Here is a 228,986-nt window from a genome sequence, read left to right on the forward strand (position 1 = left end):
GTCGCGCAACAGGTTTGATGCCGACGCACACAGCGGATCCAGCACCAGGCGGCCGTCGGGGCCGGCGTTCCACGCCCACGACGGGCCGGCGGTTGAACACATCGGCTCGATGTCACCGCCGGGTGGGGTCGGGACGTAAGGCGGATTGGCCACCACCACGTCGAACGGCGGACAGCCGAGGGCCCCCACCCACGATCCCTCACGGATGTCGACCGCCACACCGGCCAGGGCGGCGTTGCCGCGAGAGCACCGCACCGCGTGCGGACAGATGTCGAAGGCGGTGACGCTGGCACAACCCATTTCGGCCGCGGCGATCGCGACGAATCCGCTGCCCGTACAGAGGTCGAGAACCCGCCGGCCCGGGATGAGCGCCGTGTGATGCATCGCGTCGACAAGCAATCGGGAATCTTCTTGCGGCTGATACACGTTATGGGCGGCCGAGACGGCGGGCTCCGGATAGGTGGTGGTCAACGTGGGCCTTTCGATAAGCCTTTTCCAGGATCGCCGTGGCGATCACGGCCTGACCTGTGTAATGCCCGCAAATCCGTGCCTTAAAACGAATCGGCAACGCTACGGGCGGCTATCCCGTGGTGGCGTGGGCGAACTGTTTGACGATCGTCGAGCAGAACGCCGGGAGGTCCGACGGTGAGCGACTGGTGATCAGATTGCCGTCGACCACGACCTCTTCGTCGAGGACGTGGGCGCCCGCGTTGCGAAGGTCGGTGCGGATGCTCGGGTACGAGGTCAGCGTTCGTCCCGCCGCCACGCCGGCCTCCACCAGGGTCCAGGGACCGTGACAGATTGCGGCAACCGGCTTTCCGGAGTCGACGAAGTCGCGCACGAACGAGACGGCCGACTTGTCCAGACGGAGCTTGTCCGGGTTCACCGTCCCACCGGGAAGCACGAGGCCGTCGAATTCATCTACGGACGCGTCCGACACCGCGCGGTCGACGGCAAATGCCCCGGCCGGCTCGAGATCGTGGTTGCGGGCCTGGATTTCGCCGGCCTTCAGCGACAGCACCTCGACCTGGGCGCCGGCCTGCTTGAGCGCCGCGCGAGGTTGTTCGAGCTCTACCTTCTCCACGCCGTCCGCCGCCAGGATCGCAATCCTCTTGCCTTGCAATTCGTTTGACATCCCGGTACTCCCTTCATGAGTTTTCATGGTGCGATCAGCCGGACGCGTCCCGCAGCGCATCGAGCAAGGGCTGGGCGGCCTCCTTGAGGAAAAGGTCCTGCGCCTGTCCACCGATCTGCACGAGCGCGATATCGGTGAACCCGGCCTCCCAGTACGGCCGGACGGCATCGACGATCGCATCCAGGTCCGGGCCGCAGGGGATGCTCTCGGCGACGTCCTCGGGCCGCACGAATTGGGTCGCGCCGGCGAAACCGGCCGGCGTCGGCAGGTCGGCGTTGACCTTCCAACCGCCGGCGAACCAGCGGAACTGGTCGTGCGCGCGCTCGACGGCGGCCTCGCGGTCGAGATCCCAGCACACCGGTATCTGCCCGACCACCCGTCCGCCGCCGGCCAGATTGGCGGCCTGGCGAGCGGCGTGCCACTCGCGGACGAGTTCTCCGTTGGGCTCCACGGCGACCAGGTGATCGGCCAGCTTCGCAAACCTGTCGACAGCCTTTGTCCCGCCCATCGCCACCGCGATGCCGACCGGGACGTCGGGCACGTCCCACAGGCGCGCCGAATCCACCTGGAAGTAGTCGCCGCGCCAGTTCACCAGTTGGCCGCCGAACAGCTCGCGGATGATCTTGATGGCTTCGCGCAGCATGTCCTGCCGCCGCTCGACCGCCGGCCAGCCCCTGCCGACGACGTGTTCGTTGAGGTTCTCGCCGCTGCCCAAACCGAGGGTGAACCTGCCGTCGGACAGGATCTGCACGGTGGCGGCCTGCTGCGCGACGATCGCGGGGTGGTACCGCATCGTCGGGCACGTCACATAGGTGTACAGGTCCACCCGTTCGGTGGCGTGGGCCACGGCACCGAGCACCGCCCAGGCGTTGGGTGCGTGTCCCTGCGACGCCAGCCACGGCGAGAAGTGGTCGCTGCACACCTCGAAGTCGAACCCGCGCTCTTCGGCGGAAACCGCATACCGCACAAGGTCTTTGGGTCCACTCTGTTCGGTCATCAGAGTGTAGCCAAAATTTGTCATGCGGTTCTGGGTACCCGCCCGGCTCGCCAGCGTAACGCCAGTGCGAAAAATCGAACCGCGAATCGCAGCGGCGTTACGCTCGCGAGCCCGCCCGAGGTCCGCGGGATGCGCTCGGGTGCGGCGCGATTGCTGGGCGGACGCTAAAGACGCTCTTTGACCACCGCGGACAACCGGGCGCCGTCGGCCTTGCCGGCCGCGATGGCGGTGGCGGCTTTCATCACCAGTCCCATCTGCTTCATGCCCGGCCGTTCCCCGAGCTGCTCGGCGACCTGGGCGATCGCGGTGTCGGCGACGTCGGCCAGCTCCGCCTCGGTGAGCGGCGTGGGCAGGTATTCGTCGATGATCCGCGCCTCGGCGTGCTCGTTGGCGGCGAGCTCACCGCGGCCGTTTTGGGTGTAGATCTCGGCCGACTCACCGCGCTTTCGCGATTCCCGCGCCAGCACCTTGATGATTTCGTCGTCGGAGAGCTCGCGCGCCTGCTTGCCGGAGACCTCCTCGGTCTGGAGCGCGGCGAGCAGCATGCGCAAAGTCGCGGTTCGCAACTTATCCTGGGTCTTCATCGCCTGGGTCAGGTCCGCCCGGATCCGGGATTTCAGTTCCGCCATGCCTGAGACGCTACGCGCCGGGACACCGGTCAACGTTGAGAAATGCCGGGACCGCCGACAGGATGGATGCCATGACGAACAACCGGCCCGGCCGCAGAGCTGGTTTTGAAGGCCGCTGCGCACGGTGAACGCGCCCCCGCCTGGTTATCCGGTTGGTCCACCGCCCGGTGGCTACGCGCCGCCGGAGTATCCGCCATCGGCGTATGGCGCGCCTCCCGGCTACGGTCCGCCGGCCTATGGCCCGGGGCCGGCATACGGAGCGCCGGCCTATGGCCCGCCGCCGGGCTACGGTTCGCCGTTCGGCTATGGCCCGCCGCCGGGCTCGCAGTATGGTCCGCCCGTTCCCGGAGCGGTCAGGCCCGGCATCATCCCGCTGCGACCGTTGACCCTGAGCGACATCTTCAACGGCGCGGTCGGCTACATCCGGGCCAATCCCGGGCCGACGTTGGGACTGACCGCGATGGTGGTCGTCGTCATGCAGATCGTCTCGCTGGTCGCGACGCTCGGACCGTTGGCCGCCTACGGCGGGATCACAACCGGCCGGCCGGACGAGCTGAGCTGGGGGGTCGCCGGCACCTGGATGGCGTCGATGGCCGCCGGCCTGCTGGTCACCTGGCTCGGCGGCATGCTGCTGTCCGGAATGCTCACCGTCATCGTCGGGCGCGCGGTGTTCGGCTCGCCGATCACCATCGGGGAAACGTGGGCGAAAATCCGGGGCCGGCTGCTCCCCTTGCTCGGGCTGGCGCTGCTGGAGGCCGCCGTAGTGGCGGCTCTCTTAGGGCTGGTGGCGGTGATCGTCGCGCTGTTGGCGGCCGTCGGCAATCCGGCGGCGCCGGTTCTGTTGGGCTTTCCGCTGGTGCTCGTCGTGCTCGTGTTGATGGTGTACCTGTACACGGTGGTGTTATTCGCGCCCGTGCTGATCGTGCTGGAGAGGCTGCCCGTCGTCGACGCGATCACCCGGTCCTTCGCTCTGGTCCGCAACGGCTTCTGGCGGGTGTTGGGCATCCGGGCGTTGACGTTCCTGGTGGCAACCGTTGTCGCCGAGGCGTTAGCGGCACCGTTCAGCATCGTCGGACAGGTCGCACTGGCCGGCCACACCACGGGAGCGCTGGTGCTGGGCACCGCGATCGCGTCCGTCGGGGGGACGATCGGCCAGATCATCACCGCGCCCTTCAACGCCGGGGTGATCGTGTTGCTCTACACCGACCGCCGCATGCGTGCTGAGGCATTCGACCTGGTGCTGCAGACCGGCGCCGCCGGCGGACCCTACGCGGTCGCGTCCACCGATAACCTCTGGCTGACGCGGCCGGTATGAGGACCAGCTGACAGTGCCTTCCATCGACATCGACCGCGATGCCGCGCACCAGGCCGCGCAGAACGAACTGAGCAAGCCGATCTATTCCAAAGGCTCTGCGGCACAACAATTCGCCGATTGGGTCAACGAACTGCTATACCGGCTGCTGGAGAAGACCGCCTCGATACCGGGTGGATGGTTCACCGCCACGGTGCTCCTTATCCTGCTGGCGGTCGCGGTGGCGGTCGCCATCCACGTCGCGCGGCGCACCATGCGCACCAACCGCGGCGGCGACCACCTGTTGTTCGAGGCCGCCCAGCTCACCGCGGCCCAGCATCGCGCTACCGCGGAAAGCTATGCGGCGCAAGGAGATTGGGCGGTGGCGATCCGGCACCGGTTGCGCGCCGTCGCCCGCCAGCTCGAGGAGACCGGCGTGCTCGACCCGGCTCCAGGACGCACGGCTAACGAGCTGGCCTCCGATGCCGGCGCCGCGTTGCCCCATCTGGCAGGCGAATTGTCGCAGGCGGCAACGGCGTTCAACGACGTCACCTACGGCGAGCGGCCCGGCACCCAGTCCGCCTACCGGATGATCGCCGACCTCGACGACCACCTGCGGTCGCGATCACCGGCCGCCGGGTCGGCGGCGGGGCAACCCGCGGCGACCGAATCGTGGGCGCAGGTCCGGTGATGTCGACCGGCGGGCCACGTACGGAAGCCGCGCCCACCGGCGCGCGGCGTCGGCGATCATGGCGCTGGGCGGTCCTTACGCTGGTCGCGCTCGCCGTCATCGCCGGCATCGGTGCCTACCTGACCGCACCGCGGCCCGGCGCCCGGATGGATCCCTCGTCGACCGGTCCCGACGGCGCCCACGCGCTGGTGACGCTGCTGCGCGACGGCGGCGTCGAGGTCGTCGTGGCCGGCAGCATCGCCGACGTCGAAGGGGCGGCGCGGCCGGACACGCTGATCCTGGTGGCGCAGAGCCAGTACCTGACCGATCCGTCGCTGGACCGGCTGGCGAAAACCCGCGGCGATCTGCTCTTGGTCGAACCGACCGCGCGAACCCGTGAGGCACTGATGCCGGGTGTGCGCGTGTCGCCCGCCAGCATTTCCTTTGACAGCAGCCCGAATTGCGCTCTGCGGGAGGCGAATCGGGCCGGAACGGTGCGATTCGGGGCAAGCTCCACCTACCACGCCAAAGACGGCCGGACAATGACCAGCTGTTACGACGGGGTGCTGATCCGGTATCGGGATGACGGGCGAACCGTCACGGCGGTCGGAAGCACCGACTTCATGACGAACGGGGGCCTGCTGCAGGCGGGCAACGCCGCGCTGGCGATGAACCTCGCGGGTGACCGGTCCCGCCTCATCTGGTACGCGCCCCACCACGTCGAGGGTGAAACTTCAGCGCACGCATCGGTTTTCGACCTGATCCCGGAAAACGCGTCGTGGGTCGTCTGGCAGCTGTGGTTGGTGGTGCTGCTGGTTGCCTGGTGGAAGGGTCGCCGGCCCGGCCCGCTGGTGGCCGAGGAGCTGCCCGTCGTGGTGCGCGCGTCGGAAACCGTCGAGGGCCGCGGCCGGCTCTACCGGTCCCACCGGGCCCGCGACCGCGCCGCCGCGGCATTGCGCACCGCCACGCTGCAGCGGCTGCTGCCGAGGCTCGGCCTGGGTGCGGGCGCGTCGGCGCCGGCGATCGTGGCCGCCGTGGCCCGGCGCGGCGGGACCGACCCGGGATTCGTCGCCCACCATCTGTTCGGCCCGCCCCCGGCCACCGACAACGACCTGCTACAACTTGCCCGTGCGCTCGACGACATCGAAAGGCAGGTCACACGCACGTGACGCAACCATCTCCCGCCCAGACCCCTGGTCCTGAATTGCCCGGCTCTCCCCCGCAAGCGGGAGGTGCCCCTTCGGGGCCGCATCGTCGCCAGGCTGAAGCTGAATCGGCCCGAGAGGCGCTGCTGGCGTTGCGCGCCGAGATCGGCAAGGCCGTCGTCGGGCAGGAGGGGGTCGTCAGCGGCCTGGTGATCGCGCTGCTGTGCCGCGGCCATGTGCTGCTGGAAGGCGTTCCGGGAGTGGCGAAGACGCTGCTGGTCCGGGCGCTGGCCGCCGCACTGCAATTGGAGTTCAAGCGGGTGCAGTTCACCCCCGACCTGATGCCCGGCGACGTCACCGGTTCGCTGGTGTACGACGCGCGCACCGCCGCGTTCGTGTTCCGCCCGGGACCGGTGTTCACCAACCTGCTGCTGGCCGACGAGATCAACCGCACCCCGCCCAAGACCCAGGCCGCGCTGCTCGAGGCGATGGAGGAGCGTCAGGTCAGCGTGGACGGCGAACCCAAGCCGCTGCCGGAGCCTTTCATCGTCGCCGCGACCCAGAACCCGATCGAATACGAGGGCACCTACCAGTTGCCCGAAGCCCAACTGGACCGCTTCCTGCTCAAGCTGAACGTGACGCTGCCGGCGCGCGACGCCGAGATCGCCATCCTTAGCCGGCACGCGCACGGCTTCGACCCCCGCGATCTGTCCGCGATCAAGCCGGTGGCCGGGCCGGCCGAGCTGGCGGCCGGCCGCGCGGCGGTGCGCGAGGTGCTGGTCGCCGACGAGGTGCTGGGCTATATCGTCGACATCGTCGGCGCGACCCGCTCCTCCCCCGCGCTGCAGCTGGGCGTGTCGCCGCGCGGGGCAACCGCACTGCTGGGCACCGCCCGATCCTGGGCATGGCTGTCCGGCCGCAACTACGTCACCCCCGACGACGTGAAGGCCATGGCCCGCCCGACGCTGCGGCACCGGGTGATGCTGCGTCCGGAAGCCGAGCTCGAAGGGGCCACACCCGACGGGGTGTTCGACGGAATTCTGGCGTCGGTCCCGGTGCCCCGCTAGTGATCCTCACCGGGCGCACCGGGCTGGTGGCGCTGATCTGCGCCCTACCCATCGCGGTATCGCCTTGGCCGGCAAGGGCTTTCGTAGTTTTGCTGATAGCGCTGGCCATCGTGGTGGTTGTCGATGCCGGGCTAGCAGCTAGCACCCGCGGGCTGCGCTACACCCGGTCACCGGACACCTCCGCCCGGCTCGCCCAGCAGGTGAACGTCGGCCTGCTGATTCACAACGACGGCCGCCGCCGGTTCCGCGGCCAGATCCGCGACGCCTGGCCGCCCAGCGCCCGCGCGCAGCCGCGCATCCATCCCGTCGACATTCCGCCCGGGCAACATCAGCACGTCCAGACCCGGCTGTGGCCGGTCCGGCGCGGCGACCAGCGCGCGGCCGTGGTCACGGCTCGGTCGATCGGGCCGCTGGGGTTGGCCGGACGGCAGGGTTCGCGGCCGGTGCCGGGCCAGGCCCGGGTGCTGCCGCCGTTCCTGTCCCGCAAGCACCTGCCGTCGCGGCTGGCCAAACTGCGGGAGATCGACGGCCTGTTGCCCACGCTGATCCGCGGGCAGGGAACGGAATTCGATTCGCTGCGCGAGTATGTCGTCGGCGACGACGTGCGCTCGATCGACTGGCGCGCGACCGCGCGCCGCGCCGACGTCGTGGTCCGAACCTGGCGACCCGAACGCGACCGGCGGGTGGTGATCGTGCTCGACACCGGGCGCACGGCGGCGGGTCGCGTCGGCGTCGACCCGACCGCCGCCGACCCCGCGGGGTGGCCCCGGCTGGATTGGTCGATGGACGCGGCGCTGCTGCTGGCCGCGCTCGCGTCCCGGGCCGGCGACCACGTCGACTTCCTGGCCCACGACCGGGTGAGCCGGGCCGGCGTGTTCGGCGCGTCGCGCACCGAACTGCTCGCCCAGCTGGTCGACGCGATGGCACCGCTGCAACCGGAACTCGTCGAATCCGATTGGCGCGCAATGGTTGCCGCCGTTGCGCGGCGCACCCGGCGGCGGTCGCTGGTGGTTTTGCTGACCGACCTGAACGCGACCGCCCTCGACGAGGGCCTGCTGCCGGTCCTGCCGCAGTTGTCGACCAAACACCACATGCTGATCGCCGCGGTCGCCGACCCCCGGGTGGACCACATGGCGGCCGGGCGTTCGGATGCGGCCGCGGTGTACGACGCGGCGGCCGCCGAACGGTCCCGCAACGACCGCCGCGCGATCGCGACGCGGCTGCGCCGCGGCGGCGTGGAAGTCGTCGACGCTTTGCCCACGGAACTGGCGCCCGCCCTGGCCGACCGCTATCTGGCGATGAAAGCGACCGGACGGCTGTAACTTTCGCGGCTCATCGAGTGGGAATCACGTCGGGCGCGTCGTCGATGTCGCCGGTCTCACCGGCTTTCACCGCGCGACGGCCGAAGTACACGACGTACGACAGGAACGCCACCTCGGCGACGATTCCGATGCCGACCCGGACGAACGTCGGCAACGACGACGGCGTCACCAACGCCTCGATCAACCCGGAGACCAGCAGCACGGCCACCAGTCCCACGGCGACCGCCACGACGCCCCGGCCTTGTTCGGCAAGCACCTGCCCACGCGGCCGGTCCCCGGGCGATATCACCGACCACCCCAGCCGCATTCCCGTTGCCCCCGCGAGGAATACCGCCGTCAGCTCGAGCAGCCCATGCGGAGCCAGCAGGCCCAGCAGGACGCCGCCCTTGCCGGCCTGGAACATTAGGCCCGCGATCAGCCCCAGGTTGGCGGCGTTCTGGAACAGCACGATCGGGATCGGCAGCCCCAGCACGACGGACAACGCGATGCACTGCGCGGAAACCCAGGAGTTGTTCACCCACACTTGCAAGGCGAACGCCGCCGCGGGGTGTTCGCTGTAATACGACGCGACATCGTGGTTGACCAATTCGTCGATGTCACTTGGTGTTCCGATCGCGGACTGCACCTCCGGGTTGCCGGCCACCCAGAACGCGATGACCACCACGACGGCGAAAAACACCGCCGTCGTGCCCAGCCACCACCGCCAGGTGCGGTACGCGACCACCGGGAACGACACCGTCCAGAACCGGGTGAACGCACTGCTCAGCGGGGCGTGCGCACCGGTCACCACGGACCGGGCGCGCGCCACCAGGCTCGACAGCCGACCGATCAGCAGCGAATCCGACCCGATCGTGCTGGCCGACCGCAGCATCGACAGGTGGGTGGACACCCGCTGGTAGAGCTCGACGAGTTCGTCGACCTCGGCACCGGTCAATGACCGGCGCCTCTTGATCAACTGGTCGAGCCGGTCCCAGGTACCCCGATGGGTCAGCACGAATGCGTCGACGTCCACCCTGCGCAGCCTAATCGCACCTTCGGGGCGGCCGGTTCCGGCCGGTGGAACCGATAAAACCTGTACCGTTCGGTGTTATGTCGGAGGTGGTGACCGGGGATGCCGTGGTGCTCGATGTGCAGATCGCCCAGTTGCCGGTGCGCGCCGTGAGCGCGCTGATCGACATCGCGATGATTTTCATCTGTTATCTGCTCGGGCTGATGCTGTGGGCGGCCACCCTGACGCAATTCGACTCCACGCTGAGCGCCGCCATCGTGATCATCTTCACGGTGCTGGTGATCGTCGGTTACCCGTTGACATTTGAAACCGCCACGCGGGGACGGTCGGTGGGCAAGATCGTCATGGGCCTGCGGGTGGTGTCCGACGACGGTGGCCCAGAACGGTTCCGGCAGGTGCTATTTCGCGCTTTGGCGTCGGTAGTGGAGATTTGGATGCTCGCGGGCAGCCCCGCCGTCATCTGCAGCATATTGTCGCCAAAGGCCAAGCGGATCGGCGACATCTTCGCCGGCACGGTCGTGGTCAGCGAACGCGGTCCCCGATTGCGGCCGCCGCCGGCGATGCCACCTTCGCTGGCATGGTGGGCGTCGTCGCTGCAGCTGTCCGGGCTCAACGCGGGCCACGCCGAAGTCGCGCGCCAATTCCTTTCCCGGGCACCGGAACTCGATCGCCAGTTACGCTTACAGATGGCATACCGGATCGCCGGCGACGTGGTGTCGCACATCGCCCCGCCGCCCCCGCCCGGCACCCCGCCGGAGCTGGTGCTTGCGGCGGTCCTCGCCGAACGGCACCGCCGCGAACTGGCGCGCCTGCGCCCCATCACGCCGCCGGGACCCGCGCCCTGGCCATACCCCGGCTGGCCGACCCCGCCGCCGAGCGCAGGGCCCCAACGGCAGGCAACCCGGTGGCCGGAACCGCCGCCGCCCGCCGCCTGGCCGCGGCAGACACCGCACGCCGGCGGCTTATCCCCACCGCATTAGTTCGCGCGCTAGCCGGAGACGCTCGCCACCATGAGGGCGACGTCGGCGACCAGCAGCGCCCACCCGCACAGCGGAACCGCGATGCCGCCTCGGCGCTTCGCGGTGAAAAACGAGATGACGATGACCACGAAGGCCACCGCGGGCGCGCCGTAGAACGCCACGCCGAAATCGATCCCGTCACGACCCAGGTTGGGACAGCTGCGATCGCTGCAACCGTCGGTACTCATCACGGCCCCGAGCGCGAAGAGCATCACGATGGCTGCCGCCGGCACCGTCGCCAGGGCCAACCCCCAGTTGACCCACGGCCACACGTTGCGGGCACGGCCGCCGTCGGCCCGCGCGGCGTCGGCCGAGCGATCGGTTCCGCTGCCGACCGTCACGTTGTGATTAGCGTTCATCCCTCAGTCCCTACCCGCCGCGTGCCGGACGCAAACGGGGTCTGTGGCGAAATACCTCGTTGCATCGCGTTAGTTTCCGATATATCGTGATATTCCGGAACGCACGACCGGTGCGTATCCCACGACACGTAAGGAAACACAAAACATGAGCAACCCATTCACTGCACCCGAGGGACCTTTCGGCGACCGGCCGGGGTTCGGATTCGGCCTCGTTCCCGGCCCCGCGCAACGGCGCGCCCTGCACGGCGCCAGGCGGCAGGCCCGCCGGGAGTTCTTCGAACACCTCCGCGAGCAGGCCGGGGGCGGCGATTTCGGGCCGGGATTCGGCCCGGGCTTCGGACCCGGGTTTGGTCCGGGATTCGGTTTAGGCTTCGGCCCGGGGGGCCGACGCGGCGGATGGCGTCGTGGCGGCCCCGGCCGGGGGCGCCGCGGCGACGTGCGGGCGGCCATCCTGGCGCTGCTGGCCGAGCGGCCGATGCACGGCTACGAGATGATCCAGCAGATCGCCGAACGCAGCAACGGAATCTGGCGGCCCAGCCCCGGCTCGGTGTACCCGACGCTGCAGCTGCTTGACGACGAAGGCCTGATCACCGCAAGCGAAACCGACGGCAACAAGAAGCTTTTCGAGCTGACCGACGAGGGTCGTGCGGCGGCCGAGAAGATCGAGACCCCACCGTGGGACGAGATCGCCGAGGGTGCCGACCCCGGCCACGTCAACCTGCGCGCGGCCATGGGCCAGTTGTTCGGCGCGGTCGCGCAATCCGCGCACACCGCCACCGCCGAGCAGCAGCAGCGCATCGTCGAGATCGTCAACAACGCCCGACGCGAGGTCTACGGCATCCTCGGCGAGGACTGAGCCTGAGCCTCCTCCTCCTCCTCCCGCCGCGAGCGTGCGCAGAATGCCGGCCACACCGGCGTGTCCTTGTACAAACACGCACGCTCGCGGCGGGGAGGGAGGGGCGGCGGGTCAGGAGATGTCGACCCAATTTAGGGTGCGCTGTACTGCCTTGCGCCAGCCGGCGTAGCCGGCCGCGCGCTCGTCGTCGCTCCACGTCGGCGTCCAGCGCTTGTCCTCGCGCCAGTTGGCCTGCAGGTCGGATGGGTCCGCCCAGAAGCCGACCGCCAAGCCGGCGGCGTAGGCGGCGCCCAGCGCGGTGGTCTCGGCGACCACCGGCCGCACCACGTCCACGCCCAGCACGTCGGCCTGAATCTGCATGCACAGGTCGTTGGCCGTAATGCCCCCGTCGACCTTCAACACCTCGAGGCGCACACCGGAATCCGCCGCCATCGCGTCCACCACGTCGCGGCTCTGATAGCAGATCGCCTCCAGCGTCGCGCGGGCCAGGTGCGCGTTGGTGTTGAACCGCGACAGCCCCACGATCGCGCCGCGCGCGTCGGAGCGCCAGTACGGGGCGAACAACCCGGAAAACGCCGGGACGAAGTACACCCCTCCGTTGTCGGCGACCTGCCGGGCTAGCGATTCGCTCTGCGCGGCACCGCTGATGATGCCCAGCTGATCGCGCAGCCACTGCACCGCGGAGCCGGTCACCGCGATCGAACCCTCAAGCGCGTACACGGGTTTGGCGTTCCCGAACTGATAACACACGGTGGTCAGCAGGCCGTGGTTGGATCGCACAATCGTCTCGCCGGTGTTGAGCAGCAGGAAATTGCCGGTACCGTAGGTGTTTTTCACCTCCCCCTCGCCCAGACACACCTGACCCACCATCGCCGCGTGCTGGTCGCCGAGCACGCCGGTGATCGGCACCTCGCCACCGAGGGGCCCGGTTTCCAGCGTGACACCGTAGGGCTGGCGCGGCGACGACGACGCGATCACCGGCAGCATCGCGCGCGGCACACCGAAGAACGACAGCAGCTCGTCGTCCCAGTCCAACGTTTCCAGGTCCATCAGCATGGTCCGGCTGGCGTTGGTCACGTCGGTGACGTGCGCGCCGCCCCGCAAACCTCCCGTCAGATTCCACAACACCCAGGTGTCGGCGGTGCCGAAGAGGGCGTCGCCACGTTCGGCGGCCTCGCGCACCCCGTCGACGTTCTCCAGGATCCATTGCAGCTTGCCGCCGGAAAAGTAGGTCGCCGGCGGCAGGCCGGCCTTGCGGCGGATCACCTCGCCGCGGCCGTCTCGGTCCAGCGCCGACGCGATCCGGTCGGTGCGGGTGTCCTGCCAGACGATCGCGTTGTAGTAGGGCCGCCCGGTGCGTCGGTCCCACACCAGCGTAGTCTCGCGTTGGTTCGTAATGCCCAGGGCCGCAATGTTTTTCGGCACCAGATTGGCTCGGTTCAACACCGACATCAGCACCGACGAGGTGCGCTCCCAGATTTCGACGGGGTCGTGCTCGACCCAGCCGGCGCGCGGCATGATCTGCTCGTGCTCGAGCTGATGGCGAGCCACTTCGGCGCCGTCGTGATCGAAAATCATGCAGCGGGTGCTGGTGGTGCCCTGGTCGATGGCGGCGATGAATTCTGCGAACTCGGCCAACTGCTTCTCCTAGGGTGACGTCCGTCGCTAATCCGTCCAATAGTCAACCGGAGAAGGGGTCGCGCAGGGTGATTCGCTCGAATTTGCGGAAGTCTCGATCATGGGTCCAGATGGTGGAGATGCTGGTTCATGAGCGCGACAAGGTGGGCGTCAGGCACCAGGTTGCCGCGGCAAGACCGTGTCGGCCAGTCGCCGATAGATCGGCCAGAATCCCTCGGCCTCGCCGACTTGGCGCACGTGCGGTCGGCAGGTGAGCCAGCGGCGCATCCAGCAATGCGGGATGGGTCACGATGCGCAGGTATCCCAGCGCCACGGGCCACAGCAAGTAGACGAGGCCGGGCCCGGCCAGGAATCGCTCAACGAGTGCCTTCGCCCGTTCATGGAACGGACTGGCGCGATGCGTTGCGTGCACCAGGACGTTGACGTCGAAGGTTTCGCTCATGTTGGGTTGTCTGGCTCCTCAGCCAGCCGTCTCGCCCGGCTTGTCGAGGACCGCCCAGACCGCGTCCTTATCATCGAGATCGATGCGTGGCCGCAGGTCGGCCGTCGTCCAGCGAACCTCCGCATTCGGGCGGGGCGTGACGGAGAGTGCTTGCGCCAGCAGCTCCGAGACGAGCTGTCCTAACGTTTTACCTTCCTCACGCTGGCGTCGCTTCAACGTCCGCAGTATGTCGGCGTCGAGATCGATCGTGGTCCGCATGCATCGGATGCTGGGTGACCGGGCACCTGATGCCGCCCTGCTCCAAGCCAGTTGCGTTACCGCCGGTAAGCCTGTTGCATCGGCGTTGTGGGCGAAGAGGTCAAGCGCACCACGTATGACCGCGCGCATCGGCAGGAATACCGGCGCAAGGTAGGGCTATGCCTGGACGTCTTCACGACGATGCTGGCGCAGTCGCGTTTCGATTCGGACCGGCCGCTCACCGGCATGGAGATCGAATGCAACCTCGTCGACGCCGACTATCAGCCGGCCATGTCGAATCGGTACGTGCTGGACGCCATCGCCGATCCGGCCTACCAGAGCGAATTGGGCGCCTACAACATCGAATTCAACGTGCCACCCCGGCCGTTGCCCGGACACACCGGCCTGGACCTGGAGGCCGAGGTGCGGGCCAGCCTGAACGACGCGGAGACCAAGGCCAACTCCAGCGGGGCCCACATCGTGATGATCGGGATCCTGCCCACGCTGATGCCCGAACACCTTGACGAGGGCTGGATGAGCGAGTCGACGCGGTATGCGGCCCTCAACGACTCGATCTTTTCCGCCCGCGGCGAGGACATCCCGATCAACATCGCCGGCCCCGAGCCGCTGAGCTGGCGCGCCGCGTCCATCGCGCCCGAATCCGCTTGCACCAGCATGCAATTGCACCTGCAGGTAGCCCCGGCGGATTTCGCCGCCAACTGGAACGCGGCCCAGGCGCTGGCCGGCCCGCAACTGGCGCTGGCCGCCAACTCGCCCTACTTCTTCGGCCATCAGCTGTGGTCGGAAACCCGCATCGAGGTGTTCGCGCAATCCACCGACACCCGGCCCGAGGAGCTCAAGTCCCAGGGGGTGCGACCGCGGGTGTGGTTCGGCGAACGGTGGATCGGCTCCGTCCTGGACCTGTTCGAAGAGAACGTCCGCTACTTCCCGTCCCTGCTGCCCGAGGTGTCCGACGAAGATCCGGTCGCCGAGCTGGCCGCCGGGCGCACCCCGCACCTCGCCGAATTGCGCCTGCACAACGGCACCGTGTACCGGTGGAACCGGCCGGTGTACGACGTCTTGGAAGTGGACGGGATCCGGCGCCCGCATCTGCGGCTGGAGAACCGGGTGCTGCCGGCCGGGCCGACCGTCGTCGACATGCTGGCCAACTCGGCCTTTTACTACGGCATGCTGCGTAGCTTGTCCGAGGACGAGGACCCGGTGTGGAACAGGATGAGTTTCGCTGCGGCGCAAGCCAATTTCCTCGAGGCGGCCCGTCACGGCATCGATGCCCGGCTGCGCTGGCCCGGTCTCGGCGAGGTGACGGCTCGAGAACTGGTGCTGAACCCCTTGCTGCCGATGGCCCACGAGGGGCTGCGCCGCTGGGGTGTCGACGCCGAGGTGCGCGACCGGTTCCTGGGTGTGATCGAGGGCCGCGCCAGGACCGGCCGCAACGGCGCGAGCTGGCAGGTGTCCACCGTGCGTACGCTGGAGGACGGCGGCATGAGCCGTCCGGCGGCACTGGCCGAAATGCTGCGGCGCTACTGCGAGCACATGCACACCAACGAACCGGTGCATACCTGGGACACATAACAGCGTGGAGGGGAAGCTATGTCGTCCGAAATCATGGACTGGGACAGCGTGTACCGCGAGCAGGGCGGATTCGGGGGCCCGCCGCCGTGGAACATCGGCGAGCCGCAGCCGGAATTGGCGGCGCTGATCGCCGCGGGCAAGTTCCGCAGCGACGTGCTGGACGCCGGCTGCGGGTTCGCCGAGCTGTCGTTGGCCCTGGCCGCGCAGGGCTACACCGTGGTGGGCATCGACCTCACGCCGACCGCCGTCGCGGCGGCCACCAGGGCGGCCGCCGACCGCGGGCTGACCACCGCCAGCTTCGTGCAGGCCGACATCACCTCGTTCAGCGGCTATGACGGTCGGTTCAACACGGTGGTCGACAGCACGCTGTTTCACTCGCTGCCGGTCGAGGACCGCGACGGCTACCTGAGCGCGATACGCCGGGCGGCCGCCCCGGGCGCCAGCTATTTCGTGCTGGTGTTCGCCAAGGGCGCCTTCCCCGCCGCGATGGAACCCAAGCCCAACGAGGTCGACGAGGGCGAGCTGCGCGCCGCGGTCAGCAAGTGCTGGGAGATCGACGAGATTCGGCCCGCCTACATCCACGCGAACATTCCCCAGGTCTCCGATGCGCCGTTCGAATTTCCGCCGCACGACCGGGACGAAAAGGGCCGGATGAAGCTGCCGGCCTACCTGCTGACCGCACACAAGGCCGCCTGACGGTTACCTGGCCGCTGTCACTCCAGCGTGACACTCGGCACCCGCCGCCACTCTGGCGTGACGCTCGGCGTCAAGGGGAGGTCGCCGCGGTCGCGGCGATCAGCGCCTCGGCGAAGGTCTCCAGGTCGCCGGCCGTCGTGTCGACGTGCGGCGAGATCCGCAATACCGGCGCGGTGAGCTCCAGGGGCGCCCGCTGCACGCCGACGAAGGTGGTCAGGATTCGCCGTTCGGTGAGCAGCCAGTCGCGCACCGCCCGCGGATCGGCACCGTCGACCGGGGCCAGGGTGGTGATCGCGCTCGGCTCCTCGGCCTCCTCGACCACCGCCCACCCCGGCACATCGGCCAGCACCGTGCGGCTGATGCCGCCCAACTCGGCCAGACGCGCGCGCACCGCCTCGGGTCCCTGCGCCAGATGTTCCCCCAGCGCCAACGAAAAACCCACGCGCGCAGCGATATTGGCTTCGCCGAACTCGAGTTGTTGGGCCACCGTCGTCGGTGACGCCCACTCCGGTGCCGCCAGCCTCGGGCGCAAGCGCTGCATCAGATCAGCGCGCACCGCGAGGGCGCCCACCCCGCGCGGCCCGGCGATCCACTTGCGCGACGACGCGTACGTCACGTCGGCGCCCACCGCGCAGTCCACCTGACCCAGCGCCTGGGCGGCGTCCACCACCAGCGGCAGCCCCAATTCGCGGCAGAGTTCCGCGACCATCGCCAGCGGTTGCACCACGCCGCTGTGACTGGCCACCGCTGTCAGGTGGACCAAATCGGGCGGGTCGTTCTGCAGGGCGAAGGCGGCGTCGTCGAGCGCGACCCGGCCATCCTCCAGGGCCGGCAACGGCCGGCGGTCGAATCCGTGGGCGGCCATCATGGCCAGGTTGGGGCCGTATTCGCCGGGCAGGCAGGCCAGCGTCCTCCGGTCCGCCGGCCAGCCGCCCAGCAGCAGATCCAAAGCGTTCAGCGAGCCGGTGGTGAACACCACCTCGGCGTCCGGCGTGCCGGAGAGCGCGGCGAACGCGACACGTCCGGCGTCGAGCACGGGGGTGGCCGCCTCGGCCGCGACGTACCCACCGACTTCGGCCTCGTTGCGCGCGTGCCGGGCGGTGGCGTCGATCACCGCGAGGCTCTGCCGCGAGCAGGCCGCGCTGTCCAGGTGCAGCCCGGCCACCGGGGGGCGGGCCGCCCGCCATCGGTCGGCCAGCGAACCGCCGTCGCTCACTTGACGGGCTTGACCGCTAGTGAGAGCCCGAAGTCGCCCGCGTCGTCGGTCCACCACTGGATGCGACGCAGCCCCGCACCGGCCAATTCGGCGCTCACCCCGTCCGGGCGGAACTTGCACGACACCTCGGTGAGCATTTCCTCGCCCTCCGCGAAGTCGACGGTCAGGTCGAGCGCACCCACCCGCACCCGCTGGCGACCGCCGGCGCGCAGCCACATTTCGATGCGTTCCTCGCGCGCGTTCCAGCGGGCCACGTGCTCGTAGGCGTCGACGTCGAAATCGGCGTCGAGTTGCCGGTTGATCACCGCCAGCACGTTGCGGTTGAACGCCGCCGTCACCCCGGCGGCGTCGTCGTAGGCGCGCACCAGCCGCTCGGTGTCCTTGACCAGGTCGGTGCCCAGCAGCAGGCTGTCCCCGGGCCGCATCACCCCGGCCAACGTCGAGAGGAACTCCGCGCGCGGCTCGGGCGTGAGATTGCCGATCGTCGACCCCAAGAACACGAACAACCGCCGCCCGCCGCCGGGGATCTCGGTCAGGTGTTCCTCGAAATCCCCACAGACGGCGTTGATTTCGACGCCCGGGTATTCGCGCTGGATGGCCGTCGCGGTCGCGGACAGCATGCCGGCGTCGACGTCGAACGGCACGAATCCGCGCAGCGATCCGCGATCGCGCAACGCGTCCAGCAGCCGCCGGGTCTTCTCCGACGTGCCGGCGCCCAACTCGACCAGGGTGTCGGCCCCGCTGGCCGACGCGACCTCGGCCGACCGGGCGCGCAGGATCTCGGCCTCGGCACGGGTCGGGTAGTACTCGGGCAGCCGAGTGATCTGGTCGAACAGTTCGCTGCCCACCGAATCGTAGAACCACTTGGGCGGCAACGACTTCGGAGTCCCGCGCAGGCCCACGGACACGTCACGGCGCAACGCGTGATACGCCGAGTCGGCGGCGAGGTGGTTGGACAGCGTCAGCGTCATCGAGATCCTTTCGGTGGTCCAAATGGGTCCAAAGAAGAAACCGTGACCCGCTGCGGCGTGACTTCGACGAGGTGACGGTCCGGCACGTCCTCCCAGTCCGGGTCGTCGTCATACGGCTCGCTGGCCAGCACCACACCGTCGTCGCGGCGCAGGATGGACAACGTGTCTCCCCACGCGGTGGCCAGCAGCCGAGAGCCATTGGCGGCCAACACGTTAAGCCGTGCGAGAGGATCGGCCGTCCCGATCTCGACGATCGTGTCGCCCAGCGCGTCGAGCCCGCGCGCGAAGACGGTGGCCGCGAGCACGGCGCTGTCGCAGACCGATTCGGCCGACGAGGTCGGCGGCAGCACGGCGCGGTCGACAATGCCGTTGTGCGACAACAGCCACCGGCCGTCGGTGAACGGCGCCGTCGCGCTGGCCTCGATCGGCATGCCGACGCTCGCCGAGCGCACCGCGGCCACCACGCAGTGGCTGCGCAGCGCCGGTGCGACCGAGCCGAACGACACGTCGCCCCATAGCGGCGCCGAGCTGCGCCAGCGCCGCGGCGTGTCACCTTTCAAAGAGCGATGGAAAAACCCGACGCCCCAACCGTCGGCGTTGAGCAGGCCGTGCTTTTGCCGGCGCGGGGCATAGGACTGCACCCGAAGACCGTGCGGCGGATCCAGCACCAGGGAAGCGACCGAGACGTCGGCACCCAGCCAGCCGAGGTGACGGCACATCAGGCGGGATCCTCGACGGGCCACGCCAACCGGACGCCGGAGAAGATCTGGCGGCGGTACGGATGGTCCCAGTTGCGGAAACTGGGCCGCAGGATGGCGGGCTCCACGGCCCACGAGCCGCCCCGCAGCACCCGGTAGTCGCCGTCGAAGAACGGTTGCGAGTAGCGCTCGTAGATCATCGGGACGAAACCCGGCCAGGGCCGCAGCGGCGAGGAGGTCCACTCCCAGACGTCGCCCAGCATCTGCTCCACCCCGTAGGCCGACGCGCCGGCCGGGTAGGCGCCGACGGGCGCCGGACGCAGCGCGTTGCCACCCAGGTTGACAAGGTTTTCCGCGGGATCCGTTGCACCCCACGGGTAACGACGCCGGGAACCGGTCGCCGGATCCCACGCGCACGCCTTCTCCCACTCCATCTCGCTGGGCAGCCGGGCACCGGCCCAGGCCGCATAGGCCTCGGCCTCGAAGTAGCTGACGTGCTGCACCGGCTCGTCGGGGGGAACGTCTTCGACGTAGCCGAACCTGGCGCGGGTTCGCCCGTCGGGACTCCAGAACTGCGGCGCGGTCAGGCCCGCGCTCTGCCGGTGTTGCCAGCCGCGCTCGGACCACCAGCGCGGCTGGTCGTAGCCGCCGTCGTCGATGAACTGTCGCCATTCGCCGTTGGTGACCGGAACCCGGCCGATCCGGAACGCGGGTAGGTCGACGACGTGGGCGGGGCGTTCGTTGTCCAGCGAATACGGTTCGCTCGCGGCGTCCACGCCCAGCACGAACGGGCCGCCGGGGACCAGCACCGACGTGCCGGCCACCGCCGGGCGGCCGGCCGGCACAATCGACGCGTCGCGCAGCAGCGGGGCGCCGGGGCGCAGGTTCAACGCCTGCAGCATGGTCTCGTCGTGCTGGTTTTCGTGGCTGACCACCATGCCGTAGACGAAGCCGTCGCCGCCTTCGGGCAGGGCATCCAGGGCGTCCAGCGCCGCGGACCGCACGGTCCGGCAATACGACCGCGCCCGCTCGGGGGACAGCAGCGGCAATTCGACGCGGCTGGCGCGGGAGTGTTCGAAGGCGTCGTAGAGTCCGTCGACGGCCGGCGGCAAAATCCCGGGCCGGGCCGGATCGCCGCCGCGCAACAGCCACAGCTCTTCTTGCTGGCCGATGTGCGCCAGGTCCCACACCAGCGGGCTCATCAGCGGGTCGTATTGCCGGCGTAGTTCGGCGTCGTCGAAGTCCACCAGCCGCAACGTCCGCGTCCGCGCGCGCGCCAAATCGTCGGCAAGCTTGTCCCGGAGAGTCACGGGCCCCCTTGCGTCAATCGCGCGGCCCTCGAAACCTCTGCCGCGATGCCGTGCTCGATCACTTGGTCGGAAAAGTCGTCGCCGGGACATCGGCCCTGCTCGACGCTGCCGACCAGCCGCTGCATCGCGTCGGTGAGCTCGGCCGGCGCCCTCTCGGCGGCGACGGCCACACACGTGTTGGCGGCCTCATACAGCCGCCGGTCACGCAGACCGACCCGGGCCGCGGTGTCCCAGGCGGTGGCCACCGGTTCGACGGCCTCGGCCGCGATGTCGGCGGCGACCGGGTCGTCGAGCAGGGCCACCAGCGTGAACACCACGGCGGGCCAGAAGGCGTCCGGGGCGCTGTCGAGGTAGCGGATTTCCAGCCACCGCCTCGGGCGCACCGGCGGGAACAGTGTGGTCAGGTGGTATTCCAGGTCGGGGATGGTCGGGCGGCGACCGCCGAGCAACACCCGGCCGTCCACCCAGTCGGCGAAGGGCACCCAATGCGTGACCGCCGCCGCGTCCGGGTTGTGCACCAGCATCACCGGGGCCTTGAGCGCGTAGCGCGCCCAGTCGGTGGCGGGGTCGTCGCCGCTGGCACCCAGGATGGGCCCACAGCGCGCCGAGTCCATCTGGCCCCACACCCGCTGCCGGGTGGAGACCCAACCGGTGAACTCGCCGCCCAGCATCGGGGAGTTGGCGGCGATCGCGATCATCGTGGGCCCCAGCGCGTGCGCCAGCCGTACCCGCGCCGCCCATCCGTCCTGCGGCCCGGCATCCAGATTGACCTGAATCGACGCGGTGGACGTCATCATCGCCGCGCCCGCTTCCCCGGAGCGGCTGGCACCGAAGAACTGTTCCATGGCGCGGTAGCGCGCGCCCGGGTTGACGCGCTTGGGCGGCCGCAGCGGATCCGCCCCGAGGAAGACCAAGCCCAGCCCGGCGTCGGCGAAGGCCGACCGGAGCACGGCCTGGTCTCGATTCATCGCACCGATGGCGGCCACCACGCCGTCGATGGGCGGCCCGGACAGTTCGACGGCGCCGCCCGGTTCCACGGTGATCCGGCTGCCGCCGGGCAGAGCCGGCAGAACGCCGAGGACCTCGCTGATCTCGTCCCAGCTTGGCCTGCGGTAGGGGTCCGCCGGGTCGTGACAGTGCCCTTCCATCTCCAGGCCGACGCACCGCACGGGGGAATCCCGCAGGCAGCCGTCGGCGATGTAATGCGCGGCGGCCGAGGAGTCGGCGATCTCGGCGGTATCCGGTTGCGCGGCGGCGCTGATAGCGGCGAGCGTCATATCACGATCCCTTCGGGCCCGAACATGCCCGAACGTGGCCTGCGGACCGCTTGTTGCGCAGCTAACGGAAAAATAATCGCCACTACTTCATCTCGCGGACTGCCCCGAAATATTCCCGTCTCCGCCGGACTGTCCAGTCACGGCCTACCGGAATCCACGCTACTGACCCAGCGCGTTCTGCATAGCCCCGGCCAAGACGTTGACCGCGGGACCGGCGTTCCCAGACTGGCAGACTTTGGCTTGCAGCAACACGTTTTCGCGCAGCCTGGTTTGATCGAAGCACCGGCGGTCGGTGCCCGCTTCCTGCTTGGTCCAATTCGCGTCGACACCGGTCGCCGGCCCGCCGTCGAACGACCACACCTGGGTGATCCCGTTGTCCAGGTGCATCGCCGTGGTCTGTCCCGAGCAACCAACGGTCCGGTCCACGACCCGATGGAAGGCCCGGCCCGCGGCGTCGTCGGTGGCGAAGACCCCGATCGCCTGTTTGACGTAGTGGGTCTGATCGTTCGCCGACGTCTGGGTGGTGGCTCCGTTGAACGACGCCAGATCCGGGTCGTCATACACCTCGGGCAGCCCGATGTCCGCCCAGTTGTTGCACACCGGGACATCGACCGAATAGCTCTGGAACGGCTGGGTGAACACCGATTCCCATCCCATTGGCCCGCCGACAATATTGCCGACCGATCCCTTGCCGAGGACCGCGTAGTTCACCACGCCCGGGTCCGACGGGTGAGCGGCCGCGACCGGGATGCCCAACGCTCCCCCGACCGCCACACCGACGGTTGCCACCGCGGTGGAGATCCGCATCGCTGGATCCAATCGCCCGCGCTAGACCTTGGCCGACACGTCGACGTCGACGTTGCCCCGGGTGGCCTTGGAATACGGGCACACCTGATGGGCCTGGTGCACCAAGTCGTCCGCGACGCTTTGTTCCAGGCCCGGAAGGTGGCCGACGACCTTGCCGGTGAGCCCGAATCCGCCCGCGGAATCCTTGCCGAATCCGATCTGGACGGACACGCTGGTCGCGTCGTCGAGCTTGACCTTCGACCTGCCGGCCACCAGCCGCAGCGCGCCCAGGAAGCAGGCGGCATACCCGGCGGAGAACAACTGCTCGGGATTGGTGCCTTCGCCGTTGCCGCCCATCGCCTTCGGCGGCCGGGTGTCGAGGTCGATGCGGCCGTCGTCGGACTTCACGTGGCCGTCACGGCCGCCGCCCGTCGCGGTGGATTCGGTGGTGTACACGACTTCGATGGTCATGGATCCCGATCATGCCAGGGCCGCCGCTTTCCAGCGAACATCGAGTTGCTGGGCCGAATCGCCCGACAACTCGATGTTGGATCGCCTACTGGCCTAATCAACTCGAGTTGGCCCGCACCCCTTCTTCGACCAACTTGCCCAGATCGGGGTCGACGTTGCGCCAGTACTCGAACACCCGTGACAGCACCGGCTCCTTGACCCCTTTGCAGACGTGGCCAACGATGTTGTGCACCAAGCGTTCCCGGGCCGCGTCGTCGAGCACCTCGCGGACCATGGTGCCCGCCTGTCCCCAGTCGTCGTCCTCGGCGTGCAGCGTGTACGCGGCGCGGATCATCTGCCCGTCGGCGTGCCAGTGCACCTCGGCGGCGCGGGCCGGATCGGCCTGCGGGCCGCCGTAGGAGTTGGGCGCATACACGGGATCGGAGACGTTCTTCATCCGCATGGCGCCGTCCTTGGAGTAGCTGTTCACCTCGACCTTCGGCGAGTTGACCGGGATGTGCTTGTAATTGGTTCCCAGCCGTGCGCGATGCGCGTCGGCGTAGGAGAAGCCGCGAGCCAGCAGCATCTTGTCCGGGCTCAGCCCGGTGCCGGGCACGATGTTGTTCGGCTCGAAGGCGGCCTGCTCGATCTCGGTGTGGTAGTCGGTGACGTTGCGGTCCAGCGTCATCCTGCCGACCTCGATCAACGGGTAGTCGGCGTGTGGCCACACCTTCGTCAGGTCGAACGGGTTGAACCGGTAGGTCTTGGCCTCCTCGAACGGCATGATCTGCACCTTCAGCGTCCAGCTCGGGTAGTCGCCGCGCTCGATCGCCTCGTAGAGGTCGCGCTGGTGGTAGTCGCCGTCCTCGCCGGCCAGCCGGTCGGCTTCCTCCTGGGTCAGGAACTCGACACCCTGGTCCGTCTTGAAGTGGTACTTCACCCAGAAGACCTCGCCGGCGGCGTTGATCCAGCTGTAGGCGTGGCTGCTGTAGCCGTTCATGTGCCGCCAGTTCTTCGGGATGCCGCGATCCCCCATCAGCCAGGTGACCTGGTGCGCCGACTCCGGCGAGAGCGTCCAGAAGTCCCACTGCATGTTGTTGTCGCGCACGTTGCTGGCCTGCAGGCGCTTTTGGGACCGGATGAAGTGCTGGAACTTCAGCGGGTCACGCATGAAGAAGACCGGCGTGTTGTTGCCGACCATGTCGAAGTTGCCCTCGGTGGTGTAGAACTTCAGCGCGAAGCCGCGCGGGTCCCGCCAGGTGTCCGGGCTCCCGCGCTCGCCGGCGACGGTGGAAAACCTCGCCAGCATTTCGGTCTTGGTCCCCGGCTGGAATACCGCGGCCCTGGTGTACTTGCTGACGTCGTTAGTCACCTCGAAGTGGCCGAACGCGCCGCCGCCCTTCGCGTGCGGTTGGCGTTCCGGGATGCGCTCCCGGTTGAACATCGCCATCTGCTCGATCAGGTAGTGGTCCTGCAGCAGGATGGGGCCGTCGGGACCGATGGTCAGCGACTGGTCGTCACTGGGTGCAGCGATGCCGGCGTCATTGGTGGTGTAGCGCTCCGTCATTTCGCCATCTCCTCGTTAACTGGGCTGAAGTCACGGCAGTTCAACGGCGAGCGGTATCCCGCTGTCGAATCTGACTCGGCGGCAATGACTTTCAGACCTCAGTATGCCCCTTCCCTGGGACGGGTCAAGAAAAGATAGGCACGCTTAAGGGCGCGGCGCCGGAGTGTTGGGGGCTGGGCTCGGTGCACTGGTCGTCGGCAACTGGCCGGGGCCACCCGGGCCGCCCGGCCCGAAACCCGGCGGCGGCGCGAAACCCGGCGGCGGCCCGAACGGCGGCGGCACGAACATCCCCGGGCCGCCGGGACCGTCGAATTGCCACGGGCCACCGGGACCTCCCGGGCCGCCCGGGCCACCGGGACCGCCGGGGCCGAACATCGGGCCGTGGTGGTATCGGTACTGGCAGTGATGGTTGAACCCCACGACCATGGCACCGGCGAAGAAGACGGTCGCGAGGATAAAAACGATGCCCGCGACGATCACCACCCACGCCGCGGCCAGATAGATCCTGGGGGGCTTGACTCGCTCGTGCGGTGGCGGTGGCGGTGGCGGTGACTGGGGTGGCTGTGGAGTTCCGGCGGCGGACGGCGGCGGCGTTGACGGCTGGGGTGTTTCGGTCATGTATTGAATAGTGCCCCGGCAATCAACCGCGATAACAGACCCCGGCGACAAAAGTTGCTGTGAATTGCGCCCAACGCGGGCGCCCATGGATAGGGCCCGCAATGAGGCATAGCCCGGCGTTCGGTCGAGCGCCGGGCTACTTGGTTGCGGGTTGACGACCCCACGGGGGTGCTCCTACCACCCCCGTGGGCATGTTGCCTACGGCGTCCGAGGCGGAACTACCGACGACGGAATCTGACTGGGTCCCGGGGCGCCGGGCGTCACAGACGCAGCCCCACCCGGTGGAATCGCCTCCGGTCCGCCCGGGCCACCCGGACCGCCCGGGCCGCCGAATCGGTGCGGATGCATGAACATCGCGTGGTGTTTGTGGTGGTGGTGGAAGCCGCCGTGATGACCGGCATGCCTGCCGAGCGTGAAGCCGCTGAAGAAAATGACCGCGACGATGAACACGATCCCGGCGACGATCGCGACCCAGGCCGCGACTTGGAAGACCCTGGGGGTCCGGTGTGGCGCTGCCTCTGTCGACGCAGGCGCCGGCGCAGTTGCGGTTGAAGTCCGCACGGTTGGGGTGTCAGATGTTTCACTCATGAGACACATGATGCGGGCGTTAACAACAGTTATGGCTATGCGCTACTTAAGTAAAAGCTGTGAGCTCAAAGCTCGCCCTACGTGCTAAACGGCATGCCCTTCGCGTTGTTCCCCAACGAGCGGAAAGCCGGAATGACCGCGCCATCAACCCACCGTCCTCCACATCAACCAGGACAAACGCGTCGTCGTTGACGAGGCTGGCCGCGCGATGGAGGAATTCCTCGTGTTGGCTGACGAGCACGGCGGCGTGCACGTCTGGCTGTCCGATCTCGAGTCAGACGGGGGCTGCTGGGCCAGATGCGCGCCGAGGGCACCGAGTTCCGGCCCGGCTGAAATTAGCCCTCCGAGCCGGGCTTGAACGGGTTGACCGCAAACTGGATCACCCGGTAGGGCGCGCTTACCCGGGCGCGGGTGTCCCACTGGCTGACGAAAATCCGCAGCTCATCGAGGGTGGAGCCGGGTGATATGTAGCCGCCGTAGGGTTGTGCGAGCCGGTTGTCGTAGGGCGGCGGCAGGCTTTCGGCGGGTTCGGGCCACTCGTCGTGTTGCACCACCGTCGTCACGGGCGCGGTGCCCAGCTCTGTCGGGTCGTTGGCCACCCGGACCTCCATGTTGCCGGTGCTGGCGTTGAAATACGACAGCACCGCCTTGCCGTCGATCTCCCTGATGGACATCTCGCCCACCTGGTCGGGCCACAGGGGCGTCGGCGGCTTGTTCCACCCGCCCTCGGGTCCCGACGCCCAGCCCTGCCACCGGGACCGGTCGGTGAACGTTTGCGGCGTGGCCCGGTACAGCAGCACCGGGTCCTGGCGGGTGAAGCTGTTGGCCACGATGTAGACCCAGCCGGTCGGCGAATCGGCGCTGGGGATCGGGTCGTAGTAGCCGCTGATCTGCGTCTGCGAGCCGCCCTGGTAGGACGCGACGCGGCGGGACCCCGCAACGGTCTGCCAGCCGCCATGCGCCGGCTCCGGCGTCACCAGCCGCGAGTTCAGCGGCACGAGGTTGCGGGTCGTGGTCACCATCAGGTAGTTGCGCCGGTTGATCTGGACCACGCCGGCGGGCAGCTGCGAGTCCCCCGGCGGCGTGGGGTCGGCCAGCAGCGGTTTGCTGATGCCGGTGACGCCGGTGTAGCGCACCCCGGCGGGGTCGTCGACCGACGCGGTGTCGACGTGCAGCGCGACCGGCGAGTACCAGCCGCCGAACCCGACACCCTGGCCGGCGAAGCTGTCGCCGCAGACCTGCAGCAGCTCGGTGGGGAACTCAATGAACTCACACAGGTCGGTGGCGCCGATGCCGTAGTCCCGGGTGGGGGTTCCGGTGCCGGCCGTCGGGCCGATCCGCAGCACCTGACCCGGTGCCAGCGGCTGCAGGATGGGCTCCGGCTCCGGAGCTGGCGGATCGGCACGCGCGGCATCGATCCAAACAGCTTGCGGCACAAGCAAACACATCACCGACGCGACCAACGACGGGCACCGCGTGACCAGGCGAGTGTGACCGGAACTCACCCGCGGATCACAATGCTGGGCGTATTTCGGCGGCCAACAGCTCGGCGATCTGGATGGTGTTGAGCGCCGCTCCCTTGCGCAGGTTGTCGCCCGAGACGAACAGCGCCAGGCCTCGCCCATCGGGCACCCCCGGGTCGTGCCGGATGCGCCCGACCAGCGATTCGTCGACACCGGCGGCCGCCAGCGGCGTGGGCACATCGACCAGCTTGACACCCGGTGCGCCCTCGAGCAGGTCACGGGCCCGCTCGGGCGAGAGCGGCTGGGCGAATTCGGCGTTGATGGACAGCGAGTGCCCGGTGAACACCGGAACCCGCACACAGGTGCCGCTGACCCGCAGGTCGGGGATGCCGAGGATCTTGCGGCTCTCGAAGCGCAGCTTCTGATCCTCGTCGGTCTCCCCGGAATCGTCGTCCACCAGCGATCCGGCCAGCGGCACCACGTTGAACGCGATCGGCGCCACATAAGTCTTGGGGGCCGGGAACTCGACCGCGCCGCCGTCGTGCACCAGCCGCTCGGCCTCGCCGACCACCGCACGCGCCTGGGTGGCCAACTCCTCGACACCGGCCAGGCCGCTGCCGGACACCGCTTGATAGCTCGACACCACCAGACGCACCAGTTGAGCCTCGTCGTGCAGCACCTTGAGCACCGGCATCGCGGCCATGGTGGTGCAGTTCGGGTTGGCGATGATGCCCTTGGGCCGGCGATGCGCGTCGCGTGAGAAGTTCACCTCGGAGACCACCAACGGCACGTCCGGGTCCTTGCGCCACGCCGAGGAGTTGTCGATCACCGTGACTCCGGCCGCGGCAAACCGCGGCGCCTGCACCCGCGACATCGCCGCGCCGGCGGAGAACAACGCGATGTCCAGCCCGGTCGGGTCCGCCGTCGCGGCGTCTTCGACCTCGATCTCCTGGCCGCGGAACGCGAGCTTGCGGCCCTGCGAGCGGGCCGACGCGAAAAACCGCACCGTGGTCGCCGGGAAGTCCCGCTCGTCGAGCAGCGTGCGCATCACCTGGCCCACCTGACCGGTGGCACCCACGACGCCGATCGCGACCATCTACCGGCCCGTCCCCGCATACACCGTCGCCGACTCCTCGCCGCCGAGCCCGAACGCCTCGTGCAGCGCGACGACCGCCTTGTCCAGTTCGGTGTCGCGGCACAGCACCGAGATGCGGATCTCGGAGGTGGAGATCAGCTCGATGTTGACGCCCACGGCCGCCAGCGCCTCGCAGAAGGTCGCGGTGACTCCGGGATGGCTGCGCATGCCCGCCCCCACCAGCGACACCTTGCCGATGTGGTCGTCGTAGAGCAGCTGGGTGAACCCGATTTCGTCCTTCAGCGAGTCCAGCTTCTCCACCGCGGTGGGCCCGCTGTCGCGGGAACAGGTGAAGGTGATGTCGGTCCTGCCGTCCTCGACCTTGGAGACGTTCTGCAGCACCATGTCGATGTTCACGTCGGCGTCGGCGACGGCCCGGAAGACCTTGGCAGCATAGCCCGGGATGTCGGGCAGCCCGACGATGGTCACCTTGGCCTCGCTGCGGTCGTGTGCGACTCCGGTGAGGATGGGGTCTTCCATGGGTTTGTCCTTGATCGATCCGGTTACGAGGGTGCCCGGCTTATCCGAGTACGACGACCGGACGTGCACCGGAATGTTGTAGCGGCGAGCGTATTCCACGCACCGCAGCATGAGTACCTTGGCGCCGCAGGCCGCCATCTCGAGCATCTCCTCGAAGGTCACCGCGTCCAACCTGCGGGCGTTGTGCACGATCCTCGGGTCCGCGCTGAAGATGCCGTCCACGTCGGTGTAGATCTCGCAGACGTCGGCGCCGAGCGCGGCCGCCAACGCGACCGCCGTGGTGTCCGAGCCACCGCGGCCCAGCGTGGTGACGTCTCGGGTGTCCTGGCTGACGCCCTGGAATCCGGCGACCAGCACGATGCGCCCCTCGTCGAGCGCGGTTTGCAGCCGCCCGGGCGTGACTTCGATGATCTTCGCGTTGCCGTGGGTGCCGGTGGTGATCACCCCGGCCTGCGAGCCGGTGAACGAGCGGGCCTGTGCGCCCAGCGATTCGATCGCCATGGCCACCAGGGCGTTGGAGATGCGCTCGCCGGCGGTCAGCAGCATGTCGAGTTCCCGCGGCGGCGGGGCCGGGCAGACCTGCTGGGCCAGGTCCAGCAGGTCGTCGGTGGTGTCACCCATCGCCGACACCACCACGACGACGTCGTTGCCCTGCTTCTTGGTCGCGACGATGCGCTCAGCCACGCGGCGGATCCGATCGGCGTCGGCCACCGAGGATCCGCCGTACTTTTGCACGACGAGCGCCACTGTTTCTCTTCCCCACTGCGGTTAGGTCCACAACAGAATACGTGCCGGTGCATCTCGGTTTTTTTGGCGCGAGCGTGCGCAGTTGTACACCTCACGCGGCGTGTCGCCGTACAAACACGCACGTTCGCGGTTTTGGCCTCGGGGCTGCTGGCGGTAGAGTTCACCGCGTGCAGCGGGTGCTCCTCCTCGGACGCCGCGACGGGGTCTGATCCAGACCGGCTTCCCGTCGCGGGTGTTCGCGATGCGCCGGTCTGAGGTTCCTTCTGATACCCCGGAGCAACTACCGTGACCAATCCTGATTCCCCCGACGCCTACAGTTCGGCCCGTACCGTCGTCAAACCCGCCGGCCCGGCCGCGCCCGACCAACCCACGTGGAATCCCCAGCGCGGGTCGTCGATGCCGGTCAGCCGGTACCGGCCGTTCGGCGAGGAAGTCGAGCCCATCCGGCTTCCCGACCGCAGCTGGCCCGACCGCGTCATCACCCGCGCGCCGCTGTGGTGCGCCGTGGATCTGCGCGACGGAAACCAGGCGCTGATCGACCCGATGAGCCCGGCACGCAAGCGCCGCATGTTCGAGCTGCTGGTGTGCATGGGCTACAAGGAGATCGAGGTCGGATTCCCGTCGGCCAGCCAGACCGACTTCGACTTCGTCCGCGAGATCATCGAGCAGAACGCCATTCCCGACGACGTCACGATCCAGGTGCTGACCCAGTGCCGCGACGAGCTGATCGAGCGCACCTTCGAGGCATGCGAGGGCGCGCCGCGGGCCATCGTGCACTTCTACAACTCGACGTCGATCCTGCAGCGCCGCGTGGTCTTTCGCGCCGACCGGACCGCCGTGCGGGAGATCGCCGTTCAGGGCGCGCGCAAGTGCGTCGAGGAGGCCGCCAAGCATCCGGGCACGCGGTGGCGGTTCGAATACTCGCCGGAGTCTTACACCGGCACCGAGCTGGAATACGCCAAGCAGGTCTGCGACGCCGTCGGCGCGGTGATCCGACCGACGCCGGACAACCCGATCATCTTCAACCTGCCCGCCACCGTGGAGATGGCCACGCCCAACGTCTACGCCGACTCCATCGAGTGGATGAGCCGCAATCTGGCAAACCGGGAGTCCGTCATCCTGAGCCTGCATCCGCACAACGACCGCGGAACCGCCGTCGCCGCAGCCGAATTGGGCTATCAGGCGGGTGCCGACCGGATCGAGGGCTGCCTGTTCGGCAACGGAGAACGGACGGGGAACGTCTGCCTGGTGACGCTGGGGCTGAACCTGTTCTCCCGCGGCGTGGACCCGCAGATCGACTTCTCCAACATCGACGAGATCCGCCGCACGGTCGAGTACTGCAACCAGCTGCCGGTACACGAGCGTCACCCCTACGGAGGTGACCTGGTCTACACCGCGTTCTCCGGCAGCCATCAGGACGCCATCAACAAGGGCCTTGACCAGATGAAGCTGGATGCGGACGCCGCAGATGTCGACATCGACGACATGCTCTGGCAGGTGCCGTATCTGCCCATCGACCCCAAGGACGTCGGGCGCACCTACGAGGCGGTGATCCGGGTCAACTCGCAGTCCGGCAAGGGCGGGGTGGCCTACATCATGAAGGCCGACCACGGCCTGGCCCTGCCGCGACGGCTGCAGATCGAGTTTTCCCAGGTGATCCAAAAGATCGCGGAGGGCACTGCCGGCGAGGGCGGCGAGGTCTCGCCGAAGGAAATGTGGGACGCGTTCTCCGAGGAATACCTCGCCCCGGTGTGGCCGCTGGAGCGGATAAAGCAGCGGGTCGAGGCCTCCGAGGATGACGGCGGCAGCACCAGCGTCGCCGCGACCGTCAAGATCAACGGCGAGGAGACCGAGATCAGCGGTATCGGCAACGGTCCGCTGGCCGCATTCGTCCACGCGCTGGGCAAAGTCGGGTTCGACATAGCCGTCCTGGATTACTCGGAGCACGCGATGAGCGCCGGCGACGATGCCCAGGCGGCGGCGTATGTCGAGGCTTCCGTGGCGATCGCGAGCGCGGCACAGCCGGGCGAAGCGGGTCGACACGCAGACAACACCGTGGCGATCGCGAGCGCGGCACAGCCGGGCGAAGCGGGTCGACACGCGGATGCCCCGAGACGAACCGTGTGGGGCGTGGGTATCGCTCCGTCGATCACCACCGCGTCGCTGCGGGCCGTGGTCTCGGCAGTCAACCGCGCTTCCCGAAATTAGGGGCGCGGACGATCAGAACAGCGCGAGCTGGTCCTCAACCGCGCCGACGCTGGTGAATTCCTCCATGCCGGTGCCGCCGACGACGGCACCAACGCAGTCCATGAACTGCGCGTCGGAAACCAACGGCACTCCCAATTGCCGGGCCAGATAGCCTTTGCCGTACTCGGGGGTGGCTTCATTGCAGACCACCAGCGAGGTCTCACGGTCGACCACGTCGCTGTAGGCCAGCCCGGCGTGCAGGATCCGCTCGACGAGCTCCTCGTGGGTCCGTGCCACCTCGGCGGCCAACGCGACCCGCATGCCCTGCACCAGCGGCCTGCCGGCGACGTACCGGCCCGGATTGAAATACGGGCACGGCATCCGCGACGCCAACACCTTCAGCGGCCGAAGCTCGTCGTGGGTCACCCGGCCGTTCGGCCACCGGCGCCGGGTCACCGGATGTATCGGCAGCCAGACGTCGCGTTCGCGCGCCAGCTCGAGCGCCGACGCCAGCACCCCGGTCAACACCCGCGCGTCGTCGAAGGCGTCGTGCGGCCGTTCCTGAGTCACGCCCCAGTGCGAGGCCAGCGTCTCCAGCCGCAAATTGTCGATCCCGAGGTCCAGCCGCCGGGCCAGCTCGACCGTGCACATGACGGTGTCGACGGGAAGTTCGGCGTCGGCGAGCTCGGCTTCCGCGGCCAGAAACGCGTAGTCGAACGCGACGTTGTGCGCGACCAGTGTGCGGCCACTCAGCACCTTGACCACGTCACCGACGATGTCGACGAACTCCGGCTGGTCTTCGAGCATCGCGGCGGTCAGGCCGTGCACGTGGGTGGGACCGGGGTCCACCCCCGGGTTGAGCAGGCTGACGACGGACTGCTCCACTTGCCCGTCGGCGGCGAGGCCGAGCACCGCAAGGCTGATGATCCGCGCCTGCCCCGGCCGAAAGCCCGAGGTCTCGACATCGATGACGGCCCAGCCCCCGTCCAGCTCGCGGGCCGGTCGACCCCAGGTGTGGCTCATGGCTTGAGGATGGCACGTCTGACCGACATCACGGGGTCGCTGCGCATTCGTGTCGGCCGTTAAGTCGATGAGGGCGACCCGCCACGCCCGGCACAAAGCGCCGCGCTCGCGATCGCCCTAACCCCCACCAGGGCGACCCGCCACGCCCGGCACAAAGCGCCGCGCTCGCGATCGCCCTAACCCCCACCAGGGCGACCCGCCACGCCCGGCGCAAAGCGCCGCGCTCGCGATCGCCCTAAACTGCGCGGGTGGTTACCACCCGCGCACGTCTGGCCCTGGCCGCGGGGGCGAGCGCACGCTGGGCGTCGCGGGTGACCGGGCGCGGGGCCGGAGCGATGATCGGCGGCCTGGTCGCGATGACCCTGGACCGCTCGATCCTGCGTCAGCTCGGGGCGGGACGGCGCACCGTCGTCGTCACCGGCACCAACGGCAAGTCGACGACCACCCGCATGACCGCGGCCGCGCTGTGCACGCTGGGCGCAGTCGCAACCAACGCCGAGGGCGCCAACATGGACGCCGGTTTGGTGGCCGCGCTGGCCGCCGACCGGGGTGCCGAGCTGACGGCGCTGGAGGTCGACGAGATGCACGTGCCGCATGTTTTAGACGCGGTCGATGCCGCCGTCGTCGTGCTGCTCAACCTGTCGCGCGACCAGCTCGACCGGGTCGGCGAGATCAACGTCATCGAACGCACGCTGCGGGCCGGCCTGGCCCGGCACCCGAAGGCGGTCGTCATCGCCAACTGCGACGACGTGCTCATGACGTCGGCCGCCTACGACAGCCCGAACGTGGTGTGGGTGGCCGCGGGCGGCGCGTGGGCCAACGACTCGGTCAGCTGCCCGCGCAGCGGCGAGGTCATCGTCCGCGATAAGGGGCATTGGTACTCCACCGGCGCCGACTTCAAGCGCCCCAGCCCGCAGTGGTGGTTCGACGGTGAGACTCTGTACGGCCCCGACGGGCTGGCCCTGCCGATGCGGTTGGCGCTGCCCGGCGCGGTGAACCGCGGCAACGCCGCTCAGGCCGTCGCCGCCGCCGTCGCGCTGGGCGCGGATCCTTTGAAAGCGGTGGCGGCGGTCTCCAGGGTCGACGAGGTCGCCGGACGCTACCGCACGGTCCGGATCGGCGCGCACGAGGCGCGGGTCCTGCTGGCCAAGAACCCGGCCGGCTGGCAGGAGGCGCTGTCGATGGTGGACAAGCGCGCGGCCGGGGTGGTCATCTCGGTCAACGGACAGGTGCCCGACGGCGAAGACCTGTCGTGGCTGTGGGACGTGCGGTTCGAACACTTCGAGCACACGGCGGTCGTCGCCGCCGGCGAACGCGGCACCGACCTGGCGGTGCGCCTCGGGTATGCGGGCGTCGAGCACACCCTGGTGCACGACACCGTGGCCGCCATCGCGTCGTGCCCGCCTGGGCGAGTGGAGGTCGTCGCCAACTACACCGCGTTCCTTCAGCTGCAGCGAGCGTTGGCGCGCCATGGCTGACTCGACAGTGCGGATCGGGCTGGTGCTGCCCGACGTGATGGGCACCTACGGCGACGGCGGCAACGCCGTGGTGCTTCGCCAGCGGTTGCGGCTGCGCGGGATCGCCGCCGAGATCGTTGAGGTCACGCTGGCCGATCCGGTGCCGGAGTCGTTGGACCTGTACACGCTGGGCGGCGCCGAGGACTACGCGCAGCGGCTGGCCACCAGGCACCTGCTTCGGTACCCGGGCCTGCAGCGCGCGGCGGAGCGAGGCGCGCCCGTGCTCGCGATCTGTGCGGCCGTCCAGGTGCTGGGGCACTGGTATGAGACGTCGTCGGGGGAACGGGTCGACGGCGTCGGCATGCTGGATGCGATCACGTCGCCGCAAGATAAGCGCACCATCGGCGAGCTGGTCAGCAAGCCGCTGCTGGCCGGCTTGACCCAGCCGTTGACCGGTTTCGAAAATCACCGCGGCGGCACCGTCCTGGGGCCCGCGGCGGCACCGCTGGGCGCCGTGGTCAAGGGCGCGGGCAACCGCGCCGACCCCCCCGGCAATGGCTTCGACGGCGCGGTGCAGGGCGCCGTCGTCGCCACCTACATGCACGGCCCGTGCCTGGCCCGCAACCCGGAGCTCGCCGATCTGCTGCTGACCAAGGTGGTGGGTGAGCTGGCGCCGCTGACGATGCCCGAGGTGGAATTGTTGCGCCGCGAACGACTCGCGGCCCGCTAGGGCCGCCAGCCCCTGGCGCGCAGCGCGCCACGCACCCGGGTGACGATCTCGTCGGGGTTGTCCTCGGCGATCACCCGGACGACGATCCAGCCCAACTCGGCGAGCTTCCGCAGCCGCCACTGGTCTTTGACATACCTGCGGCGGTCGGTGCGGTGTTGGTCGCCGTCATACTCGGCCGCCACCTTGAATCGCTCCCAACCCATATCGAGCACGCCAACCGGCCGCCAGTTCTCATTCACCGGTATCTGTGTTTCCGGCGTCGGCAACCCGGCGTCGATCAACAGGAGCCGCAGCCAGGTCTCTTTGGGCGACGCCGCGCCGGGGTCGACCAGCGGAAGCGCCGTCCGTAGCCGCCGCAGGCCGCGGGCGCCCGGGTACCGCTTGGCCAACAGCAACACGTCTTCCGTCGAGAACGGCGTGGCGCGCATCAGCGTGTCGAGCCGGGCAACGGCCTGCCCCCGCGGCAGGCGCCGGCCCAGGTCGTACGCGGTCCGTGCCAGCGTAGTGACAGGAAGTCCGGCGACGCGGGTGACCTCGTCGTCGCCCAGTGTCTCGTCCCGAGCCACGAGCCCCCGCGGCGGCCTGGTGTTGGCCCAGATCAGCTCGATCGGGACGTCGTCGTCGATCCATTGCGCGCCATGCAGTGCGGATGCGGCGATGCCGGCGATCACGGCCCTGCGCCGCGACCACAACCACGCACCTACGGTCCGGTCGCGCAACGAACAGCTGTCGCCCTTCGGGGCGTACACACCCGGATAAACGGGACGGTACCAACGTCGCAACTCATGCCGGGTCACATCCCCGCTACCGATGAACGCCACCGCCATGGCCCGCAATGGTCGCATCGGGGACCGACAATTCGCCGAGCCTGTAAATCTGCAGAGGAAGTCCAAGTAGGGACCTGCAAAATTACAGGCTCGGCGAAATCAAGCCAGCACGCGCCGGCCCGTCAGCGCGCGGCCCAGCGTCAGCTCGTCGGCGAACTCCAGGTCGCCGCCCATCGGCAGGCCCGACGCGATCCGCGTCACCGTCAGGCCGGGGATGTCACGCAGCATCCGAACCAGGTAGGTGGCGGTCGCCTCCCCCTCGGTGTTGGGGTCGGTGGCGATGATCACCTCGGCGATGTCGACGTCGTCGACGCGTTCGCCGATGCGGCTCAGCAGCTCGCGGATCCGCAGCTGATCGGGACCGACTCCGGACAGCGGATCCAGCGCACCGCCCAGGACGTGGTAGCGGCCGCGGAACTCACGGGTGCGCTCGACGGCCTGGACGTCCTTGGGCTCCTCGACCACGCAGACCACAGATGCGTCTCGACGTGTATCAGAACAAATTCTGCAGCGCTCGTCGTCGGAGACGTTGCCGCACACCGCACAGAACCGCACGCCGTCGCGGACCTTGCCCAGCACCGCGGTCAGCCGGTCGATATCCGGCGGCTCGACCGACAACAGGTGAAAAGCGATGCGCTGGGCGCTCTTGGGTCCGATGCCCGGCAGCTTGCCGAGCTCGTCGATCAGATCCTGGACGGGCCCCTCAAACATGTCGGTGCAGGTCAGAGCCCCGGAATCTGGGTCGGCGGCGAGGGCGGCGGCGGCGGTTGGGCTGGCGGGGCGCCCATGCCACCGGCCAGCGCCCCCAGCCGTTCCTGCGCCATCTTGGTGACTTGCTTGGAAGCGTCGCCCATGGCGCCGACGATCAAGTCCTGCAGGGTCTCGATGTCTCCGGGGTCGACGACCTTGGGATCGATCTTCACCGCGACCACCTCGCCGCTGCCCTTGACGACGACCTTGACCAAACCCCCACCGGCTTGACCGTGCACCTCAGCGTTCGCGAGCTGTTGCTGGGCTTCCAGTAGCTTTTGCTGCATCTGCTGCGCCTGGGCGAGCAGCGCCGACATGTCGCCTCCGGGTTGCATGACAATCCCCTCGCATCTTGGTCTCGAGTTGGTTTCGCCTGTGGGTGTCTGGCGATTCGAAACACTCAGCGTAGACCGCGCGACGTTACCTTTGCGCCGTGGACCTACGAGTGAGCAGGCGTGTCGGAATCAAACTGCTGGTCGGCGTTCTGGTTGCTGCTTCGACAGCAATCATGCCGACGGCCCCCCCGATCGCGAAGGCGGTCCCTTCCAATATCGCCGGCATGGTCGTTTTCATCGATCCCGGCCACAACGGCTCCAATGACGCTTCCATCAGCCGTCAGGTGCCCACCGGGCGCGGCGGCACCAAGGACTGCCAGGCCAGCGGGACGGCGACCAACACCGGCTATCAGGAGCACACGTTCACCTGGGATACCGCGCTGCGGGTCCGCGCCGCGTTGAACGCCCTGGGGGTCCGCACCGCCATGTCACGCGGCAACGACACCGGGCTGGGGCCGTGTGTCGATGCGCGCGCCAACATGGCCAATTCGTTGCGCCCCAACGCGATCCTGAGCATCCACGCCGACGGCGGCCCGCCGTCAGGGCGGGGATTCCACGTCAATTATTCGGCCCCGCCGCTCAACCAGGCGCAGGCCGGACCGTCGGTGCAGTACGCGCGAATCATGCGTGACCAGATGCAGGCCTCGGGTATTCCGCCGGCCAACTACATCGGCCAAAACGGCCTGTATGGGCGCTCGGACCTGGCCGGCCTGAACCTGGCGCAGTATCCGTCGATCCTGGTCGAGTGCGGCAACATGAAGAATCCCGTGGATTCGGCGCTCATGGAATCCCCCGACGGCAGGCAGAAATACGCCGACGCGCTGGTTCGCGGTGTCGCGGGTTTCCTGGCCACCCAGGGCCAGGCGCGCTAGCCTTCCAGTTCTTTCTTCAGGTTGGCCAGGACCTCGGCCTGAATCTTCTTCAGCCCCAAGGGCGCAAAGGTCTTTTCGAAGAAACCCTTGACGCCGCCCGCGCCGTTCCAGGTGGTCTTCACCGTGACGCTGGACCCGGCTCCCGCGGGAGCCACCGTCCAGTTGGTGACCATGGACGAGTTCGCGTCCTTCTCGATGACGGTGTGGCCGGCCACGTCGACGTTGACCTGCACATCGCGGACCCTTGATTTGGTCGCCTGCAGTTTCCACTTGGCGACCGTGCCCGCCCCCTGCCCGCCTTGCAGCACCTGGTATTCGCTGTACTGCGGCGACAGGATCTTCGGGCGCACCGTTTGATAGTCCGCGACCGCGGCAAGGGTGGCCGCGGGCTCGGCGTTGACCAAGATCGTGCTGGCTGCGCTCACCTGTCCCATAGGGGTGCGACTCCTGTTTTGATGTCGCCCGCGCGCGGGGTGCACGGGCTGTTTACGAAGACTAGGGTATATGTGGTGCCTGTCCCTGGATCTGCACTCTCGGCTCACGCGGCGGGCGTCGACCGGTTGATGGCGAGTTATCGATCCATCCCCGCGACGTCCGCCGTCCGGCTCGCCAAGCCCACCTCAAATCTGTTCCGCGCCCGCACCAAACGCGATGCGCGCGGCCTGGACACCTCGGGGCTGACCGGTGTTCTCGGTGTCGATCCCGAAACTCGGACCGCCGACGTGGCCGGCATGTGCACCTACGAGGACCTGGTGGCGGCGACGCTGCCGTACGGCCTTTCGCCGCTGGTGGTCCCGCAGCTGAAGACCATCACCCTCGGCGGTGCGGTCAGCGGGTTGGGCATCGAGTCGGCGTCGTTCCGCAACGGCCTGCCACACGAATCGGTGCTGGAGATGGATATCCTCACCGGCGCTGGGGAATTGCTCACCACATCCCGCACCCAACACTCAGACCTGTTCCGCGCCTTTCCGAATTCCTATGGGACACTGGGATATTCAACCCGGCTTCGGATCGAGCTGGAGCCCGTCGCGCCGTTTGTGGCGTTGCGGCACATCCGATTCCGCTCGCTGCCCGAGATGGTCGCGGCGATGGAACGCATCATCGACACCGGCGGGCAGGGCGGCACCCCCGTGGACTATTTGGACGGCGTGGTTTTCAGCGCCGACGAAAGCTATCTGTGCGTCGGCAGGCGCACCACAACCCCGGGACCGGTCAGCGACTACACCGGAAAAAACATTTACTACCGGTCAATTCAGCACGACTCTCCCGGTGCGGAACCCGTCAAAGACGACCGGCTGACGATTCACGACTACTTCTGGCGCTGGGACACCGACTGGTTCTGGTGCTCGCGCGCGTTCGGCGCGCAGAACCCGCGGCTGCGGCGCTGGTGGCCGCGCCGCTACCGCCGCAGCAGCGTCTACTGGAAGCTCGTCGCCCTCGACCGGCGTTTCGGCATTGCCGACCGGATCGAGAAGCGTAACGGCCGCCCTCTGCGTGAGCGGGTGGTGCAGGACGTCGAGGTGCCGGTCGAACGGACCTGCGAATTCTTGGAGTGGTTTCTCGACAACGTGCCCATCACGCCGATCTGGCTGTGCCCGCTGCGGCTGCGCGATCACGACGGCTGGCCGCTGTATCCGATACGGCCGGACCACACCTACGTCAACATCGGCTTCTGGTCGTCGGTGCCGGCCGCCGCCACCGAGGGCTCCAAAAGCCCAGCGGGCGCAACCAACCGGGCGATCGAGGCGAAGGTGAGCGAGCTCGACGGCCACAAGTCGCTGTACTCCGACTCCTTCTATACCCGTGAGGAGTTCGACGAGCTCTACGGCGGCGAGGCCTACAAGACGGTCAAGAAAACCTACGATCCCGATTCGCGTCTCCTCGACCTCTACGCAAAGGCGGTGCAACGGCGATGACGACGACCAAAGAGCGCAACGGCACTACCCCCATCTTCGGCGGCAAACTGAGCCTGGCGGAGATTCTCGAGATCTTCGCCGCCACCGGGAGGCACCCGCTGAAGTTCACCGCCTACGACGGCAGCACCGCCGGACCCGACGACGCCGTACTGGGCCTGGATCTCCGGACGCCCCGCGGCGCCACCTACCTGGCCACGGCCCCCGGTGAGCTCGGCCTTGCCCGCGCGTACGTGTCGGGTGACCTGCAGACCTACGGGGTGCATCCCGGCGACCCGTACGAGTTGCTCAAGACGCTGACCGACAGGGTGCAGTTCAAGCGGCCGTCGGCCCGGGTGCTGGCCACTGTCGTGCGGTCGATCGGGTTGGAGCGGTTGGTGCCGGTCGCGCCGCCGCCCCAGGAGGCGCGGCCCCGGTGGCGCCGCGTCGCTGCCGGCGTCATGCACAGCAAGGCCCGTGACGCCGAGGCCATCCACCACCACTACGACGTGTCCAACACCTTCTACGAGCGGGTGCTCGGCCCGTCGATGACCTACACCTGCGCGGTCTATCCGGACACCGACGCGACGCTGGAAGAGGCCCAGGAGAACAAGTACCGGCTGATTTTCGAGAAGTTGCGGCTACAGCCGGGTGACCGGCTGCTCGACGTGGGCTGCGGCTGGGGAGGCATGGTGCGCTACGCGGCGCGGCGCGGCGTCCGGGCGATCGGCGCCACCCTGTCGGCCGAGCAGGCGAAGTGGGCGCAACGGGCAATCGCGGACGAAGGGCTCGCAGACCTCGCCGAGGTGCGGCACTCCGACTACCGCGACGTGGGCGAGGCGGCATTCAACGCGGTTTCTTCCATCGGGCTGACCGAGCACATCGGCGTCAAGAACTACCCCGCCTACTTTGGCTTCCTCAAGTCGAAGCTGCGCACCGGCGGCCTGTTGCTCAATCACTGCATCACCCGCCACGACAACACATCGACCTCGTTCGCGGGCGGATTTACCGACCGCTACGTCTTCCCGGATGGAGAGCTGACCGGCTCGGGTCGCATCACCACCGACATCCAGGACGCCGGTTTCGAGGTTCTGCACGCGGAGAACTTCCGGTATCACTACGCGATGACGCTGCGCGACTGGTGCCACAACCTGGTCGAGCACTGGGACGAAGCGGTCGCCGAGGTCGGGTTGGCGACCGCCAAGGTGTGGGGTCTGTACATGGCGGCCTCGCGGGTGGCCTTCGAGCAGAACAACCTGCAGCTGCATCACGTGCTGGCGGCCAAGGTCAACGCGCAAGGCGACGGCCTGCCGCTGCGACCGTGGTGGCGGCCCTAGCGCGATCGCCTCAGCCGCCGTCGATCCGGCGCGCACCCAGCTCGTTCTTCAGCAGCTCGAGTGCGACCTCCTCGGGGTCGCGCCGCGGTGCCGACGGGTCGCTGCGGCCGGCTTCGGCAAGCATGTGTTCCTCTTCGTCTCGCTGGGCCGAATCCGCATCGGCGGGCTCGTCCGCCGGCGTCGTCTCCTGTCTGGCGGGCGACGCGACGGGCGACGCCGCGCCGGCCTCACATCGCACCCGCCAGTTGACTCCCAGCGCGTCTTTGAGCGCCTCGGCGATGACGTCGGCGTTGCGCTGTTCGGAGAGGCGCTTGGCCAGGGGCGCCGATGCATGGGTCAGCACCAGCGTGTTGTCCTCTATTGCGCGGACGGTGGCGCCGGCAAGCATCACCTCGGTGGTGCGGCTGCGCTGACGCACCTTGTCGCGCACCGTCGGCCACATAGTGCGCACCGCGGCCGCGTTGAGTTCACCTGGGGCAGAAGCTGATTCGGGTTCCGGTGGTGGTGCCGAAGGTGGCGCCGGCTCGGGATCGGGCACCGGCTTGGGTTTCGGCTCGGGCTTGGGGACCGGCTCAGCGGTCGCCCGGCGCGCCCGGGCCGGCTGGACCGCCGGTTCGGCCGGCGCGGTCGGCGGCGTGGGCGCGGGGGCATCGGGGCCGGGGATCGACATGGCCAGCCGGGTCTCGATCCGCTCGACGCGCTGTAGCAGCGCCGGCTCGGCGTCACTGGCCGACGGCAGCAGCAGTCGCGCGCAAACCACTTCGAGCAGCAGACGCGGCGCCGTCGCACCGCGCATCTCGCCCAGCCCGGCCTGCACCACCTCGGCGTACCGGGTCAGGGTCGCCGGCCCGATCCGGGCCGCCTGCTCGCGCATCCGGTCCAGCACGTCCTCCGGTGCATCCACCACGCCGCGGCTCACGGCATCCGGAACCGCTTGCAGCACAATGAGATCGCGGAATCGTTCCAACAGATCGATGGCGAAGCGCCGCGGGTCATGGCCGGCGTCGATCACCGATTCGACCGCACCGAACAAGGCGGCGGCATCGGCGGCGGCGAGGGCGTCGACGGCGTCGTCGATCAGTGCGACGTCGGTGGCGCCCAGCAGCCCCAAGGCCCGCTGATAGGTGACATGGTTGTCGTCGGCTCCGGCCACCAACTGGTCCAGCACCGAAAGGGTGTCGCGCGGCGAACCACCGCCGGCGCGGATCACCAGCGGGTACACGGCGTCGTCGACGACGACGCCCTCTTGCTCGCAGATCCGCCCGATCAGGGCGCGCATGGTGCGCGGCGGCAGCAGCCGGAACGGGTAGTGGTGAGTGCGCGAGCGAATGGTCGGCAGCACCTTCTCCGGTTCGGTGGTGGCGAAGATGAAGATGAGGTGTTCGGGCGGTTCCTCCACGATCTTGAGCAGCGCGTTGAACCCCGCGGTGGTCACCATGTGCGCCTCGTCGATGATGAACACCCGGTAGCGCGACTGCGCGGGAGCGTAGAACGCGCGGTCCCGCAGCTCGCGGGTGTCGTCGACACCACCGTGGCTGGCGGCGTCGAGCTCCACCACGTCGATGCTGCCGGGCGCGTTGGGCGCCAACGCTATGCAGGAGTCGCACACCCCGCACGGATTGGCCGTCGGTCCCTGTGCGCAGTTCAACGACCGGGCCAGGATGCGCGCCGACGAGGTCTTCCCGCAGCCGCGCGGCCCGGAGAACAGGTACGCGTGGTTGATCCGGCCGGCTTCCAGGGCAACCGACAACGGCTCGGTGACGTGTTCCTGCCCCACCACCTCGGCGAAGGTTGCCGGTCGATACTTGCGGTAGAGAGCCACGTCAGCAGGCTACCGGCGCCGTCCGACGACGATGCGGGCACCGCAGGTCCCGCTGAGGAGTCGGACAGTAGGCGCGGTGACTAGAGCGCGGCTGCATCGAGTGTGCGTCTGTGGCATCGAGTGTGCGGCCACGGCTTTGAGTGTGCGGCCGGGGTTGGATCCCGCGCGATTGTCCGCCCTCAGGGCACACTCGACGCCATCAGCTCACACTCGATGCGGAGGAGACGAGCAATGACTCCGAAGCCGCCAGCAGCGCGCAGGTCGCCAGCCCGTCGACCGCGTCACGCAGGTCGGGTAACGACGGAAAGGTGGGCGCGATCCTGATGTTCTTGTCGTCCGGGTCCTTCCGGTAGGGGAACGACGCGCCCGCCTCGGTCACCGCGATCCCGGCGTCCTTGGCCAGGGCGACGGTCCGCCGCGCCGTGCCGGGCAACACGTCGAGGCTGATGAAGTAGCCGCCCTTGGGCTCGGTCCATGACGCGATCTTGAATTCACTCAGCCGCCGATCCAGGATTTCGGCCGCCAGCGCGAACTTCGGCGCCAGGATCCGCTGGTGGCGCAGCATGTGCAGGAGTACCCCGTCGGCGTCGCCGAAGAAGCGCAGATGCCGCAGCTGGTTGACCTTGTCCGGGCCGATCGACTTCTTCCCGGCGTATTGCAGATACCAGGCGATGTTGCCCAACGATCCGCCGAAGAAGCTGACACCGGCGCCGGCGAAGGTGATCTTGGAGGTGGACGCGAAGACGTACGGCCGGTTGGGGTTGCCGGCCGCGGCCGCCAGCCCGAGCACGTCGACCTGGCGGATGAAGTCGTGCGTCAGGGTGTGCACCGCGTACGCGTTGTCCCAGAACAGCCGGAAGTCGGGCGCCGCGGTGCGCATCTGGACGAGCCGGCGGGTCGTTTCCCAGGAGTAGGTGACGCCGGTGGGGTTGCCGAACACCGGCACCGCCCACATCCCCTTGATTGCGGGGTCGACGGCGACCAGCTCTTCGATCAGATCGACGTCCGGGCCGTCTTCGAGCATCGGGACCGGGATCATCTCGACGCCCATCGTCTCGGTGATGGCGAAGTGCCGGTCATAGCCGGGGACCGGGCACAGGAACTTAATGCCGTCCCGCTCCTGTATCCAAGGCCGCGGCGAGTCAACGCCGCCGTAGAGCATCGAGAAGGCGACCAGGTCGTGCATCAACTCCAGGCTGGAATTGTTACCCGCGATCAGGTTCTGCACCGGGATGCCGAGCAATTCACCGAAGATGGCCCGCAGCCCCGGCAGGCCGTGCAGGCCGCCGTAGTTGCGGGTGTCCGTCCCCTCATCGTCGCGATAGTCGTCCCCGGGCAGGCTCAACAGCTGGTTGGACAGGTCGAGTTGCTCCGCCGACGGCTTGCCACGGGTCAGATCCAAAGCCAGCTTCTTAGCCTGCAGCTCCGCGTACTCCCGCTGGTTGCGTGCGTGCACGGCTACCAGCTCTTCAGGGCTGAGGAAATCGAACGACACCATTGGCCCTTTCGCTGTCGAACGCTGGGGGTTGGGATCATGCATGGCCCCGGCCTGGTGGTGATCGCAAGCGCGGCGAAGCCGGGTGCTGCGGGTCGCCACTCATCAAGCCTAGGGGACCCCGCGCACCCGACAGAGCCCATTGACCCTTGCTGCCTTCCGGCCCTGGGGGAGTTCACAGGATAGACGCCGCGCGGGGTCCACCGAGAGTGTAATACCTGGCGCGAAGTAACCGACGAGCAACTGGCGGCGGCCGCGGGGCGCTCAGCTACCATGGCCACGGAGGATTCGCCTAGTGGCCTATGGCGCTCGCCTGGAACGCGGGTTGGGTTAACAGCCCTCGCGGGTTCAAATCCCGCATCCTCCGCCACCGGTCCGCGACGCGGACTTGCACGATATTGGTTTGCAATCGGCGTTGTCACCTTTAGGCTCGCCTGAGCCCGACCAGCATGAGGAGGCGTATGGGGCGCAAGGTCGCCATACCGTGGCACGCGTCGTTTTCGATCGCTGCCGGCGTCCTCTACTTCTTTTTCGTGTTGCCCCGCTGGCCTGAGCTGATGGGCGACACCACGCATTCGTTGGGGACGGCGCTTCGGATCGTGACGGGCGCTTTGGTGGGCCTGGCCGCGCTGCCGGTGGTGTTCACCCTGTTGCGCACCCGCAAGCCGGAGCTGGGCACTCCGCAGCTGGCCCTGTCGATCCGGGTCTGGTCGATCGTGGCCCATGTGCTGGCCGGGGTGCTGATCATCGGCGCGGCGACCAGCGAGATCTGGCTGAGCCTGGACGTGGCCGGACAGTATTTGTTCGGGGTTTACGGCGCTGCCGCGGCGATCGCGGTGCTCGGGTTCTTCGCGTTTTATTTGTCGTTTGTCGCCGAGCTGCCTCCGCCACCACCGAAACCGATCAAGGCCAAGAAACCCAAGAAGCGTCGTCTTCGCCGCAAGAAGGGCGACGAGGCGGACGCTGAAGACACCGCAGACACTGAAGTCGCTGGAGACACTGAAGACGAGGAAGACGCTGAAACGCCGGAACGGGCGGAAGAGCCCGCCGCCGCCGAAACCGCCGAGCCTGAGGCAGAACCCGAATCGGCCACCGAGGATGAGCCGACCGCGCAAGAGACCGAGTCCACCGACGACACCGAAGAGTCCCAGGGTGGCTTGCGCAATCGCCGCCCCACCGGGAAGGGGTCGCATCGGCTTCGGCGCAGGCGGACCCGCGGCGGCGTCGCGCTCGACGAATGACTCAGCTCGACGGCACGATGATGACCGGGATGTCGGTGTTCTCGTCGGTGTGGTAACTCGCGCATACCCGGTGATAGCCGTCGGCGATCTGCAGCGGAACACCCTTGGTGAAGTCGCCGCGCACCAGCAGGATGGGCGACAACGCTTGCCCCTTCTTGACCTTGGATAGGTCCGCTGCGACGTGCGGATTGTCAGCCGGTAACAGCCGCAGCTGCGCCGCCCGCAGGATGTCCTTGGCCTTCTTGTGCGTGACGGTCCCGGCCTTCAACTTTTCCGTCAACTTAGCGACGGTACGGGCGTCCGCGATCAGGGCGAGGTAGTCGGCCGCCGCCGGAAAGTCATGGGCCTCAGGGCTTTCCAGCCACTTCACGCCTGCCATCGCGCGTCTCCCTTCACCGGCCGTGTCGACGCAGCCTACCGGGCCGGCACAGACATTGGATCGGGAGCGATCCGGGGGAGCTATGGGTCGCCCGGGCCCCGGCGATTCCCTATGCTGAGCGAGTGCCAAACAACTATCGCGTCGTCCAGTGGACCACCGGGAATGTCGGCAAAAGCTCCTTGCAATCCATCGCCGACCATCCCGCGCTCGAACTGGTGGGGTGTTATGCGTGGTCACCAAGCAAGGTGGGCCGCGACGCCGGCGACCTGGCCGGCACCCCGCCGCTGGGCGTCACGGCCACCAACGACGTCGACGCGCTGCTGGCCCTCAAACCGGACTGCGTCGTCTACAACCCGATGTGGATCGACGTCGACGAGCTGGTCCGGATCCTGTCCGCCGGCGTCAACGTGGTGACGACGGCGTCCTTCATCACCGGACAAAACCTGGGCGATGGCCGCGACCGGATCGTCGAAGCCTGCCGAAAAGGCGGGTCGACAATGTTCGGCTCCGGCGTCAGCCCGGGCTTCGCCGAGCTGTTGGCCATCGTGTCGGCGATGGTGTGCAACCGGATCGACAAGGTCACCGTCACCGAAGCCGCCGACACCACGTTCTACGACTCACCGGCCACCGAGCAGCCGGTGGGCTTCGGCCGGCCGATCGACCACCCGGACCTGCACGCGATGACCGCCCGGGGAACGGCCATCTTCGGCGAGGCCGTCCGGTTGGTGGCCGACGCGCTGGGCGCCGAGCTCGACGAGGTGCGGTGTGTGGCCGAATACGCCCAGACCACAACCGATCTCGACCTCGGATCCTGGACGATAGCCGCCGGATGCGTCGCCGGTGTGTACGCGAGCTGGCGAGGCATGGTCGGCGGCAAGACCCTGATCGACCTCAACGTCCGGTGGCGCAAGGGGCAAACGCTCGAGCCCGATTGGAAGATCGACCAGGACGGCTGGGTCATCCAGATCGACGGGCAGCCGACCGTAACAACCAAAGTCGGCTTCCTGCCGCCACCGTATTTCCAGGCCGAAACGATCGCCGACTTCATGACGCTCGGACACATCATGACGGCCATGCCGACGATCAACGCGATCCCGGCCGTCGTCGCCGCGCCGCCGGGCATCGTCACGTACGCCGATCTGCCACTCACCCTTCCCCGCGGCCACGCCAAGGTCGGCTAACCCTCGGCTAACCCCCGCCCGACGCCGCCTTCGCCTGTCGCCGAGCGGGTTTGGGGTAGGCCGCGCCGAGCTGCGGCACCTCGAGCGGACCCTGGTGACGGGCGGCCTCGATGGCATTGCGCAGCGGACCGGCCAGGCCCGCGAACGACCCCATATCGAACAGCAGCGGCGTCAGGAGCCGGTTGTGGATGAACCCGAAGGAGCTGCCGGATTCGGGATCGGCCCATCCGAGGGTTCCACCCAGACCGACGTGCCCGAACCCGTTGAGCAAGCCGGGAACCGGCGATTCGTGGTAGCCAAGGTGAAAAGGCATGGGCACCACCATGTTTGCGTCGGGCCACTTGCGTCGCTGCTGCCCCGTCAGGCCGCGCACCAACTCCTCGGACAGGTACTTCTTGCCGTCGATGCGGCCGTCGTTGGCCAGCACGGCGTACATCTTGGCCAGGCCGCGGCCGGTCACCACGCCGTTGGCCGCGGGGACCTCGCCGTCCAGGAACGGGGTATCCCCCTTGATCAGGGATATGACGCCGGGGAAGTACATCGCCCCGAGGACGCCCGAGAACGGGAGGCCGGCCAGTTTCGGTGCGATGAAATTGAACACCGGGGCGCGCAGTTTTCCCTGCGGGATCAGGATCTGCGCCGGCTTCGTCGGCGCGCCTTCGGGCGGACGGCCGAGGTGCAGGCCGTCGGTGTCGAGCGGACGCGCGACCTCCTGGCGGATCAGCTCACGCATGCCTTTGCCCGTCACCGCCCGGGCCAGACCGGACAACAGCCATCCGTAGGTCAGCGCGTGATACGCCTGCACACCCCGCAGATGATCGACGGGCGCGGCGGCCAGGCGCTCCTCCATGAGGAGGTGGTCCATCAGCTCCGCCTTGGTGACGCCCCTCAGGTGCGACAACCCGGATCGGTGCCGCAAGACGTCGCGAACGGTGATGTCGGCCTTTCCGTTGACCGCGAATTCGGGCCAATATTCGGCGACGGGATCGTCGTAGGACAACAGGCCGCGGTCGGCGAGCCGGTGGATCACCGTCGACGCGACGCCCTTGGTCGCCGAGAACACCATGGTGCCGGTGTCGGCGGTCCAGCGCTGGGTGCCGGCCCGGTCCGACCAGCCCGTCCAGACATCGACGACGGGCACGCCGTCGATGTAGACGCACAGCGCTCCCCCGCCGAACCGGCGCCCCGGGAACAGCCGCGAGAACAGCTTGATGACGTTTGCGAAATGAGGGTCGGCGGCCCCGGACACGCCGCGTGGCAGGCCATCGCCGGTTGTCAGCAGGGTCGACCGTTTCACTGTGCCGCGACGCCTCGCGCCCCCGACGCAGTTATCGCCGAGGCGCCATCTCCGCGGCGCGGTGCCACCACGGGAATGAAGCTATCAGGCAGGAAGAGCAGCGAACACAAACGGGCCGACGGCGGTGCGAAATTCGGCGCCAGCAAAGCAGCGGATTATTCCGGGGGCTGGCGAGGTTGTTCGCCGGGCGCTTGGTCCGGGGGTGGGTCGTTCAACCACTTCCTGAGCCGAAGAAGCTGATTGACCACCATGCCGATGCCCAGCAGCATCAGCGTCGCCACGATCGCCACCACAATTGCGGTGCTCATGAACTTCATCATTGCGGATCGCCGCTCGGGTTTCAGGATCGCCCGGTGCCGGGTAGCCAAGGGCCGGCGAGAAGGCGAAGGACGCCTTCAGGAGGTAACCACCGGACCAATGGGCACTGATCGGATGGTCACATTGATCGGAAAACGAGTGCGGCGGCTCGCGACGGCAGTCGGAGCGGCGGTGATGGTCACCTTTGCCGCGTCGAGCGGGCCGGTTCCCGCGGTGTCGGCCGATCCCTGCCCGGACGTCGAGGTGGTGTTCGCCCGCGGCACCGGCGAGCCACCCGGGCTCGGCGGCATCGGCGAATCCTTCGTCGACGCGTTGCGCTCGCAGATCGGCGGCCGGTCGCTCGGCGTGTATCCGGTCAATTACCAGGCCAGCGGCGACTTCAGCAATCCCGATTTCCCCGCGACCGTCATCGACGGGATTCGCGACGCGAGCTCTCACATCGAGTCGATGGCCGCGAACTGCCCGAGGACCAGAGAAGTGCTCGGCGGATACTCCCAGGGCGCGGCCGTGGCCGGTTACGTCACCTCGGCGGCCGTGCCGCCGGGGGTGCCCGCCGCAGCGGTGCCGTCGCCGATGCCGCCCGACATCGCAAACCATGTCGCCGCGGTCGCTCTCTTCGGCACACCTTCGAACCAATTTCTCGGCCAGTACAACGCGCCGCCGATTGCCATCGGCCCGTTGTATCAGGCCAGGACCCTCGAGTTGTGCGCTGCCGGCGATCCGGTGTGCGGCGACGGCGGCAGCCCCGCCGCGCACGTCTCGTATGCGGCGAACGGAATGACGGACCAGGCCGCGAACTACGCCGCGGGTCACCTGTAGGGCCATCGCCGGCGCGGGTCCCCGGCCTCGAAAATGCAACTACCGACGGCCCTTCTCGGGAAACGTGTTGCCAGTTGCATTCTCGTGATCGCCCGACGCCGTGGGTTCGATCTCCAGGCCGACGTGCACCTTGTCGATGCCGCCGCGCACGATCGAGTGCGCATAGAACCACCAGGAGTGATACCAATACCGCCTGAGCACGGCGTTGTAGACCCGCCGCGTCTCCGACTTCGGCAGCACCCGGGCGACCGCTTCAACCGGTTCGCTCTTGGGCCTGCCCAACGATCCGCTCCTGGCGATCATCACCCGGGGCGTGTTGTTGATCCGCCTGACTTTCCACGACCCGTCGTCGGTGATGACCAGGAGCTTGCCGCCGTCGGGCACGCCCCAGATGGGTGTCGGTTTCGGCCGGCCGTCCTTGGTAAAGGTCGTCAACAGCAGATACTTGGACTTAATGACGTCCTGGAAGCTGAGAGCCACGCTTGTTCCTTATTTATAGCTGGGACCCTTTCATCGTGGCCGCGTCGGCGTCGATTGGCCATGGTCGCCGGGGATCGGTGTTGTTGATTCTTGGCGACCGCCCAATTTAGGGTCCCTTGATGGCCAGGGACTCCACCACTCGCGACCTGCTGATCGACGCGACGGCTCAGATCATGGTGGAGGAGGGTTACGCCGCGGCCACGTCGCGCCGGGTAGCGGCCAAAGCCGGCGTCAAACCGGCCTTGGTGCACTACTACTTCCCCACCATGGACGAGTTGTATCTGGACGTCTTCCGCCGTGGCGCCGCCGCCTACCTGGAGCGTCAGCGGCAAGCGTTGACCTCTGACCGACCCTTGCACGCGTTCTGGGACACCCTGATCGAGCCCAAGGACACCCGACTGCTGCTGGAGTTCATGGGGCTTGCCAACCATCGCAAGGAGATCCGGGCCGAGATCTCGGCCTGGCAGGAACGGTGGCGCGAGATGCAGATCGCCGCGCTGAGCTTCATCGCCCGCGAACACGGGCTAGACACAAGCGAATTCCCGCCGGCGGGCCTCGCGCTCGTCATCGCCGCGATCGGCCGCACCCTCATTTTGGAGGAGGCGCTGGGCACCACGGGCGGCCACGCCGAGGCCGTCGCGCTGGTCAACCGCCTCCTCGACCGCTTTGAGATGCCGATTTAGCCCCATTCAGGGCAGCACGACCCGAAGCCGTTCCCAACCGCGGACCGTAGACGTCGACGCCAATCGTGCTGTGTCGTAATCGATGTCCCATTCGGGCCAGCGGTTGAGCATCTCGTCCAGCGCGACGCGGCCCTCCAGGCGTGCCAGGTTCGCGCCGAGGCAGTAGTGCAGGCCCTTCCCGAAGGTGAGGTGCGAGATGTTGTCGCGATGGATGTCGAACGTGTCCGGATCGGGGTAGCGGCGGTGATCACGATTCGCGGCACCGAACAGCAGCAGCATGGCACTGCCGGCCGGAACGGTCGTCCCGTAGCACTCGAAATCCTTTGCCATCCAACGCGCGACGTGGGGTCCCGTGGGCTCGAACCGCAGCGTCTCGTCGACGGCGCGGTTCAGCAGGGAGCGATCCTCGCAGACCTCGCGACGCTGGTCGGGGTGCTCCGCGAGCACCTTGGCCAGCCAGCCGATCAGCCGGCCGGTCGTCTCGTTGCCCGCGCCGGCCACCACCTGCGTGTAGTGCAGCACCTCCTTGCGGGTCAGCTTTCTGCGCACCCCGCGCTCGTCGTCGAACTCGACGTTGAGCAGCGTCGTCATCAGGTCGTCGGACGGGTTCCTGGACCGCCACTCGACGTAGTCGGCGTAGATCCGGCCGTCGGCGATGGAGTCGGCGTCGGCGACCCGCAGCGGCGCACCCGGCTTGGTGCGCAGGTTGGCGTCGTTGGCGTCGCGAACCGAGACCTGTTCGGACTCAGGGATTCCCAGCAACATCCCGATCACTCGCATCGGCATCATGGACGCGAGCTCGGCAATGATGTCGAAGCCCGCGGACCCGACGAGCGGATCCAGACACCGGATGCAGTACCGCCGGATCTGGTCTTCGAGCGCCGCCATCCGGCGCGGCGTGAACACGCGTGACATCAGGCCGCGCAGCATCGAGTGCTCGGGCGGATCCTGGAACATCATGACACCGCCGGGCATGTCGAATTTCGACTGGATCAACTCGAGGATGTCGCTGCGCCGGTTGGAGAAGACCTCCCAGTTGGCCAAGGCCTGTTCGACGTCGGAATGCCTTGATAGCGCCCAGAAGTCGTAGCGCTCGTTGTAGTAGATCGGCGCCTCCTCGCGCAGCCGCGCGTAGACCGGATACGGGTCGGCAATGATGCCGACGTCGTAGGGGTCGTAGTAGACGTCCGTGTCGTTTGCGAGAGTCATCGATGCTTCCCTTACTTAAGACAGCCGCCGGCCTCCATCCGGCCCATTGCCACCTTCACCCACCAGCATTTTGGGCGATCGCCCAATTTTGTGGCGCACGCCATGTCTAACAGCACGCCTGCGGGCCCGTCAAGGGCTCAGCGCGGTTGCGTCCCGGATCCGTGAAGATTGGTCACACGGGTGTGAAGGCTTCGTTAAGAATGTGGCCAAACCCGCATCACACCCGCACCGTGGACCTATGACGGCTCATGCTGATGTCTGACAAGACTTTTCGTGACAACACCGGCCGTTGGGCGGCCGCGCGGACGCTGTCCGGCGTGCGGGTCACGGCGGCGTATGCCGTCGTCCTGGTCGCGGTCTCGGTTGTCCTGACCGCGCTCGGTCCGCGCGCACGCGACGCCGTCGTGAGTCACATGAGCACCAACCTGCACAACCTTGCGCGCGGCCGCCTGAGCACGTTGGTCGGCAGCGCGTTCGTCGGCGACGGCGGCGACGTGTATGCCTGGTTGCCGGGACTGGTGTGCTTGCTGGCGTTGGGTGAATTGATGTGGCGCGGTATGGGTTTGGTTATCACATTCGCGGTCGGTCATGTCGGTGCCACGTTGATCGTCGCGGCCGGGCTGCTCGTCGCGCTTGAGGTGGGATGGCTGCCGTTCGCCATCGCACGGGCGAGCGACGTGGGGGTCAGCTACGGCGCGGTCTGTGTTCTCGGCGCGCTGACGGCGTCGATACCGCCGCGGTGGCGGCCGGCGTGGGTCGGTTGGTGGCTCGGCGTCGCAGTGACGGCCGCCGTGGGAGCGGACTTCACCGCCGCCGGTCATATTGTGGCGCTGCTGCTCGGCGTCGGCCTGTCCTTCCGGCTGCCGTCGACGGCCGGCTGGACGCCCCCACGAGCGGTTTTGCTCTCCGTCGGCGCCGCGTTCGGCTATTTCTTGTTGTCGGGGTCATCGATGCTCGCATCGGTCGGGGGGTTGTCGGGGATGCTGATCGCGCTCCTTGCCGACCAGGTATTGCGGTCACGCAGCGAGTCGCGCAGCGATAAGAACCGAACTTCCGCGCAACAGCCTGCCTTTGCGCCGCAGCCCGCGCTGTCGTAGTCGCCGAACGGATTTCAGGCGTCGCTTCCCGGCGTTCGCGTCTTGCGGTCCGTATCCCGGCTGGGCTGCACCCTTTTGGGTTCGCCCGGCATCTTGGGATAGTTCGGCGGATACGGCATGTCGCCGAGTCCGCGCTCCTCGTCGGCCTGGGCCATGTCCAGCAATGGAGCGATCGACTGGGCCACGTCATCCATTGCGGCCCAAGGGTCCTCGCGGCGCGCCACGAGATCGGGCACGGTGGCCATGGTGTAGTCGTCCGGGTCGGCGCCGGCGAGGTCGTCCCACGTCAGCGGCGTCGACACGGTCGCGATCGGGGTGCGCCGCACCGAATACGGCGACGCCATGGTGCGGTCGCGGGCGTTCTGGTTGAAGTCGATGAAGATGCGCTCGCCGCGTTCTTCCTTCCACCACGACGTGGTCACCGCCTCCGGTGCGCGGCGCTCCACCTCGCGGGCCAGCGCGATGCCGGCCCGGCGCACCTCGATGAAATCCCAGTCGGTGGCGATCCGGAGAAACACGTGGATCCCCCGGCCCCCGGACGTCTTCGGGTAGCCGACCAGGCCGAGTTCGCCGAGCAGCGGCCGCAGCACGTCGACGGCGACCGCCCGCGCCTGCTCGAAGCCGGTGCCGGGCTGCGGATCGAGGTCGACGCGCAGCTCGTCGGGGTGCTCGGTGTCGGGGCAGCGCACCTGCCACGGATGGAGCGTGATCGTGCCGATCTGCGCCGCCCACACGATGGCCGCCGGGTGGGTCACCTTCAGCGCGTCGGCGGTGCGCCCCGACGGGAACGTCACTCGGCAGGTCTCCAGATAGTCGGGATGGTGCCGCGGCACCCGCTTCTGGTAGATCTCCTCGCCGTCGATGCCTTCCGGGAACCGCTGCAGATGGGTGGGCCGGTCGCGCAGCGCCGTCAGCATCGGGCCGCCGGCTTCAACGGCCACGGCTCGGTAATACTCGATGAGCCGTCGCTTGGTGCCATTGGATCCCAGCGCGGGGAAATACACCTTGTCCGGGTTGGACAGCCGCACCGAGATGCCGTCGACGTCGATTTCCTCCGCTGCTGCAGCCACATCACGATTCCAGCACGCCGGGCGCCACAATGAGGCGATGGACTTGCCTGTCATGCCGCCGGTCTCACCGATGCTGGCCAAGCCGGTCCGGTCGATCCCGCCGGACGCGTCCTATGAGCCGAAGTGGGACGGATTCAGGTCGATTTGCTTCCGCGACCGCGACGAAGTCGAGCTGGGCAGCCGCAACGAGCGGCCGATGACCCGCTACTTTCCCGAACTGGTCGCGGCGGTCCGGGCCGAGCTGCCGCAACGCTGCGTGATCGACGGGGAGATCGTCGTCGCCACCGAGCACGGGCTGGACTTCGAGGCGCTGCAACAGCGGATCCACCCGGCCGATTCCCGGGTGCGGATGCTCGCCACGAGGACGCCGGCTTCGTTTATCGCGTTCGATCTGCTCGCGCTCGGCGACGAGGACTACACCGAGCGCCCGTTCAGCGAGCGTCGGGCCGCCCTGGTCGACGCATTGGCGGGTGCCGGGCCCTCGATCCACGTCACGCCGGCGACCACCGATCTGGCGACGGCGCAGCGCTGGTTTCAGGAGTTCGAGGGCGCCGGCCTCGACGGCATCATCGCCAAGCCGCTGACCCTTACCTATCAGCCGGACAAGCGGGTCATGTTCAAGATCAAGCACGAGCGGACCGCCGACTGCGTGGTCGCCGGCTATCGAATACATAAGTCCGGGGACGAGGCGATCGGCTCGCTGCTGCTCGGGCTCTACCAGGACTCGGGCCCTTCCGCGGGCCAGCTCGCCTCGGTCGGCGTGATCGGCGCTTTCCCCATGGCCGAGCGGCGGCGGCTGTTCGCCGAGCTGCAGCCGCTGGTCACCGGTTTCGAGGACCATCCGTGGAACTGGGCCGCCCACGAGGCCGGCGAGCGAACGCCACGCAAGAACGAGTTCTCCCGCTGGAACGCCGGCAAGGACCTGTCCTTCGTTCCGCTGCGACCCGAGCGGGTGGTCGAGGTCCGCTACGACCACATGGAAGGTGCACGATTCCGCCACACCGCCCAGTTCAGTCGGTGGCGCCCCGACCGTGACCCGCGCTCGTGCACCTACGCGCAACTCGAACGGCCGGTGACCTTCAGCCTGGGTGACATCGTGCCCGGCCTGGGTCATAGCCGCGGCTGACACGACCCGCGAGCGTGCGCATTTGTACGCCGAGACCGGCGTGTTGCCGTACAAACACGCACACTCGGCGGGGCACTCGGGTCAGGTCGTGACTGCCAGCGCCGACAGGCCGCGCAGCGTGACGTTCGCCTTGTACTGCGGCTCGCCGGCCAGTCGCGCGTCCGGGAAGCGCGCGGTGAGCGCCGACAGCGCCACGCCGGCTTCCAGCCGCGCCAGCGGCGCGCCCAGGCAGTAGTGCACCCCGCGGCCAAACGCCAAGTGCCGCAACGTCTCCCGATCCGGGTCGAAGGTGTCGGGTCGGTCGAACTCGGCGGGATCACGCTGCGCCGCGGCCAACAGGAGCATCATCGCGTCGCCCGCCGGCACCTCGATGCCGCCGATCGCCATATCGTCGGCGGCAACCCGGCCGACCAGTTGCACGGGTGGGTCGTAACGCAGGGTCTCCTCCACGATCACCGGCGCTCGACCGGAGTCCGCGGCCAGGGACGTCCACTGAATGGGGTTGCGCAGCATGGCCAAAATCGCATTCCCAATCAGGTTCACCGTGGTCTCGTGTCCCGCGATCAGCAGCAGGTTGCAGGTGGAGACGATCTCCTCCTCGGTCAGTTGATCGCCGGACTCCTCCACCGCGATCAGGCCCGACAGCAGGTCGTCGCCGGGCTGTGACCGGCGCCGGTCGATCAGATCGTGGAAGTATTCGCGCAGCCACGCACCGGCCTCCAACCGCTCGTTCATCACGTCCGGCGGCACGCCGGTGATCGTCGAGAACGGGTCCAGCGCCTGGGCCAGCAGCGCGGACGCGCGGCTGAATCGCGGCTCGTCGTCGAGCGGCACGCCAAGCAGCCGGCAGATCACCGCCACGGGCAGCGGATAGGCGAAGTCGTCGACCACGTCGAACCGTCCCTTGTCGGCGATGGCGTCCAGCAATCCGTCCACCAAGACGGTGATCTCGGGTTTCAGCGCGTTGACCACCCTCGGCGCAAATGCCTTGCTGACCAGCTTGCGCAGGCGGGTGTGATCGGGCGGATCGAGGAACAAAAATCCCGGCGGGGCCTGCCGGGGCTGCGCCAAGCCGGCCTCGATCTGCCGCTTCGCGACCGTCGAGTTGCTGTTGTCGCTGCTCGACGACGGGTGCCGCAGGACGTCATCGCAGTCGCGGTACGTCGAGAAGACGGCCAGGTTGGCCTCGGGCAGTTGCAAGGGTCCGCGGTCGCGGAACTGCGCGCAGAGCCGATACGGGTCAGCGCGGTTGGCCGGGTCCAGCATCTGCAGCAGCAAGCCTTGCGATTCGGCTTGGGTGGGCGCCGTCGTCATCCTCACATTCTGCCCGCACCGCTCGACCGGCTCAGCGGCGCAGAAACTCCACGATGTGGTTGGCCAGTTCTTCGCCGGCGTCCTCCTGCAGGAAGTGCCCGGCGTCGCGGATCGTCGGGTGGTCGATCCCCTGCGCGCCGCGCATCTCGCGCGCGAAGATCGCGGCCATCGGCCCGGTGATGGGGTCGCTGTCGCTGAAGGCGACCAGCATGGGTGTCGGGCTCACCGAGAGCTTCGCCCATGCCGCCTTGTTGGCCGCCGCCGCCGGATCGTCGGATGAGGTCGGCACCAGGCCGGGCATGGCGCGCGGCCCGGCGCAGTATTCGTCGGCGGGGAACGGCGCGTCATAGCCCGCGCGCACCTCGTCGCTCAACTGCTGACGGCAACCGCCCTGCACGAACCAGCCGATGTTCAACTTCGGCGCCGTGGTGATGGCCTCGCGGAAGCGCCACCAGACCTCGGCCATCGGCTGCTCCCCGTTGGGCAGGCCGGTGTTGGCGACGACCAGGCGGGCAAACCGTTCGGGATGCTCCGCGGCCAGCCGCAATCCGATCAGCCCGCCCCAGTCCTGGCCGACCAGGGTCACGTTGCGAAGGTCGAGGACATCGAAGGCCAGCGCCCGCATCCACTCGACATGGCGCGCATAGCTGTGGTCTTCGCGGCGGGTCGGCTTGTCGGAACGGCCGAACCCGACCAGGTCCGGGCAGACGACTCGATGCCCCGCGGCGGCCAGTATCGGGATCATCTTGCGGTACAGGTACGACCACGACGGCTCACCGTGCAGCAGGAGAACCGGATCGGCGTCCTCGGGGCCGTCCTGCACCCAGGCGACCCGCAGCGCACCGCCCTCGCCGTCGGATATCTCGGAATACCTTGGAGCATAAGGAAAGTCGGGAACGTCGTCGAACCGGTCGTCGGGCGTGCGCACTGTCTGCATTTCAAGTCCCTTCGCTCAACCCCGCCAACTCGGGATGCGTCATCAATCGATCAAGGAAACCACGCTGGCCCTTGAGCAGCTTCGTGCGTGCCTGCGCCACCGCGAACCAGCCCACCCGATCGACCTCGGGGAATTCCCGCATCGTGCCCGAGCCCCGTGGCCACTCCATTTCGAAGGTGTTGCTGTGCGCGTCGGTGACGTCGAGGTCGCCCTTGACGGCGAAGGCGGTGACCACCTTGCCGCTGGGTTGTTTCAGCGCGCCCAGCTCGATGCGCGGCCCGGCCGGCACCGGCAGCCCGAGCTCCTCGGAAAACTCACGCCGCGCGGCCGCCCAGGGATCCTCGTCGTCGGTGTGCTCGCCTTTCGGAATCGACCAGACCCCGTCGTCCTTGCGGGCCCAAAACGGGCCACCCGGATGTGCGAGCAGGACTTCGACGACGCCGTCGCGGGCCCGGTACACCAGCACACCCGCGCTGAGCTTGGTCTTTTGCGCTTTCAAGGCCTCAGACCCCGACGGCGCGTTCGAGGTCCTTGAGCGACGACTCCAGGTGCGCGAGCAGCCGTTGCAAGTGCGGAACGCTGCGACGGCATCCCACCAGACCGAAATCCAGGTTGCCGGCGTTGCTGACCAGGGTGATGTTCAGCGCTTGCCCGTCCAGCACGGCCGACAGCGGGTAGTTGCCGTCGAGCCGGGCGCCCCCGCAATACATCTGCTCGTGGGGGCCCGGCACGTTCGAGATGACGAGGTTGAACGGCGGCGACGTGGACGCCACCCAACCCGGAACCGCCGCCAAGGCCAGCGAGCCCATGTTCACCGCCGAAAGCGCCAACGCCTGGAGTCGGGGCAATTGGGAAAACACCTTCTTGTTGCTGTGCATCGACTCGCTGACGGTCTGCAGGCGTTGCACCGGATCGTCGGTGTCGGTGGCCAGGTTGCACAGGATGGCGCCGACGAGGTTGCCACCGGCGTCGGCCTCGTCGTCCTTACGCAGGCTCACCGGGACCATCGCGACCAGCGGCGTGTCCGGCAGCGCGTTCTGCTCCAGCAGGTAGTAGCGCAGGGCGCCCGCGCACATCGCCAGGACGACATCGTTGAGGGTCACCCCCGCGGCCCGCTTGACGCTCTTGATGCGGTCCACCGACCACGACTGCGCCGCGCACCGACGGGCTCCCCCGATCTTGACGTTCAACATGGTGCGCGGTGCCCCGAAAGGCAGCGTCAGCTGCTGCTCGAGCAGCGCCGCGCGGGCCAGCGTCACCGTTGAGGGGCCAAGCGCCACAACAGATCCCGCCGTCTTCAGCAGCGAACCCAGGCGGGACGTGGGGCGGGGCTTGCGTCTGCGTTTGGGCAGGCTCCACACCGCGCGGATCTCGGTGTCGTCCGGGTCGTTCGACAGCGCGCGCTGCATCATCTTCAGCGCCGAGACGCCGTCGATCAACGCGTGGTGGAACTTGGTGTACACCGCGAACCGGCCATCCTTCAGGCCCTCGATCACGTGCGCTTCCCACAGCGGGCGGTGGCGATCGAGCAGGCTGCTGTGCAGCAGGGAGGTCAGCTCGAGCAGATCGCGGACCCGCCCCGGGGACGGCAACGCCGAGCGCCGGACGTGGTAATCGATGTCGAGGTCTTTGTCGTAGGTCCAGCCCAGGTTTGCGATCCCGCCCAAGAACGTCGCGGGGCGCTTGAGGAAGGTGGGCTGGAAATCCTGCTGGGCCACCAGGCCGTCGTAGAACTCCCGGACGAAGCCGCGACCGGCGCCCCGCGGCGGCTCGTACAACTGCAAGCCGCCGACGTGCATGGGATGCTCCCGGGATTCGCCGAGCAGAAAGACCGCGTCGGTGGGCATCATCAGTTCCATACACCAATTACACCGCTTTCGACGTAGCCGAGCGGTGCGATTTATTGTGCCCCATCGGCTACGAGCCTGGCGGGCTACAAGGCGCCTCCCAGCGTCGGCTTTCTGCGTCGTCGAGTGTGAACCGGACGACGCGACACGCCGGTGCGGCGTCGCCATCTTCACCGTGGCTGACGGCCGCTGAGGCCGCGGACCTTTGAGCGCCGTTATTGACAGTCACTGTCAGCGGGTCATACGGTGCCACTCACCGCCTATGCCTGTCCGTGCCGCGCCTGTCCATCCGGGAGGTCAACGATGAATAACCCGTCCAAGCTGCGCGTCATCCAATGGGCGACCGGGGGTGTGGGCAAGGCGGCCATCGAATGCGTGCTCAATCACCCGCGGCTCGAACTGGCCGGCTGCTGGGTGCACAGCGCAGACAAGAACGGCGTCGACGTCGGCCGGATCATCGGGACTCACGACCTGGGTGTCACCGCGACCACCAGCGTCGACGAGATTCTGGCCCTGGACGCCGACTGCGTCGTGTACAGCCCCCTGGTGCCGAACGACGACGAGGTCATCACGATCCTGCGCTCCGGCAAGAACGTGGTCACCCCGGTCGGCTGGGTGTACCCCGATCCGGGCAACCCTCGGCACAAGGCCGTCGCCGACGCCGCACTCGAGGCCGGGGTGACCCTGCACGGGTCGGGCATCCACCCCGGGGGCATCACGGAGCGGTTCCCGCTCATGCTGTCCTCGCTGTCGTCGGCGGTCACCCACGTGCGCGCCGAGGAGTTCTCCGACATCCGCACCTACAACGCTCCCGACGTCGTGCGCCACATCATGGGATTCGGCGGCTCCCCCGAGGAGGCCACGCAGGGACCGATGGCCGGCCTGCTCGAAGCGGGCTTTAAGCAGTCGGTGCGAATGGTCGCCGACCACATGGGATTTCGCATCGATCCCAACATCAGGACCATCCAGGAGGTCGCGGTGGCAACCTCGGACATCGACTACGACCCGTTCCCGATCACCACGGGAACGGTGGCCGCGCGCCGCTTCCGCTGGCAGGCCCTCGTCGACGGCGAGCCGGTCATCACGGCCGCGGTCAACTGGCTGATGGGTGAGGAAAACCTGGAGCCCGCCTGGAATTTCGGTGGGCGCGGCGAACGCTTCGAGGTCGAGATCACCGGCGACCCGACCGTGAGCCTCACCTTCAAGGGCCTGCAACCGGAGACGATCGCCGAAGGGCTGGTGCGCAATCCGGGCGTGGTGGCCACCGCCAACCATTGCGTCAACGCCATCCCCGACGTGTGCGCCGCCGAACCCGGCATCAAGACCTACCTGGATCTGCCGTTGTTCGCCGGGCGCCCGGCTCCCAAGCTCGCGGTGCAGTGACCATGACCAAATCCGGCGTCCTCGACGACGTGTCGTTCTGCCACCTCGTCGTCGGTGTCACCGACATGGACCGCGCGCTGGCGTTCTATCGAGACCTGCTTGGCATGGAGGTCGTCTTCGAATCCCTCATCTCCGGAGAGCCTTTCGACGCGGTGCTGCACGCGACCCGCAGACAAGAGGGCCGGGTCGTCGGCGGGTTGCTGGGCGGACTGATGGTCGAGCTACTGTCGATCGGCGCCAACCCGCCCGAGCAGAAGCAGCGACGCGGCTTCACGGGGATCCACAACGTGTCGTTGTCGGTGACCGATCTCGACGAGACGCACCGTCGCATCACCGCCGCCGGCTACACCCCCGACCAGAAACCCTTCGAGATCGGCGGTGTCCGAATGTTTTTCGTCAAGGACCCCGACGGGACGCCGGTGGAGTTCATCGAGCTACCCAACGGAGCGCGCAGCACCTACGAGATGCACCGCGGCGTGCGGCTACGGATGGGACGCGTCAGGTGACGTACTCTCACCCCGACTCGATGCGCGGCCACGTCGCGGTCGTCACCGGTGCCGCCCAGGGCGTGGGCAAGGGCATCGCCGCCGCGCTGCTGGAACGCGGCGCGGGCGTGCTGCTGGTCGACATCCAGGACGAGACCCTCAGCGCGACAACGACCGAACTCAAGGCAATCGGTCGCGCCGAGATGCTGATCGCCGATTTGCGCGACCCGGACAGCGCGCGACGGATCGTGGCAGCCGCGGTCAACGCGTTCGGCACGGTGCACGGGCTGGTCAACAATGCCATCGCCACCAATGAGCCCAAGGCATTCGTCGACATCACCACCGAGGACCTGGCGCTCGGTTACGACGTCGGCCCCCGGGCGACATTCCTGCTCATGCAGGCCGTGCACCCGTTGATGGTCGAGGCGGGTGGCGGTTCGATCGTGAACCTCGGCTCGGGGACGGGCACCGGCGGGGAACCCAAATGGGGTGGTTACGCCGCCGCCAAGGAAGGCATCCGCGGCCTGTCCAAGGTCGCCGCGCTGGAATGGGGGCACGACAACATCCGCGTCAACGTCATCTGCCCGTTCGCCGAGTCCGACGGCGTCAAACTGTGGAAACAGTTCGCGCCCAACGATTACGCGAAGGCGGTGGGACGCGTTCCGATGAAGCGGATCGGCGACGTCCGCACCGACGTGGGCGCTTTGGTGGCGTTCCTGCTCGGCACCGACGCGACGTTCATCACCGGACAGACCATTCACGTCGACGGCGGAATCGGCTGCTTCCGATGACCTTTCCGAGACAAGGGTCGCTGCGTGATCGGCAGCGCGCACAGATCCGGGCCGACATCAGGCGGGCGGCGTTCCGGTTATTCGTCGAACGCGGATACGACGTTGTGACGACGGAGGAAATCGCCGCTGCCGCAGGCGTTTCGCCGCGGACGTTCTTCCGGCACGTAACGGCGAAGGAGGAGTTGCTCCTTGCGCCCGTTCGCCATGGCGGCGCCGCGATCGTCAGCCTCCTCGAAGGGCGGCCCGCCAATGAGCCACCCGACGTCGCGCTGATCAATGCCATCGTCACGCGGACCCGCTCGTTCGACCAGGCCGACACCGAGGAGTGGCGTGAGGCCCTGCTGGTGGCCCCCGGCCTGCTCGACAAGGTCACGGTCCACACGCCCGCGGACAAGGAACGGGCAACGAAGCTCATCGCCGAGCGCATGGGCGCCAACCCCGACGCCGATATCCGGCCCGGCCTGCTGGTCCAACTCGCCTTCGCGGCGGCAGATTTCGCTTTCCGGCGGTGGGTACGGCAATCCGGCAAGCCCTGGCCGCTGGATCGCTACGTCACCGAAGCGCTCAAGGCGGTCCAGAGTCCCCATTGGAAGCGGGGGTGAGCGGCCCCAGAATCGTTGACGCGCCTACTTTACCCATGCTGCGACGGGCTCAGTCTCGCGGGCAACGCCTCGGGGTTGGCGATCCGAACGGGGGTTCCGTCGAGCCAGGCCGCCACCGCGTCGACGGTGTCGGCGTAGAAGGCGCCCAGCATTTCGCGGGTGACATACCCCAAATGGGGAGACAAGGTCACGTTCGGGAGCAGCCGCAAGGGATGATCGGACGGCAGCGGTTCGATGTCATAGACGTCGAGCCCGGCGCCGGCGATACGCCCGGCTTCAAGCGCGGCGATCAGGGCGGCCTCGTTGACGATCGGACCCCGGGACGTGTTGATCAGATAGGCGTGTGGCTTCATCAGGGCCAGCTCGGACTCACCGACCAGGCCGCGCGTGCGCTCCGAGAGCACCACATGGATGGACACCATGTCGGACTGTTCAAAGAGCGCCGACTTCTCGACCCGGCGCGCGCCAACCGCCCTGGCGGCATCCGCGGTGAGGTTTTGGCTCCACGCAATGACGTCCATGCCAAAGACTTTCGCGTATTCGGCCATGCGTGTGCCGATCCTGCCGAGGCCCAGAAGTCCGAGTGTCTTGCCGGACAGCGTCAGACCCGTGGTGGCCTGCCACGCTCCCTCGCGCATGCGCCGATGTTCCTCGGCCAGGTTGCGCACCGTCGCGATCAGCAATCCCCAGGCGAGTTCGGGGGTGGCGTCGCGTACGGAACTAAAGCGGGGATGGGCGAAGTTCGTGTGGGCGACCAGAATCCCGCGCTCACTGGCCGCGGCCATGTCCAGGTTCGGCAGGCTTCTGCCGACGATGGTGATCAGCCTCAGGTTCGGCAGCCGCTCGATCAGCGTTCGCGGAAACGCCATCCGCTCGCGCAGCGTGCAGACCACATCGAACGGCCGCAACGCCTCCGCGGCCTCCTCCTCGGAGAGGTTCCGGTCGAAAACGGTTACCTGGGCGCGCGTCCGCACCGGTGACCAGTCGGCAAGCTCCAGTGCCACGCCGGCGTAGTCGTCGAGTATCGCTACCCGGGGCGTGCGGTCACCCCTCGGCCTCTTGTCGGCGCGCATTGCCGTCGTTGGTCCCCTATCGACTCGGTTGCGGACGTGTCGCCACGGCCCGGCTTATCAAAGGTCGTAGTGCAACCCTAGTCCCGGGCTTCGTGAATATGCCCATGCCCAAGCGAAATTCGTCTTTCACCGCGCAGGCGCTTGGGGTCAGGGCGCGTTGGCGGGCGGGTAGGGCAGATCGGTGCTGGACTGCGGGTCGACGCGCACCGGTCGGCCCAGGTAGGGGAAGGCGCGTTGCGGGCAGGCGGGTCTGTCGCAGATCTTGCAGCCGGCGCCGATCGGCACTATCGCCTCGGTGTCGGTCAGGTCGATGCCGACGGAGTACACCAGTTTCTCGGCGTGGGCCACGTCGCACCCGAGCCCGATGGCAAAGCTCTTGTCCGGGCCGAGGTAGCGGCTGGGCTCCGCCGTCGTGGTCCTCGCGATCCAGAAATACGTGCGCTCGTCGGGCATCTGAGCCACCTGCGTCAGGAACTGACCGGGCCGGGAAAACGCGTGGTGCACCACCCACAGGGGGCAGTTCCCGCCGACGCGAGAGAAGTGAAATGCCGTGGCGGACTGGCGTTTAGAAATGTTTCCCGCGCTGTCGGTGCGGACGAAGATGAAGGGGACCCCGCGCGCGCTCGGGCGTTGCAGGGTGGACAGGCGGTGGCAGACGGTTTCGAAGCCCACCCCGAACCGCCTGGTCAATTGGTCGATGTCGTAGCGCACGCTCTCCGCGGCAACGAGGAACCTTTGGTAGGGCAGGAGCAGGGCGCCGGCGAAGTAGTTGGCCAGGCCGATGCGGGCCACGCCCCGCGCATCGTCGCTGAGCTGGTCGTCGCCGGCGATGATGCCGGTGATCAAGTCGGCGTGGGTGAGCAGAGCGATCTGGGTTGCAAGCTGAAAGGCACGTTGGCCGGGATGAAGCCAGCGAGCCAGGTACACCGTTTTCGAATCGGCGCGAAACAGGCGCTTGGAGTTGGGATTCAACACCTGGCCGTCGTCGATGACGACGGTGACGCCGAGTTCGTCGGCGAGGAGCTCCGCCAGCTGGCCGTCGAGCCCGCCGATCCGCAGGCGGTTCCGGTTGAACAGTTCCTCGGCCGCGACGTCCAGCTCGCCGATGTAGTTCTTGCGGTCGTAGAAGAAGTCCCGGACCTCTTCGAACGGCATCGGCTGCTGGGAGACGGCCGATACGTCGACGTTGGCACGACCGTGCAGCGCCTCGAGGTCGGCCGTGGCGTCGTGTAACCGCCGGTGCAGGTTGACCAGCGTCTGGCCGATTTCCGGCATCCGGGCGACGAGCTCCTCGATCTGCGCGGCGGTTGCGGGCGTTTCGGCGAGGACCTCGCGCAGGTCGGAGACCAAGCGGGCATCGGAATCCGGCGCGAAGTACTGGGTCGGTAAGTCGAAGCGTTCGGTGAGGGTGAGCAGCACCGGGACCGTGATCGGGCGCTGGTCGTTCTCCAGCTGATTGACGTAGCTGGTCGACAGTTCCAGGACGCGCGCCAGCGCCACCTGGGTCAGGCCGTGCTCCTCGCGCAACCGTCGTAGCCGCGCGCCGGCGAACGTTTTCGCCACCCGTTCCACGGTACGCCTTCCCTCTTTCGCAAGGTTCGCAAAATTGGGTGGATAAGGACACAAAATTACGCTTTTACAGGGGATTTACTCCCCAAATCGTTCTGCGTACCGTGCGGCTTATGCGCATCCATGACGTTCGGACTCGGCGTAGCGCCGAGCATTTTCCCCGCAGTGAACACCTGGCCTGGAAGATCGCCGAGGTAGCGGCGGACCCGGTCGCGGTGCCCCCGGAGACCGAGACGATGGTGATCAACCGCATCATCGACAACGCCGCCGTTTCCGCCGCCTCGGTCATCCGTCGCCCGGTCACCGTCGCGCGCGCCCAGGCGCTGGCGCACCCCACCCCAATCAAAGGCGCGAAGGTTTTCGGGGTCGACGGCGACTATTCGCCGGAGTGGGCGGCCTGGGCCAACGGCGTCGCGGTGCGCGAGCTGGATTTCCACGACACGTTTCTGGCGGCGGAGTACTCGCACCCCGGCGACAACATTCCCCCATTGGTGGCCGTCGCCCAGCACCTCGGGGTGGGCGGCGCGGACCTCATCCGCGGCATCGCGACCGGCTACGAGATCCAGATCGACCTGGTCAAGGGAATCTGCCTGCACGAGCACAAGATCGACCACGTCGCGCACCTCGGCCCGTCGGTGGCCGCGGGCCTGGGCACCATGCTGCGCCTCGACAAGGAGACCATCTACAACGCGATCGGCCAGGCGCTCCACCTGACGACGTCCACCCGGCAGTCACGCAAGGGCCTGATCTCCAGCTGGAAGGCGTTCGCTCCCGCGTGGGCCGGCAAGGTCGCGATCGAGGCCGTCGACCGCGCCATGCGCGGGGAGGGCTCGCCCGCCCCGATCTGGGAAGGCGAGGACGGGGTGATCGCCTGGCTGCTGTCCGGGCCCGAACACACCTACCACGTCCCGCTTCCCGAACCGGGCGAGCCGAAGCGCGCGATCTTGGACAGCTACACCAAGGAGCACTCGGCCGAATACCAGAGCCAGGCCCTCATCGACCTGGCTCGCCGGCTGCGTGAGCGCATCGGCGACCTCGACCAGATCGCGACGATCGTGCTGCACACCAGCCACCACACGCACGTGGTGATCGGCACCGGTTCGGGCGACCCGCAAAAGATGGACCCGGACGCCTCCCGCGAGACGCTGGACCACTCGGTGATGTACATCTTCGCCGTCGCATTGCAGGACGGCACCTGGCATCACGAGCGCTCCTACGCGCCGGAACGGGCGCACCGGCCCGACACCGTCGAGCTGTGGCACAAAATCTCCACGCGCGAGGATCCCGAGTGGACCCGGCGTTACCACTCCACCGACCCGGCCGAGAAGGCGTTCGGCGCCCGCGCCGAGGTCACCCTCAAGAGCGGTGAGGTGATCGTCGACGAGATCGCCGTCGCCGACGCCCACCCCTTGGGCGCCAGGCCTTTTGAGCGCAAGCAGTACATCGGGAAGTTCACCGAGCTGGCCGAGGGCGTGGTCAACGAAGCCGAGCAGCAAAGGTTCCTGTCGGTGGTGGAGGGCCTGTCGGGACTCGATGCCGGCGGTCTGGGCGCGCTCAACCTCACGGTCGATCCGCTGGTGCTGAAAAAGGCGCCGACGATTCCGGCGGGGATCTTCTGATGAGCGGGCTCATCGCCAGCGCCGTGCCCGCGGCCGACAAGCGGGCCCGATTCCGGGCCGCACTGGAAAGCGGTCGGCTGCAACGGTTTCCGGGGGCGTTTTCGCCGCTGGTCGCCAAGCTGGTCGCCGACATCGGCTTCGACGGGGTGTACGTGTCCGGCGCGGTGCTGTCGGCCGACCTGGGCCTGCCCGACATCGGTTTGACCACCCTGACCGAAGTCAGCGCACGGGGCGCGCAGATCGCGGCGGTGACCGACCTGCCCACCCTCATCGACGCCGACACCGGCTTCGGCGAAGCGATGAACGCCGCGCGCACCGTGACCGTGCTGGAGGACGCCGGGCTGGCCGGCTGCCACCTCGAGGATCAGGTCAACCCGAAGCGATGCGGGCACCTCGACGGCAAGGTCGTGGTGCCCACCGGCGAGATGGTCAAGCGCGTGCGGGCCGCCGTATCCGCCCGGCGCGACCCGAATTTCATCGTCTGCGCACGCACCGACGCCGCGGGGGTCGAGGGGCTTTCCGCGGCGATCGACCGCGCCAAGGCCTACGCCGACGCGGGCGCCGACCTGATCTTCACCGAAGCCCTGCACACACCCGCCGAATTCGAGCGGTTCCGGGCCGCGGTGGATACACCGTTGCTGGCCAACATGACCGAGTTCGGCAAGTCGCAGCTCTTGAGCGCCAGGCAGCTGTCCGACATCGGCTACAACGTGGTGATCTACCCGGTGACCACGTTGCGGTTGGCCATGCACGCCGTCGAGGTCGGCCTTCGCGAAATCGCCGACACCGGAACACAATCCGGTCTCCTGGACCGCATGCAGCACCGCAGCCGGCTCTACGAGCTGCTCCGGTACGCCGACTACAACCAATTCGATTCCGACATCTACAACTTCGCGATTTGAAACTTTCGTCCTCTGAAGGAGTCACACCATGAGCACCATCGAAGACAACAAGCCCCGCATCTACAAAGGATTGGCCGGTGTCGTCGTCGACACCACCGCCATCTCCAAGGTCGTCCCGGAAACCAACTCGCTGACCTACCGCGGATACGCGGTCCAGGACCTCGCCGCACACTGCAGCTTCGAGCAGGTCGCCTACCTGCTGTGGCACGGCGAACTACCCAACGACCAACAGTTGGCGCTGTTCACCCAGCGGGAACGCGCAGCCCGCCGGCTGAACCGATCCATGCTGTCGCTGTTGGCGAAACTGCCCGACACCTGCCATCCGATGGACGTGGTGCGCACCTTGATCAGCTACATGGGCGCCGAGGACCCCGACGAGGATGACAGCAGCGCGAGCGCTAACTACGCCAAGGCGCTGCGGATGTTCGCGGTGCTGCCCACCATCGTCGCCGCCGACATGCGCCGCCGGCGTGGGCTGGAACCCATTGCGCCGCATAGCCACATGAACTATGCGCAGAATTTCCTGCACATGTGCTTCGGCAACGTTCCCGAGCAGGTGGTCGTCGACGCCTTCGAGCAGTCGATGGTCCTCTACGCCGAGCACAGTTTCAACGCCTCCACGTTCGCCGCGCGGGTGGTCACCTCCACCCAGTCCGACATCTACAGCGCGGTCACGGCGGCCATCGGTGCGCTCAAGGGCCCGCTGCATGGCGGCGCCAACGAAGCGGTGATGCATGACATGCTCGAAATCGGCACCGCCGAGCGGGCATCGGAGTGGCTGCAGGGCAAACTGTCTCGCAAAGATAAGATCATGGGCTTCGGCCACCGGGTGTACAAGAACGGCGACTCGCGGGTGCCGACGATGAAGCAAGCCCTCACGCGTGTCGCCGCCGCTCGCGACGGTCAGCGGTGGCTAGACATCTACGAGGTCCTCGAGCAGGGGATGGCGGCCGCCAACGGGATCAAGCCGAACCTGGACTTTCCGACCGGGCCCGCCTATTACCTGATGGGCTTCGACATCGGTTGCTTCACACCGATTTTCGTGATGAGCCGGATCACCGGGTGGACCGCTCACATCATCGAGCAGACCGCGTCCAATGCGCTGATCCGCCCGCTCAGCGAGTACGTCGGCCCGCCGCAACGCGCGCTCCCAATGGCCGGCTGACCTCGCCCGGACCAGTGATTTCGAAAGTTCTGGTCGCGAACCGGGGTGAGATCGCGATCCGCGCGTTCCGCGCCGCCTACGAATTGGGCATGGGCACGGTGGCGATCTATCCCGTCGAGGACCGCAACTCGGCGCATCGGTCGAAGGCCGACGAGTCGTATCAGATCGGCGAGATCGGGCATCCCGTCCGGGCGTATCTCAACGTCAAGGAAATCGTCGCGACGGCGCGGGCCTGCGGCGCCGACGCGATCTACCCCGGCTACGGCTTCCTGTCGGAGAACCCCGAACTCGCGGCGGCCTGCGCATCGGCCGGGATCACGTTCGTGGGTCCTTCGGTGCGGGTGCTGGAGCTGACCGGGAACAAGTCCCGGGCGATCGCCGAGGCGCGGGCCGCCGGGCTGCCGGTGCTGGCGTCCTCGGCGCCCTCGTCGTCAACCGAAGAACTGGTGGCGGCCGCCGCCTCGATGCGGTTCCCGCTGTTCGTCAAGGCGGTCGCCGGCGGTGGTGGCCGGGGGATGCGGCGGGTGAGCGATCCCCGGGACTTGGCCGAGGCGATCGAGGCGGCAGCGCGGGAAGCCGAGTCGGCCTTCGGCGACCCCACGGTGTTCCTCGAACAGGCGGTGACCAATCCGCGTCACATCGAGGTGCAGATCCTGGCCGACACCCACGGCAACGTCATCCACCTCTACGAGCGGGACTGCAGCGTGCAGCGCCGGCATCAAAAGGTCATCGAGGTCGCGCCGGCGCCAAACCTCGATCCTGAACTGCGGCAAAGGATCTGCGCGGACGCCGTGGCGTTCGCGCGGCGCATCGGCTACACCTGCGCGGGCACCGTCGAGTTTCTGCTCGACGAACGCGGCGATTACGTGTTCATCGAAATGAATCCGCGCATCCAGGTGGAGCACACGGTGACCGAGGAGATCACCGATGTCGACTTGGTGGCGAGCCAGTTGCGCATCGCCTCCGGCGAAAGCCTCGGCGATCTCGGTTTGAGTCAGCGGTCGATCACCACGCACGGGGCCGCGTTGCAGTGCCGGATCACCACCGAGGACCCCGCCAACGGGTTCCGGCCCGACACCGGGCGCATCACCGCCTACCGCACACCGGGCGGGGCGGGCGTCCGATTGGACGACGGCACCCACCTGGGGGCCGAGGTATCGGCGCATTTCGATTCGATGTTGGTCAAGCTGACCTGCCGCGGCCGGGATTTCGCGGCCGCCGTGCGCCGGGCGCGCCGGGCGGTCGCCGAATTCCGCATCCGCGGAGTGACGACCAACACCGCATTCCTGCAGGCGGTGCTCGCCGATCCCGATTTTGTCGCGGGCCGGGCGACGACGTCGTTCATCGACGAGCGCCCGCGGTTGCTGACGGCGCACTCCAGCGCCGACCGCGGCACCAAGATCCTCAACTACCTGGCCGACGTGACGGTCAACCAACCCCACGGTCCGCGGCTCTCGGCCGTGTATCCGCACGACAAACTGCCGCCCGTCGACCTATCCGTGCCGCCGCCACCGGGGTCCAAACAGCGCCTGGCGGAGTTGGGGCCGGAGGGATTCGCGCGGTGGATGCGGGAAACCAAGGCCGTGGGCGTCACCGACACGACGTTCCGTGACGCACACCAGTCGTTGCTGGCGACCCGGGTTCGCACCACCGGCCTGCTCAAGGTGGCGCCCTTTATCGCGCGGACGACGCCGCAGCTGTTGTCGGTGGAGTGCTGGGGCGGGGCGACATACGATGTGGCGCTTCGGTTCTTGAAGGAAGACCCGTGGCAGCGCCTCGCCGCGCTGCGCGAAGCGATGCCCAACATCTGTTTGCAGATGCTGCTACGGGGGCGTAACACGGTGGGCTATACGCCGTATCCGGAGATCGTGACGACGGCGTTCGTGGAGGAAGCCACGCTCACCGGGATCGACATCTTCCGGATCTTCGACGCGCTGAACAACGTCGATTCCATGCGACCGGCCATCGACGCCGTGCGGGAAACCGGAACGGCGGTGGCCGAGGTGGCGCTGTCCTACACCGGCGATCTCAGCGATCCGGCCGAAAACCTCTACACCCTGGACTACTACCTCAAGCTGGCCGAGCAGATCGTCACGGCCGGTGCCCACGTGCTGGCGATCAAGGACATGGCCGGGCTGCTGCGCCCGCCGGCCGCCGCGACCCTGGTGTCGGCGCTCAAGTCGCGGTTCGACCTGCCGGTGCACGTGCATACCCACGACACCCCGGGCGGGCAACTGGCGACCTACGTCGCGGCCTGGCACGCGGGAGCCGACGCCGTCGACGGGGCCGCGGCGCCGCTCGCGGGGACCACCAGCCAACCCGCGCTGTCCTCGATCGTGGCCGCCGCGGCCCACACCGCCCACGACACCGGGCTGCCGCTGGCCGCGGTGTGCGACCTGGAGCCGTACTGGGAGGCGCTGCGAAAGGTGTACGCGCCGTTCGAATCCGGGCTGCCGGCCCCGACCGGGCGAGTGTACCGCCACGAGATCCCGGGCGGGCAGTTGTCGAACCTGCGGCAGCAGGCCATCGCACTGGGGCTCGGTGACCGATTCGAAGACATCGAAAACGCTTATGCCGGTGCCGATGCCGTCCTCGGACGCCTCGTCAAGGTCACGCCGTCGAGCAAGGTGGTCGGGGACCTGGCGCTGGCCCTGGTCGGCGCCGGGATCACCGCGCACGACTTCGCCGCCGACCCGGCACGTTACGACATCCCGGACTCGGTGGTCGGCTTCCTGCGCGGCGAACTCGGTGACCCACCGGGTGGCTGGCCGGAACCGTTGCGCACCAAGGCATTACGCGGACGCAGCCCCGCCAAGCCGGAGCGGACACTGCCGGCCGAAGACGAAGCCTCGTTGGCGGTACCGGGAGCCGCCCGGCAAGCCGCGCTGAATCGGCTGCTGTTCCCGGGCCCGACCAAGGAGTTCGAGGCCCACCGTGAAAAGTACGGCGACACGTCGCGGCTGAGCGCCAATCAGTTCTTCTATGGACTGCGCCACGGCGAGGAACACCGCGTCGAGCTGGAGCGCGGCGTAGAACTGCTGATCGGTCTGGAGGCCGTTTCCGATCCCGACGAACGCGGGATGCGCACCGTCATGTGCATTCTCAACGGGCAGTTGCGTCCCGTCGTAGTGCGCGATCGCAGCATCGCCGCCGACGTGCCGGCCGCCGAGAAGGCCGACCGCGCCAACCCCGATCACATCCCGGCCCCCTTTTCCGGCGTCGTCACCGTCACCACCAGCGTCGGCGAGGAAGTCGCGGCCGGTCAGACCATCGCGACGATCGAGGCGATGAAGATGGAGGCCGCCGTCACCGCGCCCAAGGCCGGGAAGGTCGCGCGCATCGCGGTATCCCACACCGCCCAGGTCGAAGGCGGTGACCTCCTGGTGGTGATCGGCTAACGGTCGCCGTTGATCAACGCGGCGCGCGCCAGCGTCTGCTGCGCCATCTTCACGTGTGCGGCGTCGACCAAGACGCCGTTGACTCCGACGGCGCCGCGTCCTTTGGCCTCGGCCTCCCGGTAGGCGGCGAGATTCCGCTCGGCGCGCGCGATTTCGTCCGCGGTCGGCGAGTAGACCGTGTTGGCGACGGGAACCTGGCCGGGGTGAATCGCCCACTTTCCGGTGTATCCCATCAGCGAGGCGCGACGGGCGTCGCGCTCATAGCCCGACAGGTCCTTGAAGTCGGGGTAGGGCGCGTCAATCGCGTCGATGCCGGCGATACGCGCCGCCACGATCACCTTGTTGCGCGCGTACTGCCAGAAATCACCGGGATATTCGCCGAGCGGGACGAAGTTCGTGTCCACCCGCGCACCCTGCGACAAGGAGAAATCGCCCACCCCGAAGATCAAAGCGTCCAGCCGGGGGCTGGACGCCGCGATCGCCTCGGCGTTGGCAAGGCCTTCGACCTCCTCGATGAGGACTTCGAGACGAATGCGCTTACCCAGGCCGAGCTTTGACTCAAGCTGGGTGAGCAGCACGTCCACCCACCAGACGTCGCGGGCCGTGCGGGCCTTCGGGACGATGATCGTGTCGAGATTTTCGCCGGCCTTGGTCACCACTTCGATGAGATCGTCGTGGCACCACGGGGTGTCCAGGCCGTTGATTCGCACGGCGCGCGCGGTGCGACCCCAGTCGATGTCGTTGAGCGCGCCGATCGCCTTGGCGCGCGATTCCTCCTTGAACGCCGCGGGCACCGCGTCCTCGAGGTCGAGGAAAACCAGGTCGGCGCCACACCCGGCGGCTTTGTCGAACATGTCGTCGTTGCTCGCCGGCACGGCCAGCTCGGAGCGGCGAAGAAGAGGAGTCATCGGTACGAAGTTCCTTCTGCTACAGCACGCCCCGGGCGCGCAGGTCATCAATCTCGTTGGCGGCCAAACCGAGTAAATCGCCATAGACCTCGGCGTTGTGTTCACCGAGGCGGGGACCCAAACGGTCGACCGTCCCGGCTGCCGAGGAGAAGCGCGGCACCGGGGCCTGCACGGTCATGGGCCCGAGTTGTTGGTCGTCGACCGAGACGAACACCCCGCGATGCGCGAGCTGCTCGTCGCCGACCAGATCGCTGATGTCATAGACCGGCGCCGCGGCCACCTCGTGAGCTTCGAAGACCGCCATCGCCTCCGAAAGCGTCTTGCCGGCAACCCAATCCGCGACCGCGGCGTCGACGTCGCGGGCCCGCGCCAGCCGCCGCTGCGGGTCCAGGAAGTCGGCGTCCCGCAGGAGGTCGTCGCGGCCTATCGCGCGGAACACCCGTAGCGCCAACGCCGGTGAGCTGCCGGACATGGCCAGCCACCTTCCGTCCGCGGTGCGGTAGGTGTTGCGGGGGGCGGAAATGTCCCATCGGTTGCCGTCCCGTTCCGGCACCAATCCCAATTGGTCGTAGCCCAGCAGCGTCTGCTCCAGCAGCCGGGCCAGCGGGTCGATGAGGTTAACGTCGATCAGTTGCCCCGGTCCGCCGTGGACGTCGCGGTGGTAGAGCGCCATCATCACCGCGTACGCGGCGTTCAGCGATGCGACGCCGTCGGCCAGCATGAACGGCGGCAGCGTCGGCGGTCCGCCGGCCTGACCGGTGATATGGGCGAACCCGCTCATCGCTTCCCCGAGCGTGCCGAAGCCCGGGCGCTCGCTCTTCGGCCCGGTCAACCCGTAACCCGTGATGTGCAGCATCACGATCCGGTCGTTGACCGCCCGCAGGCTCTCGTAGTCCAAGCCCCACTTGCGCAACGTCTGCGGCCGGGTGTTGAAGATGGCGACGTCGGCGCGCTCGACCAGGCGGCGCACCAGCGCCTGACCTTCCGCACAGCGCAGATCCAACGTGATCGATCGCTTGTTGCGCGAGATGGACTTCCACATCAGCCCGACGCCGTCGCGCTGGTTACCCCACGCGCGAATCGGGTCGCCGTGCCGGGGTTCTTCGACCTTGATCACGTCGGCGCCGAACTCCCCCAGGTACGTCGCGACCAGCGGAGCGGCCGCCAGCGTCGCGAGGTCGAGCACCCGCAGCCCGTCAAGCATGGGCCCCGACGCGTGCGTTCGAAGGTCGTTGCAGCCCAAGGTGTCCCCGTAGTGTCGCCGACTCGTATTCGGTGCGGAACAGCCCGCGTCGTTGCAGTTCGGGGACCACCATGCGGACGACGTCCTCGAACGCGCCGGGCAAATGCGTTGCGGCCAGCACGAAACCGTCACAGGCACCGCTGTGGAACCAGTCCGCCATCTGTTCGGCGACCTGCTCTCCGGTGCCGACGAAACGGGGCCCCTGCAGCAGGGTCGCGCGATGACCGGCCAGATCGCGCACGGTGACAGTGTCCCCACCGATATGCGTGCGCAGGTTCTGCACCAGCCCGCGAATGCCGGAGGCCGACGCGATGAGCTCGTCGGTGACGGGATCGTCGAGATCGTGTTGGGCGAAGTCGTAATTCATCAGCTCCGACAGCAGGGTCAGCGACGCCATGGGGTGCACCAGCTCGTTGAGAAACAAGGCTTCGCGGTCCTTGGCGTGGGCCTCGGACTCGCCCACCACCGCGTAGGCCATCGGGCAGATCCGCACCGCGGCGGGATCGCGTCCCGCATCGGCGATGCGGTCTTTTTGGTCGGCGTAGTGGCTGCGCGCAATTTCGATCCCGGGGTCCCCGGTGAAGATCAATTCGGCCCAGCGCGAGGCGAATTCGCGTCCGCGGCCCGAAGACCCGGCCTGGATGATGACGGGGCGGCCCTGCGGGGTACGCGGCACGGTCAGCGGCCCGCGCGCCGAAAAGTACCGGCCGGCGTGTCCCAGCTCGTGCACCTTGGCGGGGTCGGCGTAGCGACCGGACGCCCGGTCATGCAGGATCGCGTCGTCCTCCCACGTGTCCCACAGGCCGGTGACCACGTCCATGAACTCGTCGGCGCGGTCGTAGCGTTCGTCGTGCCCCAGGTGGGCGTCCACGCCGAAGTTCTGCGCCTCGCTGTCGTTGACGGAGGTGACCACGTTCCAGGCCGCCCGGCCCCCGGAAAGGTGGTCCAGCGTGGCGAAGGTTCTGGCGACGTGGAAGGGCGCGTAGTAAGTCGTCGAGTAGGTGGCCCCCAGCCCGATCCGCGAGGTGGCCTGGGCCAGCACCCCGAGCACCACGCCGAGGTCCAGCTTGACCGGGCGGGCGCCGTAGGCCACCGCCTCCGACACCGATCCGCCGTAGACGCCCGGCATCGCCAGGCGATCGTCGAAGAACATCAGGTCGAAGCAGCCCTCTTCGAGCTGCCGGCCGATCTTGGCGTAGTAGGAGGCATCGAGGTAGCGGTGTTCGGTCGCGGGATGCCGCCACGACCCCGCGTACACAGAAGTGCTGCCCGCCTGCATGAATGCGACGAGCGCCATCTTGTCGGTTCGCCGATCTCCCATCCGCAAAATCTAACATCTGATATATCAGATTTCAAATGCTTTATTTGATACGGTGGTCGGATGGCTTCAATGTCTGCGATCGACATCTCCGGAACCGTGCGGGAACGCGCCGCGCGGGAACTCAGGGACCGCATCCTCACCGGCGCGCTGCCCGCCGGATCACGGGTCGACCTGGACGCCATCACCGCGGAATTCGCCACCAGCCGGACCCCGGTGCGCGAGGCGTTGCTCGAGCTTTCGTTCGAAGGCCTGGTTCGGGTCGCCCCGAGAAGTGGCGTGACCGTGATCGGCATCAGCCCCGAGGATGTGCTGGACAGCTTCACGATTCTCGGCGTGCTGACCGGACAGGCCGCGGCGTGGGCGGCCGAACGCATCGGCCCGGACGAGCTCGACATGCTGCGCGCCCTCGCCGCCGATGTCGCGGCGCGATCCGGCGACGACAGCATCGGCGAGGCAAACTGGCATTTCCACCAGGGGATCCATCGCGCCGCGCACTCCCCACGGCTGTCGACCCAGATCAAACAGGCGGCCCGCGTGGTGCCGAGCAACTTCCTCACCCTGTTCCCCGAGCACGAGAAGCATTCGCTCGATGAGCATCAAGAGTTGCTCGATGCGCTCGGCGACAAAGACGCCGAGCGGGCCCGCGCGATCGCCGAGCGACATGTCCTGGACGCCGGGCGCTCGCTCGCGGAGTGGCTGCAGCAACTTCGCACCGCTTGAGGCGCGCGTCCAATCAGCTCAGCGCGGGCAGGACCTTGTCGGTGAGCAGCTGGACCGACTTCCACGCCTCGTCGACGGGCATGCCGCCGACCAGGGGATGCATGACGAGCGGCCCGTAGTTGTCGGCGTCGCGGACTTCGGCGATGAGTTGGTCCGGGGTCAGGAACCGGTATCGGCCCGAGGCTTTGACCTCGTCCAGGGTCCGGACCCCGGGCAGGTGCATCAGCGAACGTTGGTCGGTTGACCATTCGCCGTAAGTGACTGCCTCCCAAAGGATGTGCTCACCGAGTTCGGCCCACGCCCGGTCGGGGTCCTCGTGCAGGAAGATCATCCCGCGATTGACCGGCCCGGGCATGAGGATGAGCGGCTTGATGCCGGCGCCGGAACACAACTCGCGATAGTAGGCGGCGATGTCGGGCAGGTGATCGGCCAGGCTCAGCGGAAGCCCGAAACGCGCCGCGCGCCGCGCCGTGGCGCGCGCGCCGCCGCCGACGTACAGCGGCGGGTGCGGCCGGGTCCATGTGCCGGTGCAGACCCCCGCCCCCGAATCGGTGCCCGACCACACCGACAGCATCCGCTCGACGAGAGCGTCCATCAGCGCGCCGCGCCGGCCGAAATCGATTCCCAGCGAGTCGTATTCGACCGTGCGGTAGCCCAGGCCCACCGTGGTGTGCAGCCGCCCGCGGCTCATGTTGTCCACCAGCGCGATGTCTTCGGCGAGCCGGACCGGATTCCACAGCGGCCCGAGCGCGCAGTCCACGCTAGCGATCAGCGTCGAGGTCCGGGCCAGGAACATCGCCGCGGCCATGATCGGGTTGCAGCTCCACCCGTGCCCGGTGGCGTGATGCTCGTCGACGCTGATCGAGGTGATGCCGTGGGACTCGCCCCACTGCGCCAGCTCGAGTGCGGCACGGATCAACTCGCCCTGCGTGCGGGGCTCGCCATGTGGGGAGGCGAAGTTGAAGCGCAGCACCGTCAGTAACATGTTCGGCTCCGTCAGGTTTCGGTCGGCGCCGCCGACTTGAGGAACGCGGGAAAGTCCGGAAACAGGGCGCGGTCGACGATCTCGATGCGGGTGCCGAACGCGTCGATGTAGTAGGCGAACAGCGCGAGATCCGATTTAGGAGAAGACTGTGCGACGTCGGCGGTGGCCTCGAACGCGAAGCCGTTGTCCTCGAGCGCCCGGGCGGTGTCGGCGAGGTTGTCGGTGAAGTAGCCGAGGTGATGGATGGAGTTGCCGGGCGCCGCCGTCCACGGGCTTTCGGGCACCTCCTGGATCAGTTCGACGTGCGGGGCCTGCAGGGAGTAGACGAACGTCGAGGTCAGCTCGCGGGTTCCGGTCGCGGTGCGGAACGGCAGGGTATAGCTCATCGGGGTGATCCACCGGTAGCCGGCCAGCGCGCTCAGGCGGGCCATCGCGGCGTCGAGGTCGGGCACGACGATGCCGGTGTGGTAGAAGTCCTCGGGTCGTAGTGCCCCCGAAACAAGCGATGCCATGGTCAATGTCCTTTGCGATCTCAGATGCAGTCCGACGCGCCGTCGACGACGAAGACCGCACCGCTGGTGTAGCTGCTGTGCTCGGTGCACAAGAAGGCGACGGTCGGCGCGATCTCGCTCGCGGATCCGAAGCGGCGCAAGGGAATGTGAGCCAACTCGGATTCCACCAGTTCGGCCGCGCCGTGCATGGGCGCGGTCATCGGGGTGTCGATCGTCCCCGGCGCGACCGCGTTCACCCGGATGCCCTTGCCCGCCCACTTGACGGCGAGGTTTCTTGTCAGACAGACGATCCCGGCCTTCGCCGCGCCGTACCCGGGGACCAGCGGGACGGCTCGCAGCGCGGACATCGATGCCAGATTCACCACGCTGGCACCGCCGGGCGCGGTCGACGATTTCAATGCGCGATAGAGACCGACCGTCAACCGGTACGGTCCCGTGAGGTTGAGCGCGACCGACGCCTCGAATCCCTCGGGCTTCGACTCGTCAAGGCCCCCGGGGAAATTCGCGCCGGCGTTGTTCACCAGCACGTCGAGGCGGGTGAAACTTGCCGCCAACGCGTCCACCGATGTGTGGTCGGTGATCTGTAACCGGTGATAGTCCATGCCGGACAGGTCGGCGTCGTAATCTTTTGCGGCCGGTTTGGTTCCGGTGATGGTGACCTCGGCGCCGGCATCCCGGAACAGCGTCGCGATGGCATGCCCGATCCCGCTGGTGCCGCCGGTGATCAGCGCCGCGGTCCCGGTGAAATCGAAGCTGGCTCGCGCCGTCATGCGTTCCTCGCTAGTTGGCGCCGCAGCCAGGCGCTTTCCCAGAAGTTGGTGCTGCCTGCCAGCAGCCTTTCATGGGCCTGCGTCAGCACGTCGCGCGCCCCCGTATGGTCGCGGGGAACGAGCTCGGCAAGGTGGATGGCCTGCACTGGGCGGCCCGCGTCCAGGTGCGCCCGCGCCCGGTCCACCAGCGCGTCGGCGCCGGCCAGCTCGACCACGTCGGCGGCGACGGCGTCGAATCCGACCGGATAGAGCTCGGTGGTCGACCGGTGGTGGAACCAGCCCGAGTAGTTCTCCCAGATGGCCCGCACGTCCCAGGCGACCTTTCCATACCCCTGCCCCACGTCGTATTCGGGTGGCAAGGCGATCTCGCGCATCAGGGTCCGGACGTCCTTGCCGGCGTTCATGCCGGCCACCGTCTCGTCGTGGATGTACTGGATCGCGTTGCGCAGCCGGGTCAACTCGGCATCGATGCGGTCGGCGCCCGCGATCGGGTCGAAATGGCCGGTCACCAGGAGCTCGGGCCGCAGATCGCGCACCCGCTCCACCGACGCGATGGCCGTCAAGGCGTCCCGGTACCGGTCGCCGCGGATGGTGACAAGGTTGGGAATGTGCCCGAACAACGGGCCGAAGGTGTTTCCGCACAGGCAGATTCGCTCGTCGGGCAGCCACACCACCAGCGAATCGGTGGTCTCGCCGCCGGGCACCGAGATCAGCTCCATCCGCCGGCCGCCAACCTCCAGGGCCAGGGTGTCCTCGAAGTCGACGTCGACGACGGGAACGCTCTGGCCGGGGAGCCGCGTGGTGCCCAGGCGCCGCTGAATGGCGTGGATTCCCGTCGCCAGGGTGTCTTTGAAGGCGAACGCGCTGCGGGCGGCTCGGTACGGGATGAGGCGTTCGTTGTCGTCCCGCCAGGTGGTCCAGTTCGCTTGTGCGACAACCGTGGTATCGGGGTCGCGCACGCTGTCCAGGCCGCCGACGTGGTCCACGTGGCCCTGCGTGAAGATGATGTAGCACACCGGTGAGGTGTCGACGGCGTCGAAGTTGGCGCGATGCACCGGGCCCTCGAAGCCCATGCCGGTGTTGACGATCACCCGGCCCTCGTCGGTGGTCAGCAGGTAGGCATTCGACAGGCCCGGCGAGCACCAGAGCCCCGGGGCGATCGGCTCGGCCTTCTCGGCGGCCGCCGGGCGCATGGCGTCGGCGCCCGGCCTGCTCCGATAGACCGGTTCGAATCGTTGCGCGTCGGTGGTCATCGCTGACGTCTCTTCCGTTCGGGTGGGCTAGGTCTCGGGGCGGACGTCGAACCTGTCGAAGTAGAAGTCGAACCGCCCGCGCAGTTCGCCGGCCGAGATGCCGAAGTGCCGTCGCAGGTCGTAGCGGATGCGGCCGTGCTTGCCGCGCGGATTGCCGTCCAGGTATTGCTGGAAGCGTTTGCGCACCTTCGGTGTCAGTTCGACCCCGCCGACCTCGTAAAGCTTTTCCAACCAAGGCATTTCGTTGCCATTGAGGTGGTGAAAGCCGATGTCGATGCTGCGTTCGGCCGGAACCAGATCGCGGTCGCGCACGCAGGCGCTGAGCAGCCGGCGCACGCGGTCGCTCCAGTAGTCCAGCAGCCAGCCGGGTTCGATGCTTGTCCGGCGCAGCCGATCGGAGTAGGCCATCATCGTGATCGCCGACTGGATCACCGCGACGGGGTCGCGGTGCGTGAACGCCACCGTCGCGTCGGGGAAGGTCGCCATCAGCGGGCCGAGCTGCTCACAGTGCTGCGGACTCTTCAGGACCCAGGTCCTCGGGCCGCGCAGGAATGTCAACGCCTGCAACACTTTTCTCATGTAGGCGTAGTGCCGGGTTTGGTCCAGGCCCAAGTAGTAGTCACGCCAATCGGGCACGCGCGCATGCCATTCCAGCACGTAGGCGGCCAGGTCGAGGTCAAGGAGCTCGACTTCCTCCTCGATCGCCTCCGGGAAGCGGTCGTGCATGGCGGCCACCACGGGGGCGCTGGCCATGAGCGCGTCGTGCTCGGACTTGGCTCGCGCGTAGCGCGGGTCGACCCCGAGGATGCCGGGCCCCTCTCCGCGGGCGGGTATCGGCTCCTGGCTCTCCCAGTACGGCAGCGCCCGCCGGCGCGGGTCGGCGGCAATGAGATTCACCAGATGGGTGGTGCCCGACCGCGGCATCCCGACGACGACGAAAGGCGCCTCGATCGGGATCGACTCGATTTCGGGGTATCGCTTGATGAGCTCGGTCAACGATAACCGGTTGCGCAGCACGCGAATCACGCGTTGCCGCAGCGAGGAGCGGGTGAGCTGGGTCAGCCCCGTGTCGGCCTCGATCGCCGCGACGTGCGCGGCCAGCCGGTCACCGAAGCCGTCGGTGTCGTCGAGGTCGTCCACACCGGCCTGCTCGATCGCCTCGGCGAGCATCCGATCGACGTCGAGGTCGACGCGCTTGGCCTCGGTGAATTCCAGAATTTGCCGCTGGACGTCGGTCAGCCTGGGTGATGTCAGATCGTCGAAGTCGATGTCGTCCACGTCGGTAAGGCCGGGGCCCGCAGAACCCACGCGACCGCCTCCTCGACATTTACTGTGTCGAATATTCGACGTAGTGTTCGAAATGTGACACAGACGCTAGACCCGCTCGAGACCCCTCGTCAAGCCACTTCCCCACCGACGGAACGCGTGGTCGCGATCATGCGGCTGCTCGGGTCACATCCCGCGCGCGCGTTCTCCCTCGCGGAGATCACCCGCGAGCTGGGAATCAGCCGGGCCACCGGTCACGCGATCCTGACGACGCTGGTCGCCCATCACTGGGTGGTGCGCGACGTCGCGACGGCCGCGTACTGCTGGGGACCGGGCATCGCGTCGTTGGCCAATCCGGCCAGCGACCGAATCTTTCACGGAATACTTCGGCAGCTCGCCGAATCCACGGCGACGCAGGTCTTTTTGGCACGCCGCGATGCCAACACGATCGTCGTCGTCGACAGCGCCGGCGAGTCCGCGTCCGGAATGCGAATCGACCGCGGACTGCGCATGCCGCTGGTCGCGCCGTTCGGCCGCGATTACATCGCGTGGAGCGCCGTCAGCGCCCAGCGGGCCTGGCTGGAGGGCATCGGCAAGCCGTCCGCCGCGCTATCCCGGCGAATCGGCTTGGTAATCAACGAGATCCGAGAACGTGGATACGCCATCGAGCGGCTCAGCCGCGAATACATTCAGGTCTACACGGCGCTGCGGGCGCTCGGGGGAGAAACGGAACCCGACGCCATCACCGCGCGGCTCGCACGCGCGCTCGCCGACCTCACCGTGATCGACGTCCTGCGCGCGGAGCTGACCGAGGACGGCACGCACAGCATCGCCACCGTTTCCGCGCCGATCCTCGACGAGGACGGCGTCGTCTCGATGTCGATCAGCGCCGCGCCGTTCGCCACCCTTGCCGCCGACGAGATCGAGCGGCTGGGCGAGCAGGCGCGAGCCGCGGCACGACGGATCGAGGCGCAGCTCGCGAGCTCTACAAGTTAGCCAGGTCGTCGGGAACGTCGATTTTATGTTCCAGAAGCGCCTCGAGGGGCACCACCTCGAGGGTGCGCTCGTGGGTGCATGCCAACACCACGGGTGCGGCGCAACCGTCGTGGTGGGCCCGAAGCCAGTTCAGCGCGGTGACGCACCAGCGGTCGCCGGGTAACAGGCCGGGAAACCGGTACTCGGGAACCGGCGTCAACAAGTCGTTACCAATGGAACGCTGGTGTTCCAGGAACTCAGCGGTCATCACGGCGCACACGGTGTGCCGGCCGAGGTCCTCGGGCCCACTCGAGCAGCAACCGTCGCGATAGTAGCCAGTGAGGGGGTCCGTGCCGCACGGTTCCAGCGGGCCACCCAGCACGTTGCGATCGGGCACGCGTTTAGTATCGCGCCCCTCGGCACGAAGTTAGAAGGGACTTCGCGAATTCGCATCGCGGCAAATTTGCTGCCGGCTATCAGTTCCGCAGCGTCCGCGTGGCAGCACAACGCACAGCCAACTAAAACCTACCGGCCCTATTCCGCGAGCTTTCCAGATTAGGTAAAGTACGTTCAGTTTGTACTGAACGGACTACTCAAAGGGGGCTCATGTCGCCGGAGGAGGCCGAGTTCGTCGACCGCCTGGGGCTGTTCTTTGAGCTCCTCGGCGCCACCCGCACCATGGGCCGCGTGTATGGGTGGCTACTGATCTGCGATCCGCCGCAGCAGTCGTTGACGCAGCTGGCCGACGCGTTATCGGTGAGCAAGGCGTCAATCAGTACCGTTGCCCGGCAGCTGCTGGAAGGCGGCATGGTGGAGCGGTTGCCGAGCCCGAACCGTCAACACCTCTACCGGGTCAGGTCGGGCGGGTTCACCAGCGTTCTGGAAACGCAGCTGTCGCTGATGCGGCTGGGGATCGAGCCCGCCGAGTTCGCTCTGTCGGTGCTGGGCGAGGACCGCGCCGAACAGCGGGAGCGTGTCGAGGACTTCCGCGATTTCTGCGAGTTCTGCACCCAGGCCTACCGCGACCAGCTCACGCGGATGTGGACCGAGTATCGGGCGGCAAGGAGACAGTCATGACTTCGACGGACAAGGTCGACTTCACCGACGTGCGGTGGGGCTCGGTGGAATGGACGAACCTGTGCACGCTGTACCTGCGGGCATACGAAAGCCGTTCACCGACACCGATTCTCGGAGACACGGCGGCCGCCGAGGCGGTGGACCGCATCGAATACGACTGGGTTCGCATGCGCCGCGCCATGCGGCCCGGGTCCAATCAGTACCTGGTCACCATGCGCGCCAAACAGCTCGACGACTGGAGCGCCGACTTCCTGCGCCGTCACCCGAACGCCGTCGTGCTACATCTCGGGTGCGGCATGGACACCCGCGCGTTCCGGCTGCGTCCACCGGACACCGCGCAGTGGTTCGACGTCGATCAACCGAACGTGATCGCGTTGCGGCGCAAGCTTTACGACGACCGCGACGGCTACCGGGTGATCGGCTCGTCGGTGACCGATGACGCGTGGCTGGACGAGGTACCCACCGATCGTCCGGCGCTGATGGTCGCGGAGGGACTGGTCATGTATCTCACCGAGCCCGAGGTGCGCACGCTGCTGCGGCGCCTCACGGATCGGTTCGGCAGTGGCGAGCTCCTCTTCGACACCGTGTCGCCGATGGGGCCGCGGCTGTCCAAGGTGCTCACCAAGGGCATCACCAAGTGGGGCATCCGTGACGCCCGCGACATCGAGCGATGGAACCCGCGCCTACGCTTCCTCGAGCGGTCCCCCGTGGGCGCGCTCTCCGAACGCATCCCCTCGGCGCCGGTGCGGCTGCTGTGGCGGCTGGTCAACGCCACGCCGATGCGGAATTACGACGTGCTCAACCGCTTCGCGTTCTAAGGCATACAACGCCTATGGGCTGCGGCGGGGAGCAAGCCAACGTCGTTGACCACCAAGCTGATCGGACGAGCGACTCCAGACGGAACCGTGCCACTGGCCAACCACATCGTCCCCCGCGGGAGGACCGGCCTCCTATCGTACTGATCCGCCCCTACGCCCCAGGGGCGCACCAAACCCGGTCTGACCGTGATCCAGCTCGCTGAATGCCGCCGGGTGACAACGAGATAACAATTCCCACCCCAAGCTGGCGCGACGCGCCAGGCAAATGCCGGGGACAGGGCCCCGGGAAATTTATGGTCATTTTGTGCACCGTCGAACGGCCCTGAAGCTACCCCTGCTGCTGGCAGCGGGTACGGCTTTGGCCCATGCACCTTGCGCCTCCGCGGGACCGCCCCGCTCCTCGGGGGAGATAACCCGGTGGTCGGCCGACCGCGTCAACCGCTGGTATCAGGCGCAAGGATTTCTCGTCGGCGCGAACTACATTCCCGCAAATGCCATCAACCAGCTTGAGATGTTTCAGCCGGGCACCTACGACCCCCGCCGCATCGATACCGAGCTGGGCTGGGCGCGGTTTCACGGATTCAACAGCGCGCGGGTCTTCCTCCATGACCAGCTCTGGGCTCAGGACCCACGGGGCTTCCAGAGCCGCCTCGCGCAGTTCGTCGGGATCGCGGCGGGCCACGGCATCAAGCCGCTGTTCGTCTTCTTCGACTCCTGTTGGGACCCACTCCCCAGACAGGGCCCGCAGCGCGCGCCGAGGCCGGGCGTCCATAACTCGGGCTGGGTGCAGAGCCCCGGCGCCGAACGCCTTGGTGACCCCCGCTACACCCGTGTGCTGCAGGATTACGTCACAAGCGTTTTGACGCAATTCCGCAACGACAACCGCGTTTTGGGTTGGGACCTGTGGAACGAGCCCGACAACCCCGCGCGCGTCTATGCCAAGGTGGAGCGGAAAGACAAGCTGGAGCGCGTCGCCGACCTGCTGCCCCAGGTGTTCCGGTGGGCGCGCGCGGTCGATCCCAGTCAACCGCTGACGAGCGGCGTGTGGCGCGGCGGTGACCAGGGCGAACAAGCGGGCCGAAGCCCAATCAGTGATATCCAACTGAGCAACGCCGACGTGATCACCTTCCACTCCTATGCCGAGCCCGCGGGCTTTGAGTCCCGGATCGCCGAGCTGGCCCCACTGGGGCGGCCGATCATCTGCACCGAGTACATGGCCCGGACCCAGGGCAGCACCGTCGAGGGAATCCTGCCCGTCGCGAAGCGGCACAACGTCGGTGCCTTCAACTGGGGTCTGGTCGCAGGGAAAACCCAGACCTACTTCCCGTGGGATTCGTGGGATCACCCGTACACGGCGCCACCAAAGGTGTGGTTCCACGACCTTCTACTGCCCGACGGACGGCCCTACCGGGACACCGAAATCCAGACGATTCGGACTCTGGGCGGCGGGCAGCCGACATGAAATTCCTTTAGCTGCGTAACGGCTGAAGGATTTTGGCGGTGGCGCGGAGGATTCGGACCCTACCTTAAGAGGCGTTCGGTGAATGCCGTAACGGCAAGCTGCGCGTCAGCTTCAGCGGTGACCCTATCGACTTCAGGGTGGTCCAAAGTGATCTGGTCGGCGTAGGCGACGGTTCCTTGGGCATCGGCGGCGGCAAAGTTGGCTTCGAGATCTAACACTTGGGTGCGGATCGTGTTGATGACTGACTCGCCGAAGGCCTCGATCACTCGTTCCGCGGCCGCGCGGGGGCTGCCATGGTCGTTGTTCAGCAGTACGAATGCGATGTCATACCAGTCTTTTGCCTTACGCCGTCCATGCGCCGCGGCCATCTTGGCGAGCAGAAAGCCTGCCAGTCCAGTGACGTTGATTTCAGCCTCGCGCCGGGTTCCGTGGTCTTTGGCGCTGATCTTCTGAATCGCGATGTCTTGGGCTGCATAACCCGTGCCACGCAGGTTCACGGCTCCGAGCTCATTGCGTTCATCGAACGTGATGATGGCCTCGTTCGGTTGATTGCCGAGGTCGGCGAGCATCTCGAATTTGACGACCGTCGGCGAATCAGCGAGCTTCCACGCGCCGTTTGAGACCGTTCGGATTCTTCATCGCTCATTGGTCATCTCCTGACGCAGATGCTCAGCAGCGTCTTCTCCGCGAACGCCGGTCGTGCGCAGGTCCGCGTAAACACGCGGCCACAGCATCGACCGAAATCCATCGGCGTTTCCTTTGGTCAACTTGTCGCCGGCTGGTGTTGGAAACGGGCGCAACAACAGGCGGCCACCGTCAATCTCGCGTAGGCCGGCGGCGTAGGCCGCGTGGCGAAGATCGCTCGGCGCCCGTCCCGGCACGTAAACCTCCATGGGAGAGATTTCGGTCTGCACAGGCGCCAGCACCCTCGCCGAGAGAGCGCCGGTGGCGGCCCATGAGATGTGGTTCTTCGCCATGGTCTGACCGAAATCAATCGCGTCGACGACTGGGTGCCGCCACAGAACTCCCACACGCAGCGCGATCGGTGACCGCAACCGCTCAGCGGCGATGGCATAGGCGTCCAGGAGCTCATCGCGGTCCACAATCCGGCGAGCCGACCCTGGGCCACGGGCCTCGGCCCTGGCGAGGTGCCCTTCCTTTTCAAGGAACTTCAACGCCTCCGCGGCGCTGCCCATCGAGATGCCGGTGGCCTGCACAACCGAGGAGACAGTCGGTACAGCGACGTCGGCGAGCAGCGCCTCGCATACGGCCAGGGTCGCGGGGCGCCAGCCCACGCGACTGTCACGCGGCACCGGCGGAGTGCCCTCGGTCTCGATCCAGATGGTCGTCCGTGTTGATGGGTTCCGGTGGTGGATGAAGGCGGCACCCGACTCGTCAACCCAGCCGACGCCGGCGTCACGCGCCGCCTTGCGTGCGCCGGGTGACATCGAGGGGGCGACCAATATGTCGGGCCGTAGATCATCGTGTACGGCCTCGGCAACTTGCTGCGGCCAGCCGGCGGGCAACCATCGAACGCGGAACTCGTCATCATCTAAGTTAACGATCACATCGCGGCTGCGGTCGTTTACCGGACGCGCACGTAGCACGCCACGATACACGGCCCGCAACGCGTTTACGGCTCGATCAGCTGATGGCACAGCAAAGATTGTACTTCATTCAAATAGGATATTTCACTCATACAGTGAAGTACGCGGATGTGTTGAAGTATAGGGTGACCTCGTAGGCTCCTAACAGCAGAAACAGTGGCCACCCTGTTGATTAGTGAACACGAGCATAAGGATTTCATACGGCAGCAGCAGCGATTCAGCTAACTCAATGCGACTGGGCCTAAGGCCATCCAACGAGCGCAAGTCGCGCCGCCGAAAGCTCGACGCCGGTTCCTCATCGATGCCCTCTTCAACGCAGGCCGACTGTTCACGCGAAATGTGCTCAAGACGCGCTCACGCGGTCTCCCCGCAAACCTGAAGACTGACACTTAGCGCTGTGCAAATACCCACACAGCTCTGGCGGTGGCGGAGGGATTTGAACCCTCGGACGGTGTTAGCCGTCACACGCTTTCGAGGCGTGCTCCTTAGGCCGCTCGGACACGCCACCGCCGGAAAGCTTACCGAACCCGCTGGGGCTCAGCCCAATCGCTGGCGGGCGAAGAACGCCTCCAGCGGCGCAGCGCACTCGCGAGCGAGCACACCGCCGCGCACGGCCGGGCGATGGTTGAGCCGACGGTCGCGGACCACGTCCCACAGCGACCCGACCGCTCCCGTCTTGGGTTCCCATGCCCCGAAAACCAGCCGGGCGACGCGGGCCAGCACCAGCGCACCGGCGCACATGGTGCATGGTTCGACGGTGACCGCCAGCGTGGTCCCCTCCAGCCGCCACCCGTCGCCGAGCACGCCGGCCGCCGCCCGGATCGCCAGGATTTCGGCGTGCGCGGTCGGATCGCCAAGGGCCTCACGGGCATTCACCGCCCGGGCCAGCTCGGTCCCGTCCGCGGCGATGACCACCGCACCGACCGGCACGTCGCGCGGGCCCGCCGTCGCGGCGACCGACAGTGCGGCACGGATCAGGTCTTCGTCGCTGGTCACCGACCGAGCCTGATGGCGGCGACCCGCTTCGCCCGGCTCGGTCACTTGTGGCGACCCGCTGCGCCCGGCTCTGCCGCGCTTGCGATCGCCACGGCCGCGCTTGCGGTCACCGACCGAGGCGGTCGATCACCGCCGACAGCTCGTCGGCGAAGCCCATCTCCCGGGCAATGCGGCCCAGCTGCTCGTCGGCGTACAGGTCGCTCTCATCGAGGATGACGCCCAACACCGCCTCGGGCAGCCCGATGTCGGACAGCAACCCCAGGTCGCCCTCCTCAAAGGGTTCCGCGTCCTCGAGGTCCTCGGGATCGATGTCGGCGTCCAGGTTGTCCAGCACCTCGGCAGCGATGTCGTAGTCCAGCGCGGCGGTGGCGTCCGAAAGCAGCAGCCGGGTCCCGGACGGTCCGGGCCGCACGATGACGAAGAATTCGTCGTCGACGTCGAGAAGCCCGAAGACCGCGCCCGAGCTGCGCAGTTCACGCAGCTCCGTCTCGGCGGCCTTCAGGCTCGTCAGCGCCTTGGGGGCCAGGGCAGAACAGCGCCATTGGCCCTCTTCGCGCACGACCGCAACGCCGAAGCCGTCCGGTATGTCCGCGGACGGGCCCTGCGCAGACGCCCGCTGTGCTTCCATGGGCGCCTACGCTAGTCGCTGACCAGGCCCCCTGACCAGATGCGCCCACTCGACGCGAGGCACCTGATCGCACCGCCGGCCGCTAAACTGTGCCAACCTTGGAACTGTGGCTAGCCCTGTTTTCAAGACACCGGCGTGCGTGCTCGGGCTGGGCCTAATCGGCGGCTCGATAATGCGGGCCGCTAAGGCGGCCGGCCGTGACGTGTTCGGCTACAACCGGTCGGTGGAGGGCGCCCAGGCGGCCATCGCCGATGGCTTCGACGCCACGACGGATCTCACCGAGACGCTGACCCGCGCCGCCGACATCGGCGCGTTGATTGTCCTGGCGGTACCGATGCCAGCACTGGCGGGGATGCTCGCCCATATCAGCGAACTGGCCCCCGACTGCCCGCTCACCGACGTCACCAGTGTCAAAAGCGCGGTGCTCGACGAGGTTGCCGCCGCCGGTCTGCTGGAACGCTTCGTCGGCGGTCACCCGATGACGGGCACCGCGCACTCGGGTTGGGCCGCGAGCTACGCCGGGTTGTTCACCAGGGCTCCGTGGGTGGTCGGCGTGGACGACCACGTGGATCCCCAGGTGTGGTCGATGGTGATGACGCTGGCGCTGGACTGCGGTGCGCTGGTGGTGCCGGCCAAATCCGACGAGCACGACGCCGCGGCGGCCGCCATTTCCCATCTGCCGCACCTGCTCGCCGAGGCGCTGGCCGTCACGGCCGGAGAAGTGCCGCTGGCGTTCGCGCTGGCCGCGGGGTCTTTCCGCGACGCCACCCGGGTGGCGGGCACCGCCCCGGACCTGGTCAGGGCGATGTGCGAGGGCAACGCCGGGCAGCTGCTGCCGACGGTCGACCGGGTCATCGAGCTGCTGAGCCGTGCGCGCGAGTCGCTGGCCCGCCACAACTCGGTGGCCGACCTCATCGAGGCCGGCCACGCCGCGCGAACGCGTTACGACAGCTTCCCCCGATCCGACATCTTCACCGTCGTCATCGGCGCGGAAAACTGGCGCGAGGAACTCGCCGCCGCGGGCCGTGCGGGCGGGGTGATCAGATCCGCTCTGCCAAGCTTGGATAGTCCACAACGAACCCGTCTTCGTCGACGGTGACGGTGGTGTCGGCCACCGGGGAACGCAGCTTGATGCCTTCAGGACGTCCCTCGCTGCTGTAGCTCACGGTGGCCGCGGTGACGCACATGTCGGGCACGTTCACGTAGACCATCGGCAGCGTGACCGAGTCCGCCCGTTCGTGTAGCCCGAGGCGCCGGATCGGCAGCGCATTGAAGAACGGGCTGAACACCACGTCGACGTCCAGAGCGCCGTTGTATCCGGCCCGCCGCTCGCCCTGATGGTCGGTCACCAGCCACATGTTTTCCTCGTCGCGGGCAATGGCGAGCTGGCGTTCGCGCTCGGCGAGCGTGACCGTCAACCCGAAGCGCTTGGTGGCACCCGCCTCGTCCGTCTGCAGGTCGTAATAGGCGCCGAACGCCGGATTGGTCGCGGTGGCCGCCGCCACGATGCGCCCGTTGGCCTTGATTCGCTTGCCGGACAATTGGATTCGTACCGACTCCATGCGGGAGACATCCTGCGCGCGCCAGGTCAACATCGCCGGCCATACACGCTGGGTGGGATCGGAGGGGGCTGCGTTCACACTTCTACCGTAGGACGTGTTCACCGGCCGCGGCAGGTTTGTCGGGAACTGCAGTTGGCGTCACATGGTTTGACCGACCGACGGCCTTGCGTAACCGGCCGGTGCCCGGCACCGACACCCTGACCGCCAACGCCAGCAGGCCGTCGAGGATCAGCGCCAACGCGGCCACCGTCAGCGCACCGACCAGCGCCAGCTGGAATTGGCGCTCTTTGATGCCGTCGATCAGGTATCGACCCAGCCCGCCGAGGCTGGCGTAGGCGGCCACCGTCGCGGTGGCGACCACCTGCAGCGTCGCGTTGCGCAGCCCGCCCAGGATCAACGGCAGCGCATTGGGCACCTCGACGCGCAGCAACACCTGGGCTTCCGTCATGCCCATCGCACGGGCGGCGTCGACCACCGTCGGATCGACATTGGCGACGCCCGCGTAGGCGCCCGCCAGCAGCGACGGGACGCCCAGCAACATCAGGGCAACCAGCGGGGGCGCCGCGCCCAGCCCGAACAGCAGCACCCCCAGCAGCAGCACGCCCAGCGTCGGCAGCGCGCGCAGCCCGTTGACCGCGCCCACCACCAGGAGCGCGCCGCGGCCGGTGTGCCCGATGATCAGCCCGACCGGAACGGCGATCAGCGCCGACGCGCCCACCGCGATGGCGGTGTACTCCAGATGCTCCAAGGTGCGCGCGGCCAGCCCGACGGGACCGGTCCAGTTGTCGGCGGTCAGCAGGTAGGAGATCGCCTGTTGCACGAAGTTCATCGCGCGCCGCCTACCACCGGGGCCACCACCGACCGGCGGTGTGGGGCGCGGTCCCAGGGCGTGGCCAGCCGGCCGGCGAGCACGATGAGCGCATCGATGACGACCGCCAGCAGGAACAGCGCGATGATGCCGGCGACGATCTGATCGCTCTTGTCGGTCTGGTAACCCTCGGTGAACCAGGTGCCCAGCCCGCCGATGCCGATCACCGAACCCACCGAGACCATCGCGATGTTGGTCACCACCACCACCCGCAGCCCGGCGACCAACACCGGGATGGCAAGCGGCAGTTCGACTTTCAGCATCCGTCTGATCGCCGGGTAGCCGATTGCGGTGGCGGCGTCACGCACCTGCGCCGGCACCGCGTCCAGCGCCTCGAGCACCGCGCGCACCAGCAGCGCGGCGGTATATGCCGTCAGCGCCACCATGACGTTGGCCTCGTCGAGGATCCGGGTGCCGATGATCATCGGCAAGACCACGAACAGCGCCAGCGACGGGATGGTGAACACCACGCCGGCGGTTGCGGTCGTCAGCCGTCGGGGAATCGGCGCGCGCTGCACCAGCGCGCCCAGCGGCACCGCGATCGCCGACCCGATCAGCACCGGCACCAGCGACAGCCGCAGGTGGATCACGGTCAGCGCCCAGGCGTCGTCGAGGTGGGTGAGCAGGTAGTGCATCCGCTAATTTCCTTTGGGCCCGTCCGAGCCCTGCCGTCGGGCTTCCACCGCGGCCAGCACGTCGGCGCCCAGGACGCCGCCGATGACCTTGCCTCCGTCGTCGACGGCCACACCCACCCCCGACGGCGACGACAGCGCCGCGTCGAGCGCCTGGCTGAGATTGCCGCCCGGGCGGAACAGCGACCCGATGCCGCTCATGGCGTCGGACAACGAAGCGCCGCCGCGGTACCGGCACAGGCCCCCGGCGTCGATCCAGCCCACGGGCGCGCCGGCGTCGTCGACCACGACCACCCAGCCGTCCGGAAGGCCAGTGTCGGAGAGGCCGTCTGCCGCGATCCGGTCTAAGTCGTGCAGCGGCAACCCGGCGGCGTCCATGAGCTGCAGCCATCGATAGCCGCGGCCGAGGCCGATGAACCTGGCCACGAATTCGTTGGCCGGCCGCGACAGCAGGCGCGCGGGTTCGTCGTACTGCTGCAGCTTGCCGCCCCGGCCGAAGACCGCCACCCGGTCGGCGAGCTTGAGTGCCTCGTCGATGTCGTGCGTGACGAAGACGATCGTTTTGTGCAATTCGCTTTGCAGGCGCAGTATTTCGTCCTGCAGCTGGTAACGAACCACCGGGTCGACGGCGGAGAACGGCTCGTCCATCAGCAGGATGGGTGGATCGGCCGCAAGCGCGCGTGCCACGCCGATACGTTGTTGTTCACCGCCGGAGAGCTGCGCGGGGTAGCGGGTCGCGAGGCTGGAGTCCAGCCCGACGCGTTCGAGCACCTCATAGGCGGCTTTGCGGGCGGCCCGGCGGGACTGTCCCTTCAGCACCGGAACCGTTGCGATGTTGTCGATCACCCGTTGATGCGGCATCAGTCCGGCGTGCTGGAGGACGTAGCCAATTCCGAGGCGTAGCCGTACCGGGTTGACGCCCGCCACGTCTTTCCCGTCGACGGTGATGGTGCCGGAGGTCGGCTCGATCATCCGGTTGATCATCCGCAGTGCCGTGGTCTTGCCGCTGCCCGACGAACCCACGAAGACCGTCAACTTGCCGTTGGGCACCGCCAGGCTCAGCCGGTCGACGGCGGTGGTCCCATCGGCGAACAGCTTGCTGACCCTGTCGAAGACGATCACCGCCGTTGCCCGATCGGGTGGTTGAAGCCGTTGTCCCGCACCCAGTTTCGTGCGGCCTGGTCGGGGTCGACGCCGGAGTTGCCCGACACCGCGGCGTTGAGTCCGGCCAGGCCGGAAGTGGTCAGCTTTGCCGACACCGCATCCAGCACATCCTTGAGGCGGTCCGACTTCTTCTGCGAATTCACTAGCGGCACAATGTTGCCGGCCAAAAAATTGTGTTCCGGGTCGTCGAGCGCCACCAAGTGATTTTGCGGGATCGCCGGCGACGTGCTGAAGATATTGGCGGCGTTCACCTTTCCCTCTACCAACGCGCGCACCGTCACCGCGCCGCCGCCGTCGTTGATCGCGACGAAGTTGCCCGGGCTGATGTTGAGTCCGTATTTCTGCCGCAGCCCCGGCAGCCCGGACGGGCGGGTCTCGAACGCCGAGGGCGCCCCGAACCTCACGTCGGGCGAGTGCGCCGCCAAGTCGGCAATCGTCTTCAGGTTCCACGCGGTGGCGGTCCCACCGGTGACGGTGACCGTGTCAGTATCGGAAGCCGGCGACGGCGCCAGGATCGACAGGTCACCGGGCAGTTTCTTGTAGAGCTCCAACTCGACGGCGTCGAGCATGGTCGCCGTGGAGTCGGGCGCGAAGTACAACAGCAGGTTGCCGATGTATTCCGGGACCAGGTCGATGGAATGATCTTTCAGCGCCGGGATGTACGTCTCCCTGCTGCCGATCCCCATCCGCCGCCCGATTTCGAAGCCGTTGGCCTGCAACGCTTGTGCGTAGATCTCGGCGACAATCTGCGATTCCGGGAAGTCACCGGAACCGACCACGATGGATTTCGGGCTGCGGGTCTGTGCTCCCAGCGGATCGGAATTGCTGCAGGCCGCGACCAGGCATACCGTCGCAAGCCACACCGCCGCGCGGACGGTCGCGCGACGCACGCGCGGCGGCATCCTCATACCGCCGACACTAACGGCAGAACCGCCGAGGCGCCGCCGCCGGCGGCGCACGTCATGCGTGCGGTTTGCGCGTATTGGTTTCAATCCGTGCAAGATGGGACAAAGATGACACTATGAGCGGCAAACCCCCTGACTCGGCTGTCCCGCCCCCGCCACCCCCGGCCCCCCGCGCCGGCACGAAATCCAAGGAACCGGCCGTCGGCTTTACCCGCGCCGGCGCTCTCTGGTCATCCCTGATTGTCGGCTTTTTGATCCTGATCCTGTTACTGGTCTTCATCACCCAAAACACGGCGTCAACGCCGTTCACGTTCCTGGGCTGGCACTGGAGCCTGCCGCTGGGCGTGGCCATTCTGCTGGCGGCCGTCGTGGGCGGGCTGATCACGGTGGCGGCGGGAACCGCGCGGATTATTCAGCTGCGCCGCGTGGCGAAGAAGCACCACGCGGCTACTCGGCCGGCCTAGCGTTTGTCATCGACCGTGCGTCCAGGGCGTTGGGCGTGCGTCCTGGGCATTGGGCGTGCGTCCTGGGCATTGGGCGTGCGTCCTGGGCATTGGGCGTGCGTCCAGGGCGGAGTAGTCCGCCGGATTCCCGCCGCCCGTGCACAGCCAAAGCCGTCAGTGCACAGCCGAAGCGGCTAGCTGACTCGACCGGCCCGCCTAGCCGGGCAGCTTGGCGAGCTCTGCCAGCCCGCGCGAGATCAACGGCGCCACGACCTCGGGTTGCTGGTCCGACGTGTCGCCTCCCCCCTGGGCCTGCTCGGACATTCGCCGGCGGAAATCGATGCCGGCGGCGATGATGGCGAGCTTGAAGTAGGCCAGCGCCATGTAGAACTCCCAGTGCGCCAGCGGCAACCCGGCCGCCAGCGAATAGCGATCCGCCAGCTCGTCGGCCGTCGGCAACAGCGGCGACGTCCAGGCGGCTTGCGCGTTGACGATCAGGTCCAGCGCCGGGTCGCGGTACACGCACATCAGAGCGGCGTCGCTGAGCGGGTCGCCCAGCGTCGAGAGCTCCCAGTCCACGACGGCGCGCACCCGTGTCGGGTCGTCGGCGTCCAGGATGGTGTTGTCGATCCGGTAGTCACCGTGCACGATCGAGGTGCGACTCTGCTGCGGAATGGATTCGCGCAGACCCGAATGCAATCGCTCGACGTCAGCGTCGCGGTGATCGTCGGGCAGCCGCACCAGCTCCCATTGCGAGCCCCAGCGGCGCACCTGGCGCTCCAGGTAACCGCTGGGCTTGCCAAAGTCGGCCAGCCCCACGGCATTCGGGTCGACGTTATGCAGGTCGACCAGGACCCGGATCAAAGAATTGACGCAGCCGTCGATGACGGTGTGACTGAACGCCTCCAGTTGGGCGCGCCGGCGCACCACTTGTCCCGCAACGAATTCGACGATCTGGAACGGCGCGCCCAACACCGAGTCGTCCTCGCACAGCGCGATGGCGCGCGCCACCGGAACCGGCGTGTCCTGCAGCGCGGCGACCACCCTGTATTCGCGGGCCATGTCGTGCGCCGACGGCGTCAGCCCGTGCAGCGGCGGGCGCCGCACCAGCCAGCTGGAAGCGTCGTCATACACCCGGAACGTCAAATTCGAGCGGCCCCCGGAGATGAACTCGGCCCGCAGCTCGCCGTCGCGTTCGATGCCGAGCGAACGCAGATACCGGTCCAGCGAGGCCAGGTCGAGCCCCTCGAGTCGGTCAGCGGAAGTCACCGGACTTGTTTACCACCGCTGACGTCGGCCAGGTTCACCACCGCTGATTTCGGGGCAACAGGTCCCACACGTGTTCGACTGCGTTGACCCGTTTGGGGTTAGGGGCGAGTCGCGGTGTCGTGTGAGTTGACGTGTTCGGGTGGGGTGGGTGGTGGGTCAGCGGTGGTTGGGTTGGGTTTGTGGGAAGGTGTTGTGCTGGTGGGTTTCGGTGTTGGGGTAGAGGTGTCGGTAGGCTGCTAGTGCTGTGGCGGGGCGTGATGCGGTGATCGCGCGTTCCATGTCGGTGGTGTTGACGTGCAGAACACTAGGGTCGGTGCACAGGAGTTGTCCGAGGTCGCGGCGGTGGGGTGCGCGTCGGTGCAGTCTGCGGGCCCGTACGCGTTGGCAGGCCTCGATGACTTCCCGGGCGTAGCGGGCGTTGCCGGCGACGTCGAGCAGCGTGGCGCTGTCGTACGGGATCGACCGCAGCCGGGCCGCTTCGACGCGCAGCAGTTCCCATGCCGTGTCGTGCACTACAAGTTGTTCCCTGCTGGCCAGGCGGCGCCCGAGGGCGATGATTTCGTCGGGGGTGTAGCTGGCGAAGGTGATGGTGGTGGGGAATCGGGCGGCCAGCCCGGCGTGGGTGGTCAGGAAGTCTTGCATGGGGCGGGGGTGGCCGGCGAGGATGACCACGAGGTCGTCGCGGTAGGCCGCCATGCACGTCAATAGGGCATAGATCGCTTCTATCCCCCATGGACCGTTGTCGGTGTTGGGGGCCAGCTGGTGGGCCTCGTCGATAAACAGCACCCCACCGCGGGCGCCGCCGCAGACGTTTGTCATCCGCGTGGCGCTGTGGGAGGGGTCGCCCGCGGTGATGTCGCCTGCGGTGACCTCGGTGACGTGTGGGCGGGTGATCGCGCCCCATCCGAATAACACTTCACCGATGATGCGGGCGAACGTTTTTTTCGCTGTGCCCGGCGCACCGAGGAACACCAGGTGATTCTGGGTGCACGACGTCGGGAGGCCCCCGTGCTCGACACGAGGGTGGCCGCTCTCTAGCGCGGTGCGCCACACCGCGAAACGCTCTTTTGCCTCGGCCAAGCCGATCAGTTCATCGATACAGGTCTGCGCCCACTCCAGAACACCTCGACGCTCACCAGCGAGCACCGCAGCGGCGGCGTGATCCTCACCCCCGTCCCGCCGACACCAGCCTGTCGGCAGGCCCAGACCCGACATCGTGTCGGTATTGCTGTTCGACATGTCGGCTACCCCAGCCCAGACCGGGTACCCAGGCCACTGCTGGCCGCGGTACTCCCCGCGGCCAGTGGGGAGGTGACGCCACCACACCACCCCGGCGCCGCCGACCAGATCCGCCTCATTGCCATACCTCCAACACCCGGTCGTAGTCGGCGAGACCGAACGGGCCACCGACTACGACCGGGCGAAAGCCCAAGGGGAGCCCCTTACCCGTGACCTGTCACCTGCCGTGCTGGCAGGCGACAGGCGGCACTTCAGAACAGCGACGTCAAGATGTTGGCCGCCAGTGTCCCGAGCTCGGCGGGCAACCGGGTGGCAAGGTCAGCCGCGATCGACGGAGCCAGACCGGCAACGTTGGCCGCAATCGACGGGGCTATACCGGCGACATCCGCCGCGCTTGCGCCAGTGGCCGCGGCACTCAAACCGCCGACGCCGACGTAGTCCTGGAAGAGATTAACCACGTTATTGACGATTATCGCCGGGGTCGGCCAGCCAGACAAGGAAGTAGGAATGCCAGCCAGGGAATTATATAAGTTCGGGGTAAAGTTGGACACCTGGGCCAAGAACTGCTGAACCGCCCCGGCGAAATTGCCGCCCTCAACGATATTGGGCGCACCGGGATAAACCAGAGCGTTCGCGGTGCCTTGAGAGGCCCACGTGGTGAAGAACGACAGCAGGCCCATACCATTACCACCGCCTGGACCGGGAGTTCCCGGTGTGAGGAATCCAGGATAGAAGGCGTTGCCTAGGTCTAAACCGCCATTACCGCCGTTAAGGAATTGTCCGGTGAATGCGCCCGGGATGTTGAGCAAGTTGGTCACCCCCGCGAGCAGGTCTCCCGAGGCGAACCCATCATAAGCGTTTTGAACATCCGTACCGAACTCCCACCCGAGAGCTAGGGGCCAATTAATCCAGTATTGAATGGCAAAATGCAGATAAACGTCGCTGAGCAGGAACGTGACAGCGGTCGGCAGAGTGTCCAGCTCGTCCGGGAGGACGGGCAGCAGGTTTGCCAGCTCCAACCCAGCGCTGGACGCCAGGGCCGGGATGCCCGCATCGGCTATAGTCTCAAACCCCTGCTGAAAGTCCCCCGCCCCTACTTGGGAGAGTCCTTCAAATAGGGTTCCCCAGAAACCGGCTATAGTACCCGGGACACCGGAGTTAGGTCCCTCGGTGTACAACTGAACACCGGCGAGCGCCGAATTTTGGAACGCGGGGATTACTTGGGTGCCGTCGATAAAGGCTTGGTTTGCGAGTTCTTGTTCTAGAACGGGGAAAGGGCCGTAGGTGGTCGCCATCGCGTAATCGGCTTGTAGGTTGGCGGCCGAATCCGTGAAGACGTTGATCCAGGTTTGGATCGGGTTGACCACCCCGGGATCGTCGGTGCTCAGCAGCTGCACCGCCCGCTGCTGAGCAGCCGCAGCGCTGCGGTGTAGGTCGGCGGCGACATTGTTGGAGACTGCCGGTGTGAGGGCGATCAGGCTGGCACCCACTGCCGCGGCACCCGCAGCGACCAGGGGCCGGAAGGCTGTTAGCTGTTGCATGTGTGTTGCTCCTTTACTGTTCGTGGTCTAGGTATTCATGGACGTAGGGGAGGCCACTACGCCCAACGGGATGTTTTAGCCATCAATAACCAGGTATCCCCGGCGCACCGGCCACACCGTTTAGGCCAAGAAGCCCGCCATAGCCGCCCCTACCACCAGGTTGGGTAGTTACTGAGCCGCCGCCGGACACGCTGTTGCCGCCGTTACCACCGTTGCCGGCCAGAAGTCCGCTGAAACCACCGACACCACCGGCGGCAACATTGGGGGAGGTTGGACTGGTGGTGGTGCCGGCGTTACCGCCGGCTCCGCCGTTGCCGACCAGCCAGGCACCGTTGCCGCCAGCGCCGCCGTTGCCCGCCCTATTGTTCCCGGTGCCACCGGCACCGCCGGCGCCCCCGTTCCCGAACAGGAGGCCGCCGGCACCGCCGTTACCGCCGATAGTGCCGGGTATGTTGCCGCTGGCGCTGGCGCCGCCGGCGCCGCCGTTGCCCATCAGCAAGCCGCCGTTACCGCCGGCACCGCCACGGCCGACGGAGCCGCTGAAACCGATGCCGCCTATACCGCCGTTGCCGATCAGCCCGGCCGAACCGCCCACACCGCCGGCGGGGCTGGTGGCCGTACCGGCCGCACCAGCGCCGCCGTCGCCGAATAAGAACCCGCCAGAGCCGAGGTTGCCGACGGGCAGCCATTGCCCTAATGGTGAGGTGTTGGTGCCGGTGTAATCGTTGATGCCGTTGCCGATCAGGTCGCGCCCGAACAGGTCGACGAACGGTGTGTTGATCACCTGATCGGCTTGCTGGCCGATCGGGCTGGCGATCCAGTCTTGGCCGACCGTGTAGATCGCGGTATAGAAGCTGTCGAACGCGTTGTAGACGAGGTTGTTCAGCCCGGCGGTAGCGCTGCTCCCGGCGGGGGTGGCCGCGCTGAGGCCGCTGATGTCGACGGCGGCGGCGGCTGTGTGCACGCTGTCGAGGGCGGTGCTGTCCAGCGCGGCGGCGTTGAAGGCGGCCACGCTGGCGTTGATGCTGTTGGTGATGCTCTCGAGGGCGGCTGAGTGTATGCCTTCGAAAGCGGCTGTGCCTGCACCTGCATTAAGGCCGTCGAGGGCAACCGTGCCGGCATTAATGGCCTCGCTGGCAGCGGTGCTGGCGGCGGTGATCACAGGTTGGAGGAGGGGGTCGATGATCGTGTCGAGCACCCCGGCGCGGGCCGGCGGCGCAGCAACCATCGGGGCCATCGCGGCGGTCAGAAAAGCGCCGGCGGCCGAGCCCAGGCCGACTACACGGCCGTGACGGCCCGCCTTCGCTTTGGTGTTGCGGCGGTTTCGCCGGGTGCTGTGTTGTTTACGTTTCATCTGCGCGCCTTTCTGTCATGACCGATAAAACGAGGCGTCCGGCCCGTACTTAAAAAATTTGGGTGCTGGGACTTTCGATCTAGTTCAGGGTGTGTTTTTGGTTAGCAACAGGGGTGAACATATCTGAGAAATATGTTGAGGAAATCGTGCAATAACGCCGGTAATTGATTGTGGTGAGGGGGATTTTGCAGCAAAAGATTCGCATAAAACGTGCGAGGAATTATTGGTGTTCTTAAAATGTTTACTGCCGCTATGTCCTGTGGCTTGGTGGTGCTGTTGGCTGGTCGGGGACTGGCCCTGCTGTGCTGGGGCTATCCTGGCTGCTGGATTCCAGCGGCCGCTGGCCGTGGTCGCTGACGCTGCTGTCCGCATGTGTGATCGGTGGTGGTGTTCGAGGTGTCCAGCTTGATGACGCGGGATTGTGCCGGCAGCCGATCGCTACGGTCGGGGGCCGATCCCGTTTTTTCTCGCGCTTGTTCTTTGGTGGTGCGGGGTTACCGCACCCTGTGGGATTTGCACGGGTGGTGTGGGTTGCAGCAAATTCGGGAATTTGCGGTATGTGGTGTGAAACATTCTGGTAGCAATGGGTGCAGTTATCTTGAGTGGCGGGCGGGCGCGGCCCCGCTTGCTACCGATGGGTAGTTTCACGCTGAACTATTGGGGTGTCGGGTCGAGGTTGCTATCACACCTGGTTACGACATGGCTAGCAGCTGTTTTGTGATCTCGAATGGATTGCTGGACCACACATTTATTGAAGCGATCACCCATTGCCCACTGAAAACCCTGCCGACTCAGGTTCTTCTCAGATATGTACAGCTCGTCGCCCAGCAAGAACCAGCCCCCACCGTGAACCACCCAACCCGGCTCCCCCAATATCGAACGACTGCGACAGGCCCCACTCACGGACTACATCGAAAACCAGAAGCGCCCCACCTGAACCGTGCCAGCGCTACGCGCCGGCACAAAAACGACGCGATTCCTCCCCGCCATCGACGAGCTTCCAACCATGCAGACCGCTCAGCGGCGTACCGCCGTACCAGCAGCTCCAATCTTTGGTTCCCGATGGATGGTGTTCTCCGGGACCAGTAAGCGCCAGCCCGCAGGACGCCCGTCAACGGCCACAAATATCACTCAGTTCTTGACGACTAAAGCAGTTGTAGTACAAGGACTTACGTATGAATAGCCGCTAACAACAACCCTGGTGGGAGCGCCTTCTAGTGCCTAAGTCGGGTCATACACCCGAAAGGTCAGATTCGGGCGGCCACCGGAGATGAACTCGGCCCGCAGCTCACCGTCGCGTCCAACATCGAGCGAACGCAGGTACCGGTCCAGCGAGGCCAGATCGAGCCCATCGAGTCGGTCAGCGGAAGCCACTCGAACTTATTTACCACCGCTGGTGTCGGCCGGGTTCACCACCGCTGATTTCGGGGTAAGAGGTCCCACACATGTTCGACTGCGTTGACCCCGGCCACCGTCGCCTGACCCGACCGGGAGAACAACAGCCGGGTCACCGACGCGTAGTCGACGGGAAAGGACAACAACCGGGCCGTACCCAGGATGTCGTGCAGCAGCACGTTGATCACCCCGCCGTGGCTGAACACCGCGACCGTGTCGTCGGGACCGGCGGCGGCGACGAGGTCATCAACCGCCGCGCGGACGCGTGCGCGAAACGCGTTCTCGTCGACCGCGCTGGGCAGATGCCCCTGGGCCAGCCGCGCCCACTCCTGCGGGTTTTCCGCTTTGATCTGCTCGACGGGAATGTAGATCGGAAGGTCGCGGTCGTATTCCGCGAATCGATCGTCGACCTCAACACTCATCTCACGCGCGGCCGCGACGGGTTCGGCGGTCTGAATGGCGCGCCGCTGCGGGCTGCTCACCACCCGCGAAATCGGAAACCTGGCCAGCGCCTTGGGCAGTCGCTCGACTTGCGCCAATCCCTCCTCCGACAGGTCTGGATCGGAGCCTTCGCCGTGTTCGCTGCGCAGCGGTAGCGCATGCCGGACCAGCAGCACTTGCATGTTTGTTCCTGTCGTCGGATGGTGAACAGCGCGGCTTAACGCCCTTCCCGGTCCGCCAGTTTCTCATCGCGTCCCGCAGCCGCGGTTCGACGGGTCGGCGATGGTGGTGACGACATGTGGGCCGATGACTTCGAGGAGGAGAGATGACCCAGCCGAACATGGATTGGGACGCTGCCTACCGACAAGAAGCGCTACCTCCGTGGAGCATCGGCCGGCCGCAGCCCGAGCTGGCGGCCCTGATCGAGCAAGGCACGATCCGCAGCGATGTTTTGGACTCCGGTTGCGGCCACGCCGCCCTGTCGCTGGCCCTCGCCGCGCGGGGCTACACGGTCGTCGGCCTGGACTCCAGCGCGACCGCGGTCAAAGCAGCGGCGGCGGCCGCCGCCGAAAAAGGGCTGACGACAGCGACTTTCATACAGACCGACGTCACCAGCTTCCGAGGCTATGACGGCCGCTTCTCGACCATTCTGGATAGTGGGCTGTTCCACGCGCTACCACCCGAGGGGCGCCAAGACTACCTGCAATCGATCTTTCGGGCCGCCACGCCCGGGGCGGCGCTGTACATCCTGGCGTTCGCCGCCGGGGCGCTAGGAGACCAGGACAATGCCGACCGGCCCGGCCCGCGCGGCTTCACCGAAACGGAGTTGCGCGACGCGGTCGAGAAGCTCTGGCGGGTCGACGACCTCCGCCCAGCGAAGGTGTACGGCAACGCCAGCGCACTCCCGCCTTCTGGTGATACGTCGCCGAACGTCGAATACGACAACGAAGGCCACTTCATGGCGCCGGGCTTCCTACTCAGCGCGCACAAACCCGGGCAGTAGTACCACCCCGCTGAAGGACGGAGAATGCTATTCTCCGTGTAGAGAGCGGGGTGTGCAGGCGATGGCCGGTATCGGCGACACGCAACTGGACGCGGGCGTCCTCGCGCGCTGGCTGGACGCCAACGGCGCGCCGGGCGGCGGCAAACAGCCGGCGCTGACCCAGCTGAAGGGCGGTTCGCAGAACACCCTGTACCTGATCGAGCGTGGTGGCGAGCGCATGGTGCTGCGGATGCCGGGGGCGCGCGCCGACGCGGCCCGCATCGACGGCCTGCTGCGCGAGATCCGGCTGGTCCGGGCGCTGTCGGGCACCGACGTCCCGCACGCGGCGCTGATCGCCGCCGACGACACGGGCACCGTGCTGGGCATGCCGTTCTACGTGATGCAGGCGATCGACGGGTGGAGCCCGATGGACGGCGGGTGGCAGGCGCCGTTCGACACCGACCTGCAGGCCCGCCGCGGGCTGGCGTTCCAACTGGTCGAGGGCGCCGCCAGGCTGGGCCGGGTGGATTGGCGCGCGCAGGGGCTCGACGGCTTCGGCCGCCCCGACGGTTTCCACGAACGTCAGGTCGATCGCTGGCTGAGGTTTCTCGACGCCTACAAGGTCCGCGACCTTCCCGGGTTGGACGAGGCCGCCGACTGGCTGCGCCGCAACCGGCCCGCGCACTACCAGCCGGGCATCATGCACGGCGACTATCAGTTCGCCAACGTGATGTTCGCCCACGGGGAGCCGGCGCGCTTGGCCGCGATCGTGGACTGGGAGATGACGACGGTCGGCGATCCGCTGCTGGATCTGGCGTGGGCGCTGCTCGGCTATGACGGCGAGGAGCCGCGCGCCGACGGTTTCTACCTGGACATGCGCGGCATGCCGACCCGCAGCGAATTGCTGGAGCGCTACGAAAAGGTCAGCGGGCTTTCCACCGAGAACATCGACTACTACCTGGTGCTGGCCAACTGGAAGCTCGGCATCGTGCTGGAGAAGACCTACGCGGCCGGCGTGCGGACCAAGAAGGTGGATCCCAAGATCACCGACGCCTTCGGCTCGATGATCCCGCGGCTCATCGCCACCGCGGCCGAGCTCGCCCGGTCACTACCCACGAGGCGCTACTGAAATGGGTTATGCCGACCAGCTTTTCGACCTGACCGATCGGGTCGTGTTGATCACCGGCGGCAGCCGCGGGCTGGGACGCGAAATGGCGTTTGCCGTCGCCCGGTGCGGCGCCGACGTGGTGATCGCCAGCCGCAACATGGACAACTGCGTGACCACGGCCAAGGAGATCGAGGTCGAGACCGGTCGCTCCGCCATGCCCTATCAGGTGCACGTGGGACGTTGGGATCAGCTCGACGGACTGGTCGAGGCGACCTACGTCCGGTTCGGCAAGGTCGACACGTTGATCAACAACGCGGGCATGTCACCGCTGTACGACAAGCTGACCGACGTCACCGAGAAGTTGTTCGACGCGGTGGTCAACCTGAACCTCAAGGGGCCCTTCCGATTATCGGCGTTGGTCGGCGAGCGCATGGTGGCCGCCGGCCGCGGGTCCATCATCAACGTGAGCTCCACCGGGTCGCTGCGCCCGAACGGCGGCATCATCCCCTACGCCGCGGCCAAGGCCGGCCTCAACGCGATGACCGAGGGGCTGGCACAGGCGTTCGGACCCACGGTGCGGGTCAATACGCTGATGGCCGGACCCTACTTGACCGACGTCAGCAAGGCTTGGAACCTCGGGGAGGGCAATAATTTCAGCCATCTATCCCTGAAGCGCGCCGGCGATCCGCGTGAAATCGTCGGCGCCGCACTATTTCTGGCTTCCGACGCCTCCAGTTTCACCACCGGTTCCATCCTGCGGGCCGACGGCGGAATTCCCTGAACGAGTAGGAGCTTTCGATGGCGTGGGACTTCTCTACCGAACCGGAGTTCGAGAAGAAACTCGACTGGATCCGCGAGTTCGTCCGTGAGGAGGTCGAGCCGCTGGAGGTGCTGTTTTCGGGCTGCGAATTCCTGCCCCTGAACGACGAGCGGCGCCGGATCGTCGATCCGCTCAAGCAGCGGGTGCGCGACAATGGCCTGTGGGCACCACATTTGGGCCCGGAGCTGGGCGGGCAGGGCTTCGGCGCGGTCAAGCTGACGTTGATCAACGAGATCCTGGGCCGCAGCCCGTGGGCGCCGATCGTCTTCGGAACGCAGGCCCCCGACACGGGCAACGCGGAGATCATCGCCCGCTTCGGAACCCGGGACCAGAAGGACCGCTATCTGGCCGGGCTGCTGTCCGGGGAGATCTTCTCGTGCTTCTCGATGACGGAGCCGCAAGGCGGCGCCGATCCGCGGGTCTTCACCACACGGGCGGTACGAGACGGTTCCGACTGGGTGATCACTGGGCGAAAGTACTTCTCCTCCAACGCCTCTGTGGCGTCGTTCTTCATCGTCGTCGCGATCACCGATCCGGACGTGCCCGTGCATCGCGGAGCCTCGACGTTCCTGATCCCCGCCGGCACCGAAGGGCTCATCCTGGAAGCCAACCACCACCTCGTCGGTGCGGACCCCCACGAACCCGGGCATTCCCTGGTCCGCTACGACGGGGTGCGGGTGCCTTCCGACGCGTTGCTCGGCGAACCCGGTCAGGGCTTCCTCATTCTGCAGACCCGATTGGCCGGCGGGCGGCTGCATCACGCGATGCGCTCGATCGGGATGGCGCAGCGCGCGGTCGAGATGATGTCACGGCGCGCGAAAAGCCGCTTCACACAAGGCAGTTCGCTGGCCGACAAGCAACTGGTGCAGGAATTCGTCGCCGACTCGTACACCGAGTTGATCCCGTTCCGGCTGACCGTGCTGCACGCCGCGTGGCTGATCGACAACGGCGACGAGCACGCCGCACGCACGGAGATCGCCGCCTGCAAGATCCTGGCGTCACAGGTACTCAAATCGATTGCGCTGCGCGCGATTCAGGTGCACGGCGCGCTCGGGCTCACCGACCAGCTGCCACTGGTCAACGTGCTGCTCGGCGGCATCGCGCTCGGGCTGGCCGACGGGCCCACCGAGGCGCACAAGGTGAACCTGGCCCGGACGCTCCTCAAGGGCTACGAGGCCGAAGATGGCGAGTGGCCCAGTGAAATGCTGGACGTCCGGCGCGAGGCCGCCCGCGCCAAATACGGTGAACTCGTTGACAACTAGCAGAGTCACCGCGGCCGTCGAGCGGGCGCTCGACGACCGTCAGCGGGAGGCAACCGAGGAGGTGGAACGCATCCTGGCTGCCGCGGTGCGGGTGATGGAGCGGGTCGCGCCCGAGCCGCCCCGGGTCAGCGACATCGTCGCCGAGGCCGGCTCGTCGAACAAGGCGTTCTACCGGTATTTCGCCGGCAAGGACGACCTGATCCTGGCGGTCATGGAACGCGGCGTGGCCATCGTCGTGTCCTATCTGCAACACCAGATGGCCAAGGAGTCCGGGCCGCGGGACCAGGTCGTTCGCTGGATCGAGGGCACGCTGGCGCAGGTCGCCGACCCGCACCTGATCAGCATGAGCCGCGCCGCGGCCGGGCAGATGTCGGCCGCCACCAAATGGCCTGCGGCCGACCGGGAAATGATGCGGCCGTTGCGGGATCTTCTCGCCGATCCCATCACGGCGCTGGGCAGTGACGACGTCGACCGCGACGTCGAGGCGGTGTTCTCCTGCACCGCCGCAACCATGCGACGATACGTGGGCTCCGCCGACCGGCCCGGCCGCGACGACATCGCGCACCTGGTGCGGTTCTGCCTGCGCGGGCTGGGGATCGGTTGATGCGCGCCGTCGTCTGCCACTCCTATGGCCCGCCGGAAGATCTCGTCATCGACGACGTCGCCGAGCCCGTCCCGGGCCCCGGCCAGCTGGTGGTCCGGGTGCATGCCGCGGCGGTCAACTTCCCCGACGTGCTGTTGATAGCCGGCAAGTACCAGATCAAGATTCCGGTGCCGTTCATCCCCGGCAGCGAACTGGCCGGTGAAGTGGTGGCGGTCGGCGAAGGCGCCCCTTTTCGTCCGGGGCAGCGCGTCTTTGCGACCATCCCGACCGGGGCATTCGCCGAGCAAGCGCTGCTCGACTCGGGATCGGTGGCGCTCATACCCGACGGCGCCGACTTCGCGTCGGCAGCGGCATTCGGCGTCACCTACCGCACCGCCTATCACGCGCTGCGGTCGATAGCAGAAGTGGCGCAAGGTGATTGGGTGGTCATTCTGGGTGCCGGCGGCGGGGTGGGACTGGCGGCCGTCGATCTGGCGGTGGCCATGAAAGCCCGGGTGCTGGCGGCGGCGTCCAGCCCCGAAAAGCTCGAACTGTGCCGGCGGCGCGGCGCGGCGGCCACCGTCGACTACGACCGGGAAGACCTGAAATCGCGCATCCGTGAGCTCACCGGCGACGCCGCCCGGGTGATCATCGACCCCGTGGGGGGACCGTATTCGGAGCCCGCGCTGCGTGGCCTAACCCGCGGCGGAACCTTCGTCACGCTCGGCTACGCCGCGGGCACGATCCCGTCCATCCCGCTCAATCTGGTTCTGCTCAAGGGAATCACGATCCGCGGCATGGAGATCCGTACCTTCATGGCCGACCGACCCGACGACGCCGCGCGCGACATGCAAGAGCTGGCCCGGATGTTCGCCGACGGCACGATCCGGCCCTACATCGGCGCGCGATTCCCCTTGTCCGAGACCCCGGCGGCGCTGCGGCACGTGGCCGAGCGCAAGGCCCTGGGCAAGGTGGTCATCGACGTCGCGCCTTAGTACCGCGAGCTAGTACCGCGAGCAGACGCAAAATCGCCTATTTCGAGGCGAAATTGGGCGATTTTGCGTCTGCTCGCGGTACTTACTACGGCGTGACGATGTTGAAATTCGGGTCGGGTCGGTCGACAACACCGAGCAAAGCCTGCAGCGCCGCCTGGTCGCCCGATATTTCCAGTCCCGGTGAGGTGAAGTCGCCCATCACCATCGCGAGGAGGCGAAACTTGCTGTCCAGCTTGACCGTAACGGTTGCCGTCGCCGAGTCGGCCGGCGCCTTGCGGTGGACGAGCACCCCGTTGCACAGGGTGAGCCGGTAGTTGGTGGCCGAATCGGCGAAAGTGATATCGATGGCGATATCGAGGTCCCAGCTGCGCGGGCCGTCGATGCGGACGGCGAGGCCGTCGAAGATCTGCTCCGGAGTCAGCTGCGAAAGCATTGTCGGCGAGGCGACCTGGGTCGCGGTACCGAAGTTTCCGTCACGCAATTCGCTTGCGCCACTGAGGAAGAAGTTACGCCAAGTCGCGTTTTCGGAGCCATAGGCCAGCTGCTCGAGCGTGTCGGAGTACAGCGCGCGCGCCACGGCATGGTCGCTGTCGGTGAAGACCGCGTGATCGAGCAGCGTTACCGCCCAACGGAAGTCGCCCGAATCGAAGGCCGTTTTGGCAAGTTCGACGACCCGGTCGATCCCGCCCATCGCGTCGACGTAGCGGGGAGCTAGGGCCTCCGGGGGATGCGGCCAGAGCCGGGCCGGGTTGCCGTCGAACCAACCCATGTAGCGCTGATAAATGGCCTTGACGTTGTGACTGACCGACCCGTAATAACCGTGGGTGTGCCACGCCCGTTCGAGTGCCGGTGGCATCTGGAACATTTCGGCGATCTCCACGCCGGTGTAGCCCTGGTTGAGTAACCGCAGCGTCTGGTCGTGCAAATAAGCGTATAGGTCGCGCTGTAGCGACAAGAACTCGACGATGCTGTCCCGTCCCCAGGTTGGCCAGTGGTGGGAAGCGAACACCACATCGGCGCGATCGGCGAAGGTGTCGATCGCCTCGGTGAGGTAGCCGGCCCAGGCGCGCGGGTCGCGCACCAAAGCGCCGCGCAGGGTCAGCAGGTTGTGCAGGTTGTGGGTGGCGTTCTCGGCCATGCACAATGCGCGGAAACGCGGGAAATAGAAATGCATTTCGGCGGGAGCCTCGGTGCCGGGCGCCATCTGGAACTCGATCTCCACGCCGTCGATGGTGTGCTTCTCTCCGGTCTCCCGGATGACGATGGTCGGCACGATCATGGCCACCTCGCCGGTGGACGGGGCCTGGCCGAGCCCGCAGCCCACCTGATCCAGAGGGCCGCGTGGCAGCAGGGTGCCGTACATATAGGTCGCGCGGCGCGTCATGGCCGGCCCGGCGTAGACGTTCTCCTGGACCGCATGCTCGACGAAGCCTTCCGGCGCCAGCACGGCCACGGCGCCGGCATCCACGTCGGCCTGCGAGGTGACGCCCAGGACGCCGCCGAAGTGGTCGGCGTGGCTGTGGGTGTAGACGACCGCGACGACGGGGCGGTCGCCGCCCCGGTGGGCGCGATACAGGGCCAGCGCCGCCGCGGCTACCTCGGTGGATATCAACGGATCGATGACGATGATTCCCGTCTCCCCCTCGACGAAGGTGACGTTCGAGATGTCGAAGCCGCGAACCTGATAGATGCCCGGCACCACTTCGTAAAGACCCTGTTTGGCGGCGAGGGTCGATTGCCGCCACAGGCTGGGGTGCACGGACGTCGGCGCGGCACCGTTGAGGAAGGAGTAGGCGTCGTTGTCCCACACCACGCGGCCGTCGGCCGCCCGGATGACGCACGGGGACAGGGCCGCCAAGAATCCACGGTCGGCGTTGTCGAAATCCGCTGTGTCGTGAAACGGCAGGGCGTGTTCGCGATGCGCCGACTCGATGACCGCGGCGGGGGGTTTGTGGTCCACAGCAACACATTGCCATCCACGCGCCCTTCTCCGAAAGGACGCGTTGAGAGCCGGCGGGTGAACCGGCTTAAAACAATTTCGCCGAACCTCTTCTGCGCGGCCCGGCAAACCCGCATACTGCCTTGACGGCCCTCAATGCCGAGGACCGCAACGACCGGGCAAAGGAGAACAGGTGAAGCGTGGACTAACCGTCGCGGTAGCGGGAGCGGCAATCCTGGCCGCGGCCATTTCCGGCTGTTCGAGCAACAAGTCGACCACGAGCGGCTCCGGCACCAGCTCTGGCACGAGCACGTCGACGGCCGCCGGAACGAAGGTCATCATCGACGGCAAGGACCAGAACGTCAGCGGCTCGGTCGTGTGCACCTCTGCGGGCGGCAACGTCAACATCGCGATCGGTGGGGCCGCGACCGGCATCGCCGCCGTGGTCACCGATGCCAACCCTCCGCAGGTGAAGTCCGTCGGGCTCGGCAACGTCAACGGCGTGACGCTCGCCTACGCGTCGGGTACCGGCCAGGGCAACGCCTCGGCCACCAAGAACGGCAACGCCTACAAGATCACGGGCACCGCCACCGGGGTCGACATGGCCAACCCCATGCAACCGGTGAGCAAGCCGTTCGAAATCGACGTGACCTGCTCCTAGCCCTAGCTCGGTGACCTAGTCGTTCGAAGCGGGTGGTTTCCACCCGTTGACTGGCAACCGCACCGTGAACTCGGTACGACCGGGCGAGCTGTCCACCGTGATCGTTCCGTTGTGCGCCTTGACGACCGCCGAGACGATCGCCAGCCCCAGCCCGGTGCTGCCGCCTTTACGGGAGCGCGAGGAATCGCCGCGGGCGAACCGCTCGAAAACCTCCGATTGAAGCGCTGCCGGAATGCCGGAGCCGTTGTCGACCACCTGCAGCACGGTGTGCGTCGGCTCGGCACTCAATCGCGTCGTCACGACAGTGCCGGCGGCGGTGTGCACGCGGGCGTTGGCAAGCAGGTTCGTCAACACCTGGTGCAGCCGCGCCGCATCACCGGTGACGACCACGGGTTCTTCGGGCAGGTCAAGCTCCCACTGATGATCCGGTCCGGCGACGTGTGCGTCGCTGACCGCGTCAACCGCCAACCTCGACAGATCCACCGGTTCGCGTTCCAGCGGCCGGCCGGAGTCCAGGCGGGCCAGCAGCAGCAGGTCCTCGACGAGGCGGGTGATCCGCTCGGTCTCCGATGCCACCCGGCTCATCGCGTGCGCCACCGCCTCGCGGTCCCCGCCGTCCTGGCCCATGCGTTGGGCGAGTTCGGTGTAGCCCCGTATCGCGGCGAGCGGGGTGCGCAGTTCGTGGCTGGCGTCGGCGACGAACTGCCGGACCCGGGTTTCGCTGGCCTGCCGCGCCGACAGCGCCGCCGCGATGTGGTCGAGCATCCGGTTCAGCGCCGACCCGAGCTGACCCACCTCGGTGGCCGGGTTCGCGTCGGATTCGGCCACCCGCACCGGCAGCTCGACCTCGCCGCGGTCCAACGGAAGTTCGACGACTTCGCTCGCGGTTTGCGCGACGCGGCGCAGCGGCTCCAGCGCCCGCCTGATGATGATGACGCCGGCGGTGGTCGCGGCGACCAGCGCGATCACCGTGACGATCCCAAGGATGATCAGCATCCGGATCATGGTGGCGTCGACGTTGGACATCGACAGGCCGGTGACGATGACGTCGCCGCCGCTTCGGCTCGGCGCGGCGACCACCCGGTATCGGCCGAGGTCGTTGAGGTCCAGGGTCACCGGCGTGCGGCTGCCGGCAATCTGTTCCAGTTGGGCTTGCGCGGTTGGGGTTAACGCGGCCCGGGAACCGGCGCCGGTCAGGTAGCCGGCGTCAACGACCTTGCCATGGTTGATCACCGCGGCCACCATCCCCGCCGGCTGGCCCGGGGCATCGAGGAACCGCGGACCGGGGCCCGGCCTCGGGTAGAAGTGCGATTCGTGGTGCCAGCCCGGATGTTTCGGTTCGGGGTACATCAGTGCCGACCGGTAGGAGGCCCCGGCGAGCTGCACGTCGAGCTGCGTCACGAGGTGGTGTTGCAGCGCCAGTTCGGTCGCCGCGGTGATGCCGACGCATACGATGGCGAGAACCAGGATCTGCCCGACCAGCAGCCGCAGCCGAAGAGACCAGGCGCGCCGTGGGCTAGCGGGCCGGCTTGAGGACATAGCCCGCGCCGCGCAGTGTATGGATCATGGGGTCGCGACCGTTGTCAATCTTCTTGCGCAGGTAGGAAATGTAGAGTTCGACGATGTTGGACCGGCCGCCGAAGTCGTAGCTCCACACCCGGTCAAGGATCTGGGCCTTGCTCAACACCCGCTTGGCGTTGCGCATCATGAAACGCAGCAGCTCGAACTCGGTGGAGGTCAACGAGATTGGTTCGCCGGCACGCGTCACCTCGTGACTGTCCTCGTCTAACACCAGGTCTCCGACCACCAGCTGTGCCCCGCTGTCCACCGTCGTTATTCCGGTGCGCCGCAACAGCGCCCGCAACCGCAACACCACCTCTTCGATGCTGAACGGTTTGGTGACGTAGTCGTCGCCGCCCGCGGTCAACCCGGCGATGCGGTCTTCCACCGCGTCCTTGGCCGTCAGCAGCAACACCGGCAGCTGCGGGTTCTCTTCGCGAAGCTTGTGCAGGACGTCAAGCCCACTCATATCGGGCAGCATCACGTCGAGAACGACCACGTCGGGCCGTTGGGCGCGGGCGGCCGCGATCGCCGACGATCCGTCGCCCGCGGTGGAGATGTTCCAGCCCTCGTACCGCAATGCCATCGACACCATCTCGGCCAAGACGGGCTCGTCGTCGACGACGAGAACGTTGATCGGGTTGCCGTCGGCACGACACATGACAACCCGCTCTGCCGAGGCTCGAGACTGCGTCACAAGTTCCAGTATCCGCACCCGGCTGGGCCAACGCTATGGAATTGCTATGCGTGTCCTGTGAAATGCCTAGTACCAGTAGCGCCGGCCGGCGACCGGGCGGCCCACCGAACCCATGATCCACAACGCCGCACCGATGACGAGCAAGACGATGCCAAGCACCCATAACAAATGGATGCCGAAGACAAATCCGAGGACAAGCAAGACCGCGCCTACGATGATCATGACAACTTCCTTTGCGTAAGGGGTTCTGGGCCACCGGGCTTTAACCGGGCATCGAACTGGGCTGTGGTAGATGGCAATCCTTGACTTTCGGGTTGACGCCCGCGTAGTTCAAGGGCCCCGCGATCACCGTCAGCGCGATGTTTCCCGCCGTGACACAACTTGTTGACCCACCCTTGAAGTAGTCGCGCTGGTACGCCGCGAAGGCTCCGATGAGCAGCCACGCCAGGACAATCGCGCCGATCACTCCGCGACCACGCATGGTGACCTCCAGTTGTGTTTCGAGAAGACTTCCCGTCCGCCTAGCGTTACCCGTTGAACTCATGTCTAAACATTGCTGGATTCAAGCAGCCGCCTTTGGCGCCATGGCAAAACGAAGCCGGGCACGCTAGCTATGGTCGGCCAGCCACGCCGCGGCCCGCTTCCTGGACGCCCGCGACAGCCATGCGTCCTGAATCAGCTCGGCTAACTCCGTCGTCGTGATCTCCGACAGTCGGCCGGCCCGCACCAATACCGACGGATGCCCGTCGAAATGGCTCGTGGTGAAGAACGGCGACGACGGATCCTGGATAAGCGCCAGCTTGTCGTTCTCCGACTCGACCCAGAGCATGACCACGTCGGCGTAGCGTTCGCCGGTGTCCGGGTCGGCCGCGTCGGGCTGGGGAGTCCGGAAGAACACGAACGACTTTCCGCCCACCTGATAAATGGAGTTTCCCTTCGGGCCCTCCAAGCGCTTGACGTGCGGCATCGACGCGGCGATTCGATGCACGTCGCTTACCCGGGCAGATCTTTCGGCCATAGCGGCAACATTACCGTCCTTCCACAAGACGTTCCGATCTGTAGCATGACGAGTGATGTTGCGGCGAAGGGGGATTCACGATGTGTCACGCCCGGAATGACTTTCGAGGCGAGATGCCGTGACCGACACACTGTTCGCTGACATCTCCGAATTTCAAGTGCCCGTGGATGACTCGTATCCGTACCGGGTGCTGTCGATTCGGGTCTGCGACGGCACTTATCAAGATCACAACTTCGCCGCCAATTATGCGTGGACGCGCGCCGCCTTGGACAGCGGACGCATGACGTTCGGGATCGTCTACACCTACGCGCGCCCGAACTGGTCGGACAATGCCGACACCGTGCGTTCGATGATCGACGCCGGCGGCGGCCTGCACCCGCGGGTCGCGCTGATGCTCGACGTCGAATCGGGAGGCAACCCACCCGGCGACGGCTCAAGCTGGATCAACAACCTGTACTGGAACCTGGCCGACTACGCCGGCTCGCCCGCGCGAATCATCGGTTATGCCAACGCTTATGACTTCGACAACATGTGGCGGACACGGCCCGACGGGTTGCGGGTCATCGCGGCGGGTTACGGGTCCGATCCGGACCTCCCGGGCCAAGTCGCGCACCAATACACCAACGGCACGGGCTTCAGCCCCAATCTGCCGCAGGGATGCCCGCCGTTCGGCAATTGCGACATGAACTCCGCCGACGGGCTGACACCGCAAGGGTTTGCCGCCGCCTGCGGCATCGCTACGAATGGAGGATGGTTGATGGCGCTCACCGACGACGAGCAAGCCGAACTGTTGAGCAAGGTCCGCGACATCTGGGACCAACTGCGCGGGCCCAACGGTGCCGGCTGGCCCCAACTTGGCAAGAACAGCCAGGGCCAATACCTCACGCCCGTCGACGCGATCGCGGCGATCAAGACCGACGTGGAAGGCCTGCAAGCGGCGGCCGGAAGCTAGCGGCACGTCACTGGTCGAGGACCTTCGTCAGCAGGGCGGTCAACCGCTTCTGCTCGCCCGGGGTAAGACGGTCGGTCAGCGGCGCCATGAGTTGACCGATCTCGGCAATGACCCGGGTTTTCACACCTTGCGCCTCAGCCGTAAGGCCGATCCGCACCGAGCGGCCGTCGGCGGAGTCGGCGCTTTTTCGCACCAGGCCGCGCTGGAGCGCCCGGTCGATGAGGCCGCTGACCGTCGAGCGCTCCAGTCCGAGATAGGTCGCGAGTTCGGCCATCGTGGGTTCCCGGTCACGCAGTATCCCCAGGACACGCAGTTGCGTCAGCGACAGATCGTGTTCGGCGGCAACGCGGTTCAGCACCGCGATCACCGCGAATGACACTTGCACCAGGCTGTCCCGAAGGTCATCGGCGGTATCCATGGCACAACCCTACCTTGCATTAGTTCGTAATGCCATCTAATATAGTTCGTGTTACCATCTAAATTTGGGTTGACTTGGTTGAGGAGAAGCAAGATGCACGCAGCCGTTGTCACCGCGTTCGACAGGCCGCCGGCCTACCGGGAGTTCCCTCGCCCTACCCCGCAAACTCCCGACGAGATCCTGGTCGACGTCGTCGCCGTCGGCCTGCATCCCCGGGTGCGCTCGCAGGCCGACGGCTCGCATTACACCAGTTCCGGGGAGCTGCCCCTGGTGCCCGGCATCGACGGGGTGGGGCGCGCTCCCGACGGGAGTCTGCGCTACTTCGTCCTGCCCGATACCACGATGGGCGCGATGGCCGAGCAGACCGTCGTCGACCGGCGCCGCAGCGTCGTTCTGCCAGAGGGTGCCGATCCGATTTTGGTGGCCGCGGCGATGAATCCCGTCATGTCCGCGTGGATCGCCCTTCGCCGGCGCATCGAGTTCGAGCCCGGCCAAACGGTCCTGGTTCTTGGCGCCACCGGCAGCGCGGGTCGCATGGCCGTGCAGGTCGCCAAGCGCCTTGGAGCCAGCCACGTCATCGGCGCCGGACGCGACGCTCGGCGGCTCTCGACGCTGAGCGGTCTCGGTGCCGACGCCACCGTCCGACTCGACAGCGCCTCTGCGGTAAGCGATCTCGCTCGGGTGGCGCGCGATGTCGATGTCGTCATCGACTACCTCTGGGGTCCGATCACGGCCGAGGTGATGACCGGCATCGCCATCGCCCGCAATCGTTCCGACCCCGGAAAGCCCCTCACCTGGATCGAGATCGGCTCGGTCGCCGGCACATCGGCCGAGATTCCGTCCGCGGCGCTGCGCGCCATCCGCCTACAGATCGTGGGCAGCGGCCAGGGGTCGGTCCCGATCTCTGACATCCTGGCCGAATTGCGCACCCTGGCCGGCGAAATCACCGGCGGCACCTTCAAACTCGACACCCGCGCCGTGCCGCTCGCCGACGTCGAGGCCGCGTGGAACGACACCGCCAGCGACCAGCGGATCGTCATCACGCCCTCCGATTGGGGCTAAGCTTGCCGCCGCGCGGATATGTAGAGCGTGGGGGGCATCGCGTCCTCGGCGTCTTCGGGAACGCTGCGGCCATAGCGAGCCATCAGTTCCTCGAACGTTGCCGCCGACACGTCCCAGCCACGCTCGCGCAGCCAGCCGTCGACGGGCGTGCGTTCCTCGGGATACCAGAGGTCGTCGAAATCCGTTATCTCGGCGCTAACCAGCTTGGCGGCCGCGGCCCGCATCCGCTGCATGTCCTCACGCTGGCGCCGAATCCGGTCGGGATCGGTGAAACCCTGGCCGGGCACGTTGGAAGCCAGCCAGCTGCCCGGTGCGCTGAGCGCATGTATGCGCTCGAACAACAGGTCCTGCGCCTGCGCCGGCAGGTAACGCACAAGCCCTTCGGCCGACCAGGCGGCCGGTTTCGACGCATCAAATCCGTTCTCTTGCAATGCCTTCGGCCAATCCTGGCGCAGATCGATCGGCACGTTCACCAATTGAGCCCTCGGCCGCGCGCCGTGCTCGCGCAGCGTGTTGGACTTGAACTCCAGCACCTTGGGCTGGTCCAGCTCGTAGACGACCGTGCCGTCGGGCCATGGCAGCCGCCAGGTACGCGCGTCCAGGCCGGCCGCCAGGATCACCACCTGCCGAACGCCGGCGTCGGCCGCGCCGAGAAAGAATTCGTCGAAAAACGCCGTCCGCGTGGCCATGAAGTCGATCATCAGCTGGATCCGCGTCCGCACATCCGGTTCCAGCTCCATCGCCTTGGCTAGCAGCTTGGGATCCGCGTAGATGCTCCACATCCCGTCGCCCGCGGCGTCCACGAACACGCGCGCGAACGGGTCGTTGATGAGCGGATTCTCGCTCTCGGTCTCGGCGGCTCGGGCCGCAGCGACACCCAGTGCGGTGGCTCCCACGCTTTGGGTGATGTCCCAGGAATCGTTGTCGGTACGCGGCATCGCCATTTCCCTTCCAGGCCGAAAGTCAGTTAGTTGCACATACTATTGTTCCAGCCTTCGACGGGCGGGCCGGTGGCATAGGCTTTTCCCGGACGGCCGGGCGGCTCGAGCCGCCGGCGGAGTAGGTTTTCACCGCGTGGACCAGCTGGACCCGAAAGTGGATCTTCACGCCGTGGCGGAATGGATGTCGCGGCAAGGATTGGGCGAGGGCCCGCTGGAGGACGTGTCCGCCGTCACCGGCGGAACGCAGAACGTCATGCTGCGCTTCGCCCGGGCCGGACGTCCCTATGTGCTGCGGCGCGGCCCGCGGCACCTGCGTCCGCGCAGCAACAGCGTGATCCTGCGGGAAACCACGGTCCTTGCCGCGCTGGCCGGCTCCGACGTGCCGCACCCGCACCTGATCGCCACCTGCGACGACCCCAGCGTGCTCGGCGACGCGGTGTTCTACCTGATGGAGCCGGTCGACGGATTCAACGCCGGCGAGGGCCTGCCGCCGTTGCACGCGGGCGATCCCGCTGTGCGGTTCCAGATGGGGCTGTCGATGGCCGACGCGCTGGCCAAGCTGGGCGCCGTCGACCACGTCGCCGTCGGCCTCGCCGATTTCGGCAAACCGGCCGGCTTTTTGGAACGCCAAGTGCCGCGCTGGCTTTCCGAGCTGGAGTCCTATCGGGAGTACGAGAATTACCCGGGGCCGGAGATCCCGGGGATCGAGCGGGTCGCGGCCTGGCTGGAGCGCCGCCGGCCGACGGTGTGGACGCCCGGCATCATGCACGGCGACTACCACGCCGCCAACGTGATGTTTTCCCGCACCGGGCCGGACGTCGTCGCCATCGTCGACTGGGAGATGTGCACGATCGGTGACCCGCTGCTCGATCTGGGCTGGCTGCTGGCCACGTGGCGCCAGCCCGACGGGTCCGCCGTGTTCAGCCACGCCCTGGGCGGCCAGGACGGGCTGGCCAGCACCGACGACCTGTTCCAGCGCTATGCCGCCAACACCACCCGCGACCTGTCGCACATCACCTGGTACACCGTGCTGGCCTGTTTCAAGCTCGGCATCGTGATCGAGGGCACCCTGGCCCGAGCCTGCGCGGGCAAGGCCGAAAAAGAGGTCGGCGACCAACTGCACGCGGCCACGGTGCACCTGTTCGAACGGGCGCTCACGCTTATCGATAACGAGAGCTGACCGGCATGTCGCACGATAGGTATTCGTTGCAACTCACGTGCAGTAATTACCCGGGCTAGCCCGAGGCGTCGCCGGCACCCCTAAAAGACTATCGGGAACCCTGACCCCCGCCGCGGGGTTGGCCCGACGAGTGTGGGCGCGGGCGCGGTACTGACACCGACGGTCGCTGAGGTGTTTCGAAAGTCTGACCACCCGAACGGAATTCGCTATCCCTGGAATCGCCGTTTGGTTGAGGATGCTGCGCTGCGCCACCAGACGGCGATCGGGCATTGAAAGTGAGAAGGTGGTGGCTACTCATTGGATCTCTCCCTTATTGAGGTCGGTGGAGAAGTAGTGCTTCCTCGCTATCCACTTGAATCCCTCGTGGAGACTGATTCCGGCTACTTCGACCGGTCCGCCCACAGTATCCGGACCTAGATTGAAGTGACTATAACCAGATGTGGTCTCCACCATGAACTTGGCGAGACCGATGGCGTCGGGTAAGGGCATGGCAACGTGCAGCGGCATTCTGTGTTGCTGCTGAAGCAGCGCCTCTACGGCTGAGTGGTTTGCGGGATCGGTGACGGCCAGGAGCGCCCCCTTCAGCCGCCCGTCGTAGCCCTGAAAGAGTCGGTCTATAGCGTCTGGCTGCGCGTATGCACGCTAACCATATTGGTCGGTTGACTGCTCGAGCTTCGGGTCCGGGGGTTTGCTGCAACTGCCCTGAAACTCAAGCTTCCACACTTCGGGCTGATCAGATCCTGCGGAATAGCCGGCTACTAGATATCCAAGCTGACCGGGCCAGCTCGTTATGCCAGTTTGCTTCAGGGCCTGACAGAACATGTCTGCAACACGGTTCGCGACACCCTCGATGGTGTAGTTCTCGTCCAGTTCCCAGTGGGGATTCAACGGGTCCCGTCCCATGAATCGCAGCCGTAGGCTCTTTGACACCGTAGAGATGCTCGCTGGCCCGATCTGGCCCAATCCCCATGTCATGGCACCAATCGGCAATTCACGATGCAGATGGAAGATCTTGTCAGCGTTGTTGTAGACCTGGTGGCTGCCAGGGAGCTGGACTGTTGTCGCCGAGTCGGTCGCCAGTGCAATGCCATCGTAGACCTTTACCCACACCGCGACCGTCACGTCCGGCGAACCCTGTGTAGCCGCACATGCGGCACAACCTGGCCACAGTCAGACATAACTAAATTGAATCATATTGATGTGTTTCCGCACTTCCGCCAGCATATCGGCGGGTCGTGGGTGGACCGCCGTTGTCGGTCCGTCGGACTTTGTAGGGAGCCAGGAGGAGGCTCGGGTCTCGGCAACCCATGAGCGCTGCGCTTGCTGTGGCGGGGTCGTATCAATGGCTACAGCATGATCTCGCGAGTCACGGTGCCGCCGGTATGCTGCGTGCCGGCGATGTACATCTCGAGGTCGGTCTCGGATCGTGGCGGTCAACAGAAGTAGCGGAACCGTCAGGTGTCCGGTCACTGACCTTCGCGACGCCGACGACCGTCCAACCGTGCGCCAGAAGGCAGCAGAGATCCCGGGCAACCCCTACATCAAATCAAGTCTCACCAAAATCCAGAAGTGCAAAGCGCTTTCGCCGGTGCTGCTCGCCCGCGAAGACGGCGCGCTGGCCGACAACGCGCAGAGTTTGGCGCGAGTTGTGACAACTTCGTGAGCGGCTAGGGCGTGTCTGCTGCATTTCCGCAGGTAGTGAGCGCGCCCGAAGGGATTCGAACCCCCAACCTTCTGATCCGTAGTCAGATGCTCTATCCGTTGAGCTACGGGCGCCTGTCTTCAGTTGTCCTGCGTGGCGGAGGCGAGAGGATTTGAACCTCCGGTCCCCTTAAAGGGGGACAACTCATTAGCAGTGAGCCCCATTCGGCCGCTCTGGCACGCCTCCATCGGACTTCCTGAGGGTACCCGACCCCTTTCAGCTATCCCCGAACCGCCGGAGGCATAGCGTACACAGCGCCGACATATGCTGTCGAAGTGACCGCCCGCCTGCGACCCGAGTTGGTCGGGCTGCCGGTCTACGTCCCCGGCAAGACGGTCCCAGGCTCGATCAAACTGGCCAGCAACGAGACGGTGTTCGGCCCGCTGCCCAGCGTTCGCGCGGCCGTCGAGCGGGCCACCGACATCGTCAACCGCTACCCCGACAGCGCCTGCGTGCAACTCAAGGCGGCGCTGGCCAAACACCTCGGTCCGGATTTCGCTCCCGAGCACGTCGCGGTCGGGTGCGGTTCGGTCAGTCTGTGCCAGCAGCTCGTTCAAATCACCGCCTCGGCCGGCGACGAGGTGGTGATGGGGTGGCGCAGCTTTGAGCTCTATCCGCCGCTGGTCCAGGTCGCCGGCGCGACCGCCGTCAAAGTGCCGCTGACCGACCACGCGTTCGACCTCTACGCGATGCTCGCCGCGATCACCGACCGCACCCGGTTGATTTTCGTCTGCAACCCCAACAACCCGACGTCCACGGTCGTCGATCCGGACGCACTGGCCCGCTTCGTTGCCGCGGTGCCGTCGCACATTCTCATCGCCATCGACGAGGCCTACGTCGAATACATCCGCGACGGCCTGGTGCCCGACAGCCTGGAGCTGGCCCGGGCCCGCAGCAATGTCGTTGTGTTGCGGACCTTTTCGAAGGCGTACGGGCTGGCGGGCCTCCGCGTCGGCTACGCGATCGGCCATCCCGAACTGATCACCGCCCTGGACAAGGTCTATGTGCCGTTCTCCGTGACGAACGTCTCGCAGGCCGCCGCCATCGCCTCACTGGACGCGGCCGGCGAGCTGTTGGCCCGCACCGACGCGGTGGTCGCCGAGCGTGCCCGGGTCGCCGCCGGTCTGCGGGGCGCCGGGTTCACCCTGCCGCCGACGCAGGCCAACTTCGTCTGGCTGCCGCTGGGACCGCGCACCATGGACTTCGTCGAACGCGCCGCCGACGCCCGGATCGTGGTCCGCCCGTACGGCACCGACGGTGTCCGGGTCACCATTGGGGCGCCGGACGAAAACGACGCCCTGCTGCGGTTTGCCCGCGACTGGATTGCCCGCACGGAATCACAGGAGTAAACGAATGAGCTTGGCCCGCAAGAAGTTTACCGAGCTCAAGGAACGCGGCGGCCGCATCGACGATGCGGAGCTCGACGAATTCTGGGCGACCCTGCAGCCCGCGACCATCGAGGGGATGATCGGTGAGTGGCAGGGCGGCGAGTTTCTTACCGGCCACAAGATGAACGGCCGGTTGGAGAAGGCCCGCTGGTTCGGCAAGACCTTCAGGTCGGCCGGCGACGTGCAGCCGTTGGTCTGTCTGGACGCCGACGGGAACAAGTTTTCCAACGTGGCGATGGGCAAGGGCGAGGCCAGCCTGTGGCTCGAGGAGTTCCGCGGCGAGGTCACCGCCACCATGGTCTACGACGGCCAACCCGTGCACGATCATTTCAAGAAGATCGACGATGGCGCGGTGATGGGCATCATGAACGGCAAGGGCGTCCTGGATGACGGCCGATATTACTACTTCTACCTGGAACGGATGTAGCTCGCGCGCCGTTGAGTGTGCGGTGACGGCTTTGCGTGTGAACTCAGGGCGGGAAAATCGCGAAAATCCCGCCCTGAGTTCACAGGCAAAGCCCTGAGCTCACACTGGAAGCCGCAGGCGCACACCGAAAGCCCTGAGTTCACACTCAAGGCCCTGGTCATACGGCCGGGTTGCGGCCGGTGAACGCGATCAGCTTGTCCAGCGCCCCAGCGTCCGCGGGCACCTCGACCGGATCGTCGAACCCGCCCTTGCCGCGTAGCTCCGGCCTGACGACGTCATGCGCCAACCCCAGCACGTATTCGGCCAGCGGTTCCGGCGCCTCGACGTCGCGTCCCACCGCGGCGGCGTAATCCCAAGCGTGGACCAAGAATTCGATCGAAAAGACGGCGCACGCGCCCTTGGCCGGCATCTCACCTTTGCCGAACGGGACGGTGCCGTCCAGGCCGCGGCGGTGCCAGGCATCCAAGGCCGGCCGGGCCGCGGCGACGACCTGCCGCTCCACCGAATCGCTTTCCTCGCGTTCCGGAATATCAGCGCCCACCATGCCACCGAGGGCCGCGATCGACCTCAGCAAGTGTCCGGTCAACTGCGTCACGTCGAAGTCGGTGCACGGGGTCTGGCGGGACATGTCGTCGCCGGCGATGGTGTGCAGGACCCGCTGCAGCACACCGAGCGTGGCTTCGGCGCTTTGCAGCTCGTCCGTCGGCGGGGAATCTGGTCCGGGTCGCAAATCGGGAGGCATGTTCGCCACGCTACGGTCTCGATATGGGCCAAACATACGAATCCGTCACCGTCGAAACCAAAGACCAGGTTGCGCGGGTGACGCTGATCGGACCGGGCAAGGGCAACGCGATGGGGCCCGCGTTCTGGGCGGAGATGCCGGAGGTGTTCGCGACGCTGGACGCCGACCGCGACGTGCGGGCCATCGTCATCACCGGGTCGGGCAAGAATTTCAGCTACGGCCTGGACGTGCCCGCGATGGGTGGTTCGTTCACCCCACTGCTGGCCGACGGCGCGCTGGCCCGCGCCCGCACCGACTTCCACGCCGAGATACTGCGAATGCAGAAGGCGATCAATGCCGTCGCGGACTGCCGCACCCCCACCATCGCCTCCGTGCACGGCTGGTGCATCGGCGGCGGCGTCGACCTGATCTCCGCGGTGGACATCCGCTACGCCAGCGCCGACGCCAAATTCTCGGTGCGTGAGGTCAAGCTGGCCATCGTCGCCGACATGGGCAGCCTGGCCCGGCTGCCGCTGATCTTGAACGACGGCCACCTGCGAGAACTCGCCCTGACCGGGAAGGACATCGACGCGGCCCGCGCCGCGAAGATCGGTCTGGTCAACGACGTGTACGAGGACGCCGACACGACGCTGGCCGCGGCCCACGCCGCCGCCGCGGAGATCGCCGCCAATCCACCGTTGACCGTCCACGGAATCAAGGATGTCCTTGACCAACAACGCATTTCAGCGGTCTCGGAAAGCCTGCGTTACGTCGCGACGTGGAATGCGGCCTTCCTGCCGTCCAAGGACCTCACCGAGGGCATCTCGGCGGCGTTCGCCAAGCGTCCGCCGCAGTTCACCGGCGAATAAAGCACCCTCACCGGCCGCCACGTACCCTCGCGGAGGTGGCGAACACCGCAGACGGCAAGATCCGCGTCCCGGTCGACCTGGACTCCGTCACGGCCATCGGCGAAGAGGACCACTCCGACGTCGACAGCGCTGCCGTCGAACGGATCTGGCGGGCCACGCGGCACTGGTATCGGGCCGGTATGCACCCGGCGATCCAGCTGTGCATCCGGCGGCACGGTCGCGTCGTGCTCAATCGCGCGATCGGCCACGGCTGGGGCAACGCACCCACCGATCCGCCCGACGCCGAGAAGATCCCGGTCACGACCGACACGCCGTTCTGCGTGTACTCGGCGGCCAAGGCCATGACCGCGACCGTCGTGCACATGCTCGTCGAGAGAGGGGTCTTCTCGCTCGACGATCGCGTCTGTGACTACATCCCGAGCTACACCAGCCACGGCAAGGACCGCACCACGATCCGGCACGTGTTGACCCACAGCGCGGGGGTCCCGTTTCCGACCGGCCCCAAGCCGGACCTCCGTCGCGCGGATGACCACGAGTACGCCCAACAGATGCTCGGTCAGCTGCGACCGTTCTACCGGCCCGGGCTGGTACACATCTACCACGCGCTGACGTGGGGTCCGCTGATGCGCGAGATCGTCTATGCGGCCGCCGACGAGGAGATCCGCGAGATCCTGGCCGGCGAGATCCTCGATCCGCTGGGCTTTCGCTGGACGAACTTCGGCGTCGCCAAGGACGACCTTCCGCTGGTCGCGCCGAGCCACCCCACCGGTCGGCCGTTGCCGCCGGTGATCGCGCAGATCTTCCGCAGGGCGATCGGCGGAACCGTGCACGAGATCATCCCGTACACCAACACTCCGGGTTTCCTCACCACCGTGGTCCCGTCGTCCAACACGGTGTCGACCGCGAACGAGCTGTCGCGGTTCGCCGAAATCTGGCGCCGGGGCGGCGAACTCGACGGGGTGCGAGTGATGAGCCCGGAAACGCTACGCGGCGCGGTGCAGGAGTGCCGGCGTCTGCGACCGGATTTCGCGATCGGCCTGCAGCCGGCACGCTGGGGCACCGGGTTCATCCTCGGGACGAAGCGGTTCGGGCCGTTCGGGCGCAACGCGCCGGCCGCGTTCGGTCACCTCGGCCTCACCAACATCGCCCTCTGGGCCGACCCCCCGCGCGGCCTGACCGCCGGTGTGGTCAGCAGCGGCAAGCCCGGCCGCGATCCCGAGGCGCGCCGCTACACCGCGCTGATGGACACCATCGCCGCCGAGATCCCGACCGATTGAGCCGGCGCCGCGGTGGCGGAGGGATTTGAACCCCCGGACGGTGTTAGCCGTCTCTCGCTTTCAAGGCGAGTGCATTAGGCCGCTCTGCCACGCCACCATGAACAAGGCTAGACAAGGGTAGCGGGACTAGTAGCGTGGCCGGCATGCGCGCCGTCGTCGCCGAATCCCCCGATCAACTTTCGTGGCAAGAGGTTCCCGACGCCGTCGCCGGGCCGGGCGAGGTACTGATCAAGGTCGCCGCGGCCGGCGTCAACCGGGCCGACGTGCTGCAGGCCGCCGGTAGGTATCCGCCCCCGCCCGGAGCCAGTGAGATCATCGGCATGGAGGTGTCCGGTATCGTCACCGAAGCGGGCTCGGATGTCACGAAATGGGCTGTCGGACAAGAAGTTTGCGCCTTGTTGGCGGGCGGCGGCTATGCCGAACACGTCGCCGTTCCCGCCGGTCAGGTGCTGCCGATTCCGGACGGTGTCGACCTTGTCGACGCCGCCGGACTCCCGGAAGTCGCCTGCACGGTCTGGTCGAATTTGGTGCTCACCGCTCACCTGGGCGAGGGCCAGCTACTGCTGGTGCACGGCGGGGCCAGCGGCGTCGGCACCCACGCGATCCAGGTCGCACGGGCGCTGGGCGCGCGGGTGGCCGTCACCGCCGGATCGGCCGAGAAGCTGGAGCTTTGTCGCAGGCTGGGAGCCGAGATCACCATCAACTACCGCGACGAGGACTTCGTCGCGCGGCTGCGGGCGGAGACCGACGGCGCCACAGGGGCCAATGTGATCCTCGACATCATGGGCGCCGCCTACCTGGACCGCAATATCGACGCCCTGGCCAACGACGGACAGCTGGTCGTCATCGGCATGCAGGGCGGGGTGAAGGGCGAGCTCAACCTCGGCAAGCTGCTCGCCAAGCGGGCGCGGGTGATCGGCACCACGCTGCGGGGCCGCCCGGTGAGCGGGCCACACAGCAAGAGCGAAATCGTGGCGGCGGTGACGGCCTCGGTGTGGCCGATGATCGCCGACGGGCGAGTGCGGCCGATCATCGGCGCGCGCCTGCCCATCCAGCAGGCCGCCGACGCGCACCAACAGCTGGTGTCGGGGAAGGTGTCGGGCAAGGTCGTGCTGACCGTATCCGGCTCGCGAGCGTAACGTCACCGCGAATCCACGGGCCGTAGTTTCGCGGTGACGTTACGCTCGCGGCGCCGCCCGGGATTCAGCCGAGCGACGCCAGCGCACGCACCAGCTGGTCGACCTCGGCCGTCGTCGAGTAATGCGCCAGGCCGATCGTGACGGCGCCGCCGACGTCGTTGACGCCCAGTACCTCGAGCGCGCGCGAACTCTCGTTGGAAATGGCCAGGATGCCGTTGTCCGCCAAGCGCTGCACCACCCGCTCGGCGGGCACCTCGTGCAGGGCGATACTGACCACCGGTATCCGCACTTCGGGGCGGCCGATCACCATCACCAACGGCAGTGACCGCAACGACACCATCAGGTAGTCGAAGACCCGGTTCAGGTACGAGGTGGCGGACTGCATCGACACCGACAGGCGTTCCCGTCGGCTGCCGCGAGCGGACTCGTCAAGCGCCGCAAGGTATTCGACGCTGGCGACCACGCCGGCCAGCAGGCCGAACTGGTGCGCGCCAACCTCCAGGCGCGCCGGGCCGGTGGCGTGGGGGTCGGTCGAAACCGAGCCGAACGTGTTGATCAGCGCGGGATCGCGAAACACCATCGCCCCGATCGGCGGACCGCCCCACGCGAGAGCGTTCACCGCCACCACGTCGACGTCGGTTTCTTTGACGTCGAGCAATCGGTACGGCGCGGCGGCGGAATGGTCGACCACCGCCAACCCGCCGACGTCGTGCACGAGCTTGGTCATCGCCCGCAGATCGGTGACCGTGCCCAGCGTCGCCGACGCGGAGGTGACCGCGACCAGCCGGGTCGACTTCCCGATCAGGCTCTCCCACTGCCACGTCGGCAGCTCACCGGTCTCGATGTCGACCTCGGCCCACTTCACCTTGGCGCCGTAGCGGTGCGCGGCCCGCAGCCAGGGCGCGATGTTGGCCTCGTCGTCGAGGCGGCTGACGATCACCTCGTAGCCCAGGCCGGCCCGCGAGGACGACGCTTCGGCCAGCGACGACAACAGGATGGCGCGATCGGCGCCCAGCACGACGCCCGCCGGGTCGGCGTTGAACAGATCGGCCACCGCCGCCCGCGCCGCCTCCAAGACGGCGGCGCTGCGCCGCGCCGACGGGTGCGCGCCCGCCGTGCTGGCGCCAGACCTGCGAAAAGCTGTCGATACGGTGGTCGCAACGGAATCGGGGATCAGCATGCCGGCCGGCGCGTCGAAGTGCACCCATCCGTCACCCAGCGACGGATGCAGTCCGCGCACCCGGGCGACGTCGTAAGCCATGCCAGCCACCTTAAAGCTTCCGCAATCCGCGAAAATTGTGACGGTAGCGAGTGCCTGGAAACGTCCAAGCCATTCCGGTCAATCGGTGGCTTCCCGAGCCAGGTCACCCGGCCAGCCATACTAGTCCAGTGGGCCTCTGGATCGGAACGCTGACCGCGCTGCTTTTGCTGATCACGCCGGGGGCGATCGTCGCACGCATCACTCAGCTAACGTGGCCGATCGCTATCGCAGTTGGCCCGGCGCTGACTTACGGCATGGTGGCGCTGGCCATCATTCCGTTCGGGGCGCTCGGAATCCCTTGGAACGGTTGGACTGCGCTGGCCACGCTGGCAGCGGTGTGCGTGGTGGCGACGGGTTTGCAGCTGCTGCTCGCCCGCTACCGAGACACCGAGGCCGAGACCCGAGGCATCGGTCGCTGGCCGGCGATTACGGTGGCCGCCGGTGTGCTGTTGGGCGCGCTGCTGATCATGTGGGCGGGCTACCGAGGCCTCACGCATTGGCAGTCCATCCCCAGCACCTGGGACGCGGTCTGGCACGCCAACGAAGTGCGCTACATCCTCGACACCGGCCAGGCGTCATCCACCCACATGGGCGAGCTCCGCAACGTCGAGACCCACCAGCTGCTCTACTACCCGTCGGTGTTCCACGCCCTGACCGCGGTGTTCTGTCAGCTCACCGGCGCGGCACCGACCACCGGTTACACGTTGAATTCGGTAGCCGTATCGGTCTGGCTGTTCCCGTCGAGCGCGGCGATGCTCACCTGGCGTCTGCTGCGTCCCGGGTGGGGAGAATGGCGCGCCGCGGGGGCGGCGGCCACCGCGGCCGCGCTCTCGGCGTCGTTCACCGCGGTCCCCTATGTCGAGTTCGGCGTGGCCGCGATGCCCAACATGGCCGCCTACGGGGTCGCGATCCCGACGTTTGTGCTGATCGCCTCGACGTTGCGGCACCGCGATCGCATCCCCGCAGCCGTGCTGGCGCTGGTGGGCGTCATGTCGGTGCACATCACCGGCGGAGTCATCGTTCTCTTGTTCCTGGCGGGCTGGTGGCTCATGGACGCGTGGTGGCATCCGGTACGCGGCAGGCTCGCCGATTTTCTGGCACTGGCCGGCGTTGTGACGGTCGCCGGTCTGATCCTGTTGCCGCAGTTCATCAGCGTCCAGCAACAGGAAGACATCATTGCCGGGCACTCTTTTCTGACCCACCTCAGTAAGAAGCGAGGGGTCTTCGACGCCATTTTTCAGCACTCCCGCCATCTCAACGACTTTCCTGTCCAATACGGGCTGATCGCGCTGACGGCCGTCGGCGGGATTATTTTCCTGGTCAAAAGGATCTGGTGGCCGCTCGTCGTTTGGCTGCTACTGGTCGTCGTGAACGTTGACGCCGGGAATCCGCTGGGCGGCCCGATCGGTGCACTGGCCGGAGGATTCGGCGAGTTCTTCTACAAAGACCCGCGCCGGATCTCGGCGGCTATCACGCTGCTGTTGGAGCCGATGGCCGGCGTCGCGTTGTTCGCGATCGTGATGGTTGTGGTGGCCGGCACCCGGCGAGCCGCCGAGCGGTTCAAGCCGTCCCCCGCAAGCGGGTGGGGCCCCCTGCCCGTGGAGGCCTGGGTGTCGACGACCGCGGTTCTCCTGGTGCTGACCACCGTCCTCACCGCGCGGCATTACCTCTACCGGCACCTGGTCCTGTTCGGTGACAAGTACGACTCGGTGATGGTCGACCAGCGAGACATGATGGCCATGGCCTACCTGGCGACCCTGCCGGGCGCACGCAACACCGTGATCGGCAACTCCAACGTCGACGGGACCGCGTGGATGTATGCGGTGGCGGACCTGCACCCGTTGTGGACCCACTACGACTTCCCGCAGCAGGCCGGCCCGGGCTACTACCGCTACGTCTTTTGGACCTCCGCGCGCAAGGGCCAATCCGATCCGAAGGTGGTCGAGGCGGTTAAGGCCCTCAATATCAGGTACATCCTGACCAGCAGGCCCAACGTTCGAGGGTTTGCCACGCCCGACGGACTAGTGTCGCTGGAGAAATCGAAGTCGTGGGCGCTGATCTACGACAACGGTGGCGCCAAAATCTACGAATGGCGCGGAAATGCCACGGCGACCCGCCCCTAGATGCACAAGAGGATGGTGAACGGATTGAGTAACGGCGACAACGGCCCGGACGCTGACGGCGTCGAGGTGATCGGCGGTGTCGATCCGCGGATCATGGCGATCCGCGACGCGGACGAAGACTCCGACGAGCGATCCCTGACCGACCTGGTGGAGCAACCGGCCAAGGTGATGCGGATCGGCACCATGATCAAGCAGCTGCTCGAGGAGGTGCGCGCCGCACCGCTCGACGACGCCAGCCGCAATCGGCTGCGCGAGATCCACGCCACCAGCATCCGGGAACTCGAAGACGGCCTGGCGCCGGAATTGCGCGAGGAGCTCGATCGCCTCACCCTGCCGTTCAACGAGAACACCGCGCCGTCGGACGCCGAATTACGCATCGCCCAGGCACAGCTGGTCGGCTGGCTGGAGGGGTTGTTCCACGGCATCCAGACCGCGCTGTTCGCCCAGCAGATGGCCGCCCGCGCACAGCTGGAGCAGATGCGCCAGGGCGCTCTCCCCCCAGGCATGGCCAAGCCAGGCCACGGCGGGTCCGGCCACGGCCAGTACCTGTAAGCGGTTCGCGGTGCCGGGTCCAGGTCCTCATATCGAGACACGCGACGCGTGGGTGGAGTTTCCCATCTTCGACGCCAAGTCGCGTTCGTTGAAGAAGGCGTTCCTGGGCAAGGCGGGCGGCACGATCGGCCGCAACAGTTCCAACGTGGTCGTCATCGAGGCGTTGCGTGACATCACCATGACGCTCGAGTTGGGCGACCGGGTCGGCCTGGTCGGCCACAACGGTGCCGGGAAATCGACTCTGCTGCGGCTACTTTCGGGCATCTACGAACCCACCCGAGGCTGGGCGAAGGTCACCGGTCGCGTCGCACCGGTCTTCGATCTGGGGATCGGCATGGACCCGGAGATCTCCGGTTACGAGAACATCATCATCCGCGGACTGTTCCTCGGTCAGACCCGGAAGCAGATGCTGTCCAAGGTCGACGAGATCGCCGAGTTCACCGAGCTGGGCGACTACCTGTCGATGCCGCTGCGCACCTACTCCACCGGGATGCGGGTCCGGCTGGCGATGGGCGTGGTCACCAGCATCGATCCCGAGATCTTGCTGCTCGACGAGGGCATCGGCGCGGTGGACGCCGACTTCCTGAGAAAGGCCCAGTCCCGGTTGCAACGCCTGGTGGAGCGCTCCGGAATCCTGGTGTTCGCCAGCCATTCCAACGAATTCCTGGCCCGGCTGTGCAAGACCGCGATGTGGATCGAGCACGGAGTCATCCGGATGACCGGCGGCATCGAGGACGTGGTGCGCGCCTACGAGGGCGACGACGCGGCCCGGCACGTGCGCGAGGTGCTGGCCGAGACCCAGGCCGACAAACCGGTGGCGCAAAAAGTGCCCGGGGATGACTGAGACCGTCTTCGCCGTCGTGGTCACCCACCGGCGCCCCGACGAGCTGGCCAAGTCGCTGGACGTGCTCAGCACGCAGACCCGGTTGCCCGACCATCTGATCGTGGTCGACAACGGGGCTTCTCAAGGCTCCAGCGATAGCAGGGTCCGCGATCTGGTGGCCGGCCAACCCATTTCAACCAGCTACTTGGGGTCACGCCGAAACCTCGGTGGCGCAGGCGGTTTCGCGCTCGGTATGCTGCACGCGCTGGCGCAGGGGGCCGACTGGGTGTGGCTGGCCGACGACGACGGACGCCCCGAGGACGCTCATGTCCTGGCGACCCTGCTGGCCTGCGCCGCGCGGCACGGCCTGGCCGAGGTATCGCCGATGGTGTGCAACATGGACGACCCGCGGCGGCTGGCGTTTCCGTTGCGGCGCGGCCTGGTATGGCGCAGGCGCGCAAGCGAATTGCGCACCGAAGCCGGACAGGACCTGCTGCGTGGGATAGCGTCGCTGTTCAACGGCGCGTTGTTCCGGGCATCCACGCTGGAATCGATCGGTGTCCCGGACATGCGGCTGTTCATCCGCGGCGACGAGGTCGAAATGCACCGCCGGCTGGTTCGGTCCGGCCTGCCGTTCGGGACCTGTCTGGACGCGGTCTACCTGCATCCCTGCGGATCCGACGAATTCCGGCCGATCCTGGGCGGCCGGATGCACACCCAGTATCCCGACGACCCCACCAAGCGGTTCTTCACCTACCGCAACCGCGGCTACCTGCTGTCGCAACCGGGCCTGCGCAAGCTGCTAGCCCAGGAATGGCTTCGGTTCGGCTGGTACTTCCTGGTGACCCGCCGCGATCCAAAGGGCCTTTGGGAGTGGATTCGGTTGCGGCGCTTGGGGCGTCGCGAGCAATTCGGTAGGCCTGGAGGTTCTTGATGACGCGCGCCGGCGACGAGGCAGTGGGGGCACCGCCCGCTTGCGGGGGAGAGGAGCGGCGCGCATGACGTTTGTCGACGCGGCGGCACAGTCGCGGACCCTTGCCCGCGCCCGGGACGACCTGGTCGACGGCTTTCGCCGTCGCGAGCTGTGGCTGCACCTGGGCTGGCAAGACATCAAGCAGCGCTACCGCCGCTCGGTACTGGGACCGTTCTGGATCACCATCGCGACCGGCACCACCGCCGTCGCGCTAGGCGGCCTGTACTCCAAGCTTTTCCACCTCGACCTATCCGTGCACCTGCCCTACGTCACGCTCGGGCTGATCGTCTGGAACCTGATCAACGCCGCCATCCTGGAGGGCTCCGACGTCTTCGTCGCCAACGAGGGGCTGATCAAGCAACTGCCGACGCCGCTCTCCGTGCACGTCTACCGGCTGGTGTGGCGACAGATGATCTTGTTCGCGCACAACATCGTCATCTACGTCGTCGTCGCGATCATCTATCCCAAGCCGTGGTCGTGGGCCGACCTCTCCGTCATCCCCGCGCTGGCGCTGATCGTGCTCAATTGCATCTGGGTGTCGCTGTGTTTCGGCATCCTGGCCACCCGCTACCGCGACATCGGCCCGCTGCTGTTTTCGGTGGTGCAGTTGCTGTTCTACATGACGCCGATCATCTGGAACGACGACACGCTGCGGCAGCAGGGCGCCGGACGCTGGTCGAGCATCATCGAGCTCAACCCGCTGCTGCACTATCTGGACATCGTCCGCGCGCCGCTGCTGGGCGCCCATCAGGAACTCCGGCACTGGGCCGTGGTGCTGGCGCTGACGACCATCGGCTGGGTGATGGCGGCCTTCGCGATGCGGCAATACCGCGCCCGGGTTCCCTACTGGGTGTAGCCGCTTCTTCGGTGGCAATGTGCCTCTTGGGGCGTTGCCTCCGGGTGTGGCTCCACGTCCTACACCAAGGCCATAACCTGTTGGTGCACATGGCGAACGTTAGGGTATTGGCGGCTGGCCCTGTCTCGCCAATCTGTCACCCGACCCTTCATAGCGTTTGCAGTGTCTTCGTACACTTAGCTGATTTGAAGCGTACAGTTCGAAATTCCTCTGCTTTTGCTGGCGAAATCTCAGAATCTCGTACTGCGCGCTTTTTTATGCTCAATCGCACACGTGTCGCGCGCAGCGACCGGCGACGACGACGATGGATCGTCAGTCGACAGCTCCAAGCGATCCGAAGTCGAACACGGTCCTATACGCCGGCACCGGCATGGGCGCCGGCGCGCGAGCGAACGAGGATAAAATCGCCGCCCCCGCGGGTGTGCATGTGTATAACGAATGAGAGTGCTTACCGGATACGGTGGTGACTGGCTCATGGTGGTGCAACACTGAAGCGCCGCGGATCACCAGGCGCGGCGTATCCGGGCAAATCAAATCAAGGCGCTCCGCGACAGGGACGTCGCCGGCGCCGCGAAAGGTGGGCGGAGTGAGCGAAAAAGCCCGATCGGTGGCGGATGCGGCGCGGGAGAACCTCGCCGCGGAGCTGGAGCGGCTGAGGCAGCGGCGTGATCGCCTCGAGGTCGAGGTCAAAAACGACCGCGGCATGGTCGGTGACCACGGGGACGCCGCCGAGGCGATACAGCGCGCCGACGAGCTCGTCGTCCTCGCCGACCGGATCAACGAACTCGACCGGCGGTTGCGCACCGGGCCGTCGCGCTCTGATGAATCGGAAACGCTGCCCGGCGGCACCGAGGTGACCGTGCGGTTCCCTGACGGTGAAGTCGTCACGATGCACGTGATCTCCATCGTCGAAGAGACTCCCGCCGGCCGCGAAGCCGAGACGTTGACCGCTCGCAGCCCATTGGCGCAGGCCCTTGCCGGACATCAACCGGGCGATACGGTGACCTACTCGACGCCGCAAGGGGAAAATCAGGTCGAGTTGATCGCGGTGAAGCTGCCCGGCTAGCGCACCAGGAAGTGCCGGGCGACCCCGTTAGACTCCCCACAATGGTTGCCCCGCTGCCCGATTCCGCGCCGTCGCGCCCGCACTTGAACCTAACGACGCAGGTGTGGCGTTTCGTCGTCACGGGCGGTCTGGCCGCGATCGTCGACTTCAGCCTCTACTTGGAGCTCTACAAAGCGTTGGGCGTGCAGGTCGACCTGTCCAAGGCGACCAGCTTCATCGTCGGCACCATCACCGCATACCTGATCAACCGCCGATGGACGTTTCAGGCGGCACCGAGCACCGCGCGGTTCGTCTGGGTCATGATTCTCTATGGCATCACCTTCTCCGTGCAGGTCGGGCTGAACCATCTGTGCCTCGCGCTTTTGCACTACCGCACGTGGGCGGTGCCCGTCGCATTCGTGATCGCGCAGGGCACCGCGACGGTGATCAACTTCGTCGTTCAGCGGGCGGTGATCTTCCGCATCCGCTGAGCCGCCCCACGCAAGCGGTACCCTCTTTGACGATGTTGAGTACCCCCCCGTCCACCACGCCCGCCCGGCTGACCGGGTGGGGGCGCACCGCGCCGTCGGTGGCGGACGTGCTCCGTACGCCCGATCCCGAGGTGATCGCCAAGGCCGTGGCCCGGGTTGCCGATGCCGGAGGCCGGGGCGTGATCGCGCGCGGGCTGGGCCGGTCCTACGGCGACAACGCGCAGAATGGCGGCGGCCTGGTGATCGACATGACCCAGCTGAACACCATCCACTCCATCGACGCCGACACCTGCCTGGCCGACGTGGACGCCGGGGTCAATCTCGACCAGCTGATGAAGGCGGCGCTGCCGTTCGGGTTGTGGGTGCCGGTGCTGCCGGGAACCCGGCAGGTCACCATCGGCGGCGCGATCGCCTCCGACATCCACGGCAAGAACCATCACAGCGCGGGCAGCTTCGGCAACCATGTGCGGTCGATGGACCTGCTGACCGCCGACGGCCAGATCCGCCATCTCACTCCCGCCGGCGAGGACTCCGAGCTGTTCTGGGCCACGGTCGGCGGCAACGGCCTGACCGGGATCGTTTTGCGGGCCGCCATCGAGATGACGCCCACGGAGACGGCCTATTTCATCAACGACGGCGACAACACGGCGTCGCTGGACGAGACCATCGCCTTCCACAGCGACGGCAGCGAAGCCAACTACACCTACTCATCTGCCTGGTTTGACGCGATCAGCCCGCCGCCGAAGCTGGGCCGCGCGGCGATTACCCGGGGACGCCTGGCACTGCGCGACGAGCTTCCCAAGAAGCTGGCCAAGAATCCGCTGAAATTCGATGCACCGCAATTGATGACGGTGCCCGACATCTTTCCCAATGGATTGATGAACAAGTTCACGTTGAGCACCATCGGCGAGTTGTACTACCTGCGAGGCGGCCACTACCGCGGGAAGATCCAGAACCTGACGCAGTTCTATCACCCACTGGATCTGTTGGGCGAGTGGAATCGTGGCTACGGACCGGCCGGCTTCGCGCAATATCAATTCGTGGTAGCGCCGTCGGCGGTCGAGGAATTCAAGCAGATCATCCGCGATATCCAAGCTAGTGGTCATTACTCCGCGCTCAATGTCTTCAAACTATTCGGGCCCGGAAACCAAGCGCCACTGAGTTTTCCGATGCCGGGCTGGAATGTCTGTTTGGATTTCCCGATGAAGCGCGGGGTCAACGAACTGCTCAACGAGCTGGACCGCCGCGTGTTGGAATTCGGTGGCCGGCTCTACACCGGCAAGGACTCGCGCACCACCGCCGAGACCTTTCACGCCATGTATCCACGCATCGACGAGTGGATTGCCGTGCGCCGCAAGGTCGATCCGTTGCGGGTGTTCGCCTCCGACATGGCCCGACGTTTGGAGCTGCTGTAGATGGTGCTTGACGCCGTGGGAAATCCGCAGACCATCCTGCTACTCGGGGGCACCTCCGAGATCGGGCTGGCCATCTGCGAGCGGTACCTGCAGAACGCGCACGCGCGGATCCTGTTGGCCGCCATGCCCGGCGACCCGGGCCGCGCCGACGCGGTGGCCCAGATGAAGGCCGCGGGCGCGCGGTCGGTGGAACTGATCGACTTCGACGCGCTGGACACCGACAGCCACCCCAAGGTGATCGACCAAGCCTTCGCTCATGGCGACGTCGACGTCGCCATCGTCGCTTTCGGTGTACTCGGGGACGCCGAAGAGCTGTGGCAGAACCAACGCAAGGCCGTGCAGGCCGCCGAAATCAACTACACCGCTGCGGTTTCCGTCGGTGTGCTACTAGGTGAGAGGATGCGCGCCCAGGGCTTCGGCCAGATCATCGCGATGAGCACGGTGGCCGGCGAGCGGGTCCGGCGATCCAACTTCGTCTACGGCTCCACCAAGGCCGGCCTGGACGGTTTCTACCTGGGCTTGTCAGAGGCGTTGCGCGAGTACGGCGTTCGTGTGCTGGTGATCCGGCCCGGGCAGGTGCGTACCCGGATGAGCGCGCACATCAAGGAAGCTCCGTTAACCGTCGACAAGGAGTACGTCGCCAACCTCGCGGTGACCGCGGCCGCAAAAGGTAAGGAATTGGTTTGGGCGCCAACAGCATTCCGCTATGTGATGATGGTGTTGCGACACATCCCGCGGAGCGTCTTCCGCAGGCTGCCAATCTGAGCATGCGTACCGCACTGGCCACGCTGGGCCAGATGGTCGTGGCCGTGGTGGTCGCCGTCGTCGTTGCGGTGGTATCGCTGATCGCCATCGCAGGTGTGCAATGGCCGGCCTTCCCGTCGTCCAACCAGCTGCACGCGCTGACCACCGTCGGGCAGGTCGGCTGCCTGGCCGGGCTGGTCGCCGTCGGCTGGCTGTGGCGCCGCTACCGGATCCTGGCCCGGCTGGGTGGGCTGGTGTTCGTGTCCGCATTCACCGTCGTGACGCTGGGCATGCCGCTGGGCGCCACCAAGCTGTATCTGTTCGGCATCTCCGTCGACCAGCAGTTCCGGACCGAGTACCTGACGCGCCTGGCCGACAGCCCCGCGCTGCACGACATGACCTATCTGGGGCTGCCATCGTTCTATCCCCCGGGCTGGTTCTGGATCGGCGGGCGCGCCGCGGCGCTGACTGGAACGCCGGCCTGGGAAATCTACAAGCCGTGGGCGATCACCTCGATCACCATCGCGGTCGCAGTCGCGCTGGTGCTGTGGTGGCGGATGATCCGCTTCGAGTACGCGCTGATCGTCACGACCGCGACCGCCGCGGTGACGCTGGCCTACGGCTCGCCGGAGCCGTACTCGGCGATGATCACCGTGCTGCTGCCGCCGGTGCTGGTGCTGACGTGGTCGGGCCTGCGGGCCGGCTACCGCGAGCGTCACGCCAGCGTGGCGGCCGGCGCCGAGGGCCACGCTGGCGTGACGCTCGGCAAGGTGACGCTCGGCGGGGTGACGCTCGGCAAGGTGACGCTCGGCGGCGCGGCGGGAGGTTGGGCCGCGGTGGTCGGCGCGGGCATATTCCTCGGCTGGACGGCCCTCTGGTACCTGCTGCTCTTCGGCTACACCGCGTTCACGGTGGGGCTGATGGGGCTCGGACTGGCCGCGGCGCGCTGGCGGCGCGGCGGCTTGAAGGCCGCGCTCGACCCACTGCGCCGGCTGGCCGTCATCGCCGTCATCGCGGCGGCCATCGCGGCGACGACCTGGCTGCCGTTCCTGTTACGTGCGGCCCGCAGCCCCGTCAGCAACACCGGGAGTGCCCAGCACTACCTGCCCGCCGACGGCGCCGAGCTGACCTTCCCGATGCTGCAGTTCTCCCTGCTGGGAGCGGTCTGCATGCTGGGCACGCTGTGGCTGGTGGTGCGGGCCCGCACGTCGGTGCGGGCGGGCGCCCTGGCCATCGGCGTGCTGGCCGTCTACCTGTGGTCGCTGTTGTCAATGCTGGCCACGCTGGCGCGCATGACGCTGTTGTCGTTCCGGCTGCAGCCCACGTTGACCGTGTTGCTGGTGGCCGCCGGGGCGTTCGGTTTCGTCGAGGGCACGCTCGCCATACGCGAACGCGGCCGCGCGATAGTCCCGGTGGCCGGCGCCGTCGGGCTGGCCGCCGCGATCGCGTTCAGCCAGGACATTCCCGACGTGCTGCGACCCGACCTCACCATCGCCTACACCGACACCGACGGCTACGGTCAGCGCGGCGACCGTCGGCCACCGAGCTCGGAGAAGTACTACGCCGCCGTCGACGCCGCCATCCGGCACGTCACCGGCAAGCCACCCGATCAAACGGTGGTGATGACCGCCGACTACAGCTTCCTGTCCTACCACCCCTATTGGGGCTTTCAGGGGCTGACGTCGCACTACGCCAACCCGCTGGCGCAGTTCGACCTGCGGGCCAAACAGATCGAGAAGTGGTCCAAGCTCAAGACGCCCGACGAGTTCGTCCACGCGCTGGACACCTGCCCCTGGCCGCCGCCGACGGTGTTTCTCATGCGCCGCGGCGCGAACGGCAACTACACCCTCCGGCTTGCTGAGGACGTCTACCCCAACCAGCCCAACGTCCGCCGCTACACCGTCGATTTGCCGGCCGCCCTGTTCGCCGACCCGCGTTTCGTCGTCGAAAGCATCGGCCCGTTCGTCCTGGCCATCCGCAAGCCCGGGGTGTAGCGGCTGATGGCCACCGAAACCTCACCTGACTTGGTCGAACAACTAGCATCTACCCCCGTGGACGACGCGGGAGGAAACCACCGGATCGCCCGGTTGGTTGCCACCGTCGCCGGTCTACTCGGGGCGCTGCTGGCGATCGCCACCCCGCTGCTGCCGGTCAACCAGACCACCGCCCAATTGAACTGGCCGCAGAACGGCACGTTCGAAAGCGTCGAGGCGCCGCTGATTGGGTACGTGGCCACCGATTTGAATATCACCGTGCCCTGCCAGGCCGCCGCCGGGCTGGCCGGATCGCGCACGGTGTTGCTGTCGACGGTGCCCAAGCAGGCCCCGAAGGCCATCGACCGCGGGCTGCTCATCCAGCGCGCCAACGACGACCTGGTGCTGGTGGTCCGCAACGTTCCGGTGGTCACCGCCCCGTTGAGCCAGGTGCTCGGCCCGGCCTGCCAGCGGCTGACGTTCACCGCGCACGCCGACCGGGTCACGGCCGAATTCGTCGGGCTGACCCAAGGGCCCAACGCCGAGCATCCCGGCTCGCCGCTGCGCGGTGAGAAAAGCGGCTACGACTTCCGCCCGCAAATCGTCGGCGTGTTCACCGATCTGGCCGGGGCCATCCCGTCATACAAGCCGCCGGGCTTGAGCTTTTCGGCGGCCGTCGACACGCGTTACAGCAGCAGCCCCACCCCGCTGAAGCTGGCCGCGATGATCCTCGGGGTGGTGCTGACCGTTGTTGCGTTGGTCGCCCTCCATCTTCTCGACACCGCCGACGGCACCCGGCACCGCCGGTTCCTGCCCCCGCGTTGGTGGTCCATCGGCGGTCTGGACGGCCTCGTCATCGCCGTGCTGGTGTGGTGGCATTTCGTCGGCGCCAACACCTCCGACGACGGCTACATCCTGACCATGGCCCGGGTGTCCGAGCACGCCGGTTACATGGCCAACTACTACCGTTGGTTCGGTACGCCCGAGGCCCCGTTCGGCTGGTACTACGACCTGCTGGCCCTGTGGGCACACGTCAGCACCGCCAGCATCTGGATGCGGTTACCCACCCTGGTGATGGCGCTGACCTGCTGGTGGGTGATCAGCCGTGAGGTCATTCCGCGCCTGGGTCATGCCGTCAAGCAAAGCCGGGCCGCGGCGTGGACCGCGGCGGGCATGTTCCTGGCGGTCTGGCTGCCGCTGGACAACGGCCTGCGGCCCGAGCCGATCATCGCGCTGGGCATCCTGCTGACCTGGTGTTCGGTGGAGCGCGCGGTGGCCACCAGCCGGCTGCTGCCGGTGGCGATCGCCTGCATCATCGGCGCCCTGACGCTGTTCTCCGGGCCGACGGGCATCGCCTCGATCGGCGCGCTGCTGGTCGCGATCGGGCCGCTGCGGACCATCCTGCACCGCAGGTCCAAACGATTCGGCGTGTTACCACTCGTCGCACCCCTCCTTGCCGCGGTCACCGTCACCGTGATCTTGATCTTCCGCGATCAGACCCTGGCGGGGGAGGCGCAGGCCACCGCGCTCAAGCGCGCCGTCGGGCCCAGCCTGAGCTGGTTCGACGAACACCTCCGCTACGAGCGGCTGTTCATGGCCAGCCCCGACGGATCGATTGCCCGCCGCTTCGCGGTGCTGGCGTTGGTGCTGGCGCTCGGGATAACGGTGGCAATGTCGTTGCGCAAGGGCCGAATTCCGGGCACGGCGGCCGGGCCGAGCCGCCGCATCGTCGGGATCACGATCATCTCGTTTATCGCGATGATGTTCACGCCGACCAAATGGACACACCACTTCGGGGTGTTCGCCGGGCTGGCCGGATCGCTGGGCGCGCTGGCCGCGGTCGCGGTGACGTCGGCGGCGATGCGCTCCCGGCGCAACCGCACCGTATTCGCCGCCGCGGTGCTGTTCTTGGTCGCGCTGTCGTTCGCCAGCGTCAACGGCTGGTGGTATGTGTCCAATTTTGGTGTGCCATGGTCGAATTCGTTTCCAGCGTGGCATTACGCCTTTGCCACGATGTTGCTGGGGCTGACCGTGCTGGTGCTGCTGCTGGCGGCCTGGTTCCATTTCGTCGCCCCGGACTCGGCCAGGTTTCACGAGCCACCCAAAACCCGGATCGGGGCGCGAGTGGCCGGAATCATCCAGTCCCCGTTGGCAATTGCGGCGTGGGCGCTGGTGATCTTCGAGGTGGCATCGCTGACCCTGGCGATGACGGCCCAGTACCCCGCATGGTCGGTGGGCCGGTCCAACCTGCAGGCTCTGGCCGGTCGGTCGTGCGGGCTGGCCGAGGACGTGATGGTGGAGCCGGATCCCAATGCCGGCATGTTGCCGCCGGTGAGCGCGTCGGTGGCCGACGCCCTGGGAGCGGGTTTGTCGGAAGCCTTTACCCCCAACGGCATTCCCGCCGACGTCCGCGCCGACCCGGTGATGGAGCGTCCGGGCGACCGTAGCTTTATCAACGACGACAGGCTGATCACCGGCGCCGAGGCCGGCACCGAGGGCGGCACCAACCCGGCGCCGGGAATCAACGGTTCGGTTGCCCAGCTGCCCTACAACCTGGATCCCGCGCGCACGCCTGTGCTGGGCAGCTGGCGGTCCGGCATCCAGGTGCCCGCCCGGCTGCGGTCGGGCTGGTACCGGCTGCCCGCGCGGGACAAGGCGGGGCCGCTGCTGGTGGTCAGTGCGGCCGGCCGCTTCGACCCGCGCGAGGTCCAGGTGCAGTGGGCCACCGACGGTGAAGCGGCCAACGGACATTTCGGCGGGTCATTCCAATTCGCCGACGTCGGGGCCTCGCCGGCCTGGCGCAACTTGCGGCTACCGCTGTCCGCGATCCCGGCCACCGCCACCCAAATCCGCCTGGTCGCCGACGACGAAGACCTGGCGCCGCAGCACTGGATCGCGCTTACCCCGCCGCGGATTCCGCGGTTGCGCACGCTGCAGGATGTGGTCGGTTCCCACGACCCGGTGTTCCTGGACTGGCTGGTCGGTCTGGCGTTCCCCTGCCAGCGACCGTTCGGCCACCAAAACGGCGTCGATGAAACACCGAAATGGCGCATCCTGCCGGACCGATTCGGCGCCGAGGCCAATTCGCCGGTGATGGACAACAACGGCGGCGGCCCGCTGGGCGTCACCGAGTTGCTGGTGAAAGCGACCACGGTGGCCAGTTATCTGAAAGACGACTGGTCGCGGGACTGGGGCGCCTTGCAACGGTTGACGCCCTACTATCCCAACGCCCAGCCCGCCCGTCTGCAGCTGGGGACGGCGACGCGCAGCGGTCTGTGGAACCCGGGGCCGCTTCGCCATTAGGGGCTCACGACACGAAGGGTATGCACGGCGAGGGATGCCCCAGGGGAATCCTGGTCGAGGCGATCCGGCTGTCATGTCGTTGTGGACGACGGGTCGCCAATAAACGGATTGGCCCCCTTCTCGGTGAAGGGGGCCAATCGCCGTTGGCGGTCATCGGCTCGCATCGGCGACCACCGCCGGGCTTAGAGCGCCGCGAGCAGTTGCATGACCAACGTCGCAAGGTGGCTTGCCAACGATGCCGCAGCGCCGCCCACCTGGGCCGGCAGACTGGCCAACAGCTGGGAACCGCTGCTTAGCACCGAAGGCAAATTGGCGGGAATGTTGGTCAGGAACGACGAGGACGGCCAGCCCGTGACCAGCTGATTCCCGAAGTCCTGAAGCGCAGCCCCGATACTGCCGCCGGCGGCGATGTTCTGCGCATTGGGCGCGACGATAGTGCCCGCGAGGGATTGAGGAAGCGCCACTATCTCGGTGCCCAAGTTTTCGAGGGAAACCTCGTTGAGGAGGGCGTTGGTCAGCTGACCGGGCAGATCAAGCACGTTGGTGACCGCGCCCAACGTCTCCCCGGCGTCCCAATCAGTAATAGCCGCGCCGATGCTGCCCGAGAGCGCCGTTGTGATGGGCGTATAGGCAGTTACGAGCGGAAGGCCAATGTCGAATGAAAAGTCGGTGACAAAGTTGTTGGTAAAAGTGGACAGGTTGCTCGTGATGTATTTCGGAATTTGAAGGATACCCTCAAGCGGTAACCCGACGAATTCGAATGGATTCCGCCAGACGGCTTGCCCCCAAGCATTAAATGCAGCCGAGAAGTTACCCTTCATCCAGTCGGTGACACCAGTTGCCACTGTGCCGGCGAAGTCGTTCTTGGCACTTCCAAAGAAGTATTTGACGAAGCCGCTCGCGGCGCTTTGGTAGGCCCCGACGTAGTCGCTGGCGTATTGCACCCAGTTCGCGGAGACCTGTTGTAGTAGCGGGGCGGGAAGTTGAAGCCAGTCGTTGGCCAGTGTTTGTAGGTTGGTGCCCGCCGTCTGGAAGGTGTCGATCCAGGTTTGGAACGGGTTGACCACGCCGGCCAGCAGCGGCGGTACCGTGGCCGCGCTTGCTCCGTTGGCCAGGGAGGCGAGTTCATTCGCCACACCGGAGAACATGTCCAGTGCGCTGCTGGCGTCGCTGAGGCGCATATCGGACACACTCACCGTGGGCAGGTGTTGGGCCAGCTGAAAATCGGGCAGGTGCTGGGCCATGGTGCCTGCGGTAATGACGGCGGCGCTGGCCAGGGCGACTCCAGCGGTGATGTGGGGGCGGGCTGCGAGATCCACGACCATCTCCTTTGATCGGTGTATCGAATTCGGATGGTCAGAACGTAGCTGAGAGCAACCTGAGCTTCGGGCGAGTTCGGGTTTGATCGGTCAGGTTGATCTAGCAAACATCGAGTGCCGCAAACGCTGTGAAGTAAAGTAACCCATGCTTGTGAATTTTTTAAAAAGCCTGGAGTTAACCCCCCCCCCGAATTTTAGTTCAACGCGAAACTACCAGCGGGCGACCACACACGCATGTTTGCCACACCCCTGCAGCACGACCAGCAAACCCCTCCAACAGGGGCCTACCGGGGCCTCACTCGCCGAGCACTGTTCCCGCGGCCACTACATCCTCGTGACCGAGCCAACACGCATCTCGCCTTGCGGACCGTTGCACGCCAGGCGGGAAGCCATACCACTAACGATGGCCCCCTTCACACGTAAGGGGGCCATCGCCGTGGGTGGTCACCGGCTCGCATCGGCGACCGCCGCCGGACTTAGAGCAGCTTGAGGAGTTGCATGAGTAGCGTGCCCAGATGGGTTGCCAGGGATCCGGCCATGCCGGCCAATGTCGACGGGAGACCCGCTAGGGCCGAGGGGATGCCTTGCAGGATCGACGTCAATTGTGGGCCGAGGGTGCCGAGGCTGGCGGTCAGCGACGGCCAGCCTTTGGTCAGCGTGGTCACAAAGCCCTGAATTCCGGCCGCGAGACTGCCGCCATTGGCGATGTTTTGGGCGTTCGGCGCGACGATTGATTTTGCGATGGTTTGCGGGAGGGAGGTTAGCAAGCCGGGGGCCAGGCTGCCGAGCAATCCGGCGTTACCCGTTGTGCCGTTGATCGCGGCGTTGGTCATCTCGCCGGGGATATCGAGAATGTTGGTGATCGCGCCCAACGTCTCTCCGGCATTCCACGCGTTATAGGCCGCTACGAGGCTGTTAGAGAGCGCTGTTTTCATCTGCAGCGGGATTGCGAGGACGCCGTCGAGGACAGCGACAATCGGGGCATCGGTCAGAGTGGTGTTGGTGAAGTTAGCCAGGTTCTGCGCGATGGCGATGGGAATCTTCAGGATATTCTCGAGGGGTTCTCCGATGTTGATGATGGGGTCCTGCCAAAGGGCTTGGTAAAAAGCGGAAAGCGCTGGGGCGATCATGCCTTTTGACCAGTCGGTAATCCCACGTTGCATGACGGGAATAAAGCTCGAGGCTGTGTTGCCAAAGTAGAACTTGGCAAAGGCATTCGCGGAGGTCTGCCACGCCCCGACATACATTTGTCCGTACTCGGCCCCGTTCGCGGCGACCTGCTGCAAGATCGGGAACGGCACCTTGAGGAAGTCGTTGCCCAAATTCTGCACGTTTGTCAGTGCCGACGGGATGATGTTGATCCAGGTTTGCAGCGGGTTGACAACACCGTCGAGGACGCCCGCGGGCGTGGCGGCCGCGCTTGCCCCGCTCGCCAGGGATGCGAGCTCGCTCTCCACGCCGGCGAACAGGTCAACCGCGCTGTCGGTGACGTTAGTGAGCTGGATGTTGGCGCTTACTTCGCGCAGGTGTTGAGTCACGGACAGGTTAGGGAGGTGCTGGGTGACCGGGGCTGCGGTGAGGACAGCGGCGCTGGCCAGGGCGATGCCAGCGGTGATGTGGGGGCGGGCTGCGAGGTCCACGACCATCTCCTTTGATCGGTTGTCGGATGATGATGCTCAGAACGTAGCTGAGACCCACTTTGATCGCGGATGAGTTTGGGCTTGACAGTTGAGTTTAGTGGTGCCGGCGCAAGCTTTAGCAAATTTTATTATTTGTGGAGCATCTGCTTGTAGGATATTTTTTCAGCCTGGAGTTACCCCCCCCCCGGAATTTTAGTTCAGAGTGAAACTACCAGCGGGCTATCACGCGCGTACATTTGCCATATTGTTCGTAATTTGGTGGGAGTTCGCGGCGTGATCGAGTGCGCCGCAGTGCGGGAGGCGCCGACTTTGTTGCCCACCTATCGGCGACACGCAGTGGGCTGTCGCTCTGAGCCGGGCACATCGCGTATGCCGGCCAGCGAGTTACCGGTGGGACACATGGATTAACGCGCGACTTTGGCCCACCGCGCACCGGCCGAGGCGACATCACCGCAGCGCGGGTAGTCCACCTCGTGGACCCGCACAATCACCAGACGCTATGCACGAAGTCGGGTTCGGGCGTCCGCTCTGCGCGGCAAGCCAAAACCATTGATCACCGCTATCCGTAAGCATAAGCTTACGGTTCGTGGCGACTTACCAAGCTGGCGATGTGTGGCTGGCGCTGGCCGACGGGACGAGGCGGGCCATCGTGGAGCGTCTTGCGCACGGCCCGTCGGCCGTCGGCGAATTGGCCCGCGACCTGCCCGTCAGCAGGCCGGCCGTTTCGCAGCACCTCAAGGTGCTCAAGTCCGCCGGGCTGGTGCGCGACCGCGCCGCGGGAACGCGTCGCGTCTATCAACTCGACCCGACCGGCCTCGACGCGTTACGCGCCGACCTTGACCGGTTCTGGACGCAGGCCCTGGTCACCTACGCGCGGACCATCGACGAGACAGGAGATGCCTCATGACGCAGCCGCGGACTCCGAACGTGCGGCACCACGTCGTCGTCAACGCCCCGATCGAGCGTGCGTTCGCCGTCTTCACCGAGCGATTCGGCGACTTCAAACCCCGCGAACACAATCTGCTCGCCATGCCGATCGCCGAGACGACATTCGAACCCCGCGTGGGAGGGCACATCTATGACCGCGGCGTCGACGGCAGCGTATGCCGATGGGCGCGCGTGACGGTCTACGAGCCGCCCCACAAGCTGGTGTTCACCTGGGATATCGGCCCCACCTGGCAGCTGGAAACCGACCGGTCCAAGACCAGCGAGGTCGAGGTGCGTTTCACCGCGGAGTCCGATGGCCGCACCCGCATCGACCTCGAACACCGCCATCTGGACCGCCACGGCCCGGGCTGGGAGTCGGTCGCCGACGGCGTCGACGGCGATGCGGGCTGGCCGCTGTATCTGGGCCGCTACGCTCACCTATTCAGCGCCGGAAAATGACAGCCTCGCTGATGAGCATGGCCCGCGCCGAGCGGACCGACCTCCAAGCATTCCTGGCCACTTTGACGCCGCGGGACTGGGAGGCGCCCACCCTCTGTACTAGGTGGAGCGTCAAAGACGTTGTCGCGCATATGATCAGCTACGAAGAGCTCGGCACCCTGGGGCTGCTCAAGCGCTTCGCGAAGGGTCGGATCGTGCGGGCCAACCAGGTCGGCGTCGACGAGTTCGCCGCGCTCAGCCCGCAACAGCTGCTCGAATTTCTCGGCAACCACCTCACACCTCAAGGGTTGACGGCGGGTTTCGGCGGAATGATCGCCCTCGTCGACGGCACGATCCACCACCAGGACATCCGACGCTCGCTTGGCCGGCCACGCACGGTCCCCGCGGATCGGCTTCAGCGCGTTCTCGGCCTGATGCCGGGCAACCCCAGGCTCGGAGCGGGACGCCGGATCAGGGGACTGCGACTCCGCGCCACCGACATCGACTGGGCACACGGCCGCGGGCCCGAAGTGTCCGGCCCCGGCGAGGCGCTGCTGATGGCGATGGCCGGCCGGCCGGCGGCCCTCACGGACCTCGCCGGCCCCGGCCGCGCCACCCTGGCCGCGCGGCTGGCCAGGTAGGCGCGCCCTCGGCGGCGAGGCTGCTCGCGTCCGTACGAGAGGGCAGGTGTTGAGCCGGACGTCGGCCCTGCGTCCTCACCGCACAAAGCGGCGTCCCCTACCATCGAGCCTCGTGCCCCACGACGGTAATCAGCGATCGCAGCGGATCCCGCGGTTGATCGCCGTCGTCGCGGGAATCGCGGGATTGCTGTTGTGCGCAACCGTTCCGCTGCTTCCGGTCAAGCAGACCACCGCGGCGGTCCTGTGGCCCCAGGGCACCGCCGACGGGCACGTCACCCAGATCACCGCCCCGCTCGTGTCCGGGGCGCCGCGCGCGCTCGACATCGTTATCCCGTGCCCGGCGATGGCCACCCTGCCTCCCACCGGTGGGTTGGTGGTCTCCACCCTGCCGACCGACGGGGTGGACGCCGGCAAAAACGGGCTGTTCGTGCGCGCCGCCAAAGACGTCGTGGTCGTGGCGTTCCGGGACTCGGTGGCCGCGGTGGCGCAGCGCTCGGCGATCGCCGCCGGCGCCTGCAGCGTGCTGCACCTCTGGGCCGACGCCGGTGGGACGGGCGCGGACTTCGTCGGCATACCCGGCGCCTCCGGGCTGCTGCCGTCGGAGAAGAAACCACAGGTCGGCGGGATTTTCACCGACCTGAAGGTCCCCCAGCAGCCGGGATTGTCGGCCCGCGTCGACATCGACACCCGATTCATCACGGCACCCACCGCCCTCAAGAAGGTCGTGATGGCCGCCGGCGCGCTGGCGGTTCTGCTCGCCATCCTGGCGATGGCGGCCCTGGACCGCCGCAGCCGCGGCCGCGACACCCTGGTCAACTGGCGGTCCCCCATCGCCAGGCTCGCCCGGTACCGCCCCGTCGAGCACCGGCACGTCGGGGTCGCGGTCTGGCTTGCCGACGCCGGCGTGATCGCAACGCTGCTGCTCTGGCACGTCATCGGCGCCACCTCGTCGGACGACGGCTACAACCTGACCATTGCCCGGGTCGCGCCGAAGGCCGGCTACGTCGCCAACTATTACCGCTACTTCGGGACGACGGACGCGCCGTTCGACTGGTATCTCGGGGTGCTGTCCAAGTTGGCGGCGGTGAGCACCGCCGGCGTGTGGATGCGGCTGCCGGCCACGCTGGCCGGGATCGCGTGCTGGCTGATCATCAGCCATTGGGTGCTGCGGCGGCTGGGTCCGGGCAGGGGTGGCCTGGCCGCCAATCGCGTGGCGGTATTCACCGCGGGCGCGGTGTTCCTGGCGGCATGGTTGCCGTTCAACAACGGCCTGCGGCCCGAGCCGCTGATCGCCCTCGGCGCGCTCGTCACCTGGATGCTGGTGGAACGCGCGATCGCGCTGCGACGGCTGGCCCCGGCCGCCGTCGCGATCATCGTCGCCCTGCTCACCGCGACGCTGGCACCGCAGGGACTGATCGCCGTCGCCGCCCTACTGACCGGGGCCCGGGCCGTCGCCCAGGCGATCCGGCGGCGCCGCGCGACCGATGGCCTACTGGCGCCGCTGGCGGTGCTGGTTGCCTCGTTGTCGCTGATCACGGTGGTGGTGTTCCGCAGCCAGACGCTGGCCACGGTCGCCGAGTCGGCGCGCATCAAGTACAAGGTCGGCCCGACGATCGCCTGGTACCAGGAATGGCTGCGCTACTACTTCCTCACCGTGGAAAGCAACGCCGAGGGTTCGATGTCGCGGCGGTTCGCCGTGCTGGTGATGCTGCTGTGCCTGTTCGGGATGCTGGTGGTGCTGCTGCGCCGCGGCCGGGTTCCGGGCCTGGCGAGCGGTCCGGCGTGGCGGCTGATCGGCACCACCGCGGTCGGCCTGCTGCTACTGACGTTCACGCCGACGAAGTGGGCCGTGCAGTTCGGCGCATTCGCCGGGGTGGCCGGCGCCCTGGGCGCGGTCACCGCCTTCACGCTGGCCCGCATCGGCCTGCACAGCCGCCGCAACCTGACGCTGTACGTTACGGCGTTGCTGTTCGTGCTGGCGGTGGCGACCTCGGGTGTGAACGGCTGGTTCGACGTCAACAACTACGGCGTCCCGTGGTACGACATCCCACCGGTCGTCGCGAGTCACCCGGTGACGTCGATGTTCCTGACGCTGTCGATCCTCACCGGGCTGCTGGCCGGCTGGTATCACTTCCGCATGGACTACGCCGGGCACACCGAGGTCAAGGACAACCGGCGCAACCGCGTGCTGGCCTCCACCCCGCTGCTGGTGGTCGCGACGATCATGGTCCTCGGCGAAGTGGCCTCGCTGGCCAAGGGCGCGGTGTTCCGCTACCCGCTCTACACCACGGGCAAGGCCAACCTGGCCGCCGTGGTTTCCGGCCTTTCACCGACCAGTTGCGCCATGGCCGACGACGTCCTGGCCGAGCCGGACCCCAATGTCGGCCTGCTGCAACCGCTTCCGGGACAGGCGTTCGGGCCGTACGGGCCGCTCGGGGGCGTCAACCCCGTCGGCTTCAAACCCGAGGGCGTGGGCGACGACCTGAAGTCCGACCCGGTGGTGACCAAACCCGGGCTGGTCAACTCCGACGCTTCGCCCAACAAACCCAATGTCGCCTTCAGTGACTCCGCGGGCACCGCCGGCGGCAAGGGCCCGGTCGGCGTGAACGGGTCGCACGCGGCGCTGCCATTCGGCCTGGACCCGGCCCGCACACCGGTGATGGGCAGCTACGGCGAAAACACGCTGGCCGCGACCGCGACCTCGACCTGGTACCGGTTGCCGCCGCGCACTCCGGACCGGCCCCTGGTGGTGGTCTCGGCCGCGGGCGCGATCTGGTCGTACAAGGAGGACGGCACCTTCACCTACGGGCAGTCGCTGAAACTGCAATGGGGCGTCACCCGTCCCGACGGCACCACCCAGCCGCTGGCGGAGGTGCAGCCGATCGACATCGGACCGCAGCCGGCGTGGCGCAACCTGCGGTTCCCGTTGACGTGGGCGCCACCGGAGGCCAACGTGGCACGCATCGTCGCTTACGACCCGAACCTGAGCTCCGACCAGTGGTTCGCGTTCACGCCGCCGCGGGTGCCGGTGCTGCAGACCCTGCAGCAGCTGCTCGGATCGCGGACACCGGTGCTGATGGACATCGCGACCGCCGCGAACTTCCCCTGCCAGCGGCCGTTCTCCGAACACCTTGGCATTGCCGAACTTCCGCAATACCGCATCCTGCCCGACCACAAACAGACGGCCGCCTCGTCGAACCTGTGGCAGGCCAGCGAGACCGGCGGCCCGTTCCTGTTCACCCAGGCGCTGCTGCGCACCTCCACGATCTCGACGTACCTGCGCGGCGACTGGTACCGCGACTGGGGATCCGTGGAGCAGTACTACCGGTTGGTGCCGGCCGATCGGGCGCCGGACGCCGTCGTCGAGCGGGGTGTGATCACCGTGCCCGGCTGGAGCCGGCAGGGACCGATTAGGGCGCTCCCATGAGCGTTGTCGACGAAAAGGCGCCCACCGCGCAGCGCGAGGCCCGGAACGGTGTGCGGGTGACGCGCTGGGTCGCGACGATCGCCGGGCTGATCGGGTTCGTGTTGTCGGTCGCCACGCCGCTGCTACCCGTCGTGCAGACCACCGCAATGCTGAACTGGCCGCAGGGCGGCCAGCTGAATAACGTTACGGCACCGTTGATTTCGCTGACGCCAGTCGACATGACGGCAACCGTGCCGTGCTCGGCGGTGCGTGACCTGCCCCCCGAGGGCGGGGTCGTGCTGAGCACCGCACCCAAGAAGGGCAAGGACGCCGCGCTCAACGCGCTGTTCGTCGTCGTCAACGGCCAGCGCGTCGACGTCACCGACCGCAACGTGGTGATCGTCAGCGTTCCCCGCAGCCAGGCGGCCGGGGGCGCGGGTGCCCCCGGATGTTCCAGCATCGAGATCACCTCCACGCGCGCCGGCACCTTCGCCACCTTCGTAGGGCTGACCGATCCCGCGGGCAATCCCGTGCGTGGCGGTTACCCCGACCCCAACCTGCGCCCGCAAATCGTCGGCGTATTCACCGATCTGACCGGTCCGGCGCCTCCCGAACTGCGGCTCTCGGCGACCATCGACACGCGGTTCTCCACCACGCCGACGACGCTGAAACTGCTCGCGATGGTGGGCGCGATCGTGTCCACCATCGTCGCGCTGGTCGCGCTGTGGCGCCTCGACCAGCTGGACGGGCGCCGGATGCACCGGTTGATTCCGACCCGCTGGCGCAAGTTCACACTGGTCGACGCCACGGTGATCTTCGGGTTCCTGCTGTGGCATGTGATCGGCGCGAATTCCTCCGACGACGGCTACATCCTGGGCATGGCCCGGGTCGCCGACCACGCCGGCTACATGTCCAACTACTTCCGCTGGTTCGGCAGCCCCGAGGACCCGTTCGGCTGGTACTACAACCTGCTGGCGCTGATGACCCACGTCAGCGACGACAGCCTGTGGATGCGGTTGCCCGACCTGGTCGCCGGGCTGGTGTGCTGGCTACTGCTGTCGCGTGAGGTGCTGCCCCGGCTGGGGCCGGCGGTGACGGCGAGCAAGGCCGCGAACTGGGCGGCCGGCATGGTCCTGCTGACCGCGTGGATGCCGTTCGACAACGGCCTTCGCCCCGAGCCGATCATCGCGCTCGGTTCACTGGTCACCTGGGTGCTGATCGAGCGCTCGATGTGCTGCTCCCGGCTGACGCCGGCGGCGCTGGCCATCGTCACCGCGGCGTTCACCCTGGGCGTGCAGCCCACCGGGCTGATCGCGGTGGCCGCGCTGGTCGCCGGTGGCCGTCCGGTCCTGCGAATCTTGGTCCACCGCCATCGCCTGGTCGGCACGTGGCCGCTGGTGGCCCCGCTGCTGGCGGCCGGTTCCGTCATCCTCACCGTGGTGTTCGCCGACCAGACTCTGCGGGCGGTGTTGGAAGCCACCAGGATTCGCAACGAGATCGGGCCCAGCCAGGCGTGGTACACCGAGAACCTGCGCTACTACTACCTCATCCTGCCCACCGTCGACGGCTCACTGTCGCGGCGATTCGGCTTTCTCATCACCGCGCTCTGCCTGTTCACCGCGATGTTTATCATGTTGCGGCGCAAGCGAATTCCCGGTGTGGCCCGCGGGCCGGCGTGGCGGCTGATGGGCGTCATCTTCGCCACCATGTTCTTCCTGATGTTCACCCCCACGAAGTGGGTGCACCACTTCGGGCTGTTCGCCGCGGTGGGTGCGGCGATGGCCGCGCTGACCACGGTCCTGGTCTCGCCGAAGGTGCTGCGCTGGTCGCGTAACCGGATGGCGTTTTTGGCGGCCCTGTTGTTCTTGATGGCGCTGTGCTTCGCCACCACCAACGGCTGGTGGTACGTCTCCAGCTACGGCGTGCCGTTCAACAGCACCATGCCGAAAATCGGCGGAATCACCATCAGCACAATCTTTTTCGTACTGTTCGCGATCGCCGCGCTCTACGCGGTCTGGTTGCACTTCGCGTCCCGAGACCACGGCGAGGGCCGTCTGGCCCGGGCGGCGACGGTGTCTTTCTGGGCACCCGTGCCCATAGCGGCCGGGTTCATGGCGCTGGTGTTCGTCGCGTCGATGGTGGCCGGGATCGTCCGTCAGTACCCGACCTACTCCAACGGCTGGGCCAACCTGCGGGAATTCGCCGGGGGCTGCGGCCTGGCAGATGACGTGCTCGTCGAGCCGGACAGCAACGCCGGCTATATGGCGCCTCTCAAAACAGGAGAGCCCGGCGATTACGGCCCGCTGGGGCCGCTGGGCGGGGTCGGCCCGGTCGGATTCACGCCCAACGGGGTGCCGGAACACACCGTCGCCGAGGCGGTTCGGATGACGCCCAACCAGCCCGGCACCGACTACGACTGGGATGCGCCGACCAAGCTGGCGGCGCCGGGCATCAACGGGTCGCTGGTGCCGCTGCCGTACGGCCTCGACCCGGGCCGGGTCCCGCTGGCCGGCAGCTACACGACCGGGCCGCAACAGCAGAGCAGGCTGACGTCGGCGTGGTACCGGCTGCCCAGGCCGGACGACGGGCACCCCCTGGTGGTGGTGACGGCCGCCGGCAAGATCGCGGGCAACAGCGTGCTACACCAGCACACCAACGGGCAGACCGTCGTGCTGGAGTACGGCAAGCCCGGCCCCGGAGCCGACATCGTGCCGGCCGGGCGGCTGGTGCCCTACGACCTGTACGGGGAACAGCCGAAAGTCTGGCGCAACCTGCGTTTCGCCCGCTCCCAGATGCCCGCGGACGCGACGGCGGTCCGCGTGGTGGCCGAGGACCTGTCCCTGACGCCGGAAGACTGGATCGCGGTGACCCCGCCGCGGGTGCCCGAGCTGCGCTCGCTGCAGGAGTACGTCGGCTCGTCGCAACCGGTGCTGCTGGACTGGGCGGTCGGGCTGGCCTTCCCCTGCCAACAGCCGATGCTGCACGTCAACGGCGTCACCGAGATCCCCAAGTTCCGCATCACCCCGGACTACTCGGCCAAGAAGATGGACACCGACACCTGGGAGGACGGCACCAACGGCGGCCTGCTCGGCATCACCGACCTGCTGCTGCGGGCCCACGTCATGTCCACGTACCTGTCTCGCGACTGGGGCCGTGACTGGGGGTCGCTGCGCAAGTTCGACACCCTGGTGAACGCCGAGCCCGCCCAACTCGACCTGGGCACCGCGACCCGCAGCGGGTGGTGGTCGCCCGGAGAGATTCGGATCAAGCCGTAGCCAAGGGCGTACAAACGAATTCTTAAATCCCGTCGGCATTAATTCGTCAGCGGTCGAATACCCGCCGAAATTTACGTTCGAGTAATTCCGCGCCAAAGGTTTAATTCCGGGAACCGCGGGTCAATACTTATTTCCCCTGGGGGGCAACTAAACAGGAACGCAAAAGGTGGCCCGATGCACACACTGGCCCGCTTGGGGACGCACGCGGCAACGCTCACTTTGGTGATCACCCCGGCGGCGACATTCGAAATCGTCAGGGGCGCCGCCGAGGGCGCCACGACGGTGGTTCTGGATGGCGATCTCCGACGTTGCGATTTCAGCCTGGTGACCACCGCGCCCATGGTGCCGCGCCCGGGGCTCGGCACCGGATCGGCCCTCATACACACCACCGGCTCAACGGCGATCGCGGAGGTGCACCTGGTCGACGCGCCCGAGCCGGGCGCTCATTTCGACGTCGGCCTGATCCAGGAACCCCGGCCGGCGTCGGCCACCTGTGGTCCCGGGGATCCGGGCACCGCCTTTATGGGAATGGACACCGACGCGGCCGGAAGCGCAACGGTGACCATTCAAGACACCATTCGGCCGGGCACGACGGGCGTCTGGGTGATTGTCGAGCGCCCGAACGCAAACTCCCAAAACCCGGCCGAGTTCTACACGTCGGAATTTGTGGTGCCGGTATAGCTCACGTGGCCGCGCCGATCCGCCGCGGCTCCGCGCTGGGAGAGGGCCAGAGGTCACGGGAGGCCCGCCGCCGACATCGGGACGAACGCCCCGAACGGACGGGACTTCAGTCCCTATCTCGACGCTGCGGTCGAATGGTCCGATACAAAGGATCCAGACCAACCGGCGTCAGATGGAGGCACGACAATGGACGCTTCACCACAGCCGCAGACCACGACACGCATGTTCGCCCGCGTGCTCGGTCCCTTCCTCGTCATTGTCGACGTCACGGCCGTGGCGCGCGCCTCGGACATGCAATCGCTGCTTTCGCAGTTCGAGGCGAATTCGCTGTGGACCTGGGTGGCCGGCGCCTTTGTGCTGATCTTCGGTCTTATCATCGTCGCCCTCCACCAGTACTGGCGCGGCGCCGCGGCCATCATCGTGTCCGTGCTGGGCTGGTTGGTCACGCTGCGCGGGCTGCTCCTCTTCGCCTTTCCCCAGGCTTTCGTTTCGGTGGCCAACAACATGATCGGCGCGCAGGGCTGGTGGGTGACGCTGTGCATCGTCTTCGCACTGGTCGGGCTGTATCTGACCTATGTCGGCTGGGGCCCGGCGCCCAGCCGCCCGACATCACAAGCGGCAACGGCGACTCCGGACCTTCCGCGGGCCGCGTGACTGAGCGCGTATCGGCATGACGGCGACACCGTCGAAGGGCAAGCGCGCGAGGCATCAAGCGCCCGACGAAAGCACCAGGGAGATTCCCTCCCCTTTGCACGCCGACGGGCGTGGCGAGTTCGACACGTCAGCGGCCGTCACCGACGCGGCGGTGGAGGATATCGCAGCGTTAGCCCGCGGCACGGGCATGCTGGTCGTCAAGCGGGGCCCCAACGCCGGGTCGCGGTTTCTCTTGGATCAGCCGGTGATATCGGCCGGCCGGCATCCGGCCAGCGACATCTTCCTCGACGACATCACCGTCAGCCGCAGGCACGCCGAATTCCGAAGGGAGAACGACAGATTCCGTGTCGTCGACCTGGGCAGCCTGAACAACACCTACGTTAACCGCGAACCCGTCGACTCGGCGGTGCTGGCCAACGGCGACGAGATCCAGATTGGCAACTTCCGTCTGGTCTTCGTCGACGGGGCGGCGCTGTAAGCACCGGGCGCTCTTCCACCCGGCGTTTCGGCTGTAATACCGTCGCGGCATGAGTGAGCACGCCGCAGACGCCGACCAGAGGCCGCCCTTCTCCACCCCGGAGAAGTCGCGGCGCTATCAAACGGAGAATTACCGGGGCGCCGTGGGTCTCAATTGGTACCTCACCGATCCGACGCTGCGGCTCACCATGGCCTATTACCTGCAGCCCGACGAGTTGGAGTTCGCCGAGCGGCATTTGACGCGCATCGGCGAGCTGATGGGCGGCCCGGTGGCCCGGTGGGCCGAGGAGACGGACCGCAACCCGCCCCGGCTGGAGCGCTACGACCGGTGGGGACATGATGTCAGCCAGGTCGTCATGCCCGAGTCGTTCACGCAGTCCAAGCGCGCGGTCCTGGATGCCCAGCGGACGCTGCGGGACGAGGCGCGAGCCGCCAAGGTGAGCTCCGGGCTGGCGTTGTTCGCGTCCAACTATCTGCTCAACCAGGCCGACATCGGGATGGGTTGCGCGCTCGGCACGGGCGGTGGCATGGTCCAGTCGCTGGTGGCCACCTACGCACCGGCCGACGTGCGGGAGCACGTGCTGGCCAAATTCGCCTCCGGCGAGTGGGCGGGCGAGACGGCGCAGCTGCTGACGGAACGCGCCGGCGGCTCCGACCTGGGCGCGCTCGAGACGACGGCTCGACGCTCGGGCGACGCGTGGATTCTCAACGGCTTCAAGTGGTTTGCGTCCAACTGCGCCGGGGAGGCGTTCGTCGTGCTGGCCAAACCGGAGGGCGCTCCCGACTCCACGCGCGGCGTCGCCAATTTCCTCGTGCTGCGCACCCGGCGCGACGGTTCGCGCAACGGCGTTCGGGTGCGGCGCTTGAAGGACAAGCTCGGCACCCGCTCGGTGGCCTCCGGCGAGGTCGAGCTCGTCGACGCCGAGGCGTTCCTGCTCTCGGGCGAAGCGAGCGGCCGGTCGGACGGCAAGGGGCTGGGCCGCATGATGGAGCTGACCAACGCCGCGCGGCTCGGCATCGCCCTGTTCGGGCTCGGCAACGCGCGTCGCGCCCTGGTCGAGTCACTCTGCTACGCGCGGCAGCGGGAGGCGTTCGGCGGGCCGCTCATCGACAAGCCGCTGATGCGGCGCAAGCTCGCCGAGATGATCGTCGACGTCGAGGCCGCGCAGGCGCTGGTTTTCGACGGCACCGGAGCCACCAACCACCGCCAGCCCCGCAGCTTGCGGCAACGCATCGCGGTGCCCGTCACCAAGCTCAAGGTGTGCCGGTTGGGGATCACCGCGGCCTCGGACGCGATCGAGATTCACGGCGGCAACGGCTACATCGAAACCTGGCCGGTGGCAAGGCTTTTGCGCGACGCACAGGTGAACACCATTTGGGAGGGCCCCGACAACATCCTCTGCCTGGACGTGCGGCGCGGCATCGAGCAGAGCCGCGCGCACGAGACGCTGTTGGCGCGGCTGCGTGACGCGGTATCCGTCTCCGACGACGGCGGTGATGGTGGGACGACCACCCGCTTGGTGGCTCGCCGCGTCGAGGATCTCGACGCGGCGATCACCGCCTGGGCCAAACTCGATCGCGGCGTGGCCGAGGCGCGGCTGTTCCCGCTGGCGCAGTTCATGGGCGACGTCTACGCCGGGGCGTTGCTGTGTGAGCAGGCCGCGTGGGAGCGGGCCACCCGCGGCGGTGACCGCAAGGCCCTCGTCGCCCGGCTCTACGCGCAGCGGTATCTCGCCGACCCGGGGCCGCTGCGCGGCATCGACGCCGAGCCCGACGAGGCGCTGGAGCGTTTCGACGAGCTGGTCGACGGCGCATTCACGCCGTGACTGTGAACTGGCCGACGCCGCCAGCCGTGTCGCGTCGTCAGGTTCACACTCGGCGAGCGCGCGAGTGCGTCGCCGTGAGGCGGTAGAGGATGGGTTGTGCGGCAATATTGTTGGCCGCGAAGGTGGCGAGGACAAACCGCCGGAACGACGGTCGCAGGGCCAGCTGCGGGAGGAACGTTCGCCAATGCGGCCAGCTGGCGTGGTTGACGATCCCGTAGTCTGCGCGCTCGCCGTCCAAGGGCGCCATCACCTCCGAGTCTGGCAGGGCCGTGTTCTGGACAAACCAGCCGGCGGTGTATTCCCAGACGGGTATGAGTCGCCTCGGGTCGTCGGCGTAGAAGTAGTTGAAAAGGAAAACCGACGAGCGGTTGGGCCTGACGTCGGCGATACGGCGGACGTTTCGCGCGGCAACCTCGTAGGTATCGAGGGCCGTCGCGCCCATCTCGGCCCGCAGCCGCCGGTAGAGGGGATTATCACGCAGGGCCAATGCGCCGGCGGGGTCGGCGGTCCGGACGAGCAACACCACGTCGAATCGGGCGGGCCTGATCGCCCGGCGGCGCAGCAGCTCATGACCCATGCCCGGCGCCACCAGCCGTGCGACGAATAAGTCAGCGGCAATCACCGTGTTTACACCGGCCAGCTCGGCCAGCTTCGGCGTGATCGATTCGATCAAAACCCGCTTACCGCGACCGCCGGGCAAAAACGGCGGCCGGCGTTGGGTTCTTGCGGCCAGCAGCAGATAACCGGCGTCGGTGGGTGGCTTTAACGGCGCCCGCGGGCCTTCACCACGTGGTAGCTCGATGTCCATGGTCGTCCCCGATTCGCTGGCATGCAGCGATGCTTTGGCATTAATTCAACAGTGACGAATTAAGCCTATCCGGCTGGGCGCTAGAATTCAACAGTGAAGAATAAGCGTCGGGGGCGCGGCCGCCCCGCGCGGCATGTCGGGCAGCCCGACACCCGCACGCAAATCTTGGACGCCGCCCGCGCACAATTCATTGAGGTTGGGTACCGGGCCGCGACGGTGCGTGCCATCGCCGCACAGGCCGGCGTGGACCCGGCGCTGATCAACTATTTCTTTGGATCGAAGCAGCGCTTGTTCGGCGAGGCGTTGGCGTTGCGTGCCAATCCCGTCGAAATCATCGCCGGGCAGATCGATGGCCCTCTCGACGAGCTACCACGACGGCTCTTAACGGTCTTGTTGGAAACCTGGGATCAGCCGGAGAACCGGCCCACGCTGCTGGCGATCGCGCAGGCCGGCGCCGGACCGGACAGCTCGGCGCTCACGCGCGGTTTCGTCGAAGAAGCGCTGGCGGCCCCGATCACCGAACGACTCCAGCACGAAGGTGTACCCCCCGGCGATGCGCGGTTGTGCACCGCGCTGCTCATCACCCAGCTCGTCGGGGTGATCTATGCGCGTTACGTCCTCGCGGTCGATCCCGTCGCGGCAATCCCACGACACGCATTCATCGACCGCTTCACACCCGCCCTCAACGCCGCTGTCCGTTCCTGCCTCGGCCAGCGGCAGAGCAGCGGATGAGGGGCGTTTGGGCCGCCGCGTTCACTGGCGAGCAGACGCAGAATCGCCCAATTCGTACCGAATTTGGGCGATTTTGCGTCTGCTCGCGGTAGGAACTAGAGCGGTAGCAGGCTGTGCTTGCGGCCGACGCGGTGCCACAGTTGCTTGTCCCGCAGCAGGTGCAGCGACTTGCGGATCAGCAGCCTGGTGTCATGCGGGTCGATGACCGCGTCGATGAACCCCCGCTCGGCGGCGATCCACGGGATCGCCATGTTGAGGTTGTAGCCCTCAATGAAGTCCTTCTTAATCGCCTGAGCCTCAGGCGTGGTGGGGTCGGGGAACCGCTTCATTAGCAGCTGCGCGGCGCCCTCGGCGCCGATCACCGCGATGCGCGCGGTGGGCCAGGCGAAGTTGAAGTCGGCGGTCAACTGCCGAGAACCCATCACCGCGTAGGCGCCACCGTAGGACTTGCGGATCGTGATCGTCACCTTCGGCACGTCGGCCTCGACGATCGCGGACAGGAACCGGCCGCCGCGCTTGATGATGCCGTTCTTCTCCTGCTCGGCCCCCGGCAGGAATCCGGGCGTGTCCACCACGAAGACCAGCGGGAGCTCGAACATGTCGCAGAACCGGATGAAGCGGGTTGCCTTGTCGGAGGCCTCGTTGTCGATCGACCCCGACAGGTGCATGGGCTGGTTCGCCACGACACCGACCGGGCGCCCGTCGACCCGGGCGAACCCGGTGATGATCGCCGGCCCGCCTTGCGGGGCGACGTCGAGGAAGTCGCCGTCGTCGAAGATCCGCAGCAGGATTTCGTGCATGTCGTAGGCCGTGTTGTCGGAATCCGGCACGATCGAGTCGAGTTCCAGGTCGGTCGGCGTGATCTCCGGCTCCAGTCCGGGATTGACGATCGGCGGTTTGTCGAAGATGTTGGACGGCAGGAACGACAGGAAGTCACGGACGTACTGGAACGCCTCCACCTCGGAATCCACCACCTGGTGGATGTTGCCGTAGCGGGCCTGGGCGTCCGCGCCGCCCAACTCGTCAAGGGTCACCTCTTCGCCGGTGACCTCCTGGATCACATCGGGCCCGGTGACGAAGAAGTAGCCCTGATCGCGCACCGCAACAAGCAGGTCGTCCTGGATCGGCGAATAGACGGCTCCCCCGGCACATTTGCCGAAAATCAGGGAGATCTGCGGCACGATTCCGGACAACAGTTCGTGGCGACGGCCCAGCTCGGCGTACCACGCCAGTGAGGTGACCGCGTCCTGGATGCGGGCGCCGCCCGAGTCCTGGATCCCGATGATCGGGCAGCCGGCCATCGCGCACCACTCCATCAGCCGGGCCACCTTGCGGCCGAACATTTCGCCGACGGTGCCCTGGAACACGGTCTGGTCGTGGGAGAACACCCCGACCGGCCGGCCGTCGATCATGCCGTGGCCGGTGACGCACCCGTCGCCGTAGAGCGCGTTGGGGTCGTTCGGGGTCTTGGCCAGCGCCCCGACTTCGAGGAACGTGCCGGGATCCAACAGCGCGTGGATGCGGGCGCGGGCGCTCGGGATCCCCTTCTTCTCGCGCTTGGCGACGGCTTTCTCACCGCCGGGTTCCTTGGCCAACTCGAGGCGAGCGTGCAGCTCGGCCAGCTTCTCGGCGGTGCTGTGCTGAACGGGCGCCGGCCCCGAAGCTGGCCCCGCAGCTGGCAGGGTCTCCGTCACTACTTGCCTACCTAACTTGGTTTAACCGGTCCGGCCGCTGCTCGGCCTCGATCTTGTTCAAGGCCTGGGTCATGTGCGCGCCCACCTTGGCGATGATCGGCTCGTCGATGGCCTGGATGTGCTCGCCACCGATCGGCACGACCTCGAGGTCGGACACGTACTCGCCCCAGCCGCCGTCCGGCTTGCGAATGCCGTACCGGGGCTCGAACATGATCGCGTCGTCATGGTAGCGATCGGCCATGTAGAGGGTGACGTGGCCGTCGTACGGCTGGATCTGCGCGGTGTCGATCGCCCGGTTGTCCAGGTACGACGTGCGCTGGTGCTCGATGATGCCGGCCGGGATCTGCACCCCGCTCTGCGCGACGGCCTCCAGCACGAACCGGATCTGCCCCTCGTCGTCGAGCTCCTCGAGCTGCTCGTAGGGGATCGCCGGGATGGTGACGTTGAACGTCTTCTCGGCGAACCGGGCGTAGCGGTCCCAGCGGGCGCGGACCTCTTCCTTGGTCTGCGGGACCTCCTCGCCCGCGCGTACCGCGTCGATCAGCCCGACCCAGCGCACGTCCTTACCCAGCTTCTTCAGCCCGATAGCACACGCGTACGCCAGCACGCCGCCCAGCGACCAGCCGGCCAGAATGAACGGCCCATCGCCCTGCATCTCGATCAGCTTCGGAATGTATTGCGCCGCACGCTCTTCGATGGTGCCCTCGACCCGCTCCAGGCCGTACATCGGGGTGTCCGACGGCAGCCGGTTGAGCAGCGGCTCGTAGACCACGGTCGAGCCGCCGGCCGGGTGGAACACGAACACCGGCGCCCTGGTCGAACCCTCGGGCCGGGCCCGCAGGGTGCGGACGAACCCGTCGATCGTGCCGGCCTCCAGGTAGGTGCGGACCTTCTCGGCCAGCGCCTCGATGTTCTCCGACGTCAACACGTCCTCGGCGGTGATCGGCCCTCCCCCGCAAGCGGGAGGTGCCCCCACGGCGCGCTCGGAAAGCCGCTGCGCCACCTTGGCGGCCGCGTCGCCGTCCAGCTTGGGCAGCGCGTTGAAGATGCCGCCAGGAGACTTGCCCGTCACGATCGCCCAGGTGGCGAAGGTGACCCGCTCGGCGGCGTCGCGCGGCGGGATGTCGGAGTTGAGTGCCTCGGCGACCGCCTGCTGGTTGAGCGCCTCGGCGGCGCCCTTCAAATCCGGGGCCGGGCTCGGCTGGCCGCCATTGGTCGACGGGCCCGACGGGTTCGTCGGGGGCGGCGGAAGAGGGGCCTCCGACGCCGGCGCCCCGGGTGCGTCCGCCGCCGGCTCGGTCTTGCCGGGCCCGCCGTTCAGCAACCCGGCCTGGGCCTTGGCAATCTCGGCGGCGATCTCCTCGGCCGTCTGCGTCTTCTGGTGCTCGTGCAGCTGCTCAACCTCGTCGCGGTGCTCGACCGCGTACTCGATCAGCTTCTCGACGTTGTAGAGGTTGGCGTCGCGCACCGCCGCCAATTGGATTGGCGGCAGGTCGAAGTCGTACTCGACGCGGTTCTTGATCCGCACCGCCATCAACGAGTCCAGGCCGAGCTCGATCAGCGGCACCTCCCACGGCAGGTCCTCGGGCTCGTAACCCATTGCGGCGCCGACGATCGTGCCGAGCCGCTCGGCGATGGTCTCACCGGAATCCGGAGTCCATTTGGTGAAGCCGCTGGGCATATAGCGGTTGGTCAGGCTGTCCGACAGGGTCCCGGCGTCGTCAGCGTCGACGGGCGTTTCGGGCGCGGCTTGCGCGGCGGTTGCCGGGGCGGCGACCGCGACCGGCAGCACCGACTGCGAACCGGCCCGGGCGACCAGCGCGTCGTACACCAGCGTGAAGGACTCGTCGATGCGGGCATGCACTTGAACCGACGCGCCGCCGGGATGCCGCGTCAGCGTCGTCACCAGCCGGGCACCCTCGCCGGGCGCCGCCCGCCGCTCGGCCGCCGTCAGTTGCGCGTCGGGAAGCACCTCGGCCGCGGCGGCTTTCACCAATGCCGCCAGATCCGTCAGGCCCCTGGGCGTGTACTCCCAGACGTGGCGGCCATCCGGCAGCGCGACATGGGTCCCCGGCATGATCGCCGAACCGCTGCCGGTGGCCAGATGCACGTCCAGCCAGTGCTCTTTGCGCTTGAACCGGGTCGGCGGGATGTTCGCAAAATCTTCAGGTCCTGGGGCCCCTTTGGCGCGGGTGAACAGGGTCCGCATGTCCAGGTCGTGGCCGTAGACGTAGAGCTGCGCCATGGTCGAGATCATCGACTCGACCTCGTCCTGCTTGCGGGCCAGCGTCGGGATCAGCTGCGCGTCGTGAAGGCCGGCCGACGCCGTGGTCAGGCCCACCTGCATCAGCGCCACCGGGTTGGGGGCTAGCTCCAGGAAGGTGGTGTGCCCGCTGTCGACGGCGTTGCGGATGCCGTGGGTGAAGTAGACGGAGTGCCGCAGACCCTTCTTCCAGTAGTCGACGTCGTGGATCGGCTCGCCGCCGGGCTTGACGTAGCTGCCCTCGTGCACCGTCGAGAAGATTCCGGCCGTCGGGCTCATCGGCTTGATGCCCTGCAGCTCCGCGGCGAGCTCGCCGAGCAGCGGGTCCATCTGCGAGGTGTGGCTGGCGCCCTTGGTCTGGAACTTGCGGGCGAACTTGCCCTCGGATTCCGCGCGGGCGATGATCGCGTCTACCTGCTCGGGCGGGCCGCCGATGACGGTCTGGGTGGGCGCGGCGTAGACGCACACCTCGAGATCGGGGAAGTCGGAGAACACCGTCTTGATCTCGTCGGCGGAGTACTCCACCAGCGCCATCAGCCGGATGTACTCGCCGAACAGCATGGCCTCGCCCTCGCCCATCAGGTGCGAGCGCGAGCAGATGGCGCGGGTGGCGTCGCGCAGGGACAGGCCGCCGGCGAAGTAGGCGCACGCGGCCTCGCCCAGCGACTGGCCGACCACCGCGGCGGGCTTGGCGCCGTGGTGCTTGAGCAGCTCACCCAGCGCGATCTGGATCGCGAAGATGGTGACCTGGGTGGTCTCGATGCCGTAGTCCTGCGAGTCGTCGAGGATCAGCTCGAGCACCGAGTAGCCCAGCTCGTCCTGGACGAGCGCGTCGACCTTCTCGATCCACTCGGCGAAGACCGGGTTGCGCAGGTACAGGCTCTTGCCCATCTTGCGGTGCTGGGCGCCGAACCCGGCCAGCACCCACACCGGGCCGTTGGTCACCGGGCCGTCGACGCTGAACACGTTGGGCCGCTGCTTGCCCTCGGCGACCGCCCGCAGGCCCTTGATGGCCTCGTCGTGGTCGTGGGCCAGCACCACCGCGCGGGAGCGGCCGTGATTGCGCCGCGACAGCGAGCGCCCGATCGATTCGAGCGACGACGCTTGGCCCTCGGGGCTTTCCATCCAGTCGGCCAGCTCGGCCGCGGCGGCCTTCTTGCGGGAGGTCAGGAACGCCGACACCGCGAGTGGAATCACCGGTTTCGGAAGTTCTTGTGCCGCAAGCTCTTCCCGCGCCACCTCTCTGAGGCGCAGCGCCTCCTCGGTGAGGCCCGGCAGCTCGGGTTCTTGCTCCTCGGCTCCGTTTGTCCCCAAGGGGGTGTCGGTGAGGATCTCGCCGTACTCGTCGAATCGCAGCGAGTGGCCCTCGAACGTTCCCGGCGTGGGCGTCTCGGCCGGGACCGCCTCGGGTTCCGGTTCGCGCGCCTCTTTTTCGATCACGTCGCGGGGCAAGACCTCGCGCACCACCAGGTGCGCGTTGGCCCCGCCGAAGCCGAAGCTGGAGACGCCGGCCAGCGCGTAGCCCCCGTAGCGCGGCCAATCGGTCGCGGTGTCAATGACTTTCAGGCGCATCGCGTCGAAGTCGATGTACGGGCTGGGCCCGGCGAAGTTGATCGACGGCGGCAGCTTGTCGTGCTGCAACGCCAGCACCACCTTGGCCATGCTGGCCGCACCGGCCGCCGACTCCAGGTGGCCCACATTGGTTTTCACCGCGCCCAGCAGCGCCGGCCGGTCGGCGGGACGGCCCCTGCCGACGACGCGGCCCAGCGCCTCGGCCTCGATCGGGTCGCCGAGGACGGTTCCGGTGCCGTGCGCCTCGATGTAGTCGACGGTCCGCGGATCGATGCCGGCGTCCTTGTAGGCCCGGCGCAGCACCTCGGCCTGGGCGTCCTGGTTGGGCGCGATAAGGCCGTTGGACCGGCCGTCGTGGTTGACCGCGCTGCCGGCGATGACGGCCAGGATCTGGTCGCCGTCGCGGCGGGCGTCGTCGACCCGCTTGAGCACCAGCATGCCGCCGCCCTCGGAGCGGGTGTAGCCGTCGGCGTCGGACGAGAACGACTTGATCCGCCCGTCGGGGGCCAGCACCGCGCCGATCTCGTCGAAACCGAGCGTCACCGCCGGCGTGAGCAGCGCGTTCACGCCACCGGCGACTGCGACGTCGGCTTCACCGTTGCGCAGCGCCTGCACCGCCTGGTGGATCGCGACCAGTGAACTCGAGCACGCGGTGTCGATCGCGACCGACGGCCCGCGGAAGTCGTAGAAGTACGACACCCGGTTGGCGATGATCGAGGTCGCGTTGCCGGTGATCGCATACGGATGCGCAACGGTCGGGTCCGACACCGCCAGGAAGCCGTAGTCGTTGTTGGAGACGCCGACGTACACGCCGACGGCCTCACCGCGCAGGCTCGACGCCGGGATGCGGGCATGTTCGAGCGCCTCCCAGGTCAACTCCAGCGCCATCCGCTGCTGCGGGTCGATGTTGTCGGCTTCCGTCTTGGCCACCGCGAAGAACTCGGAGTCGAAGCCCTTGATGTCCTTCAGGTAGCCGCCGCGGGTGCGGGCCTGCGCGATGCGCTGGGCCAGCCGCGGCTCTTCGAGGAATTCCGACCAGCGGCCCTCGGGCAGGTCGGTGATGGCGTCGCGGCCTTCCAGCAGCGCCCGCCAGGTTTCGTCGGGGGTGTTCATGTCGCCGGGCAGCCGGGTGGACAGGCCGACGATCGCGATGTCGACGCGCTCGGCGGGGCCGGTGCGCGTCCAGTCCGAAATGTCATCGGCCGCCGTGTCTATTTCGGGTTCGCCCTCGACGATCCGCGTCGCCAGCGACTCGATGGTTGGATGCTGGAAGGCCACCGCGACCGACAGCGTGACACCGGTCATGTCCTCGATGTCGGCGGCCATCGCCACGGCGTCCCGCGACGACAAGCCGAGCTCGACCATCGGCACCGACTCGTCGATCTCGTCGGCCGGCCTTCCGACCGCCTTGCCCACCCAGTTGCGCAGCCACTGCCGCAGCTCGGGGACCGTTGTTATGCGCCGCTCCTCCCCATCGCTTGGTCCCCCGCAAGCGGGTGGTGCCCCCACTGCATCGTCGCCGGCGCGCAGGTCAGCCTTCGCGGGCAAGTCCCCATCGGCCGGGGAGTTGGTGTCAGGTTCTGTGTCAGCCATGGTGTTGGGTTCAGTCCGTTGCGGCGGCGAAGGCGGTCGGGGAACCGACGCCGCTGCGCAAGCTTCCGTCGAGGTAGGCGGCGCGGCACGCGCGGCGCCCGATCTTGCCGCTCGACGTGCGGGGGATGGTTCCGGCCTGCACCAGCAGCAGGTCGCGGACGGTCACGCCGTGGCGCACGGCGATGGCCGCTCGAATGTCGTCGGCGATGGGCTGGTAATCCAGCTTGTGCGTGCCGGCGGCGCGTTCGGCGACGACCACCAGCTGCTCGGAGGTGTCCTCCGGATCGAATTTCAGGCCGGCGTGCGGGTTGTCGAACACCGCCCGGGGCAGCTGGTTGGCCGGGACCGAGAAGGCGGCCACGTAGCCGGTGCGCAGCGCCCGACTGGCTTCCTGCGCCGAGTACTCGAGATCCTGCGGATAGTGGTTGCGGCCGTCGATGATGACCAGGTCCTTGATCCGGCCCGCTATATAGAGGTGGCCGTTGAAATAGGTGCCGTAGTCGCCGGTGCGCACCCACAGCCCGTCGTCGGCGGCGCCCTCGGCGTGCGACTGGCTGATCCGCGACTTGAGGATGTTCCGGAAGGTCTCGGTGGTCTCGGCCTCCCTGCCCCAGTAGCCGCTGCCCAGGTTCTTGCCGTGCAGCCAGATCTCGCCGATCTGCCCGTCCGGCAGCTCGGTGGCCGTGTCGGGATCGACGATGGCCGCCCATTCGTCGACCCCAATGACGCCCGCGGACACCTGTGGGACGGCGTTCGGCGCATCGGCGGCCACCTCGACGAAGCGCTGGTTGTTGAGCTCGTCGCGATCGACGTGGATGACCGTGGGCGCCTGGTCCATCGGCGTGGTGGAGACGAACAGCGTCGCCTCCGCCAGTCCGTAGGACGGCTTGATCGCGGTCGCCCGCAGGCCGTAGGGCGCAAACGCCTCATAGAACTTGCGCATCGACGCCGGGGACACCGGCTCGCTGCCATTGAGGATCGCCTTGACGTTGCTCAGGTCCAGCGGCGGCTCACCTTCCTTGGGCACACCGCGCACGGCCGCGTGCTCGAAGGCGAAGTTCGGCGCGACGGTGATGACCTCGCATTCCGGGTCGTCCTCGGGCTTGCGCGCCATCTCCCGGATCCACCGGCCGGGCCGGCGCACGAACGCGGCCGGCGTCATGAAGGTGAAGTTGTGGCCGATCACCGGCGACAGCAGCGCCGTGATCAGGCCCATGTCATGGAAGAACGGCAGCCAGGAAAGGCCCCGGTCGCCTTCCTTGCCTTCGAGTCCCTGCAGCACCTGCAGCACGTTGGTGGGCAGGTTCAGGTGGGTGATCTGCACGCCGGTCGGGGTCCGGGTGGAACCGGACGTGTACTGCAGGTAGGCGATGGTGTTCTCGTCGGCCTCGGGCTCTTGCCAAGTGGCGGCGACCTCGTTGGGCACCGCGTCGACGGCGATGACGCGGGGGCGTTCCTTGGCCGAGCGGGCGCGGATGAACTTGCGGACGCCCTCGGCGGCGTCGGTGGTGGTCAGGATGGTCGACGGGGTGCAGTCGTCGAGCACGGCGTGCAGGCGGCCGACGTGACCCGGCTCGGCCGGGTCGAACAACGGCACCGCGATCCTGCCCGAGTACAGCGTGCCGAAGAACGAAATAAGGTAGTCCAGGTTCTGCGGGCTCAGGATGGCGACGCGGTCGCCCGGCTGGGTGACCTGCTGCAGGCGGGCGCCCACGGCCCTGTTGCGGGCGCCGAAGTCGGCCCACGAGATGTCGCGCGCCACGCCGTCGCGCTCGGTGGAGAAGTCGATGAATCGATAGGCCAGCTTGTCGCCGCGAACCTTCGCCCACTTCTCGACGTGACGAACCAGGTTCGTGTTGTCCGGGAACCTGATCTTTCCATTCACGATGAACGGGTTGTGGTACGCCATGCCGCTCTCTCCTGTCACACCCATCTGGGTCGGCTGCGCCGACGGGTCCTCTATACACGAGCCGGCCCTCGCACCGCACACCCCTGGAAACACCGGTCAGTGTCGGTCCCAGCCAGCTTCGACCCGATCGGGTCCGGAACAAACCTCTTACTGCTCTTAATTTTCTCTTAATGTTAAGGGGCGCCTCGCAGCAGACCAAATCACAAGGTACCGCTGATCGCGCCCGGCAAGTGGCTAGGCAGCGGCTGTGTCCCCCGCCCGGCCCCACCCCGGGCCGCCCGGGCCATGTCTACCCATGCTTGGGGCGCGGCGCGTTTTCGATAAGCCCATGGGCCCAATTCAGCGTCCAATCGGTCGCCGGCACCCCGTCCACATTCCAGAACTGGGTCGTGGCATACAGCGCGTGGACCGGCTGGCCGGCGCCGCCGGCGAGCGTGTTCAGCGTGGTCGGCAGGTTGGCGACGCTAAACGCTTCGTCGGGCGCGGCGCAGATGAGGTCGCCCGGGGCGCAGATCTCGTTGGTCTTGCCGTTGAGCGCGCCGAAACCGCCCGGCCGCGCGCCGGTCATCGTCAAACCGAGCCCGGACAACATCGGCACCTCTTGCAGGGTGACCTCGGCGCCCTGGCCCGGCGGGTTGGGCCCGACGTCGTTGCCCACTCCGGGCTGGCGGCGACCGTCGGCGATCAGCGTCACGCCGAGCACCAGGTCGTCGTCGATGGGTCCGCGGCCATTGCCGATGTCGCTGGCGATATCGCCGGCGATCACCGCGCCCTGGGAGAAGCCCGTCAGCACGTAGCTGGTCAACGGGCACTTGTCGTTCATGTCGGTCAGCGCTTGGACGGCCGCGCGGGTGCCTTCCGCCCGGCTGTCGTTGTAGGACATTTGCGTGTCGCCGCTCAACGGATTGTGGAACTGCGCCGTGTACGCAACGGTGTAGGTCTGCACCCGCGAGGACGGGAATTGCTGGGAGATCGGCCCAGTTACTTTGCGCAGCAACGCATTTGGAAACTGCATCGGGTTGAGCGGATCGTCCTGCGGGGACGACTCCCAGGTGCCGGGAATGGCGATCAGCTGAACGTCGGGGCAGGAAGCGTCTTGAGAGGAGGGCCGCGGCTTGTGCGGGTGGGTTGACGTGGAGGACGGCGGCAGGACGCCGGGCGGCACCGCGCTGGGCGATGATTGGGGACGGCGCAGCCAGACCACCGCGATCGCAATGACCAACAACACGACGCCGGCCACCGTAAGAGCGGCAACCCAGGCGAGGATTCGGTGGCGTTTACGCCGCGCGTTCGTGGTCATGCTCTCCCGCTAGCAGAATCGGTAGGTCCCCGGAGATCCCCGGAAATCTCGGTGCGCGGCGTCGGGCGCTTGGACCGCCCTCGCGAGACCGTTCGCGTTGCTGGTGACGCGGACGTCCCACCCCTGTTTGCACCCCCTACAGGGTACCGTCAAGTCGCACGGCGCCCCTGGGGCCGCGCCCGGCTAGCGGATCGCTCCGACGATGTCGCCCGACATGGCGCCCAGCTGTCCCGACCACGAGCCCCAGCCGTTGTCACCGCCGCCCGGGAAGTCGAAGTGGCCGTTGTGCCCGCCGACGCTGCGGTACTGCTGGTAGAACATGCGGCTATTGCCCATCGCCTCACCGGCCTGGCCGATCATGGCGGCGGGATCGCTGGCCCCGTCGTTGGTCGGGCTGTAGACCCACACGCGGGTGTTGTTCTGCGCCAGCAGCGAGGCGTGCACGTAGGGGTCGTGCCACTTCCACCGGCCCAGCTGCGGGGCTCCCCACATTCCGTTGCCGTCCACGCCGCCGAACTGCTGCAGGCCGGCCAGGATCGCGCCGTTGGTGGTGGTGTTCGACGGGTACAAGAACCCGGACAGTGAGCCGGCGAAGCCGAAGCGGTCGGGGTGGAAGGCGGCCAGCGCCATCGCCGCGTAGCCCCCCTGCGAGGCGCCGACGGCGGCGTGGCCGCCGGGTGCCAGACCCTTGTTGGCGGCCAGCCAGTTGGGCAGCTCGCCGGACAGGAACGTGTCCCACTGCTTGCTGCCGTCCTGCTCCCAGTTGGTGTACATGCTGTAGGCGCCGCCGGCGGGCGCCACCACCGAGACCCCCTTGCCGGCCAGCGTGTTCATCGCATTGCCCGCGGTGACCCAGTTGCTGACGTCCGGGGCGGCGTCGAACGGATCCAGCAGATACACCGCGTGCGGACCGCCGGCCAGGAAGGCCACCGGGATGTCGCGGCCCATCGCCGCCGACGGCACCATCAGGCTTTCGTAGCCCGCCGCCCTGGCTTTGCCGGTGGTTGCGGCCGTCCCCAAAACACCGCCCAACCCGACCGACAGCACGGCAACGCAGACCACCCGCAGAAGCGCCGACAGACCCCACACGACCTTCATGTCCACCCTCCATCGTCTAGTCGCTGTCTGCACATTAACCAGCGCACCGTCGCACCCGGCCCGCAGGGTAGTGAAATGGACCACACCCGGACGCCGACAGATCAACGGCGGCGAGCCCAGGGGCTCGCCGCCGTTGATCGCGTTGCTAGGGGTGTTAGGTGCCCTGGCTGGTATCACCGCCGGTGTTGGGGGTCGCGCCCAGCGTCGCCTGCAGGTCAGGCTTCATGGCGTTGAGTTGCGCACCCCAGTACGGCCAGTCGTGGGTGCCGTTGGCGTCGAAGTTCCACACCGCGTTGTGACCGCCGGCGGCGTTGTACGCATCCTGGAACTTCAGGTTGCTGGTCCGCACGAAGCCCTCGAGGAACTTCGCGGGCAGGTTGTCGCCACCGAGGTCCGACGGCTTGCCGTTACCGCAGTACACCCAGATGCGGGTGTTGTTGGCGACCAGCTTGCCGACCTGCAGCGACGGGTCGTTGCGCTGCCACGCCGGGTCCTCCTTCGGTCCCCACATGTCTGCGGCCTTGTAGCCGCCCGCGTCGCCCATGGCCAGGCCGATCAGCGACGGCCCCATGCCCTGGGACGGGTCCAGCAGCGCCGACAGCGAGCCGGCGTAGACGAACTGGCTGGGGTGGTAGGCCGCCAGGATCAGCGCCGACGACCCGGCCATCGACAGACCGACCGCGGCGCTGCCGGTCGGCTTGACCTGCTTGTCGCTCTGCAGGTACGCCGGCAGCTCGCTGGTCAGGAAGGTTTCCCACTTGTAGGTGGTGCAGCCCGCCTTACCACAGGCCGGCTTGTACCAGTCGGAGTAGAAACTGGACTGCCCGCCGACCGGCATGACGACCGAAAGGCCCGACTGGTAGTACCACTCGAACGCCGGGGTGTTGATGTCCCAGCCGTTGTAGTCCTCCTGCGCGCGCATGCCGTCGAGCAGGTAGACCGCGGGCGAGTTGGCGCCCCCGCTTTGGAACTGAACCTTGATGTCGCGGCCCATGCCGGCCGACGGAACCTGCAGATACTCCACCGGCAGACCGGGGCGCGAGAACGCTCCAGCGGTGGCCGGGCCCCCCACGGCGCCAATCAGACCCGACAGCAGGGCCGCGCCAACGGCTCCCACCACGAGCCGGCGCGGCATGCGAGCCACGGCGCCGCGAAACCTGTTGACAAGCGTCATCCTTGCTTCCTCATCCTTTTGGCCTTTCGGCGCATTCCTCCGATTGGGTGCATCCTCAAATTGGGTCGGACCGCATGCGCATACCCAACCGCGCAGCAGTGCCCGTGTAGTCAACCACACCTTCGGTCATCCGCTCTCATCAAGCCCGTCAAGCAAATCGCCATTCGACCATTTTTCCCAGCGGATTTCAGATTAGACACGTGCGTAAGAACTCGCGTTTCCGCATGTGCTTGACCGTCGTCGTCAGCTGGTGAGGACGTAGATGTGATGTTGCTGTCAATATCCCGGGGCCGGCGGACCGTGATTGGTTCGAGATCGGCGAGAATTTTTTCCGCCGCTCACTCGCGCGGGGGCGGCGGGCTGGGCTCCGGCACCGGAAGCCCACACCTGGCGAGCTCGTAGAGCGGAACGCGATCGATGCGGTAGCTGGTGTACTCGAAAGAATGCAAGACGTTGGACACGAAGCGATGCAACGTCATTGGGGCGCGCACCGAACTCAGCACCGCCTGGGTCTCGGGACACTGCAGGGCCGCGACGGCCTGGGCGACCCAGTTCGCGTCCAGATAGCCCGGGATGCCTGGATACACCTTCACCCACGGGCCGTCGGCGATCACCCAGTCGGGGAACAGGTTTTTGTCGTGCCCGATCCGGCCGTGCTTCAGCCGCTCCGTGTGCTGGGCCAGTGGATTTGCCAACCCGATCTGGTCGATCACCCTGACATCCAGCCCGACGTTCATGCCCACCATGCCCAGATTAGTGAAAAAGACTGTGTGCTGCGGCTTTTGGGGCCCCTTACCGTTCGGTGGACTTCCCGGCGGCGGCTGCATCATCGGTACCAGGTCCCACTGAGTGTAGTTGCCGGACGGCAGCAGCAACGCGCCGTCCGGGGTGTTGTCGAGCGCCGCGAGAATCGCCGCCATCCTCGGGTAATCCAGGTAGTCGGCGGCCGTCAACGGATGTGCGTGCCCGGTGGCCTGCGCGTAGAAGCGACGCTCGTCGACGATCCCGGAGTAGGTGACGTGGGTGGCGTCGTCACCCATCCCCGGTGAGTTTGCTGCCCACAGCGACCAGCCCGCGACCCCCAGCCACAACAGGCCGGCGGCACCGGCCACCCAATACCCCGTTTCCCGCGAATAGTCCGCGCCGTCGGGTATCGCCACCGGGATGACGGCCACCGGGGCCAGCAAACAAAAGAGCGGCGCGAGCAACACCCGCGCGTGCATGAAGTCGCCGCCCTGCCGAATCCAATAGAGCCCCTGCACCAGCCCGCTCACCAGGACGAACGCCACGACGGCCGGCGGGCTCTGCACCGCCCGGGCCAGCCGGCCGTAGTCGGGCGCCAGCACGGGCCGAAGAAACGACGGGCGCCGACGCGCCGCCATCAACAGCACTCCCAGCGGCACAAGAAGCACCACCGGCACCCACACCGCGTAGGGCGCGTCGAAGTTCGACAGATAGACCATCCCCTGCGACCACTTGTCGCCGGCCGCGTCCTTGGCCAGGGCGGTGCCGGGCACCAGCAGGCCGTAGTAGCCCATCCGGAAGATCTCGTAGGCGACCGGCAGGAATCCGCCGGCCACCACGATCAGCGCACGGCGGCGCCAGCTGCGGGCCGCGACCAGCATCATGATCAGGGCCAGCCCGCCCATCAGCGCCAGGTCGGGTCGGACCAGGACGCTGAATCCGGCGACGAAGGCGAGCGCGCCGATGAATGCCCGGCCGGCCGGGCGGCCCCGCACCGGCTGCGACCAGCACACCATCATCCACCACAGCAATCCCAGGTAGGCCAGCGTCAGCCCGCTCTCCAGGCCGGAGGTGGCGAAGTCGCGCGCCGGCGGCAACGCGACGTACACCAACGCCCCGGCGGGCAGCATGATCGCCCTGCGCCCCCGCAGGCTGGGCGCATACAACCGGCCGGCGCCCAGCATCAGCAGCGCCACGCCCAGCACCGAAAGCGCCAGCGCCAGCGCCAGCGCCACGTACTCCATGCGCATCGGCCCGCCGACCCAGCTTCCGACGTACATCAGGTAGGTCCACGCCGTGGAGGTGTTCGCCTCCACCCGCTCGCCCTCGTTGAAGACCGGCCCATTACCGGCCAACAGGTTGCGCACCGTGCGCAGCACGATCAGTCCATCGTCGGCGATCCAGCGACGCTGCCAAGCACCCCACGCGAACAGCGCCGCGACCACCGCCACGCTGATCCACAGGCTGACCCGCACCACGGTGTCGTACGGGAACAGGATCCTTCCGAGGGGCCGACCCGCCCACCTGACCACGGGACGTCGGCGCACCAAGGTGCGGTTCAGGCCCTTGAGGGCAGCCAGTCTCGGGCTAGCCGAAGGCAACGGCGGCCCCAACTGTCGCGATCCACGCCAGCGCCAACAGCTGCAACACCCGGTCACGCAAAGCAATGTCTTCGGGCTCCCCGGCCAGCCCGCCGTCGACGTCGACCGCGTAACGCAGGATGGCGATGGTGAACGGGACCATCGACACCGCGAACCAGGATCCCGAATGCCGGTCACGCTCGAACGCCCACAGCCCGTAGCACACCACCACCGCCGTGGCCGACAACGTCCACACGAATCGCAGGTAGGTGCTGGTGTAGCTCTCCAAGGCCTTGCGTATCTTGGCGCCGGTGCGCTCGGCCAGCTGCAGCTCGGCATAACGTTTGCCGGCCACCATGAACAGTGACCCGAAGGCGACGAACAGCAAGAACCACTGCGACAGTGGGATATCGGTGGCCGCACCCCCGGCGATCGCCCGGAGCAGAAACCCCGACGACACGATGCAGATGTCCATCACCGCTTGGTGTTTGAGGCCGAAGCAGTACCCCAGCTGCATGCCGAGGTAGACGGCCATCACCAGCGCTAGGTTGGGTGTCAGCCACCACGAGATAGCCAGCGAGGCCGCCGCCAGCACCAACGCCAGGCTGTAGGCCAGCCACTCGGGCACCACACCGGCCGCGATGGGGCGGAACCTCTTGGTGGGGTGCTCCCGGTCGGCCTCGACGTCGCGCACGTCGTTGACCAGGTATGTCGACGAGGCCGCCAGGCAGAACACCACGAAAGCCACGGACACCTTGGTCAACACCTCGGCGTAGTCGTAGCGGACCGGACCGCCCAGGGCGGCCAGGGGCGCTGCCAGCACGATCACGTTCTTCACCCACTGCCGCGGGCGGACCGCCTTGACCACCCCGACGATCAGGTTCGCCGGAGGTCCGGTCACCACGTCTTCACTCATTCGGCTCAACCTTTCCCCTCAAGCCAGAGTGCAAGGCGCGCGACCGCGGCGCCGAGCGCCACGCCGAAGGCCACGTCGCTGGGATAGTGCACCCCCAACAGCATCCGCGACAGCGCCATCGGGGGGACCAGCACCGCGGGGCCCATTCCGCTGGGCAGCCCGGCGGCCCGGCCCATCAGGATGGCCGCGGCCGTGGTGGAGGAGGCATGCGCCGACGGGAAGCTCAGCCGGCTGGGCGTGCCGACATGCACGGCGACGGCGGGATGATGCGGCCGTTGGCGCCGCACCAGCCGCTTGACCAGCACGGCGGTCGCGTGTGCGGCGAACGCTCCGGCACCGGCCACCAGCCACTCCCGGCGGCGCCGCGGCACCGCGATCGCGCCAAGCAGCGACACGGCCAGCCAGCCGATGCTGTGCTCGCCGAAGTAGGACAGTCCGCGCGCCGTGGCCAGCACACCCGGGCGGTCGGCCAGCGCCGACTGGACGGCCACCAGCACGACCACCTCGCCGCGCGGCGCCTCCGAAAGAGGTGCCTCAGGCATGCTTTGGCTCTGTGCCGACCGCTGGCTCCGCCGCTGGCAACAACGCCGTCTCCCACTTCTGCTGGCTGGACAGCACGGGCAGCGCGTCCCGGTACACCCTGCGCATCTCGTCGAACCGGCTCGCGAGCCGACGCTGCCGGCGCAGCGACTTGAGCAGCAGCGAGAACATCTTGCGCCGGTCGCGCTGCCGGTAGACCACCCCGCAGCCGTCGGCCGTCGTGACCGTGACCCCGTCGACCGTGCACAGCCGGAACCAGCGCGCGTCCTGGGTCGGCACGTTGTACTCCGGGCGCCGGTGGGCCTCCGGGTCGGCCCTGGTCAGGTTGTGCGAGATCCCGCGGACCAACCGATAACCGACGGATAGCGGGTTCACCGGTGGCTTCATCGCCTTGGTCATGTGCCGCGGCGCCGGCAGTTCGCTGGCCGCCGGAAGCACAACGGCGTCCGGGTAGTCCTTGCGCATGCGGTGCACTTCCGGCAGCGCGGTTTCCAGGATCGAGAAGATGTGTTCGGGGCCGGCCAGGAAATCGTCGATCGCCCTGTTCTGGATCGCCACGGTCGAATACTCAAGGCAGGCAAGGTGTTTCAGCGTTGCCTTGAGGTGGCTGCGGACCAGGCCGGTGACGTCACCGTCCCAGTGCATCGCCGCGACCACCAGCCGGTTACGCAGGTGGAAGTAGGCCTGCCAGTCGATGGCGTCGTCCTTGTCGCTCCAGGCCATGTGCCAGATCGCCGCGCCGGGCAGCGTGACCGTCGGATACCCGCGTTCGGCGGCCCGCAGGCCGTAGTCGGCGTCGTCCCACTTGATGAACAGCGGCAGCGGCTGTCCCAGTTCCTCGGCGACCTGCCGCGGGATCATGCACGTCCACCAGCCGTTGTAGTCGACGTCGATGCGGCGGTGCAGCAGCTTGCTCTTGTCTTCGGTGTCGCTCAGCGGGTACTCGGCGAAATTGTGGTCGTACTCGGCGTGCGGCGCCGCGGTCCACATGAAGTTCGACCGGTCCACCACCTCGCCCATGATGTGCAGGTGCGACGGCTCCTGCAGGTTGAGCATCTGCCCGCCCACCAGCATCGGGCTCTTGGCGAAGCGGTGCATGGCCAACACCCGCAGGATCGAGTCCGGCTCGATGCGGATGTCGTCGTCCATGAACAGGATCTGTTGGCAGTCGGTGTTTTTCAGCGCCTCGTACATCACCCTGCTGTAGCCGCCGGAACCGCCGAGGTTGGGCTGGTCGTGGATGGACAGCCGATTGCCCAGCCGGGCCGCGGCGGCGGGGAAGTTGGGATGGTCGCGCACCTTGCGGACGCCTTGGTCGGGCACGATCACCGCCCCGATCACCTCGTCCACCAACGGATCCGCGGTGAGTTCGGCCAGCGCGTTGGCGCAGTCCGCGGGGCGGTTGAACGTCGGGATGCCGACGGCGACGTTGGCCGTGCCCGGGGCGGGCTCGGTCGCATACCAGCCGCCGCTGCGCAGCGTGACCGCGGTGTCGGTGGTGATGTCGAACCAGATCCAGCCGCCGTCCTCGAACGGCTGCAGCCCCACCTCGATCTCGACGACGGCGGGCTCGTCGTCGGTGCCGGCGAACTGACAGCCCTGGACGAAGATGCGCGCGCCCGTGGCCTTGGTGCGGTAGACGTCGACGCGCCCGGTCCCGGTCACCTCCACCCGCAGCACCACCGACGTGCATATCGTCCAGCGTCGCCAGTAGCTGGCCGGGAATGCGTTGAAGTAGGTGGCGAACGACACCTCGGACTCCGCGCCGATCTGCAGCGAGGTGCGCGTCGTCGCATGGGCGCGCCGGGCGTTGGTGGTCGACTCCTCGAGGTAGAGCTTGCGCACGTCGAGGGGTTCGCCCGGACGGGGCAGGATGATTCGGGACAGGAGGCTGACGGCGGTCATTGGCGCGCGCCTTCCTCGCCGGTCGGCGACGATGCAGGCCGCGCGGCGGCCTGAGGAGAAGCCGACCCATCACCTCGCGCCGGCGACGATGCAGGCCGCGCGGCGGCCTGAGGAGAAGCCGACCCATCACCTCGCGCCGGCGACGATGCAGGCCGCGTAGCGGCCTGAGGAGAAGCCGACCCATTGTCGAGTGACGTGCCGTCCCGCAGGTGCGGCCCGAGGACGTTGTCGTACATGTTCAGTGCGCTGGCGATGGCCATGTGCATATCCAGATATTGATAGGTGCCCAGCCGGCCGCCGAAAAGTACCTTCGACGACGCGGTCTCGGACTTCGCCCGTGCTCGATAGGCGGCCAACAGGGCGCGGTCGGCCTCGGTGTTGATCGGATAGTAGGGCTCGTCGTCGTCCTCGGCGAACCGGGAGTACTCGCGCATGATCACCGTCTTGTCGATCGGGTAGTCGCGCTCGGGGTGAAAGTGGCGGAACTCGTGGATGCGGGTGTAGGGCACGTCGAGGTCGTTGTAGTTCATCACCGGCGTGCCTTGAAAATCCCCAGTGGGCAACACTTCCACCTCAAAGTCCAGGGTGCGCCAGCCCAGCCGGCCTTCGGCGTAGCCGAAGTAGCGGTCCAGCGGGCCGGTGTAAACGACGGGGGCGTCGGGGCTGTCGGCGCGCAGCCGATCCCGAACGTCGAACCAGTCCGTGTTCAGCCGCACCTCGATGCGCTCGTCGGCGGCCATGTTCTCTAGCCACGCCGTATAGCCGTCGGCCGGCAGGCCCTCGTAGGTGTCGCTGAAGTACCGGTTGTCGAACGTGTAGCGCACCGGCAGGCGGGTGATGTTGGCCGCCGGCAATTGCTTGGGGTCGGTCTGCCACTGCTTGGCGGTGTATCCCTTGACGAACGCCTCATAGAGCGGCCGGCCGATCAGCGAGATGGCCTTCTCCTCGAAATTGGCGGCGTCGATCGCTGAAATTTCCGAGGCCTGCTCCGCAATCAGCCGCCGGGCTTCCTGGGGACTGAAGTACTTGCCGAAGAACTGCGACACCAGGCCCAGGCCCATGGGGAACTGGTACGCCTGCCCATTGTGCATCGCGAACACCCGGTGGCGGTAGTCGGTGAACTCGGTGAACTGCCGCACGTAATCCCAGACCCGCTTGTTAGAGGTGTGGAAGAGGTGGGCGCCGTACTTGTGTACCTCGATGCCGGTCTGTGGCTCGGCCTCGGAGTAGGCGTTGCCGCCGATGTGCGGGCGCCGTTCGACGATGAGCACGCGTTTCCCGAGCTGGGTGGCCACGCGCTCGGCAATGGTCAGGCCGAAGAATCCGGAGCCGACGACGAGGAGGTCGAAACGAGCGGTCATCGGTTGCTTAGGGTATCCGACCGCGCGGGCCTAACCCATTTGGCGACGCCACGGGGTCGAGGTTCGGCCAGGTAACGACGGCTTCGGCATGGCGCGACACCGCGGTCACGGCCGGAGCCCCAATTACCTCACGATTCAATATCAGCACTCTAGTCACAGCAATCCCACTCGTACCATCGACTCTGTGTGCTTCATGCCGGATACGACGGGCAGGACACGCCGACACAACCGCAGTTCCGATTAGTTGTCCAGTTCTGAGGAGACTTCCGTGCCGAACCGACGCCGACGCAAGCTTTCGACAGCCATGAGCGCGGTCGCCGCCCTGGCAGTGGCGAGTCCTTGCGCATACTTCCTTGTTTACGAATCGACCGCGGGCAACAAGCCACCCGAGCACCACGAGTTCAAGCGGGCGGCGATGATGAGCGACCTGCCCGGTGAGCTAGTAGGCGCGCTGTCACAGGGGCTGTCGCAGTTTGGGATCAACTTGCCCCCGGTGCCCGCCTTGAGCGGGACCGGCGCCAGCACCCCGGGTCTGACGAGTCCCGGGCTGGGGAGTCCGGGCCTTACCAGCCCGGGCCTGACCAGCCCTGGTCTTACCAGTCCGGGTCTGACTAGCCCAGCTCTGACAAACCCGGGCCTGCCGCCCACGACACCGGGGGTCACCACGCCCGGTGCGGTGCCGACGACGCCAGCCGCGGGACTCAACCCGGCGCTATCCAGCCCCGGGCTGACCAGTCCGGCCGGAATCACGCCTGGCCTGGGCGGCGCCGGCGAAGTGCCGATCAGCGCGCCGACCGGATTGGACCCGGGCGCCGACGGCACCTACCCGATCCTCGGTGATCCGTCGACGCTGGGCGGTTCGTCGCCCATAGCGTCTGGGGGCAGTTCCGGTGGCGGCGGGCTTGTCAACGACTTGATGCAAGCCGCCAACCAGTTGGGCGCCAGCCAGGCCATCGACCTACTCAAGGGCGTGTTAATGCCGGCGATCATGCAGGGTGTCCAGCAAGGCGGCGGGGCCGCGCCGGGTGCCGCCGGTGCCCTCCCGGGTGCGGCCGGTGCCCTACCGGGTGCCGCCGCTGCACTGCCGGGCGCGGCCGGTGCCGCGCCGGGTGCCGCCAGCGCCCTGACGGGTGTCGCCGCGCCGGCCGCGGCCCTCCCGGCATTGCCCCACTAAAGGCCTGAAAGAGCCTGTCCCCCGACGGCACCGCAGAGTCGCATGGCGCCGGGTCCTAGCAACCCGTCCAGCAACTACCTCTCTGCGGTGCCGTCGAACAGGCTTTCGTGGACTTTTTGGCGCACATATCGTGTCGCCTCATAAATAACAATAGAAACACAAGTAACATCGGCTGGTGTCGTCCCGCAGTCGCGCGCCAACGATGTTGCTCACCGCCATCGCGGCGACCGTCGTCATCGTCTCGTGGGTGGACGACGCGACACGCGGTCGCGGAGCACCCGAACCGTCGCCGGCCCGCGACACCCAACTCGCCGAGCAGCCGTTGGTCGGGCTCGGCGGCGGCGTCACGGTTCGCGAACTCACGCAAGGCAAACCGTTTTCATTGGTCGCGCTCACCGGTGACCTCGCCGGCACCTCCACCCGGGTGCGCGCAAAACGCCCCGACGGCTCGTGGGGACCCTGGTATCAGACCGAGTACGAGACCGCGGCCCCCGACCCGGCGGGCGCGGCCGGGTCGGCCGGACCGGCCGAGGGCCCCCGCAGCACCGATCCGGTGTTCGTCGGCGCCACCACGACCGTGCAGATCGCGGTCACCCGCCCGATCGATGCGCCGGTGACCCTGGGGGCACGCCCCGACGAGGCCGGGGGATCCCCACCCGCTGGCGGGGGACCGTCGGAGACGGACCGTCTGGGATATAGGCCGGTGTCCAAGGAACAGCCCTTCGGGCAGAACATCTCCGCGATCCTCATCTCACCGCCGCAAGCGCCGGCGAAAACGCCTTGGACGCCGCCGGCCGGAGTCATGATGCCGGGCCAACCGCCGGCCATCATCAGCCGAGCCGAATGGGGCGCCGACGAGTCCCTGCGATGCGGTACTCCACAGTACGACAACGGGATTCGGGCTGCGGTCGTTCACCACACCGCGGGCAGCAACGACTACTCGCCGCTGGAATCGGCCGGCATCGTCAAGGCCATCTACACCTATCACAGCAAGACCCTGGGCTGGTGCGACATCGCCTACAACGCGCTGGTCGACAAATACGGCCAGGTGTTCGAGGGCAGCGCCGGAGGACTCACCAAGGCGGTCGAGGGCTTCCACACCGGCGGATTCAACCGCAACACCTGGGGTGTGGCGATGATCGGCAACTTCGACGACGTGCCGCCGACGCCGATGCAGCTGCGAACTGTGGGCCGGCTGCTTGGTTGGCGGCTGGGCATGGATGGCGTGGACCCCAAGGGCACGGTCGCGCTGGAGTCGGCCGGTAGCCATTACACCACCTTCGCGGCCGGCACCATAGCGAACTTGCCCACCATCTTCACCCACCGCGACGTCGGAAACACCGATTGTCCGGGCAATGCCGCCTACGCCCTGATGGACGAAATCCGGGATATCGCAGCGCATTTCAACGATCCGCCCGAAGAGCTGATCAAGGCGCTGGAGGGCGGCGCCATCTACGAGCACTGGCAGGCGATCGGCGGCATGAACAGTGTCCTTGGCTCACCGACCTCACCGGAAGACAACGCCGAAGGCGACGCCCGCTACGTCACCTTCGTCAAGGGCGCGATGTACTGGTCACCCGAAACCGGCGCCCAACCGGTCACCGGCGCCATCTACGACGCCTGGGCCTCGCTGAGCTACGAACGGGGTCCGCTTGGTTTGCCGACCAGCGCGGAAATACAAGAGCCGCTGCAGGTCACGCAGAATTTCCAGCACGGAACCCTCAACTACGAGCGGCTCACCGGAAACATCACCGAGGTGGTCGACGGGATCACGACGCCGCTGTCGACACAAATCCCCAGCGGCCCGACGGTGCCGCCCGAACACTTCTCGCTACCGACCCACCCGGCCGCCACGTAACGCACACGGCGGCGCGCGCGATCGCATCGTCAATCAGCCAACACCACAACGTATTCCGCGCAGCGACATTGGTTTCCAAACGGCCGCGGGTTGTTCTCAATTGACGCTAATCCGATGTAGGGTGGCTTCGTCGCGTGTTAGATACCTGCCGATGCGTCTCCCGACGCGAAAGAGGTCGTCGCCATGGCAGCGCAGCCGGCACAGTCGTCACGTCCCGATCAATCGTCGCAGCCGTTAGTTGGGAGAGGTTGGCTGCAGGGCGTCGCCCTGGTAATGATCTTCGGCTTTTTGGTGATGGGCATCCTGGTCTACCGCACGTACTCCGCCTCGATGCCGATGCCCGACAAGGTCGTCGACGAGTCGGGCCAGCTGTTGTTCACCGGCAACGACATCACCCGGGGCCAGGAGCTCTACCAGGCGCGCGGATTGATGGAATACGGGTCGGTGCTGGGCCACGGCGCGTATCTCGGGCCCGACTACACCGCCGAATACCTGCGGCTGGCAACCGACGACGTTGCCGATCAACTTCGCGCACAGGGCGTGGCCGATCCGCGCGATCGGGTGGTCACCGAATTCCGGGCCAACCGCTACAACCCGGCCACCAAGACGCTGGTATTCACCGACCGGCAGGCCGCGGCCTTCGACCGTATTCAAAGCCACTATGCGGCCTACTTCGGTGAGAACTCGACCAAATACGGGCTGCTGCCGCGGCTGATCACCGACAAGGCGCAAATCCGCGACCTGACGGCGTTCTTCGCGTGGACGGCCTGGGCGGCGGCGGCCGAACGCCCCGGCCACAAATACAGCTACACCAACAACTGGCCGGCGGAGCCGCGCGTCGACAACGGTCCCACCGCCGCGGTAATCGTGTGGTCGGCGCTGTCGCTGATCGCGCTGCTGGGCGGCATCGGGGTCATGTTCGCGATTTACGGCCGCTGGAGCCAAAAGGTCGGCTGGCACAGCGCCGAGACCTCCACGCTGTCGTTCCGCCAACCCGGCGAGGTGGGCCTGACGCCGGCGCAACGGGCGACCATCTGGTTCTTCGCGGTCGTGTCGGTGCTGTTCCTGGCGCAGACGCTGCTGGGCGCGGCCGCCGAACACTACCGGGCCGACCTGTCGACGTTCTTTGGCCTGGACCTGGCCCGGGTGCTGCCCTACAACCTCGCCCGCACCTGGCATCTGCAGCTGGCGCTGTTCTGGACCGCGGCGGCGTTCCTGGCGGGCGGCATCTTCCTGGTGCCGTTCATCGCCCGCCGGGAGCCCAGGCGTCAGGCGCTGCTGGCGTACGTGCTGCTGGGCGCGGTCGCGGTCGTGGTGTTCGGCTCGCTGATCTGCGAGGCGCTGTCCATCTACGGCGTGATCCCCCAGGGCGGGCTGCTCTCCCAGCAGTGGGAGTACCTCGACCTGCCGCGGCTGTGGCAGATCCTGCTGATCGTCGGCATGTTCGTGTGGATCGCGATCATCTGGCGCGGCCTGCGCGGCAGGCTCAAGGGCGAGTCGAAGATGAACATGCCGTGGCTGTTCTTCTTCTCCGGGCTGGCGATTCCCACCTTCTACACGGTGGGACTGCTGGCCAGCAGCGGCACCCACTACACCGTCGCGGACTTCTGGCGGTTCTGGGTGGTGCACCTGTGGGTCGAGGACTTCCTCGAACTGTTCACCACCGTGATGGTGGCCTACATGTTCGTGCTGCTGGGCGTGGTGCGCGAGCGGATCGCGCTGGGCGTGATCTTCCTCGACGTCATCCTGTACTCCGCCGGCGGCGTCATCGGCACCATGCACCACCTGTACTTCTCCGGCACCCCGGTGGAGCACATGGCGCTGGGCGCGTTCTTCTCCGCGGCCGAAGTCATTCCGCTGACCTTCCTGACGGTCGAGGCATGGGCGTTCCTGCAGCTGGGTGCGCGCCAGCAATCCGGTGACGCCAACCCGTTCCCGCATCGCTGGGCGGTGATGTTCCTTGTCGCGGTGGGCTTCTGGAACTTCCTGGGCGCGGGCATCTTCGGGTTCCTGATCAACTTGCCGGTCGTGTCCTACTACCAGATCGGCACGGCGCTGACGGCCAACCACGGGCACGCGGCGATGATGGGCGTGTATGGCATGCTGGCCGTCGGCCTGGCGATGTTCGCGTTCCGCTATGTGATCCCGGCCGACAAGTGGCCGGAGAGGCTGGCGCGAATCTCGTTCTGGTGCATGAATATCGGCCTCGCGTGGATGGTGTTCGCCACCCTGCTGCCGCTGGGTGTGCTGCAGCTGTATCACTCGGTCAACGATGGCTACTTCGAGGCGCGGTCGCTGGGCTACATCACCAAGCCCGGCAATTCGGTGCTCGAATGGCTGCGGCTGCCGGGCGACGTCATCCTGATCGTTGGCGGTGTCGTGCCCTTCGTCTGGATCGCCTGGATCGCGCTGCGTAACTTCCGGTCAGGCACGACGGTCGAGGAATTGCCGGAGCACCCGCTGTACACCGAGGCCGGGGCCAGATCGGGAGCCGGTTCTGGAGCACCGGCGAAGGACTGAGCGGTGTCTCCGCCCGCCACATCGGTGTGGCTGATTGCCGGGTATTCGCTGGCGCTGCTGGCCATCGGGTGGAGTTTCGACTCGATGGCGCGGCGGGCTTCGGCGCGCGCGGCGCTCTGGCGCACGGGTCAATTCACCTACCGCCCCGACCACGACGCCTGGGTGTGTCCACGGGATCACTGGCTATGGCCGAGCTCGTTCGATCCGCAGCACCGGGTGATGCGTTATCGGGCGCTGCCGGTGGTGTGCAACGGCTGTCCCGCCAAATCCGGTTGCACGACTTCGGATCACGGCCGGGAGATCAGCCGCGAGGTCGACCCGTGGCCGCATTCGGACGCCGGACGGTTCCACCGCGGGATCGCGTGCTGCGTGGCCGCGCTCGGAATCGTGCTGCCGCTGGCGACGTTGGTCGCCAGCCATTCGGTTACCGACGTGCTGGTCCTGGCGGGCACCGTGCTGGTCGTGGTGCTGTTGGGGCTGCCACTGGCCCGTCACCTGTGGAACACCCCGTCCAACGCGCCGGACCACCTGCCACACCGCACCGCCATCCAGGACGAGGTGGCCGCGGCGATCGACCGCTATTCCACCCGCTGGGGCGGCTGGGAAGGCAAGGAGGACAAGACATCGTGACCGGTGTGGTGATCGTCGTCGTCGCGGTCGGGGTCGTGGTGCTGGCCGTGCTTGCGGTGCTGTCGCTGGCCGTGCTGCGCGAGTACGAACGCGGGGTGGTGTTCCGGATGGGCCATGTGCGCCCGCTGTACCAACCGGGACTGCGGCTCCTGATTCCGTTGGTGGACAAGATGGTCCGGGTCGACCAGCGGCTGGTGACGCTGACCATCCCGCCGCAGGAGGTGATCACGCGCGACAACGTGCCGGCCCGCGTCAACGCCGTCGTCATGTTCGCGGTGACAGACCCGCTGAAGGCGATCACGGCGGTGGAGAACTACGCGGTCGCCACGTCACAGATCGCCCAGACGACGCTGCGTTCGCTGCTCGGCCGCGCGGACCTGGATACCCTGCTGGCACACCGCGAAGACCTCAACAGCGACCTGCGCACAATCATCGAAAAGATGACCGAACCGTGGGGTGTGCAGGTTCGCGTCGTGGAGATCAAAGACGTCGAGATTCCGGAGTCGATGCAGCGGGCGATGGCCCGCGAAGCCGAAGCCGAACGCGAGCGCCGCGCGAAAGTCATCAACGCCAGGGGGGAACTGCAGGCGTCGGAGGAATTGCGGCAAGCCGCCGAAACCCTGTCCAAGAGCCCCGCGTCACTGCAATTGCGTTACCTGCAAACGCTGTTGGAGCTGGGCGCGGATCAGAACTCGACGGTGGTGTTCCCGCTGCCCGTCGATATCATCACCCCCTTCTTGCGACACCCAGAAGTGTTGCGGGACATCGCTACTGCGATAAATGACGGCCGCTGAGCCCGGCCGGACCTGGGGCCGCGACGGTCCTGATCTGTTCGATGATGGTGGGCCACAGCGGTTTCGGTAGGTCGTGACCCATTCCCGGCAGGAGCACAAGTGTCGCGTCGGGAATGGCGCCGGCCGTTGCCCGTCCGCCGTCAGGGCGGATCAGCGGGTCGTCCCGACCGTGCACGACGACAGTGGGGATACACAGCTTCGCGAGGTCGGGCCGGCGGTCGGCGCCGGCCAGCATCGCCGCGGTTTGACGGCCCCGCGCGGCGGGATCGAATCCGCCTCGCGCATACATCGATTCGCCGAGGCAGCGCAGCCAGCCTTCGTCAGCGGGATAGCCGGGCGAGCCGAGGACGCGGTGCTGGCGCACGGCCAGTTCACCCGCTTCGGCGGGTCCGCGCGGTGGTCTTCGGGTCAGCACGCCGCGAGCGGCCCACCACAGCCGCAGCATGGTGATCACCGTCAGGCGGCCAATGTCCGGGGACGGTGTCGTGCTGATGCAGGTGAGCGACCGCACTCGTGTCGGATCGTTGATGGCCAGCGTTTGGGCGATCATGGCACCCATCGAGTGCCCCACGATGTGCGCGGAGGCCCAGCCCAGTTCGTCGAGGACGGCGACCGCGTCCTCGGCCATGTCCTCGAGGCTATAGGGAGCTTTCCCCGGATCGCGCCGCGCGGCCCGGCGGGACGGAGCGCCGAGCCCGTCCAGATGGGTGGATCGACCCGAATCGCGGTTGTCGAACCGTACAACGTGAAATCCGCTTTGCACCAAGGTAATACAGAATTCGTCGGGCCAGTAGTGCTTGTCGGCCGCGAGGCCGGCGATCAGCAGCAGCGGATCCCCGGCGTCGCCGATGTGCTCGTAGCACAGGCGAATACCGTCGCGGTGGGCGGTCAGCTCCCGCCCCGTGGGCCGGTGCCCTGGTAATCGACCTGCCAGTGTTTGATGCCGTTGAGCCATCCCGACCGCAGCCGCTGCGGTGTCGAGAGCGGCGCGAGATTGGGCATGTGGTCGGCGATGGCGTTGAACATGAGGCCGATCGTCAGCCTGGCCAGGTTGGCGCCGATGCAGTAGTGCTCGCCGCCGCCGCCGAATCCGACGTGCGGGTTGGGGTCGCGCAGGATGTTGAACGTGTACGGATCGGTGAACACGTCCTCGTCGAAGTTGGCCGAGCGGTAGAACATCAGCACTCGCTGGCCCTTCTTGATCGTCACCCCGGACAGCTCGTAGTCGGTGAGCGCGGTGCGCTGAAAGCAGGTCACCGGGGTGGCCCAGCGCACGATCTCGTCGACGGCGGTCTCCGGGCGCTCCCTCTTGAACAGCTCCCACTGGTCGGGGTGATCGCAGAACGCCATCATGCCCTGGGTGATCGTGTTGCGGGTGGTCTCGTTGCCGGCCACCGCGAGCATCACCACGAAAAACCCGAATTCGTCGTCGGACAGCTTCTCGCCGTCGATGTCGGCCTCGATCAGCGACGTGACGATGTCGTCGCCCGGGTTTTTGGCCTTGATCGCGGCCATCCCCATCGCGTAGGCGATCAGCTCCGCCGAGGTGGCTTTCGGGTCGATGTGGGCGTATTCGGGGTCGTCGTTGCCGGTCATCTCGTTCGACCACTCGAACAGCTTGTTGCGGTCCTCCTGCGGCACGCCGAGCAGGCCGGCGATCGCCTGTAGCGGCAGCTCGCACGACACCTGTTCGACAAAGTCGCCGGAGCCCTGTGCGGCGGCCGCCTTCGCGATGCTCTGCGCGCGCTCGTTGAGCTCGTCGCGCAGCCGGCCGATGGCCCGCGGCGTGAACCCGCGCGAGATGATCTTGCGCAGCCGGGTGTGGTGCGGTGCGTCCATGTTGAGCATCACGAATCGCTGGACCTCGATGTCCTCGCGGGCGATGTCGTCGTTGAACCGTGGGATCGCGCCGTTTTGCCAGCTGGAGAACACGTCGCTGCGCAGCGATATCTCCTTGACGTCCTTGTGCTTGGTCACTACCCAGTAGCCGCCGTCGTTGAAGCCGCCGGCCTTGCCCGGAGCCTGCTCGCACCACCACACCGGCGCCGTCCGGCGCAGCTCGGCCAGCTCCTCGACCGGCAGGCGGTGCGCGTAGATGTCGGGATCAGTGAAATCGAACCCCGGCGCCAGGTTGGGACGGGCCATGACAACCTCCTATGAGTGAGAGCATCTAGCCCGATTAAACCCGGATAACGTTGCAGGAAAAAGGTACTTTAGTCACTTCCGTCCGGCATAAAATAGAACGTGTTCTATCGCGCCCGGAGGCGCACCAACCGCGTCACGCGCCCGCCTGCCGGCATACCCATCCATCGGGAGCGCGGCCGGTCTCGATGAACCGGGTCAATTCCGCGCTCGTTTGCGGTGGCAGGTCGATGTCGGCATGCGGATAGACGACCGGTTCCTCTTTAGAGTTGTGCTGGTCGAGTTGAGCCAGTAGCCGACGGCAGGTGTCCACCAACCGCCGGCGGTCCCCTCCATCGGCGAGTCCATCAGCGAGCAGATCCGTCAGGGTGTCCATCGTGCGCCACAATTCGCCATGCTCGCGCATCATCACGAAGATCGGCATGGCCATTCCGGCCTCCCGGATCGGCGGGAACAGGATGACCTCTTCGAGGTAGATGTGCCGGCGCAGCGCTTCCAATGCCGCGGCCAACGATTCGGGCCGCACGCTGCCACGGTCGAGCTCCTCGATGAAAGACTGTATCTCACTGTCGATTTCGCGGTGTTCTCGCTTCAGGGCGGCAGACAGCTCCCGGCCGGGCGTCGGGTGCTCGCCCGCCCTAGCGTGCATGGCGGGGAGGTTCGGCCTCGTCGAGCTCGGCGTCGACCGCTATCTTGGCGCCGGCGAACAACCGCGACACCGGACACAACGCGGCGGCCTGGTCCACCACGGCCGCGAACGCCTCGGCGTCCAGCCCGGCCACCTGCGCCCTGACCCTCAGCCGTGACGTTGTGATCGTCGGGATTCCGTCGACCGCATCCAGGGTCACCGTGGCCGTGACGTCGAGTCGCCTTGGCGGCGTTTGGTTCTCGCCCAATTTCAGCGCCAGCGCCATCGCGAAACACGACGAATGCGCCGCCGCCGCCAGTTCCTCCGGACTGGTCTTGCCGCCGGGCCGCTCGGTCCGGGAAGCCCAGCTCAGCGGCAGGCCGTCCAGCGCCCCGCTGCTGCCTTTCGACAGCGCGCCTTCGCCAGACGCCAGGGGGCCCTCCCACGTGGTCTGCGCGCTCCGCTCCGCAATGCTCATTGCTTCATCGACTCCTTTATCCGAACCGCCGGGCTGATTTTTTACAAGCGTTGTTTGTGTAAACTCTAGACGGTTGCCTCGGGCGTTGGCTATTATTGAGGAGAAATATCCCTTAAAAAGATCCGGCCGAAGGGACGCGTGGGGTGGATGACCGCGGCGATCACGCGACGGGCCGAGCGCGAATTGGCGTCTGAAAGCGCAGCGGGACAACGTGTTCCGGACGGTGCTCGGCCGCCGAAAACTTTCGAGGAGCGGGCGGCGGCGTTCTGCAGGGCCTCCTCGCGAATTCGGGGCCGGCTAAACGCCATTCGACTGCATCGCGGCCAGCTCTGCGGGCCGAGCTCGAGCCTTTCGTCGAACCCGAACCATGCCTTGCCCGGGTGACCGCCCATGACTGAGCCGCATGCGCCGGACGGTCGGGCGGTCGCGGATCTGGCCGGCCGCGCGGACGTAGAGGCGCTGTTGCGCCGGTTTTATGACCGGGTGATGGTCGATGACGTCCTCGCCGGGCCCTTCACCGAGTTGCGGGCCAAGGGCCTGGACTCGCACATCCCGGTGATGGCCGACTTCTGGCAGACCGTGCTGTTTCGCGCCGGACTGTACCGGGGCAGCGCGTTGCACGCCCACCGACGCGTGCATCAACGAATTCCGTTGGGCGGCCGCCACTTTGTCCGCTGGCTGACCACGTGGAACGACACCGTCGATGAGATGTTTCAGGGACCCGTCGCCGAGCACGCGAAAACCCAGGCCGCCAGGATCGCCTGGGCCATGCACCGACGGCTGACGGGCACAGACACACCAGAACTCGACATCCTGGTCGCACGCTGAACTGATGCCGCCCGCGCGTCACCGCCGCGTCGGCCGGCGAAAGAGCTTGCGCCCCAGCCGAACCACGGGGCGGTTGAGCGCATTCCGTCATCGGGCGATGGCGTTGTCATCGATGACGGTTTGTGCCCGAGATGTGCAGCTCGCCGCGGATCCGTTCGACCATGTGCGGGTAGTGCAGCTCAAAGGCGGGCCGCTCGGAGCGGATGCGGGGCAACTCGGTGAAGTTGTGCCGGGGCGGCGGGCAGCTGGTGGCCCACTCCAGCGAATTGCCGTGGCCCCACGGGTCGTCGACGGTGACCGGCTCCCCGTAGCGCCAGCTCTTGAAGACGTTCCAGACGAACGGCAGCATCGACGTGCCCAGGATCAACGCCCCGATCGTCGAGACGATGTTGAGGCCCTGGAAGCCGTCGGTGGGCAGGTAGTCGGCGTAGCGGCGGGGCATGCCCATGTTGCCCAGCCAGTGCTGCACCAAAAAGGTGGTGTGAAAGCCAATCAGGGTAAGCCAAAAGTGCAGCTTGCCCAACCGTTCATCGAGTAGCCGGCCGGTCATCTTCGGGAACCAGAAGTAGATGCCGGCGAAGGTGGAGAACACGATGGTGCCGAACAGCACGTAGTGGAAGTGCGCGACCACGAAATAGGTGTCGGTGACATGGAAGTCGACCGGCGGGCTGGCCAGCAGCACCCCGGACAGCCCGCCCAGCAGGAATGTCACCATGAAGCCAACCGAAAACAGCATCGGGGTTTCGAATGTCAGCTGTCCCTTCCAAATGGTGCCGATCCAATTGACGAACTTGATCCCGGTGGGCACCGCGATGAGGTAGCTCATGAAGGAAAAGAACGGCAGCAGAACGGCCCCGGTGGCGAACATGTGGTGCGCCCACACCGCGGTCGATAGTGCGGCAATGCTCATCGTCGCGTAGACCAGCGTGGTGTAGCCGAAGATCGGCTTGCGGGCGAACACTGGCAGAACCTCGCTGATGATGCCGAAGAACGGCAGCGCGATGACGTAGACCTCGGGGTGCCCGAAGAACCAGAACAGGTGCTGCCACAGGATTACCCCGCCGTTGGCCGCGTCGTAGATGTGGGCACCCAGGTGCCGATCGGCGGCCAGCCCGAACAGCGCCGCGGTCAACAGCGGAAAGATAATCAGCACCATGATCGAGGTGATCACGATGTTCCAGGTGAAGATCGGCATCCGGAACATCGTCATCCCCGGCGCGCGCAGGCACACCACCGTGGTGATCATGTTGACGGCACCCAGGATGGTGCCCAAACCGCCGACCGCCAGACCCAGGATCCACAGGTCGCCGCCCGCGCCGGGACTGTGGACGGCGTCGGACAGCGGGGTATAGGCGGTCCAGCCGAAGTCGGCGGCTCCGCCCGGCGTGATGAACCCCGCCATCGCGATCAGAGCGCCGAACACAAACAGCCAGAATGACAAGGCGTTGAGCCGCGGAAAGGCCACGTCGGGTGCGCCGATCTGCAACGGCAGCACGAGGTTGGCGAATCCGAACACGATCGGGGTGGCATAGAACAGCAGCATGATCGTGCCGTGCATGGTGAACAGCTGGTTGAACTGTTCGTTCGACAGGAACTGCAGCCCGGGCGCGGCGAGTTCCGCGCGCATCAGTAGCGCCAGCAGGCCGCCGACGAAGAAGAAGGTGAAGCAGGCGACGCAGTACATGATGCCGATCAGTTTGTGATCGGTCGTTGTGATCAGCTTGTAGAGCAGGCTGCCTTTCGGCCCCAGCCGCGCGGGAAAAGGCCGGTGCGCCACCAACTCTCGCGGGGCCGCTTCGATGGCCATCAAGTCCTCCACTGGTGGTACCGTCGTTAGGCCCGCTGGAGCCCCGCGATTTACCTCAAACTCGTTGCGCTACAACGGCGGTGGTTGGTTTGCATGACGGCGCTGGTCAGACAGCCTGCCGCACCGTGGGGGTGAGGGGCAGGATTTCCCGCTTCTGGTGCACGGTCAGGTAGCGCAGTCCTTCTGGGCCGGCGGCGAACTGCCGCCGTGACCGACGCGGTAGCCAGAGCAGGGCGCCGGGGGCCAGGTCGATCGTGCCCTCTTCGGTGGTCAGCCGGCCGCTGCCACACAGCACGTGGATCAAGACGTCGACGTCGGCTCCTGTGTGCGTGTCGATTCCGCCGTTGGGCGCCAGCGTGATGACATTCGAGTCCAGGTCGCGTTCGCGGACGTCCAGCTTCCACGCCACGCCGGACGCGTCCGGTTCTAGGTCGGCACCCGCGATATCGGCGGTGTTCGTCAGAACCCGCGGCAGCGGCGTGGTGGTGAGCTTGCTGATTCGGATCCGCCAGACCGTCGGCCCTTTCTCGACGTACTCCCACCCGTAGCTGCCGGCGTGATCGGCCTCGAATTCGTCATGGAGGTGCTTGGGGTCGTGGTTGTTGACCAACACGAACGATCCCCCGACCGGCAGGTCAGCATAGGCGGCGAAGATCGTCGGGTGCTTGTCGGGCTTGCGCAGCTGTCGCACGTCGAGCTCGTTGTCGGCCATGGAGTTTCACACCTCGCAGAGTTTTTACAAGTCGTATTGTGTAAACACTACCGCATGCCCGCGCGATACGGAAGACTTTCCCGACGGCCGCCGGCCGTGCGTGGGGACGGCGGTTGAAAACACCGGCGCCACAAGGGGAAAAGGTGGGTGCAACTTCTCGCTACCAACCCATCCCGGCCGCCACCTGGACAGTTTTGCGAGCCGAACGCCCGTTTCTGCCCGGATGCGGATTTCGTCACAGTAGGCTCAACGTGCCGGACAATCACGGGTTTGTGCGGCTCGAGGCGAGGGGAGACGGCCGTGTCATTCGTGGTCACAGCGCCGGAGTCGGTCACGGCCGCGGCGGCGAACCTAGCGGGAATCGGGTCGGCACTCGGGGAGGCGACTGCAGCGGCCGCGGGCCCCACGACCGGCGTCGTCGCCGCGGCCGCCGACGAGGTGTCCATCGCGATCTCCCGGCTGTTCGGCACATACGGCCAGGAATTCCACGCCGTCACCGCCCAGGCGGCGGCATTTCACGACGAGTTCGTGAGCCTGTTGAACGGTGGAGCGGCGGCGTATCTCGGCACCGAAATCGCCAACGCCGAGCAGGGCCTGCTGAACGCGGTGAACGCGCCGGCCCGCGCGGTGTTGGGTCAGCTCTCGAGCGGAGTCGCCGCCGCGACCGTGCCGATCGGGGCTGCCTCGCTGCTCTCCAACCGGATCGACGCGGGTGTGCAAGCCGTTTACGCGGCCATCGCGGGCGCGCCCGCCGCCGCCGTCCCAGCCGGCGCATACCAGCAACTCTTCGCCAACACGGCCGCCAACCTGCAGGCCCTCTACGGTGCCTGGGCCGCCGACCCGTTGCCGTTCCTGAGCCAGCTCATCGCCAACCAGCAGGGTTACTGGCAGCAGATCGCCACGGCGCTCGCGAGTGCCATCCAAAACTTCCCTGCCAATCTGGCGAACCTGCCGGCGGCCATCCAGGCCGGCATCCAGGAGCTTCTGGCCTTCAACGCGGCGTATTACGTGCAACAGTTCATCGTCACGCAGATCGGTTTCGCCCAAGAGTTTTTCACGTACCTGCACGCCGCGACAACCGGAATCGTGGCCGGGCTGCCGGCGTTTGGCGCGCAGCTACAGGTGGCCTGGCAAGCCGTCCTGGCGGGTAATTACTACGATGCGGTCCAGGACGTGGCGCAGGGCGTCGCCAATCTCTTGGTCACCGGGGTCGATTCCGGCAACCCGTTGATCGGCGTGGTGTTTCCCCCAATCCCTCCCAACGTGACTGCCACGGTGAATCCCACGCTGCTGGGCCCGCTGGGGAATCTGTTCGCCCTCGGAAACATCCCCGGACAGGAGGCGCAGTACCTCACCAACCTGATGCCACCGTCCATCCTTCGACAGATGTCGCAAAACCTCACCAACGTGCTCAATGTGCTGACGATCCCCAGCATTTCGGCGACCACCACGCTGCCGCTATCGCAACCCACGGCCGGATCGGCCAGCGCCTTCTTCGGCTTGCCGTTGGTGCTCACCTACGCCGCGGTGGGTGCTCCGTTCGCGGGTCTGGAGGGCCTTGCCACCTCCGCGACGGCGGTTCAGCAGGCCCTGTTGGCCGGCAACCCCGTGGGCGCCCTCGGCGCGCTCGTGGACGCGCCGGCCGTCATGACGAACGGCTTCCTCAACGGCGAGACCATCGTGGATATGACGATCCCGGTGCCAGTGAGTTACCAACTGCCGATCGGTCCTCCCGTCAGCTTCACCGCGCAGATCGTGGTGCACTTGCCCTTCGACGGCCTTCTCGTTCCGCCCCACCACATTACGGGGACGATATCCCTCAGCAGCCCCTTCAGTACTGCCCCCTACCCGGTGACCATCTTCGGCACGCCGTTCATGGGACTCGTTCCGGCGCTTGTCAATTACGCGCCCCAGCAACTCGCGGCAGCGATCGCACCCGCGGGATAGCGCGCTAAAGCCACCAGCGTTCCAGCACCCGCCCCACCCCGTCATCGGTGTTGGGCGCCGTGATTTCGTCGGCGGCGGCCAGCACCTCCGGATGCGCATTACCCATCGCCACGCCGCGACCGGCCCACAGCAACATCGGGATGTCGTTGGGCATGTCGCCGAATGCCACCACCTCGCCGCTGGCGATCCCCAGCGGTTTGGCGATCTCTTCCACTCCGCTGGCCTTGCTGATCCCCAGCGGGACGATCTCCACCAGCCCATTGTTGGTGGAGTAGGTGATATCGCCCTCGATGCCGACATGCTTAGCCAATTCGGCGGCCATATCCGCGCTGCGGGCGCCGGTCTTGCGGATCAGCAACTTGATCGCCGGCGCGCTGAGCAGGTCGTCGATCGACACCTCGGTGTTGTCCGGGTTGAGCCAGGCGTGCTCGTAGCCCGGCGAGCTGATGAACTGCGGAGTCGCCGTGTCATGGGCGCGCTCGCCGATCCGCTCGACGGCCAGCCCCGCGCCCGGGATGACCCGGGTGGCGAGCTCGGCCAACTCGGCCAGGGTGTCGACGGCCAGGGTGCGTGCCGAGAGCACCCGGTCGTTCGCCGGGTCATAGACGACGGCGCCGTTGGCGCACACCGCAATCGGCGCGAACCCGAGCGCCTCGACGACAGGGCGTATCCAGCGCGGCGGTCGACCGGTTGCCACCACGAATTGCGCACCGGCGGCCACGGCGGCGCGTGCCGCGTCGCGGGTGCGCGGGCTGATGGTTTCGTTTTCGTCGAACAACGTGCCGTCGACATCGCAAGCGATCAGCGCCGGCCTATTCACTTCGGGTCCTTGAGACGATCCGCCCCGTGCAATCGTCAATGCAATCCGGATTGAGTCTGGCCCGGCCGCGTCACCCCGTCGCTCCCGTACTTCTCCAGCCGCTCCTGCAATTCGGCCAAACGGATTGCCCGGGAATCCTCCTGGGTCGGCGCGTCGCCGCCCAGCCGCCGCGGCACCCAGAACTCGCCCTTGGGATGCGGATACTCCTCCTGCACCCGGTACAGCAACTCATTCATCGCTTGCCGCAGCACGGCGTTGAGTTCCTCGGCGGTGCCCTGCGGCGGGAGCGGCTGGCCGGCGGCCACGGTGACCGGAACTTTGTTGCGGAACACCTTCTTTGGACGATCCTTCGGCCAAATCCGATGGGCGCCCCAGACGATCAGCGGAATTATCGGCACCTGCGCCTCCAACGCCATCCGCGCCGCCCCGGTCTTGAATTCCCTGAGTTCGTAACTGCGGCTGATCGTGGCCTCGGGATGCATCCCAATGAGTTCGCCGGCGCGCAGGCGCTGCACGGCCAGCTCGAACGCGTCGTGTCCCGACCTGCGGTCCACCGGAATCAGCCTGGCGTGCTTGATCACATAGTTGACCGCCTTCACGTCGGCCATCTCGGCCTTGATCATGAAGTACATGCGCCGGCCGCGCTCTCGCACGGCGAACAGCGGCGGAAGCCAATCGAGGTAGCTGGTGTGGTTTTGGGCAAGGATGGCCCCGCCCCGCGCGGGAATGTTCTCCAGGCCGCGAAACGTGAACCTGGTTCCCTGCATCGCGACGACCGGCGGAACGATCCACTCCCCCAACCGGTAAAACGGCTCTGCCATGGTTTCTCCCTCGCCTACCGCGACTTACCGGCCCGCGCCGCGGCCTCGTCGGCCTCTATTTGCGCCGCTTCGGCCAAGGTAGGTGCGCCGCCGCCAAGCCGGCGCGGCACCCAGTAGGCGCCGGCCGGGTGCGGATATCGCTGCTGCGCCCGGTGCAGCAGCGCGGTCATCGATTCGCGCAGCGCCGCATTGGTCAGCGCGACGTCTTCGCCGGGCCGCAAGGACGCACCCACCTGCACGGTGACCGGCACCTTGTGGCGGCCCACGTGTCGTGGATGGTCCTTGGTCCAGATCCGCTGCGCACCCCAGACGATCAGCGGGACGATCGGGACATTCGCCTCGCTAGCCATCCGCGCCGCCCCCGACTTGAACTCCTTGAGCTCGAAGCTGCGGCTGATGGTGGCCTCCGGATAGACCCCGACCAGCTCGCCCTCGCGCAGCCGCTGCACGGCCACCGCATACGCGTCCGCCCCGGCGCCGCGGTCCACTGGAATGGTGCGGGTGTGCTTGATCAGGAAATTGACCACCTTCACCTGTTGCATCTCGGCCTTGATCATGAATCTAAGCCGACGACCCCGGCGATGCACGGCTAACGCGGCCGGTAGAAAGTCGACATAGCTGGTGTGGTTGATCGCGATCACGGCGCCGCCCCGGCCGGGGATGTTCTCCTCGCCGCTGTAGGTGATCCGGGTGCCGGTGGACAGGACGACGAGCTGCGCCAGGATCTCGAGCGTCCGGAATGTTGGCTCCACCATGTCGTTACTACTCCGGACCACTCCCGACTATTCCGGCGCCCCGCTGGCCCGGGCGCGCCGGGCCGCCCGGGCGGCCGCCTCCTCGGCGTCCATGCGGGCCGCCTCGGCTAACGAGAGAGCTCCGCCGCCCAGCCGACGCGGCACCCAGAACTCACCGGCCGGATGAGGCCCATACAGTTCCTGGGCCCGTTCCAGCAAATGCTGCATCCGCGAGTGCAGCAGCCCCTTCAATTCCTCTATGGCCAGCGTCGGTTCGATCGGTTCGCCGACGAGCACGACGATCGGCACCTTCGGTCGCAACAGCTTCCTGGGATGACCCTTGGTCCAAATCCGCTGCGCGCCCCAGACGATCAGCGGGACGATCGGCACCCCGGCGTCGACCGCCATTCGGGCAGCCCCCGACTTGAACTCCTTGATCTCGAAGCTGCGGCTGATCGTGGCCTCGGGGTAGACGCCGACTAATTCACCGTCCTTCAGGTTCCTAACGGCGGCTTCATAGGACGCGGCCCCGTCTTGCCGATCCACGGAAATGTGCCGCAGGCTGCGCATGATCGGCCCGGTGATCTTGTGGTCGAACACCTCCTGCTTGGCCATGAACCGGACCTTGCGCCCTAGGCCCTGCTTGTAGGCGGGCAAACCCGCGAAGGTGAAGTCGAGGTAGCCGGTGTGGTTGATGGCGATGACCGCACCGCCGCTTTTCGGCAGGTTCTCGACACCCGTGACAGTGATCTTCAGCCCCTGTATGCGCCAGATCAGGCGGGCGAGCTGAATGACAGTCCCGTATACCGGTTCCACAGCCATTCAGCCTAGTGCTCCCACCCGTGAAGTGCCGAACCCTCGGGGTGGCTGCGGCAGGCCGAGGATGCCGCCTCGCGCTAAGCTCGGGGGCTGACAAGCCGTTCACCGTCAACGGGCCCTAACGTCCCCCGAAAGGTATTTGTGCAGGTCACGAGCGTAGGCCACGCCGGATTTCTGATCCAGACCCACGCGGGCAACATCCTGTGTGACCCCTGGGTCAATCCCGCCTACTTCGGGTCCTGGTTTCCGTTCCCGGACAACAGCGCGCTGGACTGGGACGAGTTGGGCGACTGCGACTACCTGTATGTCTCGCATCTGCACAAGGACCACTTCGACGCGAAGAACCTGGCCGAGCACGTCAACAAGGACGCCGTCGTGCTGCTCCCCGACTTCCCGGTGCCCGACCTGCGAAACGAGTTGCAAAAGCTAGGGTTTCACCGGTTCTTCGAGACCACCGACTCGGTCAAACACCGGATCAGCGGCCCCAAGGGTGACCTCGACGTGATGGTCATCGCCCTGCGGGCGCCCGCCGACGGCCCGATCGGCGACTCGGCGCTGGTGGTTTCCGATGGCACCACAACGGTTTTCGACATGAACGACGCCCGCCCGGTCGATCTGGACGTGCTGGCAACCGAATTCGGTCACATCGACGTGCATCTGCTGCAGTACTCCGGAGCGATCTGGTATCCGATGGTCTACGACATGCCGGCCCGGGCCAAGCAGTCGTTCGGCGTCCAGAAGCGGCAGCGGCAGATGGACCGCGCCCGTCAATACATCGCCCAGGTGGGGGCGACCTGGGTGGTGCCGTCGGCCGGGCCGCCGTGCTTTTTGGACCCCGAGTTGCGTCACCTCAACGACGACCGCGGCGACCCGGCGAACATCTTTCCCGACCAAATGGTGTTCCTGGACCAACTGCGCACGCATGGCCACGACGGCGGCCTGCTGATGATCCCCGGGTCGAGCGCGGACTTCACCGGCGCGACCCTGAACTCGCTCAGCCATCCGCTGCCCGTCGAGCTGGGGGCACCTCCCGCTTGCGGGGGAGTCGAGGCGATCTTCACCACCGGGAAATCCGCCTACATCGCCGACTACGCCGAGCGGATGGCGCCCGTCTTGGCCGCGGAGCGGGCGAGCTGGGCGCCCGCCACCGGGGAGCCGCTGCTGGAACAACTGCGCGCATTGTTCGAGCCGATCATGTCGCAAAGCAACGAAATCTGCGACGGCATCGGCTATCCCGTCGAACTGGTCATCGGTCCCGAGACGGTGATCCTGGACTTTCCGAAACGAGCGGTGCGCGAACATATTCCCGACGAGAAGGTCCGCTACGGGTTCGCGATCGCGCCGGAGCTGGTCCGCACCGTGCTGCGCGATCACGAACCCGACTGGGTCAACACCATCTTCCTGTCCACCCGTTTTAGGGCGTGGCGCGTCGGCGGCTACAACGAATACCTGTACACGTTCTTCAAGTGCCTAACCGACGAGCGGATCGCCTACGCCGACGGGTGGTTCGCCGAGACCCACGACGACTCCGCGTCGATCACGCTGGACGGCTGGGAGATTCAGCGCCGCTGCCCCCACCTCAAGGCCGATCTATCGAAATTCGGTGTGATAGAGGGCAATACGTTGACCTGCAACCTGCATGGGTGGCAGTGGCGCTTGGACGACGGCCGCTGCCTGACCTCGCGGGGCCACCAGCTGCGGAGCTCGAAGAAATGAACGGCACTTACGACGACGGCCTGGTCCAGCTGGACCACGCGGCGATCACGCTGCGCCGCTACCACTTTCCTTCCGGTACCTCGAAGGTGATCGCGCTGGGCACGATCCGCGGGTACAAGGCCGAGACGCTGGGGCTGTTCGTGCATCGGTTCCGCATCTGGGGCAGCTCGGATTTGCGCCGCTGGCTGCCCCTGGACATGCAACGGCCCTTCAAGTCGACATTGATCACCCTGGACGTTCCGGGAACCTGGCCCAGCCCCGCGTTCACGCCGGCGCGCCCGGACGAGTTCACCGCCCTGCTGGACGACCTGCTGAGTGGGCGCAGCTAGCCCTGGCTAGCCCTGCCCCTTCCCCTCGCCGAGCGTGAACTCAGGGTTGAAAAATCGCGAAAAACTCGCCCTGAGTTCACGTTCGGCGGTATGACTAGCGGCCCATATCGGTCAGTGCCGCGCGGCCGGCGTTGTAGCCGGGAATGAAGGTGATCCCCGGCCCGCCATGGCAGCCCGCGCTGCCCAGGTACAGCCCGTCGATCGGGATCGGTTGACCCAGAAAGCCTTTCGGCCCGGGCCTGTTCGGCCCGATCTGATTCGCGTTCAACAGCCCGTGGCAGTAGTCGCCACCGGGCGCCCCGAACATCACCCCCATGTGCTTGGGCGTGAAGGTGGTGTGCCGGATGATGCTGCGTTCGAAATTCGGTGCGAGCCGGGTGATCTTGTCGATCACCCGCTGCCCCATCTCGACCTTGGCCTTGCCGTAGTCGGCGCCGCCCTCGATGGGGAACCACAGCGCGAACGCCGAAGCCGCGTGCTTGCCCTCGGGGGCCAGATCCGGGTCGTTCTGCGACGGGATCTGCAACACCACCGTCGGGTCGGCCGGAACGATCCCGCGCCGGCAGTCCTCCCACTGCCGCTGGACTTCCTCCGGCGTGCAGAACAGGCCGATCGACGCCTGCATGGCCGGGTCGTTGAGCGCCTCGTAGGGCGCGGCAAAGCTGGGGGCCTCGTCCAGCGCGAAGTGCATCTGCAGGTAGCTGCCGCGGTGGTCGATGCCGGCATACCGCTCCCGGATGTCGGCGGGCAGCGCGGCCGGGTCGATCAGCTCGTTGAGCGTGACGTCGGGCGCGATCCCGGAGACGACGATCGGCGCGGTCAGCGTGTCCCCCGCCTCGGTGCGCACGCCGCCCACCCGGCCGTCGGCGACCAGGATCTCGGTGACCTTGGTCCGCAGCCGCACCTCGCCGCCGTGGCTTTCCAGCAGCTCGCACAGATGCGCCGTGAGCGCCCCGATGCCGCCGCGCAGCTTCTTCATCTGCATAGTGTCCCCGTCGGGAACACCCAGCCCGAAGGCGAGCGCGGCCGCGCTGCCGGGCGTGGCCGGCCCGCGATAGAGCGTGTTGACCGCCAGCACGGTCATCGAGCCGCGCAACGCGCCGTGCTTTTCGCGGTCCGGAAGGTAGCGATCCAGCACGTCGGTGACCGAACCGAACAGCATATCGTCGATGGCCGAGCGTTCGAATTCGTTTGTGGCGCAGGCATACATCTCGTCGAAGGTCTTGGGCGGCGTCCCGGCTTCGAACCGGCCCAGCGCCCGGGTCGGCGCCTGGCTCCAGGCCATCAGCCCCGCCATCCCGTTGACGGCGTCCGCCCCGTGCACCTCGTTGAGGTGGGTGAACAACTTGATGGGGTCGCTGTACTGGACCAGCGGATCGTCACCCACGCCCCGCAGCGCCACCGACATCACGTCGAGGTCCAGCGTCGGCAGGGTGTCCAGGCCCAGCTCCTTGACCACCACGGGCGCCGTCGGGAACTGCACCGACCCGGCGATCTCGAAGTGGTACCCGTCGAAAAGCTCCACCGTGGAAGCCATCCCACCGGCGTAGAGCTTGGAATCCAGGCACACCGTGCGCAGGCCCGCCTTCTGCAGCAGCACCGCCGCGGCCAGTCCGTTGTGGCCCGCACCAAGAACTATCGCGTCATAACCAGTCATGTCCCTGCCTCCGGAAAGGAGGCTCGCACGGCGGCAAAGTTTTGTCAATTATGACGAAACTGCGGTGACCCAGGTGCCGGAGATGCCCTCCCGCAACGCCTCGAGCGCGACGTGCGACAACCGCGCCAGCTCGCCGAGTGATCGATCGTCGCCAACCATCCACGCCTCCATCGCGCCGAACACCGCGGCCGCGATGCAGCGCGCCGTCACCGCGGCGCGCACCTGTTGGTCGGCCGTTCGCCGCGCAGTTCCGTTGGCGCCGTGGCCACGTCGCTGCAGCTGCGCTGCGATCGCGTCGGCGAAGTCGGCCTGGACCTCCTGGATGTGGCGGACGATGCGGCCCGGGTCGAGCTCGTCTTCGCGCAGCGCGGCGATTTTGGTCACGGCGTCAACGTCATACGGGAACGAGAAGATGGCCGATTGCACCGAATCGATGATCGGTTCGTCCGCCGGCCTGGCGTCCAGGGCGGCGCGAAACCAATGCAGCCCGGTGTAATCCGCGAACAGCAGGTCGTGCTTGGAGCTGAAGTGGCGGTAGAACGTCCGCAGCGAAACCCCGGCATCGGCGGCAATCTGTTCGGCCGAGGTGTCTTCCACCCCCTGCGCCAGGAATCGCACCACGGCGGCCTGGCGCAACGCTTCGCGAGTGCGCTCGCTGCGCGCCGTCTGAGCGGGCCTGACCATTGCAGCAAGATATCAAGACTTTGGAAGTGTCATTCCGTTTGTTGTGTCAATATTGACAAAACTTCGCGGCGGGGGTGAGACTGCGCGAATGGTCTCGCTTCTCACCCACGCGGTACTCGGACTGGCGGTCATCATCTGGATCGTCAGGTCAAACTCGACGGTCTTCGCCCGGCCGGCCGGCGGCCCACTCTTCTCGCCGATGGAAATCGTCTACTACGTCGTCGGCATCTCCTCGGTCGCCTTGGGCTGGTACTTCAACATCACCTACGTGCAGGAGTACTCGCACGGGTCCACCAACCCGCTGTGGGGCGAACACGGGAGCTGGGCCGAATACATCCGACTGATGTTCACCAACCCGGCCGCCAGTTCGGCCAGCCAGGACTACACGATCGCGAATGTGGTTCTGCTGCCGATCTTTACGATCGTGGACGGCTACCGCCGCGGCCTAAGGCACCCGTGGCTGTACTTTGTGTCGAGCCTGTTCACTAGCTTCGCGTTCGCGTTCGCCTTCTACTTCGCGACGATGGAACGCCAGCGCCGCCACGAGCAGGCGGCCGACGCGGCGGCACCCAAGGTTGCCGCCTAGGTGGACCGAACGCTTCAGCGCCCGGCTATTGTCGGCGTTGGCGCTGCCGGCCGGTCGGCGCCGGGGGAGGACGGAACGACCCGCGCCGCTGTGGCCGAATAGCCTTGTGTCCCAACAAGTTCCACCGAGACCCTTGCCCTCATCCGGCCGCTGTCGCTAGGTCGGCACCGGGTAGGGCACCAGCCCATTTCATGAGCAATTCGGCGTTGAGCTGAGGTTGAATTCCCGCGGTCCCCGCCAGGCCCGGTGAGCTGGTAGCGCCCAGCGCAGACACCAACCCGCCAGGCGAGACAGCGGGTACGACAGGTACGACAGGGGCGACAGGGGCGACGTAGCTGACGCCGGTGCCGCCGGCGAGGACGTCGACGGCAGACGAGCCGACGACGGCGGTGGCGCTACCGGCGCCGGTGTTGGCGATGCCAGCCGAACTAAAAGGCGAGCCGGCGATGGTGGCCGAGCCGTTGACGAGGTAAGCGGTGACGCTGCTATACCCCGCCGCCGGGGTGAGAGTGATGGGATTGACGGCATTGGCAATGATGGTATGACCGGCGGCGACCGGAATGCCGCCCTCGATGGCTGGAGTGTCAAGGGTGACGGCGCTGTTGGTGTTCACGATGATGGAGACACCGCTCGCGAAATAGACACTCCCATTGCTGACGGTAGTGGTGGTGATCGACCCGCCGTTAACGAATGCAACAGAATTGGGCCCGACGGTGATGGTGCTCCCGGCGGGAACGGTGGCCGTCGTGCCCCCTGGGATGGCTGGGTCACCGGGGGCCAGCGCGCCGGCCTGCTGGGTGGTGAGCTGGGCCAGGGTTTGGGTGTGGGCGCTGGTGGCGTTGCCGGCGCTTTGGGCCACCGAGCGGGCCTGCTCAGCCTGTCCGGCCTGGTTGGTCGACGGCGACGGCTCCTGAAACGAGGTCAGGGTGCTCGCCGCCGCCGAATCGGCGGCGTAGACATACATCGCGGTGGCGTCCTGGACCCAGAACGCCACGTATTCGGCCTCGGTGGCCGCGATCGCCGGGGTGTTCTGCCCGAAAAAGTTGGTCGCGACCAGCACCGCTAACTGCGCCCGGTTGGCCGCGATCACCGGCGGGGGCACCGTCGCGGCAAACGCCGCCTCATACGCTGCCGCCGCCGCAAACGCCTGGGCGGCCGTCTGCCCGGCCGCCACGGCCGTGGTTTGCAGCCACCCCACATAGGGGGCGGCCGCAGCCGCCATCGCCGCCGACGACGGGCCAAACCACGCCAGCCCGGTCAGCCCGGAGACCTCCGAGGAATAGCCGGCCGCGGCCGACTCCAGCTCGGCGGCCACCGCATCCCAGGCCGCCGCGGCCGCCAGCAGCGGCCCCGGCCCGGGGCCGGCGTACATCAGCCCTGAGTTGACTTCTGGTGGATACAGCGCAAAGTCCATATCGTCCAGCCCCTTCCGGCAACCACGACGATTATTAGACAGGAATACAGTAGGCGTCCCGCCGAATCCTGTCACCTAAAATCCTCGTGTCAACCCACCGAATTCACGCCTCACCACCCTGGCGTCGCTGGGCCGATCGGCAATTGGACGGGATGGTGCGCCTGTAGTGCCGCCAAGGGCCCGTCGAGTGCGGGGGAAATGCGCACGATACGACTTTTCGTACATATCCCCCACGCTCGACGACCCGAAGCGAACGACTCACGCCTCTAGGGCTCGAGCAATTCGGTGCCGACGAAGGGCACCAGCGCGGCGGGCACCCGCACGCTGCCGTCGGGCCGCTGATGGTTCTCCAGGATCGAGACGAGCCAGCGGGTGGTGGCCAGCGTTCCGTTAAGTGTCGCGGCGATCTGCGGCTTGCCCGCTGCGTCGCGATACCGGGTGGCCAGCCGCCGCGCCTGAAACGTCGTGCAGTTCGACGTCGAGGTCAGCTCGCGATAGGTCTGCTGCGTCGGCACCCAGGCCTCGCAGTCGAACTTGCGGGCGGCCGACGAGCCGAGATCGCCTGCGGCCACGTCGATTACCCGATACGGCACCTCGATGCGGGCCAGCATCTCGCGCTGCCAACCCAGCAGCCGTTGGTGTTCGGCCTCCGCCTCGTTGGGCGTGCAGTAGACGAACCCCTCGACCTTGTCGAACTGATGCACCCGGATGATGCCGCGGGTGTCCTTGCCGTAGCTGCCGGCCTCGCGGCGAAAACACGACGACCAGCCCGCATACCGCAGCGGGCCGCCGGACAGGTCCAGGATCTCGTCGGCGTGGTAGCCGGCCAGCGGCACCTCCGAGGTGCCCACCAGGTACAGGTCGTCGGCCTCGACCCGGTAGACCTCGTCGGCGTGGGCGCCCAGGAATCCGGTGCCGGCCATCACCTCCGGTCGCACCAGCACCGGCGGGATCATCGGGATGAAGCCGTTCTCGATGGCCAGCCGCAACGCCAGCTGTAGCAGGCCCAGCTGCAGCAGCGCGCCCCGGCCGGTCAGGAAATAAAACCGCGAGCCGGACACCTTGGCGCCGCGCTGCATGTCGATGAGCCCGAGCGACTCACCGAGTTCCACATGGTCCCTTGGGTTTTCGATCGCCACCGGCTCGCCGACCACGTCGAGGACCCGATAGTCGTCCTCCCCGCCGGCGGGCACCCCGTCGATGACGACGTTCGAGATCGCCAGGTGCGCCGCCGTGAACGCCGCCTCGGCTTCGGCCTGGGCGGTTTCGGCGGCTTTCACCTGCTCGGCGAGCTCCTTGGCGCGCGCCAGCTTGACCGGTCGCTCCTCGGCCGACGCGGCACCCACGCTCTTGCTGACGGCCTTCTGGTCGGCGCGCAGCGTGTCGGCGGACGAGATCGCGGCCCGGCGTGCGGCATCGGCCGCCAACAGGGCGTCCACCAGCGCCGGGTCCTCGCCCCGGCTGATTTGGGAACGGCGCACGGCATCGGGGTCTTCCCGGAGCAGCTTCAGGTCGATCACGGCCCTGACACTACTTTTGCGATCCCGGCCGAATGGCACAGCACCCCGCCGGGACAACCCCAGGACGCTACATCCGCCACATTGGTCACGCGGCTTACCCGGCCCTGTCAGAATGGAACGGATGTCGCAAGCGCCCGAGAAGGAAGTTTCGGAAGCCGGCGCCCCCGCCGGCGCCCCGGACGACCCGGCGGAACAGCCGCCGGGAGGCTTCCCGTGGCCGCGCGGCTTGCAGGCGACGGCGACCAGGCGAGCGCTGCTGCTCACCGCGCTTGGCGCCCTGTTGATCGCCGGGCTGGTCACCGCGATTCCGGTCGGTGGCACCGGCCCGGGGCGGCTGGCCGGCTATATCGACAGCAATCCGATACCCAGCACCGGAACCAAGAGCGACGCCGCGTTCAACCGCGCCACCAGCGGTGACTGCCTGATGTGGCCGAACACCACCCCGGAGTCCGCCAGCATCGTCAACTGCGCGGACGACCACAAGTTCGAAGTCGCCGAATCCGTCGACATGCGGACCTTCCCCGGCTCCGAGTACGGGCCCAACGCCGCTCCGCCGTCGCCGGCTCGCATCCAGCAGATCACGCAGGAGCAGTGCGAGCCCGCCGTCCGCAACTATCTGGGACCCAAGTTCGACCCCAACAGCAAGTTCACCGTCAGCATGCTGTGGGCCGGCGACCGAGCGTGGCGCCAGGCAGGCGACCGCCGCATGCTGTGTGGCCTGCAACTGCCGGGCGCCAACAACGAGCAGCAGGCCTTCAAGGGCAAGGTCGCCGACGTCGACCAGTCCAAGGTCTGGCCGGCCGGCGCCTGCCTGGGCATCGACCCGACAACCAACCAGCCGACCGACGTGCCGGTCGACTGCGCGGCCCCCCATGCGATGGAGGTCACCGGCACGGTCAACCTGGCCGAGAAGTTTCCCGGAGCCCTGCCCGCCGAGCCCGACCAGGACGGATTCATCAAGGATTCGTGCACCAAGATGACGGACGCCTACCTTGCGCCGATCAAGCTGCGCACCACCACCCTGACGCTGATTTACCCCACCGTGTCGCTGCCCAGCTGGTCGGCGGGCAGCCGCGAGGTCGCGTGCAGCATCGGCGCGACGCTGGGCAATGGGGGCTGGGCCACGCTGGTGAACAGCGCCAAGGGCCAGTTGCTGATCAACGGTCAGCCGCCGGTGCCGCCGCCCGACATTCCCGAGGAGCGGCTCACGCTGCCGCCGATACCCCTCCAGGCTCCGGCAAACCAGCCCAGCGCTCCGCCGGACGCCATACCGCCCAACAATCAGCACCTTCCGCAGCAACAGCCGGTCGTGATGCCGCCCCGAGCGCAGGCCCCCGCCACTCACGCACCGCAGGAGGCCCCGCCCCCGGCACCCGAGCCGGTGGCGCCTCCGCCGGCCAACCCGGCACCGGAACCACCGCCGCCCCCGCCGGTCAACCCGGAACCACCGCCGCCCCCGCCGGCCGAGCCCGCACCGGGAGGCTAGCCGGGTGTCCGTGCGAATGGACCCGCAGCGGTTCGACGAGCTGGTCTCCGACGCACTCGACCTGATCCCGCCCCAACTCGCGGCCGCCATGGACAACGTCGTCGTCCTGGTCGAAGACCGCCATCCGCAGGACGCCGAGCTGCTCGGGCTGTATGAAGGCGTGGCGCTCACCGAGCGGGACTCCGACTACGCGGGGTCGCTGCCGGACACCATCACGATCTACCGCGAGGCGCTGCTGGACGCCTGTGACTCCGACGACGACGTGGTCGAGGAGGTGGCGATCACGGTGATCCACGAGATCGCCCACCACTTCGGCATCGACGACGACCGCCTGGAAGAGCTGGGCTGGGCCTAGAAACCCGGGCCTAAAGAACCCCGGCCGTCCCCATGGGCGCGGCATCCCGAATTTGTCGAGGCCGGGTGCTATGAACGGCGTATGAGCGCTGAGTGCCGCGACTGCCGGGCGGGCCTAGATCACTGCCACGGCACCATCATTCGCCACGCGCTGCACCGGTCGGAATGCACCGAGGCCGACTGCGTCAGCCCCGAGCTGGCGCCGCACGCGTTCGTCGTCGACTGCGACGCCGTCGGCTGCGGATGCGCCGAGTCGGTCGAGCGGTCAGCCCATCGGGTCAGTGCCTGACGTCACCGCGTCGGCGACCGCGCTCGAATCAGCTTTGGGATAGAAGGGCGGGGTCAACGTTCCCCACCGCACACAGCTCCACCGGCCGTCGGTGATCGGGGCCAACACCACCGACTCGGCGTTGTCCAGGTGGCTGTCCAGCGCGAAGTTCGCGTCCACTCCGGCCAGGACCGCGGAGGCCAACCGGATCGCCGCGCCGTGGCTGACGACGACGATGTCGCCGTTCCAGTCGGCATCGTCGAGGTAGCGCATGCGCAGGTCGGTGAGCGCCGGCACGTAGCGGTCCAGCACGTCGTTGCCGGTCTCTCCGCCGGGCAGCGGCACGTCCAGCTCGCCGTGCTGCCATCGCTCGTAGATCGCATTGAATTCCGCGACCGCCTCGTCGTCGTTGCGGTTTTCCAGCGCACCGACCTGCACCTCGTGAACGCCGGCAACCACGAGGGTGGCCATTTCGAGTTCGGCGCCGATCACCGCGGCCGTCTGCGACGCCCGCGTGGCCACCGAGTGCGCGAGCATCGCCGGCCGTCCCGAGCCGCGGGCAAACGCCCGGGCCTGGTCGCGTCCCAACGCCGTCAGCTCCGCCCCGGGTGGGCGGGTGTCCAGCCTGCGCTCGACGTTGCCGTACGACTGGCCGTGCCGCAGCAACACCAACCGACCGCTCATGGCTCAAGCCCCGCCCCGGAGGTCTGCCCGGGTTTGCCTTCCCGCAGGCGCGCAAGCCAGCGCGCCGCCTCGTCCACCGGCGGCGGCACCACCCCCGCGGCCGAGCCCATCGGCCAGGAACCCAGGTATCTCACATCGGCACAACGACGGTGCAAGGCCTTGAGTGCCTCGGCGACGGCGCCGTCGTCGAGGTGGCCGACGCAGTCGGCGAAGAACAGGTAGGTGCCGAGCTCGGTTCGGGTCGGCCGGGATTCGATCCGGGTCAGGTCGATGCCGCGGATACCGAATTCGGCCAGCGCGGCCAACAGCGCGCCGGGCACGTTGTCGATGCGCAGAACCACGGACGTTCGATCGGCTCCAGTGCGCGCCGGCGGCGGGCCCGGCAGACCGATGAGGACGAAGCGGGTGCGGGCGTTGGGTTCGTCGACGACGCCCTCGGCCAGGGCGGCCAGTCTCCAATGGGCGGCGGCCAGCGGCGAGGTCACCGCGGCGTCGGCCTGCCCGTCGGCGACCTGCCGCGCCGCGTCGGCATTGGAATACGCCGGCCGCAGTTCGGCGCCGGGCAGATGGGCGGCAAGCCATTGCCGCACCTGGGCCACCGCAACCGGGAAGGCCGCCAGCGTACGCACGTCGGCCGCGCCGCGGCCGGGTTTGACGACGATACTGAAGGCCACGTCCAGCGTCGTCTCGGCGAAGACCTGCAGGGGCGAACCGATGGCCAGGCTGTCCAGGGTGGGGATCACCGAACCGTCGATCGAGTTCTCGATCGGCACGCACGCGTAATCGGCGTCGCCGTGACGGACAGCGTTCAGCGCCGCGGGGGTGCTCTCGATCGGCATCCGCCGCACGGCGTCGGGCGCTTGCTCGGGAATCAGACCGGCGGCCGTAATTTGCAGCAGCGCCGCCTCGGTAAAGGTCCCTTCCGGACCGAGGTAAGCGATGCGAACCACGCCCCAACCCTAACGGCGCGCACCGTCAAACACGTCTTGCGCCATCAGTCGGTGTAAGTTAACTTAGGCTTACCTAAGGTCCAGAGGAGAACGATGTTACCGCTGAGCAACCCCACGCCGACGACTGCCGAACGCATTCGCAGCGCCTGTGCCCGGGCCGGCGGCGCGCTCCTTGCCTTAGAGACTGGGGAGGCACACCAGGACCCGGTCTGCACGCCCGTGCATCACCTGCTGCACGACGGATCCTTTGCCGTTGCGCTTCCGGTCGACCACCGCGACGACGCGGGCTGCCCGATCTCCGGATCGCAAGCGCTGCTGGAACTGACCGACTACGCACCGCTCCCGCTGCGGGAACCGGTCCGTTCGCTGGTGTGGGTGCGCGGCCGCCTGGAGCGGGTGCCTTCGGACGCGGTCACCACCATGCTCGACCAAATCGCCGCCGAGTATCCGAACCCGGCATTGCTCCAGATCGAGACCCCGCAATCGGCGCCGTCCGACGGCGACGAGCCCCGGTACGCACTGCTGCGCCTCGAGATCGCGTCCGTAGTTGTCACCGACGCCACCGGCGCCGAGCCCGTCAGCATCGCGGACCTGCTCGCGGCCCGGCCCGACCCGTTCTGCGAGATCGAGGCGAGCCTGCTGTGGCACCTGGAAACCGCCCACAACGATGTGGTCGCGCGGCTGGTGTCGAAGCTGCCCGCGCCGTTGCGCCGCGGGCAGGTGCGCCCGCTCGGCCTCGACCGGTACGGCGTGCGGTTTCGCGTCGAGGCCAATGACGGCGACCATGATGTCCGGCTGCCCTTCCACAAGCCGGTGGACGATATGACCGGGCTGAGCCAGGCCATCCGGGTGCTGATGGGTTGCCCGTTCATCAACGGGCTGCGCGCGCGTCGGTAACCCACTGGTTGCGGCTGGGCCGCGCTGACGGCGGGTGCCGGCACGTAAGTTGGCTGGGTGAACGGTGACCGGTTAGCGGAATGGCCGTCGCCGCCAGTGCGTGCGGTAGGTCCGCCCCCGCCGCGCCCCATCGGACCCAGGACGCGCCGCAAGCGCGGCAAGCGCCGCTGGGCACGGGTGGTGGCGGTCGGTCTGCTGATCGGCGCGCTGCTCGCCGGCGCCGGCATTGTCGGTGGGGCGGTTTGGTTCGACACGGCGCTGCGCCGCGAGCAGGCACTGACCGACTATCCCGATCGGCCCGGGCCCGGCCGCGGCACCAACTGGCTGCTGGTCGGCTCGGACAGCCGCCAGGGCCTCACCGCCGAGCAGCAGCAGGACCTGGCCACCGGCGGCGACCTCGGCAGCAGCCGCACCGACACCATCCTGCTGGTACACGTGCCGGCGTTGCGGTCCGGCGCCGCGACGACGATGGTGTCGATACCGCGTGACTCGTACGTGCCGATCCCGGGCTATGGCAGGGACAAGATCAATGCCGCCTTCGCGATGGGCGGGGCGCCGCTGCTGACCCGGACGCTGGAGCAGGCCACCGGGCTGCGCCTCGACCACTACGCCGAGATCGGATTCGGCGGGTTCGCCGGCCTCGTCGACGCGTTGGGCGGGGTCACCGTGTGCCCAACGACGCCGATCGAGGACCCGTTGGCCGGCGTCGACCTGCCGGCCGGCTGCCAGCGGCTGGATGGCCGCGACGCGCTCGGATACGTGAGGACGCGTGACACACCGCGCGCGGACCTGGACAGGATGGTCAACCAACGGCAATTCCTGTCGGCACTGCTGCACCGCGCCGCCAGCCCGGCGGTGTGGCTCGATCCCGTCCGTTGGCACTCGGTGCCGCGCGCGGCCGCCGGCGCGCTGACGGTCGACCGGGGTGACCATGCGTGGGACCTGGCGCGGCTCGGCTGGGCGCTACACGGATCCACCACTGCGATGACCGTCCCAATCGGTGAGTTCAGCAACGGCGACGCCGGGGCGACCGTGGTGTGGAACCACGACGCCGCGGCCGAGTTGTTCGACGCGCTGGCCTCCGACTCGCCCGTGCCCGCCGCCACGCTCGATGGACAACAATGAACTAGCTGCTGCCCTGGCCGGCGCGTCCCCTCTCCAGCCAGGCCTTCGTGCGACCCGGGTGGTGGGTGGCAAGCCAGGCCACCCCGACGTCCCGGCAGAAGTCGATGTCTTCGTACTCGTCGACGTTCCAGCAGTACACCGCCCTGCCCTGGGCGACGGCGCGGTCCACGAGCTGCGGGTATTCCTTCAACGTCGGCAACGAAGGCCCGACGGCGGTGGCGCCGACGGCGGTGGCCGCGCTGCTGGTCAGGTAGCGGGCCGTCTTGCCGAGCAGCACCGTCGGCAACAGCGGCGCGGCCCGCCGGATCCGCCAAACCGCGGCCGCCGAAAACGACATCACCACTGCGCGGGACCGGTCGGCGGAGGCGGGCGCGGCGATGCCGAACCGGTGCAGCAGCGCGAGCAGCTTGCTTTCCACCAGTGAGCCGTAGCGGACGGGGTGCTTGGTCTCGACGAAGATCTTGACCGGCCGGCGCCAGTCCAGGACGAGCGAAACGAGGGAGTCCAGCGTGAGCAGGCTGGTATCACCGTGCGCGCCGTCCGCACGCCAGCTCCCGTGCCACGCCCCGTACTCGAGCTCGCGCAGCTCAGCGAGGGTCATGGTGCTGACCAACCCGGCTCCCGTCGAGGTCCGGTCCAGCCGGCGGTCGTGCACGCAAACCAGATGGCCGTCGCGGGTCAGCCGCACATCGCATTCGACGCCGTCGGCGCCCTCCTTGAGCGCGAGGTCGTAGGCGGCCAGCGTGTGTTCGGGCCGAGCGGCCGAAGCGCCACGATGGGCAACGACAAAGGGGTGCCCGGCGAGCACCTCGTCGGCCCACGTCATACCCCTATGCTGCCGGTTCCTGCCCCTCTAGCTCAACCGGGCCGGCGGATGCCGGTGCCGCGGCACGAGCGTGATCGTCATCGACCACGACCCATCGATGCGCGGGCCGTTCGACCGGTTTGCGCTCGAACCCCTCGAAAACCCGGGCGGCGGCGGCCACCGTGGCCGCCGCGACCAGGTAGGCAAACACCATCAGGACGGTGTTGTTCGCGATGCCTTGGCCGTCGGTGGCGAAGCTGGTGGCGATGGCGAAAATCGACACGATGTAGCTGAGAATCCAGGCGAGCCACCACTTTACGATCGGCCGCTTCAGCCGCGCGTAGTGCTCTTCGAGAAGCGCCAGCTCGATGACATACACCGGGGCCCAGAGCAGGTTGGCCAGCGGCAGCACGCAGCCGACCCACAACTCCCGGACGGAGCGCTGCTCCGGCAGGCCATGATGCGAGAACACGGCGGCCCGCCGCGCGATCAGCCACCGGATCAGCATCACGCCGGAGGCGATCACCGCCCCGATCGCGGCCACGCTGGCCAACACCCCGAGCCAGTCGGCGGCGATGGCCACGATCGAATTCAGCAGCGTGTTCCGGTTGATCACCAACAGCACATAGCGCACGACGTACACCAGGGCGGTCATGCTGAGGACCAGCACGCTCAGGAACAGGGTGGTGCGCACGGACAGCACCGACGGCCCTGTCCGCGTGGGCCTTTCGGCTGCTGCGGGGACCTGGTCGACGCGGTCCGCCAAACCCCAGCGCGGCATCACGGCGTAGCGCGGTGTGGGCCCGAGGGACCGTCGCCGGTGTCGCTGCGGCGGCGCGGCGCCGGGGCGCACCGCTATCCACCGGAAGCCCGGCGGCAGCCGCGGCGGGGTGCGCTGCCAGCCGGGGGCCGCGGGCGGGCGAGCCGGCGGCGCGTCCGCCAAGGGCGCCATCAGCGCCCCGCGACAGCGGGGACACCACTCGCGTCGCCGCTCGCGCACGTTCCACCGAGTGCCGCACTGGGAGCACACCTGGATCACCGGACCAGCCTAGCTCCGGCGACGATGCGGGCCGCCGAAGCGGCCCGAGGAGGAGCCGGGCAATCCAGCGCGGCTCCCGGCGACGATGCGGGCCGCTTTGGCGGCTTCGACGCCCGCTGGCAACACCGGCAGTTGCCGCTGGCTATCCACAATTTCCACAGGTTTATCCACAAGAACCGCCGGGCATTCATGGCATCAACACGGTCTTCACCGGCTCCCCCGGGCCACAAGTGTGGATAACCGCCCGGTGGAACAAGCGTGCCATAAACAGCCCTCACCGGTACCTGAGCGAAATGCATTGCCTTGCTAAGTGTCTCCGCCCGCACGTTCGTCGCGACCCGTTCGCTGAGGCGCCGAGACTGTAATGACGGCGACGCCAAGTCGAAAAAGCTGCCCTGGACGCAGACTCGACACCACGAGTGCAGCCTCGGTGCCGGCGGCGGGTAACAACCCGGTGATGCGCCCGCCGCTCGCAACGCCGCTGGGCGGCGCGTTTTCAAAGCCGGCCGCAAGGGGTTATGATCGCGGTCACGAAAATTCGGTTGTGACTCACCTCACTGCGGCGAGGTGAGTGTGCAGGTGAAAGGCGTTTAATGGCCACGCATTCGTTCGGCCCGGGTTCGTCGGCCCCGTCCAACTCCTATTCGGGCTCACCTGCGTGGAACCACAGCTATAGCGTCGCCGCGTTGCGCGCCGGCCTGATCGCGCTGGCGCTGCTGGCGATTCTTGTCGTCATCGTTTTGTCTTGAATCGACACCAACTGGGTATCTCCCCCTAGCGGTCGTCCTTGCGGCGCGCGCGGTCATGGAGCAGGGTTGATTGCGGCTGGCCGCCGCGCGGCAGCTTCGCGCGAATGAGCGTCCGATGATCACCAACGATGCACCGAAGAAAGGAATGCCGTGGCTGAATACACCCTGCCCGACCTGGACTGGGACTACGGAGCGCTGGAACCGCACATCTCGGGTCAGATCAACGAGATCCACCACAGCAAGCACCACGCCGCCTACGTCAAGGGCGTGAACGACGCCGTCGCCAAGCTTGAAGAGGCGCGGGCCAAGGACGACCACTCGGCGATCTTTCTGAACGAAAAGAACCTGGCCTTCCACCTGGGCGGGCACGTCAACCACTCGATCTGGTGGAAGAACCTGTCACCGAATGGCGGCGACAAGCCCACCGGCGACCTCGCGTCCGCGATCGACGACGCGTTCGGATCGTTCGACAAATTCCGCGCCCAGTTCAGCGCGGCCGCCAACGGCTTGCAGGGATCGGGCTGGGCGGTGCTCGGCTATGACTCGCTCGGCGACAAGCTGCTGACGTTCCAGCTCTACGACCAGCAGGCCAACGTCCCGCTCGGCATCATTCCGCTGCTGCAGGTCGACATGTGGGAACACGCTTTCTACCTGCAGTACAAGAACGTCAAGGCGGACTACGTCAAGGCGTTCTGGAATGTCGTCAACTGGCCGGACGTGGAGTCGCGGTATGCGGCCGCAACCTCTAAAACCAAGGGCCTGGTTTTCGGCTGACATCGTCTCGGAGGGCAGGGGGCGTCGCGCGGATCGCGCGGCGCCCTGTCGTTCGCCGGGCCTTGAATCCGGCCGCCGAAAACCACCTGTGCCAGTGGCCGTGTCGAGTTGCAAGGCGCCTAAACCGCAGGCATCCTTAATTATTCGAGCTACCAGTGTGGTTATTCGGACGGAGGCGTCACGCGGAGGTCGAGATGGAAACCGGGTCAGACCGTCCTATAGGGGTTTCTCCCTTCCATTCTCGTGGCGCCCTGAAAGGGTTTGTCATCTCCGGGCGTTGGCCCGATTCGACGAAAGAGTGGGCTCAACTGCTGATGGTCGCGGTCAGGGTCGCATCGCTACCCGGATTGCTTTCCACCACAACGGTGTTCGGCGCCCGCGAGGAGTTGCCCGACGAACCCGAGCCGGGCACCGTCGGCCTAGTGCTGGCCGAGGGCACGGTTTTCGGTGAATCAGCAATCCCGCCAGGGTATTTCGCTGATCACCAGCCGCCCGCGCTGCTGATGCTGCACCCGCCTTCGGAGACCATGCCTTCTTTGCCGGAATGCACCGGGGCGGCGTCTGGATGCGTACTGCTGCCGGGATTGCCCTATCTGGGATTAGAGCACCGGGCGGCGTGGGTGGAAGCGGAAGCCGACGGGACCATCACGTCCATGGTGAGCCGCGTGGGCGTCGACCCGATCAGCCATCCCGACACGGCGATTCTGGCGATGCTGCTTGCCGCATAACGACATTCGAACACCGGCGCGTCCGGCGACGATCCCGGCCGGTCGGAAACCCTCGCCGGCGACCGGTGTGGCCCATTACCAGCGGCCACCCGAGCAGCCCGTTGTTCCCGACGTTCGGCTTGCGGAAGGTATCTTCGCGGGCCGGCAGGTGCACCCAAGGCCCGCTTCATGCGCGTATTACCGACCTAGCAGCAAAGGACACTCTGGAGGAGGCCGAGTTGCTTGCTCGTTGTGGTGTAGCTGCCTAGCACGCTCGGTGCGATCGCCTTGCAAAAGGTAAGGTCGACAGCCCGCGACGCTGGACTTAGTGATAAATTCTGCGGGTAACCTGTGAGTTTTGCCAATTTAGTGGACACCCCAGCGAACTTAGTTAGACACTCGTCGAGTGTGGATTTTGCGATCGTCAGCAACGCCGGTGCCGAGCGGGATCGGGTTTGCACCTGGTTGTGGAACCAAACTCTCGCTACCATGATTAGCAAATACAGCTAACCAGTTCACTTCTACAGCCCGGTGGAGGTCATATCGATGAGCACGACGTTCGCTGCCCGCCTGAACCGCTTGTTCGATACGGTGTATCCACCCGGACGCGGGCCGCACACCTCAGCGGAGGTGATCGCGGCGCTCAAGGCGGAGGGCATCACAATGTCGGCTCCCTACCTGTCGCAGCTGCGTTCGGGCAACCGCACCAACCCGTCGTCAGCGACCATGGCCGCCCTGGCAAATTTCTTCCGCATCAAGCCGGCTTTCTTCACCGACGACGAGTACTACGAAAAGCTCAACAAGGAATTGTCGTGGCTGGTCACGACGCGTGATGACGGTGTGCGCCGCATCGGGCAGCGCATCGCCGGGTTGTCCGCCCAAGCGCAACAGGACGTCCTGGACCGGATCAACGAGCTGCGCCGCGCCGAGCACTTAGACGGCTAGCGGACGCATCGGCCCCCTGCTGGCCGTACGCCCCGACCTGAGCGGCTGCCGCCGCCCGATTCCGATTAGGGTTGGCTCACGGATCGCGCACACGCGAAAGCGATAGTCCACGAGAGCCAGCGAGATTACCGGGAGGCGGCCGGGAATGGGCCTGTTCCGCAAGCGAAAGAGTCGCGCGACGCGACGCGCCGAAGCCCGTGCGATCAAGGCCCGCGCCAAACTGGAGGCCAGGCTGACCGCCAAGAACGAGGCTCGCCGGATCAAGGGCGAGCGCCGCGGCGCCGAAAAGGCACTCAAGGCGCAGGTCAAGTCCCAGCGGGACAGCGACCGGACGGCGTTAAAAGTCGCCGAGACCGAGCTCAAGGCGGCGAGGGAGGGCAAGGTGCTGTCACCGACCCGGATCCGCCGGGTGCTGACCGTGTCTCGCCTGCTCGCCCCGGTCCTGACGCCGCTGGTATACCGGGCGGCCATGGCCGCCCGCGCGGTGATCGACCAGCGTCGCGCGGATCGGCTGGGGGTTCCGCTGCCGCAGATCGGCCAGTTCTCCGGCCACGGCGCCCAGCTGTCGGCCCGGATTGCCGGGTCGGAAAGGTCATTGCGGGTGGTGCAGGACAAGAAACCCAAGGACGCCGAGACCACGCAGTTCGCCTCCGCCATCGCCGAGCGGCTCACCGACCTGTCGGCGGCCGTCACGGCCGCGGAGAATATGCCGGCCGCGCGGCGCCGGGCGGCCCACGCCGCGATCTCGTCGCAGCTCGACGGCATCGAGGCGGACCTGATGGCCCGGCTCGGGCTGAACTGATCCGATGTCGATCCGCGGGTGGATTTCGCGCGTCCCGATCCCGGTCACCGCGGCGGTCGCGCTTTGCCTGGGGTCGACGGCGGGCGCCCCGGTGGCATGGGCGCACGTTCATGCCGGCAGCGACAACGCCGTGCGCGGTGCCATGGCGATCGTCACCTTCCAGGTGCCCAACGAATCCAACACGGGCGCGGCGACCACCGCCCTGACCGTCACCCTTCCCGACGTGGCGGCCGCCAGCACCGAAAGCATGCCTGGATGGACGGCCAGGCTCGACCGCGACGCGGCTTCCGGCAGCTACCGCTCGGTCACCTGGACGGCCGCGCCCAACGGGGGCATCGGGGCGGATCAATTCGCGCTGTTCCGGATCTCGGTGCAGCTGCCCGACACCGACACGGTGAGCTTCCCGGCCACGCAAACCTATGCCGACGGGGTGGTCGTGACGTGGGACCAGCCACCGCTGCCGGGCGGCGGCGAGCCGGAACATCCGGCACCCATGCTGACACTCGCCGCGGGGTCGGCGGGACCGCATCATCCTCATCCGCCGTCCGGCACGCCCGCCGACCACGCCGCCACGCCGCCACGGTCGGAATCGCCGGACAACACCGCCCGCCTGCTAGGCGGCGCGGCCCTGGCGGTGGCCGCCATTGGCCTTTGCCTCGTGCTGATCCGCCGACGAGCATGAGACGCCTGGCGATTATCGCGTGGCCGGCCCTGTTGCTGGCCGCCATGGTGTTGACCGCAACCCTGAACGCACAATCGGCGTTCGCGCACGCCGCGCGCGTATCGACCGAACCCGCGGACAATGCGGTTCTCACCGCCGGTCCCGACCGGGTGAGCGCGACCTTCAACGAGCGATTGCAGACCACGTTCGCGGCCATGACGGTCGTCGGACCCGACGGCAACGTGTGGTCCACCGGGGAGCCGACGGTCCAGGGCGCGGTCGTCGGCATCGGCCTGCGGCCGCTCGGACCGGCCGGCATCTACACGGTCAACTACCGGGTGACGTCGGCGGACGGCCACGTGGTGTCGGGGTCCTGGTCGTTTCGGCTGACGGTGCCCGGCGCCGGCACACCCGGACCCGCCACCGTCGGCACCGACGCCGGCGGCGAGCCGCCGGTCTGGCCGTTTGTGGTGGTAACGGTGGCGCTGGTGGCCGCCGGCGGCTTGTGGGCGGTGCGGCACAGGCCGTGACCGGCCCCGGTCGCCGAGCCGCCGCCACCCGTCCTGGCATGATGGAATCCAAGTAACTACGGCGCGCGAGAGCAAGCTGCAAAGGAGCGGCCGCATGGCAGACCCGCAGGAACAACCCAACAGCGAACCCGACGGCGCATCGGCCCAGCCGGAAAACCGGCCCGAAAACCCGCCGGAAAAGAAGCCCCCCGCCAAGGCGGTCAAGAAGACCGCAAAAGCACCCGCCAAAAAAGCAGCCGCGAAAAAGGCGCCGGCCAAGAAAGCGCCCGCCAAGAAAGCGCCCGCCAAGAAGGTGCCGGCCGAAAAGCCGGCCGGGCAGCCCCTCGGCGTGCAGCAGCGGATCGAAACCAACGGCGAACTCGCTGCTGCGGCCAAAGATGCCGCGGCACAAGCCAAGTCGACCGTCGACGGAGCCAACAACCCGGTCTCCCCCGGTGTTGTGGCGTCGGCGTCGGGCCAATCGCCGGTGCCGTTGATCGTTGCCCTGACCCTCAGCCTGTTGGCCATCCTGTTGATCCGGCAGCTGCGGCGCCGCTGAACTCCCAAGTGACCGTGTCGTTTCGGCCCACCGCTGACCTCGTCGATGCCATAGGGCCCGAGGTACGCAGCTGCGATCTCCAATTCCGCCAGTTCGGCGGCCGCTTCGAATTCGCCGGTCCGATCAGCACCGTGCGCTGCTTCGAGGACAACGCGCTGCTGAAATCCGTGCTTTCGGGGCCGGGGGCGGGCGGGGTGCTGGTGATCGACGGCGCCGGCTCCTTGCACACCGCGCTGGTCGGGGACGTCATCGCCGAACTGGCCCGCTCCAACGGCTGGGCTGGGCTGGTCATCAACGGGGCGGTGCGCGACGCCGCCGCGCTGCGTGGCATCGACATCGGCATCAAGGCGCTGGGCACCAATCCGCGTAAGAGCGCCAAGACCGGGGCGGGAGCGCGCGACATCGAGGTCGCCCTGGGCGGGGTGACGTTCGTGCCCGGCGAGATCGCCTACAGCGACGACGATGGCATCGTCGTCGTCTAGCCTTTAAACACGCACCGCGGCAGGCTTTTTGGCGAATCGCAGGCCCTCGCCGCGCCGTTCTGTTTGATGACACCAAACGCGGTATTCGACGGACAGACCAGGCAAGAGGTCTCAGATCCCGCAATCGCTTAAGTCCCCGACACCGGGTTCGCATTCACTGCGGCCCCACCCACGGCAGATTGATCGTGCACGAGGTCGATCATGTCCTCGGTGGCGTCGGTGAGGCGGATGGCGACCATGCTGACCTGCGGAGATGATGCTCGTGCGCTCAGGGCAACTCTGGCGGTCACGCGGGCGAGCTGTTGAAAGTACCGGGAAAGAACCTTGGGCCCGTGGCATTTTCGGGAGGCTTTAGGGGATCGCTTCAGTCATGTGCGGCTCCGCAATCACCGTGGAGCCGCAAAGGTACTGGTAGCTGTGCCGTATATGTGCTGTGGCAAACCGTTGCCGCCACTACGGTAGTTCAATATGAAATTATCTACCGGTAGCGCACAGATCCGCGTTCACCCCCGCACTCAAGATAACTATCACCGCGACAATACAACTGTTCGCCAGGGCATAAAGAACGCTCTCATGTTTGCTAATAGATAGCGCTTCACCGCCGACACCGACGCGGCCAGACGGTGCTCGTCGCCGAGGCGCTGCGATCTGTCGCGGCAAGCAGCGCACGATGACCTCGCGATGCACCTCGATCTCCGGCCAACTGATCTGCGCAGCCGGGTAGCGACCAGCGACGAAACCCCATCCCGAACCCACTGGGCCCATCGCTGCGCTGAGTTGGCCGACCCATTTGGTGATAATCCCGCCGCGGCCGCCTAGGTGCTCACTGTTTTACGGTGCACCCAAGGTAGGTGGTGGGTGTGGTGTGCCCGGCATGTCTCGGGCGAGCGTTTCTGACGAGTCGCCGGGCGTGATCGGTATTGGCTTGTGCCAGAAGCGAACACGGGCGCGATCCGCTCTGGCGTGCGCTCCCTCGTCGATTGTCTCTGGCTCCGCCGACGGTTATCTCCCTCGGGCCGTCGCGGTACGGACAAGCCGCACGAATGTTTTAGCCGCCAGCTCGCGTCAGCATGCCGTGGTGCTGCCGGGTGAAATCCACCGGCAATCAATGCGGGCGGTCCTGAGGGCGACGTCGTGCAACGAGATCCTCCAATCATGGCGCTGTCGACACCCGACAGCCACGCTCCGTCGCGTTACTCCAATGCTGCCAATGAATGATTGTGATGGCGCCATCTATTTAGCACCAATTCAGATAATATTTTTTCACGCACTTAGGGTAGGTTTTTGCTGCTCATGCATATCACCACGGTTAATTGTTTATTTTGTTGCCACGATTCGCTCAACATAATTTCCCGATACGTTTAATGCGTCGTTATTCAGAACGTACGAAGGAGATGGTCGTGGATCTCGCAGCCCGCCCCCACATCACCGCTGGAGTCGCCCTGGCCAGCGCCGCCGTCCTCGCCGCCGGCCCGATGGCCCAGCACCTGCCCGACCTTCATGTAGCCCAACACCTACGCCAGGTGAGCGTGTCCGACATTCAGCTCACCGACGCCAGCAGCGGCATGGTCGACTTATTCGCCGGCGTCGAAAACGAACTAGCCTCTCTCGCCAGTGGAGCAAGCGCGGCCGCTGTGCCCGCGCTCCCCGCCCCACCCACCGGACTGCCTCTCCCCATCCAGACGTGGGTTAACGCTTTCGCGACCGCGGGCACCAACCTGCAGACGATTCTCGGCAACTGGAGCACGCTTCCGGCACCAGTCCTTCAGCAGGTCGTTGCCAACTGGCTCGACTACACAGGAATCTATCTCGGGAGCTACCTGAACACCGGAACCAAGTTTATTACGGCTTACGCGGGAAACAGCTCCACTGATTTTTTTCCAGAACTTCAGACAGCATTCTCCAATATCGTGTCCGGGAACATAGCTACCGCGACGACCCATATAGCGTTTGCATTTTATGGCGATCCCTTTAACGCCCTCTCCAATTTGGAGAATATTCCGCCGATTCTCGGAAACATGACGACAAATTTGAATGGCGCCACCGAGTATCTGACGAATGGAGCAATAAGAACTCTTGGCGAGTTCGCGCTTAGTGCACCGCAACAATGGTTCGGCAAGGCCGGCCTCGGAAACGCTCTTCAGCTTGTGTACAATTCGTGGACAGCCGGGAATCCATTGGGGACGCTGACCACCTTGGCCAACATTCCCGGCGCAGTCGCCAACACCATAATCAATGGGATACCGCCAGCGTATACGGCCGACGGTTTCCTCAGCGTCAGCCCTAACTTTGCCGGCGGTCTGCTTGAAGACCTGGCGATTTTTATGCCCAGGCAGCTGGCCCCGGCTATCGTCGCTCCTGGCGCGGTCAACATCTCGGAAGGCGGCACCCTTGGGGATGCGTTCCAGATGCTGTCGAGCACCCTGTCGCAGGACTTCACTTCGTTGTTGGCCGCCGCGGGGAGTGCCCAGCAAACACTGCCCGCCGTGGTGCAGAGCTTGTTCGATACCGTGTTGGCTTACTTCAATAGCTCGCTGGGTGCAGGTGGCGCCGCGGCATTCGCTCCGTCGGTTGCGGCCAGTACTTGGTCGGCCGAGCTGCCCGGCCTGTCGGCCGATGTGCTCAAGGCGTTCAACCCGGCGGCGGTCACCAATCTCGTGGGTTCGCTCGGCCCGTCGATGGCCGCGCATCTCGCGGCTTCGCTCGGCCCGTCGATGTTGGGCAACCTCGGCGGAGCGTTGGCAGGCCAGATCGGATCTTGGATCGCTGCGCTGCTCAGGCTGCTCTGAGTCCGCTAACGGTCGCCGATGCGAGCCGGTGACCGCCAACGGCGATGGGCCCCTTCGCAAGAAGGGGTCCATCGTTATTGATGTGCTTCCCAACTGGGCGTGCGTCGATCCGGTACTCCGAGACCACTGCCGGCTTGGATGGCAGTCGGCTAAGTTTTCTCCATGACGCCGACTGCCCGGCCGCGCGGGATGTGGTCACGGCTCCGTGGATACCAGTAAAGAACCTTCTGGACAGCAGTGCATCCAGTGCAACGCCCTAAACGGCAACCGCCGCGGTCTTTTTGGCGAACCGCAGGCCCTCGTCGTCGATCTTGCCGCGCCGGATCGTGCGCATGTCGAAGAAGTAGTTCTGCTTGAGTCGCCACGGCGCGCGCGACCCCGATTTGGGAAGCATGTGCACCGAACGCTGGAAGTAGCCCGGGTTGAAGTCCATGAACGGCAACTCGTCGACGTCAGCGCCCGGCCGCTGCGGCTCCACGGTGTCAAAACCCTTGGCGTCCATGTAGTTCAGCAACCGGCAGACGAATTCGGAGACCAGATCCGCCTTCAGCGTCCACGATGCATTCGTGTACCCGAAGGTGATGGCGAAATTGGGGACGCCGGAGAACATCAAGCCCTTGTAGGTCATCAACGATGTCAGCTCGAAGGGCTCACCGTTCCTCGACGGCTGCACCCCACCCAGCAACTGCATGTTCAATCCCGTTGCGGTGACGATGATGTCGGCCTGCAGCTCCTCGCCCGAGGTGAGCTTGATCCCGGTCTTGGTGAACCGGTCGATGGTGTCGGTGACGACGTCCGCCTTGCCGTGCCGGATGGTCCGGAAGAAATCGCCGTCGGGGGCCAGGCACAGCCGTTGATCCCAGACGTTGTAACTCGGCCCGAAGTGCTTTTCGACGTCGTAGCCCTTCGGCAGGCGTCGCTGCGCCATCGTCATCAACGTCTTGCGCATGTAGGCGGGGCGTTTCCGGGACAACTGATACTGGAAGGTGCTGAACGCGATGGCTTTCCAGCGATTCGCGATATGCGCAAGGCGGTCCGGCAGCCACCGGTTGGCCCGCACGGCGAAGGGGTCAACCCCGGGCAGTGAGCCGATGTAGGTCGGCGACCGCTGCAGCATCGTGACATGACCGGAGCCCGAGTTCACCAGAGCCGGGATCAGCGTGATTGCGGTGGCGCCGGACCCGATGACGACGATCTTCTTGCCCTGGTAGTCAAGGTCCTCCGGCCAGTGCTGCGGGTGGACGATCGTGCCCTCGAAGTCCTCGGAGCCGGGGAACGTGGGCGTGTACCCCTTGTCGTAGTTGTAGTAGCCGGTGCAGGCGAGCAGGAAGGAGCAGGTGATGTCGTACCGGCGGCCGTCGTTCTCCACGGTCAAAGTCCAGCGGTTGTCGGCGTCGGACCAGTCGGCGGCCAGAACCCGGTGGCGGTAGCGGATGTGCCGGTCGATCCCGTTCTCGACCGCCGTCTCCCTGATGTAGGCCTTGATCGAGGCGCCGTCGGCGATTGACTTCGCCGAGCGCCACGGCTTGAACCGGAACCCGAGGGTGAACATGTCCGAGTCCGAGCGGATGCCCGGGTACTTGAACAGGTCCCATGTGCCGCCCAGATCGTCGCGGCGCTCGAGGATGGCGTAGCTCTTGGTCGGGCAGCGGTCCTGCAGGTGCCAGGCGGCGCTCACGCCGGAGATGCCGGCGCCCACGATGACGACGTCGAGGTGCTCAGTCATGGCGCCACGTTATCAACGCGGTGTCGAGTGCGTCAACGGGGTGTCGAAAATTTCGACTCCGTGTAAAGTAGCCGCCGTGACTACCGCCGGCCAGACCCGCGCCCTGCGTGGCCGCCGTTCCATGCGGCCCTCGGGCGACGACCGCGAGCAGGCGATCCTGGCGACCGCCGAACGGCTGCTGGAAGAGCGATCGCTCGCCGACATCTCGGTCGACGACCTGGCCAAGGGCGCCGGCCTGTCGCGGCCGACGTTCTACTTCTATTTCAAGTCCAAGGAGGCGGTGCTGCTGTCGCTGCTCGAGCCGGTGATCTCCCGTGCCGACTCCGAGTTCGACGGCGCGGTGCAGCGGCTACCGACGGACCCGCGGCGGGTGTGGCGCAACGGCATCAAGGCGTTCTTCACCGCATTCGCCACGCACCGCGCGCTGGCGCGGGCCGCGACGGAGGCGCTGGCCACCAGCTCGGAGCTGCGGGCGACGTGGTTAGGGTTCATGCAGAAATGGATCGACCAGACGGCGGCCATGATCACCGCCGAGCGGGCCCGCGGCGCCGCGCCCGAGACCATCCCGGCGGCGGACCTGGCGACGTCGCTGAACCAGATGAACGAGCGCACGATGATGGCCGCCCTGTCCGCCGAGACGCCCGCGGTCGACGAGGACCGGGTCGTCGACACCCTCACCCACATCTGGGTCACCAGCATCTACGGCGAACCCGGCTTGCCGTCGGGTCCGTGAGTTCGTCGGGGGGTTGTTACCAGACGCCGCTGGCGCCGCTTGGCTCGGCCGGGACGCGGGGGCCAAAATGGCGCGTCAATCCCCATTTGTCACATCGGTCACTCGTCGGCCGGCATACAACGATGTGCCCACCTATGAGCGACTGCTGACCGCTTTTGTCGCTGTGAAGCGGGCAAAAGAGTGTGTGCCCGCCACGCCGAGACGCATGTGACAATTGTGACCACCACGACGTGGCCGGCGTGACCCGCCCCGAGTCACGAACCGTCAGCCAACGTCAGGCCTTAGCTGTCACACCCGCGTGCGAACATCTGTTCGTGCGGTGCGACGCATCCATCCTGCACGCGGACCTGGACTCCTTCTATGCGTCCGTCGAGCAGCGCGATGACCCGGCGCTGCGGGGCCGCCCGGTGATCGTCGGCGGCGGGGTGGTGCTGGCGGCCAGCTACGAAGCCAAGGCCTACGGCGTGCGCACGGCGATGAGCGGGGCGCAGGCGCGGCGCCTGTGCCCGCACGCCGTGGTGGTGCCGCCCCGGATGAGCGCCTATAGCCGCGCCAGCGACGCCGTGTTCGAGGTGTTTCGCGATTGCACACCGATCGTGGAGCCGCTGTCGGTGGACGAGGCCTTCCTCGACGTCGGCGGCCTGCGCCGGGTCTCCGGCACGCCGGTCCAGATCGCGGCGCGGCTGCGCGCCGACGTGCGCGACCGCGTCGGCCTGCCCATCACCGTCGGCGTCGCCCGGACCAAGTTTCTCGCCAAGGTCGCCAGCCAAGAAGCCAAGCCCGACGGACTCCTGCTGGTGCCGCCCGATCGAGAGCTGGCATTCCTGCGCCCGCTGCCGGTGCGTCGGCTCTGGGGTGTGGGCGCCAAGACCGCCGAAAAACTGCACGCGCACGGCATCACGACCGTCGCCGACGTCGCCGAGCTCAGCGAGTCGACGCTGGCCTCCCTGCTGGGCGCGGCGATGGGCCGCCAGCTGTATGCGCTGTCCCGCAACATCGACCGCCGCCGAGTCACCACCGGTGTGCGTCGCCGGTCCGTGGGCGCCCAGCGGGCGCTGGGTCGCGCCGGGAATCGCATGTCGGCCGCCGAGGTCGACGCCGTGGTGGTCAACCTGATCGACCGGATCACCGGCCGGATGCGCGCCGCCGGACGCACCGGGCGCACGGTGACGCTACGCCTGCGGTTCGATGACTTCGGCCGGGCGACGCGGTCGCACACGTTGCCGTGGGCCACGTCGTCGACGCCGCCCATCCTGGCGGCCGCCCGGCAGTTGGTCTCAGCAGCGGAGCCCCTGATCGCGCAGCGCGGGCTGACGCTGGTCGGCTTCGCGGTGTCGAGCATCGACCGCATCGGCGCCCAGCAGCTGCTGCTGCCGTTCGGCGAGGAATCCCGCCGCGACGACATCGACGCGGCGATCGACCGGGTACGGGAACGCTACGGCAGATCCGCGCTCACGCCCGCGGTGCTCGTCGGCCGCGACCCGGGCCTCGAAATGCCGCACCTGCCGGACTAGCAGCATTCGCACGGGTCGCCTCGCTCTCGCCGTCTTACACCTAATAGTGCATGATGGTGTTATGTCGCGGACCAACATCGAAATCAACGACGAACTTGTGGCCGCCGCGCAGCGAATGTATCGACTGGATTCGAAGCGGAGTGCCGTTGACCTCGCACTGCGCAGGCTCGTGGGTGAACCGTTAGACCGCGATGAGGCGTTGGCACTCCAGGGCAGCGGTTTCGATTTCACCAATGATGAGATCGAATCGTTTTCGGACACGGGCATAGACCTCGCAGACCAGTCTTAGATGATCGTCGACACGTCGGTCTGGATTGAATTTCTGACCACCTCTGAGTCGCTCGCCAGCCGCTGGCTAGCAGATCGCATTGCCGCCAACTCGCAGGTGATCGTCCCTGAGGTCGTGATGATGGAACTGCTGATCGGTACGACCGACGAGTCCAAGGCAATACGGCGGAGGCGACTACTGCAACGGTTCAATATCGAGCCGTTTGCCCCCGTGCGGGACGCAGAAGATGCGGCCGCTATCCACCGGCGCTGTCGTCGCGGTGGTGACACCGTACGCAGCCTGATCGATTGCCAGGTGGCCGCGATGGCGCTGCGGATCGGGGTCACTGTGGCACATCGTGATCGTGATTACGAGGTGATCCGCACGCATTGCGGACTACAAACCGAGCCCTTGTTCTGACTTGGATACCACTTGTTGCACGTCGAATACCGCTGTGGCGTAGCGGTATTGATCAGTTCGCACCCGTCCACTCCAGCAACCGCTCGGCCGGCCACGTGTTGACGATCCGGTCGACGGGCACGCCCGCGTCCACCGCGCGCTGGGCACCGTAGCCGAGGAAGTCCAGCTGACCCGGCGCGTGCGCGTCGGTGTCGATGCTGAACAGGCAGCCGATCTCCAGCGCCAGCTTGAGCAGACGCGTCGGCGGATCGCGGCGCTCGGGGCGGGAATTGATCTCCACCGCGGTCCCGTGGTCCCGGCAGGCGGTGAACACCGCCTCGGCGTCGAACTTCGATTCGGGCCGGATGCCGCGGTTGCCGGAGACCAGCCGGCCGGTGCAGTGGCCGAGCACGTCGGCGAGGGGATTGGAGACGGCGTTGATCATCCGGCGGGTCATCGCCGCCGAATCCATCGACAGCTTCGAGTGCACGCTGGCCACCACGACGTCGAGGCGCTCCAGCAGCTCGGGCTCCTGGTCCAGGGTGCCGTCCTCGAGGATGTCGACCTCGATGCCGGTGAGGATGCGCATCGGCGCGAACTCGTCGCGCAGCCCGTCGATCACCTCGAGCTGCGCGCGCAACCGCTCCGGCGACAGCCCGTTGGCGACCGTCAGCCGCGGCGAATGATCGGTCAGCGCGCAATATTCATGGCCCAGCGCGGACGCCGTTGCCATCATCTCGTCGATCGGCGCCGACCCGTCCGACCAGTTCGAATGCAGGTGCAGGTCGCCGCGCAGCGCGGCGCGGATGTCGCCTCCACCGAGATCCTCAGCGGCGGAACGCAATTCGACCAGCAGGTCGGGCTCTCGACCGGACCACGCCTGGTCGATGACCTTCGCGGTCTTGGGCCCGATGCCCGGCAGCTTCTGCCAGCTGTTGGCCTGACCGTGGCGCTCCCGCTCGGCGTCGTCAAGACCCTCGATGATGTCGGCGGCGTTGCGGTAGGCCATCACCCGCCTGGGGTCGTGGCGGCTGCGGTCCTTGTAGTAGGCGATCTGCCGCAAAGCAGCTACCGGGTCCATGGCTCCAGTGTGCCCGCCGAAGCGCGGCGGCCCGCCGGTCACCGGTGGGTGGAGTTTAGTTGCGCTTCATAAAGATCGACTAACGTCGTTTTCATGCGATTCGCCTTCAAAACCTCACCGCAAAACACGACCTGGGCCGACATGCTGGCCGTCTGGCAGGCCGCCGACGACATCGACGTCTACGAGTCCGGTTGGACCTTCGACCACTTCTATCCGATATTCTCCGACAGCGACGGGCCGTGCCTGGAGGGCTGGACGACGCTGACCGCGCTGGCGCAGGCCACCAAGCGGCTGCGGCTGGGGACGCTGGTCACCGGCATCCACTACCGACACCCCGCCGTGCTGGCCAACATGGCCGCGGCACTGGACATCATCTCGAACGGGCGGCTGGAGCTGGGAATCGGCGCGGGGTGGAACGAGGAGGAGTCCGGCGCCTACGGCATCGAGCTCGGCTCCATCAAGGAACGCTTCGACCGGTTCGAGGAGGCCTGCGAGGTGCTGACCAGCCTGCTGAGCCACGAGACCACCGACTTCGACGGCACGTACTACCAACTCAAGGCCGCCCGCAACGAGCCCAAGGGCGTGCAGCGCCCGCACCCGCCGATCTGCATCGGCGGCAGCGGGGAGAAGCGCACGCTGCGGATCACCGCCCGCTACGCCCAGCATTGGAACTTCGTCGGCGGCCCACCGGACGTCTTCGCCCACAAGCGCGACGTGCTCGCCTCACACTGCGCGGACATCGGGCGCAATCCGAAGGAAATCACCCTGTCGGCCCATCTCGGCCTGGGGCCGGACCGCGACTACGGGAAGGTCATCGAGGACGCGGCCGGGCTGGCCGCCGAAGGCCTGGACTTGGGCATCGTCTACCTCTCGCCGCCGCACGACCCCGCCGTCCTGGAACCGCTGGCGGAGGCGATCCGGGATTCGCGGCTATTGGTTTCGCCTGGATAACATCCCCTAGGCCTGAGCAAACCCGTCGTGCACCCGTCGGCTCGCGGGCGGACGGCTACGCCCCGAACAGCAGCAGCTCTTCGGCGGTAACCAGGCGCTCGTGCTTAGCGGGAAATTCGCGGCTCTTTACCGGATGACGAAACCATGACCAGGCGATTCGCCCCATCCGCGACCGAGGTACTGGGTTGATATGCACAGTGATCACTCCTGCGATCGGTCCGTTCCACTGGACTCCCATGTCGCGTGGATGTGATGGGGCCCACAACGGCCCATTAGACAACAGTCGTCTGGCAAACTGTCGCAGAAACGCCGGACGAATATAAGTCTGTTTCTAATGTGGCTGGTGTGACTACTGAAGCGGTGCGGCCGTTGGCTTGATGGGCGCCGGGAGGGCCGTCGAACCCATCAAATACCGGTCCACCCCCGCCGCGGCGGCCCTGCCCTCGGCTATCGCCCAAACGATCAACGACTGGCCGCGACCCATGTCGCCGGCAACGAAAACACCGGGGACCGACGTGTCGTAGTCGGCGCCGCGCGCGACGTTGCCGCGCTCGGTGAGCTTCACCCCGAGATCGGTGAGCAGGCCCTCCCTCTGCGGGCCGGTGAATCCCATCGCCAGCAACACCAGATCGGCCTCGAGCTCGAAGTCCGAGCCCTCGACCTTGACGAACTTGCCGTCCTGCATCCGCACCTCGTGCGCCTTGAGCGCGGTCACGTGCCCGTCCTTGCCGACGAACTCCTCGGTGTTGACGGAGAACACCCGCTCGCCGCCCTCTTCGTGCGCCGACGACACCCGGTACATCAGCGGGTAGGTCGGCCACGGTGTGGAGGGCGCGCGGGCGTCCGGCGGACGCGGCATAATCTCGAACTGGTGCACGGCGGCCGCGCCCTGCCGGTGCACGGTGCCCAGGCAGTCGGCGCCGGTATCGCCGCCGCCGATGATGACGACACTCTTGCCTTTGGCGGTGATGGGCGGCTCGCCGTCCTCGCCGAGGACGTCGTCGCCCTCCTGAACGCGGTTGGACCACGGCAAAAATTCCATCGCCTGGTGGACGCCGTCCAGCTCTCGGCCGGGGATGGGCAGGTCGCGCCAGGCGGTGGCGCCGCCGGCCAGCACCACCGCGTCGAAATCGGCGCGCAGCGCGTCGGCGGTGATGTCGACCCCGACGTTGACGCCGGGCCGGAATTCGGTGCCCTCGGCGCGCATTTGGTCCAGCCGCCGGTTCAGGACGCGCTTTTCCATCTTGAATTCCGGGATGCCGTAACGCAGCAGCCCGCCGACGCGGTCGTCGCGCTCGAAGACGGTCACACTGTGGCCGGCACGGGTGAGCTGCTGGGCGGCGGCCAGGCCCGCCGGGCCCGAACCGACCACGGCGACGGTCTTCCCGGTCAACTTGTCCGGGGGCAGCGGCGTCACAAAGCCTTCCTCGAACGCCCTGTCGATGATCTCCAGCTCGATCTGCTTGATCGTCACCGGATCCTGGTTGATTCCCAGCACGCACGCCGGCTCGCACGGCGCCGGGCACAGCCGGCCGGTGAAGTCCGGGAAGTTGTTGGTGGCGTGCAGCCGCTCGATCGCGTCGCGCCAGCGTCCCCGCCGCACCAGGTCGTTCCATTCCGGGATCAGGTTGCCCAGCGGACAGCCGTTGTGGCAGAAGGGAATACCGCAGTCCATGCAGCGGGTGGCCTGGTGCCGCAGGGTCTCTTCGTCGAAATCCTCGTAGACCTCGTTCCAGTCGCGCAGTCGCAGCGGGACAGGCCGGCGCTTCGGCAGTTCCCGATGCGTGTATTTCAGGAAGCCGGTGGGATCAGCCATGCGCGGCCGCCATGATCGCCTTGTCGACATCCACGCCGTCGCGTTCCGCCTCGGCGATGGCCTGCAGCACCCGCTTGTAGTCCCG

Annotated in this window: 210 protein-coding genes, 5 tRNA genes, 1 other RNA gene and 5 pseudogenes (2 of these 221 running past the window's edge); 104 read left to right on the top strand and 117 right to left on the bottom strand. The window is 67.2% G+C overall.

Annotation, left to right across the window (positions count from 1 at the left end; translation table 11 throughout):
• The 4 genes from K3U93_RS23315 to K3U93_RS23330 all read right to left on the bottom strand — a co-directional run.
• On the bottom strand, nt 1-471 hold the 5' portion of the coding sequence (locus K3U93_RS23315) for a HemK2/MTQ2 family protein methyltransferase (RefSeq protein ID WP_083010138.1). 219 nt of this gene lie to the left of the window's left edge; only the first 471 of its 690 coding nucleotides appear in the window; its start codon is at nt 469-471; its stop codon lies beyond the left edge, outside the window.
• Between the two features lie 109 nt (nt 472-580).
• Nucleotides 581-1,135, bottom strand: a complete 555-nt coding sequence (locus K3U93_RS23320; RefSeq protein WP_083010137.1) for a type 1 glutamine amidotransferase domain-containing protein — start codon at nt 1,133-1,135, stop codon at nt 581-583.
• A gap of 34 nt (nt 1,136-1,169) precedes the next feature.
• Complete coding sequence (locus tag K3U93_RS23325) at nt 1,170-2,156, bottom strand: LLM class F420-dependent oxidoreductase (protein WP_083010136.1); 987 nt, start codon at nt 2,154-2,156, stop codon at nt 1,170-1,172.
• Between the two features lie 140 nt (nt 2,157-2,296).
• Nucleotides 2,297-2,761, bottom strand: a complete 465-nt coding sequence (locus K3U93_RS23330; RefSeq protein ID WP_083010135.1) for a GatB/YqeY domain-containing protein — start codon at nt 2,759-2,761, stop codon at nt 2,297-2,299.
• A gap of 124 nt (nt 2,762-2,885) precedes the next feature.
• Here K3U93_RS23330 and K3U93_RS23335 point away from each other — a divergent pair, with 124 nt between their 5' ends.
• From K3U93_RS23335 to K3U93_RS23355, 5 genes are read left to right on the top strand one after another with little or no spacing between them, the layout of a single operon-like run.
• Nucleotides 2,886-4,076, top strand: coding sequence for a DUF3824 domain-containing protein (locus tag K3U93_RS23335; RefSeq protein ID WP_083010134.1), 1,191 nt, complete (start codon nt 2,886-2,888; stop codon nt 4,074-4,076).
• 13 nt (nt 4,077-4,089) lie between these two features.
• The gene (locus K3U93_RS23340; protein WP_083010133.1) at nt 4,090-4,743 is read left to right on the top strand and encodes a DUF4129 domain-containing protein; all 654 of its coding nucleotides are present in this window, start codon (nt 4,090-4,092) and stop codon (nt 4,741-4,743) included.
• Nucleotides 4,743-5,891, top strand: a complete 1,149-nt coding sequence (locus tag K3U93_RS23345; RefSeq protein WP_083010225.1) for a DUF4350 domain-containing protein — start codon at nt 4,743-4,745, stop codon at nt 5,889-5,891. The genes K3U93_RS23340 and K3U93_RS23345 overlap by 1 nt, the downstream gene beginning before the upstream one ends.
• Nucleotides 5,888-6,934 (top strand): AAA family ATPase, encoded by a 1,047-nt coding sequence (locus K3U93_RS23350; protein WP_139796854.1) that lies wholly within the window; start codon nt 5,888-5,890, stop codon nt 6,932-6,934. Before K3U93_RS23345 ends, K3U93_RS23350 begins: the two co-directional genes overlap by 4 nt.
• Entirely contained in the window at nt 6,934-8,256 is a 1,323-nt protein-coding gene (locus K3U93_RS23355; RefSeq protein WP_083010132.1) for a DUF58 domain-containing protein, read from the top strand. Before K3U93_RS23350 ends, K3U93_RS23355 begins: the two co-directional genes overlap by 1 nt.
• A 10-nt stretch (nt 8,257-8,266) precedes the next feature.
• Here the strand turns inward: K3U93_RS23355 and K3U93_RS23360 are convergent, their stop codons facing one another.
• On the bottom strand, nt 8,267-9,268 hold the full coding sequence (locus K3U93_RS23360; RefSeq protein ID WP_083010131.1) for a stage II sporulation protein M: 1,002 nt from the start codon (nt 9,266-9,268) through the stop codon (nt 8,267-8,269).
• Between the two features lie 77 nt (nt 9,269-9,345).
• On the opposite strand from K3U93_RS23360, the gene K3U93_RS23365 reads away from it, so the two are divergent.
• Nucleotides 9,346-10,245, top strand: a complete 900-nt coding sequence (locus tag K3U93_RS23365) for an RDD family protein (RefSeq protein ID WP_083010130.1) — start codon at nt 9,346-9,348, stop codon at nt 10,243-10,245.
• A gap of 8 nt (nt 10,246-10,253) precedes the next feature.
• Here K3U93_RS23365 and K3U93_RS23370 read toward each other — a convergent pair whose 3' ends face one another.
• Nucleotides 10,254-10,643 carry a hypothetical protein gene (locus K3U93_RS23370; RefSeq protein ID WP_071512985.1) on the bottom strand — a complete coding sequence of 130 codons (390 nt, stop codon included), beginning with the start codon at nt 10,641-10,643 and terminating at the stop codon, nt 10,254-10,256.
• A 145-nt stretch (nt 10,644-10,788) separates the two neighbouring features.
• Here K3U93_RS23370 and K3U93_RS23375 point away from each other — a divergent pair, with 145 nt between their 5' ends.
• Nucleotides 10,789-11,499, top strand: coding sequence for a PadR family transcriptional regulator (locus tag K3U93_RS23375; RefSeq protein ID WP_071512984.1), 711 nt, complete (start codon nt 10,789-10,791; stop codon nt 11,497-11,499).
• Nucleotides 11,500-11,610: 111 nt separating this feature from the next.
• Here the strand turns inward: K3U93_RS23375 and glpK are convergent.
• The 3 genes and pseudogenes from glpK to K3U93_RS23390 form a co-directional block, all read right to left on the bottom strand.
• Nucleotides 11,611-13,177, bottom strand: a pseudogene (gene glpK / locus K3U93_RS23380) (glycerol kinase GlpK).
• Between the two features lie 3 nt (nt 13,178-13,180).
• A pseudogene (locus tag K3U93_RS23385) lies at nt 13,181-13,579 on the bottom strand (type II toxin-antitoxin system VapC family toxin).
• An 18-nt stretch (nt 13,580-13,597) separates the two neighbouring features.
• Nucleotides 13,598-13,837, bottom strand: a complete 240-nt coding sequence (locus K3U93_RS23390; RefSeq protein ID WP_083010128.1) for an antitoxin — start codon at nt 13,835-13,837, stop codon at nt 13,598-13,600.
• Between the two features lie 87 nt (nt 13,838-13,924).
• Between K3U93_RS23390 and K3U93_RS23395 the strand changes: the two genes are divergently transcribed.
• Both K3U93_RS23395 and K3U93_RS23400 read left to right on the top strand, forming a co-directional pair.
• Complete coding sequence (locus tag K3U93_RS23395; protein WP_083010127.1) at nt 13,925-15,409, top strand: glutamate-cysteine ligase family protein; 1,485 nt, start codon at nt 13,925-13,927, stop codon at nt 15,407-15,409.
• Between the two features lie 18 nt (nt 15,410-15,427).
• Complete coding sequence (locus K3U93_RS23400) at nt 15,428-16,105, top strand: class I SAM-dependent methyltransferase (RefSeq protein ID WP_083010126.1); 678 nt, start codon at nt 15,428-15,430, stop codon at nt 16,103-16,105.
• A 70-nt stretch (nt 16,106-16,175) separates the two neighbouring features.
• Here the strand turns inward: K3U93_RS23400 and egtE are convergent, their stop codons facing one another.
• The 13 genes from egtE to K3U93_RS23465 form a co-directional block, all read right to left on the bottom strand.
• On the bottom strand, nt 16,176-17,321 hold the full coding sequence (gene egtE, locus K3U93_RS23405; protein ID WP_083010125.1) for an ergothioneine biosynthesis PLP-dependent enzyme EgtE: 1,146 nt from the start codon (nt 17,319-17,321) through the stop codon (nt 16,176-16,178).
• On the bottom strand, nt 17,318-18,292 hold the full coding sequence (gene egtD / locus K3U93_RS23410; protein ID WP_083010124.1) for an L-histidine N(alpha)-methyltransferase: 975 nt from the start codon (nt 18,290-18,292) through the stop codon (nt 17,318-17,320). Before egtD ends, egtE begins: the two co-directional genes overlap by 4 nt.
• Nucleotides 18,289-19,011 (bottom strand): ergothioneine biosynthesis protein EgtC, encoded by a 723-nt coding sequence (gene egtC, locus K3U93_RS23415; RefSeq protein WP_083010123.1) that lies wholly within the window; start codon nt 19,009-19,011, stop codon nt 18,289-18,291. The genes egtD and egtC overlap by 4 nt, the downstream gene beginning before the upstream one ends.
• Complete coding sequence (gene egtB, locus K3U93_RS23420) at nt 19,011-20,300, bottom strand: ergothioneine biosynthesis protein EgtB (protein WP_083010122.1); 1,290 nt, start codon at nt 20,298-20,300, stop codon at nt 19,011-19,013. The genes egtC and egtB overlap by 1 nt, the downstream gene beginning before the upstream one ends.
• Nucleotides 20,297-21,577: an ergothioneine biosynthesis glutamate--cysteine ligase EgtA gene (gene egtA / locus K3U93_RS23425; protein WP_071512975.1), complete on the bottom strand. Its 1,281-nt coding sequence runs from the start codon at nt 21,575-21,577 to the stop codon at nt 20,297-20,299. Before egtA ends, egtB begins: the two co-directional genes overlap by 4 nt.
• Before the next feature lie 159 nt (nt 21,578-21,736).
• Nucleotides 21,737-22,384 carry a sensor domain-containing protein gene (locus tag K3U93_RS23430; protein WP_083010121.1) on the bottom strand — a complete coding sequence of 216 codons (648 nt, stop codon included), beginning with the start codon at nt 22,382-22,384 and terminating at the stop codon, nt 21,737-21,739.
• Nucleotides 22,385-22,405: 21 nt separating this feature from the next.
• A complete protein-coding gene (locus K3U93_RS23435) occupies nt 22,406-22,834 on the bottom strand; it encodes an organic hydroperoxide resistance protein (protein ID WP_083010120.1) in 429 nt (142 codons plus the stop codon).
• A 97-nt stretch (nt 22,835-22,931) separates the two neighbouring features.
• The gene (locus tag K3U93_RS23440) at nt 22,932-24,380 is read right to left on the bottom strand and encodes a catalase (RefSeq protein ID WP_083010119.1); all 1,449 of its coding nucleotides are present in this window, start codon (nt 24,378-24,380) and stop codon (nt 22,932-22,934) included.
• A gap of 144 nt (nt 24,381-24,524) precedes the next feature.
• On the bottom strand, nt 24,525-24,998 hold the full coding sequence (locus tag K3U93_RS23445) for a hypothetical protein (RefSeq protein WP_083010118.1): 474 nt from the start codon (nt 24,996-24,998) through the stop codon (nt 24,525-24,527).
• Between the two features lie 198 nt (nt 24,999-25,196).
• Nucleotides 25,197-25,595: a hypothetical protein gene (locus K3U93_RS25120; RefSeq protein WP_139796853.1), complete on the bottom strand. Its 399-nt coding sequence runs from the start codon at nt 25,593-25,595 to the stop codon at nt 25,197-25,199.
• Between the two features lie 326 nt (nt 25,596-25,921).
• Nucleotides 25,922-27,034, bottom strand: coding sequence for a DUF4185 domain-containing protein (locus K3U93_RS23455; RefSeq protein WP_083010224.1), 1,113 nt, complete (start codon nt 27,032-27,034; stop codon nt 25,922-25,924).
• 64 nt (nt 27,035-27,098) lie between these two features.
• Complete coding sequence (locus tag K3U93_RS23460; RefSeq protein WP_083010116.1) at nt 27,099-28,145, bottom strand: aspartate-semialdehyde dehydrogenase; 1,047 nt, start codon at nt 28,143-28,145, stop codon at nt 27,099-27,101.
• Nucleotides 28,146-29,411: an aspartate kinase gene (locus tag K3U93_RS23465; protein WP_071512969.1), complete on the bottom strand. Its 1,266-nt coding sequence runs from the start codon at nt 29,409-29,411 to the stop codon at nt 28,146-28,148.
• Between the two features lie 285 nt (nt 29,412-29,696).
• Between K3U93_RS23465 and leuA the strand changes: the two genes are divergently transcribed.
• Nucleotides 29,697-31,619: a 2-isopropylmalate synthase gene (gene leuA / locus K3U93_RS23470; protein WP_083010115.1), complete on the top strand. Its 1,923-nt coding sequence runs from the start codon at nt 29,697-29,699 to the stop codon at nt 31,617-31,619.
• A 12-nt stretch (nt 31,620-31,631) separates the two neighbouring features.
• Here the strand turns inward: leuA and K3U93_RS23475 are convergent, their stop codons facing one another.
• The gene (locus K3U93_RS23475) at nt 31,632-32,621 is read right to left on the bottom strand and encodes a DEDDh family exonuclease (RefSeq protein WP_083010114.1); all 990 of its coding nucleotides are present in this window, start codon (nt 32,619-32,621) and stop codon (nt 31,632-31,634) included.
• Nucleotides 32,622-32,869: 248 nt separating this feature from the next.
• On the opposite strand from K3U93_RS23475, the gene K3U93_RS23480 reads away from it, so the two are divergent.
• Nucleotides 32,870-34,099 (top strand): Mur ligase family protein, encoded by a 1,230-nt coding sequence (locus tag K3U93_RS23480; protein WP_083010113.1) that lies wholly within the window; start codon nt 32,870-32,872, stop codon nt 34,097-34,099.
• The gene (locus K3U93_RS23485) at nt 34,092-34,808 is read left to right on the top strand and encodes a type 1 glutamine amidotransferase (protein ID WP_083010112.1); all 717 of its coding nucleotides are present in this window, start codon (nt 34,092-34,094) and stop codon (nt 34,806-34,808) included. The genes K3U93_RS23480 and K3U93_RS23485 overlap by 8 nt, the downstream gene beginning before the upstream one ends.
• On the opposite strand, the gene K3U93_RS23490 is transcribed toward K3U93_RS23485, so the two are convergent.
• The 3 genes from K3U93_RS23490 to K3U93_RS23500 form a co-directional block, all read right to left on the bottom strand.
• Nucleotides 34,805-35,635, bottom strand: coding sequence for a hypothetical protein (locus K3U93_RS23490; protein WP_083010111.1), 831 nt, complete (start codon nt 35,633-35,635; stop codon nt 34,805-34,807). The two genes, K3U93_RS23485 and K3U93_RS23490, sit on opposite strands and share 4 nt — an antisense overlap.
• A 99-nt stretch (nt 35,636-35,734) precedes the next feature.
• Nucleotides 35,735-36,346, bottom strand: coding sequence for a recombination mediator RecR (gene recR, locus K3U93_RS23495; RefSeq protein ID WP_071512963.1), 612 nt, complete (start codon nt 36,344-36,346; stop codon nt 35,735-35,737).
• An 11-nt stretch (nt 36,347-36,357) separates the two neighbouring features.
• Complete coding sequence (locus K3U93_RS23500; RefSeq protein ID WP_071512962.1) at nt 36,358-36,720, bottom strand: YbaB/EbfC family nucleoid-associated protein; 363 nt, start codon at nt 36,718-36,720, stop codon at nt 36,358-36,360.
• A gap of 98 nt (nt 36,721-36,818) precedes the next feature.
• Here K3U93_RS23500 and K3U93_RS23505 point away from each other — a divergent pair, with 98 nt between their 5' ends.
• A complete protein-coding gene (locus tag K3U93_RS23505; protein ID WP_217808414.1) occupies nt 36,819-37,592 on the top strand; it encodes an Rv3717 family N-acetylmuramoyl-L-alanine amidase in 774 nt (257 codons plus the stop codon).
• Here the strand turns inward: K3U93_RS23505 and K3U93_RS23510 are convergent.
• Nucleotides 37,589-38,026: an SRPBCC family protein gene (locus K3U93_RS23510; protein ID WP_071512961.1), complete on the bottom strand. Its 438-nt coding sequence runs from the start codon at nt 38,024-38,026 to the stop codon at nt 37,589-37,591. The two genes, K3U93_RS23505 and K3U93_RS23510, sit on opposite strands and share 4 nt — an antisense overlap.
• A gap of 72 nt (nt 38,027-38,098) precedes the next feature.
• Between K3U93_RS23510 and K3U93_RS23515 the strand changes: the two genes are divergently transcribed.
• Nucleotides 38,099-39,508, top strand: a complete 1,410-nt coding sequence (locus K3U93_RS23515) for an FAD-binding oxidoreductase (RefSeq protein WP_071512960.1) — start codon at nt 38,099-38,101, stop codon at nt 39,506-39,508.
• Nucleotides 39,505-40,821, top strand: coding sequence for a class I SAM-dependent methyltransferase (locus K3U93_RS23520; protein WP_083010110.1), 1,317 nt, complete (start codon nt 39,505-39,507; stop codon nt 40,819-40,821). Before K3U93_RS23515 ends, K3U93_RS23520 begins: the two co-directional genes overlap by 4 nt.
• 10 nt (nt 40,822-40,831) lie before the next feature.
• On the opposite strand, the gene K3U93_RS23525 is transcribed toward K3U93_RS23520, so the two are convergent.
• The 3 genes from K3U93_RS23525 to ffs all read right to left on the bottom strand — a co-directional run bounded on the left by K3U93_RS23525 (nt 40,832) and on the right by ffs (nt 44,343).
• Nucleotides 40,832-42,643 carry a DNA polymerase III subunits gamma/tau gene (locus K3U93_RS23525; protein WP_071512958.1) on the bottom strand — a complete coding sequence of 604 codons (1,812 nt, stop codon included), beginning with the start codon at nt 42,641-42,643 and terminating at the stop codon, nt 40,832-40,834.
• Between the two features lie 199 nt (nt 42,644-42,842).
• On the bottom strand, nt 42,843-44,138 hold the full coding sequence (locus tag K3U93_RS23530; RefSeq protein WP_139796852.1) for an aspartate aminotransferase type Ic: 1,296 nt from the start codon (nt 44,136-44,138) through the stop codon (nt 42,843-42,845).
• 110 nt (nt 44,139-44,248) lie between these two features.
• An RNA gene (gene ffs / locus K3U93_RS23535) (signal recognition particle sRNA small type) lies at nt 44,249-44,343 on the bottom strand.
• Nucleotides 44,344-44,419: 76 nt separating this feature from the next.
• On the opposite strand from ffs, the gene K3U93_RS23540 reads away from it, so the two are divergent.
• Nucleotides 44,420-44,508: transfer RNA gene (locus tag K3U93_RS23540), tRNA-Ser, on the top strand.
• A 91-nt stretch (nt 44,509-44,599) separates the two neighbouring features.
• Nucleotides 44,600-45,379, top strand: a complete 780-nt coding sequence (lucA, locus tag K3U93_RS23545) for a lipid uptake coordinator LucA (protein WP_083010109.1) — start codon at nt 44,600-44,602, stop codon at nt 45,377-45,379.
• 1 nt (nt 45,380) lies between these two features.
• Here lucA and K3U93_RS23550 read toward each other — a convergent pair whose 3' ends face one another.
• Nucleotides 45,381-45,758, bottom strand: a complete 378-nt coding sequence (locus K3U93_RS23550; protein WP_083010108.1) for a hypothetical protein — start codon at nt 45,756-45,758, stop codon at nt 45,381-45,383.
• Nucleotides 45,759-45,880: 122 nt separating this feature from the next.
• Between K3U93_RS23550 and K3U93_RS23555 the strand changes: the two genes are divergently transcribed.
• Nucleotides 45,881-46,939: an NAD(P)H-dependent amine dehydrogenase family protein gene (locus tag K3U93_RS23555; RefSeq protein WP_083010107.1), complete on the top strand. Its 1,059-nt coding sequence runs from the start codon at nt 45,881-45,883 to the stop codon at nt 46,937-46,939.
• A 7-nt stretch (nt 46,940-46,946) separates the two neighbouring features.
• Here the strand turns inward: K3U93_RS23555 and lipL are convergent, their stop codons facing one another.
• Together lipL and K3U93_RS23565 are read right to left on the bottom strand one after the other, a co-directional pair.
• The gene (gene lipL, locus K3U93_RS23560) at nt 46,947-48,236 is read right to left on the bottom strand and encodes an esterase/beta-lactamase LipL (RefSeq protein ID WP_083010106.1); all 1,290 of its coding nucleotides are present in this window, start codon (nt 48,234-48,236) and stop codon (nt 46,947-46,949) included.
• A 155-nt stretch (nt 48,237-48,391) separates the two neighbouring features.
• Nucleotides 48,392-48,544 (bottom strand): hypothetical protein, encoded by a 153-nt coding sequence (locus K3U93_RS23565; RefSeq protein ID WP_176219923.1) that lies wholly within the window; start codon nt 48,542-48,544, stop codon nt 48,392-48,394.
• Nucleotides 48,545-48,668: 124 nt separating this feature from the next.
• Between K3U93_RS23565 and K3U93_RS23570 the strand changes: the two genes are divergently transcribed.
• A complete protein-coding gene (locus K3U93_RS23570; protein ID WP_083010105.1) occupies nt 48,669-49,373 on the top strand; it encodes a cutinase family protein in 705 nt (234 codons plus the stop codon).
• 39 nt (nt 49,374-49,412) lie between these two features.
• Here the strand turns inward: K3U93_RS23570 and K3U93_RS23575 are convergent, their stop codons facing one another.
• Complete coding sequence (locus tag K3U93_RS23575) at nt 49,413-49,853, bottom strand: PPOX class F420-dependent oxidoreductase (protein WP_071512951.1); 441 nt, start codon at nt 49,851-49,853, stop codon at nt 49,413-49,415.
• A 119-nt stretch (nt 49,854-49,972) separates the two neighbouring features.
• Between K3U93_RS23575 and K3U93_RS23580 the strand changes: the two genes are divergently transcribed.
• Complete coding sequence (locus K3U93_RS23580; protein WP_071512950.1) at nt 49,973-50,536, top strand: TetR/AcrR family transcriptional regulator; 564 nt, start codon at nt 49,973-49,975, stop codon at nt 50,534-50,536.
• A gap of 6 nt (nt 50,537-50,542) precedes the next feature.
• Here K3U93_RS23580 and K3U93_RS23585 read toward each other — a convergent pair whose 3' ends face one another.
• Nucleotides 50,543-51,745 carry a cytochrome P450 gene (locus K3U93_RS23585; protein ID WP_083010104.1) on the bottom strand — a complete coding sequence of 401 codons (1,203 nt, stop codon included), beginning with the start codon at nt 51,743-51,745 and terminating at the stop codon, nt 50,543-50,545.
• 254 nt (nt 51,746-51,999) lie between these two features.
• On the opposite strand from K3U93_RS23585, the gene K3U93_RS23590 reads away from it, so the two are divergent.
• The gene (locus tag K3U93_RS23590) at nt 52,000-52,842 is read left to right on the top strand and encodes a rhomboid-like protein (RefSeq protein WP_230981537.1); all 843 of its coding nucleotides are present in this window, start codon (nt 52,000-52,002) and stop codon (nt 52,840-52,842) included.
• 14 nt (nt 52,843-52,856) lie between these two features.
• On the opposite strand, the gene K3U93_RS23595 is transcribed toward K3U93_RS23590, so the two are convergent.
• Entirely contained in the window at nt 52,857-53,912 is a 1,056-nt protein-coding gene (locus K3U93_RS23595; protein WP_139796850.1) for a DNA polymerase domain-containing protein, read from the bottom strand.
• Nucleotides 53,913-53,949: 37 nt separating this feature from the next.
• Between K3U93_RS23595 and K3U93_RS23600 the strand changes: the two genes are divergently transcribed.
• Entirely contained in the window at nt 53,950-55,038 is a 1,089-nt protein-coding gene (locus K3U93_RS23600) for an ATP-dependent DNA ligase (RefSeq protein ID WP_083010102.1), read from the top strand.
• 81 nt (nt 55,039-55,119) lie between these two features.
• On the opposite strand, the gene K3U93_RS23605 is transcribed toward K3U93_RS23600, so the two are convergent.
• From K3U93_RS23605 to K3U93_RS23620, 4 genes are read right to left on the bottom strand one after another with little or no spacing between them, the layout of a single operon-like run.
• A complete protein-coding gene (locus K3U93_RS23605) occupies nt 55,120-56,352 on the bottom strand; it encodes a cytochrome P450 (RefSeq protein WP_083010101.1) in 1,233 nt (410 codons plus the stop codon).
• Nucleotides 56,353-56,383: 31 nt separating this feature from the next.
• A complete protein-coding gene (locus K3U93_RS23610; RefSeq protein ID WP_071512945.1) occupies nt 56,384-57,289 on the bottom strand; it encodes a haloalkane dehalogenase in 906 nt (301 codons plus the stop codon).
• A 1-nt stretch (nt 57,290) separates the two neighbouring features.
• Nucleotides 57,291-57,788 carry an NUDIX hydrolase gene (locus K3U93_RS23615; RefSeq protein WP_071512944.1) on the bottom strand — a complete coding sequence of 166 codons (498 nt, stop codon included), beginning with the start codon at nt 57,786-57,788 and terminating at the stop codon, nt 57,291-57,293.
• Between the two features lie 4 nt (nt 57,789-57,792).
• Nucleotides 57,793-59,148 carry a WS/DGAT/MGAT family O-acyltransferase gene (locus K3U93_RS23620; RefSeq protein WP_083010100.1) on the bottom strand — a complete coding sequence of 452 codons (1,356 nt, stop codon included), beginning with the start codon at nt 59,146-59,148 and terminating at the stop codon, nt 57,793-57,795.
• Between the two features lie 291 nt (nt 59,149-59,439).
• On the opposite strand from K3U93_RS23620, the gene K3U93_RS23625 reads away from it, so the two are divergent.
• From K3U93_RS23625 to K3U93_RS23640, 4 genes are read left to right on the top strand one after another with little or no spacing between them, the layout of a single operon-like run.
• Nucleotides 59,440-60,519 carry an NAD(P)H-dependent amine dehydrogenase family protein gene (locus K3U93_RS23625; protein WP_083010099.1) on the top strand — a complete coding sequence of 360 codons (1,080 nt, stop codon included), beginning with the start codon at nt 59,440-59,442 and terminating at the stop codon, nt 60,517-60,519.
• Between the two features lie 2 nt (nt 60,520-60,521).
• Nucleotides 60,522-61,025, top strand: a complete 504-nt coding sequence (locus tag K3U93_RS23630) for a VOC family protein (protein ID WP_083010223.1) — start codon at nt 60,522-60,524, stop codon at nt 61,023-61,025.
• Entirely contained in the window at nt 61,022-61,795 is a 774-nt protein-coding gene (locus K3U93_RS23635) for an SDR family NAD(P)-dependent oxidoreductase (protein WP_083010098.1), read from the top strand. The genes K3U93_RS23630 and K3U93_RS23635 overlap by 4 nt, the downstream gene beginning before the upstream one ends.
• Nucleotides 61,792-62,397, top strand: a complete 606-nt coding sequence (locus tag K3U93_RS23640; RefSeq protein WP_083010097.1) for a TetR/AcrR family transcriptional regulator — start codon at nt 61,792-61,794, stop codon at nt 62,395-62,397. The genes K3U93_RS23635 and K3U93_RS23640 overlap by 4 nt, the downstream gene beginning before the upstream one ends.
• Nucleotides 62,398-62,426: 29 nt before the next feature.
• Here K3U93_RS23640 and K3U93_RS23645 read toward each other — a convergent pair whose 3' ends face one another.
• Nucleotides 62,427-63,470, bottom strand: coding sequence for a D-2-hydroxyacid dehydrogenase family protein (locus K3U93_RS23645; protein WP_083010096.1), 1,044 nt, complete (start codon nt 63,468-63,470; stop codon nt 62,427-62,429).
• Nucleotides 63,471-63,617: 147 nt separating this feature from the next.
• Entirely contained in the window at nt 63,618-65,042 is a 1,425-nt protein-coding gene (locus K3U93_RS23650) for a short-chain fatty acyl-CoA regulator family protein (RefSeq protein ID WP_139796849.1), read from the bottom strand.
• A gap of 110 nt (nt 65,043-65,152) precedes the next feature.
• Between K3U93_RS23650 and prpD the strand changes: the two genes are divergently transcribed.
• Genes prpD through K3U93_RS23670 form a run of 4 tightly spaced genes read left to right on the top strand, consistent with a single transcriptional unit; the run spans nt 65,153 to nt 72,123 of the window.
• Nucleotides 65,153-66,658: a 2-methylcitrate dehydratase PrpD gene (prpD, locus tag K3U93_RS23655; RefSeq protein ID WP_083010095.1), complete on the top strand. Its 1,506-nt coding sequence runs from the start codon at nt 65,153-65,155 to the stop codon at nt 66,656-66,658.
• Nucleotides 66,658-67,560 (top strand): methylisocitrate lyase, encoded by a 903-nt coding sequence (gene prpB / locus K3U93_RS23660; protein ID WP_083010094.1) that lies wholly within the window; start codon nt 66,658-66,660, stop codon nt 67,558-67,560. The genes prpD and prpB overlap by 1 nt, the downstream gene beginning before the upstream one ends.
• Before the next feature lie 28 nt (nt 67,561-67,588).
• Nucleotides 67,589-68,725 (top strand): bifunctional 2-methylcitrate synthase/citrate synthase, encoded by a 1,137-nt coding sequence (locus K3U93_RS23665; RefSeq protein ID WP_083010093.1) that lies wholly within the window; start codon nt 67,589-67,591, stop codon nt 68,723-68,725.
• A gap of 14 nt (nt 68,726-68,739) precedes the next feature.
• Nucleotides 68,740-72,123, top strand: coding sequence for a pyruvate carboxylase (locus K3U93_RS23670; protein ID WP_083010092.1), 3,384 nt, complete (start codon nt 68,740-68,742; stop codon nt 72,121-72,123).
• Here the strand turns inward: K3U93_RS23670 and K3U93_RS23675 are convergent.
• The 3 genes from K3U93_RS23675 to K3U93_RS23685 are packed head-to-tail and all read right to left on the bottom strand — an operon-like array spanning nt 72,120 to nt 75,595.
• The gene (locus K3U93_RS23675; protein ID WP_083010091.1) at nt 72,120-73,031 is read right to left on the bottom strand and encodes an HpcH/HpaI aldolase/citrate lyase family protein; all 912 of its coding nucleotides are present in this window, start codon (nt 73,029-73,031) and stop codon (nt 72,120-72,122) included. The genes K3U93_RS23670 and K3U93_RS23675 overlap by 4 nt on opposite strands.
• Nucleotides 73,032-73,050: 19 nt before the next feature.
• Nucleotides 73,051-74,235 carry a CaiB/BaiF CoA transferase family protein gene (locus K3U93_RS23680; protein ID WP_083010090.1) on the bottom strand — a complete coding sequence of 395 codons (1,185 nt, stop codon included), beginning with the start codon at nt 74,233-74,235 and terminating at the stop codon, nt 73,051-73,053.
• A complete protein-coding gene (locus K3U93_RS23685) occupies nt 74,228-75,595 on the bottom strand; it encodes an LLM class flavin-dependent oxidoreductase (protein WP_083010089.1) in 1,368 nt (455 codons plus the stop codon). Before K3U93_RS23685 ends, K3U93_RS23680 begins: the two co-directional genes overlap by 8 nt.
• A gap of 69 nt (nt 75,596-75,664) precedes the next feature.
• Here K3U93_RS23685 and K3U93_RS23690 point away from each other — a divergent pair, with 69 nt between their 5' ends.
• Nucleotides 75,665-76,315, top strand: a complete 651-nt coding sequence (locus K3U93_RS23690) for a GntR family transcriptional regulator (protein WP_139796871.1) — start codon at nt 75,665-75,667, stop codon at nt 76,313-76,315.
• A gap of 13 nt (nt 76,316-76,328) precedes the next feature.
• Here the strand turns inward: K3U93_RS23690 and K3U93_RS23695 are convergent, their stop codons facing one another.
• From K3U93_RS23695 to K3U93_RS23715, 5 genes are read right to left on the bottom strand one after another with little or no spacing between them, the layout of a single operon-like run.
• Nucleotides 76,329-77,300: an LLM class flavin-dependent oxidoreductase gene (locus K3U93_RS23695; RefSeq protein ID WP_083010087.1), complete on the bottom strand. Its 972-nt coding sequence runs from the start codon at nt 77,298-77,300 to the stop codon at nt 76,329-76,331.
• A gap of 11 nt (nt 77,301-77,311) precedes the next feature.
• Nucleotides 77,312-77,812 carry a VOC family protein gene (locus tag K3U93_RS23700; RefSeq protein WP_083010086.1) on the bottom strand — a complete coding sequence of 167 codons (501 nt, stop codon included), beginning with the start codon at nt 77,810-77,812 and terminating at the stop codon, nt 77,312-77,314.
• Nucleotides 77,813-77,832: 20 nt separating this feature from the next.
• Complete coding sequence (locus K3U93_RS23705) at nt 77,833-78,582, bottom strand: SDR family NAD(P)-dependent oxidoreductase (protein WP_083010085.1); 750 nt, start codon at nt 78,580-78,582, stop codon at nt 77,833-77,835.
• Entirely contained in the window at nt 78,579-79,835 is a 1,257-nt protein-coding gene (locus K3U93_RS23710) for an MBL fold metallo-hydrolase (RefSeq protein ID WP_230981538.1), read from the bottom strand. Before K3U93_RS23710 ends, K3U93_RS23705 begins: the two co-directional genes overlap by 4 nt.
• Before the next feature lie 27 nt (nt 79,836-79,862).
• Nucleotides 79,863-81,143 carry a sulfotransferase family protein gene (locus tag K3U93_RS23715; RefSeq protein ID WP_083010084.1) on the bottom strand — a complete coding sequence of 427 codons (1,281 nt, stop codon included), beginning with the start codon at nt 81,141-81,143 and terminating at the stop codon, nt 79,863-79,865.
• Nucleotides 81,144-81,197: 54 nt separating this feature from the next.
• Between K3U93_RS23715 and K3U93_RS23720 the strand changes: the two genes are divergently transcribed.
• Entirely contained in the window at nt 81,198-82,097 is a 900-nt protein-coding gene (locus K3U93_RS23720; protein WP_083010083.1) for a helix-turn-helix domain-containing protein, read from the top strand.
• Here the strand turns inward: K3U93_RS23720 and K3U93_RS23725 are convergent.
• The gene (locus K3U93_RS23725; protein WP_071512924.1) at nt 82,087-82,473 is read right to left on the bottom strand and encodes a DUF2237 family protein; all 387 of its coding nucleotides are present in this window, start codon (nt 82,471-82,473) and stop codon (nt 82,087-82,089) included. The two genes, K3U93_RS23720 and K3U93_RS23725, sit on opposite strands and share 11 nt — an antisense overlap.
• Before the next feature lie 209 nt (nt 82,474-82,682).
• Between K3U93_RS23725 and K3U93_RS23730 the strand changes: the two genes are divergently transcribed.
• The 3 genes from K3U93_RS23730 (at nt 82,683) to K3U93_RS23740 (ending at nt 85,433) form a co-directional block, all read left to right on the top strand.
• Nucleotides 82,683-83,153, top strand: a complete 471-nt coding sequence (locus K3U93_RS23730; RefSeq protein ID WP_071512923.1) for a GbsR/MarR family transcriptional regulator — start codon at nt 82,683-82,685, stop codon at nt 83,151-83,153.
• Nucleotides 83,150-83,971: a class I SAM-dependent methyltransferase gene (locus K3U93_RS23735; protein ID WP_083010082.1), complete on the top strand. Its 822-nt coding sequence runs from the start codon at nt 83,150-83,152 to the stop codon at nt 83,969-83,971. Before K3U93_RS23730 ends, K3U93_RS23735 begins: the two co-directional genes overlap by 4 nt.
• Before the next feature lie 304 nt (nt 83,972-84,275).
• Complete coding sequence (locus tag K3U93_RS23740) at nt 84,276-85,433, top strand: cellulase family glycosylhydrolase (protein ID WP_083010081.1); 1,158 nt, start codon at nt 84,276-84,278, stop codon at nt 85,431-85,433.
• A 59-nt stretch (nt 85,434-85,492) separates the two neighbouring features.
• Here K3U93_RS23740 and K3U93_RS23745 read toward each other — a convergent pair whose 3' ends face one another.
• The 5 genes from K3U93_RS23745 to K3U93_RS23765 all read right to left on the bottom strand — a co-directional run bounded on the left by K3U93_RS23745 (nt 85,493) and on the right by K3U93_RS23765 (nt 88,664).
• Nucleotides 85,493-86,002: a nucleotidyl transferase AbiEii/AbiGii toxin family protein gene (locus K3U93_RS23745; protein ID WP_083010080.1), complete on the bottom strand. Its 510-nt coding sequence runs from the start codon at nt 86,000-86,002 to the stop codon at nt 85,493-85,495.
• A gap of 66 nt (nt 86,003-86,068) precedes the next feature.
• Nucleotides 86,069-87,091 (bottom strand): hypothetical protein, encoded by a 1,023-nt coding sequence (locus tag K3U93_RS23750; protein WP_139796847.1) that lies wholly within the window; start codon nt 87,089-87,091, stop codon nt 86,069-86,071.
• A 367-nt stretch (nt 87,092-87,458) separates the two neighbouring features.
• Nucleotides 87,459-87,548 (bottom strand) — tRNA-Ser (locus K3U93_RS23755).
• A 29-nt stretch (nt 87,549-87,577) separates the two neighbouring features.
• Nucleotides 87,578-88,036 carry a nucleoside deaminase gene (locus tag K3U93_RS23760; protein ID WP_071513203.1) on the bottom strand — a complete coding sequence of 153 codons (459 nt, stop codon included), beginning with the start codon at nt 88,034-88,036 and terminating at the stop codon, nt 87,578-87,580.
• A 106-nt stretch (nt 88,037-88,142) separates the two neighbouring features.
• Nucleotides 88,143-88,664, bottom strand: a complete 522-nt coding sequence (locus K3U93_RS23765) for a tRNA adenosine deaminase-associated protein (RefSeq protein WP_071512918.1) — start codon at nt 88,662-88,664, stop codon at nt 88,143-88,145.
• Between the two features lie 139 nt (nt 88,665-88,803).
• On the opposite strand from K3U93_RS23765, the gene K3U93_RS23770 reads away from it, so the two are divergent.
• Nucleotides 88,804-89,763 carry a prephenate dehydrogenase gene (locus K3U93_RS23770; protein ID WP_071512917.1) on the top strand — a complete coding sequence of 320 codons (960 nt, stop codon included), beginning with the start codon at nt 88,804-88,806 and terminating at the stop codon, nt 89,761-89,763.
• Here the strand turns inward: K3U93_RS23770 and K3U93_RS23775 are convergent.
• From K3U93_RS23775 to K3U93_RS23795, 5 genes are read right to left on the bottom strand one after another with little or no spacing between them, the layout of a single operon-like run.
• A complete protein-coding gene (locus tag K3U93_RS23775) occupies nt 89,705-90,304 on the bottom strand; it encodes a putative glycolipid-binding domain-containing protein (RefSeq protein WP_071512916.1) in 600 nt (199 codons plus the stop codon). The genes K3U93_RS23770 and K3U93_RS23775 overlap by 59 nt on opposite strands.
• 4 nt (nt 90,305-90,308) lie before the next feature.
• Nucleotides 90,309-91,055 (bottom strand): ABC transporter permease, encoded by a 747-nt coding sequence (locus K3U93_RS23780; protein WP_083010077.1) that lies wholly within the window; start codon nt 91,053-91,055, stop codon nt 90,309-90,311.
• Nucleotides 91,052-91,729, bottom strand: a complete 678-nt coding sequence (locus tag K3U93_RS23785) for an ABC transporter permease (protein ID WP_071512914.1) — start codon at nt 91,727-91,729, stop codon at nt 91,052-91,054. Before K3U93_RS23785 ends, K3U93_RS23780 begins: the two co-directional genes overlap by 4 nt.
• 3 nt (nt 91,730-91,732) lie before the next feature.
• Nucleotides 91,733-92,848: an ABC transporter ATP-binding protein gene (locus K3U93_RS23790; RefSeq protein ID WP_083010076.1), complete on the bottom strand. Its 1,116-nt coding sequence runs from the start codon at nt 92,846-92,848 to the stop codon at nt 91,733-91,735.
• A complete protein-coding gene (locus tag K3U93_RS23795) occupies nt 92,845-93,798 on the bottom strand; it encodes an ABC transporter substrate-binding protein (RefSeq protein ID WP_071512912.1) in 954 nt (317 codons plus the stop codon). Before K3U93_RS23795 ends, K3U93_RS23790 begins: the two co-directional genes overlap by 4 nt.
• A gap of 113 nt (nt 93,799-93,911) precedes the next feature.
• On the opposite strand from K3U93_RS23795, the gene K3U93_RS23800 reads away from it, so the two are divergent.
• Nucleotides 93,912-94,259 (top strand): LapA family protein, encoded by a 348-nt coding sequence (locus K3U93_RS23800; protein ID WP_220688564.1) that lies wholly within the window; start codon nt 93,912-93,914, stop codon nt 94,257-94,259.
• 195 nt (nt 94,260-94,454) lie between these two features.
• Here K3U93_RS23800 and K3U93_RS23805 read toward each other — a convergent pair whose 3' ends face one another.
• The 6 genes and pseudogenes from K3U93_RS23805 to K3U93_RS23830 form a co-directional block, all read right to left on the bottom strand.
• Entirely contained in the window at nt 94,455-95,507 is a 1,053-nt protein-coding gene (locus tag K3U93_RS23805; RefSeq protein WP_083013056.1) for a phosphotransferase family protein, read from the bottom strand.
• A gap of 156 nt (nt 95,508-95,663) precedes the next feature.
• Nucleotides 95,664-96,746: an AAA family ATPase gene (locus K3U93_RS23810; protein ID WP_220688565.1), complete on the bottom strand. Its 1,083-nt coding sequence runs from the start codon at nt 96,744-96,746 to the stop codon at nt 95,664-95,666.
• 251 nt (nt 96,747-96,997) lie between these two features.
• The gene (locus K3U93_RS23815) at nt 96,998-98,236 is read right to left on the bottom strand and encodes a hypothetical protein (RefSeq protein ID WP_083012012.1); all 1,239 of its coding nucleotides are present in this window, start codon (nt 98,234-98,236) and stop codon (nt 96,998-97,000) included.
• Between the two features lie 133 nt (nt 98,237-98,369).
• Nucleotides 98,370-99,641: a PGRS repeat-containing protein gene (locus K3U93_RS23820; protein ID WP_176220055.1), complete on the bottom strand. Its 1,272-nt coding sequence runs from the start codon at nt 99,639-99,641 to the stop codon at nt 98,370-98,372.
• 1,230 nt (nt 99,642-100,871) lie between these two features.
• Nucleotides 100,872-101,015 (bottom strand): annotated as a pseudogene (locus K3U93_RS23825) (phosphotransferase family protein); the annotation flags it as partial.
• Between the two features lie 35 nt (nt 101,016-101,050).
• A complete protein-coding gene (locus tag K3U93_RS23830) occupies nt 101,051-101,659 on the bottom strand; it encodes a histidine phosphatase family protein (RefSeq protein ID WP_071510887.1) in 609 nt (202 codons plus the stop codon).
• 143 nt (nt 101,660-101,802) lie between these two features.
• Between K3U93_RS23830 and K3U93_RS23835 the strand changes: the two genes are divergently transcribed.
• The 6 genes from K3U93_RS23835 to K3U93_RS23860 all read left to right on the top strand — a co-directional run bounded on the left by K3U93_RS23835 (nt 101,803) and on the right by K3U93_RS23860 (nt 107,227).
• Entirely contained in the window at nt 101,803-102,480 is a 678-nt protein-coding gene (locus K3U93_RS23835) for a class I SAM-dependent methyltransferase (protein WP_071510888.1), read from the top strand.
• Between the two features lie 61 nt (nt 102,481-102,541).
• A complete protein-coding gene (locus tag K3U93_RS23840; protein WP_083012096.1) occupies nt 102,542-103,588 on the top strand; it encodes a phosphotransferase family protein in 1,047 nt (348 codons plus the stop codon).
• A 1-nt stretch (nt 103,589) separates the two neighbouring features.
• Entirely contained in the window at nt 103,590-104,348 is a 759-nt protein-coding gene (locus K3U93_RS23845; RefSeq protein WP_083012015.1) for an SDR family NAD(P)-dependent oxidoreductase, read from the top strand.
• Nucleotides 104,349-104,365: 17 nt separating this feature from the next.
• A complete protein-coding gene (locus K3U93_RS23850; protein ID WP_083012018.1) occupies nt 104,366-105,649 on the top strand; it encodes an acyl-CoA dehydrogenase family protein in 1,284 nt (427 codons plus the stop codon).
• Entirely contained in the window at nt 105,630-106,253 is a 624-nt protein-coding gene (locus K3U93_RS23855; protein ID WP_083012020.1) for a TetR/AcrR family transcriptional regulator, read from the top strand. Before K3U93_RS23850 ends, K3U93_RS23855 begins: the two co-directional genes overlap by 20 nt.
• Entirely contained in the window at nt 106,253-107,227 is a 975-nt protein-coding gene (locus K3U93_RS23860; RefSeq protein ID WP_083012022.1) for an NADPH:quinone oxidoreductase family protein, read from the top strand. Before K3U93_RS23855 ends, K3U93_RS23860 begins: the two co-directional genes overlap by 1 nt.
• Nucleotides 107,228-107,312: 85 nt before the next feature.
• Here K3U93_RS23860 and K3U93_RS23865 read toward each other — a convergent pair whose 3' ends face one another.
• Nucleotides 107,313-109,187: an alkyl/aryl-sulfatase gene (locus tag K3U93_RS23865; protein ID WP_083012024.1), complete on the bottom strand. Its 1,875-nt coding sequence runs from the start codon at nt 109,185-109,187 to the stop codon at nt 107,313-107,315.
• Between the two features lie 172 nt (nt 109,188-109,359).
• Between K3U93_RS23865 and K3U93_RS23870 the strand changes: the two genes are divergently transcribed.
• Nucleotides 109,360-109,827: a lipoprotein LpqH gene (locus K3U93_RS23870; protein ID WP_071510895.1), complete on the top strand. Its 468-nt coding sequence runs from the start codon at nt 109,360-109,362 to the stop codon at nt 109,825-109,827.
• 15 nt (nt 109,828-109,842) lie between these two features.
• On the opposite strand, the gene K3U93_RS23875 is transcribed toward K3U93_RS23870, so the two are convergent.
• The 5 genes from K3U93_RS23875 to K3U93_RS23895 form a co-directional block, all read right to left on the bottom strand.
• Complete coding sequence (locus tag K3U93_RS23875) at nt 109,843-111,366, bottom strand: sensor histidine kinase (RefSeq protein ID WP_083012026.1); 1,524 nt, start codon at nt 111,364-111,366, stop codon at nt 109,843-109,845.
• Entirely contained in the window at nt 111,344-112,048 is a 705-nt protein-coding gene (gene tcrX, locus K3U93_RS23880; protein WP_071510897.1) for a two-component system response regulator TcrX, read from the bottom strand. Before tcrX ends, K3U93_RS23875 begins: the two co-directional genes overlap by 23 nt.
• Before the next feature lie 102 nt (nt 112,049-112,150).
• A complete protein-coding gene (locus K3U93_RS23885) occupies nt 112,151-112,306 on the bottom strand; it encodes a DUF6131 family protein (RefSeq protein ID WP_176220056.1) in 156 nt (51 codons plus the stop codon).
• Nucleotides 112,307-112,346: 40 nt separating this feature from the next.
• Nucleotides 112,347-112,577 (bottom strand): hypothetical protein, encoded by a 231-nt coding sequence (locus K3U93_RS23890; RefSeq protein ID WP_176220059.1) that lies wholly within the window; start codon nt 112,575-112,577, stop codon nt 112,347-112,349.
• Nucleotides 112,578-112,691: 114 nt separating this feature from the next.
• Complete coding sequence (locus K3U93_RS23895) at nt 112,692-113,102, bottom strand: MmcQ/YjbR family DNA-binding protein (RefSeq protein WP_083012028.1); 411 nt, start codon at nt 113,100-113,102, stop codon at nt 112,692-112,694.
• Nucleotides 113,103-113,220: 118 nt separating this feature from the next.
• Here K3U93_RS23895 and K3U93_RS23900 point away from each other — a divergent pair, with 118 nt between their 5' ends.
• Nucleotides 113,221-114,054, top strand: coding sequence for a glycoside hydrolase family 25 domain-containing protein (locus K3U93_RS23900; protein ID WP_071510900.1), 834 nt, complete (start codon nt 113,221-113,223; stop codon nt 114,052-114,054).
• A gap of 7 nt (nt 114,055-114,061) precedes the next feature.
• On the opposite strand, the gene K3U93_RS23905 is transcribed toward K3U93_RS23900, so the two are convergent.
• Nucleotides 114,062-114,472 (bottom strand): MarR family winged helix-turn-helix transcriptional regulator, encoded by a 411-nt coding sequence (locus tag K3U93_RS23905; RefSeq protein ID WP_071510901.1) that lies wholly within the window; start codon nt 114,470-114,472, stop codon nt 114,062-114,064.
• Between the two features lie 93 nt (nt 114,473-114,565).
• Here K3U93_RS23905 and K3U93_RS23910 point away from each other — a divergent pair, with 93 nt between their 5' ends.
• Nucleotides 114,566-115,534, top strand: coding sequence for a quinone oxidoreductase family protein (locus K3U93_RS23910; protein ID WP_071510902.1), 969 nt, complete (start codon nt 114,566-114,568; stop codon nt 115,532-115,534).
• On the opposite strand, the gene K3U93_RS23915 is transcribed toward K3U93_RS23910, so the two are convergent.
• The gene (locus tag K3U93_RS23915; RefSeq protein ID WP_083012098.1) at nt 115,531-116,472 is read right to left on the bottom strand and encodes a class I SAM-dependent methyltransferase; all 942 of its coding nucleotides are present in this window, start codon (nt 116,470-116,472) and stop codon (nt 115,531-115,533) included. The genes K3U93_RS23910 and K3U93_RS23915 overlap by 4 nt on opposite strands.
• A 184-nt stretch (nt 116,473-116,656) precedes the next feature.
• Here K3U93_RS23915 and K3U93_RS23920 point away from each other — a divergent pair, with 184 nt between their 5' ends.
• On the top strand, nt 116,657-117,655 hold the full coding sequence (locus K3U93_RS23920) for a phosphotransferase family protein (RefSeq protein ID WP_230981721.1): 999 nt from the start codon (nt 116,657-116,659) through the stop codon (nt 117,653-117,655).
• A gap of 642 nt (nt 117,656-118,297) precedes the next feature.
• Here K3U93_RS23920 and K3U93_RS23925 read toward each other — a convergent pair.
• Nucleotides 118,298-118,777 (bottom strand): hypothetical protein, encoded by a 480-nt coding sequence (locus K3U93_RS23925; RefSeq protein ID WP_083012033.1) that lies wholly within the window; start codon nt 118,775-118,777, stop codon nt 118,298-118,300.
• 379 nt (nt 118,778-119,156) lie between these two features.
• Between K3U93_RS23925 and K3U93_RS23930 the strand changes: the two genes are divergently transcribed.
• On the top strand, nt 119,157-119,318 hold the full coding sequence (locus tag K3U93_RS23930; protein ID WP_176220057.1) for a hypothetical protein: 162 nt from the start codon (nt 119,157-119,159) through the stop codon (nt 119,316-119,318).
• A gap of 40 nt (nt 119,319-119,358) precedes the next feature.
• Here the strand turns inward: K3U93_RS23930 and K3U93_RS23935 are convergent.
• Both K3U93_RS23935 and K3U93_RS23940 read right to left on the bottom strand, forming a co-directional pair.
• Nucleotides 119,359-119,431: transfer RNA gene (locus K3U93_RS23935), tRNA-Arg, on the bottom strand.
• A gap of 20 nt (nt 119,432-119,451) precedes the next feature.
• Nucleotides 119,452-119,543: transfer RNA gene (locus K3U93_RS23940), tRNA-Ser, on the bottom strand.
• A gap of 89 nt (nt 119,544-119,632) precedes the next feature.
• Here K3U93_RS23940 and K3U93_RS23945 point away from each other — a divergent pair.
• Nucleotides 119,633-120,706 (top strand): aromatic amino acid aminotransferase, encoded by a 1,074-nt coding sequence (locus K3U93_RS23945; RefSeq protein ID WP_083012035.1) that lies wholly within the window; start codon nt 119,633-119,635, stop codon nt 120,704-120,706.
• 4 nt (nt 120,707-120,710) lie between these two features.
• Nucleotides 120,711-121,172, top strand: coding sequence for a DUF4334 domain-containing protein (locus K3U93_RS23950; protein WP_083012038.1), 462 nt, complete (start codon nt 120,711-120,713; stop codon nt 121,170-121,172).
• Nucleotides 121,173-121,329: 157 nt separating this feature from the next.
• On the opposite strand, the gene K3U93_RS23955 is transcribed toward K3U93_RS23950, so the two are convergent.
• Nucleotides 121,330-121,914 (bottom strand): TIGR03086 family metal-binding protein, encoded by a 585-nt coding sequence (locus K3U93_RS23955; protein WP_083012040.1) that lies wholly within the window; start codon nt 121,912-121,914, stop codon nt 121,330-121,332.
• Nucleotides 121,915-121,937: 23 nt separating this feature from the next.
• Here K3U93_RS23955 and K3U93_RS23960 point away from each other — a divergent pair, with 23 nt between their 5' ends.
• A complete protein-coding gene (locus tag K3U93_RS23960; protein WP_071510906.1) occupies nt 121,938-122,762 on the top strand; it encodes a crotonase/enoyl-CoA hydratase family protein in 825 nt (274 codons plus the stop codon).
• A gap of 35 nt (nt 122,763-122,797) precedes the next feature.
• On the top strand, nt 122,798-124,039 hold the full coding sequence (lipE, locus tag K3U93_RS23965) for a lipase LipE (protein WP_071510907.1): 1,242 nt from the start codon (nt 122,798-122,800) through the stop codon (nt 124,037-124,039).
• A 10-nt stretch (nt 124,040-124,049) separates the two neighbouring features.
• Here the strand turns inward: lipE and K3U93_RS23970 are convergent.
• Nucleotides 124,050-124,136, bottom strand: a tRNA-Ser gene (locus tag K3U93_RS23970).
• Nucleotides 124,137-124,182: 46 nt separating this feature from the next.
• Here K3U93_RS23970 and K3U93_RS23975 point away from each other — a divergent pair.
• Entirely contained in the window at nt 124,183-125,178 is a 996-nt protein-coding gene (locus tag K3U93_RS23975; protein WP_071510908.1) for an NAD(P)H-quinone oxidoreductase, read from the top strand.
• Nucleotides 125,179-125,242: 64 nt separating this feature from the next.
• Here the strand turns inward: K3U93_RS23975 and K3U93_RS23980 are convergent, their stop codons facing one another.
• Nucleotides 125,243-126,439: a cysteine desulfurase-like protein gene (locus K3U93_RS23980; RefSeq protein ID WP_071510909.1), complete on the bottom strand. Its 1,197-nt coding sequence runs from the start codon at nt 126,437-126,439 to the stop codon at nt 125,243-125,245.
• A gap of 128 nt (nt 126,440-126,567) precedes the next feature.
• Here K3U93_RS23980 and K3U93_RS23985 point away from each other — a divergent pair, with 128 nt between their 5' ends.
• From K3U93_RS23985 to K3U93_RS24035, 11 genes are all read left to right on the top strand, one after another.
• Nucleotides 126,568-128,562: a DUF6541 family protein gene (locus tag K3U93_RS23985; protein WP_083012043.1), complete on the top strand. Its 1,995-nt coding sequence runs from the start codon at nt 126,568-126,570 to the stop codon at nt 128,560-128,562.
• Nucleotides 128,563-129,114, top strand: coding sequence for a bacterial proteasome activator family protein (locus K3U93_RS23990; protein WP_139797166.1), 552 nt, complete (start codon nt 128,563-128,565; stop codon nt 129,112-129,114).
• Nucleotides 129,115-129,124: 10 nt separating this feature from the next.
• Complete coding sequence (gene wzt / locus K3U93_RS23995) at nt 129,125-129,958, top strand: galactan export ABC transporter ATP-binding subunit Wzt/RfbE (protein ID WP_083012047.1); 834 nt, start codon at nt 129,125-129,127, stop codon at nt 129,956-129,958.
• Nucleotides 129,951-130,871: a galactofuranosyltransferase GlfT1 gene (gene glfT1 / locus K3U93_RS24000; protein WP_071510912.1), complete on the top strand. Its 921-nt coding sequence runs from the start codon at nt 129,951-129,953 to the stop codon at nt 130,869-130,871. Before wzt ends, glfT1 begins: the two co-directional genes overlap by 8 nt.
• Nucleotides 130,872-130,935: 64 nt before the next feature.
• Nucleotides 130,936-131,766, top strand: a complete 831-nt coding sequence (gene wzm / locus K3U93_RS24005) for a galactan export ABC transporter permease subunit Wzm/RfbD (RefSeq protein WP_083012049.1) — start codon at nt 130,936-130,938, stop codon at nt 131,764-131,766.
• Between the two features lie 586 nt (nt 131,767-132,352).
• Complete coding sequence (locus K3U93_RS24010) at nt 132,353-132,832, top strand: GreA/GreB family elongation factor (protein WP_071510914.1); 480 nt, start codon at nt 132,353-132,355, stop codon at nt 132,830-132,832.
• 41 nt (nt 132,833-132,873) lie between these two features.
• Complete coding sequence (locus tag K3U93_RS24015) at nt 132,874-133,302, top strand: GtrA family protein (RefSeq protein WP_071510915.1); 429 nt, start codon at nt 132,874-132,876, stop codon at nt 133,300-133,302.
• A 32-nt stretch (nt 133,303-133,334) separates the two neighbouring features.
• On the top strand, nt 133,335-134,717 hold the full coding sequence (gene dprE1, locus K3U93_RS24020; protein WP_071510916.1) for a decaprenylphosphoryl-beta-D-ribose oxidase: 1,383 nt from the start codon (nt 133,335-133,337) through the stop codon (nt 134,715-134,717).
• Nucleotides 134,718-135,482: a decaprenylphospho-beta-D-erythro-pentofuranosid-2-ulose 2-reductase gene (gene dprE2, locus K3U93_RS24025; protein WP_083012051.1), complete on the top strand. Its 765-nt coding sequence runs from the start codon at nt 134,718-134,720 to the stop codon at nt 135,480-135,482.
• 2 nt (nt 135,483-135,484) lie between these two features.
• A complete protein-coding gene (locus K3U93_RS24030; RefSeq protein WP_083012053.1) occupies nt 135,485-137,455 on the top strand; it encodes a galactan 5-O-arabinofuranosyltransferase in 1,971 nt (656 codons plus the stop codon).
• A 6-nt stretch (nt 137,456-137,461) separates the two neighbouring features.
• Nucleotides 137,462-140,737, top strand: a complete 3,276-nt coding sequence (locus K3U93_RS24035; RefSeq protein ID WP_083012055.1) for an arabinosyltransferase domain-containing protein — start codon at nt 137,462-137,464, stop codon at nt 140,735-140,737.
• Between the two features lie 182 nt (nt 140,738-140,919).
• Here K3U93_RS24035 and K3U93_RS24040 read toward each other — a convergent pair whose 3' ends face one another.
• Together K3U93_RS24040 and K3U93_RS24045 are read right to left on the bottom strand one after the other, a co-directional pair.
• Nucleotides 140,920-142,062 (bottom strand): hypothetical protein, encoded by a 1,143-nt coding sequence (locus K3U93_RS24040; RefSeq protein WP_083012057.1) that lies wholly within the window; start codon nt 142,060-142,062, stop codon nt 140,920-140,922.
• 470 nt (nt 142,063-142,532) lie between these two features.
• Nucleotides 142,533-143,702 (bottom strand): hypothetical protein, encoded by a 1,170-nt coding sequence (locus K3U93_RS24045; protein WP_083012060.1) that lies wholly within the window; start codon nt 143,700-143,702, stop codon nt 142,533-142,535.
• 580 nt (nt 143,703-144,282) lie between these two features.
• On the opposite strand from K3U93_RS24045, the gene K3U93_RS24050 reads away from it, so the two are divergent.
• The 9 genes from K3U93_RS24050 to K3U93_RS24090 all read left to right on the top strand — a co-directional run bounded on the left by K3U93_RS24050 (nt 144,283) and on the right by K3U93_RS24090 (nt 156,021).
• Nucleotides 144,283-144,603, top strand: coding sequence for an ArsR/SmtB family transcription factor (locus K3U93_RS24050; RefSeq protein ID WP_083012062.1), 321 nt, complete (start codon nt 144,283-144,285; stop codon nt 144,601-144,603).
• On the top strand, nt 144,600-145,082 hold the full coding sequence (locus K3U93_RS24055; protein WP_083012064.1) for an SRPBCC family protein: 483 nt from the start codon (nt 144,600-144,602) through the stop codon (nt 145,080-145,082). Before K3U93_RS24050 ends, K3U93_RS24055 begins: the two co-directional genes overlap by 4 nt.
• A complete protein-coding gene (locus K3U93_RS24060; RefSeq protein WP_083012066.1) occupies nt 145,079-145,702 on the top strand; it encodes a maleylpyruvate isomerase family mycothiol-dependent enzyme in 624 nt (207 codons plus the stop codon). Before K3U93_RS24055 ends, K3U93_RS24060 begins: the two co-directional genes overlap by 4 nt.
• Nucleotides 145,703-145,814: 112 nt before the next feature.
• On the top strand, nt 145,815-149,129 hold the full coding sequence (locus K3U93_RS24065) for an arabinosyltransferase domain-containing protein (protein WP_083012068.1): 3,315 nt from the start codon (nt 145,815-145,817) through the stop codon (nt 149,127-149,129).
• Nucleotides 149,126-152,383 carry an arabinosyltransferase EmbB gene (embB, locus tag K3U93_RS24070; protein WP_083012071.1) on the top strand — a complete coding sequence of 1,086 codons (3,258 nt, stop codon included), beginning with the start codon at nt 149,126-149,128 and terminating at the stop codon, nt 152,381-152,383. Before K3U93_RS24065 ends, embB begins: the two co-directional genes overlap by 4 nt.
• 174 nt (nt 152,384-152,557) lie before the next feature.
• On the top strand, nt 152,558-153,064 hold the full coding sequence (locus tag K3U93_RS24075; protein WP_083012073.1) for a hypothetical protein: 507 nt from the start codon (nt 152,558-152,560) through the stop codon (nt 153,062-153,064).
• Between the two features lie 186 nt (nt 153,065-153,250).
• Nucleotides 153,251-153,718, top strand: a complete 468-nt coding sequence (locus tag K3U93_RS24080) for a hypothetical protein (protein WP_083012076.1) — start codon at nt 153,251-153,253, stop codon at nt 153,716-153,718.
• Between the two features lie 16 nt (nt 153,719-153,734).
• Nucleotides 153,735-154,196, top strand: coding sequence for an oxoglutarate dehydrogenase inhibitor Odhl (gene odhI / locus K3U93_RS24085; protein ID WP_071510929.1), 462 nt, complete (start codon nt 153,735-153,737; stop codon nt 154,194-154,196).
• A gap of 49 nt (nt 154,197-154,245) precedes the next feature.
• Entirely contained in the window at nt 154,246-156,021 is a 1,776-nt protein-coding gene (locus K3U93_RS24090; protein WP_083012079.1) for an acyl-CoA dehydrogenase family protein, read from the top strand.
• A 43-nt stretch (nt 156,022-156,064) separates the two neighbouring features.
• Here K3U93_RS24090 and K3U93_RS24095 read toward each other — a convergent pair whose 3' ends face one another.
• A complete protein-coding gene (locus K3U93_RS24095) occupies nt 156,065-156,829 on the bottom strand; it encodes a hypothetical protein (protein ID WP_071510931.1) in 765 nt (254 codons plus the stop codon).
• A gap of 93 nt (nt 156,830-156,922) precedes the next feature.
• Here K3U93_RS24095 and K3U93_RS24100 point away from each other — a divergent pair, with 93 nt between their 5' ends.
• Nucleotides 156,923-157,561: a TetR/AcrR family transcriptional regulator gene (locus tag K3U93_RS24100; RefSeq protein WP_083012081.1), complete on the top strand. Its 639-nt coding sequence runs from the start codon at nt 156,923-156,925 to the stop codon at nt 157,559-157,561.
• Nucleotides 157,562-157,656: 95 nt separating this feature from the next.
• Here the strand turns inward: K3U93_RS24100 and K3U93_RS24105 are convergent, their stop codons facing one another.
• The 11 genes and pseudogenes from K3U93_RS24105 to glf all read right to left on the bottom strand — a co-directional run.
• Nucleotides 157,657-159,243 carry an acyl-CoA carboxylase subunit beta gene (locus tag K3U93_RS24105; RefSeq protein WP_083012103.1) on the bottom strand — a complete coding sequence of 529 codons (1,587 nt, stop codon included), beginning with the start codon at nt 159,241-159,243 and terminating at the stop codon, nt 157,657-157,659.
• Between the two features lie 19 nt (nt 159,244-159,262).
• Complete coding sequence (gene pks13, locus K3U93_RS24110) at nt 159,263-164,683, bottom strand: polyketide synthase Pks13 (protein ID WP_083012084.1); 5,421 nt, start codon at nt 164,681-164,683, stop codon at nt 159,263-159,265.
• Between the two features lie 10 nt (nt 164,684-164,693).
• Nucleotides 164,694-166,592 (bottom strand): long-chain-fatty-acid--AMP ligase FadD32, encoded by a 1,899-nt coding sequence (gene fadD32, locus K3U93_RS24115; protein ID WP_083012086.1) that lies wholly within the window; start codon nt 166,590-166,592, stop codon nt 164,694-164,696.
• A 289-nt stretch (nt 166,593-166,881) separates the two neighbouring features.
• Nucleotides 166,882-167,892, bottom strand: coding sequence for a carboxylesterase Culp6 (gene culp6, locus K3U93_RS24120; protein WP_071511286.1), 1,011 nt, complete (start codon nt 167,890-167,892; stop codon nt 166,882-166,884).
• Nucleotides 167,893-168,075: 183 nt separating this feature from the next.
• A complete protein-coding gene (locus tag K3U93_RS24125; protein WP_083012105.1) occupies nt 168,076-168,981 on the bottom strand; it encodes an esterase family protein in 906 nt (301 codons plus the stop codon).
• 163 nt (nt 168,982-169,144) lie between these two features.
• A complete protein-coding gene (gene ag85A, locus K3U93_RS24130) occupies nt 169,145-170,164 on the bottom strand; it encodes a diacylglycerol acyltransferase/mycolyltransferase Ag85A (protein ID WP_071511284.1) in 1,020 nt (339 codons plus the stop codon).
• A 338-nt stretch (nt 170,165-170,502) separates the two neighbouring features.
• Entirely contained in the window at nt 170,503-172,509 is a 2,007-nt protein-coding gene (gene aftB, locus K3U93_RS24135) for a terminal beta-(1->2)-arabinofuranosyltransferase (RefSeq protein WP_277622371.1), read from the bottom strand.
• A complete protein-coding gene (locus K3U93_RS24140) occupies nt 172,496-173,404 on the bottom strand; it encodes a decaprenyl-phosphate phosphoribosyltransferase (protein ID WP_071511282.1) in 909 nt (302 codons plus the stop codon). The genes aftB and K3U93_RS24140 overlap by 14 nt, the downstream gene beginning before the upstream one ends.
• A gap of 5 nt (nt 173,405-173,409) precedes the next feature.
• On the bottom strand, nt 173,410-173,946 hold the full coding sequence (locus K3U93_RS24145; protein WP_083012091.1) for a phosphatase PAP2 family protein: 537 nt from the start codon (nt 173,944-173,946) through the stop codon (nt 173,410-173,412).
• Nucleotides 173,939-175,849: a glycosyltransferase gene (locus K3U93_RS24150; protein WP_083012093.1), complete on the bottom strand. Its 1,911-nt coding sequence runs from the start codon at nt 175,847-175,849 to the stop codon at nt 173,939-173,941. Before K3U93_RS24150 ends, K3U93_RS24145 begins: the two co-directional genes overlap by 8 nt.
• A 188-nt stretch (nt 175,850-176,037) precedes the next feature.
• A pseudogene (gene glf, locus K3U93_RS24155) lies at nt 176,038-177,210 on the bottom strand (UDP-galactopyranose mutase); the annotation flags it as partial.
• Between the two features lie 268 nt (nt 177,211-177,478).
• Between glf and K3U93_RS24160 the strand changes: the two are divergent.
• The 5 genes from K3U93_RS24160 (at nt 177,479) to K3U93_RS24180 (ending at nt 184,186) form a co-directional block, all read left to right on the top strand.
• The gene (locus K3U93_RS24160) at nt 177,479-178,384 is read left to right on the top strand and encodes a PirG (RefSeq protein ID WP_176220074.1); all 906 of its coding nucleotides are present in this window, start codon (nt 177,479-177,481) and stop codon (nt 178,382-178,384) included.
• 175 nt (nt 178,385-178,559) lie between these two features.
• Entirely contained in the window at nt 178,560-180,242 is a 1,683-nt protein-coding gene (locus K3U93_RS24165; RefSeq protein WP_217808457.1) for an LGFP repeat-containing protein, read from the top strand.
• Between the two features lie 183 nt (nt 180,243-180,425).
• The gene (locus tag K3U93_RS24170) at nt 180,426-182,762 is read left to right on the top strand and encodes a nitric-oxide reductase large subunit (RefSeq protein WP_071511277.1); all 2,337 of its coding nucleotides are present in this window, start codon (nt 180,426-180,428) and stop codon (nt 182,760-182,762) included.
• Nucleotides 182,763-182,765: 3 nt separating this feature from the next.
• Nucleotides 182,766-183,392 (top strand): hypothetical protein, encoded by a 627-nt coding sequence (locus K3U93_RS24175; RefSeq protein WP_071511276.1) that lies wholly within the window; start codon nt 182,766-182,768, stop codon nt 183,390-183,392.
• Nucleotides 183,389-184,186 carry a slipin family protein gene (locus K3U93_RS24180; RefSeq protein ID WP_071511275.1) on the top strand — a complete coding sequence of 266 codons (798 nt, stop codon included), beginning with the start codon at nt 183,389-183,391 and terminating at the stop codon, nt 184,184-184,186. Before K3U93_RS24175 ends, K3U93_RS24180 begins: the two co-directional genes overlap by 4 nt.
• On the opposite strand, the gene K3U93_RS24185 is transcribed toward K3U93_RS24180, so the two are convergent.
• The 4 genes from K3U93_RS24185 to K3U93_RS24200 form a co-directional block, all read right to left on the bottom strand.
• Nucleotides 184,161-185,141: an alpha/beta fold hydrolase gene (locus K3U93_RS24185; protein WP_083012546.1), complete on the bottom strand. Its 981-nt coding sequence runs from the start codon at nt 185,139-185,141 to the stop codon at nt 184,161-184,163. The two genes, K3U93_RS24180 and K3U93_RS24185, sit on opposite strands and share 26 nt — an antisense overlap.
• Nucleotides 185,075-186,331, bottom strand: a complete 1,257-nt coding sequence (locus K3U93_RS24190; RefSeq protein WP_083012548.1) for a cytochrome P450 — start codon at nt 186,329-186,331, stop codon at nt 185,075-185,077. Before K3U93_RS24190 ends, K3U93_RS24185 begins: the two co-directional genes overlap by 67 nt.
• A 133-nt stretch (nt 186,332-186,464) precedes the next feature.
• Nucleotides 186,465-186,977 (bottom strand): hemerythrin domain-containing protein, encoded by a 513-nt coding sequence (locus tag K3U93_RS24195; protein ID WP_083012551.1) that lies wholly within the window; start codon nt 186,975-186,977, stop codon nt 186,465-186,467.
• The gene (locus K3U93_RS24200) at nt 186,967-187,434 is read right to left on the bottom strand and encodes an OsmC family peroxiredoxin (RefSeq protein WP_083012554.1); all 468 of its coding nucleotides are present in this window, start codon (nt 187,432-187,434) and stop codon (nt 186,967-186,969) included. Before K3U93_RS24200 ends, K3U93_RS24195 begins: the two co-directional genes overlap by 11 nt.
• A gap of 390 nt (nt 187,435-187,824) precedes the next feature.
• Here K3U93_RS24200 and K3U93_RS24205 point away from each other — a divergent pair, with 390 nt between their 5' ends.
• Nucleotides 187,825-188,262 carry a group III truncated hemoglobin gene (locus tag K3U93_RS24205; protein WP_083012556.1) on the top strand — a complete coding sequence of 146 codons (438 nt, stop codon included), beginning with the start codon at nt 187,825-187,827 and terminating at the stop codon, nt 188,260-188,262.
• Between the two features lie 106 nt (nt 188,263-188,368).
• Here the strand turns inward: K3U93_RS24205 and ctaD are convergent, their stop codons facing one another.
• Together ctaD and K3U93_RS24215 are read right to left on the bottom strand one after the other, a co-directional pair.
• Nucleotides 188,369-190,069, bottom strand: coding sequence for an aa3-type cytochrome oxidase subunit I (ctaD, locus tag K3U93_RS24210; protein WP_220688566.1), 1,701 nt, complete (start codon nt 190,067-190,069; stop codon nt 188,369-188,371).
• Nucleotides 190,070-190,175: 106 nt separating this feature from the next.
• A complete protein-coding gene (locus K3U93_RS24215; protein ID WP_083012559.1) occupies nt 190,176-190,781 on the bottom strand; it encodes a DUF2249 domain-containing protein in 606 nt (201 codons plus the stop codon).
• Nucleotides 190,782-191,081: 300 nt separating this feature from the next.
• Here K3U93_RS24215 and K3U93_RS25410 point away from each other — a divergent pair, with 300 nt between their 5' ends.
• On the top strand, nt 191,082-192,728 hold the full coding sequence (locus K3U93_RS25410) for a PE family protein (protein WP_083012561.1): 1,647 nt from the start codon (nt 191,082-191,084) through the stop codon (nt 192,726-192,728).
• 4 nt (nt 192,729-192,732) lie between these two features.
• Here K3U93_RS25410 and K3U93_RS24225 read toward each other — a convergent pair whose 3' ends face one another.
• The 4 genes from K3U93_RS24225 to K3U93_RS24240 are packed head-to-tail and all read right to left on the bottom strand — an operon-like array spanning nt 192,733 to nt 195,919.
• A complete protein-coding gene (locus K3U93_RS24225) occupies nt 192,733-193,548 on the bottom strand; it encodes a Cof-type HAD-IIB family hydrolase (protein ID WP_083012564.1) in 816 nt (271 codons plus the stop codon).
• A gap of 35 nt (nt 193,549-193,583) precedes the next feature.
• Nucleotides 193,584-194,369: a lysophospholipid acyltransferase family protein gene (locus K3U93_RS24230; RefSeq protein ID WP_071511266.1), complete on the bottom strand. Its 786-nt coding sequence runs from the start codon at nt 194,367-194,369 to the stop codon at nt 193,584-193,586.
• Between the two features lie 14 nt (nt 194,370-194,383).
• On the bottom strand, nt 194,384-195,124 hold the full coding sequence (locus K3U93_RS24235; RefSeq protein ID WP_071511265.1) for a lysophospholipid acyltransferase family protein: 741 nt from the start codon (nt 195,122-195,124) through the stop codon (nt 194,384-194,386).
• Between the two features lie 27 nt (nt 195,125-195,151).
• On the bottom strand, nt 195,152-195,919 hold the full coding sequence (locus K3U93_RS24240) for a lysophospholipid acyltransferase family protein (RefSeq protein WP_139797201.1): 768 nt from the start codon (nt 195,917-195,919) through the stop codon (nt 195,152-195,154).
• A 144-nt stretch (nt 195,920-196,063) separates the two neighbouring features.
• Here K3U93_RS24240 and K3U93_RS24245 point away from each other — a divergent pair, with 144 nt between their 5' ends.
• Together K3U93_RS24245 and K3U93_RS24250 are read left to right on the top strand one after the other, a co-directional pair.
• Nucleotides 196,064-197,638 carry an MBL fold metallo-hydrolase gene (locus K3U93_RS24245; RefSeq protein ID WP_083012569.1) on the top strand — a complete coding sequence of 525 codons (1,575 nt, stop codon included), beginning with the start codon at nt 196,064-196,066 and terminating at the stop codon, nt 197,636-197,638.
• Nucleotides 197,635-197,967, top strand: coding sequence for a hypothetical protein (locus K3U93_RS24250; RefSeq protein WP_083012571.1), 333 nt, complete (start codon nt 197,635-197,637; stop codon nt 197,965-197,967). Before K3U93_RS24245 ends, K3U93_RS24250 begins: the two co-directional genes overlap by 4 nt.
• A gap of 94 nt (nt 197,968-198,061) precedes the next feature.
• On the opposite strand, the gene K3U93_RS24255 is transcribed toward K3U93_RS24250, so the two are convergent.
• Together K3U93_RS24255 and K3U93_RS24260 are read right to left on the bottom strand one after the other, a co-directional pair.
• Nucleotides 198,062-199,624: a phytoene desaturase family protein gene (locus K3U93_RS24255; protein ID WP_083012573.1), complete on the bottom strand. Its 1,563-nt coding sequence runs from the start codon at nt 199,622-199,624 to the stop codon at nt 198,062-198,064.
• A gap of 48 nt (nt 199,625-199,672) precedes the next feature.
• Nucleotides 199,673-200,308: a TetR/AcrR family transcriptional regulator gene (locus K3U93_RS24260; RefSeq protein ID WP_071511260.1), complete on the bottom strand. Its 636-nt coding sequence runs from the start codon at nt 200,306-200,308 to the stop codon at nt 199,673-199,675.
• Between the two features lie 88 nt (nt 200,309-200,396).
• Between K3U93_RS24260 and K3U93_RS24265 the strand changes: the two genes are divergently transcribed.
• Nucleotides 200,397-200,894: a DUF2834 domain-containing protein gene (locus tag K3U93_RS24265; protein WP_083012576.1), complete on the top strand. Its 498-nt coding sequence runs from the start codon at nt 200,397-200,399 to the stop codon at nt 200,892-200,894.
• A 139-nt stretch (nt 200,895-201,033) separates the two neighbouring features.
• Here K3U93_RS24265 and K3U93_RS25415 read toward each other — a convergent pair whose 3' ends face one another.
• Both K3U93_RS25415 and serS read right to left on the bottom strand, forming a co-directional pair.
• On the bottom strand, nt 201,034-202,308 hold the full coding sequence (locus K3U93_RS25415) for a PPE family protein (protein WP_083012579.1): 1,275 nt from the start codon (nt 202,306-202,308) through the stop codon (nt 201,034-201,036).
• Between the two features lie 266 nt (nt 202,309-202,574).
• Nucleotides 202,575-203,828, bottom strand: a complete 1,254-nt coding sequence (gene serS, locus K3U93_RS24275; RefSeq protein ID WP_083012581.1) for a serine--tRNA ligase — start codon at nt 203,826-203,828, stop codon at nt 202,575-202,577.
• A 121-nt stretch (nt 203,829-203,949) separates the two neighbouring features.
• Between serS and K3U93_RS24280 the strand changes: the two genes are divergently transcribed.
• From K3U93_RS24280 to K3U93_RS24290, 3 genes and pseudogenes are all read left to right on the top strand, one after another.
• Nucleotides 203,950-205,314 carry a septum formation family protein gene (locus K3U93_RS24280; protein ID WP_420915365.1) on the top strand — a complete coding sequence of 455 codons (1,365 nt, stop codon included), beginning with the start codon at nt 203,950-203,952 and terminating at the stop codon, nt 205,312-205,314.
• Nucleotides 205,315-205,318: 4 nt separating this feature from the next.
• Nucleotides 205,319-205,754: pseudogene (locus K3U93_RS24285) on the top strand (metallopeptidase family protein).
• Nucleotides 205,751-205,957 carry a hypothetical protein gene (locus K3U93_RS24290; protein WP_083013031.1) on the top strand — a complete coding sequence of 69 codons (207 nt, stop codon included), beginning with the start codon at nt 205,751-205,753 and terminating at the stop codon, nt 205,955-205,957. The pseudogene K3U93_RS24285 and the gene K3U93_RS24290 overlap by 4 nt, the downstream one beginning before the upstream one ends.
• On the opposite strand, the gene K3U93_RS24295 is transcribed toward K3U93_RS24290, so the two are convergent.
• The gene (locus K3U93_RS24295; protein ID WP_083013032.1) at nt 205,934-206,620 is read right to left on the bottom strand and encodes a histidine phosphatase family protein; all 687 of its coding nucleotides are present in this window, start codon (nt 206,618-206,620) and stop codon (nt 205,934-205,936) included. The genes K3U93_RS24290 and K3U93_RS24295 overlap by 24 nt on opposite strands.
• A complete protein-coding gene (pheA, locus tag K3U93_RS24300; protein WP_083013033.1) occupies nt 206,617-207,570 on the bottom strand; it encodes a prephenate dehydratase in 954 nt (317 codons plus the stop codon). The genes K3U93_RS24295 and pheA overlap by 4 nt, the downstream gene beginning before the upstream one ends.
• 93 nt (nt 207,571-207,663) lie before the next feature.
• Here pheA and K3U93_RS24305 point away from each other — a divergent pair, with 93 nt between their 5' ends.
• Nucleotides 207,664-208,467 carry a DUF2470 domain-containing protein gene (locus K3U93_RS24305; RefSeq protein ID WP_071509546.1) on the top strand — a complete coding sequence of 268 codons (804 nt, stop codon included), beginning with the start codon at nt 207,664-207,666 and terminating at the stop codon, nt 208,465-208,467.
• A gap of 57 nt (nt 208,468-208,524) precedes the next feature.
• Nucleotides 208,525-209,592 (top strand): LCP family protein, encoded by a 1,068-nt coding sequence (locus K3U93_RS24310; protein ID WP_083013034.1) that lies wholly within the window; start codon nt 208,525-208,527, stop codon nt 209,590-209,592.
• A 1-nt stretch (nt 209,593) separates the two neighbouring features.
• Here K3U93_RS24310 and K3U93_RS24315 read toward each other — a convergent pair whose 3' ends face one another.
• Together K3U93_RS24315 and K3U93_RS24320 are read right to left on the bottom strand one after the other, a co-directional pair.
• Nucleotides 209,594-210,418 (bottom strand): glycerophosphodiester phosphodiesterase, encoded by an 825-nt coding sequence (locus K3U93_RS24315; protein WP_071509547.1) that lies wholly within the window; start codon nt 210,416-210,418, stop codon nt 209,594-209,596.
• 4 nt (nt 210,419-210,422) lie between these two features.
• Nucleotides 210,423-211,436 (bottom strand): DUF4328 domain-containing protein, encoded by a 1,014-nt coding sequence (locus K3U93_RS24320; protein ID WP_071509548.1) that lies wholly within the window; start codon nt 211,434-211,436, stop codon nt 210,423-210,425.
• Nucleotides 211,437-212,029: 593 nt separating this feature from the next.
• Here K3U93_RS24320 and K3U93_RS24325 point away from each other — a divergent pair.
• The 10 genes from K3U93_RS24325 to K3U93_RS24370 all read left to right on the top strand — a co-directional run bounded on the left by K3U93_RS24325 (nt 212,030) and on the right by K3U93_RS24370 (nt 220,413).
• Nucleotides 212,030-212,185, top strand: a complete 156-nt coding sequence (locus tag K3U93_RS24325) for a hypothetical protein (protein WP_176220085.1) — start codon at nt 212,030-212,032, stop codon at nt 212,183-212,185.
• Nucleotides 212,186-212,335: 150 nt separating this feature from the next.
• Nucleotides 212,336-212,959: a superoxide dismutase gene (locus tag K3U93_RS24330; protein ID WP_071509549.1), complete on the top strand. Its 624-nt coding sequence runs from the start codon at nt 212,336-212,338 to the stop codon at nt 212,957-212,959.
• 194 nt (nt 212,960-213,153) lie between these two features.
• Nucleotides 213,154-213,687 (top strand): peptidase, encoded by a 534-nt coding sequence (locus K3U93_RS24335; RefSeq protein WP_071509550.1) that lies wholly within the window; start codon nt 213,154-213,156, stop codon nt 213,685-213,687.
• Between the two features lie 525 nt (nt 213,688-214,212).
• The gene (locus tag K3U93_RS24340) at nt 214,213-214,611 is read left to right on the top strand and encodes a transcriptional regulator (protein ID WP_071509558.1); all 399 of its coding nucleotides are present in this window, start codon (nt 214,213-214,215) and stop codon (nt 214,609-214,611) included.
• Nucleotides 214,612-214,756: 145 nt separating this feature from the next.
• Nucleotides 214,757-215,413, top strand: a complete 657-nt coding sequence (locus K3U93_RS24345; protein WP_071509551.1) for a DUF6474 family protein — start codon at nt 214,757-214,759, stop codon at nt 215,411-215,413.
• A 4-nt stretch (nt 215,414-215,417) separates the two neighbouring features.
• Entirely contained in the window at nt 215,418-216,095 is a 678-nt protein-coding gene (locus tag K3U93_RS24350) for a YcnI family copper-binding membrane protein (protein ID WP_071509552.1), read from the top strand.
• Entirely contained in the window at nt 216,092-216,604 is a 513-nt protein-coding gene (locus tag K3U93_RS24355; RefSeq protein ID WP_071509553.1) for a copper resistance CopC family protein, read from the top strand. The genes K3U93_RS24350 and K3U93_RS24355 overlap by 4 nt, the downstream gene beginning before the upstream one ends.
• Before the next feature lie 94 nt (nt 216,605-216,698).
• Nucleotides 216,699-217,142, top strand: a complete 444-nt coding sequence (locus K3U93_RS25325) for an Rv3852 family protein (protein WP_071509554.1) — start codon at nt 216,699-216,701, stop codon at nt 217,140-217,142.
• An 8-nt stretch (nt 217,143-217,150) separates the two neighbouring features.
• Nucleotides 217,151-217,624: a ribonuclease E activity regulator RraA gene (gene rraA / locus K3U93_RS24365; RefSeq protein WP_071509555.1), complete on the top strand. Its 474-nt coding sequence runs from the start codon at nt 217,151-217,153 to the stop codon at nt 217,622-217,624.
• Between the two features lie 1,394 nt (nt 217,625-219,018).
• Nucleotides 219,019-220,413 carry a hypothetical protein gene (locus K3U93_RS24370; protein ID WP_071509556.1) on the top strand — a complete coding sequence of 465 codons (1,395 nt, stop codon included), beginning with the start codon at nt 219,019-219,021 and terminating at the stop codon, nt 220,411-220,413.
• A 256-nt stretch (nt 220,414-220,669) separates the two neighbouring features.
• On the opposite strand, the gene K3U93_RS24375 is transcribed toward K3U93_RS24370, so the two are convergent.
• Nucleotides 220,670-222,139: a flavin-containing monooxygenase gene (locus K3U93_RS24375; RefSeq protein WP_083012691.1), complete on the bottom strand. Its 1,470-nt coding sequence runs from the start codon at nt 222,137-222,139 to the stop codon at nt 220,670-220,672.
• A gap of 76 nt (nt 222,140-222,215) precedes the next feature.
• Between K3U93_RS24375 and K3U93_RS24380 the strand changes: the two genes are divergently transcribed.
• The 4 genes from K3U93_RS24380 to vapC all read left to right on the top strand — a co-directional run bounded on the left by K3U93_RS24380 (nt 222,216) and on the right by vapC (nt 225,074).
• Nucleotides 222,216-222,872: a TetR/AcrR family transcriptional regulator gene (locus K3U93_RS24380; protein WP_071512905.1), complete on the top strand. Its 657-nt coding sequence runs from the start codon at nt 222,216-222,218 to the stop codon at nt 222,870-222,872.
• A gap of 308 nt (nt 222,873-223,180) precedes the next feature.
• Entirely contained in the window at nt 223,181-224,386 is a 1,206-nt protein-coding gene (gene dinB, locus K3U93_RS24385) for a DNA polymerase IV (RefSeq protein WP_071512910.1), read from the top strand.
• 61 nt (nt 224,387-224,447) lie between these two features.
• Nucleotides 224,448-224,675, top strand: coding sequence for a type II toxin-antitoxin system VapB family antitoxin (locus K3U93_RS24390; RefSeq protein ID WP_083012693.1), 228 nt, complete (start codon nt 224,448-224,450; stop codon nt 224,673-224,675).
• The gene (gene vapC / locus K3U93_RS24395; protein ID WP_071512907.1) at nt 224,676-225,074 is read left to right on the top strand and encodes a type II toxin-antitoxin system VapC family toxin; all 399 of its coding nucleotides are present in this window, start codon (nt 224,676-224,678) and stop codon (nt 225,072-225,074) included. It begins immediately after the preceding gene.
• 52 nt (nt 225,075-225,126) lie between these two features.
• Here vapC and K3U93_RS24400 read toward each other — a convergent pair whose 3' ends face one another.
• Nucleotides 225,127-226,134 (bottom strand): PHP domain-containing protein, encoded by a 1,008-nt coding sequence (locus K3U93_RS24400; protein ID WP_071512911.1) that lies wholly within the window; start codon nt 226,132-226,134, stop codon nt 225,127-225,129.
• A 93-nt stretch (nt 226,135-226,227) separates the two neighbouring features.
• Between K3U93_RS24400 and K3U93_RS24405 the strand changes: the two genes are divergently transcribed.
• Nucleotides 226,228-227,085, top strand: a complete 858-nt coding sequence (locus tag K3U93_RS24405; protein ID WP_071512908.1) for an LLM class F420-dependent oxidoreductase — start codon at nt 226,228-226,230, stop codon at nt 227,083-227,085.
• A 349-nt stretch (nt 227,086-227,434) separates the two neighbouring features.
• Here K3U93_RS24405 and K3U93_RS24410 read toward each other — a convergent pair whose 3' ends face one another.
• Together K3U93_RS24410 and gltB are read right to left on the bottom strand one after the other, a co-directional pair.
• Nucleotides 227,435-228,901: a glutamate synthase subunit beta gene (locus tag K3U93_RS24410; protein WP_071512909.1), complete on the bottom strand. Its 1,467-nt coding sequence runs from the start codon at nt 228,899-228,901 to the stop codon at nt 227,435-227,437.
• Nucleotides 228,894-228,986 carry the final stretch of a glutamate synthase large subunit gene (gltB, locus tag K3U93_RS24415; RefSeq protein WP_083012696.1) on the bottom strand. 4,503 nt of this gene lie beyond the right edge of the window, so only the last 93 of its 4,596 coding nucleotides appear in the window; the start codon falls outside the window, past its right edge — the gene reads right to left on this strand; it ends in the stop codon at nt 228,894-228,896. The genes K3U93_RS24410 and gltB overlap by 8 nt, the downstream gene beginning before the upstream one ends.

This window comes from Mycobacterium malmoense, from assembly GCF_019645855.1.
Lineage (GTDB): Bacteria > Actinomycetota > Actinomycetes > Mycobacteriales > Mycobacteriaceae > Mycobacterium > Mycobacterium malmoense.

Coding starts and splice junctions, on each gene's coding strand:
- K3U93_RS23990 (WP_139797166.1), top strand. CDS start 128,563: ATGCACAAGAGGATGGTGAACGGATTGAGTAACGGCGACAACGGCCCG.
- K3U93_RS23570 (WP_083010105.1), top strand. CDS start 48,669: ATGGTCACATTGATCGGAAAACGAGTGCGGCGGCTCGCGACGGCAGTC.
- K3U93_RS24325 (WP_176220085.1), top strand. CDS start 212,030: ATGGCCACGCATTCGTTCGGCCCGGGTTCGTCGGCCCCGTCCAACTCC.
- recR (WP_071512963.1), bottom strand. CDS start 36,346: ATGTTTGAGGGGCCCGTCCAGGATCTGATCGACGAGCTCGGCAAGCTG.
- K3U93_RS23955 (WP_083012040.1), bottom strand. CDS start 121,914: ATGCCTCCCGATTTGCGACCCGGACCAGATTCCCCGCCGACGGACGAG.
- K3U93_RS23460 (WP_083010116.1), bottom strand. CDS start 28,145: ATGGTCGCGATCGGCGTCGTGGGTGCCACCGGTCAGGTGGGCCAGGTG.
- K3U93_RS24375 (WP_083012691.1), bottom strand. CDS start 222,139: ATGACTGAGCACCTCGACGTCGTCATCGTGGGCGCCGGCATCTCCGGC.
- K3U93_RS24185 (WP_083012546.1), bottom strand. CDS start 185,141: ATGGCTCAACGGCATCAAACACTGGCAGGTCGATTACCAGGGCACCGG.
- K3U93_RS24215 (WP_083012559.1), bottom strand. CDS start 190,781: ATGGCCGACAACGAGCTCGACGTGCGACAGCTGCGCAAGCCCGACAAG.
- K3U93_RS24095 (WP_071510931.1), bottom strand. CDS start 156,829: ATGGACATCGAGCTACCACGTGGTGAAGGCCCGCGGGCGCCGTTAAAG.
- K3U93_RS23590 (WP_230981537.1), top strand. CDS start 52,000: ATGTCTGACAAGACTTTTCGTGACAACACCGGCCGTTGGGCGGCCGCG.
- K3U93_RS23665 (WP_083010093.1), top strand. CDS start 67,589: ATGAGCACCATCGAAGACAACAAGCCCCGCATCTACAAAGGATTGGCC.
- K3U93_RS23610 (WP_071512945.1), bottom strand. CDS start 57,289: ATGCAGACAGTGCGCACGCCCGACGACCGGTTCGACGACGTTCCCGAC.
- K3U93_RS23475 (WP_083010114.1), bottom strand. CDS start 32,621: ATGAGCCACACCTGGGGTCGACCGGCCCGCGAGCTGGACGGGGGCTGG.
- K3U93_RS24145 (WP_083012091.1), bottom strand. CDS start 173,946: ATGCCTGAGGCACCTCTTTCGGAGGCGCCGCGCGGCGAGGTGGTCGTG.
- K3U93_RS24040 (WP_083012057.1), bottom strand. CDS start 142,062: ATGGTCGTGGATCTCGCAGCCCGCCCCCACATCACCGCTGGAGTCGCC.
- K3U93_RS23700 (WP_083010086.1), bottom strand. CDS start 77,812: ATGGCATCGCTTGTTTCGGGGGCACTACGACCCGAGGACTTCTACCAC.
- K3U93_RS23430 (WP_083010121.1), bottom strand. CDS start 22,384: ATGCGGATCTCCACCGCGGTGGCAACCGTCGGTGTGGCGGTCGGGGGA.
- K3U93_RS23365 (WP_083010130.1), top strand. CDS start 9,346: ATGTCGGAGGTGGTGACCGGGGATGCCGTGGTGCTCGATGTGCAGATC.
- K3U93_RS23375 (WP_071512984.1), top strand. CDS start 10,789: ATGAGCAACCCATTCACTGCACCCGAGGGACCTTTCGGCGACCGGCCG.
- K3U93_RS23320 (WP_083010137.1), bottom strand. CDS start 1,135: ATGTCAAACGAATTGCAAGGCAAGAGGATTGCGATCCTGGCGGCGGAC.
- tcrX (WP_071510897.1), bottom strand. CDS start 112,048: ATGTGTCGTGCCGACGGCAACCCGATCAACGTTCTCGTCGTCGACGAC.
- K3U93_RS23820 (WP_176220055.1), bottom strand. CDS start 99,641: ATGAAACGTAAACAACACAGCACCCGGCGAAACCGCCGCAACACCAAA.
- K3U93_RS23490 (WP_083010111.1), bottom strand. CDS start 35,635: ATGGCGGTGGCGTTCATCGGTAGCGGGGATGTGACCCGGCATGAGTTG.
- K3U93_RS24235 (WP_071511265.1), bottom strand. CDS start 195,124: ATGGTGGAGCCAACATTCCGGACGCTCGAGATCCTGGCGCAGCTCGTC.
- K3U93_RS24195 (WP_083012551.1), bottom strand. CDS start 186,977: ATGCACGCTAGGGCGGGCGAGCACCCGACGCCCGGCCGGGAGCTGTCT.
- K3U93_RS23980 (WP_071510909.1), bottom strand. CDS start 126,439: ATGGCTTACGACGTCGCCCGGGTGCGCGGACTGCATCCGTCGCTGGGT.
- K3U93_RS23780 (WP_083010077.1), bottom strand. CDS start 91,055: ATGAACTTCGTGCAACAGGCGATCTCCTACCTGCTGACCGCCGACAAC.
- K3U93_RS23860 (WP_083012022.1), top strand. CDS start 106,253: ATGCGCGCCGTCGTCTGCCACTCCTATGGCCCGCCGGAAGATCTCGTC.
- K3U93_RS23950 (WP_083012038.1), top strand. CDS start 120,711: ATGAGCTTGGCCCGCAAGAAGTTTACCGAGCTCAAGGAACGCGGCGGC.
- K3U93_RS24400 (WP_071512911.1), bottom strand. CDS start 226,134: ATGGACCCGGTAGCTGCTTTGCGGCAGATCGCCTACTACAAGGACCGC.
- K3U93_RS24410 (WP_071512909.1), bottom strand. CDS start 228,901: ATGGCTGATCCCACCGGCTTCCTGAAATACACGCATCGGGAACTGCCG.
- K3U93_RS24305 (WP_071509546.1), top strand. CDS start 207,664: ATGTTACCGCTGAGCAACCCCACGCCGACGACTGCCGAACGCATTCGC.
- K3U93_RS24265 (WP_083012576.1), top strand. CDS start 200,397: ATGGTCTCGCTTCTCACCCACGCGGTACTCGGACTGGCGGTCATCATC.
- K3U93_RS23830 (WP_071510887.1), bottom strand. CDS start 101,659: ATGCAAGTGCTGCTGGTCCGGCATGCGCTACCGCTGCGCAGCGAACAC.
- K3U93_RS23580 (WP_071512950.1), top strand. CDS start 49,973: ATGGCCAGGGACTCCACCACTCGCGACCTGCTGATCGACGCGACGGCT.
- K3U93_RS23735 (WP_083010082.1), top strand. CDS start 83,150: ATGACTTCGACGGACAAGGTCGACTTCACCGACGTGCGGTGGGGCTCG.
- K3U93_RS23960 (WP_071510906.1), top strand. CDS start 121,938: ATGGGCCAAACATACGAATCCGTCACCGTCGAAACCAAAGACCAGGTT.
- K3U93_RS23785 (WP_071512914.1), bottom strand. CDS start 91,729: ATGCACTACCTGCTCACCCACCTCGACGACGCCTGGGCGCTGACCGTG.
- K3U93_RS23600 (WP_083010102.1), top strand. CDS start 53,950: ATGGACTTGCCTGTCATGCCGCCGGTCTCACCGATGCTGGCCAAGCCG.
- K3U93_RS24250 (WP_083012571.1), top strand. CDS start 197,635: ATGAACGGCACTTACGACGACGGCCTGGTCCAGCTGGACCACGCGGCG.
- K3U93_RS25415 (WP_083012579.1), bottom strand. CDS start 202,308: ATGGACTTTGCGCTGTATCCACCAGAAGTCAACTCAGGGCTGATGTAC.
- K3U93_RS24335 (WP_071509550.1), top strand. CDS start 213,154: ATGGAAACCGGGTCAGACCGTCCTATAGGGGTTTCTCCCTTCCATTCT.
- K3U93_RS24405 (WP_071512908.1), top strand. CDS start 226,228: ATGCGATTCGCCTTCAAAACCTCACCGCAAAACACGACCTGGGCCGAC.
- K3U93_RS23645 (WP_083010096.1), bottom strand. CDS start 63,470: ATGCGCGCCGACAAGAGGCCGAGGGGTGACCGCACGCCCCGGGTAGCG.
- K3U93_RS24290 (WP_083013031.1), top strand. CDS start 205,751: ATGAGCGCTGAGTGCCGCGACTGCCGGGCGGGCCTAGATCACTGCCAC.
- glfT1 (WP_071510912.1), top strand. CDS start 129,951: ATGACTGAGACCGTCTTCGCCGTCGTGGTCACCCACCGGCGCCCCGAC.
- wzm (WP_083012049.1), top strand. CDS start 130,936: ATGACGTTTGTCGACGCGGCGGCACAGTCGCGGACCCTTGCCCGCGCC.
- prpD (WP_083010095.1), top strand. CDS start 65,153: ATGCGCATCCATGACGTTCGGACTCGGCGTAGCGCCGAGCATTTTCCC.
- dprE2 (WP_083012051.1), top strand. CDS start 134,718: ATGGTGCTTGACGCCGTGGGAAATCCGCAGACCATCCTGCTACTCGGG.
- K3U93_RS23910 (WP_071510902.1), top strand. CDS start 114,566: ATGCACGCAGCCGTTGTCACCGCGTTCGACAGGCCGCCGGCCTACCGG.
- K3U93_RS24205 (WP_083012556.1), top strand. CDS start 187,825: ATGACTGAGCCGCATGCGCCGGACGGTCGGGCGGTCGCGGATCTGGCC.
- K3U93_RS24295 (WP_083013032.1), bottom strand. CDS start 206,620: ATGAGCGGTCGGTTGGTGTTGCTGCGGCACGGCCAGTCGTACGGCAAC.
- odhI (WP_071510929.1), top strand. CDS start 153,735: ATGACGGCGACACCGTCGAAGGGCAAGCGCGCGAGGCATCAAGCGCCC.
- K3U93_RS24255 (WP_083012573.1), bottom strand. CDS start 199,624: ATGACTGGTTATGACGCGATAGTTCTTGGTGCGGGCCACAACGGACTG.
- K3U93_RS23455 (WP_083010224.1), bottom strand. CDS start 27,034: ATGTGTTTGCTTGTGCCGCAAGCTGTTTGGATCGATGCCGCGCGTGCC.
- K3U93_RS23625 (WP_083010099.1), top strand. CDS start 59,440: ATGAATAACCCGTCCAAGCTGCGCGTCATCCAATGGGCGACCGGGGGT.
- fadD32 (WP_083012086.1), bottom strand. CDS start 166,592: ATGGCGTACCACAACCCGTTCATCGTGAATGGAAAGATCAGGTTCCCG.
- K3U93_RS23730 (WP_071512923.1), top strand. CDS start 82,683: ATGTCGCCGGAGGAGGCCGAGTTCGTCGACCGCCTGGGGCTGTTCTTT.
- ag85A (WP_071511284.1), bottom strand. CDS start 170,164: ATGACGCTTGTCAACAGGTTTCGCGGCGCCGTGGCTCGCATGCCGCGC.
- K3U93_RS23585 (WP_083010104.1), bottom strand. CDS start 51,745: ATGACTCTCGCAAACGACACGGACGTCTACTACGACCCCTACGACGTC.
- K3U93_RS24190 (WP_083012548.1), bottom strand. CDS start 186,331: ATGGCCCGTCCCAACCTGGCGCCGGGGTTCGATTTCACTGATCCCGAC.
- K3U93_RS23690 (WP_139796871.1), top strand. CDS start 75,665: ATGTCTGCGATCGACATCTCCGGAACCGTGCGGGAACGCGCCGCGCGG.
- K3U93_RS23685 (WP_083010089.1), bottom strand. CDS start 75,595: ATGGGAGATCGGCGAACCGACAAGATGGCGCTCGTCGCATTCATGCAG.
- K3U93_RS23620 (WP_083010100.1), bottom strand. CDS start 59,148: ATGGAACTGATGATGCCCACCGACGCGGTCTTTCTGCTCGGCGAATCC.
- K3U93_RS23565 (WP_176219923.1), bottom strand. CDS start 48,544: ATGAGCACCGCAATTGTGGTGGCGATCGTGGCGACGCTGATGCTGCTG.
- K3U93_RS24340 (WP_071509558.1), top strand. CDS start 214,213: ATGAGCACGACGTTCGCTGCCCGCCTGAACCGCTTGTTCGATACGGTG.
- K3U93_RS23390 (WP_083010128.1), bottom strand. CDS start 13,837: ATGCGGACCACGATCGATCTCGACGCCGACATACTGCGGACGTTGAAG.
- K3U93_RS23710 (WP_230981538.1), bottom strand. CDS start 79,835: ATGACCACCGACGCGCAACGATTCGAACCGGTCTATCGGAGCAGGCCG.
- K3U93_RS23675 (WP_083010091.1), bottom strand. CDS start 73,031: ATGACTCCTCTTCTTCGCCGCTCCGAGCTGGCCGTGCCGGCGAGCAAC.
- culp6 (WP_071511286.1), bottom strand. CDS start 167,892: ATGACCACGAACGCGCGGCGTAAACGCCACCGAATCCTCGCCTGGGTT.
- K3U93_RS23765 (WP_071512918.1), bottom strand. CDS start 88,664: ATGGAAGCACAGCGGGCGTCTGCGCAGGGCCCGTCCGCGGACATACCG.
- K3U93_RS23920 (WP_230981721.1), top strand. CDS start 116,657: ATGTCGCGGCAAGGATTGGGCGAGGGCCCGCTGGAGGACGTGTCCGCC.
- K3U93_RS24035 (WP_083012055.1), top strand. CDS start 137,462: ATGGCCACCGAAACCTCACCTGACTTGGTCGAACAACTAGCATCTACC.
- K3U93_RS23370 (WP_071512985.1), bottom strand. CDS start 10,643: ATGAACGCTAATCACAACGTGACGGTCGGCAGCGGAACCGATCGCTCG.
- K3U93_RS24090 (WP_083012079.1), top strand. CDS start 154,246: ATGAGTGAGCACGCCGCAGACGCCGACCAGAGGCCGCCCTTCTCCACC.
- K3U93_RS23695 (WP_083010087.1), bottom strand. CDS start 77,300: ATGTTACTGACGGTGCTGCGCTTCAACTTCGCCTCCCCACATGGCGAG.
- lucA (WP_083010109.1), top strand. CDS start 44,600: ATGGGGCGCAAGGTCGCCATACCGTGGCACGCGTCGTTTTCGATCGCT.
- K3U93_RS24260 (WP_071511260.1), bottom strand. CDS start 200,308: ATGGTCAGGCCCGCTCAGACGGCGCGCAGCGAGCGCACTCGCGAAGCG.
- K3U93_RS23485 (WP_083010112.1), top strand. CDS start 34,092: ATGGCTGACTCGACAGTGCGGATCGGGCTGGTGCTGCCCGACGTGATG.
- K3U93_RS23500 (WP_071512962.1), bottom strand. CDS start 36,720: ATGCAACCCGGAGGCGACATGTCGGCGCTGCTCGCCCAGGCGCAGCAG.
- K3U93_RS24200 (WP_083012554.1), bottom strand. CDS start 187,434: ATGAGCATTGCGGAGCGGAGCGCGCAGACCACGTGGGAGGGCCCCCTG.
- K3U93_RS23325 (WP_083010136.1), bottom strand. CDS start 2,156: ATGACAAATTTTGGCTACACTCTGATGACCGAACAGAGTGGACCCAAA.
- K3U93_RS23745 (WP_083010080.1), bottom strand. CDS start 86,002: ATGCTCGCCGACCTCGGCAATCAACCGAACGAGGCCATCATCACGTTC.
- K3U93_RS23435 (WP_083010120.1), bottom strand. CDS start 22,834: ATGACCATCGAAGTCGTGTACACCACCGAATCCACCGCGACGGGCGGC.
- K3U93_RS24170 (WP_071511277.1), top strand. CDS start 180,426: ATGGCAGCGCAGCCGGCACAGTCGTCACGTCCCGATCAATCGTCGCAG.
- K3U93_RS23705 (WP_083010085.1), bottom strand. CDS start 78,582: ATGACGGCGCGAGCCAGCTTCGATTTCACCGGGACCGCGGCGCTGATC.
- K3U93_RS23640 (WP_083010097.1), top strand. CDS start 61,792: ATGACCTTTCCGAGACAAGGGTCGCTGCGTGATCGGCAGCGCGCACAG.
- dprE1 (WP_071510916.1), top strand. CDS start 133,335: ATGTTGAGTACCCCCCCGTCCACCACGCCCGCCCGGCTGACCGGGTGG.
- K3U93_RS24230 (WP_071511266.1), bottom strand. CDS start 194,369: ATGGCAGAGCCGTTTTACCGGTTGGGGGAGTGGATCGTTCCGCCGGTC.
- K3U93_RS23345 (WP_083010225.1), top strand. CDS start 4,743: ATGTCGACCGGCGGGCCACGTACGGAAGCCGCGCCCACCGGCGCGCGG.
- K3U93_RS24030 (WP_083012053.1), top strand. CDS start 135,485: ATGCGTACCGCACTGGCCACGCTGGGCCAGATGGTCGTGGCCGTGGTG.
- K3U93_RS24080 (WP_083012076.1), top strand. CDS start 153,251: ATGGACGCTTCACCACAGCCGCAGACCACGACACGCATGTTCGCCCGC.
- K3U93_RS23810 (WP_220688565.1), bottom strand. CDS start 96,746: ATGTCGAACAGCAATACCGACACGATGTCGGGTCTGGGCCTGCCGACA.
- K3U93_RS24350 (WP_071509552.1), top strand. CDS start 215,418: ATGTCGATCCGCGGGTGGATTTCGCGCGTCCCGATCCCGGTCACCGCG.
- K3U93_RS24055 (WP_083012064.1), top strand. CDS start 144,600: ATGACGCAGCCGCGGACTCCGAACGTGCGGCACCACGTCGTCGTCAAC.
- K3U93_RS23440 (WP_083010119.1), bottom strand. CDS start 24,380: ATGACGGAGCGCTACACCACCAATGACGCCGGCATCGCTGCACCCAGT.
- K3U93_RS24390 (WP_083012693.1), top strand. CDS start 224,448: ATGTCGCGGACCAACATCGAAATCAACGACGAACTTGTGGCCGCCGCG.
- K3U93_RS24140 (WP_071511282.1), bottom strand. CDS start 173,404: ATGAGTGAAGACGTGGTGACCGGACCTCCGGCGAACCTGATCGTCGGG.
- K3U93_RS24045 (WP_083012060.1), bottom strand. CDS start 143,702: ATGGTCGTGGACCTCGCAGCCCGCCCCCACATCACCGCTGGCATCGCC.
- K3U93_RS23795 (WP_071512912.1), bottom strand. CDS start 93,798: ATGAGGATGCCGCCGCGCGTGCGTCGCGCGACCGTCCGCGCGGCGGTG.
- K3U93_RS23330 (WP_083010135.1), bottom strand. CDS start 2,761: ATGGCGGAACTGAAATCCCGGATCCGGGCGGACCTGACCCAGGCGATG.
- K3U93_RS23605 (WP_083010101.1), bottom strand. CDS start 56,352: ATGACGACGGCGCCCACCCAAGCCGAATCGCAAGGCTTGCTGCTGCAG.
- K3U93_RS23800 (WP_220688564.1), top strand. CDS start 93,912: ATGAGCGGCAAACCCCCTGACTCGGCTGTCCCGCCCCCGCCACCCCCG.
- K3U93_RS24280 (WP_420915365.1), top strand. CDS start 203,950: ATGTCGCAAGCGCCCGAGAAGGAAGTTTCGGAAGCCGGCGCCCCCGCC.
- K3U93_RS23510 (WP_071512961.1), bottom strand. CDS start 38,026: ATGGGACAGGTGAGCGCAGCCAGCACGATCTTGGTCAACGCCGAGCCC.
- vapC (WP_071512907.1), top strand. CDS start 224,676: ATGATCGTCGACACGTCGGTCTGGATTGAATTTCTGACCACCTCTGAG.
- K3U93_RS25120 (WP_139796853.1), bottom strand. CDS start 25,595: ATGTGTCTCATGAGTGAAACATCTGACACCCCAACCGTGCGGACTTCA.
- egtD (WP_083010124.1), bottom strand. CDS start 18,292: ATGACGCTGACGCTGTCCAACCACCTCGCCGCCGACTCGGCGTATCAC.
- K3U93_RS23550 (WP_083010108.1), bottom strand. CDS start 45,758: ATGGCAGGCGTGAAGTGGCTGGAAAGCCCTGAGGCCCATGACTTTCCG.
- K3U93_RS24060 (WP_083012066.1), top strand. CDS start 145,079: ATGACAGCCTCGCTGATGAGCATGGCCCGCGCCGAGCGGACCGACCTC.
- K3U93_RS23905 (WP_071510901.1), bottom strand. CDS start 114,472: ATGGATACCGCCGATGACCTTCGGGACAGCCTGGTGCAAGTGTCATTC.
- egtA (WP_071512975.1), bottom strand. CDS start 21,577: ATGACGCTCGCCGCTATCAGCGCCGCCGCGCAACCGGATACCGCCGAG.
- embB (WP_083012071.1), top strand. CDS start 149,126: ATGAGCGTTGTCGACGAAAAGGCGCCCACCGCGCAGCGCGAGGCCCGG.
- prpB (WP_083010094.1), top strand. CDS start 66,658: ATGAGCGGGCTCATCGCCAGCGCCGTGCCCGCGGCCGACAAGCGGGCC.
- K3U93_RS24075 (WP_083012073.1), top strand. CDS start 152,558: ATGCACACACTGGCCCGCTTGGGGACGCACGCGGCAACGCTCACTTTG.
- K3U93_RS23845 (WP_083012015.1), top strand. CDS start 103,590: ATGGGTTATGCCGACCAGCTTTTCGACCTGACCGATCGGGTCGTGTTG.
- K3U93_RS24150 (WP_083012093.1), bottom strand. CDS start 175,849: ATGACCGCCGTCAGCCTCCTGTCCCGAATCATCCTGCCCCGTCCGGGC.
- K3U93_RS23850 (WP_083012018.1), top strand. CDS start 104,366: ATGGCGTGGGACTTCTCTACCGAACCGGAGTTCGAGAAGAAACTCGAC.
- K3U93_RS23895 (WP_083012028.1), bottom strand. CDS start 113,102: ATGGCCGAAAGATCTGCCCGGGTAAGCGACGTGCATCGAATCGCCGCG.
- K3U93_RS23680 (WP_083010090.1), bottom strand. CDS start 74,235: ATGCTTGACGGGCTGCGGGTGCTCGACCTCGCGACGCTGGCGGCCGCT.
- pks13 (WP_083012084.1), bottom strand. CDS start 164,683: ATGGCTGACACAGAACCTGACACCAACTCCCCGGCCGATGGGGACTTG.
- K3U93_RS23630 (WP_083010223.1), top strand. CDS start 60,522: ATGACCAAATCCGGCGTCCTCGACGACGTGTCGTTCTGCCACCTCGTC.
- K3U93_RS23915 (WP_083012098.1), bottom strand. CDS start 116,472: ATGCCGCGTACCGACAACGATTCCTGGGACATCACCCAAAGCGTGGGA.
- K3U93_RS25325 (WP_071509554.1), top strand. CDS start 216,699: ATGGCAGACCCGCAGGAACAACCCAACAGCGAACCCGACGGCGCATCG.
- K3U93_RS23975 (WP_071510908.1), top strand. CDS start 124,183: ATGCGCGCCGTCGTCGCCGAATCCCCCGATCAACTTTCGTGGCAAGAG.
- K3U93_RS24315 (WP_071509547.1), bottom strand. CDS start 210,418: ATGACGTGGGCCGACGAGGTGCTCGCCGGGCACCCCTTTGTCGTTGCC.
- K3U93_RS23875 (WP_083012026.1), bottom strand. CDS start 111,366: ATGTCCTCAAGCCGGCCCGCTAGCCCACGGCGCGCCTGGTCTCTTCGG.
- egtC (WP_083010123.1), bottom strand. CDS start 19,011: ATGTGCCGTCACCTCGGCTGGCTGGGTGCCGACGTCTCGGTCGCTTCC.
- K3U93_RS24345 (WP_071509551.1), top strand. CDS start 214,757: ATGGGCCTGTTCCGCAAGCGAAAGAGTCGCGCGACGCGACGCGCCGAA.
- K3U93_RS23445 (WP_083010118.1), bottom strand. CDS start 24,998: ATGACCGAAACACCCCAGCCGTCAACGCCGCCGCCGTCCGCCGCCGGA.
- K3U93_RS24355 (WP_071509553.1), top strand. CDS start 216,092: ATGAGACGCCTGGCGATTATCGCGTGGCCGGCCCTGTTGCTGGCCGCC.
- K3U93_RS23400 (WP_083010126.1), top strand. CDS start 15,428: ATGTCGTCCGAAATCATGGACTGGGACAGCGTGTACCGCGAGCAGGGC.
- K3U93_RS24370 (WP_071509556.1), top strand. CDS start 219,019: ATGGTCGTGGATCTCGCAGCCCGCCCCCACATCACCGCTGGAGTCGCC.
- K3U93_RS24015 (WP_071510915.1), top strand. CDS start 132,874: ATGGTTGCCCCGCTGCCCGATTCCGCGCCGTCGCGCCCGCACTTGAAC.
- K3U93_RS23840 (WP_083012096.1), top strand. CDS start 102,542: ATGGCCGGTATCGGCGACACGCAACTGGACGCGGGCGTCCTCGCGCGC.
- K3U93_RS23885 (WP_176220056.1), bottom strand. CDS start 112,306: ATGATCATCGTAGGCGCGGTCTTGCTTGTCCTCGGATTTGTCTTCGGC.
- K3U93_RS23835 (WP_071510888.1), top strand. CDS start 101,803: ATGACCCAGCCGAACATGGATTGGGACGCTGCCTACCGACAAGAAGCG.
- K3U93_RS23520 (WP_083010110.1), top strand. CDS start 39,505: ATGACGACGACCAAAGAGCGCAACGGCACTACCCCCATCTTCGGCGGC.
- ctaD (WP_220688566.1), bottom strand. CDS start 190,069: ATGGCCATCGAAGCGGCCCCGCGAGAGTTGGTGGCGCACCGGCCTTTT.